This is a genomic window from Candidatus Accumulibacter propinquus, from assembly GCF_056856495.1.
This window is the reverse complement of sequence record NZ_JBSEHC010000003.1, coordinates 2006202-2234310: the sequence shown is the minus strand read 5'-3', so window position 1 is coordinate 2234310 and position 228109 is coordinate 2006202. Positions and strand designations below refer to the sequence as shown.

The window sequence follows — 228109 nt, the reverse complement described above, 5'->3', positions numbered from 1 at the left end:
GACGGTTGGTATCCCGGTCGCAGACGGCCGGCGTCACCTTCCCCGGTGACGCCTGGAACTCAAGCATCCTGGCCGAGGCAAAGACCGGGCTGACCGTTCAGATTGCGCCGAATACGCTCTTGAGCAGTTCGCTACCAGCGGCCAATGGGTTGGAACGTATCTTTTTTTCCTCTTCGGCGATCATCAGGAACAGGCCGTCCATGGCCTTCTGCGTGACGTAGCTGTCGAGGTCGGCGCTCTTCTTGTCGACCAGTCCGGCGCTCGCCGCCTTGCCGGCGAACTTGTTGTACTGCTCGGCCAGATCCAGCTTCCTGGTCTCGGCCTTGACGATGGGCATGAACCTGGCGGTCAGTTGATCGGAAGAAGTGCGCTTGAAATATTGCGTCACGCTGTCCTCGCCACCCGTCAGAATCGCCTTGGCATCCTGGATGGTCATCTTCTTGATCGATTCGCCGAGGATCGGCCGGGCCTCGGCGACGGCGTTCTCGGCCGCATGGTTCATGGTATCGACCAACTGGTCAGCCTGCTTGCCCATGCCGAACATGCGCAGGGCAGACTCCGCCTTTGCCAGATAGCCGGGCAGCGGAATCCTTACCCTGGAATTGCCGAGGAAGCCGTTGTCCTTGCCCAGCGAGGAAACCGCATAATCAGCCCCCTTGGTCAATGCCGCCTTGACCCCCGCCGCGGCGTCCCCGCTGGAGATGGCATCAAGGCCGGCGGCCTGAGCCAGAGTGGCGATCAAGAATACAAGCGCAGTGAAAAAAAGTTTCGGCAGGTGGGACATGGCTTTCTCCTGGAGAGCCGGACATTGTCGAGGCGACCGATGCCGATCGTCAACCTCCCGGCATTTCACCTCACAACGCCTCCCGGCGCCGACCCCGTGCCGCGCAGGATGAGGGCAGCGGCAAGCCGCGGTTGGACCGGCGGAACCGTGAACGATAGTGGCGTGTCCTGAACGTTCTAGCTGGCACCTTCCCAGTACGGTCGGCTGCCAATCCGCTCGGCCAGATAGTCGACCAGCACCCGCACCCGCTGTGGAACGTAGCGATTGCCGGGGAGCAACGCGTATATGCCGAGTTCTGGCATCGGGTAGTCGGTGAGAATCGGTCGTACCCAGCCTGCCTCGATGGCCGCGGCGCTGATGAATGTCGGCTGGGCGGTGATTCCCAGACCACGCATCGCGGCGTCGAGCAACGCATCGCCGTTGTTGGCCCGCATCCGTCCGCGCACCGTAAAGATTTCCGTCGCCCCGTTCACCAGAAACGGCCAGCCCTCGTGCTGCGCGGGCAGGTAGATCAGACACTCGTGCTCGGCCAGTTCGCGGGGATGTTTCGGCTCGCCGTGGCGACGCAGGTAATCCGGTGACGCGATCGCCTGCAGACGACTGCTACCGATCCGCCGCGCGACATCGAGAGGATCGAGGCGTCGGGTGATGCGGATTGCGAGATCAAGTCCTTCGTCGACCAGCTTGACCCGCCGGTCAGTGAAATCGATCTCGGTGACGACATCCGGATAGGTCACGTTGAAATCCATCAATAACGGCGACAGGTGGCGAAGACCGAAACTCAGCGGCACGCTGAGGCGAATCAGTCCGCGTGGTTCCTGGCGTTCGTCGGCCAGACCGGCCTCGGCGGCTTCGACAAGGTTGAGGATTTCCCGGCAGCGTTCGAGGTAGGCGCTGCCGGCCGAGGTCAGCATCAGGCTGCGGGTGCTGCGGGCGATCAGCTTGACGCCAAGGTGCGCTTCAAGTGCCGCCACCTGGCGAGTGATCACCGAGCGGGCCACGTCCAGTTGCCGCGCCACCGCGGCAAAACTGCCGAGTTCGGCGACACGCAGATAGATGTGCATGCTGTCGAGACGATCCATCGCTTCTCCAGTCGTTGCTGTTTTCGCAACAAATAATTGCAGATTGTGCCCTATTTCAGCACCAACCGCTGCGTTACAGTTCGGCCATCACACGCAGTCGCCCATGGAGAAATACATGATCCTCGTTACCGGAGCCACCGGCCAACTCGGTCGCCGCATCATCGACCAACTCGTCGCCCGCCGTGGCGGCACCGCGGGCATCGCCGCCAGCGTGCGCGATCCGGCCAGGGCCGGCGAACTCGCCGAACGCGGCATCGACGTCCGTCACGGCAACTTTGATCAACCCGATACGTTGCTTACCGCGTTCAGGGGCGTCGACAAACTGATTCTGGTGTCGACCGACGGCCCCGGCGTGGTCCGCATTGCCCAGCACCAGAACGCCATCGACGCAGCCCGGGCAGCCGGCGTCAAGCACATCTTCTACACCAGTTTCATCGATGTCGCTGCCGACTCGCCGGCCGAGTACGCCGCTGTCCATCGGGCCAGCGAAGCCGCCCTCGCCGCCAGCGGCATCGCCTTCACCGCACTGCGCAACCCGCTCTACGCTGATTTTCTGCCGATGACCGTGGCGGCCGCGTGGTCTACCGGCACCTTCCAGTTGCCCGCAGGAGGCGGCCGCGCGAGCTTCATCAGCCGCGCCGAACTGGCGGAAGCCATCGCCGCGGCCGCGATGGCGCCGGCATTGGCCCGCACGGTCTACGAACTAACCGGACAAGCGACCCACGACTATCAGGAGATCGCTGCCGCCGTCGGCAAGGTCACCGGCCGCCGCGTGCGATATCAGACTATCAGCGAGGACGCGTACGCACAGTCGCTGGAGAGCCACGGCTGGCCGACCTGGTCTGCGCGCGCGCTGGCCAGCATGTACTCGGCGGTGGCTGCCGGAAAGTTCGACCGCGTGCGCAATGACTTCGCCCTGCTCGTTGGCCACCCGCCACGCCCGCTGGCCTGCCTGGCGCAGGAACTCTTCGGCAAGCACTGAACACCAAGGACGATGCACATGACCAGCCCCGCAGTTGCCGCCCGCTCCCCCGAACATTTCTCAGCCCATTTCTCAGCCCATTTCCCAGCCCTCTTCGTTGCCCACGGCGCGCCGACGATGGTGCTCCAGCCCGGACCGGCGGGAGCCGCACTGGCCCGAGCGGCTGCCGAACTGCCCAGACCGCGCGCGATCATCGTCGTCAGCGCGCATTGGGAAACAGCAACGCCGACGATCGGCACCGCCCCCGAACTCGAAACGATCCACGATTTCTACGGCTTCCCGGCGGAACTGTACCGTGTCCGCTATCCGGCGCGGTCCGACGCCGCCGCCGCCGAAGAATTGCGCACGCGGCTCCTCGAGAATGGGTTCGACGTCCGCATGGACAAGGTCCGCGGACTGGACCACGGTGCCTGGACGCCACTGTCGCTGATGTACCCGCAGGCCGACATTCCCGTACTGCCCCTGTCGTTGCAGACGGGTCTCGGCCCCGAACACCACTTCCAGCTCGGGCGCGCCCTCGCCCCGATGCTTGCCGATGGGGTGCTGCTTCTGGCGTCGGGCAATCTCACCCACAACCTCGGCGATTTCCGCCGCGCCTTCGCCGAGGGTTCGGAAACACCGGCTTACGTCACCGAGTTCGCCGACTGGATCGGGCAGCGTATCGCCGCCGGCGATCACGATTCGCTTCTCGACTATCGCCAGCGTGCGCCACACGCCGTCCGCGCCCACCCCAGCGAGGAGCATCTGCTGCCACTGCACGTCGCCATCGGCGCGGCCGGCCTCGATTACCGGTCGGAATGCCTGTACCAGGGCATCGACTCCGTAGTTCTGGCGATGGACAGCTACGCGTTCTGGCCCACTTCCACCCCTGGCTCATAAGGAGAATGGCATGCCCGCGACCCGCTACACGCCCACCGCGATCTTCATCCACTGGCTGATGGCCCTGCTGCTGATCGGTTTGTTCAGCGTCGGTCTGTACATGAGCGACCTGCCTTTGTCACCCCAGAAGCTGAAGATCTACTCCTGGCACAAATGGGCCGGCGTCACCGCTTTCGTGCTGGTGCTGGTTCGCCTCGCCTGGCGCGCCGGCCACCCACCGCCGGCCTTGCCGGCAGCCATGCCCGATTGGCAGAAGACGGCTGCGCATGGCTTGCACCACCTGCTCTACCTGTTGATGATCGCCATTCCGCTTTCCGGGTGGCTGATGAGTTCGGCAAAAGGCTTCCAGACGGTGTATTTCGGGATCCTGCCGCTACCCGACCTGCTGCAGAAGGACAAGGAACTCGGCGAACTGCTGCAGAGCATGCACACCGCCCTCAACTTCACCCTGGCAGTCCTGGTCCTGGCGCACATCGGCGCCGCCGTCAAACATCACCTGTTCGACCGCGACGACGTACTGGCACGCATGCTGCCTTTCCTCGCCCGGAAACGCCGACCGTCCGCCGCCAACCCCGAATGGAGAAACCCATGACCACCTTTCGCTTGATCCTTGCGACGCTGGCCGTCGCCGCCGCCGGCAGCGCCGCTGCCGCCGAGTTCAACCAGTTCCAGGCCGGCAAGAGTTCGCTGACCTTCGTTTCGAAACAGATGGGCGTGCCCATCGACGGCAGCTTCCGAAAGTTCACCGCCAGCCTGGCCTTCGACCCGGCAAAACCGGCGGCCGCCACTGCCCGCCTCGACCTTGACCTGAACAGCATCGACGCAGGTTCCAGGGACGCCAACGACGAAGTCGTCGGCAAACCCTGGTTCAATGTCAAGGTGTTTCCGACCGCGACATTCGTTTCCTCAGCCGTTCGCCCACTCGGCGGCGACAAGTTCGAACTCGTCGGCAAGCTGACCATCAAGGGCAAGAGCCAGGACGTCACCACCCCGTTCAGCTTCCGCCAGGACGGCGGCAACGGCGTCTTCGACGGCGCCTTCGTCCTGAAGCGTCTTGAGTTCGGTGTCGGCGACGGCGTCTGGTCCGACGTCAGCACCGTCGCCAACGAAGTGCAGATCAAGTTCCACATCGTCGCTGCCCCGGCAGCAATCCGCAAGTAAGTCCCCCAACGTCAAGGAGCCTTCCCATGAAAAAGCAACTCGGCCTCATCACCCTCGCCAGCCTGTTCGCCGCCCCGGCGTTCGCCGCCCCGGAAACCTACCTGGTCGACCCCAACCACACCTACCCGCGCTTCGAATACAACCATTTCGGGTACTCGAACCAGATTCAACGCTTCAACATGACTTCCGGCACCATCGTCTTCGACCGCGCCGCGAAGACCGGCTCGGTCGACATCGTCATCGACGCCCGCACGGTCGATACCGGCTATGCGCTGTTCAACGAGCACCTCCAGGGCGAAGACTTCTTCGATACCGCGAAGTACCCGACCATCACCTACAAGTCCACCGCCGTCAAGTTTGACGGCGACAAGCCGGTAGCCGTCGAAGGCCTGCTCACCGTCAAGGGCATCACCCGGCCGGTCACCCTGAGCCTCAGTTCCTTCCAGACCATGCCCCACCCGATCGTCAAGAAGGATGCCCTGGGCGCCAATGCCAGCGCCCGGATCAAGCGCTCCGAGTTCAACGCCGGCAAGTACGCGCCGCATGTCAGCGACGACGTCACCCTGACCATCGCCGTCGAAGCCCTGAAACAGTAAGCATGCAGGGCAGCGGGGCCGGCCGACGCCGCCCCGCTTCGCTCCCCTCGCCGCTTGCCGATGCCGAAACCCTGCACAACAAACCAACTGGAGATATGGATGACCGGAATCGCCACCCGCACGGCCCTCAGCGCCGAAGATCTCGATCAACTCTTCGTGCATGCGCGCACGCACAATACCTTCGCCCCCGAACCGATCCCCGAGGCCACATTGCGCCGGCTCTACGAGCTGATGAAGTGGGGCCCGACGTCGATGAACTGTCAGCCGGCGCGGCTGGTTTTTGTCACCACCCCGGAGGGTAAGGAAAAACTCGCCCCGGCGCTGTCTCCGGGCAACCTCGACAAGACACTGGCCGCCCCGGCAACCGTGATCATCGCCACCGACAGCCTCTTTTACGAACACCTCCCGACCCTGTTCCCTGCCTACGACGCCAAGCCGATGTTCGCGGGCAATGCCGAACTGGCCAGCAGCACCGCTTTCCGTAACAGTACGCTGCAGGGTGCCTACCTGATCGTCGCGGCTCGCGGGCTGGGTCTCGACTGCGGCCCGATGTCCGGCTTCGACGCCGGCAAGCTCAATGCCGCATTTTTCCCGGACGGGCGCCACCAGGCCAATTTTCTCTGCAACCTGGGTATCGGCAACCCTGCCAGCCTGCACCCGCGCGGCCCTCGCCTGAGTTTCGAGGAAGCCTGCCGAATCGCCTGACAGGGGACGGGCACGAGCGATCAGCGCTGCGGCAGCGCTTGACGCCGACGCCGGTGGCGCATAGATTGCGTGGCGCCCAATTCAAGGAAAGCCCCATGAAGATCGGAACCCCGTTGTCCCCCGGCGCGCTGCGCGTCATGCTGCTGGGCGCCGGAGAGCTCGGCAAGGAAGTGATCATCGCCCTGCAACGACTCGGCGTCGAGGTGATTGCCGTCGATCGCTACGCCAACGCTCCCGGCCATCAGGTCGCGCATCGCTCGCATGTGATCGACATGACCGATGGGGCTGCATTGCGGGCCCTGATCGAACAGGAAAAGCCCCACCTCATCGTGCCGGAGATCGAGGCCATCGCCACCGATACCCTGCTCGAAATCGAGGCCGAGCAACTCGCCGAAGTCATCCCCACCGCCCGTGCGGCCAGGTTGACCATGAACCGCGAGGGAATCCGTCGCCTGGCCGCCGAGGAACTCGGCCTCGCCACCTCGCCGTACCGCTTTGCCGATTCCCTGGCCGAACTGCAGTCCGCGATCGCCGGCGACATCGGTTACCCGTGCATTGTCAAGCCGGTGATGTCGTCCTCCGGCAAGGGGCAATCGCTGCTGCGCGGTCCCGATGACGTGTCGCCGGCCTGGGACTACGCGGCGAGCGGCGGGCGAGTCAATCAGGGCCGGGTCATCGTCGAAGGCCTGATCGACTTCGACTATGAGATCACGCTGCTCACCGTGCGCGCACGCGGCGCCGGCGGGGTCATCGAGACCTCATTCTGCGAACCGATAGGGCACCTGCAGGTTGCCGGCGACTACGTCGAATCCTGGCAGCCGCAGGCCATGAGCGCGGTCGCTCTGGAAAAGGCGCGCTCCATCGCCGCCGCCGTCACCGGCAGCCTCGGCGGGCGCGGCCTCTTCGGCGTCGAACTGTTCGTCAAGGGTGATCAGGTGTGGTTCTCCGAAGTCAGCCCGCGCCCGCACGACACCGGGTTGGTGACGCTGTGCTCGCAACACTTCTCCGAGTTCGAACTGCACGCGCGCGCCATCCTCGGCCTGCCCGTCGATACCCGCCTGCGCGAGCCGGGCGCTTCGGCCGTGATCTACGGCGGCAGCGACGCCAAGGGTATCGCGTTCGAAGGCATCGCCGAAGCGCTCGCCGTAGCGCGCAGCGACCTGCGCCTGTTCGGCAAACCCGAGGCCTTCCGCAAACGCCGCATGGGCGTGGCGGTGGTCAACGGCGACGATGTGGCCGTCGCGCGGGCGCGCGCAAAACTCGCGGCGAGCCGGGTCAGGCCGGTGGCCGGGTAGCTGCCACCGGCGGCCAGGCGTGCCTGCTGGCGACGGCGATCAGTCGGCGGGCTCGTCGTCTTGCTGCTGCGCCGTCCGCTGCTGCTTGTCGCGCAGGCGCTGGTTCTTGTCGTCGCTGTTCAGGAAGAAATAACGGCCGGCCAGAACACAGCCCTTCATCCCCGGGTCGCACATCAGGTCGTTGATCTTGCTGCACTTGCCATCGAGTTCGTGCTGACAGCCCCAGGAGGCCATGCGCTTTCCTTGCCGATCGGGTGCGTGGATGATAGCACGCTCGCCAACCCAACCCGCGCTGTCGAGCGTCGGCAGCAGGTCAGATCGGTATCCGCGAAGCGCCGACCGGCAAGGTCGCAACCCGCCGCATCTCGGCTGTGCCCAGAATCCCGGGATCGGCAAGATAAGCCTTGACGAAATCGGTGGCGTCCGCCCCCCAGAACAGTTCGTCACCGACACGCAGTGTCGGCACACCGAAAACACCTGCGGCAATGGCCTGCTGCGTGCCGCCCCGCAGCGCATCCTTGACCGGCTGGTGTGACCAGGCCTGCGGATCGACGCCCAGCGCACCCGCCAGTTCGGCAAGCAGCGCGGGATCGGCAGGGTCGGCAGCGCTGGTCCACAAGGCCTCGAAAATCAGACGCACCGCCTGACCGGTACTGCCCGCAGCTATCGCCAGCCGCAGGTAGGGAAGCGAGTTGAACGGGTGCGCGGCCGGAAAGCGGAAGGGAATGCCGTGCGCACTGGCCCACCAGGTGCAGGAGCGATAGGTCCACGACCGTTTCGGCGCGATTTCCGCAGGACCTTTCTGCTCCCAGTGATTCAGCAAACCGGCGAACAACACCGGCCGGTAGCGAATTTCGAGGTCCTGCGGCAATTCCCGGAGTCGCATCAGCCCGAGATACGCGTAGGGAGAGATGAAATCGAAATACCAGTCCGCTTGCGACATCTCATTGACTCCCAGGAAATTGAAAGCACACCCATGCCGCTCGTGGAGCGATGCCGTCGCGCATTTGAGCAGAAGCCAAGCCACCCCGGCCACTTCGACCAGACTGTACTGTACGCCTTGAGCACGAAGCTTTTCAACCGCAATCAGCCGATCGGCCCAAGAGACCCTGACCGCGCCGGCGCTCTCCAGCCGCTCTGGCGGCCGGGAGCAGGACGGATTTCCGGCGGCACTCCGCAAAAGCACGAGGTGACGATCAGCGGGCTGCCGCAACACCGCCGGAATGAGCGACAATGATTAACCTGCATCAAGGTTCCAGGCCGGTGGTGTGTCGACAATGCCTGGTGATTGCATGCTTGCCGGATGCGTCAGTAGCCAGACCTGTACCCCGCCAGCCGGCGGTACGACTGGTCCGCATCCTCACCCGGAGAAGACGATTTGCGGCCTCCTGCATCTGGAGACAGACCCGGCGCTTTCGCCACAGACCATCGACAACCATGAAAATACTCTCGACCCTGATCGTATGCATCACCCTCCTCTTCGCGGGCTGTTCGCAACCCCCGACCTTCAAATCGACCGACATTTCGGGTTCCGACTGGGGCAAGGATTTCGCGCTCACCGACCCGCAAGGGCAGGCACGACGTCTGGCTGACTTCAAGGGCAAGGCAGTCGTCGTTTTTTTCGGCTACACCCAGTGCCCTGACGTCTGCCCGACCACGCTGCTGTCGATGCGTGAGGTGCTGAATCGTCTCGGTAACGACGCCGGCCGCGTACAAGTGATCTTCGTCACGCTCGATCCTGCGCGTGACACCCCGCAGGTGTTGCGCGAATACGTCACGGCCTTTCACCCGAGCTTCGTCGGCCTGCGCGGCGACGAAGCGACGACCGCGGCAGTGGCCAGGGATTTCAAGGTGTTCTACGCCAGACAGGCCGGCAGCACTGCCGGCACCTACAGCCTCGACCACTCCACAGGCAGCTATGCCTATGACCCCGAGGGCCGGCTGCGGCTTCTGATCCGGCATGGCGAAACCCCCGACAACGTCGCGTCCGATCTCAGGCAGCTGCTGGCCGGCAAGTGATTTTTCAGGACCACTCCCATGAAACCCCTTCTGCTTCTGCTGGCCCTGCTTTCCTGCACCGCTGCCGTCGCTGCCGGCGAACCGATCAATCTCGACATCGGCACGCCGCCGGTGGTGGTCGTCAAGCACAGCCTGGCACAGCGCTCCTCGCGACTGGTCCGCTTTTACGACGCCGGGATCATTGGTCTGGGCTACGACGGTATGGTCAAGATGCGCGACGACAGCCGGCTCAGCCTGCCGCAAAGGCAGATTGCGGAGAAGCTCATCGACAACGAGAACCCGGACCGCAATTCGCTGATCTACGCCCTCGCCGAAGCGCACGGCGGCAAGGCCTACGAACCGGCGGCGCGCGCGGCACAGGTCAAGCGCTGGAAGGAGCAGTTCCACTCCGGCTGGTGGATCGAAGATGCACAGGGCAAATGGAGCCTGAAACCCTGACGCAGCCTCCTGAAAGTGACGCGCTCGCCTGCGACATTTTGTCGCGGCGAGCAGCGCAGGTACACATTTATAATCGCTTTCCCCAAACGATCAAGGAGTATGGCTTGAAAACATCAGCAAACGTTCTGTCGCTGGCAATGCTGCTCGGCATGTCTCCACTGGCCGCAGTCGCCGCCGACCTCGATATCAAGGACCCCTGGGTCCGCGGCACGGTCAGCGGCCAGCAGGCCACCGGTGCATTCATGGAAATCACCAGCAAATCGGGAGCGGTGCTGATCGGTGCCGCCAGTCCGGCAGCCGGCGTCAGCGAGATTCACGAAATGAAGATGGATGGCGGGGTGATGAAGATGCGTGCCATCCCTCGCCTGGACCTGCCCGCCGGAAAGCCGGTAGTGCTCGGCCCCGGCGGCTACCATGTAATGCTGATGAGCCTGAAACAACCGCTGAAGAAAGGCGACACCGTGCCGCTGACGCTGCAGGTTGAAGGCAAGGACAAGCAGGTCGAGACCATCAAAGTGGAAGCGAAGGTCCGCGACCTCACCGCTTCGGCTGCGCCGGCAACCGAACCCAAGCACTGAGAGTCGGCCACACCCGTCCAATCAGCCGCCGCCGTCGCGCGGCGGAAGGTGTTTCGATGCGCCGCGCTGATCGCCCCGCAAGCGATGGCCAAGCTGCGGCCGCCGGTTGCCGGAGCAAGGCCACTTTGGCCACCCCCTTGGTCGTTGGCGCCGTAGAATGGCAGCGCATGCACCCACCGCGAAATTCCATCCTGCTCGCCGCCGCTCTGCTGGCCGCTCTGAGCGGCTGCGACAAGCCTCGACCAACCGCCTTCCAGGGCTACGTCGAGGGCGAATTTCTTTATCTGGCGGCGCCGCTGGCGGGCTATCTGAAATCCCTCGACAGCCCCCGCGGCACGCGTGTCAAGGAAGGTCAGGCGATCTTTGCGATCACCGGCGATCCCGATGCGCAAGCGCTGGCCGAAGCCGAAGCGCGCAGCGGCGCTGCCCGGGCCAGGCTGAACAACCTCCGCGAGCCGCACCGCCCGGCGGAGATTGCCGCCATCGAGGCACAACTGCGCGCGGCCGACGCGGCCCTGCAACTCACGCAAACGCAATTCCGCCAACAGGAAGCGCTGGAACGGCAGCATTTCGTCTCGCCGGCGAGGCTCGACGAAGCCAGGGCGGCGCGTGACCGCGACGCCGCGCAGCGGGAAGCGCTGCGGCAGCAGTTGGCCAGTCTGCGGATTTCGCTCGGCCGCGACGATGAGGTGCGCAGCGCTGCTGCCGACCTCGACGCGGCCGCAGCCGTCGCCGCGCAGAAGCGCTGGCTGCTCGAACGCAAGACGGTCGCTGCGCCAGATGACGGCGAGGTGGCCGACACGTATTACCTGCCAGGCGAATGGGTGCCGGCAGGAGCAGCGGTCGCCAGCCTGCTGCCGGACACGCGCCGCCGCCTGCGCTTCTTCGTCCCGGAGGGGCAGATTGCCGGACTAGAACCGGGGCAGCAGGTCGAGGCGCGCTGCGATGGCTGCCGCGAACCCATCCGCGCCAGCATCGACTTCATTGCTCCCGAAGCCGAATACACCCCACCGGTAATCTACAGCCGGGGCAGCCGGGAGAAGCTCGTCTTTCGCGTCGAGGCCGTGCCGGTGCCGGAACAGGCCCCCGGCCTGCGGCCGGGACTGCCGGTCGACGTCCGCCTGACCGAGCGCTGAGCGATGCCCCCCCTGGTGATCGACGTCGCCGGCCTCAACAAACACTTCGGCAACAAGCACGTGGTCAAGGACCTCACCCTGCAGGTCAACCAGGGCGAAATCTACGGCTTCCTCGGACCGAACGGCAGCGGCAAGACGACCTCGATCCGCATGCTTTGCGGTCTGCTGACACCGGACAGCGGCCGCGGCACCTGCCTCGGACTCGACGTGCTCAAGGAAAGCGCCGCCATCAAGCGCCAGGTCGGCTACATGACCCAGAAGTTCTCCCTGTGGGACGACCTGACGATCGGCGAAAACCTCGATTTCGTGGCGCGCATGTTCGGCATGGCCAGGCGCCGGCAGGTGGTTGAACAGGCCCTCGCCGAACTGGGTCTCGGCGGCCGGCGCCGGCAGCTGGCCGGTACGCTTTCCGGTGGCTGGAAACAGCGCCTCGCGCTCGCCGCCTGCCTGCTGCACCAGCCCCGCCTGCTGCTCCTCGACGAACCGACGGCCGGCGTCGACCCCCAGGCGCGCCGGGATTTCTGGGAAGAAATCCACCGGCTTTCGGTCGCCGGGATCACCGTCCTGGTGTCGACCCACTATATGGACGAAGCCGAACGCTGCAATCGCCTGGCGTACATTGCCTACGGCAATCTGCTCGCCGCCGGCACCGCCGGCGAGGTGGTCGCCAACTGCCGGCTGCACACCTGGGAAGTCAGCGGCCCCGGCGTCCACGCGCTCGCCGAGCGCCTGCGCCAGATGCCGGGTGCCGGCCAGGTGGCGAGCTTCGGCGCGACGCTGCACGTCAGCGGCCAGGACGGGGAACGCTTGCAGGCCAGCCTGCAGGAGCTGACCCAGCAGACGACGATACAGGTCACCGCGGTCGCGCCCTCGCTTGAAGACGCTTTCATCCACCTCATGCAGCACGCAGAGGACCCGTTCGCGGGCTGAGAAGAACATGCCTGGCTTCTCGTTCTCGCGCTGGATCGGCATCCTGCTCAAGGAGTTCATCCAGCTCAAGCGCGACCGACTGACCTTCGGAATGATTGTCGGCATCCCAATCATCCAGTTGCTGCTCTTCGGCTTTGCGATCAATTCCGACCCGAAACAGCTGCCCACCGCCGTGGTCATGGTCGACCCCGGGCCTTTCGCGCGGGCCTACGTCGCCGCCATGGCCAACAGCGACTATTTCAGGATTGTCGGCCAGGTGGACGAGCAGCAGGCCAACGACCTCCTCGAGCGTAGCGAGGTCCAGTTCGTCGTCACCTTCCCGGCCGGCTTCCACCGCGACCTGATGCGAGGCAAGAGCCCGACGCTGTTGGTCGAAGCCGACGCCACCGACCCGATGGCCACCGGTGGCGCCATCTCGGTACTCAAGAATCTCGGCCTCGAGGTCTTTGCACCTGACCTGCCGGGCCTGCGGCGTGCGCCCACGCCGCCGATCGAACTGCGCATCCACCGTCGCTACAACCCGGAAGGCCTCACCGCCTACAACGTCGTACCCGGTCTGCTGGGCGTGATCCTGACCATGACCATGGTCCTCATGACCGGCCTGGCGATGACCCGCGAGCGCGAGCGCGGCACTTTCGAGAACCTTCTCGCGACGCCGGCGACGCCCATCGAGGTGATGACCGGCAAGATCATGCCGTACATCGTCATCGGTCTGATCCAGGTGACGCTGGTCCTCCTGGCCGCGCGCTGGCTTTTCGACGTGCCGATGCACGGCAGCCTGCTGCTGCTCTACGCGGTCGTACTGCTGTTCATCTGCGCCAACCTGACGCTCGGCATCACCTTCAGCTCCATCGCCCAGAACCAGTTGCAGGCGATGCAGATGACCTTCTTCTTTTTCCTGCCATCGATGCTGCTCTCGGGCTTCATGTTTCCGTTTCGCGGCATGCCCGAATGGGCGCAACTGGTCGGCAATGTCCTGCCGCTGACGCATTTCCTGCTGCTGGTGCGGGGAATCCTGCTCAAGGGGAACGGCGCCGACATGATCTGGGACCAGGTCTGGCCGATCGTCGCCTTCACGGTGGTGGTCCTCGCCGTCGGGCTGAAGACCTTTCGCAGGACGCTCGACTAGCCTAGAACCGAAACTGGCCAACAGCATCCTGCAGCTCGTCAGCGGTGTTGCCCAGTTCCTTTGCCGCCCGCACGATATCGCCGACCTCGTCCCGGTTTCTGTCGATCATCGCCGCTATCCGCTCCACATCTCCGGCGATCTGGGTGCTTGATGAACCCTGTTCCTGCAGGGTGTCCGAAATCGCCGCGACCGACGCAACGACCAGGTCGGCGTCGCCACGAATCCGAAGCATCGCTTCGCGTGCGTTGCCCACCAGCGTCACGCCCTGTTCCACCTGCTGCTTGCCGTTGGCCATGCTGGCGACAGCCGCATTCGTGCCTTTCTGTATCTGCAGGATCATGCCACCGATATCCTGTGTCGAGTGGGCCGTACGTTCTGCCAGCTTCCGCACCTCGTCAGCGACGACCGCAAAACCGCGGCCCTGCTCGCCGGCCCGCGCCGCTTCAATCGCGGCATTCAATGCCAGCAGGTTCGTCTGATCGGCAATTTCGCGGATGGCGCTGACGACCGTCGAGATTTCCTGCGACTGTCGCCCCAGCGTCTCGATCTGATTCACCGAGGAGCCGACGGCCTCGGCGATTCGCCGCATCTCGTCGGCCGCACTTTCCACCACACCACTGCTGGCATGCGACTGGGCGCCGGCGTTATGCGCCAACTGGTTCGCTGCTTGTGCGTTGCTGGCCACGCGCTCGATGCTGTGGGTCATCTGCACGACGGCAGCGGCCATCGAACCGGCCGCCTCGCTCTGGACGCGCGCCCCCTCGGCAATCCGTGCGGAAATGCGGCTGAGATCGGCGGCAGCCTGGTTCACGGCAGTCGCGCTGCCGCTGGTCCGTTCGATCATCGCGCGCAACCTGGTACGCATGCGGTCCATCGCCCCGACCAGTCTGCCGACCTCATTCCTGGCGGCCGGAGCCTGATTCCCGGCGAGGTCTCCTTTGGCGATCTGTTCGGCCATCACCACCGCGCTATCGAGCGTACGCGTGACGCTGGCCACGACGGCCAGCGACAAACCCACACCGAGGAGAACTGCCGCGATCGCCAGCCCGACCGCCAGGCGCTCGGCAGCACGCGCGTCGGCGACGACAGCGGTCTTGGCCGCACCAGCAGCGACTTTCGTGGCCTCGATTTCCTTGAGCAGCAGTTCGCGCATCGCACGCCAGGTCGGTGTCTCGTCGGCATTGGTCAGCGCTCTCGCGGCGTCGAACTCGCCGGCGCTGACCATGCCCACCACTCGCTCGTGGATGCCGCGCTGCTTCTCCCTGAGTTCCGCCAACTGCCGCAGAACTTCTCGTCTCTGCTGGTGATCACCGACCAGGTTCTGCGCGCGCCCCATCGCTGCAGCGAACTCGGCCGCGGCCTTGTCCAGATTATCGTAAGCCCGGCGGTTGCTGGCATCGAGCTGAATGTTGCGCAACGCCTGCCCCATTTGCAAACCCTGCGCGTACATTTCCGTATCGGCCAGCAACGCCGCCTGATCGCGGTCGACAAAGTCCACGAAACGCTTGCTCGTTCGATCCATCCCGAAAATGGCGGTACCGGCAGCGACTATCAACAGAACGAAGCTGAAACCCAGCACCAGCAGAAACTGTTGACCGATTCTCAAACCAGCCAGCATGACACCCCTCCCAGAGTAAGCAATGCGCCAGGCAGTGATTATAGGCGTCCGCCGGGGTCGGCGACCGAAGTACGCAACCTACTGACCTTCCATGCCGGCAGGACTGACGCAATGGGATGGCGTGACGGCAAGCGATATTGATTGTCCTGCCCAGGCATGACGCGTAGACTCCGCGCCGATGCGCAAAACCTCCCTGTCGATAGCTCTCCTGCTGGCCGGCTGCCAAGTCAGCCAGACCCCCCTGCCACCCGCACGTCACCCGAGTTCACCGGCTCCCGTCCGGTCAACGCAATCCACGACGCCCGTCGATCGGGTACACGGTCCAAAGGCCGTCGGGCACCGCGACTTCGCCAACGCCAAGAAGATCCTGCCGACGATCTTTGCCGGCATGGAGAACGACTTTTACTGCGGTTGCCGCTATGTCGGACATGTTGTCCAACTCGCAAGCTGCGGTTACGAGCCGCGCCGCAATCCGACACGGGCGGCGCGAATCGAGTGGGAGCACGTGGTTCCGGCCTGGGTGCTGGGACATCAGCGCCAGTGCTGGCAACAGGGCGGGCGCAAGCACTGCACCGATACCGACCCGGCATTCCAGGTCGCGGAGGGCGATCTCAACAACCTGGTACCCGCCGTTGGCGAGGTGAACGGCGACCGCAGCAATTTTGCCTACAGCGCATGGACCCGGCAACCGACGTCAATGTACGGGGCCTGTCAGACCATCGTCGATTTCAAGCTGCAGCGCGTGCAACCACGCGAAGAGGTGCGTGGCAGGGCGGCGCGGATCACGCTCTACATGCACCAGACCTACGGTCTGCACATGAGCCGGCAGGACAGGCAACTGATGTGCGCCTGGTCGCGAACCCACCTGGTCGACGCCTGGGAGCGCCAGCGCGACGAGCGGATTGTCCGCTGGCAAGGCACTGGCAATCCGCTGGTCTCCGATCCGGCACGCCTGAAGGCGACCTGCGGATGACGCGCCATGCCTGACGGCCAGGCTCGCCGACGCGGCAGACCCGAGCCTGGAGTCGGCGGCCGTTGCAACCGTCGCCAAGCGGGATGAAGTCCTTGCAGTGCCTGGCTCGAATACAATCCCCCCAAGGCAATGGGCCGTCGATGGCGTGTGGAGGAAAGATGCAAAGCGTGGGAGCGACAGTGATCGGGGCCGGTGTGATCGGCCTGGCCTGCGCACGTGTGCTGGCGCGGCAAGGTATCGAAACGGTGGTTCTCGAACGGCACGGCGTTTGCGCCAGCGAAACCAGTGCCCGCAACAGTGAGGTGATCCACGCCGGGTTCCATTATCCGACGGGATCGCTCAAGGCCCGCTGCTGTGTCGTCGGCCGACGGCAGCTCTATGAGTTCTGCAATACGCATGGCGTCAGCCACCGGCGCTGCGGCAAACTGGTCGTCGCCACCTCGGCCCACCAGGAAGAGCAACTTCTGCTGCTGCAGCGGCAGGGGCACGACAACGGCGTCGACGATCTGCGCCTGCTGAGCGCATCCGCGGCGTGCGCCCTCGAACCGGAGCTGGCGTGTACCGCCGCCCTGCTCTCTCCCTCGACCGGCATCATCGACAGCCACGCGCTGACGCTCGCGCTCCTCGGCGACGCCGAGCGCGCCGGCGCCGTGCTGGCACTGCGCAACCCGTTTCGCCGCGGCTCGATAGAAGACAAGGGCATCGTCCTCGAAAGCGGCGGCACGCAAAGTCTGCGCTTCAGGAGCTCGATCGTGATCAACGCTGCCGGCCTCTGGGCACCGGAGGTCGCGGCCGCGCTAGCCGGCTTCCCACCGGAGCTGATACCGGCAAACTTCCACGCCAAGGGCAACTACTTCGCGCTCGCCAGACGCGCACCGTTCTCGCGACTGGTCTATCCCTTGCCGGAAGCCGCCGGTCTCGGGGTTCATCTGACGCTCGATCTCGGCGGGCAGGCACGCTTCGGTCCCGACGTCGAGTGGCTGCCAGACCCAACGCCAGGCCAACCCATCGGTGAATTCGATTACCGCGTCGACCCGGCACGCGCCAGCACCTTCGTCACCGCGATTCGCCGCTACTGGCCAGCGCTGCCGGACGATGCGCTGCTGCCCGCGTACGCCGGGGTGCGGCCAAAGATCAGCGGCCGCTCGGCGCCCGCCGGGGACTTTGTCGTCCAGGGCCCTGCCGAGCACGGCATCCCGGGCTTGATCAACCTCTTCGGAATCGAATCCCCCGGACTGACCTCGTGCCTGGCCATCGCCGAACATGTGCTCGCGGAACTGCAAGGTGGCTGAACGCCTGCGCGCGGTCCTCGACACCAACATCGTGATCGACATGCTGCACTTCGTCGACCCACCGGCGCATGCGCTGCTCGGGGCCATCGAAGGCGGTGTCCTGCGCTGCTTTACCGATCAACACTGCCTGTCCGAACTCGAAAGGGTGAGCGCCTACCCGCAGTTCGGACTCGCCAGGCCGGCACAGCAGGCGCTGCTGGCACGCTACCGCAACCTGTCGACGCTCTGCGACGCCGACGGGGAAGAGAATTACTCCCTGCCCCGCTGCCGCGACGCCGACGACCAGAAGTTCCTGATCCTCGCGGCACGCTGCCGTGCCGACCTGCTGGTGACCCGCGATCGCCAGTTGCTGAGGCTCGCCCGTCAGCGCAACCCGGCTCCGCCGTACGCCATCCTCGACGCCGAGGCAGCCGGTGCGCTGCTCACCAGCCGCTAAGCGGCGCGCGCCTGCCTTAGGCGATCAAGGTGCGGCCACCCGGACGAATTCAAACAGCGCCGCCGCGACGAAAAACCCAGACCTGATCGTCGGAGGCCGCTGCGGCATGCGCATAGCCGTCCGTCGCGAAGTCCTTCAGACCTTCGGCATCCTGCAAACGATTGACGATCGCGAAACGCGCCATCAGTCCGCGCGCGCGTTTGGCGTAGAAACTCACCACCCGGAACCGGCCGCCGCTCCAGTCCTCGAATACCGGTTGAATCACCGGGACAGCGAGTTGTTTCGGCTTGACCGACTTGAAGTACTCCTCGGACGCGAGATTGATCAGCACTCGGGCGCCTGTTTCGCGGAGTGCGGCGTTGACCGCCTCGGTAATACGATCGCCCCAGAAGGCATAGAGATCCCGACCACGTGCGTTGCTCAAGCGCGTCCCCATTTCCAGCCGGTACGGCTGCATCAGGTCGAGTGGACGCAGCAGCCCGTACAGGCCAGACAGGATCCGCAGGTGACGTTGCGCAAATTGCAGATCCGCCGGTGACAAGGTAGGCGCGTCGAGACCGTCGTAGACGTCGCCATTGAACGCCAGCACCGCCTGTTTGGCTTTGCCAGAGGTGAACGGCTGCGCCCAGTCGGCATAACGCGCGAAGTTCAGCGCCGCCAGTTGATCGCTGATCTTCATCAGGCTGGCAAGCTGCGGCGGCGACAACTGGCGCAGGTCTTCGATCAGCAGTTGTGCCTGGTCGAGAAACAGCGGCTGGCTGTGTTCGCACAGCGTCGGCGGCGTCCGATAATCGAGCGACTTGGCAGGGGAAAGGACAATGATCATCTGCGGCTTCCAGTCTGTAAGGATGGCGGGCACGATAGTTTGCTAAGATGCCTTGATTTTAAACGACGCCACCAGCCTGGCACGACTTCTGGCGTGGCTTCGTCGTCGTCCGATGTCGTTGCCGGACTGCCTTTCACCCTGCCAAACCCCGACCGCAATGGAACAACTGCTCTGCCGCTTTCTTGTCCCGGACACCGATCCGACACCTTTGCTGGTGCTGCTGGTCGGCGAAATCCGGCCCGCGGTTGCCGGCGATTTCGAGTCCGCCAGGCGAAACCTGCAGGCCCTCTGCTACATTCTCGGCACCCGCCCGGAATTGCGCGCCGCCTTGCGCGCCGCTCTCGGCAATCTGTTGCGCACCCACCGTCACTCCGAGTTGTATACCGCGACCGGCATCCTGCCGAATACCGGGTTCGTCTCTGAAGGCCTTCGCCGTATCGGCCACAAGCTCCTCCCTGACGTCCTTGAACCGGGCTTGCTGCGTACCGTCCTGCGTGCCATGTTCGACCGCGCCAGCGACCGGCACTGGGTGGTCGGCGTCGGCAACGAGGCCTGGCTGCAACTGATCGCGGCCCTGCGTTTCGACGAGGATCCCCGCAGCGACACATTGCCGCAGCCGCTGGTGGAAATGCTGAGCGCACTGCGCGTGCTGTCCTACTGGATCGCAGCGCTTGGTACGGAGCCGGAACTCCTGCGCCTGGAACCGTCACTCGAGGCCTACGAGTCGCCGTTCGTCGCACAAAACCGGGAGCTGACAGCCTATATCGAAACTTATGCCGAGCACTGGGGCAAACCACTCGCCGCCGACCGCGACGACCGGCAGTTGCGCGTTCTGTTCAGTCAGTGCCGGGACGTGATCGAGCGCGTACGCAGGAATGCCGCCCGCAACGGCACCAGCATCCGCCTGACCTATCATCTGCAACGCCTGCGGCAACTGCTGCAGCGCAGCGAGCAACTGCTCGACATTCTGGTCGATCTGCAGCCCAGGTCGAGCGACAGCGTGGCTTACCCACCGATGGTCAGCCTATTCACCCAGTTGGTGCGCGACGAGTGCCTGCGCAACAATCTCTACCGACACTGGCGCCAGAATACCGAACTGATTGCCTTGCGGGTGACCGACAACGCCAGCCACCATGGCGAGCACTACATCACCGAGACACGCCAGGAATACTGGTCGATGGCGCGTTCGGCGATGATCGGTGGCTTCGTCATCGCCTTCATGGCTTGTCTGAAGATCGTCCTGGCCGGTGCGCAGATGCCGCCGCTGACCGGCGCGATCGCCTTCTGCCTCAACTACGGGCTCGGCTTTTGCCTGATTCACATCCTGCACGGCACCGTCGCCACCAAGCAGCCGGCAATGACCGCCAACGCCATTGCCGCGAGCATCAGCGAAGCCGGTGGCAAACTGCGCGACATCGAAGCGCTCACCGTGCTGATCACGCGTACCTGCCGTACCCAGGTCATTGCCATTCTCGGCAACGTCTGCATCGCCATCCCGCTCTCGGCGCTGATTGCCTTCGCCGTATTCAGCAGCAGCGGCCAGCACTTCACCAGCCCCGAGAAGTCGCTGCATCTGCTCGAAGAGCAAAGTCTGGTCGATAGCGGAGCGGTCTTCTACGCGGCTATTGCCGGAGTCTGTCTTTTCATTTCCGGTCTGATCAGCGGCTACTACGACAATTACGCCGCCTACAACCGAATTCCCGAACGCATCCTGCAACTCGCATGGCCTCGGCGCCTGTTCGGCGAGAAGCGCATGCAACGCATCGCGGCGTACATCGGCGACAACCTCGGGGCTCTCGCCGGCAACCTGCTGTTCGGGTTCCTGCTTGGCGGCACGACGCTGTTCGGCGTGCTGCTGGGGCTGCCGATCGACATCCGGCATGTCGCCTTCTCATCGGCTTTCGTCGGCATCGCGATGGCCGGTCTCGATTTTGCGCCCGACCTGCGCCTGCTGGTATGGGCGGTACTGGGCGTAGCCGGCATCGGTTTCCTGAACCTGGCGGTCAGTTTTGCACTGGCCCTCAATGTGGCGCTGCGCTCCCGTCAGGTTTCCGACTCGCAATGGCGAACCCTGGTCCGTACGGTGCTGAGAAACCTGCGTCGCCAGCCCCGCGATTTCTTCCTGCCGCCCAAAGAAGCCAACGCCTGCCTGGTCCTGCAAACCCCGGCAAACACGGGCGACCAATCAATACACCCTGATCGCTGAGATGGGTATTCGCCTTGACCGACAGGCCCGATTTTCCTATCCTGCTGTCTGATTCCAGAGTCTGCTGAGCAATACCAGCGCTTGCGCCCCCTCCGCACCATCGACATCACCCCCAGGAAAACATCATGACCGAGCCCAAGAGCACGACCAAGAAAACCCCCGCCACTGCCAAGAAGGCGGCGACGACCGAGACGACGACAGCCACTGCGCCAGTCAAAACCCCCGCGACCAGGAAAGCACCCGCGGCGGAGAAGAAAAGCCCGGTCAAAAAAGCGGTGGCAACGCCGGCCACCGACAGTGCCCCAATTGCACCGCCCGAACCGCAAACACCCGCCACCAGCGAGGCTGCGGCCAAGCCAAGCGCCGAGGAACGTTATCTGATGGTCCAGTCTGCCGCGTATTTCATTGCCGAGAAGGACGGTTTCCAGGGCTGTGACACCGAGTACTGGGCACGCGCAGAACAGGAAGTTGCCCGGCAACTCGGCGAGGTGGAAGCATGAACAGGCGAGACTCTGCACCGGCCATGCGTGCGCCACCTGCCGGGGTCAAGCCATGCGCAAACGATTGATTGACGGCGACCAGCAGGCGGCAACACCAGCAACGGGTGAATGGCTGAACCTCGACGACCTGGCGGAAGTGGCCATCAGCTCCGAGGATGCCGCTCATCCCATCGAGTCGGCACTATTGCCTGGCAATGGCGGCGGTTGGCGTGCCGCAGTACCCGGCCAGCAAACCATCCGGCTGCGCTTCGATCAACCACAGAAGCTGCGCCGAATTCGCCTCACCTTTGTCGAAACCGCGGTCTCGCGCACCCAGGAGTATGTGTTGCGGTGGTCAGCCGATGGTGGGCATTCGTATCGGGAGATCGTGCGCCAGCAGTGGAATTTCAACCCGCAGGGCGCAACCTCGGAGACGGAAGAGCACCGGGTCGAACTCTCCGGGGTGAACGCACTGGAGTTGATGATTACTCCGGACATCGGCAACGGCCAGGCGCTTGCCTCTCTGGCCCGAATGCAAATCGCCTGACGGTTGGCGCGAGGCAGACCCGGCGGAGCTAGCTGGCGTAGCTCAGCAAGACGACGTCGGCAGCCTGCTCCCGCAGCGGAACCAGGGCCTGGTATGCGGCGGACGCGTACCAGCCGGAGACCGCATCCAGGTCGGGAAAAGCGATCACGACGACGTCTGGATAGGGATGATGCTCGCCGGCCAGTAGCGCGGCTCGCTGCCCGCGAAAAACCAGATCAGCGCCCCATGGCGCCAGGGTCTGCGGAACTTGGTTGCGGTACTCGGCCCACTTTTCGGCGTCTTTCACCGCAATGTGTCCGATGACATAGGCTTTGGTCACGATGTATTGCCTCGAGCAAGAAAGAAGTTGCGCCATTGCCTACGCAGAGCGTGCACCAAGGCCCTGTTGGCATTGGCGTTCCTCGAACAGGTTTGAGCAGGTCCAAGCATTTTATCGGCCCACGCGCCCGCATGCCGCGGCGGGTCCGTTTCCTTGAGGGCTCTCCGACAACCCTGCCAGCACGCCACACAGCCGATCGGTGAACAGGGTCAGTTGTTCCATCAATGCAGCGCAACAGACAGCGATCTGTTCGGTCCCAGCCGCCTCTGCCAGCACAGAGTGCAACAGCGCCGCCGCTTCCGACACACCTGCGGCACCGATGTTTCCGGCGGAACCTTTCAAGGCGTGCGCCCGTGCCTTGATCGACGCCAGGTCCCCAGCCGCCAGATCCTCGCTGAAATGCCTCGGATCCTGGGCGTGCGTGTCGATGAACAGGTTCAGCAGCCGTAGATATTTTGTCGCATTGCCACGCATCAGGGCCAGCCCGTGCTCGATGTCCAGTCCTGGAATACACGCCAGTTGCCGCCGCCATCGATCCGGTTCCGGAAGTGGCGCCGGCACGCTCGTCGGGGCCACTGACGACACCATCGGCAGCCACTTGAGCAGTGCGGCATAGAGGGTCTTCGGATCGACCGGCTTGGCGACAAAGTCGTTCAAGCCAGCTTCCAGGCAGGCCCGCCGATCCTCGTCGAAGACGTTGGCGGTCATCGCCAGGATTGGCGTGGCCGCCTGGCCAGGCAGTGAGTGAATGGCACGCGCCGCCTGCAGTCCGTCCATGCGCGGCATCTGCACATCCATCAGGATCAACTGGTAGGCGATGGCGCGCGCCTTATCGAGCGCTTCCTGACCATCGACGGCCACATCGACGGCGAGTCCCGCCCCGTGCAGCAGTTCCAGGGCAACTTCGCGGTTGATGGGATTGTCTTCGGCCAGCAGCAGTCGTGCACCACCATGGTGCTTGCGCAACTCGGCTTCGGCATCGCCCTCTCCACCAGCAGCAGTGACCGGCATGATCCCGTGGCCGTGCCCAAGGCAGGCCGTGAACCAGAAAGTGCTGCCCTTCCCCGGTTGGCTCTCGACGCCCGCGTCGCCGCCCATGAGTTTCGCCAACCGCCGGGTGATCGCCAGCCCGAGGCCGGTGCCGCCGTACCTGCGGGTGGTCGAGGCGTCTGCCTGCTCGAACGCCTGGAACAGACTGGGCAGTTGATCCGCTTTGATGCCGATGCCGGAATCTTGAACTTCGAAGCGCACCAGTACCCGTTCAGGGCCATCGTCAACCAGGATGGCACGCAGGGTGATGGAACCTTGCTCGGTGAACTTGATGGCATTGCCGATGTAATTGAGCAACGCCTGACGCAACCGCGTAGGATCGCCACGCAGCCACAGGGGCACGCCATCGTGATCGACCTCGATGACCAGGCCCTTGGCGCGCGCCTGGTCGGAGATCAGCGAGCGAACGTTATCCAGGACGGCATTCAGCGAAAAGTTCGTTTGCTCCAGTTCCAGTTTACCGGCCTCGATCTTGGAGATGTCGAGGATGTCGTTGATCAGGGACAGGAGATGAGCCGCCGCCGCGTCGATCTTGCCCAGCCGGTCGGCCTGTACAGGTGTTGGTTCAGCTCGGCGCAGCAGATGCGTGAGGCCGACGATGGCATTGATCGGAGTGCGGATTTCGTGACTCATATTCGCCAGGAAGCTGCTCTTGGCCAGATTGGCAGCTTCGGCGGCCTCCTTGGCCTGCGCCAGTTCCAGCGTCCGCTCCTGGACCAGGTTCTCCAGATGATGGCGATACTGGTCCAGTTCGTCAGCGGACCTTTTCTGTTCGGTGATATCCACGCAGAAGCCGATATAGCCGAGGAATTCACCTTGACTGTTGTAGCGGGGGGTGCCGTCGTCCCTTATCCATCGATAGCTGCCGTCGGCATGGCGCAGGCGATATTGCATGCTGAAGGGTTCGCGTCGATCAAAGGCTGTGGCGTAGATTTGCACGCAACTGGAAAAATCGTCCGGGTGCACACCCTCCGTCCATCCATTGCCAAGTTCCTGTTCCAGAGCACGCCCGGTAAACTTCAACCAGGGTTCGTTGAAGTAGCTGCAGAGCTTGTCCGGGCCAGAGGTCCAGATCAGTGTCGACCCACCATTCGCGAGATTCCGGAAGTGCTGCCCCTCGTCGCGCAACAGCATCTCGGCGCGTTTACGCTCGGTGATGTCGGAGAAGGAACATGCAAACCGGTTGGGAGCTGGCCGGAAGGCGGTTACCTCGAAGTATCGCTGCAGTTCGGCGGCGTAGTTCTCAAAAAACACCGGCTCGCCAGTGAGGGCCACCTTGCCATAGATCTCGATCCAGTATCTCTCGGTACCCGGCATGACCTCCAGAACGGTCCGACCCACGAGGTCTTCCGCCTTGAGGCCGGTCATGCGGGTGAAGGCCGGATTGATGGCCAGAAAGCGGTAGTCGGCAGGCTTGCCCTCGTCGTCGCATAGAATTTCGTGCAGCGCAAAACCACTCAACATTTCTCGGAACAACGTCCGGTAGCCGGCCTCGCTCTCCCGCAAAGCCGCTTCTCGCTGCCCCAAAGTATCAAGCAGATGATTGAAACCCTCGACCAGTCCACCAACTTCGTCCTGTCGGTTGATGGGCAAGGGCTGCAGGGGCTGCTTTGCCTCCGACATGGCGGACAATGATCTCGCAGCAGCAAGCATTGGCGAAAACTGTCGACTCAATATCCACCAGGTCAGGCTGCCCGCCAGCAGCGTCAGGATGGCCGTGGCCAGCAGCACACGCTGCTGCATGTCATCGATCGGGGCAAATGCCTCGGCGGTGGGCAGGTTGACCGACACGATCCAGCCCGCCGCAGGAACGCCCTTGTCGGAGGTCAACACTTCCACGCCCAGTGGATTGACAATAACCGCGGAACCCTCGTAGCCGTCGATGAAACGGTCAATAATTGGGTTGATGCCGGGCGCTGGAAGCGTTTCCATCACGCGGTGCTTGTCGGTAGCGGTGACAATCAGCCGGAATTGCTGAGCTACCAGCAGATAGCCGCCGGTTTTGCCGTAACTGCTTGCCGCGATTTGATCAAGGAAACTCGGAAGGCTCAGGTTGGTCACTCCTGAGAGCGCACCGATCACTTGACCTCGACCATTGCGAATCGGTACCGCCATGACCAGAACCGGGGCCCGCAGTGTCTTGCCGGTGATTGGACGACCGATCGTCGATCTGCCCTCCATGAGTGCGCCAACCAGATAATCCCTGTCGCTGAAATTGACGCCGATCCGCTCCGGCAACAGTGGAGCAACGGCAATGGCCACGCCGTCAACTCGGTAAGCCATGACCCCGTCGTTGAACAGGCTGTGCAGCACATAGCGCTGCTCAAGGAATTTCTGCAGCGCTGCAGGTTCCCCGATCAACGCGGGCTCTATGGCGTTGGCAATCAACTCAAGCGCACTGATGCGGTTCTTCAGCTCGCCATCAATGTTTGCCGCCACAAACGCCGCCGTCGAGAATTGCTGCTCCCCGAGCAGTCGTTCCATGTCCTTGCGTAGTATCTGGCTGGCGTAAAACGACAGCGACCACAGGCCTGCCACGAAGATGAGCTGCGTGGCTAGAGTGATTCTGGTTTTCAGGGAATGCCTTGAACGGACGGTCTGAAACATGCCTTTCTTTGCCGGCGGAAGCGCCGGAACTTAACATCATGCAGAAAGTATCGCCCGCCTGGCCGCAAGACGCCCCGATCAACTAGCCGTCAACCCGCCCATACTCCAGGCAGAGCCGACGGGCGAGATGCGAGCAATGCTTGCTCAGCGCTTGCCGAGTACCGCCTTCCAGTCGCGGAACACATCGATGTCGAAGCCATCAGGATAGAACAGGTAGCCGGGCTTGTGCCCCTTGGTGTCGGTGACGCCGTACTGCCAAATGATTTCCTTGCTCTTGCGGTCGATCACCATCACCCGATCACGCAGATCGTCGACGACGAAGATGTCGCCGGTGTCAGGCAGTTCGCGGGCAATTGACGAGTGATCGAGCATCCCCTCGCCGTTCCTGACAAAGTATTCCCAACTGATTTTGCGCGTCGCCGGGTCGAAAATCACGACCCGCCCGGGTTTCCAGAAATCGGCGACGATCACCTGCTTGCCATCCACGGTCATGAAGGCATCCGACGGATAGCGGATGTTGGGCGCCTGCACGCTCCACAGCACCTGACCCTGGCGGGTAATCCGCGAGATCCAGGAACCGGAGATTTCGGTGACCAGAATGTCTCCATTGTCGAGCGGCGTGGCACCATTGGGGTGGCCGAGTTCTTGCGGTGGGTTGTGGCGGCACTTGCCGGGTGTTCCCCATTGGGTGGCAATGCTATTATCCTTGGGGTCGATGATCAGAATGCGGCAATTGCGAATATCGGCGGTAATGAACTTGCCGTCGGCCAGCAGATGCGCGTCATCCGGGTAGTTCAGCAAACCGCCGTCCTTGCCGCGCACATCAGGCGTGCCGTAGGTCCAGGTGAGCGCCTTCCTTTCGTAGTCGACGATATGCACATCGTAGTTGTCTTCCTCGCTGACCGCCAACAACTTGCCATCCGCGGAGAAGTTTACGTCCTCGTTGCCTCGATAGACTTTCAGGCTGGGTGAGGCGAACTCCCAGACTATGCTTTTGTCCGGCGCGATCTCGATCAAGCGGTTGTTGCGCCGGTCGGCAATGACCACCGGATACGGCAGGGGCTTGCCCCAGGACGGCACGGGATTCCTGCGGTTACCGCTGACCGGCGGGATCGGTGGCAGCGTGACGCCGCTGGAGACGATGCCTGCTCCGGTCATTTCTGCGGTGACCTTGACCTCGATACCGGGCACGCTCGGCCTGGCCGAGCCAACCGCTTCCTGGGCGCGAGCTGGAGCGATGGTCAGCAGCAGTATGGCCGCCAGGGCTGCCGGCAATGCTTGGGCGTAGGGACGCATGAAACCCTCCTAATGAAATGGGGTAGCGAAAGAGGAGATTGTTTCGCATGCCGAGGGGCTCGGTTTTGATCCATCTCAAGTCTGGGCTGCAAGCTGTCGCAGTCAGCACCCGAACCGACAGCTAGCGGGATTCGCTGACGATGCGCCCATGCAGAGGTTGCGCGGGCCGCATGTTGTCGACAAAGTGCGCGCGCCAATGGGCAAGTTGCCCTGCAGACACCTGCAACGGCTGCTTCATCACTACCCAGGTCACCCCCTCGGTGCATGGCGATGCTGTCAGTGATCCCTGATAACGGTAATACGCATGGCCGGGAGGCAGCAGGCGACTGACGTCGAACGTGCCATCGACGACCTGGTCACCGTCCCCCGACGCCGGAATTCTGGTCCACAGGTCCGCCAGCGAGGGATTCTCGGCTCCCTGGCGAAAGAGCACCACCACCGCCAGCAATTGCCCGCGGCCGCTCCTGTGCAGCAAGTGAGCGGAGAGCGGAAATTCCTCTCCGGCCACACGCTCGCCGCCTGGGGTATGGAAATGAAGCTGCTGGAGACGGTAAGCGGCCTTACCGATCAACAGGCGGCTGTCATTCGCGAAGCGCACGCGCAAGGTGTGACCGTCGTTGGCGATCCGCAGCGGCGCGGGGCGGTAATCAAACTCGAGCGCCGGCGCGGCTGTTTTGACCGGAGCGACGATATCGATCGGCGACTGCCGGTGCCCATCCCGGCACAACAGACTTTCCGAGCTTGCGGCGACCGGCTGCAGGAGCAACGCCACGACTAGCGCGGCGATGCGTGTCTGCACGGCCCGGCTCATGCCTGCCTGGCAAACCGGCTGCGCACCGGCGACCAGCCCTGGCAAGGCCTGGCCGCGGCCGGGTGCACCGATGATTCACCGCCGGGCACCAGCGACTGCCGGCTATGGCAGATTCTGCGCAGTGCGGTCACGTCGAAGGGGCTGCTTCGCCTTGGGGACCCTGTGGCCCAGGCGGCCCTGCGGGGCCCTTCGGACCGGCGGGCCCTTGCGCCCCCTTCGCACCGGTTGCACCCTGCGGCCCGACGGATCCGTCCGCACCCTGTGGTCCACTCGGGCCCGCCGGCCCGGCCGGCCCGGGAGCACCGGGAGCACCCTGGGGACCTGCCAGGCCACGATCTCCCTTGGCACCTGCCGGTCCCTGGTCGCCCTTGACCCCTGCAGGCCCCGCTGGCCCGACCGGGCCGGGCTCGCCCGGCACTCCCGGATCACCCGGCGACCCCGCCGGGCCTTCCTTCAGACTGAGTTGCGCCAGTTGCTGCTCCAAAGCGTCGACGCGATTCTGCAGGACCTGCAGGGGATCGACGGCTGCTGCCTGTGGCTGCTTTTCGTCCGCCCTGGCGGACTTCTTTTTATCCTTTGCTTTCGACAATGTAGGTCTCCTCTGAAAATCGGCATGCGCGGAGCGACGCGGCATCAAGACTCCGACCACTAGTAATACCCGTAAAGGGTGGTCCGGTCAATAGAGTTGCCACTGTCGACCGATTTCATGCCGATTGCCATGCCAACTACCCCAAGCCTTAAAGTTTGTAAGCGGTATTCTCTTCCACGATTTGCAAAAAATCATGACATAAAACTAATCCGGTCAGCCTGCGCCGCCTTACCAGCTGACGGCTCTTCGGCCAAGGATTTGGTAGAATCGCGCGTTTCCTTCAAACCTCATCATCCTCTGGGAGCTTGCCGTGCATATCGTCTGCCTCGATCTTGAAGGCGTACTCGTCCCCGAAATCTGGATCGAGTTCGCCACGCGCACCGGCATTCCTGAGCTTCGCCGCACCACGCGCGACGAGCCGGACTACGACAGGCTGATGAAGTATCGCCTGGCGATCCTGGCGGAGCACAAGCTCGGACTTCCGGACATTCAGCGGGTCATCGCGGCGATGGGGCCGCTCGACGGAGCCCGCGCCTTCGTCGACGGGCTCCGCGAGGATTACCAGTTGATCATCCTGTCGGACACTTTCTACGAGTTTGCGCATCCACTGATGCGCCAGCTCGGTTGGCCAACGCTCTTCTGCCACAGCCTCGAGGCCGACACCAACGGGATGCTGGTGAACTACCACCTGCGCATGCCCGATCAGAAGCGGGAAGCAGTGCGACGCTTCAAGGAACTCCGCTTCACGGTGGTTGCTGCCGGTGATTCGTACAACGACACGGCAATGCTCGGCGAAGCGCACGCCGGCATCCTCTTCCACCCGCCCGAGAAGGTCATCGAGGAATTCCCGCAGTTTCCGGTAACGCTTTCCTACGCCGAGCTGCGTGCCGAAATCGACCGGGCTTTCGGCGCGCATGCCCGGGCGAAAGGCTGATCGACCGATGCATGCGCAGCGTTTCTACACCTTGTCTGGCTCATGCCCCGACCAGATCGGCATCATTGCGCGCGTTTCCGGCTTCATTGCCCAACATCGCGGCTGGATCCTCGAGTCGAGCTATCACGCCGACAGCGGCAATGGCGAGAATGACAGCCGCTATTTCATGCGCATGGAAGTCAAGGCCGATTCGCTGCCCTTTCATCTGGCCGAGTTCCGCGAGCGTTTCCGACCACTGGCCGACGAATTGGCCATGGACTGGAAAATCAGCGATTCGGCGGTGAAGCGACGCGTCGCGATCATGGTCAGCAAGCAGGAGCACTGTCTCTACGACCTGTTGTCGCGCTGGCAATCGAAGGAACTCGACATCGAGATTCCCTGCGTGATCTCGAACCACGACGCCTTCCGGGCGCTGGTCGAATGGCACGGGATCCCCTTCCACTACGTGCCGATGAACCCGAACAACAAACAGTCCGCGCATGCCGAGATCAGCCGCATCTACGACGAAGTCAAGGGCGACACCATGGTCCTCGCCCGCTACATGCAGATTCTGCCGCCGGATTTCTGTGACCGCTACCCTGGACAGATGATCAACATCCACCATTCCTTTCTGCCCAGCTTCGTCGGCGCGCGGCCTTACCACCAGGCCTATCAGCGCGGCGTCAAGCTGATCGGTGCAACCTGCCACTACGTCACCAGGGAACTGGACCAGGGGCCGATCATCGAGCAGGACGTGATTCGCATCGACCATTCGGATTCAATCGAAGACATGGTTCGCTACGGCAAGGACATCGAGAAGGCCGTACTCGCGCGCGGACTGCGCTATCACCTCGAGGACCGCGTGCTGGTGCACGCCAACAAGACGGTAATCTTTCGCTGAATTACCGCATACGGATGGCGATGCCACGAGACTGTGCCGACAGTAGCCGGCTCGCCGTTACCAGCAACGTCGGCAGTTCCGCCGGCAACGGGAAATACGGGGGATACCGAAGTGCCGGCACCCTGTTCAGTTCAAGCGGATGCGCATCCGTCTCGCCCCCGATGTCATTGACTTATTTTGCCGGACCATCGACTGGAGTTTCATCTGCATGATCACCCTCAGGAGCGTCAGCCTGCGCCGCGGCGCCAGGGCCCTGCTCGACAATGCTTCGGTCACCATCAACCCCGGCGAACGCGTCGGGCTGGTAGGTCGCAACGGCGCCGGCAAAACGACCTTGTTCGCCTTGCTCGATGGCAGCCTGCACGAAGACGCCGGTGAGTTCTCGCGCCCAGCACAATGGCGCCTGGCGCAAGTCGTGCAGGAGATGCCGTCGAGCGCTTGCAGCGCGACCGACTTCGTGATCGAAGGCGACACGGCCCTGCTCGCTGCCCAGCAGGAAGTGCAGCTGGCTGAAAGCAACGGCGATGGCGAACACCTGGCGCACGCCTATATGGCCTTGCACGACGCCGGCGCACACGACGCCCAGGCACGCGCGCAGGCACTGATCCTCGGCCTGGGCTTCAAGAGCAGTGAACTGAACAATCCGGTCGACAGCTTCTCCGGCGGCTGGAGAATGCGCCTGCAGTTGGCACGTGCGCTGATGTGTCCTTCGGATCTGCTGCTGCTTGACGAACCGACCAACCACCTCGACCTGGATGCCCTGGTGTGGCTGGAAACCTGGCTCAAACGCTATGAGGGGACGATGCTGGTGATCAGTCACGACCGCGAGTTCCTCGATGCGGTGAGCAACGTGACCTTGCACCTCGAAAATGCGAAATTGACACGGTACGGCGGCAATTACAGCACCTTCGAAGAAACCCGCGCGCAGCAGATCGACCTGCAGCAGAACGCCTATCTCAAGCAACAGGACAAGATTGCCCATCTGCAGAGCTTCATTGCCCGCTTCAAGGCCAAAGCCACCAAAGCGAAGCAGGCGCAAAGCCGGGTGAAGGCGCTCGAAAGAATGGAACGTTTGGCCCCGGTACTGACCAGCGCCGACTTCACCTTCGAGTTCAAGGAACCTGCCAACCTGCCGAACCCGATGCTGGTCATGAGCGACGCCTGTTTCGGCTACCCCCCGCCGGTCGATGCCGTGGCCGGCACGCCGCCCACGATGATCGTCCGCGGGGTCAACAAGTCGGTGCTGGCCGGCCAGCGCATCGGCATCCTGGGCGCCAACGGGCAGGGCAAATCGACGCTGGTCAAGACCATCGCCCGTGAACTGAAGGGGCTCGGCGGCTTCGTCAGGGAAGGCAAGGGACTCAACATCGGCTACTTTGCCCAGCAGGAGCTGGATGTCCTGCGACCGCACGAAACGCCCCTGCAACACCTTGTGCGGTTGGCCAAAGAAAGCTCGCCAACCGGCCAGGCAGACCGCGAACAGGACCTGCGCAGTTTCCTGGGCACCTTCAATTTCAGCGGCGACATGGTCAAGCAGGCTGTCGGGACGATGAGCGGTGGCGAAAAGGCCAGGCTGGTCCTGTGCATGATCGTCTGGCAACGCCCCAACCTGCTATTGCTCGACGAGCCGACGAACCACCTGGACCTGACTACCCGCGAGGCACTTTCGATGGCGCTCAACGAATTCGAGGGCACGGTCATGCTGGTCAGTCACGATCGCTCACTGCTGCGTTCGGTATGTGACGAATTCTGGCTGGTCACACGCGGTGGCGTGGAGAACTTCGCCGGCGACCTGGACGACTACCAGCGCTACCTGCTTGAGGAGGCCAGGCGGAACCGCGAAAGCCTCCGCGAGTCGCAGAAGAACGCCAGGGCCCCGTCCCAGCGACCGCCGTCGGGCGGCGGCGAGTCTGAACGCAAGAGTGCAGGCAATCTCAAAGCCCTGCAGCGTGATCAGGGACAGGTCGAGAAGCAGTTGCTCGACCTGCAAACCGAGCAGCACTCGCTGGAAGCGCGCTTGTCAACGCCACTGTCGGCGCCGGAGTTGGCCGACGTTGGCAGACGCCTGCAGCGGATCACCGAGGAACTGACCGAACGGGAAGAGATCTGGCTGGGACTCGCTGATCGGATCGACGCGCTAACCCGGCAGGCCGCAACCTGAGGCGGGCCGGCAAATTTTTAGAGCAGAGATGGAGCACGGCATGAAACTGGAGTTGGCGGAGTGGTCATCGACGATCGAAGTGGGTGTCCCGACGATCGATGCGCAGCATCGGCAATTATTCGAACTTGCCGCCAGCTTCAGGGGTAATGGCGACCAGATCCGGGTGCTGAAATCCCTGGCCATGCTGACTGAATACGTGAAGGTGCATTTGCACGAAGAGGAGGAGTTGATGGCCGCCTGCCACTACTCCGGCCTGGAGGCACATCGGCTGCTGCACGCGGATTTTCGCCAGATGCTGTACGAACTGCTGGAGAACGCCAAGCAGATGACCCTTGACGAGATCGCCGAGGAGGTCAAGTTCCTGATCAACGGCTGGTTCTACAACCACATCCTGGTCGCCGATTTCGCCTACATGCCGAGCGTGCGGGCTAAGTTCGGGTCGACGCCGAAGCCCACGTGAGATCCGTCACTTTGCCTGTTGTCTGGCAGGGTTAGCATTTATCGCTCAAGGGCTCTCGCAGTCCTCCGGAGCACGCATCCGGACGACCGTGCCGAACCCGCAACGCGCGTCCGATCTGCATCAATCGCTTGGCTCCAGCTTGCTCTGGGCGAAAGGCCATGAAGTTACTTCAGACTCTTTCATTGCGGCAGATGCTCACCGTGCCGTATGTCGTACTGGTTCTGCTGCTCGCAGCCGCCATCGGCGGCCTGTCGTATTCGGCCGGGCGGGTGGCGGTTGACACCTTGTCAAACCAGTTGCTGTCGGAGATGGTTCACCGCATCGCACAGGCGGTAGAGCGGCATGTCTTCGGGGCCGGGGCAGTCCTTGAAACGGCATTTCCCGGTGGCGTGCCCGCCCCGGCAGACATCAAGGACGATTTCGACAAACTGCGAACGCGCTTCTGGCTGGCGACCTCGGTACACCGCGATCCGAACAACTATGCCTACTACGGCGACCGCAACGGGCAATTCTTCGGGCTATGGCGTCACTCCGATACAGAGGCTGAGTTACGCCTGCGCAGCAGTGGCAACGGGCCACGCACGGTTTATCGTTTCACCGGTATCGATGGCGAGTTGCGGGAGCCGGTACGCGAAACGCGCGTCTTCGAGCCGCGTGAACGCCCATGGTTCAAATCGGGCCAGAGCGCCGCCCTGCACACCTGGACATCGGTCTATATCGATTTCAAGACCGAGCAGTTGGTTGCCACGCGTGCGCGACGGGTGAACAACGCACAGGGGGAATTCCAGGGCGTGGTCGCCACCGACCTTTCGCTGCAACACGTCAACGACTTCCTGCACTCGCTGAAACTCACGGCCAACGGCATCGCCTACGTGGTCGAGACCGACGGCAATCTGATCGGAGCTTCGCGTGGCCCACATCTGCAGCGAGTGGTGGCCGGAGGCAACGTGCGGCTCAACGTGGAGGCCAGCGACGATCCCCTGGTCGTCGCCAGTTATCGCGAGATTCGCAAGCTGCTGCGACATGCCACCGAACCTTCGCAAGCCCGAACCGCGGTGTTTGAAACCAGTGACAGGCAGCAGGTGGAGGCTGCTTACGCCCGCATTCAGGATGCCGCTGGACTGGACTGGATCATCGTCGTCGCCGTCCCACGCAGCGACTTCCTGCTCGAGGTTACGGACAACTTCAAGCGGACCGTGGCGCTCGCCTTGTTGGCGTCTTTGATGACCATCGTCATCGGTTTCATGGTGCTGTCGGTGGTTGACCGCGATCTCAAGCAACTGGCGGCAGCAGCGCGCAGCGTCGGCAACGGTGATCTCAACGCCTCATTCGACGTCGCGCGCAGCGATGAAATCGGTGACCTCGCGAAGAGTTTCCGGGCCATGCAGAGCAAGCTCCTGAGCGACAGGCTGACCGGGCTCGCCAACCGCGAGGCTTTTCTGCGACGCGTCGACGACCGCCTGGAACAACAACACCAATCCCCTGAACCACGCCCTTTCGCCATTCTGTTCATCGACCTCAACGATTTCAAGCATATCAATGACAGCTATGGCCACGACGTCGGCGACAAGGTCCTGCAGGAAATGGCACAAAGGATGCTCGGCGGCCTGCGCAGCCGCGACCTCGTGGCACGTTATGCCGGCGACGAGTTCGTGGTCATGCTGGATTCAGTCGGCAACCGTGCGGACGCCGAACGTGCCCGCAGCCACCTGGAAGAGCTGCTCGGCGCGCCGCTGCTGGCGATCGATCCGGCATCCCTGCGTTCTAGAGCCGGTGCCTCGGTCGGCCTGGCGATGTATCCCGAGGACGGGCAGGATGTCGAGTCGCTGGTGCAACGCTCCGATGCCGACATGTATCGGCGCAAACAGGCGGGTCAACCCGGTCGGGCAGGACCCGGCTGAGGTTTTGATGCCGGTTCGAGGCGCGTTGCGGTGACAGAACGTCGCCGACAACTTGAGCACTGTGCCCGCAGCGACCACCAGCGCATGATCGTCGTATCGGCTTTCCTCTACGCCGGCATGAACCAGCGCTGACCCTTGTCACCCACTTCACGCAGCGGATAACCGTATAGCCGGCTCAGCGAGTCGCTGTTGACCACTTCGCCGCAGGGACCCAGCTGGGTCGTGCCGTCGTCGAAAAGGAGCAGGGCATGCGTGCAGAAACGCGCCGCCAGACCGGGTTCGTGCAGGACCATCACGCAGGCCAAGGGCTGCTCTCGGGCGAGCCTGGCAAACAGCTCGAGCGTGGCGATCTGGTGGTTCAGGTCGAGATGGGCGAGTGGTTCATCGAGCAGATAGAGTTGCGGCGCCTGCGTCAGCAGGGTGGCGATCGCCAGCCTCTGCCGCTCACCGCCGGAAAGCGTCTGCACATCGCGCTGCGCAAGTTCGGCGAGACCAACGGACGCCAGCGCCTGACGGGCAATGCGGGCATCGGTCTCGGATTCCCAATCCCAGCGGGCCAGGTGCGGGTGACGCCCAACCAGCGCGGTTTCAAGTACGGTGGACGAGAAAGCCTCACTACGCTCCTGCGGCAACCAACCGCGGAGAAGCGCGCTGGCGCGTGCGCCGAGATCCGCGTAGCTGCGTCCGGCGAGCAGCACTTCGCCCGCTTCCGGTTCCCGTAGACCCGCCAATACCGACAGCAGGGTCGACTTGCCGGCACCGTTGCGGCCCAGGATGGCCAGACATTCGCCCGCATGCACGGCCAGGGACAACTCGCGACAGAAGACGCGCCCCGCAATGCCGACTCGCAGTCCGCGGCTGCTCAGGAGGGGGGCTACGCCGGACATCTCAGTGCCGACCGGGTGCAGCGCGGGTCAACAGAAACAGGAAGACCGGCACGCCGATCAACGCCGTGAGCACGCCTACCGGCAGTTGTTGCGGCGCAAGCAGGGTCCGCGCCAGGGTGTCGGCGACCACCAGCAGGCTACCGCCGGCAAGCACCGAAGCCGGCAGCAGCAGACGCTGGTCATTGCCGGCGGCGAGGCGAACCAGGTGCGGCACGATCAGCCCGATAAAGCCGATCGCCCCGGCATGCGTCACCGCGGCGGCAGTTGCCAGCGAAGCAAGCAGATAGACACCGCGGCGCAACGGGCGAACCGCGACCCCCAGCGCCTGGGCAACGTCGGCACCGCGCGCCAGCAGATTGAGTTCACGGGCAAACGGCAACGCGATCAGCAGGACCAACAAGAGCAGCAGCAGCACCAGTTGGGGATCGCCGGTCTGAGACAGGTCACCCATCAGCCAGAAGAGCATCCCGCGCAGCCTGTCTTCGGGGGCAATGGCGAGCATCAAGGTGACCACGGCGCCACAACCGGCGGCAACGATCACCCCGGTCAACAGCAGGCGCGACTGCGTCCAGCCGCCTTCACCATGCGCCAGACCGAACACCAGCAACATCGCGCCGAGTGCTCCGACGAACGCCAGACCGTTGATCCCGCCCACGCCGAAACCAAGAACGATCGCCAGGAGTGCGCCGATGCCGGCGCCACCGGAAATCCCCAGCACATAGGGATCGGCAAGCGGGTTGCGCAACAACACCTGCAGCAGCGCGCCGGCAAGCGCCAGCAGGCCGCCACAGGCGAAACCGGTGAGTGCCCGCGGCAGGCGCAGGCTGCGCACCACGTCACCGGCCGTGCCGCCGCCGTCACCAACCAGGGTCGCCAGCACCTCGGCCGGGTTGATGGCAATGCTGCCCACCATCAGCGCCATGGCAATGCACAACTGCGACAGTGCGGCAAGCACGGCCAGAATCAGCAACGCACGGCGACGGGTGGGCATACGCGTTCCTACTTCGGCGCGTAACGAACACCGACGAAGACGTTCGCCCCGGCGGTGGCATAATTGTCGGCAGTCTCGTAATACTTGTCGAAAATGTTGTTGGCGCGCGCAAAGAACACCCAGTCGCGCTGCAGACGGTAGTCGGCGTAGAGGTTGACCAGACCATAGCCCCCGAGTCGGACGCGGTTGGCCGGGTCCTCGTAGCGGTTGCCCACCAGTTGCCACTCGCCACGCAGTTCCCAGTTACCGACGCTTCGGCTGAGGTAGCTGCTCATCTGCTGTTCGGCACGGCGCGCCAGCCGGTTGCCGTTGTTGGGCCCTTTCTCCTCGTTACGCGGATCGAGAAAATCGACGGCAACCCCGCCTGCCCACTCCGTGAAGCGCCCATCGTAGGTCAACGTGACACCGCGTAGCAGCGCCTGGCTGACGTTCACCGGCGCGAAGGTTGGTGGCCGAAACTCGATCAGATCGCTCACCTCATTATTGAAAATGACCGCCGAAGCACGATGGCCGCCCTGCTCCCAGTTGACGCCAAGCTCGGTGTTCCTGGCCCTCTCGGGTTTCAGATCGGGATTGCCGCCGGCAAAGAAGAAACTGGCGGGAAAGTAGAGCTCGTTGAAGGTCGGCGCGCGGAATGCCGTCCCATAGGCGATGTGCGCACGCCATTGCGGTGTGAATTGGTAGCCATAGGATGCCGAACCGGTGGTTTCTCCGCCGAACTGCGAATTGTTGTCACGCCGCAAGTTGAGCTGCAACCGGTGTTTATCGAGGTTGCCGTTCCAGCCGGCAAGCCAGGACCCAATCGTGCGCTCGCTGACCGTATACGCGGTGCTGCCGGAAACCCTTTGCTTGGTGTACTCGGCCGCCAGCAGCGCCTCGCCAACCGGAAGCCGGAAGTCATTCTGCCACGACAGCAGGTCCATATCGGTGCGGAAGGTAGCGTCTCTGACATTACCTACATAGTCCTTGCTGGCGTCGGTACTGCGACCGAGGCGCAAGGTGCTGGTCCACGCCGAATGCAGACGATTGCGCGAGTAAATCGAGTAGGAGCCGACGCTCTGATCGCTGCTGTAGTTCTGCGCCGCCCCCAACGCACTGAAGTCATTGGCGTCGTAGCGGTTGGTGCCGCTGCTCGCCAGCAGATTCACCCCGATCTCCTGACCACTTGCCGGGCGAACGGAAAAGTTGGCACTCAGATTCTTGTTGTAGTAGCCATCGCGGTCGCGATTGTAGGACGCGTTCCGCCTGTTGTTGCTGGCGTTGAAGCCGTCGGTGTCGAGATAGCCGGCTTGCACACTATAGGAAACGACATCCGTTCCCCCGGCAACGCCGACGCTGGTATCGGTCGTATTGTATGAGCCGTAACCACTACTGGCATTCAATCGCGTCGGGCCTTCGCCGCCGCGGGTGAAGATCTGGATCACACCACCGATGGCGTCGGCCCCGTAGAGCGACGACGCCGGGCCACGCAGGATTTCGACGCGCTCGATCTGGTCCAGCGGAATGCGCGACAATGCCGCGCTACCGGTGGTTGCTGAGCCGATGCGCTGCCCATCGATCAACACGATCGATTGATTGGTGCTGGCGCCACGGATGAAGACACCACTGTTGGTGCCGGCACCGCCGTTGGCCACATACTGGATTCCCGGTTGGCGGGCCAGCAACTGCGCCAGCGTAGACTCCCCGGCCTGGTCGATTTCTGCGCGCGTGATGACCGACACATCGCTGGTCAACTCATTGGTGCGTGTCGCCTGTCGGGTCGCCGTGACCACAATCGAATCGAGTTGCTGATCGGCGGCATGCGGCGAAGTCGAGAACAAGGCAGCGACGGTTGCGGCGAGTGTCGCGGCAGAAGCTGCGCGCGATGGGTTTGGATACATGACGGATTTCTCCCTGTTGCCGACAAGCGTCCCCGCAAGTCGGCGAGCCATAAATACGGACTTGCGCGAGGGAGAACAGGCGCGCAAGCGGCGAGCGTTCCGTGTCCGCTTCCCCGCGACACTTCCGTCCAGTGGTGTGCGAAGGCCGGTATCCGGGCTCGCAAGTCTTGACATGTCGCCTTCCCAGGTTTCCACCCAGTGGCATTTCGACACACCCACACTCGCTTACCGTTGCGGGGGCAGCACAGGCATGGTGTTTGATGAACACACACGCACCTGTTTCCCGTTTAACCGCGGCAGCGAAGCTGCGCAGCGGCACCTTGCACGATCTTCCGCAGTCCGAGGACTGCGGAAGGACGCATTATAGCTCGCCCACACCGTGCCGATTGAAGTTCGCCACCAAATGCGCCGTGCACGCAACAAACCTGATCCCTGTGCGTCGCTTACACCTTGACCGGACGGCCATGTTGAATCTATAGTCTGGCCCATGCTGAATGAACTGAACACACTCGAGAGCAAGATCTCCCAGGTGGTCGCGCTGTGCCACAGCCTGCGCACCGAAAATGACGGACTCCGCGAGCAACTCGCGGCGACTGAAGCCGAGAACGAGCGCCTCGCTGAACGCATGGCCGCAGCCCGTTCCCGGATCGAACAACTGGCCGAACTACTGCCCGAATTCAAGGCCTGAAAATTCTTACCTGATGCCCAACGAAACCAATTTTCTCGACATCACCCTGCTTGGCAAGGAATATCGTGTTGCCTGTCCACCTGATCAACACGCGGCGTTGCTGAACGCGGCAGCCTATGTTGATGGCAAGATGCGCGACATCGCCGAGAAGACGAAGAGCAATCTAGCCGAGCGAATTGCAGTCATGACGGCACTCAACATCGCCCACGAGCACCTCGGGCTCAATCAGGAGGCAGCACAACAGAATCAGAAAAATGAATTCGAATTAGGGCTGGACATGGACGCCGTTAAGCGTAGAATCTTTTCCATGGAGGCAGAGTTGGAGTCGGTGCTGAAAGCTGAATAGAGGATGGCATCGCTGTTTTTGGCTTCCAAGAGAGTTCCCTGCGGTGTTTGTTAAGGTCATAAATTCCTTGAACCAATGTAGATTGGCATTGGTTGCGGACCATAGAAACCGCTGTTGTGTGCACCCCCAGTCGGGAGTACCTGATGCGGAAGGGAAGTGACCTAACTGAACCCAGGTTCAGGATGCCGGCCTGACGGCACTCGCGGGGACAAGATTCAAAAGCGCGGAACTTCGGTTCCGCGCTTTTTTTGTCCCCGTTTCTGCTGGTCCCCGTTTCTGCTGGTATCCCAATTCCGGAAATCCCGAAGAACCATCCTTGGTTCAAGGTGGTTCCGGGCCTTGCTCCCGCTGCCGGCTCCGATGCTGACCGGCAGAATGGTCACAGACCAGCGTTCAGCCAGGAGCCGCGAGCAGGAAATCCTGGACCATGCGCACCTGCGATTCCTCTAGGAACATCGGTGCATGGCCAACGTCCGGCACCTCGACGAGTTTCGCCTGTGGCCCTCTGGTGGTCATCTCGACCGCCGTGGCATGCAAGAGGATGTCCGACTGGGCGCCGCGAAGCACCATCGTCGGGCAACGAATGGCATCGTACATGGGCCACAGACTGACTTCCTTGGCTTCCAGGAAAGCCTTCTGGTAAGGCGCGGCGATGGCCCGGTCGTAGCTCATCTCGAAACCGCCACCCGGCTTCGGGCGCGTTCCGACCACGGTCATGTAGCGCCATTGCGCATCGGTAAGCTTGCCGAAGGGTGCACAGACGAGACGCACATAGGCTTCGGCCTCGGCGAGGTCTGCGAAATCCGGCGCCTTGCCGAGATATTCACCAATCCTTTGCAGCGCGTCGAGGGCGATCAGCGGCCCAACATCGTTGAGCACCATGCGACTGATCGGCGAGCCCGGAAGGCTCGCGAGAAACATGCCAATCAGCCCACCCATCGAGGTCCCAAGCCAGTGCACCGAATCCACACCAAGGCGCGCGATCAATACCATCATGTCGTTGGCGTAGGTCGGCAAGGCGTAGTCGTCGGAAAAGAACAGGCGATCACTGCGCCCACGCCCCACCACATCCGGACAAACAACCCGATAGTCGCAGGCCAGCGCATTGGCCAGAACGTCGAAGTCACGCCCGTTGCGAGTCAGGCCGTGCACACAGACCAGCACGCGTTCATTCGCCGGATCGCCCCACTCAGTGTAGGCCATGCGGTGCAACCCATGCGGGCCCAGGCACGACACCGATCCTTCGCGCATCGCCTGCAGGCGGCAGCCGGCCTCTTGCCCGCGCCGCGCGCTGACCACCAGTTCCTCGAAATCCTTGAGTATCGCCATGATTAAGCCCTTTGATCGTTCAACTTCGGTTCATCAGAGTATCCCGAGTATCCCCGGATCCAGTGAAGGAAGTCAATCGCCGACACCCCACGCCAAGACCGGTAACCCCGGCAGCGACGCCCGTCATGGCACACTGGACTGCTCAGGCGCGTTTCCGCCCGCTGATCATCGCGCGCACGAGGTTCTCGCGGTGCAGGAGACTCTCCCAAACCACCCCGAGCAGATGTCCGGCGACCAGCAACAGTGTGCAGTTGGTCGCTGCCTCGTGCGCTTCCTTGATGGCGTCGATCGTTGCGTCACTGCTCTCGACCAGCAGCGCAGCCAGCGGTCCCATTGCCTTATCCGCGCCGTACAGTGCCAGACCGGTGACAATGGTTGCGGCCAGACTCAGCAGCAGAGCGACGATCATCGCGCCACCGGCAGGGTTATGCCCCAGGTAGCGTGCGGCGCGCAGGGTCAGCGCGTCCTTGAGATAGCCGAAGCTCTCGCGCGGGCCACGCACGAAATCGCTGAAGCGGGCATGGCGTGGGCCGACGAAACCCCAGACCACCCGCCAGAGCAACAAGCCGGCAATCAGATATCCGGCCCAAACATGTACAAGTTGCAGCCACTCACCGCTCAGGCGGTCCTGGAGTGCTTCGAACAACTCACCCTCGGAGAGGTAGGCCGCGCAGAAACTGATGACCAAGGTCCAATGAAACACGCGGACCAGCGGATCCCAGACCGGAATCTCGGGCAAATCGATAGCACTCATGGCTCGTTCTAGTAGTACCTCCCCGCCGACGGCAGAGAGGGAGGTCAATCGATCAGGCGATAGTTGCCTGGCGGATTACTTGCTGTCTGCGGCAACCAGCGCCCCGGTACTGATCTCGTAGTGTACCTCCCACTTCTTGCCGTCGCTGCCGTTGATCTTCACTTCCCAGGTCTTCTTGCCCTTCTTGGTATCTTCGTAGACCTTGGTCACTTCACCCGGATGCGCCTTGAGCGCCATCTCGACGGCCTGCTCCTTGGTGATGGTCTGTACGGGAGCCGCCACGGTGGCGGGAGGTGCGTTCTTGGCGTCGGCAGCAAAGGCGGTGCCGGCAAAGGCACTGGCCAGCACCAACAGGGCAGCGGCGCGAAGTGTGGTCGTCTTGTTCATTCGTAATGTCTTTCAGTAATACTGCAGGGTGGGAGCCGTGGCCATGCTGCTCCGGTCGTTGTTCCGGGCCAGCACAGTGCCACTCTAACCTGCCATCCTTAAGTCAATCTTAGTCGCCCGACAGATCCTGACCACGCTTCGGCGAACGCACCCGTGTCACCATCGACGCTGCGCACGGCCGGACCGGATCACACCCCCGGCTGTAGCACCACCGTTACCTCGACTTTGCGCCCTGCCCTGAGCACTTCCAAAGGCACACGGTCACCGATGCGGTGTTCGTCGAGGCGAGCGAGCAGTTTGCCAACCGAGTCCACCGGCTTGCCATCGACTGCGGTAATCACGTCTCCCGGCACGATGCCGCCATCCGGGGAGAGCGTGGCCCCCTTGAGCCCGACGATGTCCGCGGCAGAACCTGGGGCGACACGCAGGATGACCACGCCTTCGACCCCCATCAGCCTCTTCAGACGGGTGTTGAGACCCTCGTCCCCTTCAATGCCCACGACCGGTCGTACATACTTGCCACCGGCAATCAGTTGCGGCACGACGCGATTCACCGTATCAACGGGGACGGCAAAGCCAATCCCGGCGCTTGCACCACTGGGACTGTAGATTGCCGTGTTGATGCCGATCAGTCGCCCCGCCGAGTCGAGCAGCGGCCCCCCCGAATTGCCGGGGTTGATCGCGGCGTCGGTCTGGATCAGATGCTCTATCGTGCCACCCTTCTCGCCGCCCAGGGAGCGGTCGAGGGCCGAAATGATGCCAGTCGTGAGGGTCCAGTCGAGACCAAACGGATTGCCAATGGCAAACACCTTCTGCCCGACCTTCAGATCGGCGCTGCGACCAATCGGGACCGCCGGCGGCCGCCTGAAACCGACACCGATTCTGAGGACGGCAATATCGTGTGCTGGCGAAACCCCTACCAGCAACGCCTGGTAACTGCGTCCGTCGGCGAGTTTGACCGACGCTTCGCTGGCGTTCTCGATGACGTGATAGTTGGTGATCACATGTCCCGCAGCGTCCCGGATAAACCCTGAGCCGGCACCACGTGGCACCGTAAACACGTTACGTGTCCAGTAATCCCTGACCTGCGCCTTGGTCGTGATGAACACCACCGAATCGCGAGCGTGTTCGAACAATTCGATGTGGTGATCAGGACAATCGCTCGCCTTATCCGGGGCCGGCAGAGTGGACGCGGGCACGCAGGTCGTCGAGTTCTTCCATCAAATCCGCCACCAGTGCCGCCAGTTCCGGTACCGCCTCGAAATCGCGTTCCAGTTGTCGCATGCGTCGCGCGCGCCGCAGGCTGGGGCTGGAAAAACACCACACACCGGCGACGCTCTCGGCGTGAGGGAACAGCCCCTCCTCGATATGGCGCAGCAGCCACGAGGGTTCGACGGTACACGCGGCGGCCAGCTGTTCCAGGGTCAGCCAGCTATTCTCCATCAGGCTGCCGATCAGGATCTCCTCGTCACGCATGGCCTAGGTCCTCTCTTGTTGGCGTGGGTCGAAGGCGAGTTCCCGCGCCATGGTTTCGTACAGGGCGCGTGCTTTCGCCGTGGCAGCTGGCGGCAGTACCACCTGCAAATCGAGCAGCAGGTCGCCCGGCGGCGTGCCCGGGATACCCTTGCCGCGCACCCGCAATTGCCGCCCGCTCTGCGCGCCCTCGGGGATGCGGACCTTGACACTGCCTTGCGGCAGGGCGACCGCCACCACCGCGCCCAGGGCCGCCTCCCACGGCGCCACCGGCAGGCTGAGAGAGAGATCGCGCCCTTGCGCGCGGAACCGTGCATGCGGCCTGAAACGGACTTCCAGCATCAGATCTCCGGCCGCTGCGCCGCCGCTGCCCGGCGCACCCTGGCCGGCCAGGCGGATGATCTGGCCGGCATACACGCCTTGCGGGATTTTCACGTTCAGCGTACGTGTATCGAGCGTGACGCGCCCTTGCGCGTCAGTCCGCGGCGCTCGCAAGGAAATCTGGCGGGTGGCGCCCGTGAACGCGTCTTCGAGGTCCAGTAGCACCTTGGCATGGTGGTCTTCGCCGCGGGCCTGAAAATGTGCTCGCTGGCCTGGAGCAAAGCCGCGCGCGCCACCCATGCGACCAAAAAGCTCGGCAAAGAAGTCGGAAAAATCGGCGGCTTCGCCCGGCGCAAAACCGCGCCCCGAAAACTCGAAGCCGGCATCCCAGTCGGGCGGTGGCTGAAAGTCCTGTCCAGGTTGGTAGCCACGCCCCAACTGGTCGTAAGCGGCTCGTTTCTCGGGGTCGGAGAGCACCGCATTGGCCTCGTTGAGTTCCTGCATGCGCGCTTCGGCGTCGGCTTCCTTGGAAACATCCGGGTGATACTTGCGCGCCAACTTGCGGAATGCCTTCTTCACCTCCTCCGCCGTGGCCTCGCGCGGCACCCCGAGAATCTGGTAATAGTCCTTGAATTCCATACGCGATCCTCAATTTACAACGGTGGTGGCCCAAAGATAGCAAATGCAGACGGGCATCGCCATCAGGATATTGAAGTCTATCGAAAGGCCCCCAAATAGCAATCGCAGCGCCAGTCTTGGCGCCCCTAACCATCGTAAGGAGGACTGAACATGATGTACCGCTCCCTGTTTCCCCGCGACGTTTTGGCGGAACTCAACCGGTTGCAGCGCGAAATGCAACAGGCTTTCCACCTTTCCCCGAGCATCCGCGGTATCGCCCGTGGCGGATTCCCGGCGATGAATGTCGGCGGCACACCGCAGTCGGTTGATATCTTCGCCTTCGCGCCGGGTATCGACCCGGCCACTCTAGACGTGCAGATCGAAAAGGGTGTGCTGACGGTTGCCGGCGAGCGCAAGCGTGACTTGCCCGGCGAAGAGGCCACGGTGCACATCGACGAGCGTTTCGACGGCCGCTTCCGGCGAGTGGTCACCCTGCCCGACGATGTCGATGCCAACGCCGTAGACGCCAAGTACCGCGACGGCGTGCTGCGTATCAGTATCGGTCGCAAGCAGTCCGCGCAACCACGCCGTATCACCATTCAGTAAGGAGGATCGAACATGTCCGACAATAGCCCCGCCGTCAAGAAAGAAACCACCGCGGACGAAGCCGCGCTGCTGCCGCCGGTCGATGTCGTTGAGGACGCTTCGGGAATCACCTTGTACGCCGACCTGCCCGGTGTACCCAAGGAGAAGCTGAATCTGCATGTGGAGGCCGACACGCTGACGATCGAAGGTGAGATCGATCTGGAAATGCCAGGCGGCATGGAAGCCAGCCACGCCGAAGTCAGCCTGCCGCGTTACCGTCGGGTGTTCACCCTGTCCAAGGAACTCGACGCGAGCAAGGTCAGCGCCGAGTTCAGGAACGGCGTACTTAAACTCGCGATCCCGAAAGCCGAACACGCGCAACCACGCAAGGTCGAGGTCAAGATCTTGTGATCCGCACGGGCGGGGGCACACCCCGCCCGCCGAAACACATCCCGAAGCCAGGACCACCAGAGGGAACTGGCTCCTGAAGACTGTGGATATTCCCCGCCAGCACCTCTCGTACCTCCGCGATGTCGGCCGCTCAGGGCGAATTGCGGATCCCCCCGGCAGCGGTACGCCGCAAGCATTCGAGGTAAGCGGTCGCATCAATCGGTGCACCCTGCCGTTGAGCATGCCACAGCGCTTCGCCGAGACATTCGAGGAATGCGTGTTCAGTTGCATGCACGTCGAGGCGACCGCGCAGGGTCTGGTAGGCGGCACGAATTCCGGGCGGCTGGTCGATACTGATCTGCTCGGCGACAGCCAGATGCAGTGAAAGGTGGAGAAAGGGGTTCATTTGCCCGTTCTCGGGCGTAAATTCCTGCTCCAGCGCGGTTGTCGGGTTTTCGAGGAGGGCGTGGTATTCGGGATGGTGCAGGATCAGATCGGCGGCCGTGACCTCGGCGCCTTCCAGAAGCACGCGCTCCCGATACTTTCGCCAGGCTTCGCAGAAGAACTGACGTACCTGATCACGACTGGGATTGAACATCGGCTTTCGCTGTTGAGGTGCTGATCAAGGCGGTGACCACGGCATTCTGCAGCAAGCGACTGCCGCACCCCGGGCGCGGCGCGATCTGCCCGGTGCCGTAGCTGCCGATCAACGGCAAGCCTGGAAAACGGCGACGTATGCAGTCGACGTCATGGTCTTCGCCGCCGTAGAAATAGGGGCCGCGGCCGATACAGGAGAACATGATCGCCGCCACCGGATCGGGTACTGCGACTGCCAGGCGGTCGACGCTGCGGTGCATGTCTGCGGCGGTCGCCTGTGGTGTGCGCATCGCCCAGGCGAGTCGCTGCCCCGGCGCCACACGCTCGGCCAGGGTCAGCGACTTGTCCGGGTTCGCCGCGATGATGGCAATCGGGTGATAGGCGGCTTCGTCGAAGGCATATCGCTCGCCGACACTTCCCAGGTCGTCGATCAGGACGGCGCACAGCGAAGCCAAAGGCAGCTTCGCCTGCCTGTGATGGTTCCCCGGCAGGCAGCGCAGCAATTGTTCGAGCGCACTTTCCCCACCCATCCTGAGCAGATCGTAAGCGCGGCTGCTATCGACCGCTGTCGGCTCGCCGAGGAGGCGCCAACCCCGGGAGACGCCGATGTCGATCCGGGTACCAAAAATCTGCACGTTGCAGTGTCCGGCCAGACGGCTTTGCTGCCAGGCAACGGGTTCGACGTGCCCTGGGTGCCCGGCGAAGCTGCCACCGAAATGCTTCTCGCGTGCATCGCCCCAGGCGCACGGAAAATGGCTGCCTGCATAGCTCAGGCTTGGCTCGACCGAATCTGCGGTGGCTTCCCGATGACCCAATGCGAGGCGACCGGCAAACACCATCACCGCGGCGGCCGGTCGATCGAGGACCCAACCGCTTTCGGTGAAAACGCCGGCAGCAATGCCCCCGGCGAGTTGGATGCAGCGCGCCGCACGCGCCACGGCGGTGACGGTGCGCTGCGCGTCCCGCGAGAAGTCCGGGGTCAGAAACAGCAGCACACCGTTGGCCTGACGTTCAGCGGTCTTGGCAAGTGCTTGCCGAAAGGCTTCTTCAGCGAGCGCGGGCAGCGCGTCGTTGCCCACGACCAAGGCGCTGGCAACGCTCATCGGGAGGGTGCCGCAGCCGCGTCAGCACTCTTCTCGGGATAGGCACAGAGGTCGGCGATGTCGCAGCGCCAGCACTCGGGGCGGCGCGCCTTGCAGACGTAGCGCCCATGCAGGATCAGCCAGTGATGGGCCGAATGCCTGAACTCTTCGGGCACCGCCTCAAGCAGTTCGCGCTCCACAGCCAGTGGCGTCCTGCCAACGGCCAGGCCGGTACGCCTGGCGACCCGGAAAATGTGCGTGTCGACGGCAATTGTCGGCTCACCAAAGGCGATGTTGAGGACCACATTGGCCGTCTTGCGGCCAACCCCCGGCAGGGCTTCAAGGGCCACGCGCGAGCACGGCACCTCGCCAGCATGCCGGGCGAGCAACTGCTGACAAGTGGCGATGATGTTCCGGGCCTTGCCCTGATAGAGGCCGATGCGCTTGATGTACCCGGCCAGGCCGCTCTCACCAAGAGCCAGTATGGCCTGCGGGGTTGGCGCGTCGGCAAAGAGCTGGCTGGTGGCGAGGTTGACGCTCTTGTCGGTGGCCTGCGCGGACAGGATGACGGCGATCAGCAACTGGAAGGTCGTAGCGTAGGTCAGTTCGGTGAGCGGGTCCGGATTCGCGGTCCGCAGGCGGACGAAGAGGTCATGACAGCGTGTGCTGTCCATCTTCTGCGACCCCGGCACCGCCTCCTCAGGCATGGTCGGCGGCCGTCAGCGGCGAATGCTGCGAGCCGGTCTTGCGCGCAGCTGCGCGGGCTTCGACCCAGTTCTTCCAGGCAATCAGGCAGCCAAGCAGGATGAAGGCTCCGGGTGGCAGTATCGTCAGCAGGAAGCCAGGGTAGTCGGTCGGCAACAACTGCAGTGGCCGCAGTGCCGGAAAAACCATGTCGATCCCTGAAAACAGCGTGCCGGCGCCGATCAACTCGCGCAGACCACCGAGCAAGGCCAGCGTCCATAACATGCCGACACCCATGAAAACGCCGTCGAAGATCGATTGCAGAGGCGGATTCTTGTTGGCGAAGGCCTCGACGCGGGCGAGCACGATACAGTTGGTGACGATCAGCGGGATAAAAATGCCCAGCACCAGGTAGAGGTCATGGAACTGGGCGTTGAATACCAGATCGACGACGGTCACCAGGGCCGCGACGATGAGAATGAAAACCGGGATGCGAATCTCATGCGGAATCAGGTTGCGCAGCGAGGCCACGGCAGCATTGGAGATCGCCATGACGACGATCGTCGCCAGCGACAACATGACGCCATTGACCAGATTGGTGGTCACCGCCAGTAAAGGACAAAGGCCAAGAATCTGCACCAGGCTGGTGTTCTGGTTCCAGACACCGTTGGCTTTGATCTGGCGGAATTCTTCGCGGCTGATCATCTCGTCCCTCCTGGACCTGGCATCGAATGGGCATCAGCAAAGAGTTGCCCGCGATTCTCGGCGACGTAGCGCAACGCCTTGTGCACGGCCTTGATCACGGCTCGCGGCGTGACCGTTGCGCCGGCAACCGAGTCGAAGCGACCATTGTCTTTCCTGACCCGCCATTCCCGGTCGACCACATTCGCCAATGAAAGGCCGTCGAACTGACTGATCCAGGGATGTTCCTTGTTCTTGTCCTTGCGAGGGTCGATGTAGTCGCCGAGGCCGGGCGTCTCCTTGTGCTGCGTGACGCGCACGCCGAGCAGCGTGCCGTCGGCAGCGACGGCGAGCAACAGCCGGATTTTTCCCGAATAACCATCAGGTGCAACGGCTTCGAAGACCAGTGCACTGAGCTTCTCGGCCTTGCGTGCGCGATACGCCATCGACGCCTCGTCGAGGCCGAGAGCGGGGATGGGCGCGAGTTGCAGGCGGTCCTGCAGGAGATCGTTGTCGTAGACTTCTCGCGGCAGCACCTCCGCGATCAGTTTCATCTTTTCGGTCGCCGCCGCGGCTTCGATCGCCGGCTGGGTCCACAGGAAAGCGGCAGCCAGCAGACTGGTGAACACCACCACGAAGATCAACAGGATGACCGCCGTGCGCACCGCCATGCGGGCAGCGGCAGGTGGTGTCCTCACCGGCAGCGTCATCGCTCGTTCTTCATGCCGAAAATCGGCGGCTGAGTGTACATGTCGATCAGCGGCACACAGAGATTCAGCAGCAGAACGGCAAACGCGACGCCGTCCGGATAGCCGCCGAAGACGCGAATGATGTAGGTGGTCAATCCGGCCGAAAAACCGAAAATCAGTTTGCCCCTGCTCGTCGTACATCCAGAGACCGGATCGGTGACGATGAAGAAAGCGCCCAGCATCGCGCCGCCGGAAAACAGATGAAACAGCGGATCGGCGAACTGCTGCGGGTTCCAGACCCATAAGGCGCCAGCCAGCAGCGACAGGCCGGCGATGAAGCCGAGCGGCGCATACCAGCCAACGATCCTTCGCTGCCACAACCACAACCCACCGAAAAGATAACCGGCGCTGACCCACTCCCAGCCACGACCGGCGAAATTGCCGAACATCTCCTGGCTGCTCAACAAGGTCTGCACATCGACGTTGCCCTCGCCGAGTTTCAAACCGGTCTTCAATGCGTCGAGCGGGGTAGCGCCGCTCATCACGTCGATGCGCGGCGCAAGACCGGCAATGATCTGGACCTGTTCCGCGAGACTCAGCTTGAGACCGAGCGCCGGCCATTGCGACATCAAGGCCGGGAACGAGACAATGCATACGGCGAAGGCGATCATCGCCGGATTGAAGGGATTCTGCCCCAGTCCGCCGTAGAGGTGTTTGGCGACGACGATCGCACAGAGGGTTCCGACAACGACCAGCCACCACGGCGCCAGGGGTGGAAATGCCAGTGCAATCAGCCAGGCGGTGACCAGCGCGCTGCCATCGCTCAGGAACAGCGTGAGCGGCTTGCCACGAACCCATAACATCAGCGCCTCTCCAACCAGCGCCGCAAGGCTGGCAATCAGGAGCTGCAGCACGATACTCGCGCCGACCAGCCAGACGTACGCGGCGATCCCGGGCAGCAGTGCGGCAAGAACCTGCAGCATCACCCGTCGCACACTGGTCTGCGCGAGCACGTAGGGCGGTGTGGAGAAGTCCATCACTCGGTGGGGTGCTCCGGTATTGTCAGGGCTTCCGGGGGGGAGCCTGCCGGCTGGGCGGCCGAAGTCAGTAGCGCCAGCCGTCTGGCCTCGATGGCGGCAATCTCCTGCTTCTGTTCGGCGGTCAGTTGTTCGGTGTTGCGGGGGAGCACCGCTGCGCGCTGGGCACGGGCGCGTTCCATCGCGGCGGCAATCTTGGCTTTCCTGACCGCCTCGGCGTCGGTCGCCGGCGCCGCCTCAGCAGCCGGCAACGCCGCAGACGTGACCGTCTCGGCTTGCGCCGGTGCAACCTTCTTCTCTGAGGTCCTGGCGGCAGCAGCCTTGGCCAATCGCTCGGCTTTCTCGGCCTGCTCGCGCTCGGCACGCGCGTTGCGCAGTTCGAAACGCGCCTTGGCGGCGTCCGCAGCCTGCTTTTCCTTCTCGCGCGACCAGATTTCACTCTTGGCAAAGCGGAAGTACTGCACCAGCGGAATGTGCGATGGGCAGACGTAGCTGCAACAACCACATTCGATGCAGTCGAAGATATGGTATTCCTGAGTCTTCCCGAAGTTCCGGGCGCGCGCGAACCAGTACAGTTCAAAGGGTTGCAACTCGTGCGGACAAACGTCGGCGCAGGCGCCGCAACGGATGCACGGCATCTCCGGCGGGTTCGGCGGAAACAGGTTCGGCGAACCCGCGATAATGCAGTTCGTAGCCTTGACCACCGGCGCCGCGAGGTCACCGATTTCAAAACCCATCATCGGCCCGCCCATCAGATAGCGGCTGGTGTCGGCTTTCGGCTTGCCGAGCGCGACCACATCCCGCATCGGGGTACCGAGTAACACTTCCCAGTTGCGCGGCTGTTCGACATTGCCGGTCAGGGTGACGATGCGTGAAATCACCGGCTCACCATGGGCCAGTGCACGATAGGCGGTATAGGCCGTGGCCACGTTGAAACACTGCACACCGAGCTCGGTCGAGCGCTTGCTGGCCGGAACTTCCTTGCCGGTAAGCACACGGATCAACTGCTTGGCGCCGCCGGCCGGATAGCGTGTCGGGACGGCAACCACTTCATGGTCCTCGCCAAGGCGCCGCACCGCGAGCTGCATGGCGGCAACGGCTTCGGGCTTGTTGTCCTCGATACCGATCAGCACTCTTCGGGCCGCCAGCAGGTCACGGAAGATGGCGGCGCCGCGCACGATCTCCTCGGCACGCTCGCGCATCAGCAGGTCGTCGCAGGTCATGAAAGGCTCGCACTCGGCGCCATTGATCACCAGGTGTTCGACGGGCACGGTGCGGGCCGCGGTCAGCTTGGCATGGCTCGGAAAAACAGCCCCGCCAAGGCCCACGACGCCCGCGTCGCGCAGCAGCTCGCGCACACGTTCGGGAGCCAGACTGCGGTGGTCGAGCGGCGTACGGGCAATCCACTGCTCACGACCATCCGGCTCGATGACCACCGACAAGGTCGGCAGGCCGGAAGGATGCGCGGCCACATGCTGCTCGACAGCCAGCACGGTGCCGGACGTCGGCGCATGCACCGCTGCCGACATCCAGCCGTCGGCAGCACCGATCACCTGCCCTTTGAGCACCTGTTCACCGGCCTGCACCAGAGGATTCGGCGCACCGCCGAGACTCTGGTGGAGCGGCACGTACAAGCGTAAGGGCATCGGCACCTGACCAATCGGCGACTGCACCGAAGGCGCCTTGCGGGTCTGTGGCTTGACGCCCCCCTTGAAACTGAACAGTTGCTGCAACATTCCGGGCAACTCAGGCCGCCCGCTTGATTTCGATCACCGGATATTTCCATTTCCAGTTGTCAATGTTTTCGGCGATCGGCTGCATGATGATACACTCGACCGGACAGGGCTTGACGCACAGTTCACAGCCCGTGCACTGCGGCTCGACGATGGTGTGCATCTGCTTGGCAGCTCCGACGATGGCATCCACCGGACAGGCCTGGATACACAATGTGCAGCCGATGCAGGTCTGTTCGTCGATGAATGCCACCTGCTTCGGCTTCTCCTCTGCCTCCAGCGGCTTGACTTCGCGACCGAGCAGATCGGCCAGCTTGCGCACCCCATCGATACCGCCAGGGGGGCACAGGTTGATTTCCGCCTCGCCGGCCGAAATGGCTGCGGCGTACGGTTTGCAACCCGGATAACCGCACTGGCCGCACTGCGTCTGCGGCAGGATGGCTTCGATCTTTTCGACCAGCGGGTCGCCTTCGACCTTGAACCTGATCGACGCATAGCCGAGCGCAGCACCCAGCACGACGGCGCCCAGCGCCATGATCGCCAGGGTGGTGATCATTGATACTTGTCCAGCCCGGCAAAACCCATGAAAGCCAGGCTCATCAGCCCGGCGGTGACCATGGCAATGGCCGTACCACGAAAACAGGTCGGCACATCGGCGCCCTCGACGCGTTCGCGGATACCCGCAAAGAGCACGAGGACCAGCGAAAAGCCGATCGCGCTGGCGGCACCAAAGAGAAGAGACTCGACGAAGTTGTATTTGTTGGCCACGTTCAGCAACGGCACCCCGAGTACCGCGCAGTTGGTGGTGATCAGCGGCAGGTAAATGCCAAGCACCTGGTGCAGCAGGGGGCTGGTCTTCTGGATCACCATCTCGGTGAGCTGGACAATGGCGGCAATGGTGACGATAAAGGACAAGGTCCGCAGGTACTCCAGCCCGAAGGGCATCAACAGGTAGTGGTCGATGACGTAGCTGGCACCGGTGGCGACGGTGAGCACGAAGGTCGTCGCCGCGCCCATGCCGAAAGCCGTCTCCAACTTTTTGGAGACGCCCATGAACGGGCACAGGCCGAGAATCCTGACCAGGACAACGTTATTGACCAGGACAGCGCCGATGATGATGAACAGATAGTGGGTCATGGTTCGCGTGAGCAGGAGGCAGTGCACTCCAGGGCGCTGCGATTATCCCTTGTCAGGTGCGCGCATACAACCACGTTATGTGTACCGCTATCGGAACTCAAACACGGTGTTGCCTGGCGATCGCCGCCGCCGCTTCTGCGACCAGTTCGGGGCCGCGGTAGATGAAGCCCGTATACAACTGCACCAACCGCGCACCAGCGGCGATTTTCGCCGCAGCATCAGCACCGCTGATGATGCCGCCGACACCGATGATCGGCACTTCGCCGGCCAGGGCAATGGCCAGTTTGTTGAGGACCGCATTTGACATCGCCAGGAGCGGTGCGCCGGACAGACCACCCGCCTGCTCGGCGTTAGGCAAGCCTTCGACGCCGACGCGTGCGAGCGTGGTATTGGTGGCGATCACGCCGTCCATGCGATGCCGGCAAAGCAGCGCTGCGATCGCATCGACTTGCGAGTCGTCAAGGTCCGGGGCAATTTTCAATGCCAGCGGCACATACTTGGCATGCCGATCGGCGAGCCGGGACTGCTGGCTTTTCAGGCTTCCGAGAAGGGCATCGAGCGCTTCGTCGCGCTGTAATTCACGCAGATTCCTGGTGTTTGGGCTGGAGACATTGACCGTCACGTAACTGGCCGCGGCATAGACGCGTTCGAGACAGAATAGATAGTCGTCGGCGGCCTTGTCGATCGGGGTATCAAAGTTCTTGCCGATATTGATGCCCAGGATGCCACCACGGCGCGGGAAATCGGCAGCGTCGACATGGGCCAGCAGTTGGTCAACGCCGTCGTTGTTGAAACCCATGCGATTGATGATTGCCTGCCTTTCCGGAATGCGGAACAGGCGCGGTCGGGGATTCCCCGGCTGCGGACGCGGGGTGATGGTACCGATCTCGATGAAGCCGAAACCAAGCGCGGCCAGCGCGTCGATGTGTTCGCCGTTCTTGTCCACACCGGCGGCCAGGCCAACCGGATTGGGAAAATTGATCCCCATGACCGATACCGGATCCGGCGGCACCGGCCTGGCCACAAGGCAGGTCGCTCGCGCTGCCTTGAGCCAGTCGACGCCAGCCATGCCGATGCCGTGCGCGGTCTCGGGGTCCAGGGTAAACAACAACTGGCGCAACAGGGAATACAACATGCGCGCATTTTACCGCATCGCAGCGGACAACGCCTCGCTTGCGGGCTCTAGCGCACGCTGAGGACGCGGCGCGGCCGCAGGTTCCCCACTTCATCGACCTCGCCGAGGCCGAGCAGGCACGCGTCGGCATAGACTCGGCATCGCCCGGGGAGTGCGGCAGTAGTGACCGGATTTCCGTGCACAAAACGTAACCCCGCCGGCCCATCGAGAGATACCGCCGGCAGACTCTGCAGCAGCGTATCTGGCGCCAATAGCCAGGCCGCACGATCGGACTCCGGCATTTCGGCAAGCTGATCGAGGGTCACCGCGTCGACAATCGACAACGCGCCGACCGCGACTCGTCGCAAGGCGGTCAGGTGCGCTGCACTAGCGAGCGCAGCCCCGAGATCCTCGGCCAGGCTGCGCACATAGGTACCCTTGCTGCAGGCGATGCGCAAGCGACAGCGGTCGCCCGAAAAATTCAGCAACCGCAACTCGTGTACCGTCACCTCACGCGCCTCGCGCTCGACTTCGATACCCTGGCGGGCCAGCTCGTAGAGCGGTCTGCCATCGCGCTTCAGCGCCGAGTACATCGGCGGAATCTGGCGAATCGGCCCACGGAAACGGGGCAGAGCGGCTGCGAGTTCGCTCTCTCCAAAATCCACCGGACAGTGCATGATCACCGCCCCGTCGGCGTCACCGGTGTCGGTCCTGACCCCGAACTGGAGTTCGGCTTCATAGGTCTTGTCGGCCGCGAGCAGGTCGACCGAGAACTTGGTGGCTTCACCGAAACAAAGCGGCAGCAGACCGCTGGCCAGAGGATCGAGCGTACCGGTGTGCCCCGCCTTGGCCGCAGAAAAGAGACGCCGTGCGGCCTGCAACGCCGAGTTCGACGACATGCCGGTCGGCTTGTCCAGCAGCAGCACGCCATCCACGCGCCGCCAGGCCTTCCTGGCGGTCAATTCAGGCCTGATGGTCTTGATCCGAGATCGCCACGGCCTCGCTGATCAGCTTCGACAACTGCGCGCCGCGTTCCAGCGATTCGTCGAACACGAAATGCAGTTGTGGCGTCATGTGAATGCTGATGCGCTTGCCCAACTCGCTGCGCAGAAATCCTGCGGCCTTTTCCAGGCCCTCCTGCACCGATTCGAGAGTGTCGCTGCCGGCGAGGCTACTGAAGAAGATTTTGGCGTGCGCGTAGTCGGGACTCACCTGCACATCGGTCAGACTGATCATCCCGACGCGCGGGTCCCGGAGTTCGGTCCGGATCACCTCGGCAAGTTCACGCCGAATTTGTTCGGCAATCCGGTCCCGTCGGGAAAACCCCCTGTTGGTAGCCACTTACAGCGTCCTGGCAACTTCCGTGACGTCATACACTTCGAGTTGGTCGCCCTCCTCGTAGGCACTGAAATTCTTCAGTGAGAGGCCGCATTCAAAGCCCCCGCGAACCTCCCTGACGTCCTCCTTGAAACGCTTCAAGGACTCGATTTCGCCATCCCAGACGACGATGTGGTTGCGCAGCAGACGCGCACGCGAGCTCCGCTTGATCACTCCTTCAAGCACGTAGCAGCCGGCGATGGTGCCGATGCGGGTGGCGCGGAACACCTGCCTGATCTCGACCAGACCGGTGATGTCCTCCCGCTTCTCGGGTGAAAGCATGCCGGACAGTGCAGCCTTCACTTCATCCACCGCGTCGTAGATGATGTTGTAGTAGCGGATATCGACGCCGGCGGTTTCTGCCGCCTTGCGTGCACCGGCGTCGGCACGCGTATTGAAGCCGATGATGACCGCCTTCGAAGCCTGCGCCAGATGGACGTCGGACTCGCTGATCGCGCCCACCGCCGCGTGAATGACGTTGACCTTGACTTCGCCGGTCGACAACTTCTGCAGGGACTGCACCAGTGCTTCCTGGGAGCCCTGTACGTCGGCCTTGATGATCAGTGCCAGAACCTTGGCTTCCGCTTCCGTCATCTGATCGAGAATGCTCTCGAGATTCGCTGCCTGCTTGGTTGCCAGTTTGACATCGCGATACTTGCCCTGACGGAACAGGGCGATCTCGCGCGCCTTGCGCTCGTCTGCCAGTACCACGGCTTCCTGCCCGGCAGCCGGGACATCCGAGAGACCCAGGATTTCGACCGGAATCGACGGACCGGCCTCCTTGATGACCTTGCCGTTTTCGTCAAGCATTGCCCGCACGCGACCAAACACCTGGCCGGCAAGCAACACGTCACCCTGGCGCAGCGTTCCGGACAGCACCAGCATCGTGGCCACTGGCCCGCGCCCACGGTCCAGGCGGGCCTCGATGATCAGGCCCTTGGCCGGCGCATTCCTCGGCGCCTTCAATTCCAGTACCTCGGCCTGCAGCAGGACGTTTTCGAGCAGTTCGTCGATACCCACGCCGGTCTTGGCCGAGACACTGACGAAGGGGGCGTCGCCGCCATATTCCTCCGGCACCACTTGTTCGCCAACCAACTCCTGTTTCACCCGCTCGGGCTGAGCTCCCGGCTTGTCGATCTTGTTCACTGCCACCACGATCGGCACTCCGGCCGCTTTCGCATGGTGAATCGCTTCCCGGGTCTGCGGCATCACGCCGTCGTCAGCCGCCACCACCAGAATGACCAGATCGGTGGCCTTGGCCCCGCGTGCGCGCATGGCGGTAAACGCCTCGTGACCCGGCGTGTCGAGGAATGTCACCATGCCGCGGTCGGTCTGCACATGATAGGCACCGATGTGCTGGGTAATGCCACCCGCCTCGCCACTGGCGACGCGGGTACGGCGAATATAGTCGAGCAAGGATGTCTTGCCATGGTCGACGTGTCCCATCACCGTGACCACCGGGGCTCGCGACTCAAGCGGAACGTCTTTCTGCTCAGCGGAGCTGTCATCCAGGAAGGCATCGGGATCGTCGAGCTTGGCCGCGAAAGCCTTGTGACCCATTTCTTCGACGATGATCATCGCCGTTTCCTGATCGAGTGCCTGATTGATGGTCACCATCGAGCCCATCTTCATCAGTGCCCTGATCACTTCGGTTGCCTTGACCGCCATCTTGTGCGCCAGATCGGCGACCGAGATGGTTTCGGGCACGTACACCTGATGAACCACCGGATCGACCGGCAACTGGAAGGAATGCTGCTCGTCCTCGTCGCCACCGCCGCGACCCGCTCGCTTGCCATGCTTGCTGTCTCGCCAGCCAGTGCCACCGGTCGCGCCGCGCGTCTTCAGTCCGGGCCGCTTGTTGGCCCCTTCACTCTTCCACTGGCCTTTTTTGTCTGCCACCTTCTTTTCGGGCGCTTTCTTGTCCGGCACCTTCTTGTCGGTGGTCGCTGGCTTGGCCACCGGCTTGTGCAGCGTCTTGTCTTCCGTTGGCCGATCACTCGCCGTCTGTGCGGCAACCTGCTTGGCAACCCCCGCGGCCTTGGCGGCGATCGCCTTTTCTTCCGCATCCTGCTTCAGTCGAGCGAGATCGGCGCTGCGTTGCTGCTTGCTCTTGAACTCGGCCTCCTGCAGGGCACGCAGTTCGGCGTTGCGCCGCTCTTCCTCGGCGCGCAGTCGCTGCTGTTCTTCACCAATGATCGAGGCGCGCGTCACCACCTTCTTGGCGCCCGCCCTGGCGTCGGGTGCAGCGACTGCTGGCTCGATTCTCGTATCGGCGGCTATGGCAGCGCCACGCACCGGTGCGTCGGCAGTTGCCTTGCCCTTACCCTTGCCCCTGACGTCACTCGGCGGCGCCGTTTTCACTTCGACAGCGGGCACGGCCCGTACTTCGACCACGGGCTCCACTGCCTTCACTTCGACAATCGGTACTGCCTTGGCTTCAACCAGGGGCACAGCTTTCACTTCGCTGGGTGGCGCCGTCTTGACTTCAACGGCCGGCTCGACTCTCGTTTCGACCACGGCTTCGGCTCTGGTTTCAGCCACCGCCTCGGCGGCAACGACCACCGCTTCGGGCACTGCCGGAAGCGGCTGCCCGGGGGAACGTTCGGCACGCACCTCGGAGACATCCCGTTTGACGAGAACGCGCTTCTTGCGCACCTCGACCTGCACCGTATGCGATTTTCCGTGCGCGTCGTGAGATCTGATCTCGGTCGTTTCCTTGCGTGTCAGGGTGATCTTGGTCTTGGCGTCCGCCGGCCCATGCGATCGACGCAGATACTCCAGCAACCTGGATTTGTCCTGCTCGGACAGCAGATCATCTGCCTGCTTCTTGGCCACACCGGCTTTCTGCAATTGCTCGAGCAACGCCCCAGCCGGCATCTTGAGCTGGGTCGCAAATTGGGCAACACTTGTTTGCGCCATATGTATTCCTCTTTCCCGCTTACTCGAACCAGTGCGCACGCGCCGTGGTGATCAGTTGTTTGGCCCTTTGGGCATCAATGCCGGTGATCTCGGTAAGTTCGTCGACGGCCAGATCGGCAAGATCGTCGCGCGTCTTGATGCCACTACCAGCCAGCTTACCGGCCAGTGACTTGTCCATCCCTTCGAGAGTCAGCATGTCCTCGGCGACGTCGCCGATCTTCTCCTCGGTGACGATCGCGTCGGTCAGCAGAACGTTACGTGCCCGTTCGCGCAGTTCCTGAACCGTTGCCTCGTCGAAGGCCTCGATCTCGAGCATTTCGTGCAGCGGCACATAGGCCACTTCCTCAAGGGTCGAGAAGCCTTCGTCGATGAGGATGTTGGCGACATCCTCATCGACATCGAGTTTTTCCATGAACAGCACGCGGATCGCCGCAGCTTCGGCCTCGACCAGAGTCTTCGACTCTTCCTCGGTCATCAGGTTGATCGTCCAGCCGGTCATTTCCGACGCGAGGCGAACGTTCTGGCCCCCACGACCGATGGCGATCGCCAGATTCTGCTCGTCAACCACCACGTCCATGCTGTGCTTTTCCTCGTCGACGATGATTGAGCTGACTTCGGCCGGCGCCAGCGCGCCCACGACAAACTGTGCCGGGTCAGCCGACCAGAGGACGATATCCACACGCTCGCCAGCCAGTTCATTGGTTACCGCAGTCACCCGGGAACCGCGCATCCCGACACAGGTCCCGATGGGATCGATACGCTGGTCATTGGACTTGACCGCGATCTTCGCACGCATACCGGGGTCGCGAGCCGCGGCCTTGATCTCCAGCAGGCCATCATCCACTTCGGGGACTTCCAAGGCGAACAGTTGAATAATGAATTCCGGCGCGGTACGCGAGAGGACCAGTTGTGGTCCACGCGCCGAGCGGTCGATGCGCAACAGATAAGCCTTGACACGATCACCGATGCGCAGATTCTCTCGCGGAATCATCTGATCGCGCGGCAACAAGGCTTCCATCTTGCCGGTTTCGATGATCGCGTTGCCACGCTCCATGCGCTTGATCGTGCCGGTCACCAGATGTTCCTTGCGACCCAGGAAATCGCTCAGCACCTGTTCCCGCTCGGCATCGCGAATCTTCTGCAGAATCACCTGCTTGGCCGCCTGCGCACCGATCCGACCGAAGTCTATGGGCTCCAGAGCCTCTTCCAGGTAATCCCCGATCTCGACCTCGGGATCCTGCGCCTGCGCTTCCGACAACGGCACCTGCTGCTCCTCGTCAAGGAAGTCCTGATCGGCAACGACCTCCCAGCGACGGAAGGTCTCGAAATCGCCGGTTTCGCGATCAACCGCAACGCGGACGTTTGCGTCGTCGTGGATACGCTTCTTGGTAGCCGACGCCAGCGCCATTTCCAGCGCGCCGAAGACGATATCCTTGGTCACGTTCTTTTCACGTGCCAGGACATCTACCAGCAGCAAGATTTCGCGGCTCATTTCCTCATTACCTCCTAAACCAGCCTGTCGCCCGATTTCAGCATGTCGAACTTGGGCACCAGCCGTGCCTTGTCAATATTGACCAGGTCGACCTCCATTTCGCCCGCATCGGTCTGCAGACGCAGCCTGCCATCCTGAATGCCGTGCAGTACGCCGCTGAAGTTGCGCCGGCCGTTCAACGGCAGGCGCAACTTCAATGTGATTTCGGAACCCGCGAAACGCTCGAAATCCGTGGCTTTCTTCAACGGCCTGTCGATCCCCGGCGAGGAGACTTCCAGCCGGTCATAGTCAATGTTTTCGACAGCCAGCACGCGTGAGAGCTGATTGCTCACCAGAGCACAATCCTCCACATCAACGCCGCGCGGCTTGTCCGGCTTGTCGATGAACACCCGCAGCACGCGGCCGTGCGGACTTCGTTCGACGTCCACCAGTTCATAGCCGAGGCCGGTTACCGTCTTTTCAAGAACTTCGTGCATATCCATGGCTGCAAACAAAAAATGGGCGAAACGCCCATCCCCGAAAAAATTGCCCCCTGGGGGGCGAGCGGAAAACCCTTGGATTATAACGAAAATATCAGCAGAGGTAAATCGGCCTGCGATCAATCGCGATACCTCAACGTTCCCGCGACCGCCGCGCCGGGCGCTCGGGCTGCGCCGTCGCCATCCCGAAGTCAGCCAGGAGCTTCTTCACTTCCGCCTCGGGAAGTTCCTGGACCTGACCCCGCTTCAAGCCAGGCGGCAGCAGGAAGGGGCCGTAGCGGACCCGCATCAGGCGGCTGACAACGACACCGACGGCTTCGAACATGCGCCGCACTTCACGGTTTCGCCCCTCGAACAGCGATACGCGGTACCAGCGGTTGGCCCCCTCGCCGCCGGCTTCCTGAAAGCTCGAAAATTTTGCCGGGCCGTCCTCGAGTTCGATGCCCTCCAGCAGGCGCAGTCGTGCTTCGTCGGGCAATTCGCCAAGGATCCGCACCGCGTACTCACGAACCAGCTGATAACGTGGATGCATCAGCCGATTGGCCAGATCCCCTGAAGTGGTCAACAGCAGCAGGCCACTGGTGTTGAAATCGAGACGGCCGACCGCCACCCAGCGTCCGGCCGACATCCGTGGCAGAGAGGTAAACACGTTCGGCCGATGATCCGGGTCGTTGCGCGAAACGATTTCGCCTTCCGGTTTGTGATAAAGAATCACCCGCGGCAGGCGGTCGGAGAAGCGTAGTTGCACCAGCTTGCCATTGACCTTGATCCGGTCGCCCGGACTCACCGTCTGGCCGATATGGGCCGTCTCGCCGTTGACCATGATGCGTCCGGCGCCGATCAACGCCTCCATCTCCCGGCGCGAGCCAATGCCGCTGTTCGCCAGCAGTTTGTGCAGTCGCTCCGGCTTGCCGACGGGCTCCTGGTGACGGCTACGCCGCGACGACTCCCCGGTAGTGGTCCGCAACGCATGACGCGGATTGTCGGCCGGGAGCGAAGACGCAGGCGCAGCCGGTCGCCGTCGGCCTCCTGTCGCTGCGGGCGACGAGGACAACGGTGGTGAACGAGGAGGGTCGGCAGGAGGTCTGCGTCGGTTATTGGGCATTTGCGAGGTCCAGGGTGGGATTGATCTGTTCGAGCGCGGGCAACTCGGCGAGGCTGCGCAAACCGAGATCGTCGAGGAATTTCCTGGTGGTCGCCAGCAAGGCTGGTCGGCCAGGCGTGTCGCGATGACCGACGACATCGATCCAGCCGCGCTCTTCGAGTACCCGGATCACCTGTGTGGCAACCGTCACACCGCGGATGTCCTCGATATCGCCACGCGTTACCGGCTGGCGATAGGCAATGATGGCCAAGGTTTCCAGCACCGCTCGCGAGTAGCGCGGTGGCTTTTCAGGATTCAGCCGCTCCAGGTAGGGCATATACTCGGCACGCGTCCGAAAACGCCAGCCGCTCGCCACCTGCAACAGCTCAAGCGGACGCTCGCGCCATTCCGCGCGCAACTCGTCGAGCAGTGCACGCAGCACTTCGCCAGCGATCCGGTCGGCGAACACCTTTCGCAGTTCGGCCAGCGACAGCGGCTCGCGGGCGCTCAGCAACACCGCTTCGAGTATCCGCTTCCATTCGTCGGGAGCCTCCGGCGCATCGGCCGGCAGCGAGTTATCGGAAGTCGCCAGGCTCATCGGTCAACCTCAGGTAGATCGGGGCGAACACCTCGACCTGCGTCATTTCGAGCAGATGCTCGCGCGCCAGTTCGAGCACCGCCAGGAAGTGCACGACCAGCACCGGAACCCCCTGCGTCGGATCAAACAGATCGACGAAGTCGACAAAGCCTCCGGCCTCGCGCAGACGACGCAGGATCACGCCCATATGCTCGCGTACCGACAACTCCTCGCGCTGTACCAGGTGGCGGGTATGCAGTCTGGCCTGGCGAAGAATGCCATGCCAGGCATTCTGCAAATCCAGCGGACTGACCTCCGGCAGGCGCCGCAGCAGGGCCTTCTCGACCCAGACCTCGACCCAGTCAAAATCGCGCTCCGCTTGCGGCCACTCATTGATCTGCTGCGCCGCCAGTTTCATCTGCTCGTACTCGATCAGGCGCCGCACTAGTTCCGCTCGCGGATCCTCGGCATCGTCGCCGGTCGCCGCTTTCGGGCGGGGAAGCAGCATCCGCGACTTGATCTCGATCAGCATGGCGGCCATCACCAGATAGTCGGCGGCGAGTTCGAGATTCTGCGAACGCATCGCTTCCACGTAAACCAGATACTGCTCGGTCAGCAGCGCCATCGGAATGTCCAGTACATTCACGTTGGCCTTGCGGATCAGGTACAGCAGCAGGTCGAGCGGCCCCTCGAAGGCATCGAGCATGACCGCCATGGCGTCGGGCGGGATGTACAGGTCGCGCGGAAACTGCGCCAGTGGCTGCCCGTAGATCATGGCCAGCGGACTGACCACGCTGTCCTGGGACGCCGCCGCTGCCTCTTCGACGCTGGCAGTATCGCTCATCGGCAAGCGCAGAACGGCACCGGCGCTCAGTTGAAGTCCAGCCCGATCGCCTGACGTACGTCGCGCATCGTTTCGCGGGCGAGGCGACGTGCCGTGCTGTTGCCATCGCCAATGATCTCGCGCACCAGTTTCGGATCCTCCAGAAATGGCTGCGCGCGCGCGCGCATTGGCGCCTGCTCCCTGAGGATGCCGTCGATCACCGGCTGCTTGCAGTCGAGGCAACCGATACCGGCACTGCGACAGCCCTGCTCCACCCACGCCTGGCAAGTCTCGTCGGAGTATACCTGGTGCAATTGCCAGACCGGACAGTTGGCCGGCTCACCGGGATCGGTGCGGCGGATGCGTGCCGGATCGGTGGGCATCCGCCGGATCTTGTGCGTCACCGAAGCGGCGTCCTCGCGCAGCGTGATCGTGTTGCCGTAGGACTTCGACATCTTCTGGCCATCGAGACCGGGCATGCGCGAGGCTTCGGTCAGCAGCGCGCCGGGCTCGACCAGAATCATCTTGCCGGTGCCTTCGAGATAGCCGCACAGCCGCTCGCGATCGACATGCGCAAACCCCGGCACCTCGTCAAGCAAGGCATGCGCCAAACCGATCGCCGCCTGCTCGCCCTGCTGTTGAAAACGTGTACGCAGTTCCTCGTAACGGCGGGCCCGCTTCGCACCCAGCTTCCTGACCGCTTCCCTGGCCTTGTCTTCAAAACCTGGCTCGCGGCCGTAGAGATGGTTGAAGCGACGCGCAATCTCCCGCGAAAACTCGATATGCGGCACCTGATCCTCACCTACCGGTACCTTGTCGGCGCGATAGATCAGAATGTCCGCGGACTGCAGCAGCGGGTAACCGAGGAAACCGTAGGTCGACAGATCCTTGTTCTCCAGCTTCTCCTGCTGGTCCTTGTAGGTCGGCACGCGCTCCAGCCAGCCCAGGGGAGTCATCATCGACAGCAGCAGATGCAGCTCGGCATGCTCGGGCACCTGCGACTGGATGAACAGCGTCGCCCGGACCGGGTCGACACCCGCCGCCAGCCAGTCGATGACCATGTCCCACGCGGCATTGACGATGCCTCGCGGGTCGTCGTACTGGGTGGTCAGGGCGTGCCAGTCGGCGACGAAGAACAGGCAGGGATACTCATGCTGCAGCCGAACCCAGTTCTTCAGCACCCCATGGTAGTGGCCCAGATGCAGGCTGCCGGTCGGGCGCATCCCGGAGAGAACTCGTTCTGCGTACATGTTCTGTCTTCGTCAGTTCAGGAAGGAAATTGAAAAATGATCTCGACGAGGCCGCCGACCAGACGCATCACCGGCGTCAGCAACGCTCCGAGAATCCCCGTAAACAGTAGCAGTAGCAGGATCGGAAAGCCGAAGCGTTCAAGTTTGGCAAACTGCCAGGCTGCATCTCGCGGCAACAGGCTGACGGCGATGCGACCACCGTCAAGCGGCGGCAGTGGAAAGAGGTTGAGCACCATCAGCGCGATGTTGATCGACATACCAAACTTGGCCATTTCCGACATCGGCAAGCTGAAGAAGTTGATTGGCAGCAACCAGGTCAGCTTGAGCACAGCCGCCCAGAGCAGGAGCATCGCGAGATTGGCGCCTGGACCGGCCGCCGCGACCCACAACATGTCGCTCTTCGGATGCCGCAGGCGCCCGAAATCGACCGGTACGGGCTTCGCCCACCCGAACAGAATGCTGTTGTCGGAGACCAGCAGGATGATCGCCGGGACGACGATCGTCCCGACCAGATCGATGTGCTTGAGCGGATTGGCGGTGATCCGTCCGGCCTGCCACGCCGTCGGATCGCCGAAGTGGCGTGCCGCGTAGCCATGCGCGGCTTCGTGCAGGGTAATCGCGAAGATTATCGGCAGAGCGGCGATGGCGATGGTCTGAATCATGGCCGGTTCCATACGCGCTTCCTTAGTCCAGTCCCAGCGGCGCCAGCGCGCCGAGCCCGGCACGAATCAGCACCGGCAGTGCCCCCGTCAGGTCGACGACCGTCGTCGGCTCGATGCCGCAATGGCCACCGTCTAGGATCAATTCAAGCTGGCCGTCGAGTCGATCACGTATCTCCCAGCCTTCAGTCAGCCGATCTTCGTCACCGGCGAGGATCAGCGTCGAGGTCAGCAACGGCTCGCCAAGGGCCTCGAGCAGCGCCAGCGTGACCGTGTGCGCCGGAATGCGCAAGCCGATGGTCTTGCGTTTCGGGTGCAGGACGCGCCGCGGCAATTCCCGGGTGCCTTCGAGGATGAAGGTGTAGCTGCCCGGCGTCGTCGCCTTCAGCAAGCGATAGCGGGCATTGTCGACCCGTGCGAACTGGCCGATCTGCGACAGGTCGCGGCACATCAGCGTCAGGTGATGCCGATCATCGACGCCACGCAGGCTGCGAATGCGCTCGACCGCAGCCTTGTCGCCGAGGTGGCAGCCCAGGGCATAGCTGGAGTCGGTCGGCAAGGCAATGACGCCGCCTTGGCGAACGACCGCGACGGCCTTTTGCAGCAGCCTCTCCTGTGGGTTGTCGGGATGAATGGTGACATACTGTATCATCGTAGCGCACTCAACCGAGGCTCAGAATGCCTGCCAGACGGGCGTCAAGCCCGCCGGCAGAGGCGCCAGTTTGCCCAGATCGACATAACTTTCACCCGGGCCATGAAAATCGGAACCGCGCGACGCCAGAAAGTCATGCTCCCTGGCCAGGCGTCCAAAAGCATCAACATGTTCCGCCGTGTGGCTGCCCGACATGACTTCGATCGCCTGCCCGCCGAGATCCTTGAACTCGCCGAGAAAACGCCGCATGTCTGCGCGCGACAGCTTGTAGCGCCCGGGATGCGCAACCACCGCCAGCCCACCAGCGCCCAGGATCCAGCGCAGCGAATCGGACAGCGTCGCCCAGCGGTGATCGACGTAACCCGGCCGACCCGGAACCAGATACGACTCGAAGACGCTGCGCAGATCCTTGCAAACGCCGATTTCCACCAGATAACGACCGAAATGCGCACGACTGACCAGGCTCGGGTTGGCGGCGAAGCGCATCGCCCCCTCGAAAGCGCCAGCAATGCCGACCTTTTCGAGTTCGGCCGACATCCGCCGCGCACGCTCAATACGCCCCGAACGGATCGCCGCCAAGCCGGCGTTCAACGCCGGATCTGCGCGGTTGAAGGCAAGCCCCAGAATGTGGATCTGCAGCGCCTCCCATTCGATCGAGATTTCCACACCATTGACAAACGCCATGCCCACGGCGTCCGCAGCCGCACGCGCCGCCGGCAGACCGTCGAGGTCATCGTGGTCGGTCAACGCCAACATCTCCACACCGTTCGCGGCCGCGCGACGGGCAACCTCGGCAGCGGGCAAGAGACCGTCCGAACAGGTGGAATGGCAGTGGAGATCGCAGTTGAGCACGGATACGGACCAGCATGGGCAGCGGAAGTAACTATGCATGATAACGAATATGGCTAGATCGTGCGAGCGAAAGCCTTGTCCAACGTGCTATGAGCGCATCAGCCGCGTCCGCGAACACTTTGACTACCCCCGCGCAAAAAGCATAACCATAGAAAAACTTCGTCATTGGCTTGAAGCCGACGCCGGGTTAGCATTATTCGCTGCGAACTGAACGCTCGGCGCTGGATGCGGCGGGGCCGCCAACCAGTTTTCCAGACACCATTGCCCACCCCAGGAGATCCACATGTCCAGATGGTACGAAGACAACTCCCTTTCGATCGGCCGCACGCCGCTGATTCGGCTCAACCGCATTGTCGAGGGCACACCGGCGACGCTGTTTGCCAAGATTGAAGGGCGCAACCCGGCCTATTCCGTCAAGTGCCGGATCGGCGCCGCAATGATCTGGGACGCGGAAAAGCGTGGCTTGCTGGGGCCGGGCAAGGAACTGGTCGAACCCACCAGCGGCAATACCGGCATCGCGCTCGCCTTCGTCGCTGCTGCACGCGGCATCCCCCTGACCCTGACCATGCCGGAGACGATGAGCGTTGAGCGGCGCAAACTACTGGTGGCCTACGGCGCCAGACTGGTGTTGACCGAAGGTGCCAAGGGGATGAGCGGCGCCATCGCCAAGGCCGAGGAAATCGCCGCCTCCGACCCCGACCGCTACGTGCTGCTGCAGCAATTCAAGAATCCCGCCAACCCGGATATTCACGAGCGCACCACCGGTCCCGAGATCTGGGACGACACCGACGGCCAGATCGATATCCTCGTTTCCGGCGTCGGCACCGGCGGCACCATCACCGGGGTTTCCCGTTACATCAAGAACACTCGCGGCAAGGCGATCACTTCGGTCGCTGTCGAGCCCTCCGCCAGCCCGGTGCTCACTCAGACGCGTGCGGGCGAACCGCTCAAACCGGGTCCGCACAAGATCCAGGGCATCGGCGCCGGCTTCGTGCCGCAAGTCCTCGATCTCACACTGGTGGATGTCATCGAACAGGTGTCGAACGAAGAGGCCGTTGACTTCGCCCGTCGCCTGGCACGGGAAGAAGGCATTCTCTCCGGCATCTCCTGCGGGGCAGCCGTGGCCGCAGCAGTACGTCACGCCCGCAAGCCGGAGAATGCCGGCAAGACCATCGTCGTCGTCCTGCCGGACTCCGGCGAGCGCTATCTCAGCTCGGTGTTGTTCGAGGGCATCTTCGACGCTGCCGGCCTGGCGCTCTGACAAACCGGCCGGGTTGATGGATCCTGGAAAATACTAGCTGTGCGCGGCGCCGTCGGCGCGAAGGTCGAAGATCAGGACTTCGGCGACTTCTCCGGCGGTGATCTCGATCGCCGTTTCGTCGCGCAGCCGCGCGCCGTCGCCAGCCTCCAGTCGCTGGCCATTGATCTGCAGCGAGCCGCGCGCGAGGTGCACATAGGCGTGGCGCGAATTACCGAGATCCAACGTCGCGCCTTCGTCACCATCGAAGAGACCGGCGTACACACGTGCGTCCTGATACACCGACAGCGAGCCGTCGCTACCATCGGGTGAAATGATCAGTCGCAGCCGGCCGCGTTTCTCGCTATCCGGGAAATGCACCTGCTGGTAGCGCGGCGCGACCCGCAAACGGTCGGGAACGATCCAGATCTGCAACAGATGCACGGGATCCTGTGGCGACGGATTGAACTCGCTGTGGCGTATGCCGGTACCGGCACTCATCATCTGCACGTCACCCGGACGGATGATCGATCCGTTGCCCATCGAATCGCGGTGTTCGAGGGCTCCTGCGAGGACATAAGTGAAAATCTCCATGTCCTGGTGTGGATGGGTGTCAAAACCCTTGCCCGGCTGAACCCAGTCGTCGTTGATCACCCGCAGGTCGGAGAAACCCATCTGACGCGGATCGAAATAGCTCCCGAAGGAGAAGGTGTGGCGGGAAGTGAGCCAGCCGAAGCTGGCGTTTCCGCGCTCATCGGCTCGACGTAATTCAAGCATGGCGTACCTCCCGTCAATTCCATCCGTCAGCGGTCAACCACCGCCTGGCGGTTAGTCCAGTTTCGCCAGGATCGACTTGGCCAGCGGCGGATTCTTGGCCAGATATTTCTTTATCCCCGAGAAGATCGCCTCGGCCATCTTGTCCTGGTAGGCGTCGTCATTGAGCCGCTTCTCCTCCTCGGGATTCGAGATGAACGCCGTCTCGACGAGGATCGACGGAATGTCGGGCGCCTTGAGAACGGCAAATCCCGCCTGCTCGACGCTGGCCTTGTGCAGGCGGTTGATGCCGCCGAGTTCACCGAGCACCGCCTTGCCAAGCTTCAGACTGTCGTTGATCGTCGCGGTTTGCGACAGATCGAGCAGCGTACGCGCCAGGATGGGGTCCTTGACGTCGAGGTTCACCCCGCCGATCAGATCGGCGGCGTTCTCCTTTTGCGCCAGATAGCGCGCGGCGGAACTCGACGCCCCACTCTCGGAGAGCACAAAGACCGAAGAACCGTTGGCGTCGGGTCTGACAAAGGCATCGGCATGGATCGAGACGAAAAGATCCGACTGGATGCGTCGGGCCTTCTGCACCCTTGCGTGCAGGGGTACGAAAAAGTCGGAATCGCGCGTCAGGACTGCGCGCATGTTGGGTTCGGCCTCGATCTTTGCGCGCAGTCGTTTGGCAACCGCCAGGGTGACGTTTTTCTCGTAGCTGCCACCACTCCCGACAGCGCCCGGGTCCTCGCCGCCGTGCCCCGGATCGAGGGTGATGGTCACCAGGCGATCGACCATTGGCCGACCCTGGCGTTTGACCACCTTCTGTTCAGCGACCTGCGGCGGCGACTCGGGTTTCGGCTCTGTCTTCGCTTCGACGGGCGGTTCCGGGCGGCTGTCCGGCCTGGCTCGGCTCTCGACTGCCGCGGGTCGCGGTTCCTTGCTGTCCAGCAGCGACAACAGCGGATCGGGCGGATTCAGGGGATAGACATCAAGAACCAGTCGATGCCCGTAACCACCCACCGGCGGCAGGACAAACACCTGCGGATTGACTTCACCCTTCAGTTCCATGACCAGGCGTACGACGCCCGGCTTGTACCGTCCCGCGCGCAACAGCCTGATGTTCGGGTCGTCCGAAGCCACCTTGTTGGCCAGACTCTCAAGCACATTGTTCAATTCAATGCCCTCGAGGTCGACCACCAGGCGCTCCGGGTTCTTCACCGTGAAGTGCGTATATTTCAGGGGCGCAGCGTATTCGATGGCCACCCGCGTGTAGTCGGCTGCCGGCCAGATACGAACGGCGAGAACACCGGAGTTGCGATTGGTCGCCGCCGACGCGAGCGGACTGACCGTCAGGAGCAGCGAGGCACCGGTAAACTTGATCAGGTTGCGGCGTCCTGCCAGCCGCCGTTGAGCGCTTTCAGACATGTTCTCCCCTCCTCGCTGCGCGCGACGACATCCAGCGTCCGCCCCGGTTCGGCAAATTCGAAGCGAACGACGAGATCTGGTGGCGGCGCGTGCTCCGCAGCCTTCTCGGGCCACTCGACAAGGCACACCGCATCATCACGGAAGTATTCGGCAAGCCCCGCATCCAAAAACTCTTCTGGAAAGTTGAAACGATAGAAATCAAAGTGATACCAGTATATCCTCGAAATCACATAAATTTCAACCAGTGTATAGGTAGGGCTTCTTACCGGCCCGACATGATTGCAGGCGCGCAACAGCCCGCGCACCAGCGTGGTCTTGCCGGCCCCCAGATCACCGTCGAGCCAGACGACCATGCCGGGACACAGCAGGGGCGCCAGTCGCCGACCGAAACTGGCGGTCGCCGTCTCGTCCGGCAGGTGCAGGCTGAACGTGGAGTGGTTATCATCCGGGCTATGCACGCAGGTGACTCCAAAACAGGCACTCAACTCGGGCCGGGGCAAGGCCCGACCGATTATGCGCAAGTGGTCAGCAGGATCAAGGCTTGGGGGCAGGAACTCGGCTTTGCGGCGATCGGCATTGCGACCACCGACGTTACCGCGGCCAGGCCAAGGCTGATGCGCTGGCTGGAACTGGGGCGGCACGGCGAAATGGATTATATGGCCAAACACGCAAACCTGCGCGCGACGCCGCAAGGCCTGCTGCCGGACACCCTGTCGGTCATCTCCGCCCGCCTGCCGTACTGGCCTGCGGCGGCCGACGCCCAGCAGATTCTCGCCGCCAGCGAGCAAGCCTACGTCTCCCGCTATGCCCTCGGGCGCGACTATCACAAGACGATGCGTCGGCGACTCCAGCAACTCATCGACCGCCTGCATCGGGAAGCGGCAGCGTTACAACTTGACCGAACCCTTTGCCTGCCGTGCGTTTTCCGATTCGGCTCCGGTGCTGGAAACCGAGTTTGCGGTGCAATCGGGCGTTGCCTGGCGCGGCAAGCACACGCTGTCGCTGACGCGTGCAGGATCGTGGCATTTTCTCGGCGAAATCTATACCACCTTGCCGCTGCCCCCCGACAGACCGATCGGCGATCACTGCGGTGACTGCCGTCGTTGCCTTGACTGCTGTCCCACCAAGGCCATCGTGGCGCCCTACGAGGTCGACGCCCGTTTGTGCATTTCCTACCTGACCATCGAACTGCAGGGCGCAATCCCAGACAGCGCTGCGCCCCTTGATCGGCAATCGCATCTACGGTTGCGACGATTGCCAGTTGTGTTGCCCCTGGAACCGCTTTGCCGGCATCGGCGATCCCGACTTCGGCGTGCGCGAAGGACTCGATGCGGCGCCTCTGACTACCCTCTTCGCCTGGAGCGAGGACACTTTCAATACGCGCCTGGCCGGCAGTGCGATCCGCCGCATCGGCCACCAACGCTGGCTGCGCAACATCGCCGTCGCACTCGGGAACGCCGAAAGCTCGCCGACAAACCTCGCGGCGCTGGCTTCGCGGCAGGACGACCCCTCGCCTCTGCTGCGCGAACACGTCGGCTGGGCGCTGGCCCGGCATGCAGGGAAAAGCGCACGCCCTGGCGAAGGCGGGCGCTGAGCGACCGGCCCGTCCGCAGGAGCCAGTGGCCCGCGCCTACGAGCCGCCGGGAATGACGCGCTCACATGTTCGGGTAGTTTGGCCCACCGCCGCCTTCGGGTGCCACCCAGCGGATGTTCTGCGTCGGATCCTTGATGTCGCACGTCTTGCAGTGCAGACAATTCGACGCATTGATCTGCAGACGCGGCCCGCTCGCGTCCTCGACGATCTCATAGACGCCAGCCGGGCAGTAACGCTGCTCGGGCGAGGCATATTCCTTGAAATTGACCGCGATGGCCTTGCTGCTGTCGAGCAGCTGCAGATGCACGGGTTGCTCCTCTTCGTGCGCGGTATTCGAGACAAATACCGACGACAGCCGATCGAAAGTCAGTTGCCCGTCGGGCCTGGCGTAGTCGATGGGCTGACAGTGGGCCGCCGGGACGAGCTGCGAGTGGTCGTTGCTGCGGTCCTTGAGCGTGAAGAACATGTGGCCACCGAACAGATTCTGCTGGATCCAGTTGAAGGCCCCGCCCAGGAAGGTGCCAAACTTGTGCAGCGCCGGCCCGAAATTGCGCGCCTGAAAGAGTTCTGCATGCAGCCAGGAAGACTCGAAGGCGCTGGCATAGGCCACCAGGTCGCTGCGCCCCTCGTCTCCGGCCTTTAGCGCCGCATGGACCGTCTCGGCCGCCAGCATGCCGGACTTCATGGCCGTGTGAATACCTTTGATCTTGGCGAAATTGAGCGTCCCGGCATCACAGCCAATCAGCAGTCCGCCGGGGAAAGTCTGTTTCGGCAGACTGTTCAGTCCACCCTTGGTAATCGCGCGCGCGCCATAACACAGGCGCTTGCCGCCTTCGAGAGTCTTCCGGATTTCGACCTGCGTCTTGAAGCGCTGAAATTCCTCGAAAGGCGAAAGATACGGATTGGCATAATTGAGGTCGGCGATCAGGCCAACCGCGACCTGGTTATCCTCCATGTGATAGAGGAAGGAACCGCCGGTGGCACCATGCTCGCTGAGCGGCCAGCCGGCACCATGCACCACCAGCCCCGGTCGATGCTTTGCGGGATCGATCTGCCAGAGTTCCTTGATCCCGAGGCCATAGTGCTGCGCCGTCGCGCCGGCAGCAAGATCGTAGTGCGCGATCAGTTCCTTGCCGAGTTGGCCGCGCGACCCTTCGGCAAGCAGCGTGTACTTGGCGTGCAACTCCAGGCCGGGCTGGAAACTGTCCTTCGGCTTGCCTTCCTTGTCACGCCCCATATCGCCGGTGGCCACGCCCTTCACCGAACCGTCGTCGTGATAGAGGATTTCGGCGGCGGCGAAACCGGGAAAGATCTCCACGCCAACGCCTTCCGCCTGTGCGGCCAGCCAACGACAGAGGCTGCCCAGGCTGATCAGGTAATTACCCGCGTTATGCATCGGTGCCGGAACGGCAAATCCCGGCAGCCTGACCGCCGCGGTCTCGCTGCGATAGAGATAGACCTGATCTTCAGTGACCGGAGTGTTCAGCGGTGCTGCCAGCGCCTGCCAGTCTGGCAGCAGTTCATCGAGTGCCCGACTCTCGAAGAGCGCCCCAGAAAGAATGTGCGCCCCGACCTCCGAACCCTTTTCCAGAACCATGACCGCCAGTTCGGGATCGAGCTGTTTGAGGCGTATCGCCGCGCTCAAACCCGCCGGACCCGCACCGACAATCACCACGTCATACTCCATCGCTTCCCGTTCCATCACCGCTCCTCAAGGTATCTCAATCGATCCGGTCCCGACCGGAGGCCCACCGACAGCAGGCAGGGCTGCCTGGGGCGACCTCGATCGCCTGCATACGTCCCGCGATATACCCGAGTCCGTGAGCCCGGTCAACGACTGTGTGGCAGGCGATAATCCCTGAACAACTCGCGCAGCCGGAGCTTGTGCAGTTTGCCGGTGGCGGTATGCGGCAATTCGTCCACGAAAGCGACATCGTCGGGAAGCCACCAGTGGGTCACCTTGCCCGCCAGAAACTGCAGCATCGACTCGCGGTCCAGTGCCTGACCGGGTTTCCTGACCACGATCAGCAGTGGTCGCTCCTGCCACTTGGGATGCGGCGCACCGATCACCGCGGCTTCGGCAACCGCCGGGTGGCCAATCGCCGCGTTCTCGAGGGCAATCGACGAAATCCACTCGCCCCCCGACTTGATGACGTCTTTCGAGCGGTCGGTGATCTGCATGTAACCGTCGGCGTCGATGGTCGCCACGTCGCCGGTGTCGAAAAACCCCGCTGCGTCGAGAGCGGAAGTGCCCTCGTCACGGTAGTAGCCGCAGGTAATCCAGGGTCCCCGCACCAGCAGGTGGCCGGATGCCATGCCATCATGGGGCAGACTGGCGCCGTCGTCATCGACAATCTTCATCTCGACGCCATAGACCGCCCGGCCCTGCTTCTCCTGGACGGCCAGACGCTGCTCAAGCGTATAACCGCCGTGTTTCGGCAGCAGATTGCAGACCGTGCCCAGAGGCGACATTTCGGTCATCCCCCAGGCGTGCACGACGAACGCACCGAAAGTCGTCTCGAAGCGTTCGCTCATCGCCCGCGGCGCCGACGAACCGCCGATCACGACGCGCCGCAGACAGAGGTCTTCCTTCGGCGTCAGCCGTTCTGCATCGACATATTGCAGCAGCATCAACCAGACCGTGGGCACACCGAGGGCCAGGGTCACCTTCTCGTCGCGCATCAATTGATAGACACTCTTGCCGTCAAGAGCCGGACCGGGCATGACCAGCCTGGCGCCGCACATCGCGCCGGCATAGGGCATGCCCCAGGCGTTGACGTGAAACATCGGAACCACCAGTAGCGCGGTCTCGCCAGCGCCGATGGCCAAACCGTCGGTCGCACAGGCGGCCCAGGAGTGAAGCACCGAGGAGCGGTGGGAATAGAGCACGCCTTTGGGATTGCCGGTGGTGCCGGACGTGTAGCATAGCGACGACGCCGTCGTTTCGTCGAACTGCGGCCACTGATAGTCACTCGTTTGTGCATCGAGCAGATCTTCGTAGCACAACAAGCGGGGAATACTGCACTCCGGCAAGTGTTCGCGGTCGGTCATCACGACGAAACCACGGACCGTCGGCAACGACTTTGCCAGCCTTTCGACCAGCGGCACGAAGCTCAGGTCGAAAAACAGGAACTGATCTTCGGCATGGTTGACGATGTACTCGATCTGTTCGGGGAACAGACGCGGGTTGATGGTGTGCAGAACCGCTCCCATCCCTGAAACGCCGTAATACAGTTCCATGTGCCGATAACCATTCCAGGCCAGCGTCGCGATGCGATCACCGGGCCCGACCCCCCGAACCTCCAGGGCATTGGCCAGTTGCTTGGCGCGGCGATGGATGTCGGCATAAGTGCAACGATGGATCGGGCCCTCCGTCGTGCGTGAAACGATCTCAGCGTGTGGATGAAAACAGGCTGCGTGCTCGATCAGCGACGAGATCAACAGCGGTCGGTCCTGCATGAGTCCTCTTGGCATCGCTTTTCCTCCTGTCTTGGTCGTGCATTACAGAGACTTCAGCGCCCGCCGAAGCTCGTCAGTGTAGGCTGGGAACTGGTGGACATCAACGTGCGCGGCCCCCGCAACCCGCAGCAAGCGGGCCTGCGGCGCTCGCGTCAACAGTTGTTCGCTGTGCCCGACAGGAATCAGCGCATCCTCCTCGCCATGTACCAGCAGCACGGCACCACGCAAGCGGCCAACATCCCGGCAGGTCACCAGCGGATAACGCAGCAACCACTTCGGCATGAACGGATAATGTAACGTCATCAGTTGGGCCAAGTCGCAGTACGGCGAGACCAGGATGGTCAGGTCGGGCTGAACCTCGGCGGCCAGGCCGGCAGCCAGGGCCGTGCCGAGGGAGCGTCCGTAGATCACTTTCCGCTTGCCCGCGTATTGCGCTTCAACACTGCGCCAGGTGGCAAGCACGTCGGCACGAAGCTGTGCTTCGCTCTCGATGTGCCCACTGCTCTTGCCGTAGCCGCGGTAGTCGAGCATGAACAGATCGTAGTTGAGCGCACGATAGAAATCGCTGTGGGTAAACCAGGTCGCCAGGTTTCCGGTGTTGCCGTGCAGGAAAAAGACTACGCCACGCGGATTGGGCAACCGCAAATGCAGGGCCGACAGCGTCTCACCCCCCACCTCGATGCTCACCTCGTGTACGTCGTTGAAGATGAATCGATGCGCCACCGGCAGGGGGTCCGGACGAAAAATCAAATGCTCCTGATAACAATAGATCCAGGACAGCAGCGCCAGATAGCCACCAGCAATCACCGCCGCGAGGATCACCGCGCGCCTCCATCCAGGTCGCCTGCCGGCATCGGATCGCAGGTCAATGCTCCTAGCCAAACCTTCCGGAGCCTCCCGCACCAGCGGCCGGCTAACCTTGCCTGGCCAAGCCGGGCCGTCCTGCAAAGTCGCCATCAGGCCAGTGGCCTGAAGCGATGGATCAGGGGGGCTTGTGCCAGCAACTCGCTCGCCAGAGTAATCGCCGTGACCACGTGTGGCGTCGCTAGATGCGCGTCAGCTGCGGCCTGATCCAGCCATTGCTCGACAGTCACGAATTCGAGCGGATGGTCCTCATTCTCGAACAAGTCGTAGCTGACGCAGCCGGATTCCTCCCGGCTTGGCGCGACGAGATCTTGAAGAACCGAGCGCAGCGTCGTCTCACTCCCGGCGCGTGCGGTAATCCGTGCCATGATCGTAACCATTCCCTGCCCCTTTCCATTGGTGATTGGTAACCGGGCGCCACAGTTGGCACCCTATCTTATACGTATTGCGCGCCTCGCCGGATGCACCCTTCTGCGTACCATGGCGCCGTGCGAGTCTGGGGCACTATAGCCCTGCCGGCAGTTGTTCCCGAGTCCGGCAGAGAGGCCTGTTGCGCGAGACTGCTCGATTGGGGCGATAGCTTCTGATAAGCTAGTTCATAAGCTAGATAGAATGGAGAAATTCAATGCGAGAAGTCGGCGCTTTCGAGGCCAAAAACAAACTCGGCACGTTGCTCGATTGGGTGGAGAGTGGCGAGGAAGTGCTCATCACCCGGCGCGGCAAAGCGGTGGCGCGGCTGGTCCCCGCTGAACCCGGCTTCGACCGCGCCAAAGCCCGTCGCGCGGCTGACGGGATCATCGAGGCACGGCGCGGCGTCACGCTCGGCGGTCTCAAGATCAAGGACTTGGTCAATGAGGGCCGCCCGTGAGTTTCGTGCTGGACAGTTCGGTCAGCCTGACTTGGTGCTTCGATGACGAGCGCACGGACGCCACGGACGCCCTGCTTGAACGCGTGGTTGAATCCGGGGCCGCCGCGCCCGCGCTGTGGCCGCTGGAAGTTCTCAATGCGCTGGCCATGGCCGAGCGTCGCGGCCGGATCGATAGCGAACGGCGACAACGCCTCGCCGGATTCCTGCACGATCTTCCGGTAACGATCGACGACGAGACGGCCAGTCAAGCATGGACGGTCACTTCCCAACTGGCGGCACGCTTTCGGCTGACTGTCTATGACGCTGCCTATCTCGAACTGGCACAGCGCCTCAATCTGCCCCTGGCAACGCTCGATCAGGAGTTGCGTACCGCTGCTGCCGCGCGCGGCGTCACGCTGCTCGGCACTTGACCTGGCCCGCTGCGTGGCCTGCGCCCCGGCAAGACTGGTCAGTTTCTAACAAAGTGAAATTGAATTGCGCAGAGGTGCCAGTGGATCATGGAGAGACGCCCATCATTTCGGCCAGGACAAAAACCCGGGCTCGATTTGATTTCGCGCGGAACGTCTTCTCGGTCATGAAACAACTCGCGTCCGGCCCCTGTTCTCGTCCACCGGGAAAAAACAATGAACAGAAAAATCCCCGACATTCTCCCGCGTTCGGTTCTGATTCTTCTCGCGGAATCGTTGCCGCAACTTTCCAATTACTGGTGGAAAGAGCTGGTCCTGGACAAGCTGACCTATCAGCAGCAAGGCTTCGTCAAATCAAGTCACCTCGCCAGCCTCGACCAGTTGGACCTGGCTGCGCTCCTGCGGATCCTGGATCAAAACTGGTTCGAGATTTCGCGTCTTCTAGATCTACCTTCGGCAGCCCGCAACTGGATCAAGGAGACGCAGTCTATCCGCAACCGATGGGCGCATGCTCCAGCATCCGGTCTTGACGACCACGACATTTTTCGCGATCTGGACACGATCGAGCGTCTTGCGCAGGTATTGGGCGCCAGCGATTCCGAGTTGGCGTCTCTGCGTAAAGACAAGACAGCACTGCTTGCCGCGATGGCGGGTCATGAAAAGCCGCGTGTCCCCGCTGCCGTTGCGACCCAGTCCGGCGTCTTCAAACCAGGCGACATGGTTTGCCTGAAAGCCAAGCGAACGGTCACCGGCGCAATCATCGGCCACCTGCCGGGTGATCCCGAAGACCGCTATCAGGTCTTTCACGATGCCGCGGTCACCACCTATTACACGTCCCAACTCGAAGCCGTCGTCAGTACTCCGACCCGCGCCAGCGTGTCACCGTCGACCCTGCACGCCGCCCTTTCCGCCCTGCAACTGCGCCACCCCAGCACCGGCAGCCTGTATTCCCTGTTCGCCTCGCGCATCCATTTCGTTCCCTACCAGTTCCGGCCGGTGCTCAAGCTGATCCAGGCCGACCGGCCGCGGCTGCTCATCGCCGACGAAGTGGGTGTCGGCAAAACCATCGAGGCCGGACTGATCCTCAAGGAACTCCAGGCCAGGCGCGAGATCCGTTCGGTATTGGTCATCTGCCCCAAGCCGCTGGTCGCCGAACGGAAATGGCTGGAAGAACTCAAGCGCTTCGATGAGCAGTTCGTTCATCTGGACGGCTCGGCCCTGCGCTACTGTCTGGATGAAAGCCACCTTGATGGCATCTGGCCGCAGCAATACGCGCGGGCCATCCTGCCGTATTCACTCCTGGATGAACACCTGCTGATGGGCAAACCGCAGGGGCGCAAGAGGCAGCGCGGCCTGCTCGATCTGGACCCGCCGCCGACTTTCGATCTGGTGATCGTCGACGAGGCCCACCACATCCGCAATACCGACACCTGGGCCTATCGCAACGTGCGCTACTTCTGCGACAACGCCGAAGCCGTCGTCCTGCTCACCGCCACGCCGATCCAGTTGGGTGACAACGACCTGTACACCCTGCTGCACCTGCTACGTCCCGATGTGCTGCCCAGCCGGCACGAGTTCGACCAGATGTCGGAACCCAACCCACACCTCAACGCTGCCATCGAAGCGGCACGCGGCGCCAGTGAAGACTGGACGGAAGCCGTGCGCGCTTCGATCGACCAAGCCGTCACCACACCCTGGGGCAGGAATGTCATTGCCGCCGACAATCGCCTGCAGGAAGCCCGCGATCTCCTGACCGCCGACGAGAACCAGCTCGAAAACCGCCTTGCCCTCATCCGCAAGCTGGAAGCCCTGTACACCTTCGCGCCGCTCATCAATCGCACCCGGCGGCGAGACATCGGCAACTTCACCACGCGCAAGCCGGAAACCGTAGCGGTGGACTACACCCCGGAACAGAACGTACTGCATCACGACCTGATCGGACTGATCAGCCGCATGCTGGCGCATCGGCACGGCGATCAGCATCTCCAGTTGATGCTCACCACCATTCGACGCCAGTTGGCGAGCTGTGTCTTTGGTCTCGCACCGCTCTTGTCCGACATCCTCAACCGACACCTGTCGCAGGCGCAGTTGAGCGAGATGTGCGACGAGGAGAATCCCGCCGACCTCGCTGCGGTTATCGCCGACTTCCGTGCCGAGGTCGAAGCCCTCATCCAGCGCGCACAGGCACTCAACGGCCCCGATCCAAAGTTCGACGCCTTCCTCCAGGTCATCCGCGACAAACAGGCACTGCCCAACAACAAGCTCCTGGTGTTCAGCACCTTCCGCCACACCCTCGCCTATCTGATGGCCAAGCTGTCGCGCGCCTCCGTCCGCCTGGGCCTCATCCATGGTGACATCCCCGATGACCAACGACGCGAACTGCGCCACCGCTTCAGTCTGAACAGGGAAGACCCGCAGGCCCTGGATGTGCTGCTCTCGTCCGAAGTAGGCTGCGAAGGCCTCGATTTTCAATTCTGCGATGGCCTGGTGAACTATGACCTGCCCTGGAACCCCATGCGTGTCGAACAACGCATCGGCCGGATAGACCGCTACGGGCAGAAGAGCGAAACCGTCGCGATCTACAACCTGATCACCCCCGGTACCGTGGATGCGGAAATCTATGAGCGCTGCCTGTTGCGCATCGGCGTCTTTCGCCAGGCACTCGGCGGCAGCGAGGAAATCCTCGGCAAACTCACCCGCGAGATCCACGCCATCGCCGAAAACCTGGCCTTGTCGGAGGAAGAACGAGCCGCCCGCCTGCAACAACTGGCCGACAACGAAATCCGGGACATTCAGGAACAGGCCAGGCTGGAAGAGGAGCAGGCCAAGCTCTTCGGCCTCGCGTTGCCCAGGCGCGACGAAGACATGGTCAAACAGGCCTCCTGTTTCTGGCTCGCCCCCGCCATGCTCGCCAACCTGGTCGCGCGCTACCTCGAAGCGCTGGGATTGGGCAATCTGCCCGCCAGCCTGGGCCGCAAAGCCGTTGTCACCCTGCAACTCGGCCAGGAAATACGGGAAAAACTGCTCGGCGACTTCCACGCGCTGAGCCTCACCGGCGCCGCGGCACAGACCTGGTCGCGCTGGTTGAAAGGAAACGACCCCTATCTCGCCCTGACCTTCGATCCCGTCACCGCCGCCGACAAGCGCGACCTGGCTTTCATCACCCCTACCCATCCCCTGGCTCGCCAGGCCGCCCAGGCCGTGGAACCAGCTACCCCACTGGTCTGCAACCTCGCCGCTAAGCGGGATGACCTACCGCCCGGCCGCCATCCCTACGCCATCTACCGCTGGCGAAAGATCGGACTGAAGGACGATTTCACCTTCCAGGCCGTTGCTGCGAATCCGGCCATCAGCGCGCAAATGCTGGAACTGCTGGAAACCGCCGTCCCGGTTGTCTTGCCCGGAGGAGACATCGCGGAAGCAGAGGAGCGCATCCTTGAAAGCCATCACTATCGCCTCTGGATCGACCTGCGCGCCGCCCACATCGAGCAGGTCACGCAAACCACCGAAGCACGCCTCGCCTCGCTTGACACCACCCACGCCGCCCGCCTAGCGCTACTGGAAGAACAGCGGGACGCCGCCACCGACGCGCGCATCCGGCGAATGAAGGAATCGCAGATCCAAACCGCACAGCGAGACTATGCGCGGAGAGCGAATGAGGTCAGAGTAGCACCCGGGCAAGCGGATGTGATCGCCGAGGCGGTCGCTTTTGGGGTGTTGGTGGTGGAGGGAGAAAAATGACAAGAAAGCTGGATGCGCTGCGCGAGAAGCGCCGCAAGTGGGTCGAAGCCACCCAAGAAAACGACTTTGAAGATGGCATCAAGCGGTTGCTCACGGATCTTTATCCCGACAACGCTCACTTCATTTATGAGTTGCTGCAAAACGCCGAAGACCCTGGTGCTACAACCGTACGCTTCGTCTTGAGCGATTCAGCCGTCGAGTTCGAACACGATGGCGAGCGCCTCTTCTCTCTGAAGGATGTCGAGTCGATCACCAGCATTGGTTCGAGCAACAAGCGCGACGATCCCACCAGCATCGGCAAGTTTGGCGTCGGCTTCAAAGCGGTTTTCGCCTACAGCAACACGCCCGAAATCCACTCAGGTGACTTCCACTTTCGCATTCAGGACCTCGTCGTGCCTGAGACTGATGGTGTTCCTTGTCCTGCAATGGGCGAGCGGAACACACGCTTTGTATTTCCGTTCGACAATCCGAAGAAACCCAAGACACATGCCGTCGCGGAAGTTGAACGCGGTCTGCGTGCATTAGGCGACAACACTCTCCTGTTCCTGAGCCATATCCGCAGGATCGAATACGTCCTACCTGATGGTGCTGAGGGTAGTCTCGAACGAATCCAACTCGATGGTGGGCGCATTAAAATCCATTCCAGACAACCGGGAATGGCGGAGCAAATTTCCCACTGGCTGCGGTTCGACGAAGAGGTCGAGGTCACTGACGAAGACGGAAAAAACAAGACCTGCCGCATCGCCATTGTCTACAGCCTTGCCGAAGATAAGAACACGAGTGGCCGCTTAACCTGGAGAATCGTTTCACTCGACCGCGCCCAGGTTTCAATCTATTTTCCTGCCGAAAAGGAAACCTCGAACCTCCACTTTCATGTTCATGCGCCTTTCGCATCGACCGTGGCACGGGATAGTGTGCGGGATTGCGTTGCGAATAATGTTTTACTGGACAGCTTAGCCCAACTTGCAGCGAAGTCTCTCGTCGCAATCCGCGAGCATAATTTGCTAACTGTTGGATTTCTGGCTGTTTTGCCGAGCCCTGAAGACAAGCTGTCGCCGTTCTACGAGCCAATACGCGAAGCGATAGTCAAAAAATTCAAGGAAGCCGCACTCGTTCCAGTCAGAGTGGGTGGTCATGCGTCGGCCCGGGACTTGATTCGATGTCCCGCGAAACTCGTAGAGGAACTATCCGATGATGACATCTCCGTGATCGCTGGAAAACCTCTTAAGGTAGCGGCGAATCCTCCTCAGTTAAATCAGAGAGAGGACAGATTTCTGAAAAGTCTGGGCATTAGCGACTGGGGCTGGAAGCAATTGAATATTGCGCTGTCGACGAAGGCTAGACGAGAGGATATTGAGAATTGGCTTCAAGGAAAAGATAATGACTCCTTGGCGGCACTATACGGCTTGCTCAAGCATTCCAAGGAGCAGGTCAAGGAGTGGAATCACTACAGTCAAGAATATCAAACGCACATGAATGTTGTGGATCTGCGCATTGTCAGGTCTTCCTCCGACTCCAGCCCCATCATGTGTCGCCCAAAAGAAACATTTTTCCCGCTGGACGAGACACCTTTTCAAAGCGATATCCAGTTCGTGGAACCGTTGTTTTGTTCAGGGGATAGCCGGGCATTCTTGGAGGGTATCGGCGTCCGGCCTTATGACGAAAAGGCAACTATTGAACAAATCCTAGAGAGCTATGAATCACCAAGAGCCCCTAAGCCGGATCATATTGATCACATCAAGCGATTTGTTTCGTTCTCGAAGAAGAGTCCGGGCGAAGTAGGCATTTTCAAGGGCCGTAGGTTTTTGCTTCATAAGGAACGTAATGGCGACTTGATCTTCTACCAGCCATCCAAGCTATATTTGGACAAACCTTATTCAGAGACCTTGTTGAGCGCTTATTTTGAGAGCCTACCAGAAGAATCGCGTTCTCATCTTACGCTATCCGCAGACTATCATAAAGCAGGATTAATTTGTGAGGAATTTTCGCAATTTGCCAAAGAAGTAGGCGTCACCTCAGCGCTCCAGGTAAAACCTCTGCTGACAGTTTCTAATAATCCAAATCGCACGAGCCTGCGGACTGGCGGCAACAAGCAAAGGCACGACCACTATAAAAGAGTTGAGCGGGACTTTGACATCCCAGAGTTTGAGATTCTCCTGCAGCATCCCGACACGTCGAGATCTAGGCTAGTATGGAAAACAATGGCCACGTCCGTTAGTAAAGAACATTTTCAGGCGACATACCAAAGAAACAATAACTCGGAGGAGAAACATGCGAATTCAATATTGATTCACCGTCTTCGTGTAGCTGCATGGGTACCACAAGAAAATGGACGATTCGTTACTCCTTCTAAGGCTAGGGCTAGGGAATTGCCCGCTGGATTTTCCTTTGATCCCGGTCAAGATTGGTTGAAAGCGATTGGTTTCGGTGATGACGAGAAAAGGCACTCTGAGGAGTATCAGGCGAGAGACAGTATTGCTCGTGAAGCAGGTTTGTCTTCAGGCGAAGAGCTTGCGGCGTATCTCGATGCGATCAAGGAGAGTGGTTTAACACCAGAACAAATCCGTGCGGTCGGGAAGCAACAGAAGAAGATTTCCCAACCCGAAGAGTCCGTCAAAGATCCGGAAAGAAGGCGTAGGGGCGTAAGGGAAGGCGGCGACTCCGCACCCCCGAAAGAAAGTGTGGTTAGGGAGCGATCCATCCAGCCGGATGCTCCCGAGATTATGGCGGTGGCCAAGGCTTATCTCCGCGCCAAATACAAAAATGATGAGGGACAACTTGTTTGCCAGTGCTGCCATGAGGAAATGCCGTTCAAGCTGCGCACTGGTGAGCATTATTTCGAGGCCATTCAATGCGTTCGCAATCAAGATTCGCATTACTATCAGAACCGCCTTGCCCTCTGCCCGACCTGCGCCGCCATGTACCAGTACGCCCGCGACACCGAAGACACCGAGGTCCGCCGCCGCCTTGTCGAGCACGCTGCCGTCGACCAGGCGCCGTCCGTCGAAATCCCCATCCGCCTGGCAAATCGCGAGCACAGTCTGTACTTCGTAGGCACGCATTGGTTCGATCTCAAGACCGTCCTGAACGCACCTGAAGTTCAGCCATGAAGGTCTCCCAGACATGTTGGCGCAGGCGTCGCCCCAGACTCGGCGTCCGGCAGACTGCCAATCGCGCGATTCTTGCCGTCGCGAAAGTAACGATCCCCCGGCAAAGCCGAGGGCTTTCCGTCGCTGGCCCCTCAAAGGGGCCTATTCGCGACGGGCAAGAGCGGTTCCTTCCCCTTCTGCAACTGCCATACCGGAACTTGACGGAGCCACGACGCCACCGCCAGCAGTGAACTTCGCAAGAAAGGCCAACTCCCAGAAATGTCAAACTGCTACAGTCACCCCGGCAGAGCCGGGGGTTTTCTCAGGATAATAAGGACGCAAGCAAAAATAACTTGGACAATACGAGTTATTTGTCATTGTCCCGAGGTATCAGCCGGTAGTTCCATTCGCCATGAAACGCGTCGCGCTCGATGGTAAGCGAAGCCAGCTCTTCGTCGGACACCTTGATTCCCGACGTATAAGCGTTCTCATCGATCGCCGCCTGGATTCGCAAGCCGGTCTCGGTGGTCGTGTTGCCGATCAGGTTCACCACCACCTGACGACTGACGAGCGGTCGGCCGCGCCAATTCGCGGTGATGTGGCAGAACATGCGATGCTCGATTTTGTTCCACTTGCTGGTTCCAGGCGGGAGATGACACACCTGAACCGTCAGGCGCAGTTCATCCGCCAGTTTTTGCAACTCCCTTCGCCATAGCCGCACGCGATAACCATTGCTACCACCGCCGTCCGCGGTGATCAGCAGACGGCGAACACTCGGGTAGGTCACCTGCCCCATTTCACGCCACCAGCGCCGGATGCTCTCGACGGCGAATTCGGCGGTATCGTGGTCGATGCCGACACTGACCCAGCCCGTATTGGTGGTCAAGTCATAAACCCCGTAGGGTGCGACCTTGCCGAGTTCACGGTCAATGAAGTCATGAACCCGGACTTCTTCTGGCTTGCCCTTGGGTTGCCACTCTTTGCCGCCATTTTTGAAGTCGCCGATTAACTCTTTCTTCTTGGTGTCCACCGAAATGACCGGATCACCTGCCGCCTGATACTCCGCAACGGTGCGGGCAATGTGGCTGAACTGGGCATCGCGGTCTTCATGCTGCCCACCCTCTCGGGTCTTTCGCGTTGATTGCAGACTGAAGCCTGCCAGACTCAACAAATCACACAGGCTTCGCTGGCTGACCGTGTGCCCCTGCCGCCTCAGTTCTTCAGCCAACCGATAGGTGCTCTTGCAGGTCCAGCGCAGCGGCGACATCGGATCACCACGCGTTGTCGGCTCCACCAAGGCGTCAACATCGCTCAGCAAGCTGGCATCCTTGTCAATCAGCTTCTTTCGCCCACCTCCTACCGCTCGCGCTCGGAGTTGCACGCCTTGCTCTCCAGTCGAAACCGGTGCGTTCAGTTCACTCAAACCCGCATGAATCGTCGTGCGCGACAGGCCAGTCGCCTTGGCGACCAAGGTGACGCCACCACGCCCCAGGCTTCGTGCCTCCGTCGCCGCCCAAAGGCGAAGCGTGGCCTCATCCAGCCTTCCACACAGCGCTTGATACTTGGCTTCTATGGCTAGCTCTTGCTCCATGCAGAAACCATAAGACAATTACCACAAATGTTCAAGTTATTTTTGCTTACGTCCTAAGGGGCTTCGACGGTCAGGGTTCCCGCTCCGGTCTCTCCCGCTGCTGCCAGCATCGAATTGCATTGCCGCCCGCGTTGAGTTTCCTCTCTTCCTTCTATGCTCTTGCCATAGCTGCGTTTGCCCCGGATGAACAAATCGTACTTGAGCCACCCGCGGACCCCCTGGCAAACCTCGCATGGCCATGGCGGGCGGTCAGCCGTACTCTGCCTGCGGCGAAATCGTCATCAGGCAAGCAGATTGAAGCGCCGGATCAGGGGTGCTTGTGCGGGCAAGTCGCTTCGTTACGCGACGCAGCAGATTCACCTCGGCCGGCAATTGCCAGCGGCCGGCGAGGATCATCGCCAGACCCATCGGTCTTGTTCGACGCAGAAGGCGGTGGTCCGAGCGACTCGATACAGTATCCCTGCGGGTAATCGGCACGCGGGATCTGCGTGCGCAGTTTTGGGCGCCGGCGTGCTGGCAGCCTCGGTGACCCACACCAGCCAGCGCGGCGCCGGTCGCAGGTCGAATGCGGCAAGCAGCGGAGGATCGAGCAAGGCGTCGATGCTGCGACGGACGAGTGTGCGCAGCAGGGCCGGAAACCAGCCGGCGAACAACTCGCGGGTGGCCAGCGCGACCGACTGACCGGCCGTCGTGAAGCGGAAGTGAGTTGCTTCGTAGGCGCCACTGAAACGCTCGAAGTCGGCATAGCTGTCGGGAATGCCGCGAATCAGCATGCGCTCGCCAACCTGTCGCCAGAACCAGAACCAGGCCATTCTTTCGGACTCGGTCATCCGCCGCCAGCCAAAGCGCTGGTTCCAGCGAATCGGCTCGAAAACGAAGGTCGACAGCACGTACAGGAAGTCCTCGTTGGCGATCCGGAAGCGCCCGTGCAAGGCATTCATGCGCGCGATGGCCCGTGCACCGCGCGGACCATCAAAACCGTGCTCGATGATTTCACTGATGATCAGGTCGGTGTCGTCGTAACGCTTGCCGGTGCGCGCTTCGAACTCGCAAGTTCCGTGCAGCACGCCGCCGATCCGCGGTGACGCAAAGGTACGGAAAAGAGCCAGTTCCAGTGCGCGCGTGGTGTCCCAGGGGAAAGCCACGGTGGCAAGATGCCGTGCAATTTCCTGACAATCGCGTCGTGGATCGGGTGCCATGCTTGCTGTCATCGGTTTGTCTCCCTGGCATCTGCTCTCTGCTCTACGCAAGAACCGGCCGAATGGATGCAGGAGACTCGCCGGGCACGCTGGCCGGCGGCGAAGCGACTCACCTCGACGGGAGGATCGTCGCTTGGCTCGCCTCGGTACCGCCACTTCCCGGCTGCCGCATTCCAGGATTCCTCGCACCCCTCGTCACCACATGATATCCTATCCACCAGGTTAGGATAAAACAAGATGACACCCCTCTGATGCGCGCAGGGAAACCGAAAGCGGACGAGAGCAGCCGCGAATTCAAAGCCATCACCAAACACTTGCAAGGAGCACCCCATGACTGAGTTCTCGACCCTGCTGCAGCAGGGCAATGCCTGGCTTTTCGTACCCAGCGCGATCCTGCTCGGCGCCCTGCACGGCCTTGAACCCGGCCACTCCAAGACCATGATGGCGGCCTTCATCGTTGCCATTCGCGGTACGGTGACACAGGCCGTCCTGCTCGGACTGTCGGCAACGATTTCCCACACGGCGGTGGTCTGGGCGGTAGCGATGGCGGGCCTGTACTTCGGACGCAACTGGAATGCCGAGGTGACCGAATCCTACTTCCAGGTGGCGTCGGGCGTGCTCATCGTTGGCGTAGCCGGCTGGATGATGTGGCGAACGTGGCGGCAGCAGCACGCCGCACATGCCCATGAGCACGACGAACACGACCACCATCATGATGAGAGCAAGCGCATCGATACAGGCCACGGAGTCGTCCGGCTGGACGTCTTTGAAGAGGGAGTGCCGCCGCGCTTCCGGCTGTTTCGCGAAAGCCGGCACGGCCACTTGTGGACAGCCGAACAGGTGAGCGTTGAGACGGAACGGGCAGACTGCAGTCGCCAGCGCTTCAGCTTCGTGCAACGCGATGGCTTTGTCGAGTCGGAGCAGGAGATTCCCGAGCCGCACGAGTTCGTTGCCCGCCTGCGCCTGGGCGATGAACACCACAGCCACGACTATGACGTCGAGTACGTCGAGCACGCGCACCATCATCATGCGATCAAGGACTACGAGGGCCTGGATGTGTCGGCGCCGGGCTACCAGGACCCGCATGAACTGGCCCACGCCAACGACATTCGGCGCCGTTTCGCCAACCGCGAAGTGACCACCGGTCAGATCGTCATCTTCGGCCTGACTGGCGGGCTGATTCCCTGTCCTGCCTCCATCACCGTGTTGCTGCTCTGCCTGCAACTGAAGGAGATCGCGCTCGGTGCCGCCCTGGTCCTGTGTTTCAGCATTGGTTTGGCGCTGACGATGGTGGCGTCTGGCGCACTGGCTGCCCTGAGCGTGCGGCACGTCTCCAGTCGTTGGAGCGGCTTCGGTGAGTTCGCGCGCAAGGCGCCCTACTTTTCAGGCGGGTTGATCCTCCTGGTTGGTCTCTACGTCGGCTACCAGGGCGTGTCGGCCATGCTCCGATGATATCAATCAAGTGCGGACGTCAGCGATCAGGCCGGCACGGCCACAGTGAACGCGACAGCGAAAACCTCGGCTACCGGCATGACGGCGCAAAATGCCGCCAGTGCAATTGACCGACGTAGCGTCGGACTGTAGAATGCGCCCTTTCTCGGGGCGTAGCGCAGCCTGGTAGCGCATCTGCTTTGGGAGCAGAGGGTCGTGAGTTCGAATCCCACCGCCCCGACCAGTGGCACAGGCAGTCGTTGTTGATGCATCAAGATGCGGTACCGGCGGCAGGCAGTAGCCAGGAAACGTCGCACTCGCGCCCGTAGCTCAACCGGATAGAGCACCGGCCTTCTAAGCCGGGGGTCGTGAGTTCGAGTCTCGCCGGGCGCGCCAGAGTAATGGCGGTGTTAGCTCAGTTGGTAGAGCACTGGATTGTGATTCCAGTGGTCACGGGTTCGAATCCCGTACATCGCCCCAACCCGAGAGAATGTAGGAAGTGTGCAGGGATTTGTCACTTGTCAGCAGCTTTCGCCTCCTTTCACGGCATAGAATCGACTCCACCCGCAGCACAAGAGACCCTCGGCCCTTTGCGGTCGTTGATCTCTCGCATCATTGGCCAGGCCGCGAGCAGACTGTTGTTTGACGAAGTGGCCACGTGCCCTTGCTCGCAGCTCGGCAAGGTTTCGGGACGGCTTGCGACGCTCACCTGCTCAAAGCCGGGATCGCAGTCGTCGTTGATGGCGATCGCCCAGCGCCGTTCCCCTTCGCCCTGTCGTCGCCACCGCTTCGGCTGCGTACGCGTGTCCCGCAAGACCGGCAATGAAGCGCCGGTTGCCCAATGTCTGGGCAGACTGGCTGCGCTGTCGGTGAGTGGGCACCTACCCAACAAGAAATCAGGAACCATGGAACCATGACCAGGCGAGTTGCCGTCACCGGTTATTCCTTCAGGTTGCCGGGGACGACTCCCGGACGCTATTGGCAAGACCTGCTCGAAGGTCGCAATCTGGTCAGCGAGGTCGATCCCCAGCGCTGGGAGCAGGACACCTTCCTGCATCCGAACAGGAACCACCCGGGAACGAGCTACACCTTCGCGGCTGGATCGATCGGGGAGATTGCCACGTTCGATGCGGGCTTCTTCGGCATTTCGCCACGCGAAGCGGCACTGATGGATCCACAGCAGCGCTTGCTGCTCGAGATGAGTTGGGAGGCCATCGAGAATTCGGGCATTCCGCCGTCCAGCCTGCGCGGTAGCCGCTGTGGCGTCTACATCGGCATTGCCAGCGCAGACTATTCCTATCGTATGGCCGACGACCTCGCCGTCGTAGACTCGACGTCCGCCACTGGCAATACCGCCAGCATTGCCGCCAACCGGATTTCCTACGCCTTCGACCTGCGTGGCCCGAGCATGGCGATCGATACCGCCTGCTCGTCGTCGCTGGTCGCCTTTCACCAGGCGTGTTGCTCGATTCTTTCCGGAGAAAGCACGCATGCGCTCGCTGGTGGCATCAGTCTGCATCTGCATCCGTATGGTTTTCTGGTTTTTTCCAAGGCGTCGATGCTCTCGCGGCGCGGTCGATGCAACGTCTTCGACGCCGCCGGCGACGGTTACGTCCGCTCCGAAGGCGGCGGCGTCTTCTTCCTGAAGGATCATGCCCAGGCGCTGGCCGATGGCGACCCCATCCTGGCAGTCATTGCCGGCTCGGTGGTCAACACCGACGGCCGCAAGTCCGGGCTGACCGTGCCCAGTGCCGAGGTCCAGGCGGCCCTGCTCGAAGAGGCCTACGCACGGGCGGGCATCGATCCAGCGGCCATCGACTATCTCGAAGCGCATGGCACCGGCACGGCGGTAGGCGACCCGATTGAAACCTTCGCCATTGGGCAAGCGCTGGGCAAGCGCCGACCCGCCAGCGAGCCGCTACCGATCGGCTCGGTGAAGAGCAATATGGGGCACCTCGAAACGGCCTCCGGCGTCGCCGGACTGGTCAAGGCGCTGCATTGCATCCAGCACCGCGTCGTCCCGGCGACCATTGGTGTGAACATCGTCAATCCCAATATCAAGCTCGCCGACTGGAACCTGGACCTGGTGACCAGCAACCGCGAACTGCGGAAAGCCGGGAAGCTCATCATCGGCGTCAATTCGTTCGGTTTCGGCGGCGCCAACGCCCACGTCATCCTCGAAAGCCCTAGCCTCGCCCAGACGAGCCTGCGCGAACCAGCATCCGCCACACCGCTGCCGCTCATCATCTCGGCGCGTGACAGCACCGCCCTGCAGGCGGCAGCACGCGAGTTCGCCGACTTTCTGAGCGCGCAATCGGCAGACGCCTGCTACGACATCGCCTACAGCGCGGCCTTCCATCGCGAATGGCACGAGCAGCGGGCAGTCGTCTATGGGAGCGAGCCACAACTCATCGCCGAGGCGCTGCGCGACTTTGCCGAGGGGAATTCCGAACAGGCGACAGTCGAGACGGGAAGCGCCTTGCCTGCGTCCGCCGGACCTGCCTTCATCTATTCAGGCAACGGTTCGCAATGGGCGGGTATGGGCCAACGTCTGCTGGCAGAAGACCCGCTGTTCCGGGCAACGATCCGGGAAGTCGACGCACTCTTCCAGCGCCACGCCGATTTCTCGCTCGCAGACGAACTCGCCGGCAAAAATGGCACGGCACGCTATGCGTTCACCGAGGTTGCACAGCCGGCCCTGTTCGCCGTGCAGGTCGGAATCACGCAAATGCTCAGGCAATGTGGTATCACCCCTTCTGTCGTCGCCGGCCACAGCGTCGGCGAGGTTGCCGCCGCATGGGCGTCGGGCGCGTTGAGCCTCGCCGAAGCCGTCGAGGTGATCTACCAGCGCAGCCGCCTGCAGGGAACGACCAAGGGACAGGGGCAAATGACCGCGGTGGGATCGGGTGAAACCACCGTGCGCGCCCTCCTCGACGAGCTCGGGCTGGACTCCGTGTTGGCCATCGCCGGAATCAATAGTGCACGCGGAGTGACGGTCGCCGGTCACCCGCAGTCGCTCGCCCGCCTTGAGTCAGTACTCGCCGAGAGGCAGATCGTGCACAAGCGGCTCGATCTGGACTACGCCTTCCACAGTCCGGCCATGGACAGCATCGAAGACGGGATCAGGCAGTCCCTGGCGCAACTCCGTCCGCACACGACGTCGCTGCCTTTCCACTCTACGGTCAGTGCCGGAATACTGAGCGGCACCGACCTCGGTGCCGAATACTGGTGGCACAACATTCGCCAACCGGTACGCTTCGAGCAGACGATCGGCGGCATCATCGACAGCGGAATCAACCTGTTCATCGAAATCGGACCGAATCCGGTTCTGCGAGGCTATCTTAATGATTGCCTCAAGGACCACTCGGTCGAGGGCCGCGTGCTGGCGACGGCGATCCGCGGGGATGATTCGCCAGCACGCATTCGGGCGGCCGGCAGCCAGGCGCTGATCGCCGGCGGACAAGTCGATTGGCCAGTCTTCTTTCCCCGTCGCGGTCGATTCGTCCCGCTACCCAACTACCCCTGGCAGCGGGAGCGCCATTGGCACCCACTGACTGTGGAGTCGATGGGGCTGATTTATCGGCGCAAGCTGCACCCGCTGCTGGGCTATCCACTGCCGCAACACGATCTAACCTGGGAAAACCAGTTCGACACCCAGCTCTATCCGCTGCTTGCCGACCATGTCGTTGGCGAAGCGACCGTCTTTCCGGGTGCGGGCTTTGCCGAAATGGCACTGGCCGCCGCCCTGGCCACGCATCCTGGCGAAATCGCCGAGATCGAGGAACTTGAAATCCGTTCGCCGCTGCTGCTCGGCGATGAGCGCTCGATGGTGATCCGCTCGCATATCGACGCGCAGGACGGCAGCCTGACGATCCGCAGCCGGGAACAACTCGGCAGTGATCCATGGGCATTGCACAGCGTGGCACGGGTACGGCGCGAAGCTCAACACACGCTGCTGCGCGAGTGCGCCCCGGTGCTGCCCACCCGCGCACCGGACTTTGACGCCGCCAGCCACGCTGCCCTGACCCGTGCCGTCGGTATTGCCTACGGGCCGGCGTTCCAGTGCATAGCGCAAGGCTGGATCGACGGGAACTCGGTATTGGCGGAATATCGGATCCCGGATCCGGTGGCGAGCCAGCTCGCGCAGGTGCACCTGCATCCAGCCCTGCTCGATGGCGCATTCCAGTTGGTCTTCGAGTTGCTGCAGGACGCCGTTGCGGCACACAACGGGCTGGCCTTTGTGCCGACGAGAATGGGACGTATCGCTTTTCGCAGCGGACTGGCGCAACCCAGATTTGCTCGGGCGACCCTGCTGAAGCGTAGTGCGCGCTCCCTGCATGCCGAGTTCTCGATCTTTGCCGCCGATGGCAGCGTCATTGCAGTGGTCAAGGATGCGCGTTTCCGCTGTATTCGCCTCAGTCGGGGTGCTGCTGATCGTCTACGCTTCCTGGCCTACCAGGCGACGCCGAAACCCCATCCCGAGGCCGCCATGGCCCGCACCAGCCTCGCTGCGGAGAGCGTCAGATCGGCGCTTTACGAACTGGTGAGACGTGCGGCGCTCAAGGGAACGCACCGTCGTTATTCCGAAGAAGTCGATCCGCTACTCGACACCTTGTGCAGTCGGTTCACCCGACTGGCGCTGCTGGGACTGGCGGGCGGCAAGGAAATTCTCTCGCAGCAGGCAGTCGAAAGCTGCCGGGAAAGCAATCCGGGCAGCGAACCCTTTCTGGCACACCTGCTCTCGCTGGCCGCCGATGATCAGGCGATCACCGCCTGCGCTGGCGGCTGGGCGATCCTGCCTGATCAGCGCGATCATTCGTCGGCGCAGGACATATGGAACAGCCTGGTCGCCGACGATCCGGATTATTTCCAGATTGTCCACTCGGTAGGACGCGTCGGCATGCATCTCCAGAAGCTGCTCGATGGCAGCGCCACCCTGGCGGCGATATGCCCGCAGGAATCCTCCCTGACCACCCTGCTGCGGCAGGTTCTGGGCGCTGCAGGCAGGCAGAAGCTTGGGCATGCCGTGCGCGATCTGATCGCCCGCGGCATGCGGGACCTGCCCGCAGGCCGGCGCCTGGCGGTCGTCGAGATCAGCGCCGGCCAGCCATCGTTCGCCATGGACGCCTGCGTGGCGATGGACTTCAATCGCGGCGATTACCTTTTCGCCAGTCCCTCGGCGGCGACACTGGAAGAGGCTGCCGGCAGACTCAAGGAGGCATTCCCAGGCATCAGCACGCATCTTCTCGGCAGCCAGCCACACACGACCGGCAGTACCTCCGCCTGTGCCATGGCCATCGTCACCCTCGATTTCGAAACGGTCGACGACGCCATCCAGGCCCTGCAGCATGCACGCCGATGTCTCGCTCCAGGCGGCTCGCTGCTCGTTGTCGGTCAGCACCCCTCGCGCTGGATTGACTTCGTATTTGGTGCCCGGCGTGAAGGCTGGCTGCGTACCGACGACGAACGCTGGATCTCCAATCAACGTCCGAGTTGTTTCTGGCAACAGCAGCTTGAAGAACTCGGCCTGGTGTGCGCCGAACCCTTCGAGTTTTCTCCCGACGCCTTTTCCGGCCCTTATGTCCTGCTCGCCCACCGCAAGGACGATGCTGGCTCGCAGGTACCGCCTCCCAGAGCGACCCTGCGGAGCTGGATTCTGTTGGCCGACCCGGACGGCTACTCGGCGCAGCTTTCCGACCGTCTGACGAGCAAGCTGCAGGCGCGCGGCGACCTGGTCATCCAGGCCGTACCGGGCAATGCCGCGCAGATCGAATCCCTGCTCGTTGAAACCACCGCGAACTACGGCGAACTCGACGGCCTGGTCTACCTGGCCGGGTTGCTCGACGAACCGGGCGAAGTCCGGCCAGAAGTCGACTTCGAGAACCAGGTCAGCCGCTGCACGACGGCAGCGCAGATTGCCCAGGCTTGCGAAGCATCGCAGACCACGACCACCTGCTGGCTGATTACGGCCAACCAGGCACGCCATCTGCTGCCGGCGGGAGGGCCTGCGGTGGCAACACCAACGGCCAGCGGTGCCTCCGATCGTGCCCTCTGGGGGTTCGGCAGGACGATGCTCAACGAAGCCTCCCATTGCCGGTTCCGCCTCGTCGATCTGGAATTGCCTCTGGCCATCGAAGCGGTGGCCACGGTGCTGGACCGGGAGTTCGAGCAGCCCGATGACGAACAGGAGGTCATTCTCACCGGCAGCGGCGAACGCTATGCACTGCGACTGCGCATCGAGCCGCGTCCCAGCGGCGAGGAACTGGCGGCGATCGAGACGCCAACCCTCTCGCTCGGTTTCCAGTTCCCGGGACAACTGCGCAATCTGCGGTGGGAAGCGCACCCCCGGCGGGAACTGAACACCGATCAGATCGAGGTCGATGTCCGGGCCACCGGCCTGAACTTCCGCGATGTCATGTACGCGTTGGGACTGCTTTCCGACGAAGCGATCGAGAACGGTTTTGCCGGACCGACGCTGGGCTTCGAGTTTGCCGGCATCGTCAGTCGCGTCGGGCGCGAGGGTGGGCAATTCAGCCCCGGCGACGAGGTGGTCGGGTTCGGGCCGTCGAGCTTCGGCAACCGCGTCGTGACCGAAGCCGGGGCGATTGCGCACATTCCCCCCGGCATGTCCTGTGAAGCTGCGGCGACGATCCCGAGCACCTTCTTTACCGTCTACTACGCCCTGCACTACCTGGCACGCCTGCAACCCGAAGAAAAGGTGCTGATTCATGGCGCCGCGGGCGGTGTCGGAATCGCTGCCATCCAGGTCGCCAAGTGGATCGGCGCCGAGATCTATGCCACCGCCGGATCGGACGAAAAACGCGACTTCCTGCGCCTGCTCGGTGTGGAACACATTTTTGACTCGCGCTCCCTGGCCTTTGCCGACCAGATCCTTGAGCAGACCGGCGGGCAGGGAGTGGACGTCGTCCTCAACTCGCTTGCCGGCGAAGCGATCAACCGGAATTTCCAGGTGCTGAAACCGTTTGGCCGTTTTCTCGAACTCGGCAAGCGCGATTTCTACGAAAATACCAAGGTCGGCTTGCGTCCGTTCCGCAATAACATCAGTTATTTCGGCATCGACGCCGATCAGTTGATGCTGGTCCACCCCGAACTGACACGCCGCCTGTTCGCCGAGATCATGGCCCTGTTTGGTGAAGGGGTTCTGCATCCCCTGCCCTACCACACCTTCGAGGCGGAAGATATTGTCGACGCCTTTCGCTACATGCAACAGGCCCGCCAGATCGGCAAGATCGTCATCACCTATCATCACGGCATTACGCGCGCGCAGCCGCCGGTGGCCGTCGGGCGCAAGTCGCTGCGGTTCCCGGCTGATGCTTCGTATCTGATCACTGGTGGCCTGCGCGGTTTCGGCCTGCGTACTGCCGAATGGCTGGCCGACAAGGGCGCACGCCACCTGATCCTGATCAGCCGCAGCGGATCTGCGTCCAGCGAAGCCAGGGCGGGCATCGAGCGCCTGCTGGAACGAGGCGTCAGGGTACATGCCGCCGCCTGTGACGTGACCAGCCGCGAAGACCTTGCCGGGTTGCTCACCGCAACGGCCAGGACCATGCCGCCGCTCAAGGGCATCGTGCATGCCGCGGCGGTAATCGACGACCGTCTGGTACGCAACATCGATTCCCAGCAGATACGCAGCGTACTGGGCCCGAAAGTCCTCGGCGCCCGCCTCCTGCATGATCTGACCTGCAACCGGGAACTGGATCTGTTCGTTCTCTTTTCGTCGGCAACCACGCCTTTCGGAAATCCTGGACAAGCCAGTTATGTCGCGGCCAATGCCGGCCTGGAAGCGCTGGCCGAGCATCGCCGCAGCATCGGCCTGTGTGCGACCTGTATCGGCTGGGGTCCGATCGACGACGTGGGTTTCCTGACACGCCACGAGAAGACCAAGGAAGCGCTCGAAAGCCGCATGGGTGGATCGGCGATCAACTCGGCAATTGCCCTCGACGCCCTCGAAGGCATGCTGCTTGCCGACCGTAGCGGACTGTCAGTCCTGGAACTCGACTGGCAGACGCTGAGTCGCTTTCTTCCCACGTCGGCGAGCCCGAAGTTTCGCGAACTGGCCTGGCACGCCGGGAATGCCGACAGCCAGGAGGACCATTCGGAGGACATCCAGCGGCTGCTGGCAGAACTCCCCGACGATGAACTACTGGCCGCCTTCATCGGCCTCCTCAAGACCGAGATCGGAGAAATCCTGCGCGTCGCCCCGGACAAGATCGATCCCAACCGCTCGCTCTACGACATGGGTCTGGACTCGCTGATGGGAGTCGAACTGATGATCGCGCTCGAAACGCGTTTCGGAATCCGCTTGCCGGTGATGGCGCTGAGCCAGAGTCCCAGCATCGCGAAACTCGCCGAACGCGTCATTCAGCAACTGCGAGGCAACGAGGAAGGCAGCGAAGAAAGCAGCGACGCTCAGGCTCGTCGCGACATCGTAGAGCGAGCCAGGCAGGTCGCCAGGCAGCAAGGCTTCGAGGCCTCCCCCGAATCGATCGCCAGCCTCGCGGACAACATCCCGTCGGCAGCAAGCACTGTCGCCGCTGGCCGGAGAAACGATTGACATGGCACGCAAGGGCTTACCAGGGCTGACCGCCCAGATCAAGGACCGACTCATCCAGCAGGCCCTCGAACGCCGGCTGCGTCAGGCCGAGCAGGGACAAGGGATGACGGTGCCGGCGCGCTCGCCGGGCGGAAGTACCGCCACCCCCGAGCAGCACTACCGCTTTGATCTGCATCCCGGCTACCAGCAGATTCGCATCATCAGCGAAGGCGCGCATCGCCTGGGCATCGACAGCCCCTTTTTCAAGCTCCACGATGGCATCGCCGGGGCGACGACGCGCATCGACGGACGCGAGTACGTCAACTTCGCAAGCTACAACTACCTCGCGTTTTCCGGCCACCCTGAGGTTGCCGCAGCGGCCCGGCAGGCCATCGACCAATACGGTACCTCGGTCTCCGCGAGCCGCCTGGTTTCCGGAGAACGGCCGGTACACCGGGAACTCGAACGGGCCATCGCCTCGGCCTATGGGGTTGACGATGCGATCACCTTCGTCAGTGGTCACGCGACCAACGTCACGACCATCGGCCACCTGTTCGGCCCCCAGGATCTGATTCTTCACGACGAACTGATCCACAACAGCGTCGTGCAGGGAATCAGCCTTTCAGGTGCCCGCCGCCTGCCTTTCCCGCACAATGACTGGGCTGCACTGGACGCCGTCCTCGGCCAGCAACGCCACCACTTTCAGCGGGTGCTGATCGTGCTGGAAGGGATCTACAGCATGGATGGCGATTATCCGGAGCTGCCCCGCTTCGTTGAGCTCAAGCGCAAGTACCGAGCCTTCCTGATGGTTGACGAAGCTCACTCGTTCGGCGTCATGGGGCGCAACGGGCTCGGCATCCGGGAGCACTTCGGACTACCCAGCGCCGACGTCGACATCTGGATGGGAACCCTGAGCAAGGCGCTGGCAGGTTGCGGCGGCTATATCGCCGGCGAGGCGGCACTGGTCGAACATCTGAAATTCCTGGCCCCTGGTTTCCTGTACAGCGTCGGCATGCCGCCGGCGATTGCCGCCGCCTCGCTGGCGGCCCTGCAGTGCCTGCACAGGGAGCCCCAGCGCGTCGCCACGTTGCAGGAACGCGGGCGTCTTTTCCTCGCGCAAGCCCAGGCCGCCGGCGTCGACACCGGCACCAGCGCCGGATTCGCCGTGATCCCGGCAATTACCGGCAGTTCGATCAAGGCGGCGCGCCTGGCGTCGGCACTTTTCGAGCGTGGCATCAACGTGCAGCCGATCCTCTATCCGGCCGTGCCCGAGAAATCCGCGCGTCTGCGCTTCTTCGTCTCCTGCGAGCACAGCGAGATGCAGATACGGCAAACGGTCGCCGCACTGGCCGAGGAACTGGCTCAGCTCTAGGCTGACGGTACTCCGGCTTTCGCCGTAGTGGCCCGGAAGAGCCCGGGAGCCTGATCGGACGCCTCGGTTGCACTCGCCCTGAACACGCCCGCCGCCTGCAGAACGAAGTCGCCGAGTTGCTCGACCTTGAGGTCACGGCGTGTTCCCACCTGCATCGGGCCATCCTTGCGCCAGATGAAGTAGTCGGTCTGCCCGTCCGGCGTGCCGATTGCCCGATACACCTCCGGCAGGATCGGCACATGATCCCCGAACCAGCACAAGCACCCGTTCCCCGGCAGGGCCGCCAGTTGCTGCCGCAGCCTGCCGGCCATACTGTCGGCGTTGCGCAGATGGCGGAGATAGATCGTCAGGTCATCACAGCCGGCGGCCGGCGCCACCGTATAGCAGCGTTCGCTGTCGCCAGGCAGCGGATCCTCAAGATGCAAGGGCCCGTGGTTCTCCATGGTGATCACAAAAACAAAAAGCGGCTGCTCCGAGGAGCCTGCCAGCAAGGAACAGACCTTCTCGGCAACCGCCAGGTCGCTGACATAAGGCCCGCTCCTCGGCGCGCCGGAAAAGCTGCGAATGTCGATGAATTCGTCGAAACCGAGTCGCGGGTACACCTTGTCGCGCGCATAAAAGCTGGCGGCGTAGGGATGCACGCAGACGGTGCGGTAGCCGCATCGCCGCAGGTAACTGGCGAGCGTGGCCAGATCCTGTCGCGCCAATCGGCGATAGGGATTGAAACGATGCACGGCCAGCGCGTCGATCGCGAGTCCGGACAGAAACGCAAACTCGGTGCGCACCGTATTGGCCCCCCAGGCCGACACCTGCAACCGTCCCTGCCACAGCGCACTCGCCTGCAAGGCGTCGAACTCGCGCAGGACATCCGTGCGGATTCCGGAAAACAGACGCCGCACATCGAAGAAGGACTCGCTCTGCACCACCACCAGATGCGCCGGATGCGCGCGAACCGGTGGCCCCGCGCCAAAGTGCTCATAGGGCCAGGAAACCTTGAAGGGCAGCAGTTCTTCCTCGCCATAACGCCACAGGGCAGCCAGCAAGCCCAATCGCCGGAGGTCAGCCGCGGCGTCGAAGCTGACGGACAGTTTCTTTGCGAGGCCCAGCCACAGCAGCAGCAGTCCGGCCAGCGCCAACCCGCCCGCGCCGGCCAGGAAGTCGATGACCGGCAGCCGGGACAGCAGCGATCGCTCGATCGCCAGGCCGCCGGTGACCGCGGCAGCGAAGGCCAGCAGCGCCAGCAGCGCCCTGCCGGCGCCCAGGAAAGGCAGATACAGGCGGGGATGCCGCAAGGCGTCGCTGAAATACTCGAAATCCTGGAACACGAACGGTTCGCGAAGGGCATGGAACTTGGCGTTGCTCACCAGAACCAGGAACAGCATCCCCGCCAACAGCGCAGCAGCGGCAAAGAAAGGGCGCTGCAGGACCAGCAGCAGACAGGAAAACAGCAGCAGCCAGAGTCCGAGGTGGATGGCCAGGGCCGCAACCGGTCGCCGCCACAAAGGCCGCGTCGGCGGCTGCAGAAGGCGCTCGATCAATAGTGAAAGCCCCGCGCCGGCCACGGCCGCCGGTGCCGCCGCCGACCAGAACGAATCAGCCACCGTAATTGAGCAGGCGCAGGATGCGCTCGGAAACCGTCGGAGGCAGCACCGACAGGAACCAGGTTCCCAGATTGAGCGGAAAAGGAAAGCTGATGCGTGCCCGGTTACGTTCCAGACCGCGCCGGATGTAGCGGGCGGCCCGCTCGGCGGACCACAGAAATGGCTTCGGACCGGGCATCGCGCGGCACATCGATGATTCCACGTAACCCGGCATGACGACGTTGATGCGGATGCCCTCGGCGGCCAACCAGCCGCGCATCGCCTCGCCATAGACCTTGAGCGCGGCCTTGCTGGCACAGTAGCTCGGCGCCACCGGCAACCCGTAAAACGCGGCCAGAGAACTGATCAGGGCGATCTGTCCCTGCCCGCGCAGGCGCATCGCCGGCAGCACCGCATTGACCGTCGCCCACGCCGCCACGACGTTCACCTCCAGCAGGTCCTGCACCTCCGGCCAGCCCTCGGCGGCGCCAGAAGGACCCACATGCGTGTTCAGGCCGGCATTGACGATCACCAGATCCAGTTGTTCCTGCGCGCAGAGCGTCCGCAGCCAGTCCGCCAGTGCCACACGGTCGCGCAGGTCGAGCACCTGCGTCAACACGCGAGCGCCACGCGTCTCGCAGAACGCCGCCAACTCCGCCAGGCGAAGCGCATTGCGTCCCTGCAGGACGAGGGTCCTGCCCGCTTCGGCATAGACGGCGGCCAGGGCACCGCCAATACCGCCGCTGGCGCCAGTTATCAGCACGCTCGCGGGGAACGCCGGCGGGCTCACAGGAGTTCATCCAGAGGCGAGCGCTCGGGCTCCAGCAGCCATGGGAAATTGTTGACTGCCATGCGAATGCCGGCTCGGCAGTAGAAACCACCATTGACCTGCGTGGTATGGATCACCGTGTTGCGAAAGCGGTAAATATACCCGGCGTACTCGACTGCCGCAGAGACCGGCGCGTGCGTCGGGTAGCGGTTGAAGAGGATCGGATTGGCGATGCCGGCCTCGTGGTAGGCCACATCATGGGCAGCGCGTATCCTAGACGGCGAGGCAACAGACTCACCGTTTCCATAGTCGGGCTGTTGTTCACCAACGCGTCGAAACCAGTCAAGGTCGTGTGGCAGCAAGGAATGACCATTCACCCCTTTGCGCTCCAGCAAAGCAGATCACCGGCAGTCTTGTAGACACGGTAACCGTCCGCCACCAATCGATCGGCCAGGCTGGCAAAGAACGGCGAGCAAACTCCTTGCAGGAACAGAAAAGAACGCTTCAAGCTACCCCAATCCCCTGCACCGCCCGCCAACTGAGGCCATTTCCAGCGTTTTCCGCGGTGGCAGAGCCCGCTCACCTGGCCGACGGTCAACCGCCTGGCTGGTGCCCGCTCGCGCCCCTACCGCCGTGACGGCCACCCTCAGCGTTTCCGGTAATTCATGCTTCATCCGGCCAATCATAACACGGCCGGCAGACCGCCCGAGTTGCCGTCGCCGGAATGATCGATGCAGTTACTGGTGTTTCGACTGCCGGTCAGTCGCCCCCGGCCGCGGCGACCGGGGTCAAACCGCCGCACACCGCCGCGGAGGGGGCTGCGACCAAACCGGCAAGCATCGTCTCAACCATGGCCCGTGCTGCGGCATTGAGGTCGAAGGCCTCGGGATGCGTCAGCCAAAGCTGGATCACGCCGTGGAAGAACGCCTGCAGCAAATGCGCCGCGAGGTTGCTGTCAGTGTCCGCTGGCAGCCGCCCCTGGGCGATCGCGCGCAGGATGATGCGCTCGACGGCGCAGACGCACTGGCGGTCCATTTCGTCCACATGCGGCGCGCCGTCGGTCGTCTGGGTCAAACGCTCCGACTTGCAGAGCAGGATTTCGAGCACGGCTCGGGTACGAGGATCTGAGGCGATCTCGCGCAAGGCCCGTACCGAAACCTCGCGCAAAGTCGCGATGGCGTCGTCGCCGTCACCATCCGCCGCCTGTTCGAGGCGGCTCTGCATCGGCAGCGTCGCACGGCTGCACATCGCGCCGAACAGCTCGCCCTTGTCACGGAAGTGCCAGTAGACGGCGCCGCGGGTGACGCCGGCGGCACTGGCCACGTCACCGAGAGTCGCACGAGTCACGCCGCTGGCGCAGAAAACACGCTCGGCGGCGTCGAGTAGCGCTTCACGGGTGGCGAGCGCCTCGTCTCTTGTCCTTCTCACCATCGATTTTTCGTCCGGAGAAACAGCACAGCTTGCGGTACGCCCATTTACAAACATTCCTGAATGTACGTAAAATTCGCTCCTTCCGCAAGTCGCGTTGCATCACAGCGCGCTGCGCTTCTCCGAGGAACCTCCATGCCCGCGCCCGCTGCCCAACCTGCCGCCCCTTTGCTATCCGTGCTGCTCCTGGCCGTTGTCGCTGCGGCCGGCTGCGGGCAGCAGCAGCCTCCCGGCGGCATGGGTGGCTTTCCGCCCCCGGAAGTGACCACGGTCAGCGTCCAGCCGGCCGCGTTCCCGGTCACCTTCGAGTACGTCGGACAGACTGCCGGCTCCAAGGATGCCGAAGTCCGCGCCCGCGTCACCGGCATCGTCGAGAAGCGGCTCTACCAGGAGGGAGCGGCAGTGCGCGCCGGGCAACCGCTGTTTCTGCTCGATGCCAAGCCATTCGAGGCCCAACTCGCTGCCGCCGAGGCCGAACTGTTGCGCGCCAAGGCCCAGAAGACGCAGGCGGACCGCGAGGCGGCGCGCCTGCGCCCGCTCGCCGAGCGCAAGGCCATCGGCCAGAAGGAAGCCGACGACGCGGCATCCGCGGCCGAGTTCGCCACGGCCGCGATCAAGGCGGCGCAAGCGAAGCTCAGCGAGGCGAAGCTCAATCTCGCCTATACCCGCGTCACCGCCCCGATCAGCGGCCTGTCGAGCCGCGCCCAGCAGTCGGAAGGCAGCCTGGCCAACGCCAATACCACGCTGCTCACCACGGTGTCGCAGGTCGACCCGATCTGGATACTGTTCAACATCTCCGAGAACGAGCAACTGCGGCTCAACAAGGCGATGGCCGATGGTCGCCTGCAACTGCCGCGCAACAATGCCTTCGAGGTTTCGGTGAAACTGTCCGATGGCTCGACCTTTCCGCGCAGTGGCCGGATCAGCTTCACCGACACGCGCGTCAACCCGCAGACCGGCACCTACGAAATGCGCGCCGAGATCGCCAACGCCGACCTGGCGCTGAAACCCGGCCAGTTCGTGCGCGTCGCGTTGAAGGGAGCGCAACGGCAGGGGGCGCTGGCGGTGCCGCAGGTCGCCGTGCTCGAAGGGCCGCAGGGCAAGTTCGTCTACGTCGTCGGCAAGGACAAGGACGGCAAGGAGATCGCCGAGGCGCGACCGGTAGTCGTCGGCGACTGGTCCGAGAGCGGCGGCAGGAACGTCTGGCTGATCGACTCGGGGCTGGCCGCGGGCGACCGTGTGATCGTCGACGGCGTGGCGCGGATCATGATGCCGAACACCCCGGTGCGCATCACGCCGGCCGGCGATGCCGGCGGCCCTCCTGCCGCTGCGCCGGCAGCCGCCGCGGCGGCGCCAGCTGCTGCGACCGGCAAGTAAGCGGAGAAGGCTACCATGTTCTCGCGCTTCTTCATCGACCGCCCGATCTTCGCGGTGGTCGTCTCGGTATTGCTGGTGCTCGCGGGCCTGGCGGCGATGCGCTCGCTGCCGATCGCGCAGTATCCCGAAATCGCACCGCCGGTAGTAACGGTGCAGGCGACCTACCCGGGCGCCTCGGCCGAAGTGCTCGAATCGACGGTCGCCGCACCGCTCGAGAATGCGATCAACGGCCTGCCCGGCATGATCTACATGTCGTCGAATTCGTCGTCGAACGGTGTCGCGCAGATTCAGGTCACCTTCGAGATCGGCACCAGCATCGACATCGCCGCAGTCAATGTCAGCAACCGCGTCAAGCAGGTGGAAACGCGGCTGCCGCTGGAAGTGCGCCGGCAGGGAGTGACTGTCGAGCCCGGCTCCTCGGCCTTCCTGCAGGTGCTCGCCTTCTATTCGCCGGATGGCCGTTACGACGACCTGTTCACCTCGAACTACGTGACGCTGAACGTGCTCGACCGACTGAAGCGGCTGCCCGGCACGACCAATGTGCAGATCTTCGGCGCCAAGGACTACGCCATGCGCATCTGGCTGAAGCCGGATCGCCTCGCGCAATTGAAGCTGACGCCCGGTGACGTCGCCAACGCGATCAACGAACAAAACGCGCAATTCGCCGCCGGCAAGGTCGGTCAGTCGCCGATCGGCAAGGGCCAGGACCTGGTCTACACGATCACCTCCAAGGGGCGCCTGGCCGACCCGGCGCAGTTCAGCGAGATCATCGTCCGCGCCAACCCCGACGGCTCCACCGTTCGCCTCGCCGATGTCGCACGCGTCGAACTGGGTTCCCGCGACTACGAATTCAACGGCCGCTACAACGGCCGGCCGGCGACGCTGGTCGGCATCTTCCTGTCGCCCGGCGCCAACGCCCTCGACGTGGCGAAGAGCGTGCAGGCCACCGTCGACGAACTGCAGCAGCGCTTCCCCGAGGGCCTCAGCTACGCCGTGCCGTACGACACCACGCGCTTCGTCAAGGTGTCGATCGAGGAGGTGCTGAAGACGCTCGGCGAAGCGATGCTGCTGGTCTTCCTGGTGGTGTACCTGTTCCTGCAGAGCTGGCGCGCGGCGATCATCCCCTTCGCCGCCGTACCGGTATCGCTGATCGGCACCTTTGCCGGCATCTACGCACTCGGCTATTCGATCAACACCCTGACCCTGTTCGGCATGGTGCTGGCCATCGGCATCGTCGTCGACGATGCCATCGTCGTTCTGGAAAACGTCGAGCGGATCATGCGCGAGGAAGGCCTGCCGCCGCGCGACGCGGCGGTCAAGGCGATGCACGAGGTGACCGGCCCGATCATCGCCATCGTACTGACACTGACCGCGGTGTTCGTACCGATCGCCTTCCTCGGCGGGCTCACCGGCGAGCTGTATCGGCAGTTCGCGGTGACCATCTCGATCTCGGTGGTCCTGTCGGGCATCGTCGCGCTGACGCTGTCGCCGGCACTGTGCGTGATCATGCTCAAACACGGCCATCGCCAGCCGAACCGCTTCTTCCGCTGGTTCAACGGCTGGTTCTCGCGCGTCACCCGGCACTACCTCGACGGTGTCGTCTGGGTGATCCGCCGCGCCGCGCTGGTGCTCACGCTCTTCGCCGGCATGGTGGCGATCACCGCTTTCCTCTGGCGCACGACGCCAGGCAGCCTGGTCCCCGACGAGGACCAGGGCTTCTACATCAGCGCCATCATCCTGCCCGACGGCGCCACCCTCGAGCGTACCACCCGGGTCGTCGAGCAGGTTGAGGCGGCGGTGCGCAGCAACCCCGACAACCAGGATGTCGTCGCCTTCGCCGGCTTCGACTTCATTGGCGGCGGCTTCCGCAACAATGCGGCGACGCTGTTCGTGACGCAGAAACCGTGGCACGAACGCCAGACCACATCGCAGCAACTCGTCGGCGAATTGTTCATGAAAACCGGCGGTATCAAGGAAGCGCTGGTACTGGCCTTCAATCCGCCGGCGATCTTCGGCCTCGGAACCGCCGGCGGCTACGAGTTCTTCATCCAGAACCGCGGCGACGGCGGTTCCAAACGCCTGCAGGAGGTATTGCAGCAATTTCTCGCACGCGCCAACAGCGATCCGCAGCTTGGCGGCGCGCAGACCTTGTGGCGCGCCACCGTGCCGCAGCTCTTCGTCGACGTCGACCGCGAGAAGGCGAAGAAAGCCGGTGTGCCGATCGACGAGGTTTTCGCGGCGCTGTCGTCCACTCTCGGCACCTACTACGTGAACGATTTCAACAAGTACGGCCGCACCTGGCAGGTCCTGATGTCCGCCGAACCCGAATACCGCCAGCGGCCGGACGACATCCAGGGCCTCTACGTGCGTTCGCAGAAAGGCGAGATGGTGCCGCTGGCGGCGCTGGTCAACGTCCGGCACTCCTCCGGGCCGGATTCGCTCGACCGCTTCAACAACCTGCCGGCGGTCAAGATCATCGGCCAGACGGCGCCCGGCATCAGCTCCGGCCAGGGCATCGCACGTGTCGAGGCGATCGCCAGGGAAGTGCTGCCGCCGGACTTCAGCTTCGACTGGGGCGGCTCCTCGTACCAGGAGAAGAAATCGAGCGGCGCCTCGACCTTCGCGCTCGGGCTGGCGGTGGTGATGGTCTTCCTGATCCTCGCCGCGCAATACGAGAAGTGGTCGCTGCCGCTGTGCGTGCTTCTGGCACTGCCTTTCGGCACCTTCGGCGCACTCGTGGCGATCTGGACCAAGAACCTGCTCGGACCGTTCTTCGGTGCGGCGCCGCTGACCAACGACGTGTATTTTCAGATCGGCCTGGTGACCCTGCTCGGTCTGGCCGCCAAGAACGCCATCCTGATCGTCGAATACGCGGTGCTCAAACACGCCGAGGGTCTTTCCGCCTCGGCCTCGGCGATCGAAGCCGCACGGCTGCGCTTCCGGCCGATCCTGATGACCTCGCTGGCGTTCATCCTCGGCGTCCTGCCGCTGGCCATCTCGACCGGCGCCGGTGCCGGAGCGCGCCACTCGGTGGGTACCGGCGTCATGGGCGGCATGATCGCCGCCACCCTGCTCGCCGTCTTCCACGTACCGCTGTTCTTCAAGGTGCTCTACGACCGAAGCCTTCGCGAGCAACGCTCGCACGACGAACTGCTGGACGAGGTCAGGCATCTGCATGACGTCCCGCAGGCGGCGGCCCCGCCTCCGGAAGTACCGGGTAGCAACAAGGGAGGCGGCGGCCATGACTGACTTTCGAGCATCGCTTCGGCGCCGACCCGCGCTGGCCTTCGCGGCGGCAGTGACCCTCACGCTCGCCGCCTGCCAGACGACGCCGAGCGCCCCGCCGGTCCTCGACCTGCCGGCACGGCGACGGCCGCGCCGGATCTCGAACGCTGGTGGACAAGCTTCAACGACCCGACGCTGGCGACCCTGATCGACGAAGCGCTGGCCCACAACCTTGATCTGCAGGCGGCGATGGCGCGCGTCGACCTGGCGCGCTCGAACGTGCTGCTGGCGCAGTCCCATCTCTACCCAAGCCTCAACCTCGGCGCCGACGCCAGCCGCAACCGCATGACGCTGGTCGGTTCGCAGCCCTTGCCCGCGGACTTCAATCCGACCAACAGCGACTACCGCGTCGGCCTGCGCGCATCGTATGAACTCGACCTCTGGGGACGTTATCGCCACGGCGCGAATGCGGCGCGCAGCGAACTGCTGGCCACCGAATACGCGCGCGCGACGGTTCGCACCGCCGTCGCCGCCGAGAGCGCACGCGCCTATTTCGGCCTGCTCGCCGCTGACGCCGAACTTGCCCTGCTGCGCGATACCTTGAAGTCGCGCGAACAGACGCTGGCCCTGCAAAACGACCTCTACCAGGCCGGCATCATCGGCGACTACGACCTGCAGCGAGCGCAGGCGGAACGCGCCGCCGTCACGGCCAACCTCGCGGCTGCCGAACGCGCGGTCGGTACCTACGAATCGGCGCTGGCGGCGATCCTCGGGCGTTCGCCGCGCGAAGTATTCGACGCCAGGATTAGCCGCGACGTGACGCAGGTCCACCTCCTGGACGTGCCCGAGGTACCGGCGGGATTGCCTTCCGACATGCTGGAGCGGCGGCCCGACGTCAAACAGGTCGAAGCCCAGCTCGCGGCCGCGAGCCTGCGCATCGATGCCGCGCGCACGCAGTATTTCCCGTCGCTGTCGCTGACCGCCTCGTACGGCTCCGAGTCCACCGCCTTCGCCGACCTGTTCTCGGCGCCGGCGCTGGCCTGGGGAATCGGCGCTTCGCTGCTGCAGCCGCTGATCGGCCTGAAGGCGATCGAAGCCAACGTGCTGGCCGAAACCGCCCGTCGCGAGGCAGCGGTGGTGAGCTATGTGCAGACGGTGCAGACGGCCTTTCGCGAAACGCGCGACGCGCTGATCGCCAACCGCACGACGCGCGCGGCGCTCGCCGCCCAGGCCGAGCGCGCGCAGAAGCTCGGCGCGGCGCTCGAACTCGCCGAACTCCGCTACCGCTCGGGCTATTCGGGATATCTCGACGTGCTCGACGCGCAGCGCCAGCTCCTGCAGGCGCAGACCCTGCAGATCCTGGCCGCGCGCGACGTGCGCTTCGCCCTGATCGACCTCGCCAGGGCGATGGGCGGCGGCTGGGACTACCAGGCGGCGCCGGCAAGGAACAGCGCGCCTTGACTGACCGCGGCCCGGCATGGGCGTCGCCCGCGCTCACTGCCGGCAGCACCGACGCCGGTCAAGGGCGACCATGAAGCGCGCCTCGCTGGCTGTGCTCGCGCTGTTGCTTGGCGTGCTCGCCTGGAGCATCGGCTTCGAACCCGGCTGGTTGCAGCAGCGGCAACTGCGGCTGGCGGCGCCGGGCTGGGCCGGACCGCCGCTGACCATCGCGGTGGCCGCCGACTTCCATGTCGGCGCCCCGCACGCCGGGCTACCCCTGCTGCGTCGAGTGGTCAGGGAGATCAACACCGCCCACCCGGACATCATCCTGCTGCCCGGCGACTTCGTCATTCACGGGGTCCTCGGCGGCCAGCCGGTCGCACCGGAAAGCATTGCCGGCGAACTCGCGCTGCTCAAGGCACCGCTCGGCGTCTTCGCCGTCCTTGGCAACCACGACTGGTGGCTTGACGGCGAACGCGTGCGCAAGGCGCTGGAAACGGTCGGTATCCGGGTGATCGACAACCGCGCGCTGCCACTGCCAGGCGCCGAAGACAGGCTGTGGCTGGCCGGCATCGGTGACGACATGACCGACCACGCCGACCCGGCAAAAGCTTTCGCCGGCGTCCCTGCCGACGCGAAACTGCTGGTGATCATGCACGACCCGGCCAACGCCCCGTCACTGCCACCGCAAACACTGGTCGCCTTTGCCGGCCACACGCACGGCGGCCAGGTCAGGTTGCCGTTTTTCGGGGCCCTGATCACGCCGGGGAGAGCACCTCGCGAACAGGCCTGGGGCTGGATTCCCGACGTGCCGGCAGCGACCTGGGTAACCGCCGGCATCGGCACCAGCATCCTCCCCATCCGTTTCAACTGCCCCCCGGAAACCGTCGTCCTGCGCCTTGGTGGAAACGAGGAACTGCGAAACACTGGCGCACCAGGAAGGTAATCTGCGGGCGAATGATCCGCGATAACCACAGCTACTCGCTGACGACACTTTATTTTTGCGCGTTCGACACAAGCGCACCTGGTGAGCCGGAGGTGGCACGGAACAGATGGCGCGATCCAGCATGGGTGTTACTTCAACTCAGGAATTCACATTGGCAGTAATCAGAGACCGCCATACAGACGTGCCTGACGATCAAGGCCGTGTTTCAGTTGCCCTACCGCGCCACGGAAAGACTGATCAAGTCGCTGATGCGCCTGTGCCACCTGGACCTATGCCGGGGTTGGACCACACGCACATGTCGCGATGGGCCGGTGAGCTTTCGGTGAAGATCCCGCGCCGACCGAGCCAAGGACCGACACATGTGGTGGTCGATTCGACCGACCTGAAGATCTTCGGCGAAGGCGAATGGGCGGAGGCGGCGTGAAGCATCGCTTCGCGCCGCCTCCGCCGGTAGCTGTGGAAAGCCGACCATGGAATGGTGCGTCAGCACGGGGGCAGCAAGCACCGCACCTGGCGCAAGGTTCATCTGGCCATAGGGGAAATTGCGTCCGCTACTGCTTGAAGCAGCGCGGGAAAAAGTAGAACTACGCTGCATTCTTGAAATCTTCGATGTACCCGAGTATCTCGGCAGGGATGGAGCCCCTTTGGTACATTTGACGGGCAAGCCCTGCGCGCCGCTCATCGAACCTGATTCCGGTCCTGTGGCTGATGTACTTGAGTGCAGCCTTGCCGTCCAGCATTCGCATTAGATGCTCCCACCGCTTTCGGGGAGGGGCGGCTGGTGAGTCAAACTTGTCAATCTTCTGGCGTGCCGTACTCATGGCCTTGGCAGCATCGGGATGTCCTTTTTTGCTCAAAGTGCCTTGCAAGGCAGTCGTCAGATCGGAGCCATGTTGCACTGGATTGCATCCGAAGCCTGGTTCAAGTGATGGGAGATTAGCTTCCTTCGCTGCGACGGTTGCTGAAGTCCGGTCCTTCAACTCATCGACGCACTCAAAGCAGGATGTCAATACGGATTCGGCGGTGTGCCTCGATGTCAACGCCGCATCGTTCGCCTCAATCCTCATTGCATCCGGATCAAGCAGGTAATTCTCCAGTTCCCAGCGCAGCAGGACGCGAATGTGGTCCCCGTACGGGCGCGCGGACAGGAAGATCTGGTCCAGATCCTGCCACCACAGGGGCCAATTCTGATCGCTGAGAAGCACATCCCGATCAACGAGGCCGAACGCATTGATCCCGTAGGCCCTGGCCTCGGTTACCAAAGCAATGACGGCCTTGCAACCACCCCCGCCAGTTCCAAGTTCATAACCATCGGCCGGTTGGAACCAGATATCTTGCCCCTCGTTGAAGAACCAGCGCTTATGAACGATCTCAAAGTCCTCACCCGACTCTAGGAAGACAACTACCCCGCCACGCTGTTTCAAAACGAGCTTATCGGTCTGCTTCAGTTTCTTGAATCCGCTCATGCCCCTCCCTTACCTGCCTAGCGTAGGTCCTGCTCGATGATCCATCCGCCCTTGACCAGGCCTTCCTCGCAAATGTCGATGGGGAATGCCTCGAGAATCTCGATCGAATGTGTTGTGGCGATGACCGTAGTACCCGGCTGCTCGCGTACCTGGATCTTCATCAGATTCAGCGCCTTGTGTTGCCAGCGAACATGCAAGTGGACATCCAGTTCGTCCACCAATATCCAAGTGTTACGGGTACTGTGGGCACCAATGCGGAGAAAGAGCTGCGTGAGGTTTTTTTCTCCACTCGATAGTCGATCCAGGCGGTGGGTTTGTCCGCCGCTATGGACGACCGCTTCGGGCGGAACGCGGCGAATCTCGGCCGCCAAGAACTTGTCCGAGGGCTTCCCGAACACCGTGTTGTTCACCGTCTTCACCGCACTCTCGTAGCTGCCATTGTTCAACCACATCAGCCAGACCAGCATGTTGTCGAGTGATGCCGTCCAGTGAGTTCCGTGAGAAGCAAACTCGTGCGCCGTGCGGTAAGCCCAATGTTCGGGCTGGATGATCGGACGCTCGCCAAGATCAAGGACAGGAGGAATGTCCCGGTAGGCCGGAAAGAGCAGTGCCGTGGGTAGGCTTAGGGTGGAGTTGGCGAAACCCTCGGGAGCCATCCGGCTTGAGTTGATCAACGTGTGACGAAGATCCTGAACGAACTCGTTGTAGCGGTCGATCTCAACCAAGCGTCCGCGCGCCTGCTGGCGGAATCCGGTCCTGTGCCACTCTTCTGCCCCATAACGCTTTAGATTCGAGTCGTCCCAGACTTTCAGGAAGGTCTTATCGCCGATGGCACCCGCCAACAGGGACAACACGATACGGTGATCACGCCCCTGCCAGAAAATTCGGGTCAGCACGTCAAGCTGGACTCTACCCCGACCGTGGTCCAGATCCTCCTGTCCGAATCGTTGTGGCTCCTCCTCTCCGAGTTGACGCATCAGCAGAGCCATGCACTCCAGCACTGTGGTCTTGCCACGCCCATTTTCCGACATCAGGAGGAAAATATTGCAGGGTTTGTCCTGCTCGTCGGTGAAGTCTATCTCGTAGGGCGTACTCTGGAAGGGACCGACTTGGTCCAGCGTTAACCAGAGTGGTTGAAACTCATAAACTGTCACGTCACTCATTGGATTCTCCCGCGGACGTTTTGCAGACACAGCCGGATATCATCCCTGCTGACCCTGACCCCATGGGCGCGGCGAGTCGCGACTCCGGCTTGGGGCCGCATCAGCATGTCTCCGGCTCCGAGCAACTTCTCGGCACCGGTTTCGTCGAGAATGATCTTGGATTCTGCACCGGTACGGACTGACAATGCAATGCGCCCTGGCACATTGCCGCGCAACAGGCCGCTGAAGGTGTCTGAGTCCGGTCGCTGGGTGGCGAGCACCAGATGGATTCCCACGGCCCGCGCCTTCTGTGCCAGGCGCACCAGTGGCGACTCCGCTTCACGGGACTGGAAGAGCAGATCCGCAAGTTCTTCCACTACCACTACCACATAGGGCAGGTCGATCCGACCCTGCTCGCGCCCTTCGGTCAGGTTGGCAACCCCATACTGTCTTAACAGCAGGGTGCGCCGTTCCATCTCATCGACTAGGCCGTCCAGTGTCTCCAATGCGTCGCCAATGTCCTCGATAATCTGTCCACCTGTCACTTGGGGGAAAGCACCGTAGTGGGCAAGCTCCACGCGTTTAGGATCGATCAGCGTGAGTTGAAGGTCTTTTGGCTCCAGCCGCCAGAGGAGGGACAAGAGCAGAGCGTGCAGACACACGCTTTTGCCACTGCCGGTAGTCCCACCGATGAGAAGATGGGGCGAGGCGGCCAGATCGAAATGTACCGGCTCCCCAAGAACGTCCACCCCGGGCCAGACTGTAAGGGTTGGGACGTCTTTCGCCTGAGTGGCCCAATCCCGGAGACGCGCTCCGGGTACTGCGTGCCAAGTTTCCCGTGGGCGGGGAACGTCAAGGGCCAGCACCCGAGCTTCCCGCTCACGGTCTTCGTCTTCTTGTAGCAGTATTCCTTGGCGGGTGGACAGTCCCAAGTGCAGGCCAAGCTTATCCAGGCCACGCTTGACCTTATCGTAATGATTCACGTCGTCCAGGTAGACCCGATAGCGGCTAATACGCGGTCCATCCTCTACGCCTCGGATCTGCGCCGACACACCAATCTCGCGTAGCCCCGCGAGAATCTCCTGGCCCAGGTCCGTGCGCCCCGGGGAAGGTGCTTCGCCGACAAACAACTCGTGGTAGAGAAATCCGTGAAAGTCATGACCCGCACGCCAAGTGGTGCGTATTTCTTGAAGACCTCGGCGAACGTGGCGTTGCAGATAACGGCGATAGCGTCGCTCCGACTCTTCCCCCTGGAACATATCCTCCCCGTGGTAGATGCTGAGCATCGCACGCACCCCCAAGTCATAGTCCTGGCGACCTTCATCGTCGGCTGGAAGCCCTGCGCCAGTAACTCGGGCCAAGGCATACTCGCTCCCGCCCATGCTGCCGCCATCGAGATCTTCCGCCGGTGGCGTAGGTATCTGCAACGATCGAGCAAGGGCGATGCGCAGGACGCGCAGCTTTGGGGCACGCGGCGTACTGAGTCCATGTAGCAGTACATCTTCAATGGTCTGCTCATCACGAGCGTCGGTGTACAAGTCAGCCATGGTTCAGCCCTCCCTGATCAGGTCCGACACTTCCACCGGTTCAGGGATCGTGTGCTCGCCGTCCGGATTGGTCAGACGATAGGCACGATAGACGTGCGGGGCAATGAGTTGGAGTTTGCGCGCGTCCAACTCGGCGTCCGTGGGAAGCACAATGACCTGGGCTGCGGCATTGGGGTAGTAGTAGCGCAGGATGGCCTCCTGATGAGCCAGGTCGATGCGAGCCAGGGGAGTGTCGACAACCAACGGGAACTGCTTCCCGGACACTTCGCTCAACGCCCATAGCAGAGCCGTGGCCATGAGTTGTTTCATGCCGGCAGACAAGTTGCCCATGCCGACATGATCACCTTCAGCGTCCAGGTAATGCAATCCGAAGTCTTCGTTCACCTCTACCCGGTCGATCAGGTGATGGGATGTCATCAATATCCGAAAGTGCTGGTTGATTGCCGCCTCCAACTGCTCCCGCTGTGCCTGCTTCCGGCTGCTTTTGAGGTCGGCAAAGAGGTTGCCGAGACGACGAGCCGTAGCAATTTTTTCCTCTATGACCCGATTGTGACCGAGTTTGGTCTTGGTCTGCTCTATGCGTTTACTGACCTCGTCGAGTTTTCTTTTTAGACCGTCGGACTGGCTCGCAAGATCCCTGTCCTGCTCCTTTTTACTGTCCAGGTCCCGTTGAAGTTTGTCGCGCTCCCCGACGAAACGCTCATAGCGTGTCCTCTCCTCGTCTGAGAGCGACCCCACGTTGAGCAGGTCGGCCTCCAATTGGCGCAATTCGGAAGCGAACCCCTGGAGGCGCCGCAGTTCCTCGGCGCGAACCGAGCGCAGCGCATTCGCTTCTGTGTATGGGGCGAGTTGTTCGCGAGCGGCATTGGCTGCCTGGGGATCCGGGCCGAACGCGGGGTCCATAGTTTCGCAGGCTGCGTCCGCCTCTTGCTCCAGGACGCTCACCAGCTTATAGCGATAATAGGCCCGCTGACTATCGCGAATATCCGGAACAGGGAAGTCGGGCTGGTCGAACAGACGCGCCGGCAGAACCTCCAGCAGCGACTCCAGCACCCGTGCGCGGGCATTGGCATCGCTGCCGAGCACCTTGTTCAGCCGTTCCATGGCTCGCGTTACCAGGAACGGGTTGACTAATAGAACGATATCCCGCGGAAGCCGGGTCGACAGAAGGTCCATGGCCTCAGCCCGCTGCGCTTGAATTCGTGCGCGAGTCTCGCGGAGTTGGACCTCATCGTGGCGATGAACGAAGGCACTCAGCCCCTCGATGCGGCGGACGATGCGGCGCAGCGCGTCTGTGTCGTTCTCGATTTCGTGCTCCAGATTCGCACGACTGACGTCCAACGCTGTGCGGTCAGCTTCAAGGCCCCGAGCCTCTCCCTCCATACGCTCAAGGTCCGCGCGCGCCTGAGGTTCAAGGTCGCTGTGCTGCCAGCGCCCAATAGCGACATTCAGGGCATTCCGAAGGGCATCGATCGCGCCAATCCCGAGAAGACGTTCCATCTGTCGCTGCTGAACGTCGCGGTTGGCCTCCGCTAATTCCTGAATCTGCTCACCGTCGAAAAGAAAAAAATACAGATAGTCTCGTGGCAGGCGACGATCAAGGAACTCCTGAGCCTCTTCGTCCTTGAACGTTTCAGCGCTGGTCGCGACGGTCAGGGACTCGTCGCCGTTCCACACACCGTTCTCGATGTTCCAAGCTCTTTCCGCAGTGACCCGGCCGCCGTCCTCACTCCAGACGAGTCGAACGGCACAGCGCGATTGGCTGTCTCTGCGCGCTCGCCGGTTCATGATGCCCCACCAGTCGTCTCCTGTTCCCACGACATATTGGTTAACCGTAGGCATCCGCCTCCGCTGGACTGCACGGCGCAACGGTTCGTAATCGGCACCGGTGAAAAGCAGCTTGAGGCTGTTGAGAAGGCTCGTCTTCCCGAAGCCGTTACGGCCCATGATCAGGCAGACGTTGCGTCCCGGTTTCGGGGTACCGAGGTCGAATTCCTGCTCACCGTAATAGGAGAACAGGTTGGTGAGTTGAATGCTTTCGAAGATCATGCTGCCGGCTCGGTCCTGTCGGCCTGCCGAACAGCGTTCTCGACGACCTTGGTTACATCCTCCAGGAGCTGCTGACGACTGCTCGGGCTATCGAGTGACGGGTAGCGCTCGGTGACCAGGCTATACAGGTCAGTCGCCCAGATACTCTGCACTTCGAACCTCGGAGCCAACTCATCGATCAGGGCGAGGTCCCTGGACAGGTCTTCTGGTGTGAGGGTCACAGTTCCAACCTCCCTATTGAACTCTCTGGCAATGGCCAGAGCGCTGTCGGTGACATCGAACTTGTCCGCCCACTGCTGCTGAATGTAAGCAATCTCCGCATCCTCGATCAGACGACGTCCAACGGTCTTCTCCAGAGACAGGAGTCGACGCAGGATGAGTTTGCGAGTCTCTGAACTGAAGGGGCCGGGTCCGATGGAATCATTACGGCGAATGCCGTCGCGCTTGCTCGCGTCTTCGCGAATCTCCTTGAGCCAATTGCGGAATTCATTGAGGGGCTCCATCCATGTCGCGCCGGAGTCGATGAATCCGCGCATGGATTTATCTTCCTTGACGACAGTGCAGGTCCAGCAACCAAAACGGCTTCCCCCACACGAAGGCGTATTGAGGTCCAGGACCACCGGGCATTCGCCGCCACTGGCCTGCCGATACAGGTCGAGCATGAAGTCGTGGGTGCCACCCCAAGGGGGCGGATTGTGCGTGAACAGGTACTCCCATACTTGATCGGTCGCCCACTCGGCAATGGGTGTCATTACTAAGGCGTCCGGAATCTCGTTGTGAGGATTAAGGCCGCGGCTGTTGGTAGCGCGAGCCTCCATCCGTTGCGCGCGACTAGCACTCTCGTCCAGACGAGTCCCCAAGAGCAGAACAGCGCCGCCGTACTGTCGCACGATGTCATCGATGACCGCACGTGAAGGCTTGATCTTCATCTTGGTTGTACACCAGCGGAACCAGCGCGTTGGAGAAGGGTATCCCTTGCCGATCAGGTTGCCCCAGAAACTCTGTTCGGGCGTGGGCTGCACGCGATGTACATGAAGAGGCAGGCCGTTGGCACGGGCATGGCTGGCTAACCGCGACAGACGGTCCGCCAGATACTCTTCTACATTTGGCGCCTCAACGCGCGTGTCGGAGGCAACGACAAAGATAGGCTTGCGTGCGGTTGGCCCGAGTTCCACGAGCAATTCGTAGACCAACTGCAGGACCAGGGTCGAGTCCTTGCCGCCGGAATACGCAACCACCCACGGACGCTGATCGGCGAAGTAGTGGGCTCGCAAAGACTCTTGGGTTTCAACAACTTGTTCTTGGTCTGGAGGTAGGACCGACACTTGGATGTCCTGGAGTTTCATCGGAAAATGTGGGCCACTTCAAAGTATGTCTCAAGATTTTACGCGCGAACGCCGTGCTGCGGCCAAAACACATGAAATGCAATGGCATTACCGATGAGTATAGTGGGTGTGACCACCGCCAATCGTTGGGTCTGCTCACTTTGAACAAACTGCTTGCAGAGGATGGAGTATCCACCTTTGCACAGGAGGTAAGTTCCCTGCACATGTATGCGCCCTACTGACAGTATGAAGCACGAGACTAACCCTAGGTGCGAGGCAATGCGCTTGATTCCAACCAAGGTCGTTGGCAGACGGACTTACCTGCACACCGACTCTCTGTCCTGTCTTGCCGCAAACACCGCGGCGCGTGTGGTAGAGGCCGAGCGCCTAGCTGGTTTGAACCGGCACGTGCATTTCAACTTGGTGCGTATCGATGATTTGGGGCCATGCATCTCGCTGTTGCATTACCCCGACTTCGCTGAAGACCCCTTTCCCTCGCTACGTGAAAGTTGGCTGGTGGATCTCGATCGCTCGACCGTGAGCTATCGCACGTATGCTGAGTCATTCAATCCGCCGATACTGCATCGCAAGGAACTGCTGTTGCCGCTGGACGACTCACGGCGCGAGGCCTACGCAGCCTTGACCGCTACGGCCGAGTCCGTTGGGCTTTTCGACGAACCGAAGCGCATCGGTTACCGCCGCCAGTGGCTGGCGCTGGTGCGGGAGAAGGGTTATCGCATCGAGGGTCACGCGTTGCTTCCGCTGGGTAACGAGGAAGCTGACCTTTCCACAGTCGACGTGCAGGATCAGCGCCATACTGGTTGGCAGGCATCAAGGCAACTCACTGCATTGGTCCGCTACGGGTTCTCGGCGCCGGTGCAATCCCTGGCGCGTTGTGGATTTCTCGATGGTCGCTACCGGCTTTTCGACTACGGCTGTGGCCGCGGCGACGATGTGCGAGGGTTGCGCGAAAACGGTCTGAACGCCAGCGGTTGGGATCCGTACTACGCTCCGGCCAACCCGATTGAAGCGGCGGACATCGTCAACCTCGGCTTCGTCATCAACGTCATTGAAGACTTCGACGAACGCCTCGATGCCTTGGCGCGCGCCTGGTCCTTGGCAAAGCGCTTGCTCGTGGTGTCGGTCATGCTCACCAATCAGAATGATCCCCGAGGTGAACGGTTTCGCGACGGCGTGATAACGCAACGAGGGACTTTTCAGAAGTACTTCAGCCAGTCGGAAATCAAGGCGTTTCTGGAGCAAGTCCTTGATGAGGAGGCCATCCCGGTGGCACCTGGGGTCCTCTACGTCTTCCGTGACAAGGATGCCGAGCAGCGTTTTCTGGTCGACCGCTACCGCAGTAAGTCCAACCGGCTGCGTGGGCCATCCCCGCGCCCACGCCAAAGGGAGCAGAGAATACGCCCGGATCGTGGAGCGGAGCGCTACGACGTCTATCGGGAGCCACTGGATCGCTTATGGGATTTGTGGCTTACGCTCGGGCGGAAGCCGGACAAGTCGGAGGTGGAGGACTTGGTCGTGCTCACCGATGGTTTTGGTTCGTTGTCCAGGGCTCTTCGCTTTCTGGAGGAACGCCGCGACCCGGCTGAGATCGAGCGTGCTGCTTCCGCACGCGTCGCCGATCTGGACGTTTATTTCGCACTGAATCAGTTCGAACAGCGCAAACCTTATGGTCACCTGGAACGTGGGTTGCAACAGGACGTCAAGCACTTCTTCGGAGATTATGCCGCCGCCAGGGCCAGGGGAATGGCTTCGTTGTTCGAGATAGCAGATCTGGCAGCCATCGATCAGGCATGCAACGACGCAGCAGAACGTGGTCTGGGGTGGCTGGAGCCGGGGCAGTCTTTACAACTGCATGTCAGTCTCGTCGAACAGCTTCCGGCCGTGCTGCGGGTATATGTTGGATGTGCCGCAGTACTCTATGGCGACTACCGCAACGCAGATCTGGTCAAAATCCACACCCGGTCCGGCAAAGTCAGCCTGATGCGCTTTGACGACTTCGAAGGTCAAGCCCTGCCGCGTATGATCGAAAGGGTCAAAATCAAGCTACGGGAGCAGGCTATTGACTATTTCACCTACGGTGAATACTACGAGTCTCCCTTCCTTTACCACAAGTCGCGCTACCTTAACGAAGAGTTTCCCAATTACCCGGAACAGGTGGCCTTTGAGCAGGCGATCGATGAGTTGGGACTTTTCGATTGGGCAGGCTATGGACCGGCACCCGCAGCTTTTCTTGCCAAGCTGGCCCGGTATCGCTGGAGTATCGACGGCTTCGCTCTCGTCAGGTCACACACGATCCCGAACCTCGACGATCCCTGCGGCCGGTATCTGACCTTTCGCCAAATCATTGAGTGCGGCGAAACGCAAGCACGCACGGGGCTTGCCAACTTGCCGATGCAACCCGAAAGCTACAACGCCCTTGTGGAGTTGGCCGAGCACGTGCTGGACCCGGTAATCGACTATTTCGGCATGATCCGGTTGACCTACGGCTTCTGCTCCCCGCAACTCGCCAAAGAGATTCCGGGTCGCATTGAACCAAAGCTCGACCAGCATGCTGCGCATGAAAAAAACCGCCTGGGGGCGCCCATCTGTAGTCGCCTTGGCGCTGCAGTGGATTTCATTGTTGACGACGAAAATATGCAGGAGGTCGCGCAGTGGCTTGTCGACAACACGCCTTTCGACCGCTTGTACTTCTACGGCGAGGATAGGCCGATCCACATCAGCTATGGGCCAAATCAGGATAGGCAAGTCGTTCGGATGACCCTCGGAAAGAGCGGTCGTCTGGTCCCGAGGGTTGTGGGAGGGCTCCCCTGAGTTCCCTCGAACGCGACAAGGAAAAATCAGTGGCCTTCAGCAACGTCCAAGGCGCGTTCGATCACAGCGCACCCCCAAACGTGAGTTCACAGCGCGCCGGCAAGCAACACCTACACCATCCCGGTGACCATAATTCGAACGATCGGCAGCCCCGCCGTCTTCTTCGCCTTGTTGAAGGCACCGAGCAGACAAGGCAGTTCACTGATGTCCGGCGCAACCTCGTGCCCTGCGAGGCCGTCCGGCAAGCACTGTAGCCGCCATCCGTATGGCACGTAAGCGACACCGGGCGCCCACGCTGATGAGCCATCGACCCAACGATCCGCGATAATGGCAGGTATTCCCTGTTCGTGAGGAAACCACTGTCGATGCGCAAGGAACCCGCAGCACCCATCCTCGCCGCCGGCTGGGCGCGGGGTTTCGTCAGCCCGCTGATGGACATCTCGTTGGAACTGCTGCATAGCCTGCTGCGGGTGTTCATGGCGGTGTCGGCATTTACCATCGGCAAGATCGACGGTTCTGCCGTGGCCACGCCGCTGATCGCCAACGTCTTTACCGGAGGCTTTCCGACTGGGAGGGTTGAGACCAGACCTTCGCGCACTTCCTTGGCGGCCGCCTTCCGCATCGGGTAAGCGGGATTGGCATTGCGAGGCTCCTCACCGGCGCACGCGCCGGAGGATTGTCGGGTCACTGGGACGCCTCCTTCACTTGTTGGCTGGGGCGGGATTCCGCGTTTTGGAGTTCGGCGCCACGGGACGCCTTGCTGTGGTCAGGATCGGTCGACGTCACTCGTCCAGTCCCCCATTAATGAATGAATGGCACCATGAAAAAACAGTACATCGTCGGTATCGATCTCGGGACCAGCAACACCGTCGTCGCTTACACAGCGCCGGGCAAGCGCCAGGTCGAGTTGTTCGAGATCGAGCAACTGGTCGGGCCCGGCCAGGTGGCGGCGCGGCCGCTGCTGCCGTCGGTGCGTTACCATCCGGCAGCCGGTGAAATCGCTGCCGGTGAGTTGCAACTGCCGTGGCACACGCCGGATGCGGAGGAACAGGTGATCACCGGCCGCCTGGCGCTCGATCTCGGCGCGCAGGTCCCCGGCCGGCTGGTGAGCAGTGCCAAGAGCTGGCTGTCGCACGCCTCGGTCGACCGCCTGGCGCCAATCCTGCCCTGGGGCGCCGACAGCGAGGTCGTCAAGGTATCGCCGGTCGCGGCCAGCGCGAGCTATCTGGCGCATGTCCGCGCCGCCTGGCAGCACCGCTTCCCGAAGGCGCCACTCGAACAGCAGCAACTGATCCTGACCGTTCCCGCCTCCTTCGACGAAGGGGCACGCGCGCTGACGCTGACCGCCGCCCGCCAGGCCGGCTTGCCGAATCTGCGCCTGCTCGAAGAGCCGCAAGCCGCTTTCTACGACTGGCTCTTCCGGCATCAGGACCGACTCGCCGAAGAACTTGCCGCCACACGCTTGCTGATGGTCTGCGACGTCGGCGGCGGCACCACCGATCTGACGCTGATCCAGGTGTCGATCAAGGACGGTACGCCGACACTGACGCGCATCGGCGTCGGCGATCACCTGATGCTCGGTGGCGACAATATGGATCTCGCCCTCGCCCATCTCGTCGAAGGACGCCTGCCTGCCGGAGAGGGTCGCCTGTCGGCGGCGCGATTTTCGCAGCTCACGGCACGCTGCCGTGCCGCCAAGGAGCAGCTCCTGGCCGCCGGCGCCCCCGCGGCCGTGCAACTGACCCTGCTCGGCGGCGGTTCGCGGCTGATCGGCGGCGCCCGCAGCGTCGAACTGCTGCGCGACGAGGTGTTGCAGGTGATCGTCGATGGCTTCTTCCCGCGCGTTGCGCCGGATGAGCCCATCCACCAGCGGCGCGCGGCGATCGTCGAATTCGGCCTGCCCTACCCCGCCGACCCGGCGATCACGCGGCATGTCGCCGCTTTTCTGAGACGGCACGCGCAGGCGGCACGCCAGGCGCTGGGCGACGAGTTGAGCGCAGGCCAACTGCCTCTGCCGGATACGCTACTGTTCAACGGCGGCGTCTTTCGCGCCGCGGCGCTCGCCGAACGCCTGCAGGCCACGCTCGGCGACTGGCGCGGCGCCGCCCTGCGCATCCTGCACAACGACAATCCCGATGTCGCCGTCGCACGCGGCGCGGTCGCCTACGCACTGGTCCGGCAAGGGCATGGGCAGCGCATCGGCGGCGGCTCGGCGCGCAGCTATTTCCTGGTTCTCGAAGAGCAGGGGCAACGGCGGCAAGGCATCTGCGTACTGCCGCGCGGCACCGAGGAAGGGCACGAAGTCCGGCTGCCGGAGCGCACCTTCAGCCTGCGCCTGGGGCAGCCGGTGCGCTTTCACCTCGCCTCGTCGGTGGCTGACGCCAGCTACCTGCCGGGCGAGATCGCCACCCTCGACGACGAGGACTTCGTCCGTCTGCCGCCGATCGCCACCGTCGTGCAGGCACCCGCCGGCAGCACCCAGCGGGACGTGCGGGTGCAATTGCTGACCGCCATGACCGAGGTCGGCACGCTCGAAATTCACTGCGTCGGCAGCGAGGACGCAGCCCGTCGCTGGCTGCTCGAATTCCAGTTGCGCGGCGACGACGGCACGCCGGCCGCTGCCGCGGCGGCCCTGCCGGCACGTTTCGCCGACGCCGTACAGGCGATCGAGCGCATCTTCGGGGCCAGCTCGCAGCCGGTCGACAACAAGGAGGTTCGGCGCTTGCGCGCGCATCTCGAACACCTGCTGGGTAAACGCGACGACTGGGAGATGCCCTTGCTGCGCGCCCTGTTCGACGCCCTGATGCAGCGCTCACGCCGCCGCCGCCGCTCGGCGGAGCATGAACGCCTGTGGCTCAACCTCAGCGGCTATTGCCTGCGACCCGGCCTAGGCGATCCGCTCGACGAATGGCGGATCGAGCAACTATGCGAATTGCTGCCGCAGGGAATCCAGTATGTCCACGAGAGCCAGAACTGGTCCGAATGGTGGACCCTCTGGCGACGCGCCGCCGGCGGTCTGCCGCCCGCCCAGCAGGAACAATTGCTGGCCGAAGTGGCGCCGTGCCTGCGCAGCGAGGCGACCAGGACGCGTAGCCGCCAGGCGACGGCCATTGCCGGCAGTCACGACGACATGTTGCGCCTGGTCGCCTCGCTCGAACGGCTGGCAATCACCCGCAAGGTGGACATCGGCGACTGGCTGCTCGACCGGCTACGCAAGGCCTCCGAGAAGCCGCTGGGCTGGTGGGTACTCGGCCGCCTTGGCGCGCGGCAGTCGCTGTACGGTAGCGCGCATCAGGTGGTACCGCCCGAGGTAGCCGAGCGCTGGCTGCAGGCTCTGCTGGCGATCGACTGGAAGCGCGTCGAACCGGCCGCTTTTGCGGCCACGCAGATTGCCCGCCTGACCGGCGACCGCTCGCGCGACCTCGCCGACGCGTTGCGCGAGCAGGTCCTGGCGCGCTTGACGGCGAGCAACGCCAGCGTCACCTGGATCAACCAGGTCCGGACCGTGATCGAACTCGACAAGGCCGATGAACGACGTGCCTTCGGCGAGTCCCTGCCGGCCGGCTTGCGACTACTCCCACAGGATTACCCTGCCGACCGAAATCCTCGCCCACGCAGGGCAGATGGCGCGGCCTCATAAAATCGATGCATTGGCGTCGGGACGGTTTTGTCGGGATAATTCCGCCTGGCCCGCAGCCGCGCCCGCGCGTTTTTACGTACGGGCCATCCGCCGGTCAGGCCGGCACGACGCCCCGACCGCTCCCGGCCGGCCCACCGCCCACACGCCAGGAAGCGGAGCCCGGACCAGCCAAACCACGCCACGGGCGGAGGGGTTCGTTGGACAATGGGCGCGCTGTGCTACCGTGCAAGGTGTGTCGCCAACGCTCGGCAAGCTCTTGCCACCTGACTGCGGCAACGTTCAGAAGCGGATGAAGTGATTTCGAGGAGTGAGCAATGCGCACGCACAGAGGAACGGAACGTCGTCAATGTCATTTGGGGCCACCCGCCGGGTTGCGCGAACGACGCTGCGGTGCTGACCGCCGGACGCTCCATCTGACCGAAGAATCGCTCGCTGAAGTGGAAGCACGGGTGGCCAGGCTTGTTCCTGGCGCCAAAATCGGCCTTGAAGACGACGGCTCGGGCTGGGACAAACTCATCATTCCCCTCGAATGATGCGCACGCTTCCTCCAGCCTTTCCAGCCCTTTCGACAAGCCGGCAAGCCAGCCTCAGGTCCGGTCCGATCCCGGCGGCAGCACCTTCCTCGGCGGACTCTCGACCGCCGGCATCTGCAAATCACCGCGCCGTTCGAATGGCAGCGAAACACCGCCGGCGACGTTGAGGCGCCCCACGATACGGTAGTCGACGCGCTCGCGGCCTCCCTTCTGCAACTCACGGAGTTGTTTCAGCGCGCTCCCGAGCGTGCTGGTCGCCATCACTTCCAGCACCCCCTCGCCAAAACGTGGAATGGTGACGCTCTTGTCTGACAGCCCCTTGATGAAGGGCTGTCCATTGAGTTCGATCTCGAAATTCAGACCGTTGATCGGCAATTCGACGTCGTTCGGGTTCTGGATGCGCAGCTTGAGGGCGAAGCGCTGTTCGAACAGGCCGAATTGCACCAGATTCAGACCGGCAACGCTGACCTCCGGCTTCTGCGCGAGGCCTGCCAGACCGGCACAGGCGCTCAGAAAGGCGACCGCCAGCAGTGCGAAACATCTTCTCATACCGCCCCTTCCATGGCTTCAAGAACGCGCAACAGTGTCGCCGTGTCATTCTGCCCCCAGCCCATCGCCATCAGGGCGTTGAGTTGCTGTCCGACCTGCGTGGACACCGGCAAGGGTACGCCAAGTCGATGCGCTTCGCCGATCACGATCGCGTAGTCCTTGTGATGCAGGCGCGCCTCGACGCCCGCGACGAAGTCGCGGTCGACCATCCTGCCGCCCATCACGTCGAGCACCCGGCTGCCGGCCGAACCGCCCGCCAGGGCCTGTCGCACCCCGGCCGGGGCGACACCGGCGGCGCGGCTCAAATGCAGCGCCTCGGCCACCGCCTGGATGGCGGCCACCATCAGCATCTGATTGCAGGCCTTGGCGACCTGCCCGGCGCCATGGTCGCCGACATGCACGAGGGTCCTGCCGAGGACTTCCAGCAGCGGCCGCACGCGTTCGAGCACCGTCGCCTTGCCGCCGACCATGATCGCCAGCGTTGCCGCGATGGCGCCTTGCGCGCCCCCGGACACCGGCGCATCGAGCATCTCGACAGCGCAGCGGGCCAGCAGATCCTGCGCCAGGGTGCGCGCCAGTTGCGGAGCGATGGTGCTCATGTCGATCAGCACCGAATGCGCCGCAAACCCCGCCGCCAGGCCATCGGGCCCGAAAGTCACCTGCTGCACGTCGACCCCGGCAGTGAGCATGGTGAACACCACGTCTGCACGCCGCGCGACGTCGGCGGGCGTGGCGACGCCTGTCGCCCCGGCGTCGAGCAAAGGCTGGCAGGATGCCGGTCGCCGCGCCCAGACCACCAGTTCGTGCCCGGCACGCAGCAGATGCAGTGCCATTGGCCGCCCCATCACGCCGAGGCCGATGAAACCCAGGCGCATCAGTGGTCTACGCCCGACAGGCGTTCGAGCAACTTGAGGATGGCGATCGAGTCCTCCTCGCCGAGGCCCGAACCGACCATCGCGTTGTACATCTGCGCTGTCGCGGCCGAAACCGGCAGGCACAGCCCCAGTTCATGCGCACTCTGCATGACGATATTCATGTCCTTCTGGTGCATCCAGGACTTGAAGCCGGGTTTGAAGTTGCGGTCGAGCATCCGCTGTCCGTGATTCTCCAGAATCTTCGAATAGGCAAAACCGCCGAGCAGCGCTTCGCGCACTCTGGCCGGGTCAACACCACTCCTGGCGGCAAAGTTGAGCGCTTCGGCAACGGTCAGGACGCCGACACCGGTGACGATCTGGTTGGCGGCCTTGGCCACCTGCCCGGCGCCCGAATCGCCGACATGCACGATGTTGTGGCCCATGCAGGCAAACGCCGGCCGCACCGTTTCGAAGGCGGCGACGCCGCCACCGACCATGATCGACAGCGTTCCGGCGATCGCGCCGACCTCGCCGCCGGACACCGGCGCATCGAGAAAATCGATGCCCCTGGCGAGCAGTTGCGCAGCCATCGCGCGTGCCGCCGCGGGCCGGATGGTGCTCATATCGACGGCAATCAAGCCTGGCCGGCCGGCACTCGCCACCCCTTGCTCGCCGAGCATCACCTGCTCGACATCGGGCGCGTCGGCAACCATCGAGATCACCACGTCCGCAACTTCGGCGAGGCCGGCGGGATTTGCCGCGGCGCCGGCGCCGGCATCCAGCAGGGGCTGCATTGACTCCGCGCGGCGCGCCCAGACGGTCAGTTCGTGACCGGCACGCAACAGGTTCAGCGCCATTGGGCGCCCCATGATACCCAGACCGATGAATCCGATTTTCATTGAGCCTCCTCTTCGAGTTGCCAGCCGATCAAGCGGCAAAGTTTATCCGGAATGGTCATGCCGGCGGGCAGAATCCAAACGTGCCACGCTCTCGCCGTCATCCGATCACCGTCACCACCAGCGTACGCCGGTGCGACATCGTTCGGTGCTCCCAGAGATAGATCCCTTGCCAGGTTCCCAGCAACAATTCACCCTGGCTGACCGGAATCGTCACCGAGGCACCGGCAAGAATGTTGCGTGCATGTGCCGCCATGTCGTCGTCACCTTCGCTGTCGTGGCGATAAGCGGGGTCACCATCCGGTGCCCACCTGGCGGCGAGCATCTCGAGATCGCGACGTACCGAGGGATCGGCATTTTCGGTCAACACCACCGAACAACTGGTGTGTTGCACAAAGACATGGGCCAGGCCACTGGCGACCCCTGCCGCGCGCACCACCCGGGCCACCTCGGCGGTGATCTCGGTGCTGCCGCGACCACGGCTGTGGATGTCGAAGCTTTGCTGATAGGCCACGAAGACTCCTTTCCCGTTGCCTTAGAAGGCCGACCCCGGTGTCTGCAGGAAGGCAAGCTCCGCAGCCGTCGATTCGCGACCGAGAATCGCATTGCGATGCGGGTAACGGCCAAAACGCTCGATGATCGCCTGATGTCGCCGTTCGAAGTCGAGGTTGCCTTCCATTCCCGGTGCCGCGAACAGGCCGACGGCCAGCCGGTGCATGGCCGGCGACTCACTGTGCATGTACGGCAGATAAAGAAAAACCCGGCACGTCGGTTCGAGTTCCTGATCCAGCCCGGCGGCGACAGCCTCCTGCGCAAGCAGCAGGGCCATGCCGTCGGCGGCGAACGCCTCGCGGCGGCCGCGAAACATGTTGCGCGAGAATTGATCGAGAACAATGACCTCGGCCAGACGGCCAGCGGCGCTGTTTCGCCACGTGTACAACTCGCAGCGCAGCGCCGCGGCATGCAAGGCCGCGAAACGGGCTTCGACCAGGCGGTCGAAGTCGTCCGATTTCGCCCACCATTGCGCCGGATCCGTCTCGCTGAACCAGAAATCAAGAACGCTGGCAGGCGTCATCTTCACTCCCCCTTGGTGGTGTATCCGGCGGCGCTGATCATCAGGAACTCCCTGTTCATGCCTCGCCGACCCGGGTGCGCAACAACTTGATCATCCCCCGCTTGACCTTGCTTTCGACCCGCCGGAGTTGCGAAGCGCGCGTCGGCTTCGTCGGCCGCCGCGGCGCCGGCGTGAAGGCCGCCTCGGCAATCAGTTGACGCAGACGCGTGAGCGCGTCGACACGGTTGCGTTCGAGGCTCCGATGCGCCTGCGCCTTGATGATCACCACGCCGTCCGCATTGATCCGCTGATCGCGTCTTTGCAGCAGGCGCTCCTTGAGCGCATCGGGCAACGACGAGGCAGCGATATCGAAACGCAAATGGACGGCATTCGCAACCTTGTTGACGTTCTGGCCACCGGCGCCCTGAGCGCGGATGGCAGTCAACTCGACTTCATCCGCGCGCAGGTCGAATTCTGGACAAGGCACCGGCATCGACAGCCTACTTCGACCCGTCTGGCGAGAATCCAGGGCGCAACGCTCGCCAGCCATCGTGCCCGAGTGCCCTGAGGGTCTGCATGTTGCGCTCGTAGATCGTCGCCGCGTCCGGAAATGCGGCCACCGCGCGGTCGAGACTGGCCTCCCGCAACAGGTGCAGGGTCGGATAGGGCGAGCGGTTGCTGCAATTGGTAATGTCATCAGGATCAGTGTCGGCAAAGACGTAGTCCGGATGGAAGCTGGCGACCTGCAGCACCCCCTGCAGCCGCTGCATGTTCAGGACCACCTCGACGAGATCGAGAAAGCGGACGAATTCGTCGAAACCGCCGAGCACGCAGGGGTGGATCAGCAGCGTGGTATCCACCTCTTCCGACGGCACCGCCAGCAGGGCGTGCAACTCATGCTCCAGATCGGCGAGCAGGGTCTCCTCATCGTGCGCATCGCTGACCACGTAGCGCACCTGCCCCTTGGCATGCACACCCTTGGCAAAGGGACAGAGATTGAGGCCAATCACCGCTTCCTCTAACCAGTGGCGCGTGGCGTTGACCGCATCATCGTGGCTGGGGTTGGTCCGGGACATGATTCGCCGCTGCTCCTCTGACTCACACCGAGCCATCGAGGCCAGTTTAGCGATTCGCGCCAGACGAGGCAAACTCTGTGCGCGGCAAACCGAGGCCCGACATCCGAACGGAAAGCAGGAATACGGCTCGTCTCAACCTGTCGAAGCATTGCCGGACTGGCTGGAAGCGGTAATAATGCCCGGGCTGCAGGGGGCCGTTTACCGCTAGGATGCTCATGGCAACGATTCTGATCGTCGACGACACACCCGAAAACCTGGCGGTCCTGAGCGGACTACTCGGTCGTCACTACCGGATACGTGCCGTCAGTTCGGGACAACGCGCGTTGCGCGTTGCCGACAGCGAACCGCGACCCGATCTGATCCTGCTCGACGTGATGATGCCTGGACTCGACGGCTATCAGGTGATCGAGCGCCTGCAGACCAATCCACGCACGGCCGACATCCCGGTGATATTCATCACCGCACGCGAAGCCAGTGACGACGAGCAGCGAGGTCTCGCCCTTGGCGCCGTCGATTACATTACCAAGCCGATCAGGCCGGCGATCGTCAGCGCACGGGTCAAGACCCACCTCGAACTGAAAGCCGCCCGCGACTGGTTGCACGACCGCAACCGCAGCCTGGAGGAGGAGGTGACGCGGCGGATGGCCGACACCCTGCGCGTCGAGGACGTCAGCATTCGCGCTCTGGCGCGTCTGGCAGAGGTCCGCGACCCGGAAACCGGCAACCACCTGCGGCGTACGCAGGGCTACGTACGCACCCTGGCCATGGAACTGTGCTCGCATCCTCGGTTCGCCACCTTTCTGACGCCCCACAACATCGAACTGCTGGTCAAATCGGCACCCTTGCACGACATCGGCAAGGTGGGTATTCCGGACCACATCCTGCTCAAACCCGGCAAGCTGACGGCAGACGAGGATGCGATCATGAAAACCCACAGCCGCCTCGGCTTCCAGGCGCTCGAACAGGCCGAAGAGGAAGCCGAACAGCCGGTCGCCTTCCTGCGCATGGCCAAGGAGATCACCCTTTCCCATCACGAAAAGTGGGATGGTTCCGGGTATCCGGACCGACTGGCCGGTGACACGATCCCGATCTCGGCTCGCCTGATGGCGCTGGCCGATGTCTTTGACGCGCTGATCACCCCGCGCCCCTACAAGCAGGCGTTTTCCCTGGACCAGGCACTGGAGATCATCCGCAAAGGGCGCGGCAGCCACTTCGACCCGGATGTCGTGGATGCCTTCTTCTCGCGTGCGGCAGAATTCATCGCCATCGCCGGGCGGCACGCCGAGCTGGCCGCCGGTCGGAAACCCCTGCCGTTACGCTGAATGCCCTGGCGCGCGGTTTGCCGCAGCATGCCGGTACACCAGCACTCACCCACCGGTCGTGCTGGACACTGCTGATCGTGGTGTACGCGCTGTGCGCGGCCCTGACGGCCAACGCCGAATCGCTGTCGGTTGGCGGCATCGGCTCGGTCGAACCGCTGGTCCGGCTGCTTTTCGAACGATTTCACAAGCAGGCCCCCAATACCACGCTGATCCATCTGTCGCCACCTCTGGGCTCGGATGGCGCAGTCAAGGCGCTGGCAGCCGGCCGGATCGACCTGGTGGTCATCGGTCGGGCCTTGCATCCGGAGGAAGCGGCGCGCGTCGGCGAACATTTCGTTCTTGCCGAAACGGCCTTCGTACTTGCCTCTCGCGACGGGCGGCAGGATCGCGGCTTCAGCCTCGACCAACTGGCCGCGGTTTACCAGGGGCAGCAGCAAGCCTGGCAAGACGGTTCGCCGATCCGGCTGATTCTGCGCGCAAGCTTCGAAAGCGACAGCGCCCTGCTCCGGAGCATGTCACCAGCCATGGCCAGCTCCGTCGCCGCGGCAGCCCAGCGACCGGGCATGGTGACCGGCGACCATGACCTCGATACCCTGCGCTTGATCGCCAGGACATCCGGCTCGCTCGGACCGACCACGCTGGGCCTGCTCAACACCGAGAACGCTCGTCTGATCGTCTTCCCGATCGACGGGGTGGCACCGTCCCTCGCCGCATTGCAAAGCGGTACGTACCTCTGGCGCAAGACGCTCACCGTCGTACTGCCGCCGCACCCAAGTCCGACCGCGGAACGCTTTGCTCTCTTCCTGCGTTCTGCGGACGCGCAAAAACTGCTGCTGGCGCACGACTACCTGCCGGTCGGCAAGTGAATGCGCCCCTGCAACCCCCGGTGGTCAAGCTGCTGACGCGCCTGGCGGCGACGCTGGCGCTTTGCGTCGCGCTGCTGCCGGCAGCCGTCTACTGGCTGCACCTGCGCAGCAACGTCTACGAGCGTCTTGACGAATCCCTGCACTACCAGGCTCTGGTACTCGAGCAGTTCATCGCCGCTCAACCACAGCAATGGGACCTGGCATCCGATCGTTTGCGCAGCCTTGTCGAGCACCATGCCTCTCCAGGCACGCGGGTGACGGTGTCGAAGACGGGCGGCGAGCGGCTGCTGGAGTCCGGAGAGCCGCTCGCCGGCCCCGCGTTGTCGCGTCAGCGGACCCTGCACTGTTTTGGCCAGCCGGTCGGCCAGATCGACATCGACAAGGCGATTGCCGGCGAACTGCTGACCGGGATGCCACTGCTGTTCGGCAGCCTGATCATGGCCTGGCTGATCTGGGGCCCGCTGCGCCGCCTGCCGCAACGGGCACTGGCCGATGCCGAAGCAGCGCTGCAGGCGCGTGATCAATACCAGCGCGCGTTGCTCGACAACTTCCCTTTCATGGTCTGGCTGAAGGATAACGAGAGCCGCTTCCTGGCGGTCAACGCACGCTTCGCCGCCGCCTTCGGGCAGCCCTCGGCGGCGTCGCTGCTGGGCCAGACCGACGCGCTGATCACCACGCCGGAGCTCGCTGCGGCGTACCGCGCCGACGACCTGGCCGTTCTCGCCAGCGGCCAGCCGAAGCGGGTCGAGGAGTTGATCGAAACCGGCGGCGCATGCCGCTGGTTCGAAACCTACAAGTCGCCACTTTCGCTCGACGGCAAGGTCATCGGTACCGTCGGGTACGCGCGCGACATCACCGAAGACAAGCTGGCGGCCGACGCCCTGCGGGACTCCGAGGATCGATTCCGCCGGATCCTCCAGGAGGTGGACTCGATCGCGATGCAGGGTTATTCGGCCGACGGCACAACCCGCTTCTGGAGCCCTGCATCCGAGAAATTGTACGGTTATTCGGCAGCCGAGGCGATTGGCAGCAACTTGCTGGATCTGATCATTCCACAGGAAATACGTCCGTCGGTCAGACAGGCGATCGAGGCAATGGGTCGAAGCGGCGTCGCCACTCCCCCGCAGGAACTGCTGCTGCAGCACAAGGACGGCTCGCGAGTCGCCGTCTTTTCGAATCATGTGGTGCTGCAGGCGCCGGGCAGAGCACCGGAGTTCTTCTGCATCGACGTCGATCTGGCCGAACGCAATCGCGCCGACGCAGAGCTCGAGCGACACCGCTATCACCTGGAGGAACTGGTCGAGTTGCGTACGGCGGAGCTCGCCGAAGCCAAGGAAGGTGCAGAGGCCGCCAGCCGGGCGAAAAGCACGTTTCTGGCGAACATGAGCCACGAGATCCGCACACCGATGAACGCCATTCTCGGGCTCACGTACCTGCTGCTGCAGGAGATTACCGACTCCCGGCAGCGAGCCCAGTTGGGAAAGGTCAACGATGCCGCTCAGCACCTGCTCGGCATCATCAACGACGTGCTCGACCTGTCGAAAATCGAAGTGGGCCGACTGACTCTCGAAGAAACCGACTTTTCCCTGTTGGAGGTGATCGACGATACGCTGAATCTGCTCGACGAGAGAATCCGGGCCAAAGGCCTGCATCTGCGCCGGCAGATCGATCCGGCGATTCCTGCCTGCCTGCGAGGCGACCCGCTGCGCCTCGGGCAGGTGCTGCTGAACTTTGTCAGCAACGCCGTCAAGTTCTCGGAACGTGGAAACATCAGCGTGCGCGCCCGGCTGGTCGAATCCGTGGGTACGACAGCGCTGTTACGGCTGGAAGTCGCCGATCAGGGGGTGGGCCTCAGCAGCGAGCAACAGGCGCGCCTGTTCCAGCCCTTCGTCCAGGCCGACCAATCGACGACCCGCAAGTATGGCGGCACCGGTCTCGGACTCGCGATCTGTCAACGCCTGGCCACCCTGATGCACGGCGAGGTCGGCGTCTGCAGCGAACCCGGTGTCGGGAGCACCTTCTGGCTCAACGTCCGCCTGCAGCGACCGCAGGCGGGTGCACCGGCACTTGCCGGTGACCTGCCCGCCGCAGCCGACCGTTCGGCGGCACAGGCGTCGGTCCAACCGTTGCCCGCCGATCAGATCCGGCGACCCCACTACCGGAACCTGCGGCTGCTGCTGGTCGAGGATGATCTCGTGAACCAGGAGGTGGCGCGCGCCTTGCTGCTGGCCGTCGGTCTGCAGGTAGACGTCGTCGGCAACGGCTCGCAAGCCGTCGAGCGGCTGCGCGCGACCGAGCCGGGAAGTGCCGACGATTACGCCCTGGTGCTGATGGACATGCAGATGCCGGTGATGGATGGCCCCGAGGCGACTCGCCTGATCCGGCAACTCCCCGGCCGCGGCTTGCTGCCGATCGTCGCCTTGACCGCCAATGCCTTCGACGACGACCGTCAGCGCTGCCTCGAAGCCGGCATGAACGACCACCTCGCCAAACCCACCAACCCGACCCGGCTCTACGAGATGCTGCTGCACTGGTTGCCGGCAACTGCCGAAGAACCCGCGCCGACAGCCGAACGCCCGGCCCCGGCCGCCGACACGGCGCCTCTCTCGCTGCCTCTGGCCGACATCGCCGGCCTCGACGTCGACTTCGGCAAGGAGGCGGCAGGCGGCGATCTGTCTTTCTACGTCCGCCTGCTGCGGATGTTCGCCAACAACCATGGCGACGATGTCGAGCGTCTGCGCACCAAAGTGCTTGCCGGAGAACTCGCCGACGCTCGCCGCCTGGCGCACACGCTCAAGGGCATCGCCGCGACGATTGGCGCCGAACCCCTGCGTGAGCGGGCCGCTGCGCTCGAAATCGCCATTCGGGAACAGGCCTCTGCCGCTCGACTGGAAACGGCGATCGACGCCCTGGCCGGCGAATTGCACCCCCTGGTGACTGCGATCCAGCGTCTGGAGGCAGAGCGGCAGCCGCCCGCCCTGCAGGCTGCTCCATCCCCCTTGCTGGAGGTCCTGGAACAACTGGAGGCGCTACTCGCCGACGACGACACGCGGGCCACCGACCTGTGGTACGAATCCGCGGACCGTCTCCGGACGGCACTCGGGCCGCTGGCCTCTCGCCTGGAGGAGCAGATCACCAACTTCCGGTTCCATCAGGCGCTGCACACGCTGCGGCGCGCGCGGCAGGCCCGTCAATTGCAAGGCTCGCCGACAGCCGGCGGGTAGCAGCGCGGCCGCGGCCAGCGGTTTGCAGCCCAACCTTGCGCCCGATACCGCAGTGCACCATCCAGTCGGCGTTTCCATTAGAATCGACCCCTTGACCAAGTCCGGCCGGAAGCCAGGAGAACGCACGATGACCTTGCAGAGCAAGCCCAATACCGACGATGTCCGCATCAGGGAGATCAAGGAACTGGTCCCACCGGCCCACGTTTTCCGCGAGTTTCCGGTCGGTGTACGCGCTGCGCTGACGACCTACAACGCCCGCCAGAACATCCACCGCATCCTGCATGGCGCCGACAACCGCCTGCTGGTCGTGGTTGGGCCGTGCTCGATCCACGATGTCGATTCGGCCATCGAATACGCCACGCGTTTGCAGAAGGAAGCCGTTCGCTTCGAAAACGACCTCCTGATCGTGATGCGGGTGTACTTCGAAAAGCCGCGCACGACGGTCGGATGGAAAGGGCTGATCAACGACCCGCGCCTCGACAACAGCTTTCGCATCAACGAAGGCGTGCGCCTGGCGCGCGGCCTGCTCCTCGAAATCAACGATCTGGGGCTACCCTGCGCCACCGAATTTCTCGATACGATCACCCCACAATACACCGCTGACCTGATTGCCTGGGGGGCGATCGGCGCACGCACCACGGAATCACAGGTCCATCGCGAGTTGGCCTCCGGCCTGTCGTGTCCGGTCGGCTTCAAGAACGGGACCGACGGCAACATCCGCATTGCCATCGACGCGATCCGTGCGGCACAGACACCGCACCATTTTCTCTCGGTCACCAAGGCGGGCCACTCGGCGATCGTATCCACCGGCGGCAACGAGGACTGCCACGTGATCCTGCGCGGTGGCAAGGCTCCCAACTTCGACGCGGCGCACGTCGACGCCGCCTGCAAGGAAATCGCGGCGGCCGGGCTCGCCGCACGCCTGATGATCGATGCGTCGCACGCCAACAGCAGCAAGCGGTTCAAGCAACAGATCGAAGTCGCCAGAGACACGGCCAGCCAGCTCGCGGCCGGCGACGAGCGGATCATCGGCGTGATGATCGAGTCGCACCTGGTTGAAGGACGTCAGGATCTGGTACCGGGGCAGCCGCTGACGTACGGCATGAGCATCACCGACGCCTGTCTGGGCTGGGAGGATTCGCTGCTGGTTCTCGAAACCCTGGCCAATGGGGTACGCGCGCGCCGCCTGGTAGAAGCGGCGCAGTGACCGGCGCGTGACGCCGTTGGTGTCGCACGCTGGCGGCGCGCCACCCTTCGCGCGTTTTGGCGGCGGCGGCCCGTCGCCGGGGCGCGGTCCTGACCGCGCCGCCTAGCGGAGCTTGATTTCCTTGTAGATCACATGCTTGCGGGCTTTTGGATCGTACTTCTTGATCTCCATCTTGCCCGGCATGGTCTTCTTGTTCTTGGTGGTGGTGTAGAAGTGGCCGGTACCGGCGGTAGACTCTAGCTTGATCTTGTCACGCATGGCTGCTCTCCTGGTCAGATCTCGCCGCGCGCGCGCAACTCGGCGAGCACGACGTCGATACCATTCTTGTCAATCGTTCGCAAACCAGCGTTCGATACACGCAAGCGCACCCAGCGGTTCTCGCTCTCGATCCAGAAGCGGCGATACTGCAGATTCGGAAGGAAGCGGCGCTTCGTTCTATTGTTGGCATGGGAAACATTGTTCCCCGCCATCGGGCCCTTGCCCGTAACCTGGCAAACACGCGCCATGATTGTTGCTCCAATTGTTTTTGGGAAGAAAGCCCGCGATTTTAGCCCAAGCAGCGGGTCAGGTTCAAGCAATTTCCCAACCGTTGGCACTATTCGGCAGGCGGACGACACCTTCCCGGCCGCCGCGCCATCGCGTATTCTCTGCCCATGAGCATTCGTGGAGTGATCGCGGCTTCCGAGCCGCATACGGCCGAGGCCGGAGCGCGCCTCCTGCGCCGCGGTGGCAACGCGATCGACGCCATCGTCGCCGCCAAACTCGCGGCATGCGTCACCGAACTGCCGCTGACCTCGCTCGGCGGCGGCGGCGCCTGCGTCTGGGGCGACGCCGCCGACGGTTACGAAGTCCTCGATTTTTTTGCCCACACGCCCGGACAGGGCCTCGCCGGTCCACCGGTCCTCGACTTCGCACCGGTGACGGTCGATTTCGGACAGACCACACAAGTCTTTCACGTCGGCAAGGCGGCAGCGGCGGTGCCTGGCGAACTCGTTGGCCTGCTCGAACTGCACCGGCGTGCCGGGCGCCTGCCGCTGCGTGCAGTCGTCGCGCCGGCGGCGGCCTGGGCGCGCGACGGGTTCGCCATCAGTCCGCAGATTGCGATGGTCGTCAGACTGATCGCGCCGATCGCCCGCCGATCGCCGGCGGTGGCCCGCCTGTTTCTGCCCGGCGGCGTGTTGCCGCAAGCCGGCGATCGCCTGGCCAATCCCGACCTCGGCGACTTTCTGCACGCGCTCGGCGAAGGCGATCCCGACGCCCAGGTGGCCAGGTACTGGTCGTCGCTGATCGAGGACTTCGGGCCGGCACACGGCGGGCTGATCACCGCGCAGGACGTCGCCGCCTACGCACCGGTGGTACGGCAGCCCCTGCGGGTCCCTTTCGGATCCTATACGGTGTTGACCAACCCACCGCCCTCGGCGGGCGGCGGGCTGATCGGCGTCGGCCTGCGCCTCGCCGAGACACTCGGTCTGGGCGAGGAGGCATTCCTGTCGGAGCAGCATCAACTGGCGATTGCGGCGGTGCTGGCAACGGTGTCGCAGATCCGCCAGTCGGGTTACGACGAGCGCCTGCACCGCGACCCGGCGTCGATCCGTGACCTGGTCGCCGGTGTCGCCCTGCCCGCCTGGGTCGAGGTCGCGCGCGCGCTGCGCGGCGAGAACCCGCTCGGCGCGACCACGCATATCTCGGTACTCGACGCGCAGGGCATGGCGGCGGCGATGACCACCAGCAATGGCGAAGGTTGCGGGCATGTGCTGCCGGGACTGGGCATCCACGTCAACAACTTTCTCGGCGAGGATGACATCAACCCCGCGGGCTTCCATCAGTTGCCGCCGGGAGTGTCGATGAGCACGATGATGTCCCCGACCGTCGTCCTCGCCGGCGATCGAGCGTGTTTCGCGCTCGGCAGCGGCGGTTCGAACCGGATTCGCAGTGCGATCCTGCAGGCCCTGCTCAACCTGCTGGCCTATCGACGCCCGCTCGACGAAGTCGTTAACGCCGCGCGCCTGCACGTCGAGGGCCGGAAACTCTGGTTCGAGAGCCCAGGCCTGGCAGCCGGAGTCGTCGACGCGCTGCACTCCGCGTGGCCGGAGGCGACCCGCTTCGACGCGAAAAGCATGTTCTTCGGCGGCGTCAATTGCGTTGCCGACAGCGATGGCCGATTGTGCGGCGCCGGCGACCGCAGACGTGGCGGGGTGGTCGTGGTCGCCGAGTAGCAGCCGGCTCCCGCTATGGGCAAGCGGCACCACCCTGCGCGCTCAGCGAACCTTGATCTCGGTCCACATACATGCGGGAAGTGTCCCAGATCGTCGCTTTCATCTGCCGCCAGTTCCCGCGTCATGTTAAGTCACCCGTAAAACGGATTCTGGCTGAAATCTGGAACGTTAGGACTTGAGCTTCAAACCGGTAAATCCGGAGTTTCCGCTAATGCGAAACGCATCTGCCGCTGGGTGTACTGACCGACGACTTTACATAGGAGTCTAACTGTGGCCTTGAAATCCTCGATAGGCATGGCGTCAGGCGGTGCTGCCGTTTCAACCCTGACGAACCGTAAGAGTTGATGCTGCAAGAATTTCAACTCCGCTGACAACTCCTGGAGGGCGTCAATGCGCTGCCCAACCTGTCTTCTTGAATTGAATGCGTGCAAGGCGCCGACAAGCGATGGCAGCCAAATTGCGAATAACTCGGTCTTGATCGAATGATCTACGCAAAGTAGATAGGCATTGCAGCAGATGATGGCGATCACAGCTACGATGGAGCCCCACTTGGCAATCTGTTCCTCGGCTTCGTGGCGCTTGAGTTGATAGAGTATTGTGTCCTGAGTTGCATGCAATTGATTCTTCAGCTTCTTGACCAATTCAGTCCACCCGGCCGGTGTTTCAATCTCCGCTAACGTTGGGCTGGGCATTTGCGCTGCACGCCAAAGGGACATACTCGGAAATTCAAATGAGCTACGATGGCCGAGCAATTCAACAGAAACTTGGAAGTCCTTCGCTAGACGAACACCGGAGCGGACGGCCGCACGCAACTCGAAACGGTTCTTGCGCATGTAATAAACGTAGCCTGCTCCTATAATAAGCAGTATTGTTTCTATAAAAATAAAGCAGCTTGATGCCCAGACCAGGCCCGATTGCATCATCGCGAATGCGACAAGCGCCAGAAGCGTGAGAAAAGTTGGAAGGAATGCAAGAGCTGTTGTTGATAAGCGAAATAGTCTTTCCCAGTCTATTTGTTCTATGCTTTCTTTAGTACCTACGATTGCATGTGCCTTGTCTTTTACCCCCGCATTAATGACACCAAAATCGTCATCATCCGACTGATAGCGCCATGAGTCCTTTAGAACACCTACTGTGCCGCGGCCCTCGCCATAGTTGAATTCAGCACCTTCTGAAATAATTACCCATGCGTGGCGTGCGTGAATGAGTCGCCGTGCAACTAATCGGGCACCAACCGAGCCAATTATTTCGTATGTCCCATAGAAGACGCTGTCTAAAATAGGATATTGTTCATGGCCATAAGCCGTGACGGCGACATCACCGTGGCGACCAACAACGTCGCCATCAGCAGTGTTGAAAGTTTTACTAGCATGCAATATTTCCGCGTTACGAATTTCAGGCAAGGTCAATATCACCAGCGTCTCTGGTGAATCAGCTCCACTGATGAGCTTTTGCTTCAGGTGGTTTACTTGTATTGTTTGCATGGTCATTATGTACTGTCGACTTACTGCTGCGTTATAAAGCTAGCAAGCAGTAGATTTGGCGGTGCCGCTCACATACTCCCTGTGGTCCGGGCGTTACCACGTAACATCTTGAAGACATTCACCCGGACACAGCAGGTTAATATTCTTACGGCTGGTCTTGTGCAGATATTCAACTGCCAACGATTTCTCGCACAACGCGAAACCCCTTCTTATAGTCGGCATCGTCGCAGACTTGACGATATCGATTAGCGCAGCTTGATATGTGGTCCAGGTAGTAGTACAAGCCGCCGCGCAGGGATCGGACGGCGTTGTCTGGCGGTCGATACGCTGGCAAGAGTCTTGAATACGCGGCAACGACTCTCCCTTCTCGGACCTCCGCCTCGAGCCAGCGCGGATCATAGTGATTGGCCATCCATTCCCAAACGTTACCAAGCATGTCTCGAAGCCCCAATCCATTCGGCTTTGCCGTACTTGGATCGCGCGTGGCGCCAGGATAGCCGATCGCGTGGGCTTCAGGTTTGCTTAATTGTTCCTTTTCCCCATTACCTTCGTCGCTGTAGAACGAATCGCCCCACCAGTAGCGTTGGCGGAAATCGGTCAACTCGCCATCCTCCCCATGTTTACACGCGAATTCCCATTCCGGCTCGTGCGGTAATCTACACTGGTAGTGCACTCCTGCCTCGGTCCAATTGGCCCATTGACAGAAAGCCCAAGCGTCGTACCAACCGATAAAGATCACCGGTCGTTCGCGAGGGTAATCCGCGGCTGCACCATGGTCGCGCAAGTTTCGCGCGATAAGCTCCTCGTGGCCACCGGCGAAAATCAGGTAGAGTTTCAACTGAACTGGCAGCTCATTCAGTGTGAACGCCGAAACCGATTGGAATTCCTCGCCTTTCTTCGGGGATTCGTCCCTTGGTCGCCAAAGGTCAGTGATCTTGTCGACCACCTGTGCCTCGGCTTTAGCTATATCGCATTCCGGTTGATTTACCGCCGTCAAGTAATTTGAGAATATTTTCTCCATGAAGGCCACGTCTTCATCTCGGTATCGTTTACCGACAGCACCAGAAAACCATTCCAGAGGTGTGCACTCTTGCGCGAGATCGCCCGGACCGTCTCCTGGGCCACCACTACGGGCACGTCGGAGTAAATCACACCAATAGGCACGGGTCTTGGGAGGCATTCCCTGCCGGTCCTCGGGAGATCCCATTTGGAACATGCCTGCGCCGACATCCTTCCAACGTTCAGAGGAAAATTCCTGCGTCAGTTGACGGATAGAACTGGAGTCACTAGAACGCAACTCCGAGAACTCTTTGGCGAAGGCGTCGAGACAAGCTTGAGCGGCACTTTGGGCTGACGGGCACGAACCGTCTTGGACGCGGCGGTTCCAGTGTGCTGGATTCCATTCCAGCCTACGGATAGCCTCAATGCGCTGATTCCCGGCTGCATTATCGGCAATAATCGAGTAGGGAACGTCCCACCAATCATCCATTTCGCGGCCGGCAAAAAGATGCATTTTAGGCCAAGACCGAAACAACATTTCAGATGCACGGCGTCGCCCGTCAAGTGTGGGGTCAGGCTTATACCAAGCCTTCGCGGCAGAAATCCAACTTGCCGGATATGTCGCATCCACAGGCATATCCGCAAGAAAACAGTTGAGGTCATAGTAGGCGAAACGTTCATCACCCTCTTTGCCATCGGGAAAGTACACCTTCCTGGCAGGAAGAGTCGGCAGTCCGTCTGTGCAGCCCGAAGGACCATGCTGAGCGAGCCAATAGGCCGCCAGGAAATCCCGAATGGTAAGGTTATCCCATTTGAGCTTCCAACCCAGAATCGGCGCATCGGAAACCTCACGAACCGGCTCGAGAAACCCGTTGTCGACGATCGCGGAGAGAGTTGCAAGGAAGCGGCGATCCTCTGCCAGATATTTCTTGGCCTTATAATCGAGCAATCTGCCTTTCTGTCCCTGCTCACGAACAGCCTGATCGAGCCACTCTTTTATCTGGTCCCAGTCCACATGATCGCGTCTATCGTTCGTAATCACGCAAGAGTAGGCGGCTGCCGCCAAGACACCGAGGATGTGCCATTGGAAACCGGTTCTTGGGCGTTGACTCTGGAATTCTCCCCCTTTGGAGCTTATCGCCTCGATGTTCGGCTCAAGGATAGAATTGATAACCTTCCAGTAGACGTCGGCGGCGGTTCGCAGCAACCGCAACTCATCGATCTTAAAACTCGACCTGAGTATGTAATCCAGAATTCGCGGTGTATGGATCTGGCCACGGAGGTTATGTTTTAGGACATCGTAGCGACCCAGCTCGTGGTCTTCGTGTTCAACCGTCTCGCTAACCTTGCCGAGCATCCAGCGGCTTTGCTTTTCCGTAAATTCGCATAATTCAACGAAGGACCAGTTCAAGAGGTTTACCTTCGATTGCGTGCCGGAAATGGCTTCGTCCCATTGCTGAAGCGCATGCGGGCGACACGCCACGACGATCGGGCAGCCCGACCAGTCAGAGTCGCGTTGGGCGCCTATGAGGACAGGCAAGTTCGTCTGCTGGATATGGTCCAATTCGTCGATCACGATGACCAGGCGACCGGTGATGATATCCAGCATGATCCTCCGGGCCAAGAAGTGATTCAGGTTTTCAGGCGAATCTTGCGCGGGGATGCGAGCCGCCATCTCGGGGTTGAAAGGAAAAATTCCCATCAAGGCCGTATCACCCAGAACCTCTTTCATGGCCATGGCGAGCGGGATAGCAACTTCCGAAGGAGATCTAGGAGATCTGTCTTTATTGGAGAGTTCAAGGGCGCTGATGCGTATCGCCAGCACTCCGTCGTTTATCCCCTGTCCTGTCGAAAGGTCGTAGACTATTCGACGCGTGCATGAGGTTTTTCCGACCCCACCCGCTGACACAATGCACACACGCGGCGCCCACGTGTGACCGTTGGTGGGAATGATGGGAATCTGTGGCCGAAACTCATCGCGCTGTTCATTCTCCCCGGCCATCAGACCGATGATCGAACTGCGCTCGCAGGCATGCCAAGTCCCGGAATCGTGGAGTCTGAGCTCCCGCTCGGTGTCACGCCCGGCGAGAAAGGCCTCGGGAGAAAGGACCTTTCGCAGGTGTACACACGGTTGCGCCAGCCTTTGCATGCGTTGGTCGCTAACGAACCTGGAGCCCTCGGGGGCGTATGTGTCAAGCGGAGTGCTGTCTCCACCAAAGTCGACCTCCCACCTTTTCGCTACAGCCGCCCGATATCGCTTCCGCACATCCCGCCACATGGTAGCTTGAAACGGTTCGAACAAGTTGCCCGCCTTGTCAGAGACGGCAGACAGAAACAAGCCTAGAACGTCCTCTGCTGAATGCACTCCGGCAGACCAGATCGGGCTTATGGCTCTGTTTCCTTCCTCAACGATCGAGCTGACATGTCGCCTCTGGCCGTCGGGCAATCCAGCAATAATATTTATGTCTTTTTCCGGATCCTCCATGTTACATAGCAAAGTCATCAGCCAGGGAGCTGAACCGTCCTTCGCGGAGCCCTTGCGGAGCTGCCTGGCGCAAAAGTATTCCCATTGTGTCCATGTCAACTCGTTCGGCGCTTGCGGCGGCATTAATCCCTTTTGATGCATATCCTGCATTACCTCTTCCGGGATGTAACGCCCTTCTTTACTACCAATCAGGCAGATCACCAAGTGAGAAGCGAATACTTGCCTGTAAATGCCTTCGGCATCCCCGACTACACAAGGATTCGGGTTCTGTGCAAAGACGTTCGCGCCACAATCTTCGAGACGCTTTTTCAAGTAGTTTCGCCAATGCTCGAATTCCCCACTGACGCCACTAATAAATATGTTGAACCGACCGTTGTCCACGAGTCGCCCCTCCCAACTGGTTAATTGTTTTTGAACATCGAACGGTAGCAGATCGACCGCTTAGTCTCGACCAGGCCGTAGACCACAGTTAGAATCTGTTCGACGTGTTCCTTAGTCTCGTCATCGTTTGGAATCTCTTCAATCATATTATCACCCAATCTCTTGCACATTAGCGCCATTGCCGGTCCAAGGACCGTCATCCGATCTGCATTGTCACAGAGCGGAGGTTGGTGATACCCGACATCGAGTTCCCTAAAGCCTACTGCGTGGAAGACTTGTTGCTGCGGCGAGCCTGGCGCACATTCCAGATACAGGTACCTGATGTCGGCATGATCATGGATCAACTGCTGCTCGATCCGCTTTAGCGCCACACGCGCCAAGCCACGTCCGCGCAGCGGATCTTCCAAGCACAAGGTAGCCGAGAAATGCCGAGCTGCGGCATCGCATAAAAAGTGGCCATTCCGGCCGCAGAATTCCCAGGCAGATCCGAAAATGTCCAGACGTGGTAGCGCGTATGCTTGTAGTCGGTACGCAGCGAGGGCACGGGCAAAAGTGCTCCGGTGGTACCGCCTCATCCCCTTCGCCAAAGGTCACGGAGATAGATGGCAACCATTGCTCCATACTCGAGATCATCAGCGCCGGTGAGCGGGCGTACGGTAAGCGGCTTCTCGGGATTGCGTCCGATATACGTATCAAGCCGCTCCAGCGGTACGCTGCTGCGCGCCTCTGCATAAGCAGTCATCTTGCGGTAGAACGGGTCCGCTGTCGAAAGCGTCAAACCGGTTGGCCCATACCAGGTAGTCGACGACCATCTGCCTAGCCAGCGTGGCGGGGAAGATCTTTTCCAGCGCCGGGTTGCAGCACCTTGACCCCGAGCAGAAGACAGGTGACGGCGGCCTGCTCCACCGACAGCGCGGGTTGCTCATAAGGGAAGCGCAGGCGCTGGTACCCCCATTTGTGCCACATCATGACCCGGTCGAATGGGTCAACGTTGTCCGACTCGGCCGAGACCTGATAGGGGTCATTGATCTCGACCATGATCGCGTCGAGGCCCGACTTTCCGGCAGTGTTTGCGTCTCCCAGCAGGACTCCGACGGTGTAGTCGTGAATGCGTCGCCCCAATCCCTCGCCGCGCCGGTCTTCCGAAACGAGGATGTACTCGATCGCTCCGCAGTTGGATTCCGCCAGATAGTCGGCAATGCACGCTGCCACGGGAACCTCGCCATCCAACCCAAGGACAATCCGGTAGTTGTTGGCCCCATAGAATCCATTGCTGCGGTTGATCAGGTTCTGCTGCAGCGTTTCTAGCGACTCCCTTTCGTCGGGATCGGGAAAGCCGGGAACAAAGAGTTCATGAAAAAAGCGGGCAAGCCGCTGATGATCTTCGGGTGTGTCACACAGGTCAACAAAGGTCATATGGTGTCAGATCCAGTTCTGTCCTCCTCCCAACACACCGCAGTAATGCTTTACCGCTGCTGTGGGCGACGACGGTGGTGCGGGCAGCCGCTTCTGGCATCACTGGTCGCTGGACTCGTCGAGGACAAGAACATAACGCCCGCAAGACCGATACCTTATCGAACCCGCCATGATCGTGCAAGGTGAAGTGCCAGACAATCCAAACTGCCGCACTTGCGGATTCTCCTTGCATCTGAAGCAAACACAATTGCAGTAAATCAACCGTTAGAATGGATCCGAACTGTTCCCGAAAGCAGCCCGCGCCACCGCGAGTGCAGCCAGCAACAATCCGACAGGAGAGACCCATGCAAGCCATGCTTCTCGACGCCCAGGGCCAGCCCTTGCGACTGGCCGAAGTCCCCCGGCCGCGCGCCGGGCCGTACCAGATCCTGCTTGCGGTGCAGGCCTGCGGCGTCTGCCGTACCGATCTGCACGTCATGGACGGCGATCTGCATGAGCCCAGGTTGCCGCTCATCCTCGGCCACGAAATCGTCGGCAGGGTGGTCGAGAAAGGTGAACAGGTGGAACGTTTCGCCCTTGGTCAGCGTGTCGGCGTGCCCTGGCTGGGACGCACCTGCGGACATTGCCGCTACTGCACCAGCGGCACCGAGAATCTTTGCGACGCCGCCGAGTTCACCGGCTATACCCTGGATGGCGGTTACGCCGAGTTCGCGCTGGCCGATCAGCGCTACTGCTTTGCCCTGCCGCAAGAGTATTCCGACGCCGAAGCCGCCCCCCTCCTCTGTGCCGGACTGATCGGCTATCGCGCGCTGGTCGCCGCCGGCGACGCCCGGCGGCTCGGGATCTACGGTTTCGGCGCGGCGGCCCACATCATCGCCCAGGTTGCGCGCTGGCAGGGACGCGAAATCTTCGCCTTCACCAAGCCGGGAGACGCTGACGGCCAGGAGTTTGCACGCCGGCAGGGGGCGACCTGGGCGGGCGGCGCCGACGTGGCCCCGCCGCAGGAAATGGACGCGGCGATTCTCTTCGCGCCGGCCGGAGAACTGGTTCCGCAGGCGCTTCGCCACACCGCCAAGGGCGGAACGGTGGTTTGCGCAGGCATTCACATGAGCAACATTCCCGAATTCCCCTAAGCCCATACCTTTACACACAACTCATTGAGCATGTTTCGCCGATTTCGTGACTGTAGTGGAGCGATGATTGCGCAAGCGTTTTCGATCTCGCGCGCAGCCATCTGTGCGGGATGCTGTATGGTGTGCGCCCTTTGAGTGGGGCGATGTGCATGGACAAGTGGGCTGCAGAAGAATTTGGCGGAGCAGAACTTGGAGACGGTCGTCTGACCAATCGACTGATCAAGATCGCGAGCGATTTTGCCGACAAACCCACGGCGAGTATCCCGGGCGCCTGTTCGGGCTGGGCCGAAACGCAGGCGGTCTACCGCTTTTTCGATCAGGCCAGCGAGAAAAAGCAGGATCTCGGATGGGAAGACATCCTGACACCGCACATGGACCGCACCATCGTCCGAATGCGCCAGCATCCTGTGGTCCTGTGTCTGCAGGACACCACCGAACTTGACTTCAATGGCCAGTCCATCGAGGGACTGGGGCCACTCAGTTACGAGGCTCAGCGCGGCTTGTATCTGCATCCCACCTATGTCGTGACCCCGGACCGGGAACCGCTGGGGGTCATTGACGCCTGGCTCTGGGCACGGGAATTCAAGGATGCCGACGGAAACCGTCCGGGAATTCTCGAGAGCACCCGCTGGATAGAAGGCTACGAACGGGTGACCGAAGCCGCCGTCACGATGCCCGGCACCCGTCTTGTCTACGTGGCCGACCGGGAAGCCGATATTCTTGGGCTGATGCAACGGGCGCAGGCTCTGGAAACGCCGGCCGATTGGCTGGTCCGTTCCCAACACAATCGCTGTCTTCCTGCGGGCGGCAAACTGTGGGCAAAAGTCCGCGCGGGCGAAGCGCTGGGCGAGATCGAATTCCTCCTGCCCGCGCGTGGCGGGCAAGCCGCCCGTCTCGTGCGCCAGAGGCTCTTTGCCTGTCGCGCCGAGTTGCCCAACGGCCAAGGCGGACTGCTCACCGTGACCTGCGTGATTGCTCAGGAAATCGGGGCACCCAAAGGCGTCAAGCCCATCGAATGGCGCTTGGCTACCAATCGCGAGGCCGACGGCTTCGAAGCTGTTGTGACGTTGATCGACTGGTATCGCGCGCGGTGGGAAATCGAGATTTTCTTCCATGTCCTGAAGAATGGTTGTCGGGTGGAAGCCCTGCAACTGGGACATATCGACAAGATCGAGCTGGCCTTGGCGGTTTACCTGGTCGTGGCGTGGCGCTTGGCGCACCTCGTTCGACTTGGGCGCACCCATCCGGACTTGTCCGCCTGCGAGTTGTTCAGTGAGGCGGAATGGAAGGGCGCATACATCCTGGCTGAGAAAACGCCGCCCGCCACACCCCCCAACCTCCGCGAGATGATCCGGCACATCGCCATGCTCGGCGGCTTCCTCGGCCGGAAGTGCGATGGCGAACCCGGCGTCAAGACCCTCTGGCTGGGCTTCGCGAGGCTCCGAGACTTCGTCCGAGGAGTGGAACATATGCGTTCAATTTATGCAACATGACTTGTGTGTAAGGATATGCCCTAAGCCGGCGAAGCCGGAACCAAACAGGTTGAGATTTCTGTCATAGCCCAAACGGAAAAGCGGAGGCGACCATGACACAGATGCTGACCGATCGCTATCACGAGCGGCTTGCCGGAACACTCTCCTGCTACGACCGGATCGTGATTACGGGCACGTTGCCGGGCGCGTGCTACGCGGCGGGGATGACGAGTTTTCTCAATGCCCGGCACATTCGCATTTTTGACTACCCGCGCTTTGCCGAACCGCTGCGTGATCGCATTCGTGAAGCCGCACAGGCTCTGGCGACCGCGCAGGGAGCGCGAATCGAGCACGTGGCCAAGGCGCACATCCGCAAGGAAGACCTCGTTGCCGCGGTGCTCAAGGACCGTGGGGATCATCCAGGATTGGTGCATGTGCTCTCCGCCATGGAAGCCTGTGACGCCTACGAACCCTGGCACGACAAGCAAAGTCACCAAACCTTTCTGCGCCATACCTCGGGCAAGTGCCTGCACTACTACTTCTACTGGATGGACGAAACCCTCGGACTGATCTACCTGCGCGTGCCGACGTGGAGTCCATTCCGGCTGCAGTTCTACTGCAATGGCCACAGTCGGTTGGCACACTCGCTGACAACGGCAGGTATCGACTACGCGATGGCGGACAATGCGTTCATCCGTATCACCGATTGGGAACGGGCGCAGCAACTCGCGGACGCCTTCTCGCCAGACACCCTGCATGCGCTTCTGGACCACTACGCCGAGCAGTGCTGCCCAATTCTGGATGTCTTCGGACAGTCTTATCACTGGAGCCTGATGCAGGTCGAATACTCTACCGATCTGGTGTTCCGCTCCGACGCCATCCTGAAGTCGCTCTACGAGGAACTCTCCCGGCAGGCCATCTTCTCGGTCAAGGCCGAGCAGGTCGCCAGTTTCCTGGGCAAGAAGATCACGCCGCAACTGGCACAGGAACTCGGCAGCCGCTTCACGACGCGTATCGAGGGCACCTGCATCAAGCACCATTTTGGCAAGGTATCGGTCAAGATGTACGACAAGTTCAACCGTGTGCTGCGCCTGGAAACCACGACCAACAACGTTTCCTTCTTCAAGCACCACCGCAAGGTGGAACATCGGGATGGTCACGAGTCGCGCGAGATCGCCCCCCTCCGAAAGACCATCTACAGCCTGATCGACTTGCGCGAGATCCTGCTCGGCTGTAACCGCCGCTACCTCGAATACCTCTCCGCACTCGACGACTTTTCCGCCGGCGATCGTAACCTGCATCGGCTGGTCAACCCCAAGACGGTCAACGGCCATACCCTCAAGGGCTTCAATTTCTTCGATGCCACTCAGCAGGCCCTGCTGCGGGCGCTTCAGCGTCCCGAGTTCAACATCCGTGGCATCCGCCGTGCCGACCTCGTCCCCTTCTTGCGCCAGATCTCGCCGGCCAGCATCACGCGCCAGCTTTGGCGCCTGCGCCAGTTCGGTCTCATCAAGAAAGTCGTTCATGGCTATCGCTACTACCTGACCCGTCTGGGCCGCTCGACCATCGCCGCCGCTTGTCGAATCACTGAACAAACCATCGTCCCGGCTCTCGCCCACGCTACCCCGTAACTGAATCTGCTCAGGAAATGTAAAGATCTGAGTCATAAGTGACTACGAGATCCTCTGGGGGGAACGCTGCGTGCGCTCGATCGCCAACCTCACCCGCCGCGATGGCGAGGAGTTCTTCGCCATCGCGCCGAGGGCCGGTGTCAGGACCGAAGTGGCATGTTTTCCGCTGGCGGCCGCGAACGAGGCCCTGCAGCAATTGCGGGCAGGTCAGGTACGCGGCGCGGCAGTTCTCGTCACCGGCTAGCGGCGACAACGGGAATCCGCCGCGGGGCTTCAGAAGCTGTAGCGCAGCTCCGAATAGACGCGGTCCTTGGCGTCGTAGCGCCCGAAATACCCGGGTGGCGAGCCGTTGAAAATATCCACACCCAGCGCGATACGCCAGTTCTTCTCCAGGTTCCAGGTCACACGCGGGCGCAGCATCCAGTCGGTACGATTCAGGCTGGCAATCCACAGCGCTTCCGCCTCGAACTTGTCGCTGAACTTGTGGTTCACCAGCAGGCTGTAGCCGTATTCGTTGGTCGACTGGATGATATCCGGGTTGTGGTTGAAGAAATGGCTCTGAAAGATCTGGGTGTTGATCCGCGTGTCGGCGAACTCGGTGAAATCGAGGCCAAGCACCCAGGTCAGGGTGTTCTGCGGCACCACCCCGTCGGCATCGCCGGGATCCGTCACCTGATAGTTCAGGCCGCGCGTATAGACCGCTTCCGCCTTCAACACCACCGAGCCGAAATCCTTGGCCAGGGTGCTGCCGAATTGCTGGATGCGGTCATGCCTGGCCTGGTAGACCACCGTCGGCTGCGGACCTGCGACGATCTCGCGGTAGAAGGTCGGCGCGACGCTCATGCTGCTGTACGCAAAAGCCGCCACATCCCAGCCGTCCTTCAACACCGACAGGCGCAGGCCGTAGTTGGTATTGGCCAGGCTGCGGGTGGGAAACTTTTCATTGCGGAAAGTGGTGCCGAAGCCCGGCGGCGGCGGCAAGGTATAAACGTAAAACTCCGATCCCGGCTTGCCGATGTTGTCGTAGCTGGCGATCGGAATCCAGATCAGTTCGGCGTGAAAGTCGTCCTTGAAATACTCCGCCCTGGCGGCCCACTGCGGTATGCGCAGAATCTCGAATTCGGGCAGGATGAACTGCCGCATGTCCTTGGCGGAAACCACGTCGCCGAACAGCAGTCCGACCATTTCCCCCCATACGATCTGCTGCCGGCCGAGACGAAAATCCCAGTCACCGGCGCTGATGTCGAGGTAGTTTTCACGCAACAGGATATTGAAGCGCTGGTTGTCGGCAACCGCCTGCGGGTAGAAATCGGTGAAGGTGTATGTCGCGTCGTAGTCGACGCGAACCCCCAGCTTCCATTTGACGTTACTGCTGAAGTCACCCTGGGCGCTGACATCGGCGCGGGTCATCATTTCCGACCAGTGTTGCGGCTTCGGCCAGTCGTAAGCCATCACGTTCTGGATGAAACCCCGGAAACCGGCTACCCGCGACGAGGGCTCGGGCGGAGCCTGCGGCCGCGCCGGCGGGTCCCCGAACAGCGCGTCGCGACCGGCCGGCGATGCCGATGTCGTCGGTTTCGCCGGAGGCTCATCGGCGAACAGCGCGTCCCGACTCGCGGGCGCGTCGGCCCCCCGGCTCGCGGGAACTTCAGGCTCCTGCTTCTCGGGAGCGTCGTCCTCGCCCGGAGACTCGTCGTCGCCAAACAGCGCGTCGCGGCGCGTCGGCAGCGCGTCGGCGGCAGCGAGCAGAAAGCCCTCCGACGACGGCGACGCGCGCCCGGACACGGCGAGGCCGCCGCGCTCGGTGCCGTTCGCCGCGTTGTCCGCTGCCGACACCGGCAGGGTCGTACAGGCAAGGGCAAGACACCCAAGGAGGCTGCTGCTGGTTCTATTCCGCATGGCGTTCTTCCCCGGCTGCAGCCGACGCTTCGGCGGGCGGGCTGGCCTGTTGGTTTTGGTTGGCACCGACTTCGGGCGGACGATGGCGGGCAAAGGACCACTTGGTGTGCGAACGCACACCGAGCAGCGCGATATGTCCATCCTCGATGCGCACCAGACGGTCAGCCCTGGCGATCACCCGCTTGTCGTGCGTCGAAAAAATGAAGGTCGTCTTGTAGGCCCGGTTGATCTTCTTCATCAGCAGAAGGATTTCCTCGCCGGTCTTGTGATCGAGGTTGGCTGTCGGCTCATCGGCCAGGACGATGGCCGGCTTGATCGCCAGTGCTCTGGCGATCGCCACCCGCTGCCGCTGGCCACCGCTCAACTGATTCGGACGATTCCTGGCGTATTTCGACAGGCCCACGACGTCGAGAAAGTGCGTAACGCGCTTCTGGCGCTCCGCAGGCGACAGATCCGTGCGATGCAGCAGTGGATATTCCACGTTCTCGGCGGCCGACAACACCGGCAGCAAGTTGAAGGTCTGGAAGATGAAACCGATGGTGCGCGCGCGCAGCTTGGCAAGTTGGTCGGGCGTGCGCCCGCTGACATCCTGATCGTTGATGTAGATCTTGCCGCTGCTCGGAGTGTCGATGCAGCCAATCAGGTTCAGGAGCGTCGTCTTGCCGCTGCCCGAAGGTCCGGCGATCGCCAGAAAGACACCCGGATCGAAGGCCAGGGTAATGTCCTTGAGGGCTTGGACTTTCTGCTCGCCGAGCAGATAATCCTTGGATACGTGTTCGATGCGGACAACGCTCATTCGCTGGCACTTCCCGCCAACCGCGTCGACGGTCGGCACAAGAGGGTGAAAACTATGGAAATCATGACCATCCGTCATTCTGGTGTCAACACCGTGTTGGCGCTCCTGGCTGCCGCCTGCCTCGCCTGTGCTGCACCCGGCAGGGCCGCCGAGGCCGTCCCGCAAGCCGGCGGCGACGACGCCGAAGCCCGCATGATCGTCGAAAAAGCCGACCAGGTTCGCTTTCCGGCGGACGGCTTCCAGGTCGACGTCAGCATCACCACCACCGGCAGCGGACCCAGCACCGAGGTTCGCAAATACCGTGTTCTCTCGAAGGGGAACACCAACAGCGTGGTGATGGTCACCGAACCCGCCTCCGAGCGTGGCCAGATCCTGCTGATGAAAGGCCGCGACCTTTGGGTGTTCATGCCCGACGTCTCACAACCGATCCGGCTCTCGCTGTCGCAGCGACTGACCGGTCAGGTGGCCAACGGCGACCTGGCGCGGGCCAACTTCGCCGCCGACTATAATCCGAAGCTGCTGCGCAGCGAAAAAATTGGCAACGAAGACTTCCACGTCCTGGAGTTGATCGGCGTAGACCGCAGCGTCACCTATCAGCGGGTACACTACTGGGTTCGGGAAAAGGATTTCTGGCCGCACAAGGCGGAGTTCTACTCGCTCTCCAACCGCCTGCTCAAGACCTGCCGATACGAGAACTACAAGACCATGGAGGGCAGGAAGCGGCCCACCCGGCTGGTCATGGAAGACGCGCTGCGCGGCGGCGAGCAGTCCGTTCTCGAATATGGCGGCATGAAGTTGCGCGATCTCCCGGACAAGATTTTCACCAAGGATTATCTCAAGAAGCTCGATTAGCCTTCCCGGCTTGATCTGTTGCCGTTTCCCTGCGGCAACGGCTGGAAGACAGCGTGGTTTTCTCGCGTCGATCGCATCGAGATCGACGCGGAGAGGCGTTCTGGCGTCGCTGTGCACGGCTTACTTCGTAGTACTATGCAGACCATTGTGCCGGCGGCAACCCGCCTGGCTGGCGCTTGGCGGTGGGGGCCGGATGTTTTTTTCGAATCTGACAGAACTGACGATGGGCCAGGGATACCGCCGGTTCTTCAGGGTCGTGCCGGCGCTGAGTGATGCGTTGCGTTCCGAAAACTACCGCATCCGGCACGAGGTGTACTGCCGTGATCTGGGTTTCGAGCCGCTGCGCTCGGACAGTCTGGAAGCGGACGATTACGACGAACGGTCGATACACTGTCTGGTACAGTCGGTGTCGACGGGCGCCTACGTGGGCTGCGCGCGCCTGGTCCTGACCGATGCCGACACACCGCAGACCCCGCTGCCGGTGGAAGTCACCTGTGCAGCCACGCTTGACCGCTCGCTGGTCGAAGCGATGGCACGCGACCGGTCGCAGATCGCAGAGATCTCGCGTCTGGCGGTGGTCGGCAACTACCGCCGCCGGCAAGGTGAGCAAGACCGGCCGATCTCGATTTCGGACGAGGATTTCGGCACCGAAACGAGGCCCCGCCAGCCCTATCTGGCCCTTGCCGTCTACCTTGGGATGATCTCGCTGGCTCGCCATTACGGCATCAGCACGCTGCTGGTACTGACCGAACCGCGGCTGGCAACGAACCTTGCACGACTCGGCGTGCGGTTCGAGCGGATCGGCGGCGAAGTACACCACCGCGGCGTGCGTTTTCCTTCACTGATGTCGGTAGACGAGGTCATCGGCGGCATGAACATCCTGGTGCGCGCACTGTTCGAGATCATCTCGCGCGAGATCAAGGAAGGCATCGATCTGGCTGGTCAGCACGCCGTACGGGCGAATCACTCACCACTTCCCTGATCGGCTGCGAACGATGCCAGCGATTCCCCTCCTGTTCGCGGTCGAGACGGCCGAAATCAGCACCGCAGGTCAGCACAATGTATAGCCTGCCCGAGCCGATCCGTCACGCCATTGAGTCAGGACGCGCGCCATCGCCGCCGCAGATCCTGCTGCGGCTCCTGCAACTGGTAGACGATGACGGCACGACGATGACCGAACTGGCGCGGCTCGTCGAGCAGGATCCCGGTTTGTGCACCCGTGTCCTGACCGCGGCGAACTCTTCGGCCATCCGCCGTGGCAAGCCGTTCCACAGTATCGAGGGCTGTCTGATGGCGCTCGGCACCCGCCTGGTTCGTTCGATTGCCACCTGCCTGTCGGTGCAGAGTCTTTTCGACGAAAGGAAGGCGACGCGGACGGTCGATCTCTCGGCGTTCTGGAGCCACTCGCTGCTGGTTGCCGAGTTGTCGCGAAGCCTCGCCACCGCAACCGGCTATCACCGGCCGGACGAAGCCTACCTGGCCGGCCTGCTGCACGATGTCGGGGAACTCCTGCTGCTCTCGGCACTCGGCGAGCCCTATCTGCAAGTCCTCGCCGTCTGCAGCGGCGAAGCCACACTGGCGGAGATGGAAACCGAGAATTTCGGTGTCCATCATGGCGAGGTCGGCACCTGGCTGGCCGATCAATGGCATCTCGACTCGCCGTTCGCCGACGGCATCCTCTTCCATCATCTGCCGGCAGAGCAGATCCTGACGGCCGCGCCGCTGCCGCAGGTGGTCTGGCTGGCGCACATGCTGGCCGGCGACAACGGCGTGCCGGAAGAACTGGTGCAAGTCGCCGGCCAGATGTTCGCCGATATCGACAAGGCGCGTCTGAGCACGCTGTGCGATCAGGCCGAGCAACGGATGTGCGTCATCGCCGACGCCATCGGCATAGCGGCTCAGGACCGGACGGCTGCTGGCGGTTCGGTCGGACTGCCGCGGGTGCACGGCCTGCGGACGCACGCCGAAGCCGCCGCCGGCGGCCAACTCGCCGATATCCTCGGCAACAAGGCCTTGCTGCAGCCCCTGCAGCGCGACCTCTTCGAGCTCGATGACGCCACCGAACTGTTCCTCGCCCTGCGCGAGTCCTTACGCATCCTGTTCGAACTGAACCATGTCGCCTTCCTGCTCTGCGACCCGCTCGATGGCCGGCTGACCGGCAAGGATATTGGCGGACAACCGGCGATTTTTGCGCATGTGCAAGTCCTTCCCGAGGCACACCGCAGCCTGGCCGCCGTCGCCGCGCTGCGGAACGTCATCTGCTCGTCGTTCGACCGCGAGCCACGACCCGCCGACTCGCTGCTCGACCTGCAGTTTGCCCGGGCCTTTTCGAGCAAGGGCCTGTTGTGCATTCCGATGCTCGGCAACGGCAGCACGGTCGGCGTCATCGTCGCCGGGCTGAGTGCCGGCGAATACAGCCGCCTGGGCCGCCGCTTGCCCTGCCTGGTCAACTTTGGCCGGATGGCCGGCTTCAGCCTGGAGAACTGGCGCCAAACACAGCGTATCCGCGAGCAGACAGTCGACGATGCTTCGGCGCGTTTCACGCGCCAGGCACGACGAATCGTCCACGAAGCGGGAAACCCGCTGACCATCATCAAGGGCTATCTCAGAATCCTCGACGGCAAACTGCCGCCGGAAACCGACGTTCGCCGCGAACTGACCGTGCTCGGCGAAGAAATCGAACGCGTCAGCACGATCGTCAGGCGGATGAGCGAGATCCCGCAGATCCTGGCCACCGAACCTGCGCTCGACATCGGCGACCTGCTCCGCGAGTTGCTGACGCTCTATCGCGAAACGCTGTTTGACGCAAAAGGCATTGCCGTCGAAACGGTCCTGCCGGGGCAGGCGATACCGATTGCCTGCGATCGCGACAGCATCAAGCAGATCCTCCTCAATCTCTTGAAGAACGCTTCCGAGGCGCTGTCCCGCGGGCAACGCATCAGGCTTTTGCTGAGCGACGATGTCGTGCACCAGGGGCGGCGCTTCGCCGAACTGAGGATCGAAGACAACGGGCCAGGCATGGGCGAAGCGGCGATCGACGCACTGCATCGTCCGGCCGCCGGGCGAATCGGCGGCGCACGCGGCATCGGCCTGTCGATCGTCGGCACGCTGACCCAGCGCCTGGGGATTCCGGTCACCTGCCGCAGCAAGCCGGGCCTGGGGACCATGATTTCGCTGCTGTTGCCCACCCCGACCGCGGCCGAGTCGCGGGTCAGCGACAGCAATACTCGCCATCAGACGATTTCGTCGCCGGACACCAGTCAGGAGTAACGATGAAGGCCATACCCCAGGTTGATTTTTCGCCGCACGTTCCCGACAGCCACAAGGAGAGCAGCAGCAACATCCTGATCGTCGACGACGAACAACGCATTCGGGCGACCTACCGGCAACTGCTATCCGCACCAGAGCGCAGCATCGAGGACTGCGGCACCGGCAGTGAAGCCATGCGCCGACTGGAAGGCCGCGACATCGACGTGCTCATCCTCGATCTCAATCTGCCCGACATCAACGGGCTGGAAATCATGGAATGGATGCTGCGCCGGCATGTGCCGACGGCCGTCGTGGTCTTCAGTGGCGACGCATCCATCGACTCGGCCATTCGCGCGTTGCGCCACGGCGCCTTCGAGTTCATCCGCAAGCATGGCGATCCTCAGGAACTGATCGACACCGTGGACCGCGTCCTCAGCCGCCGCCGCATGGAGCGGGAACACGCCATGATGACCATCCGGCTCGAACACTCCGAGCGACTGCACCGCTTTCTGGTCGAACAGTCTCCCGACATCATCTACACGCTCGACAAGAACGGCGTCTTCATTTTCGTGAACGGCCGCGTACAGGCACTGCTCGGTTACTCCCGTGAAGAACTCCTCGGCAAGCACTATTCGCTGATCGTGCATCCGGATGATCAGGAACATGCCCGCTTTGCGTTCAACGAACGTCGCATCGGCGACCGGGCGAGCACCAACGTCGAAATCCGGCTGCAGACCAAGTCCAACGGCATCCGGCATTTCGAGAACCGGACCATCGTCACCATCCTCAGTTCCCAGGGCATCTATGCCGCCCATGAAGGGCCGGCCGACCTGCACTTCATGGGCACCTCGGGCGTCGCGCGGGACATCACCGACCGCAAGAAGGCCGAGGAAACCATCGCCTTCCAGGCCTTTCACGATCTGCTCACCGGACTGCCCAACCGGACGCTGTTCAAGGATCGGCTGGGCGTGGCCCTGAAGCATGCGAAGAGAAAGAGAAAGCGGCTTGGGGTGATGTTCATCGACATCGACCGCTTCAAACTGGTCAATGACACCTACGGCCATCATGAAGGCGACGAGTTGCTCAAGAACTTCGCCCTGCGCGCGCGCGCGTGCCTGCGCTCGGGAGACACGCTGGCACGTCAGGGGGGCGATGAATTCACCGTCCTGCTGCCGGATCTGGGTAGCGGCGAAGATGCTGCGTTGATTGCGGCCAAAATGCTGACCGAACTGAAGCGGCCGTTCCAGATCGCCGGGCTGGATTTCTTCACCACGGTCAGCATCGGCATCGCCCTGTACCCTGACAGCGGCGAAACGCCCGAAGTCCTGCTCCGCAATGCAGACATCGCGATGTACCAGATCAAGGGCCAGGGCAAGAACGGCTTTCTGCAGTACTCGCCGGAGATGCACAGCGGCCACAGCATGCGGATCACGCTCGAGAACGACCTGCGCCGTGCGCTGGAAAGCGGCGACCAGTTCGAGCTCCATTATCAACCGATAATCAGCTTCAGCCAGCAGCGGATCAGCGGCATGGAAGCGCTGATCCGCTGGCACCACCCGCGGCATGGCCTGCTGAGCCCGGACGCCTTCATTCCTCTGGCCGAGGAAACCGGCCTGATCGTACCGCTCGGAGAATGGGTGCTTGAAAATGCCCTGCGACAGATGGCGGTCTGGCGTGCCAGGGGCTTCACCAGCCTGCAACTGGCGGTCAACCTCTCACCGAAGGAATTCGAACGGCACGACCTGCCGGAAAGACTCCTCGGGCGTCTCAGCGCGCATGCCATCCCGGCAGAGGTTCTCGACATCGAGATTACCGAGCACCTGCTGATGAAAGACGCCGAAAAGAACATCAACATGCTCAAGCAGCTACGACACTGTGGTGTACGGGTGTCCATCGACGACTTCGGAACCCGCTACTCATCGCTCAACTACCTGCGCCGTTTCCCGATCAATAACATCAAGATCGACCAGTCCTTCGTTCGCGACCTCAACCCGAACAACCAAAGCTCGACCTCGATCATTCACGCCATCGCCTGCATTGCCTGCAGCTTTGGCCTGCGCATCATCGCCGAGGGCGTCGAAACCGAAACCCAGAGGCAATTGCTCAGCGAACTGGATTGTGACGACATGCAGGGCTTCCTGTTCAGCCAGCCATTGAGCGCTGCGCAATTCGATGAATTCCTCACCAACAGCGTCTTCCCGTCGCCCGTTCGTCGCCATTGAGAAAGCCCCCCGCGCTGATGGACTACTCCTGCCTGGCACGCGCCGCTGCCGCACTCGATGACCCGATCGTGATCGATTGGGCCGTCCACTATTACAGCGATCTGCCGCCCCACTCGGAAGCGCGCGAACGGCTGCTCAGCCTGTGGTTTTCCGACGCCATCCTTGAACGCTGGATCGAAGCCGGTGACTTCGACACGCTCTGTATTCTCCTGCGGGAACTTCCCGAAGCCCGCTGGTCGGCCTTCGCCGCGACGATGGCCGCGCGCTGGAATGACTGGCCGCCGCGGATGGCCAGTGCGAGCGCGAAAATCCTGGCGCGTGTCGCACCGGACCTGGCAACCCGGGTGTTTGGCCAGTATCTGGAGAATCCACCTCCCTGGTCGATCGACCGGGTATTCGGCATCCTGGACAGCCTGGATCAGTTGCCCTTGCCGGCCGCCCTGCCCCTGGCCGACAAGCTGCTGCCGGTGAGCCACGCGCAGGAGCCACGGCTGTCCCGCTATTTGAGTGATCATGTTTTCCGGGCCGCCGTTGCCCTCAAGAAGACTGACGCCCTGCCCGACCTCCTTGACCACTTGTGCGCTCAGGAAGGTTCGCGTCTGGAAAGCACCGTCGAGCATATGGCCGCCTGTTTCTTTGCTCACGACTCGTACGCCGAACTCTTCCTTCTGCGCGTCAAGGGCTTTCAGTCCGTCTCTTTCCACGATCTGGCCGCCCTGTTCGAAGCCGATACGCCCCTGTCCGAGATGGACGCCATCCTCGCGTCGGACGCGCCGCTGCAACCGGCTCTGAACCTGCTGGAAAAATGCCACGTCCGCTCACCAGGCGCAACACTGGCCTGGCACACGATTCAGGGCAGCGCAGCTTTCCGCAACGCACAAGCGCCCACGGCTCTGGCAGCGCTGGTCCTGGCTGCCGTAGCGGACGCGTTCGAACGCAAACACATCGACCCGGCAAGCATGCCTGTCGACCAGGTGCTCCAACTGCTGCAACTCGATGTGCGCACCAACATCCATTCGGCGCGCCTGGTCGCCCGTTTGCAGGACTTCCCCAGGAACGAATCCGCGGCCAGCATTGCGCAACGGCTCACCGACCACAGCGACAGCTACGGGCCGGTCCACCTGGCCGAAGCGGCCGGAGAACTCGCGTATCCCGAATTCACCCCGGGGCTGATTGCCTGCCTGTCCCAAATTGATGGCGATTTCCTGTGCGAAGCCGCGCAGCGTGCACTGCTCAGGATCGGCGAACCCGCACGCGATGCGCTGATCGCGCAATGGGAACTGCTCGATCACTCGCAGCAGATCTACGGTGCGTCGGTGCTTGCGGCGGTCGGCGGGAAACCGGTCGCCGACTTCGCCCTTGCCCATGCCGATGCAATGCTCCGCGACGACGTGGAGCGCTGGTGCGACCTGGCCCTGGGCGCGCCGGACCAACGCCTGCTCGAACGGTTGCAGCCCGAGTTGCGCCGCCGGCAGACGCTGATTGACAAGACCTACTACCTGCTGTGCCGCCTGCTCGACGCGAACTGCCCGGAGATCCCCGAGTTGCGCATCGGAATCCTGGCGCGCAGAAGCCGACAAAAGGAAATGCAGGAAAACTTCGAAAGCGCGATTTTTCCTGAGCAACGCCCCGCGATGCACCTGCAGTTGTTGTGTTCCGCCTGTGGTCAGGTCAACGGTTACGACGTCAAGGGCGTGGCCATCGGCGACCCCGGCAAGGACAAGATGCTGCTGGCCGACGAGATCGCCTGCCTGTCCTGCGGCGCGTTCGACGAATTCGAGTTCGATGCCCAGGCAAAAATGGCGGTGCTCGCTGAATCGGTCGTGCTACAGGCCGCGGCGGCCGCCGGAAACACCCCGGACCCTGCGTCTCGCAGAATCCTCTTTGACCGGGTACGATCTCCCGAAGGCACCCTGCAAACGATCCCGGCAGCCTACGCGAGTCTGCACCAGAAACTGCAGCGAAACCCGCAGGATTGGCGCTCGTGGTTTCGCCTGAGCAACATCGTACTGCACATCAACCGCCCGAAAGCCGCCCTGTCTTGCCTGGAAAAGGCGCACAGCATCAACCCCCTCTCGCTGGAGACCATCATCAACCTGGCGCAGTTGCTGATCGACTCCGGACGCAAGACCGAGGCCCTGGACCTCCTGGAGGGTGCCCAAAAGGACAGGAACCGCTGGCAAACCCTGCCTGAGCGGTCCGGCGCAGCACGTGTCGAGTTTGCCCGGATGTACAACGCCCTGCGACGGGAATTCGGCCTCGGCCATGGCGACACCGCGGTTTCGCAGGTCGTCGCGCAAGCGCCAAGAGTGGGTCGCAATGACCCCTGCCCGTGCGGCAGCGGCAAGAAGTACAAGAAGTGCTGCATGGGGTGATGGGCGAGCCGCCGCGACCTGGTGCCAGGTCGGAGAAGACCCGATATGGTGCTCAACAGGCAAGGCGCCGAGCAGGCCGTCGACTTGCCATGGGTGAGCAAGCGCGCGGCTAGAACCGGATGCTGTTACGAAAATTGGTATATAAATCGGCCGTCAACAACTTTCTGATGCTGCCGGGATCTTTCCACAGATTTCGCAGCCGGACGATGATCTGGCAGACCACGATTACAGCCCACCGGAGCGCACGATTCTCCAGATTGAGGCGCGCCAGATACGGTTGAACCCGCAGTCGATCCCAACCGTCAAGATCGATGCCCGTTGCCACTTTAAAACCGAGGCAGATCTGTGCGAGGACCAGATATTGCGCCAACTCGTCCCGGCAACCAGCAGCACCAAAACGACTGTTGATGGCATGCCAGTCGATGCGCTCCCCATAGCTTTGACTGACCAGGACGAATTCAAACAATTGCCGCAACGACATCGACGCAAGATGGTACCTGGTATCGACAAGATAGCTGTGAATGATGTTGTGCATGACGAAGTGAGTCGGCGAGGGCAACAAGCAGTCGCCGCCACGCCACCTGACTGCCGTAGCATCCTGGAAGACTTCGTCACAGGAGAGCAGGTTGACGAACGACAGCAGGACCGGTTGCACATGCAGCTCAACCGCCACCGGCCAATCGGGGCTATAGATCGCCGGATAATGGTGGTGGGACAGAGCGTCCGGATGCTCAATATCTGAAATGTCTTCCTTGGGATTCACCAAGCGATAGCCCACACCCACCAGCCTGTCGAGAATATCGGGCAAGCGTGCAGCGGGAACCAGAACGTCAATATCGCTGACCATCCTTTCGCCGGAACTCGGGTAAAGTCTGCCGATCAATGCCGCCGCACCCTTGAGGAATACGGGTTGCACGCCGATACCGTTCAGCACGCCCAGGAGGTGCGCCAACTGCTCTTCGCATTGCTGGTTTTTTTCGAGACTCAGGGTATGGACTGCATCAAGATATTCGGCGACATCAGGTGGCACATCCGAAAACAACCCCTGCTCAAGCAACGCCCAGCGCAACTGAGGCGTCACCAGATGCGCGCCGGACAAGCGCAGGACCGTTTCCCACTCGTTCGCGTTCGCCGGCAATTCGGATGCGGCCAGCTTCTGCCCCAAGGCACCAAGCAGGCTGTTGCTGAGAAGCTGAAACGGTGTCCTACTGTTGGGGTTGGGCTGCAAGCAAGTCCTCAATGGCTTTCAGGGCGCTCGGCAGTTCGGAATAGGTCAGCTCGTAGGCGGGCGTTTGTTCCACAAAGCGAATCAGTTTGCGAAGCTTGTCTTCAGTCGCGGGGGTCGCAAGGGCGGCGTGAGCACCAAGCAGATGAATCATCGTCTGAAGTGGCGGCAGTGAGCTGAGGTGGGTCTGGTTGCCTTCTTTATAAGCGGGGAATACGATTGCTGACGGCGCTGATGTTGCTGGCAGCACTTCATAATTGTGCTGCGGTTCTACATGACGCATGCTGCGACCGTAGCGATTGAGCGTCGGGAGCTGTCCTAATCCGGGATAGAATTGCTCCAGAATCGGCCAGGAACCTGACTTGATGGAGAGGCAGGTTGGCAGGGGGAGCAAAGCCCCATCGTCTTCTCCGATCGCGATCACATCATCACCTACGTAGGCAAATCCATTGACTACAAGAAAGGCCGTAAGCGTCGACTTGCCTACCCCACTGCGACCTGGCATCAAAAGCCTATGGTTGCCCTTGCTAACCGCGGCAGAATGGCAATACGCCAACAAGGCGGTGTTTGAATGCTCCAGATTCAGCAACAGCTCGATGACGCACCACATCATTGCATTCACGGTCGTCACCTCCGCCAGGAGACTACCCCGAAATATCAAGCAGTAAGTTGTGTCTCGCCTCGAAACCTCGAGGACATCTGCGTCCTCGCCATTTCCAACTGCACGGTGCCTGAATCGTGAGAAAAACGATTCATTGACCTCCGGAACTGTTGAGAGCACGTTAATCAGGCTCTCGCCAAATCTGAAGCTACCACAGTATTCGAAATCCAGCTGGCTGGCGACACAAGCGGATGCCACCTCTGTGGAGAGTGACAAGGAGATAGGATAACCCGCGGCGGCGTCGCTTTTCGACTTTATGTCTTTCAGCGACGCCAAGATCTGCCCTACGTCCGATGACGCCCGTTCGAAGGAGATGCCGAAATGCTCAGCCAATGCAGAAGCTATTTCATCATGCTCGCATTCCCGGACCAACATTTCCCAAACCAGTTTCGCCGAAGGATTGAGCACCAGCATCTGGTCCGTGAGCGGAAGGTACAGGACCCACCCGCCGTCAAAGGGACAAGTAATCGGAGACGGCAAAGCACCAAATGCATTCAACTCGACCCTCTTGTTTGTCATCGGACAATCATCGTGCTTGAATTCGGCGTTCCGAAATCACCACCGTTACATCAAGAGGGTCGGTCGAATCAATGCGAGAGGTGTAAAAACACAATACCACTTATTGGTCAATCGGGAGGGCAAGGATTGCCTGGGGTAGAAACACAGACAGAGGCACGTGCATCGTTGGACTTCGTAACAGACAAAACGGCCAGTACAGCAGGAGCCGTATAAATAGCATGTTTGCCAACTATCGCCAATGCCTCACGGCGGGACATCTTGCTGGGGCGTGCCAGCATCTCCACTTCGGATGACGACTGGTTCGGCTGTTCGATTTGAGTATTCATTTCTGCACCTCAAGAGTGAGTTAAGGGGTAAGTCCAAGCGTGATTTGACCATCAGTCCACTCCGAGATCAACCACCTCTCTTAGATGCAACGACATGGTCTTCTGATTGGTTGCGCAAACACAAAAAGCATAGATCATGCCAGACTCCACGGATGGGATTTAAACTTCTGGTTTAACAAATTTTGATGCTCTTCGCCTGCTTGACCGCCCAGCTTTGATCAAGCATGTGTAAAAAATGTCGACACTCGTTGAGGCTGCCACACCCATGAGTTGAGGCTGCCACCCCCACGATGGCGGATAGAAGACAGGCAGCGCAGAGCCGTTTCGCGAGTGCTGATCAAGGATACTGCCCGCTTCAGGATCGAGTAAGATGCAACGAACGTTACGCTACTGGCACCAACCGCACGTACCCTCATGCGACTCCTCTTCGTCCATCAAAACTTCCCCGGCCAATATCGACATCTGGCTCCAGCGCTGGCGAGTTCTCCAGAAAACGAGGTCATCGGCATCGGCGAGGAGGCCAACATCAGGCGTGCGCAGGGGTTTCACCCGCGCGTCCGGCTCCTGGCCTATCCACAGCCACATGGCGCGTCTGCACAGACCCACCATTACCTGCACAGCACCGAGGCGGCGGTCCGCAGGGGGCAGGCCGTGGTGCGGCTGGCGCTCGCGCTGCGCGCGCAGGGGTTCGTACCCGACGTGATTTGCGCGCATCCCGGCTGGGGTGAAGCGCTATTCCTGAAGGATGCCTTTCCCTCGGCGCGGCTGTTGCTCTACCTCGAATTCTTCTATCGCGGCAGTGGGTCGGACATGGGCTTCGACGCGGAATTTCCGGCGTCGCTTGATGACCAATGCCGGGCACGCATGCGCAACGCCACCCAGCTGATCAGTCTTGATGCGGCCGACGCCTGCATCAGCCCGACGCACTGGCAACGCGACCAGTATCCCGCGGCCTTCCGTGAGCGCATACACGTCATCCATGATGGAGTGCAGACCCATCTGGTCTGCCCCGCGCCGGTGGATGAATTCCTGCTGCCCGACGGCAGGGGAACACTTCGCTCGGGGGATGAAGTGATCACTTACGTGGCCCGCAACCTGGAGCCTTATCGGGGCTTCCACACCTTCATGCGCGCGTTGCCGGCGGTGCTCTCAGCCCGACCCAAGGCGCAGGTGCTGATCGTCGGCGGCGACGAGGTCAGCTACGGGCGCCGTCCTGCGAACGGCGAGTGCTACCGCGAGATCTACCTGCGTGAGGCGGGTGAAGCGATCGACACCCGGCGCGTCCATTTTCTCGGGAAAGTACCCTATCGCGTGTTCCTGGACGTGCTGCGCCTGTCCTGTGCGCACGTCTATCTCACCTACCCCTTCGTGCTGTCGTGGTCGCTGCTCGAAGCCATGGCCTGCGCCTGCCCGTTGATTGCCTCGAATACCGCGCCTGTCCGCGAGGTCGTCCAGTCAGGCCGCAATGGCCTGCTGGTAGACTTTTTTTCGCCTGCGGCACTCGCCGAGAGGCTTGTCTCGGTGCTGGACAAGCCGCAGCAGATGCAGCCACTGCGTGTGCAGGCACGCCGGGATATCGAAGAGCGCTTTGATCTGGAACGTATCGCCCTGCCCCGGCTGATCAGTCTGGTCAAGGAACTGGCATCGGCGACGGGCATCAGGACCGGAGTGCTTCCGGCATCAGAGGCGATCGATCTCGCGCACGGAGAGTGATGATGTTTCCATTTTCCCAGCCGGATTGAACCGTGACCACCGCCAGATTCCTGCAGGAGCAACCGCTGTTCGGCGGGGTTGACGACCAGGCCATGGCCGCGATCATGCCCTTGATGCGTGAACTGACGTTCGCTGCCGGCGACGTGATCGTCAGCGAAGGTGAAGAGGGCGATTCGCTGTTCGTGATCTGCAGCGGCTCCGTCGAAGTCCTGAAGGCCGACCCTGAGCAGGACGCTCAGGTCGCGCAGCGCATCGCCGTGCTGCATGTCGGCGATGTCTTCGGCGAGATGGAGTTGCTCGATACGCAGCACCGCTCGGCGACCGTGCGCGCGCTGGAGCCGGTCGCCGCTCTGGGCTTGTCCAACGGCGACCTGTTCCGCATTTACGAGTCCGACCTGCCGACCTTTGCCCTGATCGTCATGAATCTGGCGAGGGAACTGAGCCGCCGCCTGCGCAGTATCGACGACCTGGCGGTGCATTACATGAGCGCACCCAGGCGCTCCAATATCCAGTGAAAATCCCCGTGACCCTGCCGGCGGCAGCTTCTCGCGTCAACGACGAGCCATTTTCTCCTGCCTCGCGCGCAGCGCCGTCGCGAGCCTTCCGGACAGGGTGACCTGCCCTGCTCAACCGTAAGCGGTACGGTTCCGGAAAAAATGGGGGGGCGCCCTGCGGCGCCCCCCCATTTCCATACCTTTGCTCCGGCACCTGGGGCCGAATGCCAATTCTGCTAGGCGAACAGCCACCCGGCGTCAGTGACCGGCACCTGGCGACTGGCCAGTTCATTCAGCAGGTCGGCGATCCCCGGCAGCACCACCCCGGCGGCAGCAGCGTCATCCGCCGAGACGTTGAAGTACACGTCGGTCATGCTCACCGCCTGACCGTCGGACAGCGTCGCACTGCTGCGCTCCAGGTGGATGTTGCCCTGGTGGTCAAGGAACGGCAATTCGGTGTAGCCGGTGACCAACTCGCTCACACCAGCCAGAGCCAGGCTCAAGAGTTCGCCGGCGTCGGTCTGGTGGTTCCCGTTGACGTCGCGCCAGATCGACAGATCGGCAAAACCGACATCCGAGGTGTTGACCAGGCCATCGTTGTTGCTGTCGTAGGCCGCCAGTTGCGCGAAGCCCGCGCCTTTGGCCGTGCCACCGAACAGTTCGCTGATGCCGTCGATCGTGCCGTTGCCGTTCTTGTCCACCGCAAGGAAACCGTCACTGCCCGAAATCCAGCCCGACGCCACCGCACTGCCGTTGCCGAAGAGATCGAAGCTGCCGCCGGAATTCGCGCGGCTGATGGTCTGGATGCCGTTGCCGTCGAGATCGATGACGATCGGGGTGATGCCGGCGTCGCGGGTCAGGTCATTCTGGCCCGAAACCAGCGTGAAGGCGTCGGTCTTGCTGACGTTGGTCTTGGAAATCGCATCGCCGGCAACGTCGGAGTCTTTGGCGTCATTGTTCACACCACTGATCTTGGCGTCCTTGACTGCCCACTTCCAGTCACTCATGTTGTAAGTGCCGCCCCAGTGACTGTTCGAGAACGAGACGTTGGTCTTGTCGAACTGCAGCATGTAGGTGCCGGGATTGAGATTGGAGAACAGGTAGTTGCCGCTGCTGTCGGTGTAGGTCGTCGCCAGCACACTGGTGCCGGTGGCATTCAACAACTGGACCTTGATATTGCCGATCCCCCCTTCTCCGACGTCCTGCACGTTGTTGTGGTTCCAGTCTTCCCAGACTTTGTCGCCCACCGACGCCTTGCGGAACAGGCCGGCATCCCAACTCGTATCATCCTCGTCGGCAGAGAGTGTGGTCAGGGCCGTGATGCCGCTGCTGTTGATGTCACTGTCTTTGGCGTTGTCGCTGCCCTGGTCCTGCTTGGTCACGCCATAGCCGCTCGGCGCAACCACCTGCACCTTGTAGTCGCCGGGGTTCAGGTTGCTGAACAGGTACTTCCCGGAACTGTCGGTGGTGGTGGTGGCAAGAACGGTGTTGGCGCTGTTGAGCAGTTTCACCGTGACATTGGCAATGCCGCTCTCGCCACCATCCTGCACACCGTTGTAGTTCTTGTCTTCCCAGACAAAGTCACCGATGCTGGCCTTGGCCACCGGCAAGCAATAGTCGGGAGCACACACCGCTACCTTCTCTACTTTGAAGTAGTCTTCCGGCGAGGTGTCGGTGGTGTCGGCAGCGATGATCACCACGTTTCCGGTCACCCCTCCGGCATTCAGGTCGGCCCAACGTGCGGAGCTCAGAGTGGTGGTGTTCACCTCGCTGAAGCTCATGCTCGAAAGCACGCTGTTGTCCATCGTGGTGATGGTACTGGCCGAATTGCCGATCCATACCTTCATGTCGCTGTCGTTGACCACGTAGCCCAGATAAGCCTGGTCGAGTTTCACGCTCTGCGAGAACTGCAGCACGACGTAGTTGTTGCGGCCGACATTGTCCACGGTATGGGTGTTACCACTGCCGGTACCCTCGCTTGAATCGGTGACGCCCAGTCCACCACTGTAAGCGCCAAGCCAGGCGGACTGCCAGGTGTTCGTGGGCGTGTTGTCGGAGAGTTTGCTCTGGCTGAACGCGCGCGCCGTCACCGATACCCCGGTCAGGGCATCCGTATAGGTGCGCGAGTTGCCGTCGGTGCCATCGGTCGCACTGCTGCCGCTGAAGTCGAAGGTCACCGGACGGCAATCCGGCGTCAGGCCGGCATCCAGCGTTGGGTTGTTCTCGCCCGAAGCCAGTTTCACGACCTGCGTCTTGCCGGTGACCAGGTCGGCATCGGAGTCGGTCGCATCGGTCGCGGCTGCCGCGTCCTTCGTGGTGAAACTGTAGCCCGTCAGTGGCACGAACTGCACCTGATACTCCATGCCGGGGGTCAACCCGGTGAAAGCATACTCGCCAACATGGCCACTAGCCGCACTGGTAGTAGTCGTGGTGATCGTGTTGTCGCTGGTGGTAGCGATCTTGCCGTCAGCGCCGCCGCCGATCAGTTTCACGGTCGCGCCCGCGACACCAACTTCGCCGCCGTCCTGCACACCGTTACCGTTGCAGTCCAGCCAGACCTTGTCTCCCAGCGAAGCGGTCTGGTAAACGCCCGCGTCAATCCTCGGGTTGTTCTCGCCCGAGCTTAGTGTAACGATCTGACTCAACCCGCTGGTATTGGCGTCGGAGTCCTGGGCGTCGTCGCCGCCGAGATCTTGGCCAGTGTAGGTGTAACCCGCGGGTTTGCTGAACTGAACCTGGTATTCGATGCCCGGCGTCAGGTCGGTAAACTGGTAGAAGCCGTCGGTACCGGTAGTGGTGGTCGTACTGGTGTTGTCGCCAGTGGTGACAATCTTGCCGTCGGCGCCGCCGCCGATCAGAGTGATGGTCTGCCCGCTGATGCCGGTCGCGCCGTCATCCTGCTTGCCGTTGCCGTTAGTGTCCACCCATAGCCGATCGCCCAGGCTGGCGGTCTGGTAGATGCCCGCGTCAATCGTCAGGTTGTGCTCGTTCGGGGCCAGCGTAACGATCCCGGTCTTGCCGTCAGCAGGGTTTGCGTCGGAGTCGATGCCGTCAGAACCGTTGCTGCCGACGTCGGGAGTGGTGAAGAAGCTACCCGTCGGCTTGATGAACTGCACCTGGTATTCAACGCCCGGAGCCAGATCGGCGAACTCGTAGTAACCATTCGAGCCAGTGACGGTGGAGATCGTGGTGTCGCCGATACCGTTGATCTTGCCGTCGGCGCCTCCGCCGGTCAGCACGACGGTGACGCCTGTGACGCCGACTTCGTCGGAATCCTGCAGGCCATTGACGTTGGCATCAATCCAGACGTAGTCACCGAGGCTGGCCCTGGGGGCGGTATTATCGTTCGAGTCGGTATAGAAACCCTGGTCGATTGAATGATTGAACTCGCCGGGATTGAGATAGATCTTCTCGGAATAAATCTGCCCCGAGAGTTGTTTCACCCCGTTGCTGTCCAATTGCGTATCCGAACCCTGTGTGGCAGGGCTGACTCCGTTCAAATGCGATGGCTTGACAAACTCCACTTGATATTCGAGCCCTGGCGTGAGTCCCTTGAACTCATAGTAACCAGTTTGAACGCCTGCAGTATGCGGATCGTCGCCGGTCGTGGTGGTCGCGAGCAGCTCGATCCCCCCGTCAAAGCTCCCATTGCCATTCAGGTCACGCCACAGGTTGACCGTGGCTCCGTCAATGCCGGTGCTGCCGTCGTCTTGAATGCCGTTGGCGTTAACGTCATCCCATACATAGTCACCCAGTTTCGCCGAAACACTCTGTATAATTTGCGGTTGGCGAAAAAGTCCAGTTGAATTCCGTACGTCAAGAATAACTGCGATCTTTTCTCCGACATCGGGAACGTATCCCTCGTGAGTGATGGCCTCATTTACAATCGTCGCCACACGGCCTTGGTCAGCACTACCAATAAAGGGACTGGCTGACCAACCGTCACCAAGCAATTGATAAATCGACTGCTGGATGTCGCCATACGTGAAAAGGCCAGATACCCCGGTTACGGTATAATAAGGAACATGTACATAAGGTGTACCATTAATAATCGTATCGTAGAAATCTGTACTGCTGACAACGCTGTTGTTCAACAGCCAGTTAATGAGATCGAGATTTTCGAGGAACGGCTGTGACGACCCGTCCTCAGGAATGGCATTCTCTCCGGGCAAGAGGGTAGCGTTGGTATCATTACCGATACCGGCAAACGCAGCATTGGCACGAAGAATGTTGTATTCGTAACTCGAATATACGGTCGCATTGACATAATTCGAGCCATTAACGATTAATGCTGCTTCATCCACACACCATCCGTCGTACCATCCGGTCAGGTATGCCGCAGAATCAGAAGCACTAACTTCTAAATTGTCGTAGCTTGGAGCGTCATATGTCAAATCGGAATGGACGTTACCGGGACTAATTCCCGGGCTATGAAAAGTGAACGATAGTCTTGGGGGCTGATAAGCGGGCATTTTATTTCTCCTCGATTTCTGTCAAATAGGTTCTCGGTACCGCTGCTCGGGCCAGATTCATCGAGTAATCGAGAACGCACGTTTGCAGCACACTCAACTCAAAGCTTACTTACTCTTGCCGATTGGATTGCCAAAGCCAGAATTTCTGTACAAAATTGGGCACGTAACGAGGTCGTCGGCGCATTTACAAACATGACGGGCAAAAAACCAGCGCATGAAATATTTTTCAATCACGCTCTTCACCCTACAAGCTCAACACCAGGCGGGAACAGCTGCAGACCACCCCGCCAAGCGCATCCCCGTGCGACAAGGTAACCCACCAGTTACCACCAACCAGACACACACGCCCCTAAAGCAAAAAAGATGCCCGAAATCAAACCCTGCTGATTTATTGAAATTCTCGACTCATGACGGGAGGTCATGAGTATGTGGCTGTCAAATTTTCCGACACCTCATGCGAAGGAGGCCACCGGCACCACGGGGGCAGGCTTGCCTGCGCCCCGCTCGAACTGCCGCACGCGCAGCACTGAGCGCGAGGAGAGACGCGACCAGCCGGGATCTGGTTCAGATCGAGCCCGATCATCCACAGGAGTCAGTCAGAGGCGAAGATATTCCGCGCGCTTCCCGACAGATGAACTCGAACACCTCTGAACAGCGGGCGGTTTGCCAGCCGCCCGCTGACAGCCTCGTCCGCCGCCAACCCCTCAACGATTCACATCAACCACCACCCGCCCCCGCACCTTGCCTGCGAGCAGTTGCGGCGCCAACTCGACAACTTCCGAGAGAGCGATTTCATGGCTGATGGCATCGAGGCGGGTGATGTCGATGTCGCGGGCGAGACGTTCCCAGGCTTCCTGCCGTACGGGCAGCGGCGCCATGACGCTGTCGATCCCGTAAAGCGTAACGCCGCGCAGGATGAACGGCGCGACTGTGGCCGGGAAATCCATTCCCTGCGCCAGGCCGCAGGCGGCCACGGCGCCGCGATAGCGGGTAGTGGCGCAGGCGTTGGCCAGGGTGTGGCTGCCGACGCTGTCGATCACGCCGGCCCAGCGCTCCTTGCCGATCGGCTTGCCTGGCGCTGAAAGTTCCTCGCGATCGATGACCGTCGTCGCGCCAATTGATTGGAGGTACGCGGCTTCGGCCACGCGGCCGGTCGAGGCCACGACCTGGTAGCCGAGCCTGGCGAGCAGCGCGATGCTGATGCTGCCGACGCCACCGCTGGCGCCGGTGACCAGAATCTCGCCGTCCTGCGGCCGGATGCCGTGCTTTTCGAGAGCCAGCACGCAGAGCATCGCGGTATAGCCGGCGGTGCCGATGGCCATCGCCTGGCGCGGTGTCAGCTTCGGCGGCAGCGGCACCAGCCATTCGCCCTGCAGGCGCGCCATTTGCGCGAGGCCACCGCAATGCGTCTCGCCGACGCCCCAGCCGTTCAGCAGCACCTGATCACCCACCTTCCACGCCGGGTTGCTGCTCTCGATCACCGTGCCGGCAAGATCGATCCCCGGCACCATCGGAAAGCGGCGGACCACCGGCGCCTTGCCGGTGATCGCCAGGCCGTCCTTGTAGTTGAGCGTCGACCACTCGACACGCACGCTGACGTCGCCGGCCGGCAAGACCGCGTCGTCGATCTCCTGCAACTGTGCCCGGTAACCGGCTTCATCCCTGGTGATCAGGATGCCCTTGAACATGTTGATTCTCCTTTGCTGTGGGAACGTGAGGTGGCGTTGCGGTTCGCCGGCGCGGCCGCGCCGCGGGACAAGCCGGCGACGCCGCGGTCCTGCCCGGAGGCGATAGTGTGCTTTTGCTTCCAAATCGCCGCAAGCCCGTTGCGCTTCCCGGCCACCTGTCGGAAAACTTTACATTCGGAATCCCCGCCCTGCCGGCAGCCGTCGGCCTCTGCTTCGGGCGGCGCGCGCGGCGGCCCTAGCCGGCGCCGCCCGCACGCCTAGGGAATGAACGACCACTCGATCTGGTCGCTGCGCTCGCAGCCCGCGGTCATCGCCCGGCAAAGGTCGATGAACTCGCGCATGCCGGCAGTCTGGAACTTTCGCCGCTGCCAGAGGAACTGAAAATCGCGCCGCAGATCGAGCTCGGGCGTCTCGATCGCGACCAGGCTGCCGCGCCGGAAGGCCTCGCGCAGCGCCAGGCGTGAAATGCAGCCGATGCCGAGGCCGAACTCGACGGCACGCTTGATCGCCTCGGTATGCTCCAGTTCCAGGCGGATATTCATGGCCGAATGGTGGTGGCGCAGCGCCTGGTCGAGCGTCTCGCGCGTCCCCGACCCCGGCTCCCGGACGATCCACGCCTCCCCGGCCAGTTCCGCGAGCGTCGCCGAGCCGCGGCGCGCCAGCGGGTGCGCCGGCGCGCAGAACACCACCAGTTCGTCGGCCACCCAGGGTTCGACGTGCAGGTCGGGGTGCCGGCAAGTGCCTTCGATCAGCCCCAGATCGAGTTCATGGCGCGCCAACTGGTCGATGATCGCCGCCGTGTTGTGCACCCGCAACTGCAGCGTGCTCTCCGGGTGGCGCTTGAGAAAATCGGCGACGATCAGCGTCGCCAGGTAGTTGCCGATGGTCAGCGTCGCACCGATGCGCAACAGGCCGTAGCCGGCGCGGCCTTCGAGGACGTTTTCGATGGCCGCCGCACGCTCGATCAATTCGACCGCCTGCGGCAGCAGCGCCTGTCCGAGTTCGTTCAGGCGCAGCGTCTTGCCGAACCTGTCGAAAAGCTGCGTGTCGTATTGTCGTTCGAGTTCGGCGAGCGCCGTGCTGGTCGCCGACTGCGACAGTGCCAGCGTCGCGGCGGCACGCGAAACGCTCTCGTGGCGGGCCACCTCCACAAAGATACGGAGCTGCCGCAAGCTGAAGCGCATATCCAGTTTCCAGATATCGTTTATTCAAAAAACCACTTTTACAAATATAACATGAGCCCCTACGATGCTCCGGGTCAACCGCACAACAAGGGCAAGACCATGAGCAACTTTTCCGCGCAACGCGTCCTCTCGGTGCATCACTGGAACGAGAGTCTGTTCAGCTTCCGCACCACGCGCGACCCCGGCCTGCGTTTCATCAACGGGCAGTTCCTGATGATCGGCCTGCCCCAGGAGGGCCGCCCGCTGACCCGCGCGTACAGCATCGCCAGCGCCAATCACGACGAATACCTCGAATTCTTCAGCATCAAGGTTCCCGACGGTCCGCTGACCTCGAAGCTGCAGCACCTGGCGGTTGGCGACGAAATCGTCGTCAGCCGCAAGCCGACCGGGACACTGGTCCTGCGCGACCTGCGACCGGGCCAGAACCTCTACCTGCTGGCCACCGGCACTGGCCTGGCGCCGTTCATCAGCCTGATCCAGGACCCGGAGACCTACGAGCGTTTCGAGAAGGTGGTGTTGATCCATGGCGTGCGCTGGGTGAAGGACCTGGCTTACAGCGATTTCATCCGCGAAGAGTTGCCGAGTCACGAATTCTTCGCTGACCTGGTGCGCGACAAGCTGATCTACTACCCGACCGTGACCCGAGAGGCATTCCGCAATCAGGGCCGCATCACGCAACTGGTCGACAGCGGCCGGCTGTTCGCCGACATCGGCCTGCCGCCACTCGACCCGGCACGCGACCGGGCGATGGTCTGCGGCAGCCCGGCGATGATCAAGGATTGCTGCGGCCTGCTCGACACGCGCGGCTTCCAGGTTTCGCCGTATATCGGCGCGCAGGGTGACTACGTGATCGAGCGCGCCTTCGTCGACAAGTAGCCGCTCCGCACGGCCGGCGCTCGCCGATCAGCGCCGTTGGCCAAGGGTGCGAATGAAACTATGGTCGCGCGGGCATTGCCGATATTGACACTCCCTCCCCTTCAAGGGGAAGGTCGCGTCAGCGACGTTTGCGATTGGACGGGACGGGGTGGGGATGGGGTCAACAGCGAAGCAGCATCCCCGGATTCGTGTTGCAACGCCATCCAGATAGCCTCTACCACTGCGTCAGTTTCCTGTAACACCTGGTTGTTCCAAAATCGCATGATGCGGAAGCCGGCCTCATGCAGTCGGCGATCACGCACCTGATCTGCCTCACAGTCTTGGTGCTGGCCGCCATCGACCTCCACTATCAACCGCATTTCCAGGCACACGAAATCGAGCACGTACCCCAGGAACGGATGCTGGCGGCGGAATTTGAAGCCCGTCATCTGCCGACCGCGCAGATATTTCCACAAGCGATTTTCAGCATCGGTCATGTGGGTTCGCAGCTTTTTCTGAAGCGCGTTGTCGAGAACCGAACGATTCGTCTGCCCCTTCATACACCTATTCCATTGTCCATTCCTGCTCCGCTACCCCATCCCCACCCCGTCCCTCCCCTTGAAGGGGAGGGAGTGCGTCCCCCGAATCTCCGTTGAAACGGAAGGCAAATTGATATTATCGGCCAACTCTTTCATTTGCACCCGTTGACCAAGGTGGCGAGCCATTGCCGGTCAGTCTCGGGTAGACTTGCGTTTCTCGGGCGCGCCACAGGGCGCGCCCGCCTCCCTTTCACCTCTGACCGACTGCCATGGCTCAATACGTATTCACGATGAACCGCGTGGGCAAGATTGTCCCGCCCAAGCGCCAGATCATCAAGGACATCTCGCTCTCCTTCTTCCCCGGCGCCAAGATCGGCCTGCTCGGCCTCAATGGTTCGGGCAAATCGACGGTGCTGCGTATCATGGCCGGCGTCGACAAGGACATCATCGGCGAAGCGACGCCGATGCCGAATCTCAGGATCGGCTACCTGCCGCAGGAACCGCAGCTCGACCCGGTGCAGACCGTCCGCCAGGAAATCGAGTCGGGTCTCGGTGAAGTATTCCAGGCGCAAGCCATGCTCGAAGCGGTATACGCCGCCTACGCCGAGGCGGACGCCGATTTCGATCAGCTCGCCGAGGAACAGGCTCGCCTCGAAGCGATCATCGCCACGGCCGGATCGGACCTCGAAAGCCAGCTCGAACTCGCCGCCGACGCCTTGCGCCTGCCGGCGTGGGATGCGCTGATCGGCAACCTTTCCGGAGGCGAGAAGCGCCGCGTCGCGCTGTGCAAGCTGCTGCTCTCGAAGCCGGACATGTTGTTGCTCGACGAACCGACCAACCATCTCGACGCCGAATCGGTGGACTGGCTCGAACAGTTCCTGGTCCGTTTTCCTGGCACGGTGGTCGCCGTCACGCACGATCGCTACTTCCTCGACAACGCCGCCGAGTGGATTCTCGAACTCGACCGTGGCCACGGCATCCCCTGGAAGGGCAATTACTCGAGCTGGCTGGAGCAGAAGGAAGCGCGCCTGGAAACCGAGGGGCGCCAGGAGGCCGGCCGCATCAAGGCGATGAAGCAGGAACTCGAGTGGGTGCGCCAGAACCCGAAAGCCCGGCAGGCCAAGAGCAAGGCGCGCCTGTCGCGGTTCGAGGAGCTGTCCAGCGTCGAATACCAGAAGCGCAACGAAACGCAGGAGATCTTCATCCCGGTCGGCGAGCGCCTGGGCGGCAAGGTCATCGAATTCAGGGACGTCAGCAAGTCCTTCGGTGAACGCCTGCTGATCGACAAGCTCAGCTTCAACGTGCCGCCGGGTGCGATCGTCGGCATCATCGGCCCGAACGGCGCCGGCAAATCGACGCTGTTCCGCATGCTGATCGGCCAGGAGCAGCCGGACTCCGGCGAAATCGAGATCGGCAACACCGTCCGGCTCGCCTACGTCGACCAGAGCCGCGATTGCCTAGACGGCGACAAGACGGTCTTCGAAGAGATCTCCGGGGGGGCAGAACTGCTGACCGTCGGCAAGTACGAAACGCCCGCGCGCGCTTACATCGGCCGCTTCAACTTCAAGGGGGGCGACCAGCAGAAACGCGTCGGCCAACTCTCGGGCGGCGAGCGCGGTCGCCTGCACATGGCCAAGACGCTGATCGCCGGCGGCAACGTGCTGCTGCTCGACGAGCCCTCGAACGATCTCGACGTCGAAACGCTGCGCGCGCTCGAAGACGCTTTGCTCGAATTTGCCGGCAGCGTGCTGGTGATCTCGCACGACCGCTGGTTCCTCGACCGCATCTGCACGCACATCCTGGCCTGCGAGAGCGACTCGCAATGGAGCTTCTTCAGCGGCAACTACCACGAGTACGAAGAGGACAAGAAGCGTCGCCTCGGCGAGGAGGCGGCCAAGCCGAAGCGGATTCGCTACAAGCCGATCACGCGCTAGCCGGCACGCGCCTGGCCACCTGCTTGCGGACGGGCGCCGAAGCCGCCGCCGGTCAGCGCTTGCGGCGGGCCGCGCCGCCGGCGGCCGCAACCCTGGCCGGCATCGACTCCCGAGCCGGCGCGCGCGCGCTCGTTCTCGCGTACGGCATGGCCGCTGCCGTGCCCAGCGGCTGAAAGAACGGAATCAGGTGTTTCCTGCCGTTGCCGATCAGGTCGGCGCGCCCCATCTGCTTCAGGGTTTCGCGCAGCAGCGGCCAGTTGGCCGGATCGTGGTAACGCAGGAAAGCCTTGTGCAAACGCCGCTGGCGGCCGGCGCGAACGGTGTCGACCGCCGCCGAGTCGCGGCCGACCTTCTGCAACGGGTTCTTGCGGCTGTGGTACATCGCCGTGGCAATCGCCATCGGTGTCGGCAGAAAGGTCTGCACCTGGTCGAGCCGGAAGTTGTGGCGCTTCAGCCACAGCGCGAGATTGAGCATGTCCTGGTCGGTGGTGCCCGGATGCGCGGCGATGAAATACGGGATCAGGTACTGCTCCTTGCCGGCCTCTTTCGAGAATTTCTCGAACAGGATCCGGAACTGCTCGTAGGAATCCATGCCGGGCTTCATCATGTGCGCCAGCGGCCCATCTTCGGTGTGCTCCGGCGCAATCTTGAGATAGCCGCCGACGTGATGGCTGACCAGTTCCCTGACGTACTGCGGATCGCGCACCGCGAGGTCGTAGCGCAGACCGGAACTGATCAGGACCTTCTTCACTCCCGGCAGCGCCCGTGCCTTGCGATAGAGCTGCAGCAGCGGCGTATGGTCGGTGTCGAGGTTCTCGCAGATGCCCGGGAAGACGCACGACAGGCGCCGGCACGCCGACTCGATCTTCGGGTCCTTGCACGCCAGGCGGTACATGTTCGCCGTTGGTCCGCCGAGGTCGGAGATGACGCCGGTGAAACCCGGCGTCTTGTCGCGGATTTCCTCGATCTCGTGCAGGATCGACTGCTCCGAGCGGCTCTGGATGATCCGTCCCTCGTGCTCGGTGATCGAACAGAAGGTGCAGCCTCCGAAGCAACCGCGCATGATGTTGACCGAAAAGCGAATCATCTCGAAGGCCGGAATCTTCGCCTCGCCGTAGGACGGATGCGGCCGCCGCTGGAACGGCGCGGCGAAGACACCGTCCATCTCCGGCGTCGACAGCGGGATCGGCGGCGGGTTGAGCCAGACGTCGCGCTCGCCGTGCGCCTGCACCAGCGCACGCGCATTGCCGGGGTTCGACTCGACGTGGAAGGTGCGTGAGGCGTGCGCGTAGAGCACGGGATCGCCAGCCACCTGCTCGTACGAAGGCAGGCGGATCGCGGTCCGCGCCCGATCCAGCTTCGGCATGCGCTGATGCGACTGGAACTGTAGTTGAATCACCTGCGTGCGGCCACCGGCAGGCGGCGGCTTGGCGGCACAGGCTGCCGCAGCCGCGTCCGTCTCAGGAGTCGGCGCGTAGGGATCGGCGTGGCGAATCAGCAGCCCCGGCGTGTCGACCTCGGTCGAATCGATTTCAACCCAGCCCTCGCCAGGTAGCCAGCCGCGCGGCACCATGAAGGCCGTGCCGCGCAGATCGCGGATCGCGGCGATGTTCTCGCCGGCAGCCAGACGATGCGCCAGTTCGACGAGGGCGCGCTCGGCGCTGCCGAAGATCAGCAGGTCAGCTTTCGAATCGGGCAGGACCGAGCGGCGCACCTTGTCCGACCAGTAGTCATAGTGCGCGATACGGCGCAAGCTGGCTTCGATCGAACCGATCACCACGTTGGCGCCGGGGAAGGCTTCGCGACAGCGTTGGGCATAGACGACAACCGCGCGATCCGGTCGCCGGTTGGCTTCGCCGTTCGGCGTGTAGGCATCGTCGGAACGTGGCTTGCGGTCGGCGGTGTAGCGATTGACCATCGAATCCATGTTGCCGGCGGTGACGCCGAAGAACAGATTCGGCTTGCCGAGCACCCGGAAAGCCTGCGCCGACAGCCAGTCCGGCTGGCTGATGATGCCGACCCGAAAACCCTGCGCTTCGAGCAGTCGCCCGACCAGCGCCATACCGAAACTCGGGTGGTCGATATAGGCGTCGCCGGTGACCAGGATGATGTCGCACGAATCCCAGCCCAGTTCGTCCATTTCGGCGCGCGACATCGGCAGGAAGGGCGCAGTGCCGAAGCGACTGGCCCAGTACTTGCGGTACGAGAAGAGATTGCGGGGGGCGCTATCGGGCATGCTGCTGCGGAGAGGGTTCATGGGCTCCGAATTCTACAGGAGTACTCCTCTCCACCCGGGGCTGCCGATTGCTGCACCGCAACTTGCCAAGCGCAAAATCTGGCTGTAAGGTCGCGAACTGGAATATATATCGTATACGATATTCGGAGTTCACCACTCGCTCATGCCATCGCTTCTCGAACTTGTCGCCGCTCAGAAGACGCCGCGCCTCAGTGCGTCGGATCATGTCGCGCAGACGCTCAAGAAGGCGATTGTCGATGGTTTGTTGCCGGCCGGCGAACTGCTCCGGCAGGACGAGATCGCCAGCCACTTCCACGTCAGCAAGATCCCGGTTCGCGAAGCGCTCAAGCACCTCGAGGCCAAGGGTCTGGTGACCTTTCTGCGCAATCGCGGCGCCGTCGTCGCCTCGCTGTCGGCAGCCGAGATCGATGAATACATGGAAATCCGCGCCATGCTCGAAGCCAGGGCGGCACGCCTCTCGGCACCCCTGATCAGCAACCAGGCCATTGCACAGGCGCGCCAGCATCTCGACGAGTTCGGCCTGGCGGTCGAAGCCGGCCGCTGGGGAGAATTGAACTGGCTCTTTCATTCGACACTGTACGCCGCGGCGACGCGGCCGATCCTGCTTGCCGAAATCCGTTCCCTGTACAACAAGGTCGAGCGTTACGTACGCGCGCTCTTGTCCGTTACCACCGAAATGCCCAAAACCCAGCACGAACACGCCGCGATCCTCGACGCGTTCGTCCGCCGGGACCCCGACGCGGCGGCAGAACTCACTCGGGCGCATGTGCTCGATGCGGGTGCGTCACTTGTCCATTATCTCAACGAGCACCGTAGCAAAGGAGGAAACACATGAGCAAGCACATCCTGTCGGCCGGCTTCTGTCTGCTGGCCCTGGCGGGCACCAACGCCTGGGCCGAACATCTGGTGGCCATCGCCGGCCCGATGACCGGCCAATACGCTTCCGCGGGTGACCAGATCCGCAAGGGCGCCGAAATGGCCATCGCCGACATCAACGCCAGGGGTGGCGTGAACGGCGAGAAGCTGAAGCTCGAAATCGGCGACGACGCCTGCGATCCAAAACAGGCCGTCGCCGTCGCCAACCAGATGGTGAACAAGAAGATCATCTTCATGCATGGCCACTGGTGCTCGTCGTCGACCATCCCGGCGTCCGAAGTCTATGTCGAGGCCAACATCCCGGTGGTCACCGTGTCGACCAATCCGAAGGTCACCGATCGCGGCCTGAAGAACATCTTTGCCATCGCCGGTCGTGACGACCAGCAGGGCCAGGTGGCAGGCGCCTACCTCGCCGAGAAGTTCAAGGGCAAGAAGATTGCGGTAGTCGACGACAAGAGCGCCTACGGCAAGGGCCTGGCCGACGAAGTGGCCAAGGCGATGGAAGCCAAGGGAGTCAAGCCGGCGCTGCGCGAGTCGATCACCGCCGGCGAGAAGGACTACTCCGGGCTGGTCAGCAAGCTCAAATCCTCCGGCGTCGAGGTGATGTCCTACGGTGGTTACCACACCGAAGTGGCGCTGATCCTGCGTCAGGCACAGCAGGCCGGCCTGAAGCTGACGGTGATGGGCGGCGATACCATGTCCAACACCGAACTGGCCACCGCCGCCGGTCCCGAGGCAAACAACGTGCTGTTTACCTTCGGTCCGGATGCGCGCAAGAACCCGAGTGCGGCACCGATCGTCAAGAAATTCCACGATGCCAAGGTCGAACCGGAAGGCTACGTCCTCTATGCCTACGCCGCTTTCCAGCTCTTCGACCAGGCGGCGACCAAGGCCAAGAGCACCAAATACGCCGACATCGAAAAGACGCTGCGTAGCGGTTCCTTCGATACGGTCATCGGCAAACTGTCGTTCGACGCCAAGGGGAACAGTTCGGCGCCGGCCTTCGTCGTATACCAGTGGAAAGACGGCAAGTACGACTATGTGAAGAAGTAGTCGCCGGGCGGCGCGTCCACGCGGGCGTGCCGCCGACTGGCGACAGCCGCCGCGGCGACCACCGCGGCGTGCAGCCACCGACCTCCGCCCGCCGGCGGACCCATGAACCACCGCGGCCGACACCCCGTGTCGGCGCAGATTCGACGGGAAGACAGCATGAGCGTCGCCCATACCAACGCCTTACGCCAGCGCCTGCGGGCTTATCTTCGGATCGACGAAGCCCAGGTCGTCGAGGAACTGATCGCCGTGGCGCGCTGCAGCCCCGCCGAGCAGCAGGGCATTCAACAACGCGCCACACCACTGGTGCAGACGGTTCGCGAAAGCCGTCTGAACACCGGCGGCATCGACGCCTTTCTGGCCACCTACGACCTCTCGTCGCGCGAGGGCGTGGTCCTGATGTGCCTCGCCGAAGCGCTGCTGCGGATTCCCGATTCGGCTACCGTCGATCGCCTGATTCGCGACAAGATCGGCAACACCGAGTGGGAAAAACGGCTCGGCGCTTCGCACAGCACCTTCGTCAATGCCGGCACCTGGGCGCTGATGCTCACCGGCCGCATCGTCAATCTCGACAACGACGACCGCAATCTCGGCGGCACGCTCAAACGCCTGGTGGCGCGTGCCGGCGAACCGGTGATCCGGCAGGCGGTGATCACCGCGATGCGCATTCTCGGCCGCCAGTTCGTGATGGGTCGCAATATTCACGAAGCGCTGGAGCGCGCGCGCAGCGCCGAAAAAGCCGGCTATCGCCACTCCTACGACATGCTCGGCGAATCGGCGCGCAGCAGCGCCGACGCCTTGCGCTACTTTGAGTCCTACAGCGCGGCGATCCGGGCGATCGGCGATGCCGCCGCCGGCCGGCCGGCTTTCGAGGCGCCGTCGATCTCGATCAAGCTCTCGGCCCTGCACCCGCGCTACGAAGTCGCCCAGGAAGCGCGCGTACGCCACGAGTTGCTGCCGGCGGTCAAGGCGCTGGCGCTCAGGGCCAAGGCCCGCAACATCGGTTTCACGATCGACGCCGAGGAAGTCGATCGCCTGGAAATGTCGCTCGACCTGATCGAGGCGCTGGCCACGGCTCCCGAACTGGCCGGCTGGGATGGCCTGGGCCTGGCCGTGCAGGCCTACCAGAAGCGCGCGCTGCCACTCATCGACTGGCTCGCCGACCTCGCGCACCGCGCCGACCGGCGCCTGATGGTGCGCCTGTGCAAGGGCGCCTACTGGGACGCCGAGATCAAGATCGCGCAGGAGCGCGGCCTCCCGGACTACCCGGTGTTCACCCGCAAGGGGTCGAGCGACCTCTCGTACCTGGCCTGTGCGCGACGCCTGTTCGCCGATCCACAGGCGTTCTACCCGGCATTTGCCACCCACAACGCGCACACCCTGGCTGCCGTCGCCGAAATCGCGGTCAGCGCCGGCGGCAGCGACGAATGGGAGTACCAGCGCCTGCACGGCATGGGCGAGGAACTCTACGACCAGGTCGTCGGCGAAGACAAATGGGGGCGCGCCTGCCGGGTATACGCGCCGGTGGGCAGCCACGAAGATCTGCTGGCGTATCTGGTCCGCCGGCTGCTGGAGAACGGCGCCAATTCGTCATTCGTCAATCGCATTGCCGACGCCAGTCTGCCGATCGACGCGCTGATCGCCGACCCTGTCGAGAAGGTAGCGACCCTGCCCATCAAACGCCAACCGCGCATCCCGCTGCCGCGCGATCTCTTCGGTGCCGAACGCGCCAACAGTGAAGGACTGGACATGAACGACAAACCGACCATCGAGGACTTGCGCAACACCATCGACCAGAGCGTGCGGATCAGCTACAGCGCGGCCCCGCTGATCGCCGGCAAGCGTCGCAGTGGCGCCAGCAAGGCGGTGCTCTCCCCGGCCGACCAGCGCGAGGTCGTCGGCCACGTGATCGAAGCCGGCGTCGCCGACGTCGGCGAAGCGCTGGCCATCGCGCAGGCCGCTTTTCCGGCCTGGGAAGGGACTCCCGCCACGGCGCGCGCCGCCGCCCTCGAGCGGTCCGCCGACCTGCTGCAGGGACGCTTGCCGGAACTGGTGGCGCTGATCGTTCGCGAAGGTGGGCGAACGCAGGCCGACGCGGTTTCCGAGGTGCGCGAGGCGATCGATTTCTGCCGCTACTACGCCGCGCAGGCTCGCGAGAAATTCTCGGAGCCGATTGCCCTGCCCGGCCCGACCGGCGAACGCAACAGCCTGTCGCTGCACGGCCGCGGCGTATTCGTCTGCATCAGTCCCTGGAATTTCCCGCTGGCCATCTTTGTCGGCCAGATCGCCGCGGCCCTGGCCGCCGGCAACACGGTCGTCGCCAAACCGGCCGAACAGACGCCGCTGGTCGCCGCGCTGGCCGTCGAGCTGCTGCACGCTGGAGGCATTCCCGCCGAAGCGCTGGCCTTCCTGCCGGGCGATGGCCGCATCGGCGCGGCGATGGTTGCCGGCCGCGAATGTGCCGGCGTCGCTTTTACCGGTTCCACCGAGGTCGCGCGCCTGATCGCCCGTACACTGGCCGAAAAGGAGGGCCCGCTGGTGCCGCTGATCGCCGAGACCGGCGGCCAGAACACGCTGATCGCCGATTCGTCGGCGCTGCCCGAACAGATCGTCCGCGACGTCGTCGCATCGGCGTTCAACTCCGCCGGGCAACGCTGTTCGGCCTTGCGCGTGCTGTACATCCAGACCGACATCGCCGACCGGGTCAGCGAAATGCTCGCCGGCGCGATGCAGGAACTGCGCATCGGCAACCCGGCCGAGCTCGCCACCGACGTCGGTCCGGTGATCGACGAGGCGGCGCGCGGCGTACTCGCCGCGCACGCCCGCTGGCTCGACAGTTTCGCAAAGCCGATCTTCACCTGCCCGCTGGACGACGACGCCACCCGCCACGGCACCTTCTTTGCGCCACGCGCCTACGAAATCGACAGCATCGCGCGTCTCGAGCGCGAAGTCTTCGGGCCGATCCTGCACCTCGTCCGCTGGCGCTCCGAAGACCTCGATCAGGTCTGCGCGGCCATCGCCCATACCGGCTACGGCCTGACGCTGGGCATCCACAGCCGCATCGACGAAACCATCAAGCGCATCACCGACCGCCTGCACGTCGGCAACACCTACGTGAACCGCAACATCATCGGCGCCGTCGTCGGCGTGCAGCCCTTCGGTGGTGAGGGTCTTTCCGGCACCGGTCCGAAGGCCGGCGGGCCGCATTACCTGTATCGCTTTGCCAGCGAGCGCACCGTTTCGGTGGACACCACCGCGGCGGGGGGTAACGCCGGGCTGATGGCGCTTGACGAAGGCGAGTGAACCACCCTTCGCATTGGCCAGTTGCCTGCACGCGTGACCTTATGGCACCCTGTGATCAAATGAATACTCTTTCGGGAGAAAGGCATGTCCGCCAACGTTGAAGAACTTGAGGCCGAGGTGCTCGGCCTGCCTGCTGTACAACGCGCTCGCCTGGTAGAAAAGCTCATCGCCAGTCTTGAAGTTGAACCAGACGTTGAAAACGCTTGGGCGGAAGAAGTTGAAAGACGCCAGGGAGAGATAGAAAGTGGAACAGTGCCGCTACTACCCGGCGCTGAAACTCTCTCCCGCTTGCGGGCCGAATTTAAATGAAGTATTCGCTGCACCCCGGGGCGGCCTCAGACCTTCGGGAAGCGGCTGAATATTACAGGCAGCAAGCAGGTCCTGTTCTTTCGCAATCACTTCTTGCCGAGTTTGAGCGCGTGGTTCAACTGCTGATGCAACGTCCGCTGCTTGGAACACCTTGGATCTACGAGAAGCGGCGCTTGAATATGAGGCACTTCCCCTACGCCATCGTCTATATGATCGCCACAGAAGAAATTCGTGTATTGGCCGTCGCCCACCATAGCCGCTGCCCCGGCTATTGGCGGAAGCGGAAGTCGCAGCCAAACCTTTGAACAAGTGAAGTTCGGACACTGGACCATCTCATCCCTGGACACCCATGATTGAAATCGATTCCGAGGCGCAATGCTTGCTTGTTGCCACTCCGAATTACACATTCGCTGCATGCGTACTACTGCATCCTCTCGATAGGTGCCATTCATCCCAATCGGCAGGATGCGCTTGGTACGGCTCGTAGAAGCTTCGAAGAGTTACCGATCGCGCACCCAGTATAACCGCGTGATTTGCTGACACATCTGATGCAACAAGGAGAAGGTTCATGGCTCTCGCCCTTCAGCAACTGATCAACGGTCTGACCCTGGGTGCCGTCTATGGCCTGATCGCCATCGGCTACACGATGGTCTACGGCATCATCGGGATGATCAATTTCGCGCACGGCGACATCTACATGGTCAGCGCCTTCATCGCGGTGACGGTGTTCACCCTGCTGGCCACTTTCGGCATCAGTTCGATCCCGCTGTCGCTGCTGCTGGTGCTGCTGGTCGCCGTGCTGTTCACCTCGGTCTATGGCTGGACCGTCGAGCGGACGGCCTACCGGCCGCTGCGCGGCTCGACGCGGCTGGCGCCGCTGATTTCGGCGATCGGCATGTCGATCTTCCTGCAGAACATGGTGCAACTGACGCAGGGCGCGCGTGTCAAGCCGATCGCACCGGTGCTGGTCGGCGGCATCGACCTGCTGACCGTCGATGGCTTCACGGTCCGCCTGGCGTATTCGCAGATCCTCATCGTCTTGGTCACCATTGCGCTGATGGCCGGTTTCACCTGGCTGATCACCAAGACCTCCTTCGGCCGTCAGCAACGCTCATGCGAGCAGGACCGGACGATGACCGCGCTGCTCGGGATCAACGTCGACCGCACGATCTCGCTGACCTTCATGCTCGGCGCCGCGCTCGCCGCCGTCGCCGGGGTGATGGTCACTGTCTATTACGGCGTCGTCGATTTCTTCATCGGCTTTGTCGCCGGCATCAAGGCCTTCACCGCGGCGGTGCTCGGCGGCATCGGCTCGCTGCCGGGAGCGATGCTCGGCGGCCTGCTGATCGGCCTGATCGAAGCGTTCTGGGCGGCGTATCTGTCGGCGGAATACAAGGATGTGGCGACCTTCAGCATCCTCATCCTGGTGCTGATGTTCCGCCCCTCCGGCCTGCTCGGTCGCCCTGAAGTGGAGAAAGTCTGATGTCCGCTCTCGTTCTCGCGCATCACCGGATTTCGCCCACCGAGCGTCTCAAGGACGCCGCAGCGGTGGCCTTCATCGCCCTGCTGCTGGGGATTCCGATGATCGGCCTGACCACCATCGACCAGGGCGGCGCGCTGCGCATCGCCACCCGCTGGCCGGCGCTGCTGGCCTTCATCGCCGCCTGCTTCGTCGGTCGCCTGCTGCTGCGTTACGTCTTCGACCAACTGCGTGCGCGCAAACTGGCGCGCGAGCAGGCCGCGGCGGCGGTGCGCGACCGCAACCTGGCGGCGAGTCCGCTGCTGACCTGGGTCGGCTGGGGCGCGCTCGGCGTCTCGCTGGCGCTGCCGATCGTCTTCACTGACAACCGTTACGTGGTCGACACCGCGACCACGGTGCTGATCTACGTGATGCTCGGCTGGGGACTGAATGTCGTCGTCGGGCTGGCCGGCCTGCTCGATCTCGGTTACGTCGCCTTCTACGCGGTCGGCGCCTATACCTACGGCGTCCTGGCGACGCAACTGGGCTGGACGTTCTGGCAGGCGCTGCCGGTCGCCGGCGCGATGGCCGCGAGCTTCGGGATCATCCTCGGCTGGCCGACGCTGCGTCTGCGCGGCGACTACCTGGCGATCGTGACCCTGGGCTTCGGCGAGATCATCCGCGTCATCCTGGTCAACTGGACCGAGTTGTCGGGTGGCCCGAACGGCATCACTTCGATTCCACGTCCGTCGTTCTTCGGCCTGCCGTTCAAACCGCCGGGGGACGACCCGACCTTTGCCTCGTTTTTCGGGCTCGAATACTCGCCGAGCCACCGCATCGTCTTTCTTTATTACCTGATTCTCGCGCTGGCGCTGCTCACCAACCTGTTCGTGTCGCGGATGCGCAAGCTGCCGATCGGCCGCGCCTGGGAAGCGATGCGCGAAGACGAGATCGCCTGCAAGGCGATGGGCATCAACGCCCGCAACGTCAAACTCTCGGCTTTTGCCATCGGCGCCATGCTCGGGGGTTTCGCCGGCGTTTTCTTCGCCGCCCGGCAGGGCTTCATCTCGCCGGAATCCTTCACCTTCAACGAGTCGGCGATCATTCTCGCGATCGTCGTTCTCGGCGGCATGGGCAGCCAGTTGGGCGTGGTTCTCGCCTCGCTGGTGCTGGTCCTGCTGCCCGAACTGGGGCGCGACTTCGCCGAATACCGGATGCTGCTCTTCGGCACGGCGATGATCCTGATCATGATCTGGAAGCCGGGCGGCATCCTGGCGCACCGCGAACCGACGCTGCGTTACCTTGCGACGACAGGTGACAAGCGATGAGCGCGGCGCCGCAGCCCCTGCTCAGTGTCGAGCGCCTGACGATGCGCTTCGGCGGCCTGATGGCCATCGACGACCTCTCGCTCGACGTCGCCGCGCGCCAGATCACCGGCGTGATCGGACCGAACGGCGCCGGCAAGACGACCTTCTTCAACTGCCTGACCGGTTTCTACAAGCCGACGCTGGGCAGCGTCCGCCTGAACCATCCGCAGCGCGGCCCGATGCGGCTCGAAGAGCTGGCCAGCCACCAGGTCGCGCGTACCGCCAGGGTGGTGCGCACCTTCCAGAACATCCGCCTGTTCCCGAAGATGACCGTGCTCGAAAATCTCATCGTCGCGCAGCACAACGCCTTGCAACACGCCTCGCGTTTCTCGCTGGCCGGTCTTTTCGGCCTGCCCGGCTATCGCCGCGCCGAGACCGCGGCGACCGAAAAGGCCGTCGGCTGGCTGCAACGGCTGAATCTGATCGACAAGGCCGATACCGCCGCCGGCGAGTTGCCGTACGGCATGCAGCGGCGTATCGAGATTGCCCGCGCCCTGTGCGTGGACCCGCTGCTGCTCTGTCTCGACGAACCGGCAGCCGGCCTCAACCCGCGCGAATCGGCCGAACTCAACGAACTGCTGAAGCACCTGGCGCGCGACGAAGGGATCGCCATCCTGCTCATCGAACACGACATGAGCGTGGTGATGAATGTCTCGGACCACATCTGCGTCCTCAATTACGGTCGCAAGATCGCCGAAGGCACGCCGGCGGCGATCCAGCGCGACCCGAACGTGATCAAGGCCTATCTCGGCGAGGAAGATGCCGACGAGGAACTGCACCCGGAGGCCGTCCAATGATGCTGCAACTGTCGGGGGTGCATGCCCACTATGGCTACATCCACGCGCTGCACGGGGTCGACGTCTCGGTCCAGGTCGGCGAGGTGGTCACCCTGATCGGCGCCAACGGCGCCGGCAAGTCGACGCTGATGATGTCGATTTTCGGCCAGCCGCGCGCCTCGGCCGGGCGCATCGTCTTCAACGGCGAAGATATCAGCAAGCTGCCGACGCATGAAATTGCCCGCCGCGGCATCGCGCTGGTCCCCGAAGGCCGGCGCATCTTCCCGCGCATGACGGTGATGGAAAACCTGCAGATGGGTGCGGTGCTCGGCGAGGAGATGAACTTCGCAGTCGACCTCAAACGCATGTACCTGCTCTTCCCGATTCTCGAGGAGCGCTGCCAGCAGCGTGCCGGGACCCTCTCGGGCGGCGAGCAGCAAATGCTGGCGATCGCCCGCGCGCTGATGAGCCGGCCGCAACTGCTGCTGCTCGACGAACCTTCGCTGGGCCTGGCACCGTTGTACATCAAGAAGATCTTCCAGATCGTCCGCGAACTGAACCGCGAGCACGGGATGACCATCCTGCTCGTCGAGCAGAACGCCCACCACGCCCTGCGCGTGGCGCACCGCGGCTACGTCCTGCAGCATGGGCAGATCATCCTCTCGGGCACTGGCCACGAACTGCTGGCCAACCCCGAGGTACACGCCGCCTATCTCGAAGGCGGCCAGGCCGCGACGGCCAGCTAGGTCGTGGACGGCAGCAAGGCGCCGCCACGCTGGCTGCCGTTTCTGGTCCTCGGCGTCGGGCTGCTGGCGATCTCCTGCGGCGCCATTCTGGCGCGTTTCGCGCAGGCACATGGCCTGCCCTCGCTGACCATCGCCACGCTGCGCCTCGGCCTGGCGGCGCTGCTCATCACCCCGCTCGCGCTCTGGCAATCGGGCCACACCTTGCGCGCGCTGACCCGTCAGCAGGGGCTGCTCACCGTTGGCGCCGGTTTCTTCCTGGCGCTGCATTTCGCGACCTGGATCACTTCACTCGAATACACTTCGGTGGCCAGCAGCACGGCGCTGGTGACCACCAACCTGCTGTGGATCGGCATCGCCTCGTTCGTCCTCTTCGGCGACCGGCCGAGTCGGCTGATGGCTGTCGGTATCGCCATTTCGATCACCGGCAGTGGGCTGATCTTCTGGAGCGACAGCCGCGACAGCGCGCCGGGCAGCAATCCCCTGCTCGGCAACTTCCTCGCCGTCGTCGGCAGTTGGTGCTTCTCGGCCTATCTGCTGATCGGCCGCCGCCTGCGCGCCAGCCTGCCGTTACCGGCGTATGTCTGGCTCGCCTACGGCAGCGCCGCGATTTTTCTGCTGCTCGCCTGCCAGGCCAGTGGTACGCCACTGACCGGATATCGCAACGCCGCGTATGTGGTCGCGCTGGGCCTAGCGATCGGCCCGCAGTTGCTCGGCCACAGCGCGTACAACTGGTCGCTCAAGCACGTTTCGGCGACCTTCATCGCCGTGGTGACTTTGGGCGAACCGGTCGGCAGCGCGCTGCTGGCATGGCTGTTCTTCGGCGAAGCTTTCGCTTTATTGCAGGGAACCGGGTTTGTGCTGCTGCTCGTCGGGATCTACCTCGCGGCGCGGGGTGAAGGGGGCTAACCCGATCACCGTGGAAATTCCAGAGTCTCCGTCACTTCACGCTCCGGGAGATCCAGTTCCGTGCCGCCGTAAGCCGGACTGAACACGCGCACCGCCAAGTCTCCGAGCCGCTCGGGCGCCGCCACCGCCTGCTTCAGGATTCGGCGCGCCTCTTCTTCCATCGACACCGCATGCCTCGCCACCCGCACGCGCAGTTGTACCAAGGTCTCATCATCGATTTTTCTTACACTTAGACTCGCCACGCCTAGTCTCCCAGGACCGTCGATAAGACGGTCTGATGATAGCGTATGCTGGCATCGCCTGCATACGCCAGCAACAATCCTGTGCGGCAGAACCGGCCCACGCTAGCCGAGAGGATGCTCTTTCGACGCGGCTTTCTCGAATCGGCATCGGACTGCCGCCACCAGCTCGGTTCGACGGCGACAGAACCGATTCGCCAGCGGCCGCGCGGAAAAGAATGAGACAATGCCGCCTTCGGCGGTCTGCGTTACCGCCATCGCAGCGCGCCGCTCCGCGGGACGGCGTATCGTAAGTCGTGAGGGCTTCCGCCTCACGACGGTTAACAAAATCGGGAGTCATCGATGCGACCCGATGCGCATGTGTTGCGTCGGCGTTTTTTCCTGGCGATCCGTCGCCTTGCCGCCATCCTCTGGATCGCCGCTCTTGCCGGGCCATGCGCCGGTGTGCTGCACGCCGCCGAATGGCTCGTTGTGCCCGCCGCTTCGCCGCCGGGCGCGGACGATGACGCCCTGCACGTGCTGCTCGCCTCCTGGAAAGGGCGCCCGGTGATCATCAACTTCTGGGCGTCGTGGTGCGAACCGTGTCGCGAAGAGATGCCCTCGCTGCAGCGCCTCGCCCGCCGGCAACCGCCACAGGGCCTGGCGGTGGCCACCGTCGCAGTCGCCGACCAGCGCACCACGCTCGACCGCTTCCTCGCCGAGAACGCCGTGCAACTGCCGGTCGTCGATGATCGCGAACAGTCCATCAGCCGTGCCTGGGGTGCCCGTGTACTTCCCACGACCGTGATCCTTGATCGGCACCACCGCATTCGACTGCGTGCTCAGGGGACGATTGACTGGGATTCCCCGGCGGTAGAGAAACAACTTCAAGCCCTTTTCAACCCAGGCAGGAGAACCACCATGGATCGTCGCCACTTCATCAAGACTGCCGCGCTGTTGGGCGCAGGAACTTTCACCGGGGCGAATGCCGCGGTGGCGGCCACGGACGGCCGCTTCAATCCCTCGCCGGACAACGGCTGGCGCGTGTTCGAGGTCAGCACGCGTGCCGAAGTCCTGAAAACCGGTAGCCCGATGCGCGTCTGGCTGCCGCTGCCTTCGCTGGATGACCCAGGCTGGATCAGGGGCATGGGCAACGTCTGGCAGGGCAATGCCGCCACCGTCGAGGTGCAACGCGATGCCACCTACGGCGCCTTGATGCTCGCCGCCACCTGGGAGGCGAATGAGGCCACGCCGGTCATCGAAGTGACCAGTCGTTTCGCAACCCGCGACCGGTCGATCGACCTTTCCCGGCCGGGCAAGGTCGCGCCTCTGGACAAGGCCACGGCGAAGCGCTACACGAGCGCCACGCAACTGCTGCCAACCGATGGTATCGTCAAGAAGACGTCGGCGGAAATCACCCGCGGTGCCGGCAGCGATGTCGAAATGGCCAGGGCGATCTACGAATGGATTGTGGACAACACCGCGCGCAACCCCAGGACGCGCGGCTGCGGTACCGGCGACATTCGCGCCATGCTCGAAACCGGCGACCTCACCGGCAAGTGCGCCGACCTCAATGCCCTGTACGTCGGGCTCGCACGCGCCGCCGGCCTGCCGGCACGCGACGTTTACGGCATCCGCGTCGCCGACTCCCGGTTCGGCTACAAGAGCCTCGGCAAGAGTGGGGACATTACCAGGGCACAGCACTGTCGCGCCGAAGTCTGGCTGGCCGGTTTCGGCTGGATCCCGGTCGATCCGGCCGATGTGCGCAAGGTCGTGCTCGAAGAAAAGCCTGGCCTCGTCCTGGCGGACGACGTCGTCGTAGCGGCCCGGAACAAACTGTTTGGTGCTTGGGAGATGAACTGGCTGGCGTTCAATGTCGCCCACGACCTCGCGCTACCAGGGTCGAACGGCCCGAGAATCGCTTTCCTGATGTATCCACAGGGAGAGAATGCGGCCGGGCGCTTCGACAGCCTCGATCCGGACAACTTTCGCTACAAGATCACTTCGCGCGAGATTGCGGCTTGAACGGTCGCCGCCAGGCAAACCCCATCGTCAAATGCGCCAGGCTCTTCTCCGAGGTCGGGAGGAAGACCGATATCTTCGCCCGTCTCACCACCGTCTTGCCGCCGAATCGGTGTTGTGAGCGCGGCTAATCGTCATCGTCGCTACCGTCCCGGCGCGGCACGGTTTGCGGGTCGCAGGTGATCGGACGGTAGATCTCTACCCGGTCGCCCGGCCGGAGAGGCGCATCGAGCTTCACCAGCCGGCCGAAGACCCCCACCTTCTGGGTTTCCAGATCGATGGTCGGGAAGGACTTGAGGATTCCGGAGTGGTTGATCGCGTCGCTCACGCTGGACGCCTCCGGAACTTCGATGGTGAGCCACACTTGCTGGCCGGCTTCCGAGTAGGCCACTCCGATCTGCATGTTTGTCTCCTAGCTATTTGCCGGGTTCAAGCGCAACACCCTGGCGATTGCGTCCATAGATCCGTGGCCTGATGTAACTGTCGATGATCGGGGTCAGAGAGTTCATCAGCAGCACGGCAAAGGCCACACCTTCCGGGTAGCCCGCCCAGGTGCGGATCACGTAGGTCAGCACGCCGCAGCCAGCACCAAAGACCAGTTGCCCGCGTGGCGTGTTGGGCGAGGTGACATAGTCGGTAGCGATGAAGAACGCACCGAGCATGGCACCACCGGAGAGCAGATGGGTGGACGCTTCCATGTACCGTGCCGGGTCGATGGCGTTGAGAATCGCCGCCGGTATGGCAATACCGAGCAGCATCGCCAGCGGGATGTGCCAGGTGATGGTGCGCAGGAAGATCATCGCCACGCCGCCGGCGGCAATCAACCAGGTGGCTGTTTCGCCAAGACTGCCGGCGCGGCTGCCGTACCAGCCCTGGATCGGCGCATGCAGCAGCGACTGCGCCAGGTCGACGCCGCGCGACAGTTCGGTCTTGGCAAAGCCGAGCAGCGACGCGCTGGCAACGGTGTCGAAGGCCGGCTGCATGCCCTTGAGGGTGATCAGGAGCCCGGCAATGGGCCCCGGCGCGGCCGCCGCGACGATCGGCAGCGGCGCCACCCAGGCGGTCATGTGCACCGGGAAGGAAATCAGCAACGCCACCCGCGCGACCATGGCCGGATTGAACAGATTCTGGCCAAGACCGCCGAAAACCTGCTTGCCCAACACCGTCGCGAAAAGCCCACCGAAGACGCCGATCCACCACGGTGCCCAGGGTGGCAGCGACAACGCCAGGAGCCAGCCGGTCAGCACCGCCGATCCATCCAAGAGGACCGGTGCCACGGCACGTCCCTGTAGTTGCAGGCACACCGCTTCACCACCGGCGGCGGCGCCGACGGTGATCATCCAGAGGTAAATCGCCGGCCAGCCGTAAAGCCAGAATCCGAACAGCGTCGCCGGCGTCAGCGCGACCATCACGATGATCATGACGCGGCTAACGCTGTTCGGTGTGGCGGCATAGGGTGCAGCCACCGGCATTTCCACAGGCCGGGTCATGTGCTTGCCTCCTGGGGCTCGGGCTGCGGGCTCGGCACGCGGGCCTTGGCGGCGGCACGCTCGGCCTTGCGGCGCGCGGCTACCTCGGCTTTTTCCCGAGCGTCGCGTTCGAGGCGGGCGAGGCGCGCTTCGGCCAGGCGCTTGCCCGCCTCGGTGCGCAGCTTGGCACGCTCGCGCGCCGACAACTCGCCCTTGGCGTGGCTGAAGTACTGCACCAGCGGAATATGCGAGGGACAGACATAGGCGCAGCAGCCGCACGAAATGCAATCGCTGAGCGAGTATCCGATGGCTCCGTCGAGGTCGCCGCTCCGGATGTGGGCCGCCATTTCCAGCGGCAGCAGGCCCATCGGACAGGCGCGCGTACAGGAACCGCAGCGGATACAGGGCCCGACCTCGGGCACCGCCGCCTCGACGGCATCGAAGGCGAGGATGCCGCTGGCCCCCTTGACCAGCGGCACGCGGCCATGCCGCAGCAGCGTGCCCATCATCGGCCCTCCGAGGATCAGCCGCGCCGGCGCTTGTGCGAGCCCGCAGAACGCGAGCAGGTCGTCGACCAGGGTGCCGAGCGGGGCGAAGATGTTGCCCGGCGCCGTCACGGCTGCGCCGTTGATGGTCACGATGCGCTCGACCAGCGGCTGCCCCAGACGGATGGCCTTGTGCACGGCGGCGCACGTCGAGACGTTGTGCACCAGCACGCCGACCTCGGCCGCGCGCGCATCCGCGGGCACTTCCTTGCCGGTCAGGGTCTGGATCAACTGTTTGTCCGAACCCATCGGGTAGCGCGCGGGCACCGGCCGAATCTTCACTTCCGGGTAGGCGGCGGCGGCTCTGGTCATCGCCGCGATGGCTTCGGGCTTGTTGTCCTCGATGCCGACCAGGGATTCGTCGGCGCCAATGGCATGCATGATGATGCGCGCGCCGTCGACCACCTGCTCCGGAAAGTCGCGCATGATGCGGTCGTCGCTCGAAACATAGGGCTCACACTCGCCGCCATTGACGATCAGCGTGCGCACGCCCAGGCGTCGGCCCAGCACGAACTTGACAGCGGCCGGGAAGGTCGCGCCGCCGAGGCCGACCACCCCCGCCGCCGCGGTGCGTCTGGCGATTTCCTCGGGCGCCAGGGCAAAGGGATCGGCAACCGGGTCGGTATCGATCCAGCGGTCGGCAAAATCGGATTCAATCGTGATCGCGGCAAAACCGAGCCCGGATGGATGCGGAGCGGTCACTTCGGCGATGGCGGTGACGGTGCCGGACACCGAGGCGTGGATCGGCGCCGAGATGTTGCCCTGCGACTGGGCCAGCAACTGCCCCTTGAGAACCTTTTGGCCGACCAGGACCACCGGCCGCGCGGCGCCACCCACATGCTGCTGCAGGGGCATATGGACGCGTGCCGGTTGCGGCAGCACGCGCAGCGGAACGTCGGCCGCGGGGCGCTTGTGGTCGTCGGGATGCACGCCCCAGCGCGGTTCCTTGAAGAAGCGTTCGATCAGTCGCATGGCGATTCCTTCAGACGGTAGCGGGTCTTGGCCAGATCCAGTGCGGCAGGGTCACCGGCACCGGCACCATGCCCATGGCCTCGGTTGGGCAACGGTCCACACAGGCGCCGCAGCCGGTGCACGCTTCACGGATCACGTTGTGGATCTGCTTGGCCGCGCCGATGATCGCGTCGGTCGGGCAGACCTTGCTGCAACGACAACAGCCGGTGCAGATGTCCTCGGCGACAAAGGCGAGTTGCGGACCATCGTCACGTACCGCCGCGAGGTCGATCCGGATACCGAGTCTGGCGGCGATGGCTTCCGCGACAGCGCGTCCGCCCGGCGGGCAGAGCGTCGGTGCCGCTTCATTGCGCGCCAGGGCTGCCGCGGCCTGGGCGCAGCCGACAAAACCGCACTGCCCACATTGCGAGCCGGGCAACAGCGCCTGCAATTCGGCTTCGAGCGGATTCTCCTCGACCGCGAGGTAACGGGCGGCCAGTCCGAGAAGGCCGCCCAGGGCAATACCCATGAGGGTTAGACTGGCGACTGCGATGAACATGACGATCCCCTTTTCAACCGGTACTGATACCGGAAAAACCCATGAAAGCCATCGCCAGCAGGCTGGCAACGATGAAACCGATCGGCGGCCCGGCAAAAAGTCGCGGCACCGCGGCCACAGCCAGGCGTTCGCGCTGCCCGGCAAAAATCACCATCACCAGGCTGTACCCGACCGACGAAGCGAAGGCGAACAGCGTGCTGGTCATGAAGTTCATGCGGCCTTCGACCAGCAGCAGGGCAACGCCGAGCACGGCACAGTTGGTGGTGATCAGCGGCAGGTAGATGCCCAACATCTGGAACAACGGCGGCGAGACCTTGCGTACCGTCAGTTCGGTGAACTGCACCGCGCTGGCAATCACCAGGATGAAGGTGACGGTGCGCAGGAAACCCAGTCCATAGGGGGCCAGCAGGTAGTGCTGCACCGCCCAGTCGGCCATCGACGATACGGTAATGACGAAGGTCGTCGCCAACCCCATGCCAGCGGCCGCGTCTATCCGCGTCGTGACGCCCATGAACGAACACAGGCCCAGGAAGCGTGCCAGGATCACGTTGTTGACCAGCGCCGCGCCGATCATCATCAGTGCGTAGTCTTTCATGCCTCACCCTTTCCGCCGCAGGACTCACCAGGCCGCGCCCGGCGCAGGAAGCGGGGCGCCAATTCACCGCGCGCTGAAAGACGCCGGGCCCCGAAACCCGCCAGCAGCAGGCCGACGGCAAGACCCACCGCGGCGGCAGCCATGCTCTCGACATCCCCACCGCCAAGCGCCTGCACGGCGCCGCCGGCGATCAGCGAACTGGCCAGCGGCAAGCCATAAGCGATCAATGCGCCCTTGAGCAGGGTCTGCGCGCCGACGCCGATGACGACCCGCTCACCGACGCCGAAATCCTGTTGTCCGTGCAGCACAAAGCGTCGTGCCTCGATGCGGTTGGCGAGGCTACCGATGCCCTTGCTGCCGCACTGTCCGGCGGCGGCGCAGGCGCCACAGCTGGTGGTCTGCTCGGGTTCCAGCCAGATCACGCCATCCTTTGCCTGGACGACGCGGGCAATGCCCTCGACCGTGTCGCTGCTGCTGATCATAGCTGCCATGTCAATCCCTTTCGTCATGATTCAGGCGATGCCGTGCGCGCCGGCCATCTGGATTTCCTTGCCGGCACGCAGATCCAGCAGGCGCTTGCCCACCACCATGAGCCCCGTCACCAGAAAGCCCCCAGGTGGCAGGATCATCATCAACACGCCCATGCTGGCCGGCAGCAGACGCAGTTCCATGAACTTGAAGGACGGTCCGAGAAGCAGGGAGGCATCCGCGAAAAGCGTTCCCGAGCCGATGATCTCGCGCACCGCGCCAATTGCCGTCAGTGCGATCGTAAAACCAAGGCCCATGCACAGGCCATCGACGAATGCCGGAACGATCGGTGCCTTGGCGGCGAATGCTTCCAGGCGCGCGAGCGGCAGGCAGTTCGAAACGATCAGCGGAATGAACAGCCCCAGCACCTTGTACAGTTCGTGCATCCAGGCGTTCATCGCCAGGTCAACCAGGGTCACCATCGTGGCCACGATGAGGATGAACACCGGGATCCGTACCTCCTGGCTGATGTGGTTGCGGAAGGTGGCGACCAGCAGACTGGAGGCCGCCATCACCGCCGCCGTTGCCAGCCCCATGCCGAAGCCGTTGGTGGCACTGGTGGTCATGGCCATGGTCGGGCACATCCCCAGCAGCATGCTGAAGACGCCGTTGTTGTCCCACAGGCCATCCCGGACAATCCTGGTGTAGGCGTTGTTGCTCATTTCAGTTCCCTTCCGTCATCCGCGCCTTGTGCGCGGCAAAGAATTCGAGGCCACCGCGGACCGCGGTGACGACACCGCGCGGGGTGATGGTGGCGCCGGCAAACTGATCGAACTGGCCGCCGTCCTTCTTCACCTTCCAGCGCTCGGGCAGCGGATTGGCGAGCGACAGTCCGGTAAAGCGCAGGATCCAGTCGCCCTTCTTCTCCTCGATCTTGTCACCGAGGCCGGGTGTCTCGTGGTGTGCCAGGGCGCGCACCCCCAGCACCTGGCCGTCGGCATCGACGCCCAACATCAGCTTGATCTCGCCGGCGTAGCCGCTGCCGTAGATTTCGTAGGCGACACCGGTCACCTCGCCCTTCAGGCGGCTGCGATAAACGGTGATCTCCTTGTGATCGGCGTTTTCGATGCGCACGGTATCGGTGGCGGGGTTGTTGTCGAAGGGCACGCCGGCCAGCACCTGGCTCAGGGAATTCTGGCGATCCTCGAGTGCCCGCGCGGCGATGTCGTCGATCGTGACCTGGTCGATCGCCGCCAGTACGAGGCCGAAGCCGAGGCAGAAGGCACCGAGGATGAATCCGTGCCGCAGGCTTGGCAGGGTCATCGCCGCCCCCCTCGCCTGGTGGGCAGGAGCACGTTTGTCGAGAGAAGGAGTGTTTCGGAAGGGTTCATGATCATGCGGCCTATGCGTTGGCCGATACCCCGCATTTTCTGTGCCAAGTTTGTTGCAGCGCACACCAAAGACGTGCGGGTGCTCGTAACTCCGCACCAGCACGGAAGTTTTTGGCCGGTGTCCGTGCATGCCAGGGCACCGGTGCGCCCTCCCGGAGATGTCGCAAGTCCTACAAAAGACAACAAAAGTCATCGCGAACTGTAGCCAAATCAAGGTCGGCACGAAATCTGCTACGGATTGGAAAGACATTAGACCGGGGACGCGAGATGGCGAACGAACAACTCAGGACAGCGGCCGAAAGCGAGCCGCAGGCAACGGAAAAGCTCTCTCCGAGCATTCACCCGCAGGTCTTCCAGCACACCGTCAATCAGGCCGACATGGCGATCTCGATCACCGACGTGCGTGGCAACATCCTGTACGTCAATCCGGCCTTTACCCGCGTCACCGGCTACGGCAGCGACGAGGCGATCGGCAAGAACCAGTCGATCCTGTCCAACCAGAGCATGCCGCGCGCGTTCTATCAATCGCTCTGGAAGCGGATTTCGCACGGCGAGCCGTGGGGAGGCCGGCTGGTCAATCGCCGCAAGGACGGCAGCAAGTACCTGGCCGAGTTGAGCATCTCACCGGTCGTCAATGGCGCCGGCGAAGTCCTGAACTACCTCGGCATGCACCGCGACATCACCGAAGTCCAGCGCCTGGAGTACCAGGTCAGGAACCAGAAGGCGCTGATCGAGTCGGTGGTCGATGCCGCGCCGGTGGTGATCGCCCTGCTCGACATCGACGACCGCGTGGTGCTCGACAACCATGCCTACAAGATGCTGCAGGCCGACCTGGGGATGGCCGAGCCGGCGCCAATGTTGATGACCGCGGTCCGCGCCAGTCTCGAACTCGATTCGGGGCGCGGACGACGGACTTCCGGTTACCTTTTTCTCGATCGCGAAGTCCGGCTCGATCCGCCCGGCGGCAAGCAACCGCGCTGGTTCTCGTGTTCGGGAAGCCGTGTGCGCGAGGACGCCGGCACCGCTGAAGCCTTCCTGGCCGGACAGGGTCGCGATTACCTGCTGCTGGTGGCAAAGGAAATCACCAGCCTGCGCGCGCAGCAGGAAAAGGCCCGCGTCGCCGCCCTGCGGGCGGTGATGGCGGATGAGGATCGGGTTTCCTCCCTGCGCGAGAGTCTCGCCGCCGCCACCTTCCGCCTCGAAGGACCGCTGAACATGATGGCTTCGGTGGTCGGCATGCTGGCCAGACGCAAGGGCGAGACGGACCCGATGTCGGTGGCGCTGGCGGATGCGGTCACCGCCGGTCAGAAGGCACTCGACGAACTGCGCTCGATGATTCCCGGCGAAACACGCGAGCCGATCGGCCCGGTCAATCTCAACGAACTGCTGCGCGATGTCCTCGATCTGTCGACCGGTCGCCTGCTCGCCGCCGGGATCACCGTCAACTGGAAGCCGCAGGCCATGTTGCCGACCCTGAAGGGGGCACCGAACAAGCTGCGTTCGCTGTTCAAGGCGCTGATCGACAATGCCATCGAAGCGATGAACACGCGCGGCTGCCGGGAACGCGAACTGACGGTAGTCAGCAAGGCGCGTCTGGGTGGCATCGAAGTGATTATCGCCGATACCGGACCCGGCATCGTGGGCACCCAGCAGTTGAAGGTCTTTGAGCCCTTTCACACCACCAAGCGCGGCGGCGGCCATCTCGGTACCGGCCTGCCTTCGGCACAGCAGGTCGCGGCCGAACACGGCGGTTTCATCGAGATCGAACCGGCGACGGCGCGCGGTTGCCGCGTGCGCGTATTGCTGCCACTGGACCGTCGACCATGAACGAGAACCGTCCAGGGTCCTTGACGCACTCCCAGTTCGAAACCCTGTTGCGGGTTTCGCAAGTCCTCGCGCGCGCGGTCGATTGCTCACAGAGCCTGCGCGAAGTGCTGCGCGCGCTCGAAATCACCGGTCATTTGAGCCGGGGGATGCTCGGCGTGGTCGATCCCGACGCCGGCGACCTGAGCGTGCACCTCGTGCATGGACTCGAACACGAGGAATTCCAGGCGGTGCGCTACCAGGCCGGCGAAGGTCTGCTCGGCCGGATCCTGGAAAGCGGCCGCAGTTGCGCGGTCGTTCGCCTTGGCGACGAGCCGCGCTTCCTGAACCGCTTGGGCTTCTACGAAAGCGACCTGCCGTTCATCGCCGCACCGATCCACGTCGGCGGCACGCTGCAGGGCGTGCTGGCAGTGCAGCCCGACGCGCCGGACGATGGCCGGCTCGCAGAGCGCACCCGTTTTGTCGAAATACTGGCCAATCTGATCGGCCAGAATCTCCGGCTTTCGGTCGAAATGACGCAGGCTGACAAGTCGCCCGACGGGGAGCGCGACAGCCTTCGCCGCTCGGTTCGCCAGCGGCCCGGCTTCGGCAACCTCGTCGGCCACTCGGTGTCCATGCTGCGGATCTTCGATCAGATCCGCATGGTTTCCAAATGGCCGACAACGGTTCTGATCCGCGGCGAAACCGGCACCGGCAAGGAACTCATCGCCAACGCCATCCACTACAACTCGCCGCGCGCACGCGGGCCCTACGTGCGCCTCAATTGCGCATCGCTGCCCGAGAATCTGCTTGAGTCGGAGCTCTTCGGGCACGAGAAAGGGGCGTTCACCGGTGCGGTGAACGCCCGCAAGGGCCGCTTCGAAATGGCCGACGGCGGCACCCTGTTTCTCGACGAGATTGGCGACATCTCGCCGGCCTTCCAGGCCAAGCTGCTGCGGGTACTGCAGGAAGGCGAGCTCGAACGCGTCGGTGGCGGCAGGACCCTGAAGCTGGACGTGCGCCTGATCGCCGCGACGCACCGTGACCTGGAGGCGGCGGTCGATGCCGGCGAATTCCGCGAGGATCTCTACTACCGCCTCAACGTGATGCCGATTGTGCTGCCCCCCCTGCGTGAGCGCCTCGAAGATCTGCCGAAGATCGCCAACCACCTGCTCGACCGACTCGGCGGCATGCAGCGCCGGCCGCTGCGGCTCACCGCCGGCGCCCACCGGCGCCTGGCCCAACACCAATGGCCAGGCAATGTGCGTGAACTGGAAAACTGTCTCGAACGCGCAGCGGTGATGTCGGAAAGCGGCGAGATCGACGTCGACCTGATCCGCATCGACAAGGGACGCGAACGCGCCGGGCGCCGACCGGCGCCGACCACGACGACCGTCGCGGCAACAGCCAATGCCGCTGTCAACGGTCCCGGCAGCGGCGACGGCATCGAACCCGGCGGCGAACAGAGCGAACGCGAACGGGTCATCGCGGCGCTCGAGCAGGCCGGCTGGGTACAGGCCCGCGCCGCCCGCCTCCTCGGCATGACCCCACGCCAGATCGCCTACCGCGTCCAGATCCTCAACATTGAGGTGAAACAGATTTGATGAACACCATCGCCATCTATTTCGGCACCGACACCGGTCGTACGCGTCGTGTCGCCAAGCTGATCGCGCAAAAACTCGGCATGCGCGCACAGCCACCGCTCAATATCAACCGCGTTTCGGTCGACGCATTCCTGGCCAACCAGGTATTGATCCTCGGCACACCGACCTATGGTGCCGGCCAGTTGCCGGGCCGCTCGGTCGACCTCGCGCAGGAGAGCTGGGAAGAATTTCTTCCGCGTCTGCAGGGTCGGGACCTGTCGGGCAGGACGGTCGCGCTGTTCGGCCTGGGCGATCAGCAGAAATACCCCAGCGAATTTGTTGCCGCACTGAGCCTGCTGCGCGCTGCCGTGCTGGCCTGTGGCGCCCGCGTCATCGGCGCCTGGTCCGCCGAAGGCTACTCCTGCAAAGCCTCGTCGGCCCTGATCGACGGCCGTTTCGTCGGCCTCGCGCTGGACCCGATCAACCAGGCATCGCTCAGCGAAGCGCGCATCGACGCCTGGCTGCAGCAGGTACTTGACGAACTGGAAACCTGAAGGAGAAGCAGATGACAAGGCAGGACGAGTATCAAATCGGCGACATCGTGTTCAGTCGCGAACTGCTGGTCAACGACGGCGGCATACCCGGCCTGGCGGAGAATGCCGTCCTGGCGACGCCCGGTCGACGCGGGGTGGTGGTGAACCACGGTCACGCCGCAGCCGATCCAGCACAGGAAATCTACCTGGTACGCTTCGAAGGCGAAGCGGGAGAGGCCGGCGAACTCGGGCCACCAGTGGGTTGCCTGCCCGACGAATTGACCCAGGACGCGGCCTGGGCCAGCGCATAGCTCCCGGACCGGATGTCGACCCGCGGGCCTCTGCCCGCTTCCGCTCCGGCAGCCTCAGGTGTTCAGTGCGCGCTTGAGCGAGTCGACGTCTTCGGCCGAATCGGCAAGCAGCGCTCTGAGTTCGTCCGCATCGAAGAGGGCCGACAGTGAAGAGGCGTCAACCACTTCGCAGAACTTCGGATTTCGCCACGCGTGATCGACGTTGGCCAGCTTGTTGGCGACGAACAGTACCTCGGGCAGCGTCTTCACCGTCGCCACCAGCAGCTCGGCCTCATGGTCCCGAACCGCCGTCACCGCCTCTTCCGGCAGGTTCATGGCAGCCAGCAAGGCATGTCCGATGTGCTCGTGCCATTCCACCAGCAACTCATACAGTCCTGCGGGATCGTTGATCATTTCCGGAAAATTCGCTGCCCGCGACAGCAGGTAGAAGACCCCGATATCATGAACCAGGCCGACGAACATCGCCTCGTCGGGACTGATGCGTGTCAGCGCACGCGCCAGCACGCGGCACAGCGCGGCGACGTGCATCGAGTGTTCCCACAGTCGCCTGGACAGCGCTTCGAACGGCACCATTTTCTTGGAACCCAGCAACTGTTCGATGGCGACGGCAAACGAGAGACCACGCACAGCCTCCATACCGACCTGCGCAATCGCGCCATTCACCGTGATGATCGCCCGCCCCGCAGGGTTCAGCGCCGCCGAGTTGGCCAGACGAATCACCTTCGCGCTCAGCAAGGGTTCGGCGCTGACCAGGGTACCCAACTCATCGATCGTCAGGTTGGGATTCCTGAGCGCGTTGCGGATCGTGATCGTGATGTCGAGGAAGGTCGGAAACGAGATGGCCTCGGAGGACAGATCGCGAGCGATGTCTTCGAGAATCGTGAAGCTGAGATGGCGGACGATTTCCTGGCGCGGCTTGATCACCACCGCCAGCACGGACGCGCCCAAGGCCAGTTTGTCGCCATCGGACAGTGTTTCCGCGATGCCGTTGTTCAGCCGCCGACCATTCAGGCGAGTGGAGTTCCGACCCTGGGGGATCAGGAAATACTGGCCGTCGTTGAAGCGAATCGTCGCGTGCACGGTCGATACGGTGAGATCATGCGACAAGGCTAGGCGATTGTCCGGCCGGCGCCCGATGCTCCCGCCAGACTCGTCGAATTCCGCATCGTATGGTGTCGGATACGGTTTTCCATCAAGAGAAACGACACGCAACGCCAGCATCCTGTACTCCCCCCGTCACCTTGCCCCGAACAGCGTGCGCCCCCGCGCTGCCTGGATGATAGCCGAAATCATGACCGGGCCGCATCAACAAGCCCAGCACGCGCGCGCTCAACAAGCCCACCTCGTTCTCGTCGAATGTTTCTTACGGCAGTTCCTTGTAAAGGTGGTCGAGAATCGCCGTTTCGACCTGCGCGCGTGAAGCGGCACGCTCCCGCCAGCAGTCGGCCAGGACCTTGCGCTGTTCCAGACGGGGCAGCAGGTCGAAGATGGCCAGTTGCTCGTCGTTGTCGAAGCCTTCGCGGACGAAGCGCCGTTCTTCCGCATCCACCAGTTGCGAAATGGCCGCCTCGATAGCGGCCGGAGGTGCTTTGGGGTTGAGCTTCCGCAGCGCCTGACGCAGTCGCCACGGTAGCACCACCTCGCCGCGATGGCTGCGACCGAACAGGCTGTTCGGCCCGAAATCCTCGCGGCCGAAGGCGTACTCCGAACGCCAACCCAGATGTTCCGCAAAGAAATCGGCCGTGCCGGCCGGGATCATCTGGTCCTCGGAATAGGCGTTGGCGTTCATGCATGCCCCAGAGTGTCGGCAGCCTGCTTCAGGCCGTCGCATATCGTGCTGGCCAGGTCTACAGGGAAGTTTGCGGGTAGATCGTCGGCCACCTCGGCGATGGCGTGCGGGGTTCTGGCAATCAGTTCGTCAATCAGTGCCGGCGCATCCGGCAGGCGGCAGTCCTGGGCCATCTGTTCGAAATGCTCGCGACGGATTTCAGCCCACCTGTAATGCCGGTTCCTCCCATCAACCGCCATGGCCATCCTGACCTTTTGCGCAGCGAGACGCCCCGCCCCATGACCCATCACCGGATGCGCGGAAAGCACGTCATAACGTGGCGTCAGCCGGTAAAACCCCCTGGGCTCGATGAAGACGCTGAAATTCTTGGCGTGGCCATCGATGGCGGCCAGCATCCAGAACAAGACCTGCGTGCGGAAGAAGTCCCGGCGGTCGATGGTCGCCTGACGCGAACCGTTGAGTTGATCGAGGATAGGCCGAATGCCGGGGCCGCCCTGGCTTTCGTATTTGCTGTCCGGCGGCACACCGAAAACCTGCGCAAAATCCTCCTGCGGCAAACGCAGCAGGCGACCGTCGGCCAGCCAGCGGCGGTCGAAGCGTTCGACGCAGAGCGCCTTCATTTCGCCGAATTGCACGATCTCGGCGCTGGCCACGGGAATATCGAAAGCCTGCAGCAGACGGTGGCTAAGCCACTCGTTCTCGACGGAAGTCGACAAATCGATGCCACCCGGCATCTGCCCCATCGGCAGTTTGAAAATATGGGTCGTCGGCGTGGCACCCAGCGGGCGGCACCAATTCCCCAAGTGCCAAAGAAGGGCCGTCTTTTCCTGCGCGCCGGCAATCGAAATCCGGAAGCTGTCGTCGTCCTGCGTAAAGGCCGGGGTAGTCAGCGTGCCGGCCAGATGTTCTGCCACCTGTGCGTCGGAAAGCGGCTCAGACTGAACGGCCTCGGTGGCTGGCGGGGTTTCGCCATCGGGCAGGATCTGCAGGGCGCCGACGCAGTCCCGGCCGATTTCGGCGAGCAGGCGGAAAGCATCGGTTCCTGTTGAAAATTGCCTGGCCAGGCGCTGTCGAATGTGGTCGTTGTCCGGCAGCAGATTTTCGAAGTAATTGCGGACCCGTTCGCCCTGGTAAGGCACGCTGGCCGGCCGCAGCGGCAGAGACAGCGAAAGCGGCCGCCCGAGCGGCGAGGCGAGCCAGGTTTCGTCGTAGTGCAGTTGATGCTCGCCCTGCGCGGAGACCAGCCAGGCGCCGACCCGCTGGCCGTTCATCCACAGCCCGAGCACGCCGGATTTTCGGATGCGCCGCATCACCACGCCTCGTCTCCGCTGCCGCGCAATGCGGCAATCCAATCGAGGCTCATGGCGACATCGACCGCCGACAGGTAGCGCAAGAGGCTATCGACGCTGCAGCGCCAGGGCTCGGTTTCCAGCAGGGAAATGGTCTTCTGGCCCAGACCGCTCAGCTCCGCCATCTGAACCTGCGTCAGGTCTTTCTGCTTGCGCAAGCCTTTCAGGATGGGACCAAGCTGTTGCGGGTTGGTAATGACGAAGGGCACGGCACGCTCCGAAAAAACGTCGTACAGGGGATATTAACCAAATACGGCCTTGGGGGTGTATTTTATACTTATGCCTTGCAGGGGATGAGCGCCATGAACGGAGCTGTCCGGAGATCAGGCGGGGGAGGAGGATGAGCCGCCTTCCTGGGCACCGGTCTGGGCGAACTTGTTGAGGAAGTATTCGTAGATCTTGCCGAAGACGTTGCCGGAGGGATTGTTCAGGGTGTCGCGGTTGAAGGTCTTGAGCAGGTCCATCAGCAGGCGCGGCTCGAAGCCCCGGTAGGCCTTGGGCAGGATGCCGGCCAGCGTGGCGTTGTAAGCTTCGATGTGCTCCATGGCGGTGACCACGGCTTCGGCCAGTTCCGGGCCTTCCGGCTGGGCGAGCAGGTACTCGTACCAGGCGCTGGGCGGCAGATAATTTGGACGTTGACGCCGGCAGCCACCCCCCGATTGTATCCGGCATTGTTCGACGGATCGTGGGGCAGTCGCGAAATCCCTCCGGAGGTTGGCGGCAGATGCCGGCGCAATTTGCACCGCAAGCGCATGGCGGCCAGGCATCGGCGCAGGTCGCTGCGGTGGGTCGTCAACCCGCCATTGTCGTCTTTGCGACATGCCCATCGTCACCGGACATCCCCGAATTTTCAGCGACTTAATCGAGTTTGCAGACCTGGCACGCCAGTTGCTGGGTAGCTGGTGCCTCCAACCCAAAGAAAACACGAGGGAAGCTCGCCATGGATCTGCCAGTCATCGAATCCTCACCGCCCGCAGCCACCGGCTGTAGCGCCGGAAGTTGCGGCTCCACGGCCCAGCAGGTGGATGGCCTCTCCGACGCCATTCGCGCCAGGGTGCAGGACCATCCCTGCTATTCGGAAGACGCCCACCACTACTTCGCCCGCATGCACGTCGCGGTGGCGCCGGCCTGCAACATCCAGTGCCACTACTGCAACCGCAAGTACGACTGCGCCAACGAGTCACGGCCGGGCGTCGTTTCCGAACTGCTGACACCGGATCAGGCGGTCCGGAAAACGCTGGCGGTGGCGGCGACGATCCCGCAGATGACCGTCCTCGGCATTGCCGGTCCCGGCGATCCGCTGGCCAATCCGCTGCGGACCTTCGAAACCTTTCGGCAACTGGCGTTGAAGGCGCCGGACATCAAGCTCTGCGTGTCGACCAACGGCCTGGTGCTGCCCGATCACGTCGATGAACTGGCACGTTACAACATCGACCACGTCACCATCACCATCAACTGCGTGGACCCCGACGTCGGCGCCCGCATCTATCCCTGGATATTCTGGAAGAACAAGCGCGTCTTCGGCCGCGAGGCGGCGGCGATCCTCATCGGGCAGCAGCAGAAGGGCCTGGAAATGCTCACCGCGCGCGGCATCCTGGTGAAGGTCAACTCGGTGCTGATCCCCGGCGTCAATGACCAGCACCTGCCGGAAGTGTCGAAGCTGGTCAAGGCCAAGGGAGCCTTTCTGCACAACGTCATGCCGCTGATCGCCGAGGCCGAACACGGCACCTTCTACGGCGTGATGGGGCAAAGGAGCCCGAAACCGGCTGAACTCAAGGCCCTGCAGGATGCCTGCGAAGGCGACATGAACATGATGCGCCATTGCCGCCAGTGCCGTGCCGATGCGGTCGGCCTGCTCGGCGAGGACCGCGGTGCCGAGTTCACGCTCGACAGGATCGACACCATGGAGATCGACTACGAGGCGGCGATGGTGGTACGCGCCGAATTGCGCGCGCAGATTGCCGCCGAGCTGGCCGAAAAACGCGCCAGGGCACACCCGCCGGCCGCCACCGCAACGCCACAGGTGATCAGCTTCCAGCCGCACACCGCGAAGCCGGCACCAGTGCCCGGTCGACCGGTATTGATGGCCGTCGCAGCCAGGGACGGGCTGGTCGCCGTGCACTTCGGGCACGCCCGCGAGTTCCTCGTATACGAAGCCTCGGCCAGCGGCGCCCGCCTGGTCGGCCACCGCAAGGCGGAATCCTACTGTTCGGGCGACGAAAGCTGTGGCGACGCCGAGTCGGTGCTGGAGAAAACGATCAGCGCACTCGCCGACTGTGAAGTCGTGCTCTGCGCGCGCATCGGATACGAACCCTGGGGCCAACTGGAGGCGGCCGGCATCCAGCCCAACGGCGAACACGCCATGCAACCGATCGCGGATGCGGTCATGGCGGTATGGCACGAGATGCTGGCGGCGGGCAAGCTGGCCGCCGGACCAATCGTCGCCAAACGCGCCTGAGGAGGACAAGGTGGCCCTCGAAATCATCGAAAGCTGCGTCAATTGCTGGGCATGCGCTCCCCTCTGCCCGAATCAGGCGATCTACGAAGCGACACCGCACTTCCTGATCGAGGCCGACAAATGTACCGAATGCCTGGGCGACTTCGCCGAGGCGCAGTGCGCCAGCATCTGCCCGATCGAAGGGGCGATCATCAACGAACTCGGCGAAGCGCTCAATCCGCCGGGGTCGCTGACCGGCATCCCGCCCGAACGCTGGGCGGCCGCGCAGGCCGAGATTGCGGCGCGCTAGTCATGGCCGACGTCATTTTCTACGAGAAGACCGGCTGTGCGGGCAACGCCCGCCAGAAGGCCCTGCTGATCGCCGCCGGCCATCAGGTCGAGAGCCGCGACCTGCGCCAGCACTTCTGGAGCAATCTGCGCCTGCTGGAGTTCCTCGCCGATCTGCCGGTCGCGCAGTGGTTCAACCCCTCGGCACCTGCGATCAAGTCCGGTGCAATCGTGCCGGACGAATTCGACCAGCGCACCGCGTTGGCCGTGTTGCGCAACAATCCACTGCTGATTCGCCGGCCGCTGCTGCAAGTCGGCGACGAGCGGCGGGTGGGCTTCGATGCCGCGACGATCGACGCCTGGATCGGGCTGCCGGACTTCCCGTCGGGTGACCTTGAAGCCTGCCGCCGCAAGCACTCCAGCGGCCGTGTCTATTATGTGCAATCAGCCGGCGGCGGTGCTTTTCCCTGCCGCTTCGACGACGACCCAGCACATGCCCGCCGCTGCCTCCCCTGAAGGCGCGGTGCCTGTCGCTCCCGGTGTGCATTGGATCGGCGCTTTCGACCCCGACCTGCGCAACTTCGACATCATCCTGCGCACCGCCAACGGCACCAGCTACAACGCCTATGCGGTGCGTGGCAGCGAAGGCGTCGCGGTCATCGACACGGTCAAGCTCAACTTCTCCGAAACCTTCTTTCGCCGTCTTGAATCGATTGCCGACTACGACGAAATCACCACCATCGTCCTCAATCATCTCGAACCCGATCATTCCGGCGCGCTTCCGGAGTTGCTGCGGCGCGCGCCCGGTGCAACGCTGCTGGTCTCGCCACAGGCCCGCCTGATGCTGAAGGGGCTTTTTGATCCGGGTGAGTTCGAAGGGCGCATCGCCTTCGTCGGCACCGGCGACAGCGCCGATCTCGGCGACCGCCAACTCGAATTCTTCAACACCCCCTACCTGCACTGGCCGGACACACAATGCACCTGGCTGGCGGCCGAAGGCGTCCTGTTCTCGGCCGATTTCCTCGGCTGCCATTATTGCGACACGCGCCTGTTCAACGACGCAGTCGGTGACTTTCGCTTTTCCTTCGAGTATTACTATGCTCACATCATGCGTCCGTTTCGGGCCCACGTGCGCACCGCCCTCGACCTGATCGAACCCTTGCCGATACGCATCATCGCGCCTGGGCACGGCCCGATCCTGCGCCAGGACCCGCGCGACTACGTCGCCCGCTACCGTTCGCTATCGGCGCCCAGCCTGCACTGCGCCGGTACGAAGACGTTGCTGGTCTTCTATATCTCGGCTTACGGCGCCACGCGGCGCATGGCCGAAGCCGTGGCAGCCGGCGCCGAGTCGGCGTCGAGTGCCGCCGGCGAAGTGCGCGTCTCGCTCTACGACCTGGAGGGCGGGCACGCGCAACCCTTCGTCGACCTGATCGAGGAAGCCGACGCACTGGTCTTCGGCAGCCCGACGATCAACGGTGACGCGGTCAAGCCGGTGTGGGATCTGCTCTCCTCGCTGACCATGGTCGACGTCAAGGGCAAGCTCGCCGCGGCGTTCGGCTCCTACGGCTGGAGTGGCGAAGCGGTGCCGATGATCGAGGATCGCCTGCGCCGCCTGAAGCTGCGCGTGCCGCTGCCCGGCGTCAAGGCACGCCTGACCCCGACCGCCGATGATTTTTCTGCCTGCCACGATCTCGGCCGCCAGATCGCGCTGCACCTGCTGGGCCGCGCGACGCCACGGACCATCGACATGGCCAACCTCGTTTGATTTCACTCATCGGAGAACCCGCATGCCCAAAGCCAGCGTCACTTTTCAGGATATCGGCGTCACCGTCACCGTTCCCGCAGGCACCCGCCTGATCGAGGTCTCGGAAAAGGTCGGTGCCGGTATCACCTACGGCTGCCGCGAAGGCGAGTGTTGCACCTGTCTGACCAAGATCGTCTCGGGTCATGAGCACCTCGCCGCCCCCTCGGTGCTCGAAGACCAGGTGCTCAAGGACAACCTCGCACCGCGCCGTCACCGCCTCGCCTGTCAGGCTCAGATTCTCGGCGGCAACATCGTCGTCAAACCGGCCTGAGTTTTCACCCCACCCCTTCCATTTATCAGGAGCCTCGAATGCCGAACATCACCTTTTCCAGTCCGATGCACAAGGACAAGACCATTTATGCCGTTGCCGGCAGCCACACCCAGACGATTCTCAAGCTCGCCAAGGAAAACCATGTCCCGATCGACTTTTCCTGTGGTGACGGCGAATGCGGCACCTGTCTGGTCAAGGTCAGCAGCGTCGACAAGAGCAGCCACAACAAGTACGGGCACATGGGTGGCCCGCTCAACGTGCGCGAGGTGGCGGTGCTCAAGGACATGGGCAAGATCAAGCAGGCACAGATCGAACAGATGTACGTCGATGACCTGCCGCCAACCGAGTGGCGCCTGGCCTGCCAGTACATCGTTCGCGACGAGGACATCCTGGTCGAGTATCCGAGCCGCTGATGCCGGCGCCGACTGCCGCTTTCGGCGCCATCCTGGCACGGGCCGAGGCCGCCTATCTCGGCCTGGCTGTGGGCGATGCGCTGGGGGCGACGGTCGAGTTCATGACCCCGCGCGAGATCGCCCATCACTACGGCATCCACCGGGAAATCGTCGGTGGCGGCTGGCTGCGACTGAAGGCCGGTCAGGTCACCGACGATACCGGCATGTCGCTGGCGCTGGGCGAGGCCATCATCGCCCATGCGGGTAGTGTCGTCCCGCTGGCCTGTGCCAACGCCTTCGATGCCTGGATGCGCAGCAAGCCGATCGACATCGGCAACACCGTGCGCCGCAATCTGGTGACCTTCCGCAAGACCGGCGTGCCGGCCGCCCCGGAATCCGACCACGACGCCGGCAACGGGGCGGCGATGCGCGTGCTGCCGGTAGCCCTGGCGACTTTCGGAGAATCCGAGTCGATGGTGCGCGCAGCAGTGCGCGCGCAGGCGCACGTGACCCACAACAATGCCATTTCAGACGTCGTGTGTGAGTTCCTGACACTGACGGTGCAGGATTTTCTGCGCGGCGACACCCTGCCGGAGGTGGTCTGTCGGCGCATCCAGCCCCTGGTGGCAAAGCATCCGGAGTTGTCGTTCCACGACCGCCCTCCCCGTGAAAACCCCAGCGGCTGGGTTGTCGAAACCTTGCAGGCGGTGTTGCAGGCGCTGCTCCAGAACACCGGCTTCGAGGACGGCCTGGTCGATGTCGTCAATCGCGGCGGCGATGCCGACACCACCGGCGCCATCGCCGGCATGCTGTTCGGCGCGCTGTACGGTGCAGACGCGCTGCCACGACGCTGGCTCGCCGCTCTCGATCCCGGCGTCGCCAGCCGCTGCCGGGAGCAGGCACGTGCGCTGCTGCCGGTGCCGCGGCACGAGTAGTCCGCCAAGGATCACCGGAAAAGTCAGGGGGAGCGCCTCAGCCGTGCCCATCGCACCGTGAGCTGCCGTTGACGGCAGAGCAGGCGCCACGAAGTCTCTCAGCAGATGCGCGGCAACTGTTCGCCGGTCAGCCAGTCGACGATCCGGCGCCCGCCAAGCCCGGTCGTCATCTGCACGAAATGCTGGGCATCGGCATGCACCTTGCCGATCACTGCGGCCTGCCGGCCTAGCGGATGCGCGCGCATCGCCTGCAGCAGCGTGTCGGTGTCCTCAGGGGCGACGATCGCCAGCAGCTTGCCCTCATTGGCGACATAGAGCGGGTCGAGGCCGAGAAATTCGCAGGCGGCGGCAACCTCGGGCAGCACCGGCAAGGCAGACTCCTGCAACATCATGCCGACGCCCGACTGGCGGGCGATTTCGTTGAGGGTGGTGGCCACGCCGCCGCGCGTGGGGTCGCGCAGCGCGCGAATCGTCGCCCCGCTCGCGCGCATGGCGGCGATCAGGCCGTGCAGCGCGGCGGTGTCCGAAACGATCGCCGAGGCAAAACCGATGTTTTCGCGCTGCGCCATGATCGCCATGCCGTGCTCGCCGATGCTTCCCGAAACGATGATCCGGTCACCGGGTCGGGCACGGTCACCGGCATAGTCCTCGCCCTCGGCAACGACGCCGACACCGGTGGTGGTGATGTAGACGCCGTCGCCCTTGCCTCGCTGGACGACCTTGGTATCGCCGGTGACCACCGGCACCGCGGCCGCCTCTGCCGCGCGCGCCATGGATTCGACGATCCGTGCCAGATCGCCAAGCGGAAAGCCTTCTTCGAGGATGAAGCTTGCCGCGAGGTAGAGTGGGGTCGCGCCCATCACGGCAATGTCGTTGATCGTGCCGTGCACCGCCAGGCAGCCAATGTCGCCGCCGGGAAAGAACAGCGGCGAGACGACATGCGCATCGGTGGACATGACCAGCCTGCCCGTTGCCGCGGGCAGCACGGCAGCGTCGTTGCCTTGTCCGAGATAGGCGTTGCCCAGCCAGCGCGCAAACAGCTCCTCGATCAGTTGCGCCATGCCCCGGCCGCCGCTGCCATGGCTCATCTCGACACAACCGTGGCGAAGGTCGAGAGGCCGAATGTATGCCTGGCGCACGGCCTTCATCCGGATGCTTGTGGTGAATCTGGAAAATCGGCGCCTGCCGGCGGCGCCGCGTCGGCAAAACGCCCGAACGAATAGTGCGCTGCACAGGCCCCCTCGGAAGACACCATGCACGATCCGACCGGATTTTCGGGCGTACAAACGCTCCCGAAAATGCGGCACTGCCGCGGCTGTTTGACTCCACGCAAGACCGCACCACACTCGCAGGCCGGATGGTCTGCGACCGCCTCGTAGCGTACGGCATAGCGCTGCTCGGCGTCGAAGTCGGCAAACGCCTGGCGAATCCGCAGGGCGCTGTACGGCAGTTCTCCGAGACCCCGCCAGGCAAACGAGCGGCGCAGCTCGAAGACCTCGGACACCAGATGCTGCGCCCGGTGATTGCCATCGCGCGTCACGGCCCGCGAAAACTCGTTCTCGACGAGCGCCCGGCCGGCATTGACCTGCTTGATCAACATCAGGATCGCCAGCATGACATCGAGAGGTTCGAAGCCGGCGACCACCACCGGTTTGCGATATTCCTCGGCGAAGCGCTCGTAGGGGCGCGTGCCGATGATGGTCGACACATGCGCGGGACCGATGAAGCCGTCGAGCGACACGCTGCCCCATTGCCGCACTTCCGTCGCGGCGAGGATGCTGGCGATCGCCGGTGGCGTCAGGACATGGCAGCAGAGCACCGAGAAGTTCCTGAGACCGAGCGCCTGCGCCTGCCTGATCAGCACGGCCGTCGGCGGCGTCGTGGTTTCGAAGCCGATGGCCAGGAACACCACCTGCCGCTCGGGATGCTGCTGCGCGAAGGCCAGGGCATCGGCACCCGAATAGATCATCCGCAGGTCACCCGGCGTGTTGCCGTCGCGGCCGAGCGCCGCCTTGACCTTGAGCAGCGACAAACCGCCGGATGCCGGGACACGCAAGGGATCTCCGTAGCTGCAGAGCGTCACGCCGGCCTCCCTGACGAGACGGATGGCCATGTCGATGCGTCCTATGGGCAGGACGCAGACCGGGCAGCCAGGACCATGAATCATGTGCACGTTTGGCGGGAGCAGATCGGTAACGCCGTACCGGGCGATGGCATGCGTGTGACCGCCGCAGAATTCCATGAAACGATAATCCCGATCGGGCCGCACCGCCTGCCGAATCGCTGCCGCCAGACCCCTGGCCAGTTCGCCATCACGAAACTCGTCGATGAACCGCATCGAGCGACGAGAAGCGTTCGCGTCGACCGCCTGCGCGAAGATGGGCAAATCCGTCACCGGCAAATGCACGGCCTCAGCCAGCCGCACCGGGTGTTTCCCCGAGGGCGGCCGCACCGAGTTCGGCAAACAACGCCAGCGTCCTGCCGGCCTCCTCCGGATCGAGGCGGCTCAAGGCGTAGCCGACGTGCACGATGACATAGTCGCCGACGGCGACGTCATCAACGAGTGCCAGCGAGATTTCCTTGCCGACGCCGGCAACGTCGATCATCGCCTGTTCGCCGGGCAGCAGTGCGACGATTCGGCAGGGCAGTGCGAGACACATCGCCAGGGCTCCCTCAACGGCCCAGCAGATGCTGCAGCGCGACCCAGGCCTGCCCGACCGACAGTCCGCCATCGTTGGGCGGGACCTGCCGCGCCTCGATGATCTGCACCCCTTGCGCGCCGAGACGAGCGCGCAGACCACGCACCAGCACCTGGTTGAGGAAACACCCACCGCTGCCGACGACTGCCCTGGTGCCGGGAGCAAGTACGCGTACCCAATCGGTAATGGCAGCCACCACCGTGGCATGAAACAGCGCCGCGCCGCGTTCGGCGTTTTTCTCATCGGCGAGGACCGCCAGCAGCGGCAGCAGATCAAGGCGGCCCTGGTCGATACGCCAGCCCTGGTCGAGTGGCAGGATATCGCCGTAGCGCTGTGCCAACCCTTCCATCAGCATCGCCGCCTGTCCTTCGTAAGCCATCACCGCCTTGATCCCGAGCAGGCCGGCAGCCGCATCGAACATCCTCCCCATGCTTGACGTCGGTGGGCAATGGATATCGGCTGACAGCATCTGCGTCACCGCCGACGCCGCCGCCTGACTCGCAAAACGTTCGCTGATCTCGCTCGTCCGGCCGATTCGGTGCAAAGCTGCCGCCGCCATCCGCCAGGGTTCGTTGGCTGCGCGATCGCCGCCCGGCAGGGTGAGTGGCACCAGGTGTCCAAGACGCTCGAAGCGTGCGCCATCGACGCTCAACAACTCGCCACCCCAGGCCGCGCCATCGCTGCCGGTCCCCACGCCATCAAGCGACAAGGCCAGCGTGCTGCCTTGCATCCCGTGTTCGGCGAGTACCGCCGCGGCGTGCGCGTGGTGGTGCTGCACACCCAGCAAGGGCAGTCGTCGTTGCTGGGCAAACTCGGCAGCGAAACGTGTCGAGTAGAAATCCGGGTGCAGGTCGTGCGCCACGATCGTCGGCTCGACGCCAAGCAGCTTAACCATTTGCGCCACCGTCTCATCCAGGAAATCGCAAACGGCAGCGTTGTCGAGATCACCGATGTGCTGCGAAACGAAAGCCTCATCACCACGTGTGACGCAGACGGTATTCTTGAACCAACCGCCGACGGCCAGTACCGAAGGGCCGGAGAGCGGCAACTTGATCGCCCGTGGCGTGTAGCCGCGGGCGCGACGGATGAACTGCAGGCCGCCGGTGGTAATGCGTGCCACACTGTCGTCACAACGGGTCACGATGTCACGATCGTGCATCAGAAAGGCGTCGGCGAGACCGTACAGACGCAGTAACGCCTCACTGTTGCCGATCACCAGGGGTTCGCCACCAGGGTTGGCGCTGGTCATTACCAGCACCAGATCCTGTGCTCTTTCCAGCCAGCCGACGCCCGCCGGGCGCTTCGCGGCTTCGTGGAAGAGCAGGAACTGCAGCGGCGTATACGGCAGCATGACGCCAAGCCACGCCAGCCCGGGAGCCACTCCGGGTAACGCTTCGTCGCACTGGCTGCGCTTCCTGAGCAGGATCGCCGGACGCGTCGGCAAGGTCAACAATCCCGGTTCGCCGATGCCCATCTGGACAAACGGGGCGGCCGATGGCGCGTTGGCGACCATGACGACAAAGGGCTTTTCGTCACGCTGCTTGCGCTCACGCAGCCGCGCGACGGCGACCGCATTGCGGGCGTCACACGCCAGGTGGAATCCGCCGAGTCCCTTGATGGCGACAATTTTGCCCGCGCGCAGCAGGTCAACCGCGCCGGCGACTGCGTCCTCGGGCAGCCGATGACCTTCCCCATCGAGCAGGAACAGTTGCGGCCCGCACTTGGGGCAACAGTTGGCCTCGGCATGGAAACGCCGGTCGTCAGGTCGTCGATACTCACCCTGACAACGGGGACACATCGGAAAGGTCCGCAGGCTGGTGCGTACCCGGTCATAGGGCAAGCCACGGCTGATCGTGTAGCGTGGTCCGCAATTGGTGCAATTGGTGAACGCGTAACGCCAGCGACGGCTGCCAGGGTCGAACATCTCCATCAGGCAGTCGCGGCACACCGTGGTGTCGTGTCCGATCATCGTCGCTGCCCGTCCACTACGGCTATCGATGATCACGAAACCCTGTCCGTTATGCGCTGTGGCAACGTCGCGGGCGATCACCGAATTCACGCGTGCCAACGGCGGCGCGTCCTGCTCCAGGCGTGCGATGAGATGCCTGACCTGCGCCGCTGCGCCGTGGACCTCGATTTCGACACCGCGCGAGTCATTGCGCACCCAGCCGGCAAGACCAAGTTCCCGAGCCAGCCGCCACACGAAGGGACGAAAGCCGACGCCCTGCACCACTCCGCTGACGCGGATGTTCTGACAGATCATACGCTCGGACATGTCAAGCTCCAGAGACCGCGGCAAGCTGCGCCTCAAGCTCGGCGATGCGTCGTTGCAGCGACGCCACCATTGCGGCCTTCTTCTCCTGACTCGCGGCGCAGCCTGCCCGCAGCCAGACCAACCACTGCTCGAAACCCTCGCCGGTAGTCGCCGACAGCGGGATCACCTGCAGCGCCGGATTGACCTGCAGGGCATAGCGGATCGCCAGAGCACTGTCGAAAGACAGGTAGGGCAGGAGATCGACCTTGTTCAACACCATCAGCGAGGCGGCATGAAACATGCCGGGATACTTGAGCGGCTTGTCTTCCCCTTCGGTAACCGAAAGAATCACCACCTTGTGCGCTTCGCCCAGATCAAAGGCGGCCGGACAAACGAGATTGCCGACATTCTCGATCAGCAGCAGCGAATCATCGGCCGGCGCAAGATCGTGCAGGGCGTGGCCAACCATATGCGCGTCGAGGTGACAGCCCTTGCCGGTATTGATCTGCACGGCAGCGACGCCGGTCGCACGGATACGCTCGGCGTCGCGGCTGGTCTGCTGATCTCCCTCGATGACGACGATCGTGAGTTGCGTCTTCAGAGCCTCGATGGTGCGGCAAAGCAGACTGGTTTTTCCCGAGCCGGGACTGGACACCAGATTGAGCGCGAAGATCCCCCGCTCTTCGAGGCGACGCCGGTTTTCTGCCGCGTAGCCATCGTTCTTGGCCAGAATGTCGCGCTCGATCTGCACCATTCGCGACGGCGTCGTCGATTCCTGAATGGCCGACGGCACGTGCGCGTGCTCGGACCCATGGCCATGCGAATGCGTAGGCATATGGAACTGACGGCGACTGTCGGGGTGCTGATGGGCATCGACAGCGTGGGCGCCTTGGGCAATTCCAGAAGCGCCCCCACTGCCCTCCCCCGACAGTTGCGGCATTTCGCGCACCGCGTCGACTGCCTGAGCATCCTCCGGCGCGGACACGGCCTTGCCGGCGACCCGGGTTTCCCCGGTGCCACAACCGCAGGTTGTACACATTGCTGTCTCCTGTATTGTTATTCGACTTCCAGTTCCTTCACCCGCATCTCGGTACCACCGGTTGCCTGAACCGGGTGGCCACCACAGGCTGGACAGGGGTCGTACAGAGCCGCGAGCGGCACCGTCATATTGCAATTAAAGCATAAACCTTGTCCGGCCACCTCGACTACGTTCAGGACGGCGCCTTCGGCCAGCGTACCGCGGCTGACGGCATCGAAACAGAAACGCATGGCTTCGGCTTCGACCATCGACAGTTCGCCGATTTCGAGGAGCACCGACCTGACGCGCCGAAAGCGCTGCGCGCGCGCCGCTTCCTCGACGATCTGCAGAACCCCCATGGCCAGCGACATTTCATGCATTCGTGATCTTCACCTCTTCCGGCGCGCAAGGGTCGAGCGACACAGGCAGAGGATCTTCGTCCTGCTCGCCGGCGAGTCGAGCCAGAGAATCTTTACGCAGCATACTAAAAGCCTTTGAATCGATTTTGATTTCCATCAATCCGGGGCTAAACTCCCGCCTTCACAATATCTCCTCGCCGTCCTCGGCCATTTCCGGACTCTCTCTCGGCATGCTTGAAGCTTCAAATCTGGAATGCGTACGCGGCGAGCGGCGCCTGTTCGCGGGCGTCAGCTTTCGCCTGGAGGGCGGTGAGATGCTCGCCCTGCAGGGCAGGAACGGCTCCGGGAAAACCAGTCTTCTGCGCATGTTGTGCGGGCTGACGCCCCCGGTCAGTGGCGAAATACGCTGGCGCGGCAAGCCGATCGGCAAGCTTGGCGAGGAGTTCCGCAGCGAACTGTTCTACCTCGGCCACCACAACGCCATCAAGGAGGACTTGACGCCACTCGAGAATGTCGTCGCGTCGACCACCCTGGCCCAGGAAGCCCTCGATGAGAATGCGGCGCTCGATGCCCTGGAGCGGGTCGGACTCCGTGGCCGTGAGGACCTGGCGTGCCGCTATCTGTCGCAGGGGCAGAAGCGCCGCACCGCACTGGCGCGGCTGGTGCATGAAAGGCGTGCCCTGTGGGTGCTTGATGAACCCTATGTCGCGCTCGACGCGGCGGCTGTCGAACTGGTCGCCGGCCTGGTCGGCGCGCACCTGCAGCGCGGCGGACTGGCTGTCCTGACCACCCATCAGGCGGTGGCGGTGGCGGCCGGAGGCGTGCGTGAACTCTGGCTGGGCACCGATGATGCAGCGCACAACCGACCCTAGTTGATGCTAAAATTGATCCGTGCGGTCATCAGTCGCGACCTGCGACTGGCGATGAGACGACAGGCCGACATCGTTGCCGCGATGTTCTTTTTCATCATCGTCGTCAGCCTTTTTCCACTCGGCGTCGGTCCGGAACCGGACCAGTTGCGCAAGCTGGCGCCAGGTGTGTTGTGGGTTGCCGCGCTGCTGGCGACGATGCTTTCGCTGCCGCGGCTGTTTGCCGACGACCACCGCGACGGCTCGCTGGAACAACTGGCGCTGGCACCGCAACCGCTCGGCCTGATCGTCATCGGCAAGATCGTGGCGCACTGGCTGGTCGCCGGTCTGCCGCTGGTGGTACTGGCACCGGTACTGGGGATCCAGTTCGACCTGGCCGGGGATGCGCTGGCAGTGCTGACCCTGTCCCTGCTGATCGGCACACCAGCTCTGTCGGGCATTGGCGCGATCGGTGCGGCGCTGACCCTCGGCGTACGCGGCGGCGGCGGCGTGCTGCTGTCGCTGCTGGTTCTGCCGCTGTACATCCCGGTGCTGATTTTCGGCGCCGGTGCGGTCGACGCGACGGTGACCGGACTCGGCGCGCAGGCCCATCTGTCGCTGCTCGGCGCGCTGGCGCTGGGCGGCGTGTTTTTTGCGCCGTGGCCCACTGCCGCGGCCCTGAGAATTGCCCTGGAATAGATGAGCAACCGCCTAATCAACTGGTTCAGGTACGCCAGTCCGCAGACCTTCTACCCGCTCGCGGGCAAACTGATACCCTGGTTCTGGACCCTGGCAGCAATCTTCGGCGTCGCCGGGCTGACGGTCGGTTTCCTGCTGGCACCGATCGACGAGCAGCAGGGGGAAGGTTATCGGATCATCTTTCTGCATGTCCCGGCATCGTGGATGTCGATGTTCATTTACCTGGTAATGGCTTTCTGGGCCGCTACCGGGCTGGCTTTCAATACTCGCCTGTCAGGCATGATGGCCTCGGCGCTGGCACCCACCGGTGCGCTTTTCGCTTTCCTCTCCTTATGGACCGGCGCGCTGTGGGGCAAACCGATGTGGGGTACCTGGTGGGTGTGGGATGCGCGCCTGACATCGGAATTGATCCTGCTCTTCCTCTACATCGGCTTCATCGCCCTGCAGGCGGCGATCGACGATCCTCGCCGGGCCGACAAGGCGGGCGCGATCCTCGCGCTGGTCGGGGTGGTGAACATTCCGATCATCTATTTTTCGGTGAAGTGGTGGAACACCCTGCACCAGGGGGCGTCGGTCAGCCTGACCCGAGCGCCGAGCATGGCGACGATGATGCTCTGGGGGATGCTGCTATGCACCCTGGCGTGCTGGATGTACAGCATTGCCGTCGCCCTGATGCGCGTGCGCATGATCATGCTCGAACGTGAGCGGCACACCGACTGGGTACACGCCCTGCTCATCGACCCGGAGTAAACGCATGCACTGGAACAGCCTCGCCGAGTTTCTGGCCATGGGCCGCCACGGCCTCTACGTCTGGGGCTCGGTCATCGTGATGGCACTGCTGATGCTGGCGGAACCGATGCTGCTGCGGCATGGTCGGAAGCAACTCATCGCCCGCCTCAGGCGACAGTACTCTGCCGAGATCTCGGACAGCAGGCGCTTTGCCAAGCGCGACAGCGACTTTCACGGAAATCCCGGCAGGAGCAGGAATTGAAACCTCGTCACAAACGCATCGCCTTGATCCTCGGCGGCCTGGCGATCCTCGGCATGGTTGCCACGCTGGTGCTCAACGCCTTCCAGAGCAACCTGGTATTCTTCTTTTCGCCCACCCAGGTGGCCGCCGGCGAAGCCCCCAAGGGCAAGAGTTTCCGCATCGGCGGCATGGTCCGCGAAGGCTCGCTGCAACGCCAGCCCGACGGCATCAGCATGCGCTTCGTCGTCACCGACACCGATCAGGACATGCCCGTGGTCTATAAGGGAATCCTGCCGGACCTCTTCCGCGAGGGCAAAGGCGTCGTCGCGCAGGGCAGGATTGGCGACGACGGGGTGTTCGCCGCCACTGAAGTGCTCGCCAAACACGACGAGAACTACATGCCGCCGGAGGCTGCCAAAGCGGTCGGCGACGCGCACGAACGCGCCGCGGCAAACCGGGCGGCAGCCGAGGCGGCCACCAGAACCATCAGACCGTAACGCGGACAACACGACCATGATCCCGGAACTCGGCAACTTCGCGCTCATCGTCGCGCTCATCGTCGCCCTGGTACAGGGTACCTTGCCGCTGCTCGGCGCCCACCGTGGCCGGCAGCCCTGGATGGCGCTCGCCCGTCCGGCGGCGGTGGCGCAGGCGCTGCTGCTGGCGGTGGCCTTCGCCTGCCTGATCATGGCCTTCATCGACAATGACTTTTCGGTGCTTTATGTGGCGCAACATTCGAACACGCTGCTGCCGCTCGAATACCGCGTCGCTGCGGTCTGGGGCGGACACGAAGGCTCGCTGCTGCTGTGGGTAGTGATGCTGGCACTGTGGACGCTGGCGGTTGCCGTGCGCTCGAAGCAACTCCCCGTGCACATGGTCGCGCGGGTGCTGGGCGTGCTCGGTCTGGTCAGCGCCGGCTTCCTGCTGTTCATCCTGGTGACCTCTAACCCCTTCGAGCGACTGCTGCCGGGCGCCGAAGAGGGGCGCGATCTGAACCCGCTGCTGCAGGATCCCGGGCTGATCATTCACCCGCCGATGTTGTACATGGGCTATGTCGGCTTCTCGGTAGCCTTTGCTTTCGCCATCGCCGCGCTGCTCTCTGGACAACTCGACGCCGCCTGGGCGCGCTGGTCGCGACCCTGGACCACCGCGGCATGGATCTTCCTGACCCTGGGCATCGCGCTCGGATCGTGGTGGGCCTATTATGAACTCGGCTGGGGCGGCTGGTGGTTCTGGGACCCGGTCGAAAATGCTTCGTTCATGCCCTGGCTGGTCGGCACGGCACTGGTGCATTCGCTGGCGGTCACCGAAAAGCGCGGCAGTTTCAAGAACTGGACGGTGCTGCTGGCAATCTCGGCATTCTCTCTGTCGCTGCTCGGTACCTTCCTGGTCCGTTCCGGCGTGCTGACTTCGGTGCACGCCTTCGCCACCGATCCGCGGCGAGGCATCTTCATCCTCCTTTTCCTGGTCACGGTGATCGGCAGTTCGCTGGCCCTGTTTGCCTGGCGCGCGCCCAGAGTTGGTCTTGGCGGCCGCTTTGGCCTGCTCTCGCGCGAGTCCTTGCTGCTCACCAACAACGTGCTGCTGGTCGTCGCCTGCGCGTCGGTACTGCTGGGCACGCTCTATCCGCTGCTGATCGATGCACTCGGCGCCGGCAAGCTGTCGGTAGGTCCGCCCTACTTCGACGCCGTCTTCGTACCGCTGATGTTGCCGGCTGCTTTTCTGATCGGTGTGGCGCCTTTTGCACGCTGGAAGCACGCTACTGTCGGCGAACTCGCACGCACGCTGCGCTGGGCATTTCTGGTCGCCGCCCTGGTAGGCATCGGCACCCCGTTCATTTATGGTCAGTGGAAACCACTGGTGGCGTTGAGCCTGTTGCTGGCGGCGTGGATCGTTCTCAGCGCGCTGCTCAATATCCTCGAACGCGTGCAATCAACGCGCGCCGGACAGTCGTTCATCACTGCGGCGCTGCGGCAACCGCGCAGTTTTTTCGGCATGCACCTGGCGCATGTGGGTATCGCCGTGTTCATCGTCGGGGTAACGATGGTCGGTGCGTATCAGGCCGAGAAGGACGTCCGGATGGAGGTCGGCGACACGGTCAGCGTCGGCAACTACACTTTCCGCTTCAACGGCGTACGGCCGCAGCAGGGACCCAACTACCGGGCCCTGCTCGGTGACATCGACCTGATCAAGGACGGCCGGGTGCTGCGCAAGATGTTCCCGGAGAAGCGTTTCTACGTCGCTTCTGCGATGCCGATGACCGAAGCCGCGATCGATAGCGGCTTGCTGGGCGACGTCTACGTCTCGCTTGGAGAGCCGATCGACAAAGCCAGGCCGGATGCCGCGTGGGCAGTGCGCGTCTATCACAAGCCTTTCGTCGACTGGATCTGGGGCGGCTGCGTGTTGATGGCCTTCGGCGGGTTGCTGGCCATCAGCGACCGCCGCTACCGGATCAAGGCACGCGCCGGTTCACCCGCCTCATCTGCCGCAGCGTCGCTGGCGCAAAACGCCTGAAGGACTGCCCATGAACAGGTTTCTCTGGCCGTTGATCGGCTTCATCGTGCTGGTCGTGCTGCTTGCCGTCGGGCTCAACCTCAACCCGCGCGATGTCCCTTCGCCGCTGGTCGGAAAACCCGCACCGAACTTCTCGCTGCCGCAACTCGCCGCACCGGAACAGAAGTTCTCGCCGCAGGACATGCTCGGCAAGGTCTGGCTGCTCAATGTCTGGGCATCGTGGTGTGTCTCGTGTCGACAGGAGCATCCGGTGCTGGTCGAACTGGCAAAAAAAGGCACGGTCCCCTTGGTCGGTCTCAACTACAAGGAGGTCCGCGGTGACGGCGGCATCGACCTCGACAAGGTCGCTCCCGGCAGCGAACAATCGATGGTCATCGAGCGTGCCAGCACCTGGCTGCGCACCCACGGCAACCCGTACACCCTGTCGGTGCTCGACATCGATGGCCGCGTCGGCATTGACTACGGCGTCTATGGCGTACCCGAAACCTATGTCATCGACAAGGCAGGGATCATCCGCATGAAACATACCGGCCCGATCTCCCCTGACGTGTACTCGGGCAAGATCCTGCCGCTGGTGGCGGAGCTGTCGCGATGAAGCGCTTGCTGCTGGTCGTGCTGCTGGCGTTGGCGGGAACGGGCTGGCACAACCTCCACGCCGGAGAAGCCAGACCGCTCGCCGCCGACGAGGCCACCGAACAACGCCTGATCGCCATTGCCTCCGAGCTGCGCTGCCTGGTCTGCCAGAACGAATCGCTCTCCGGGTCAAACGCCGAACTGGCCAACGATCTGCGTCGCGAGATCCGCGGCCTGATCAGGGACGGCAGGAGCGACGCTGAAATCATGGAGTTCATGGTCAGCCGCTACGGCGACTTCGTGCGTTATCGGCCGCCGCTGAAGGGAAGCACACTGCTGCTGTGGTTCGGCCCGGGCCTGCTCTTCGTGACCGGCCTGACGTCGTTGGTGATCTACCTGCGCCGGCGCGACCGGGCGATCAGGAACACACCGCTGACGGCTGCCGAACAGCAGCGGGCCGAGGCGCTGCTGCAGGACCGCGATTCAGGCCAGGGACCGTCATGACCACTTTCATCATCGCCGCGGCGCTGCTGCTCGTCGCCGTCATTGCCATTCTGTTGCCGCCGCTCTGGCGGGCGCCAGGAGCTTCAGCTACCGCCGACCGCCGTGCAGCGAATCTGGCGATCTTCCGGGACCAGCTCGCCGAACTCGGACGCGAGCACCACGACGGCTCGCTCGCCGACGAGGATTTCGTGAACAGCCGGAACGAGTTGCAGCGTCGCCTGCTCGACGAAGTCGAAGCCGAACCCGCGGCGGCACCGCCGGACACTCGGCCGGGCAGCCGCAAGACCGCCCTGGCCCTGCTCATCGTCGTGCCGCTGGCTGCCGCCGTCGGCTACACGCTGATCGGCAATCCGCGCGCGCTCGACCCACTGCAGCGACAGACGCGCATCGCCCCGGAACAGATTCTGGAGATGGTCAACGGCCTCGTCGAGAAGCTCCGAAAAAACCCTGACGATAGCCAGGGCTGGGTGATGCTGGCGCGTTCATACAAGGTCCTGGAACGTTTTCCCGAAGCGGCCGATGCTTACAGCCGCGCCGCCACACTGGTCGACCAGGACCCGGTCCTGCTCGCCGATTACGCGGATGTTCTCAGCCGGAGCAATGGCGGCAAACTGCAGGGCAAGCCGACCGAGTTGGTCGAGCGGGCCCTCAAGCTCGACCCCGACGAGCCGCAGGCGCTGCTGCTGGCCGGTGCCGCAGCGACCGACCGACAGGAGTTCGCTGCCGCCGCCGAGTACTGGTCGCGGCTGCACGCCCAACTCGAACCCGATTCCGAGGAAGCCAGGGCCCTCGCAGCCGCCATCAACAAGGCACGCGAGATCGCCACCCAGGCCGCTGCCGCGAAGACAGCAGGGAAGCCTGCGGCCGGTGTGGGCGCCGTCAGTGGCGAAGTCACCCTGAGCAGCAGGCTTGCCGCGCTGGCCAGGCCGGACGACGTGCTGTTCGTCTTTGCGCGTGCAGAGGAAGGGCCCCGGATGCCATTGGCCGCCATGCGGGCGACGGTTGCCGACCTGCCGTTGCGCTTCATCTTTGACGACTCGATGGCGCTCCCCGGCGGCAGGAAGATCTCCGATTTCGCCACGATCAGTATCGAGGCGCGCGTCGCCAAAGCCGGCAAGGCCCAGAGTTCGAGTGGCGATCTGTCGGGCAGCATCAGCGGCATCAAGCCGGGTAGCCGCAATCTGCGTCTGCAGATCGACCAGGTTCAGCCCTGAGCCGTCGGCCACGCCATGGCCTGCAGGCCGACGCGATTTGTCCGATTTGTTAACCTAGATCAAACCGTCGGCTCTTCCTCCTCCGCTAGACTCTAGCCAGCCTCGGCGCACGGCAGATGGCACTAGAAATCCAGGGAGGGGAGAAGCATCGTGTCCGACAATGTTCCAGGGTTCTGGGCAAAACTCAAACGACCAAGTACCCGGTACTCGCTACTGGCATTGCTTTCGGTCGGCTTCGTCTGCGGCGTCCTCTTTTGGGGCGGCTTCAACACCGCCATGGAAGCCACCAACACACTCGACTTCTGCATCAGTTGTCACGAAATGCGAGACAACGTTTATCAGGAGTACAAGACCACCATTCACTACAGCAATCGCACCGGTGTGCGTGCTTACTGTTCGGATTGTCACGTGCCCAAGGACTGGGGGCACAAGATGATGCGCAAGATTCAGGCCAGCCAGGAACTCTACGGCAAGGTCATGGGGACGATCTCCACGCCAGAGAAGTTCGAAGCCAAGCGCCTCGAACTCGCTACCCATGAGTGGGCGAGGATGAAAGCCAGCGATTCCCGTGAATGCCGCAACTGTCACTCTTTCTCGGCGATGGACATCGAGAAGCAGAAAGCACGCGCCTCCAAGATGCACAAGCTCGGGCAGGACGACAAGAAGACCTGTATCGATTGCCACAAGGGAATCGCGCACCGGAAACCCAAGAACATGCCCGAAGAACCGGACGACGACTAGCAGCAACGACTTCGGCCGTGGTGTCCTGGTCCGCGGCCGAAGACGAACATGCATCCTGAGGCCGACTTCGGCCGGCGACAATCGCATCAACACTTGAGTGGAGTCTGAGATGAAAAGAACGAGCCTTTCCCTCGCCATATTCGGCGTCGTGCTGACTTTGGGCGCGCCGATGGCGCAAGCTGCTCCGGACTGGAGCAAGGTTCCCAAGCGCGATGTGCAGGTTTTTCACCCGGCCGTGACGCCGATCGAGTGGGTCATGAAGAAATCCGACCATAGCGGCCGCACCGGGATCAACAAGGGCGAAAGCTGCGTCGGTTGCCACGAAGAGAAGGGCGGTCTCAATTTCGACATGAAGCGTCTCGCCGGCAAGGACCTCGAACCCAAGGGCGCACCCAGGACGATGAATTTCCCGGTCAGCGTGCAATCTGCCTACGACAAGGACAATGCCTACATCCGTCTGACTTTCAAGGCACCCAGCGGAGCCGTCGACCCCGCCGACAAGGAGAACGACGTCAAGGTTGCGGTCATGTTTGCCAACGACAAGGTCACCCAGGGCGCACAGATCGGCTGCTGGGCGACCTGTCACAGCGATGCGCGCAGCATGCCCGGCGCCGACGAGAAGAAAACCAAGTACACCAAGGACGGCGCCTACGAACTGATGCAGTGGAAGAGTGCCAAGGGTGCCAAGGTCGCCGACGGCTCGGTGACCGACAAGCGCAACATGGAAGGCGGCACCGCCGGCGTCAAGGCCGAAGGGAGCAAGGTGGGCGAGACCTATACCGTCACCTTCACACGCAAGCTCTCGGGGACCCTGGCAGAGGGCAAGGCGACACCCTTCGGCGTCGCCATTCACTCTGACCATGCCAGTGGCCGCTTCCATCACGTTTCCATGGGATATACCATGGGCTTCGGGGCCGAGGGCGACATCAAGTCGACCAAACAGTAAGGCCCTCTCTCCTCGACTTCCGGCGCAGTGCAGCGGAAACGACGCTGCACTGTCGGCACGACGACACCCCTCACAGCCACACGTTTTCACTGGTGGGGGCCGGATAAGAGGTACATGGTCCCGTACTGATCCACGGCGAAGCCGGAGTGATCAGCTATAATGTTTGCTGCGTCGTGATCGACAACGACCGCGACGCTTCGGCATGTCCGCGCAAGTGCCCTGGTTTCCTCTCTCGATTGCAGGCAGTTCTCCCCTTGCGGAACGCTTCTTCTGCTGTCTCGCAGCTTGCCCCTGAACTTGCTGCGTCAGCAGCAGTCACGGAACCACGGGAAAGAGCAAAGCAGCACGGCGCGCGCGACTTCAGGAACACGGCAAACTGCGGAGCAGTTGATTGATGCAAGGCTTCCACCTCATCTGCATGCTTGCACTGGGCATCGTTTCGGCGAGCGCCCAGGCCAGCATTTATGGCTATATCGATGATCAGGGCGCAGCGCATTTTGCCACCGAGAAGATGGATGCGCGCTATCAACTCTTCCTGCAGGGCAACCAGCTGCATTCATCCGACTTGACGACTGGTCCGGCAAAGCCCGCACTACTGCGCTATTTGTCGGAACACCCGAATCTGAAGAAATTTGAACCACTGCTCAGACTCGCCAGCGACGAATTTGCGGTCGACCCCGCCCTGCTCAAAGCCGTGATGGCTGCCGAATCGGGCTTCAATCCGGGTGCGATTTCCCCCAAGGGCGCCATCGGACTGATGCAACTCATGCCCGCGACTGCTGAACGCTATGGCTTGCAGGGCGACAAGAACAAGACCGTCGAGCAGAAACTGACCGACCCGGCGATCAATATTCGCCTGGGGGCACGTTACCTGCGCGACCTCCACCGAATGTTCCCGAATCAGCAGCAATTGGTGCTGGCCTCGTACAATGCCGGTGAAGGCGCCGTTCAACAATACAAGAACACCATTCCCCCGTATCCGGAAACGCGCAACTACGTGCAACTGGTCACGCAGTTCTATCAGCTGTATCAATCCCAATCCCCTGCCGCCAAGAACGCGGTCGCGGTATTTGCCCGCTCGTCGCAAGGCCTGAAGCGTATTTTCATGACCATCCCGGGACGCCGCAACATGCCGGCTTCCCCAACGGCGACCGAATGAGCTGTTCACTGAATTGAAATTCCGGCATGCGGCGCCCTGAATGCCATCCGCAGCGGTGCACTCTGCAGAAACGGCGTGGTCGCCCTGTGCAGACACCGACAATATCCGGTAGGTACCCGACTGGAATTGCCAGTGCCGGTGCCGCGGCAGTGGCGTGACGCCATTCCCGCCCGGCTTATCGACCACAGGCCGGATCTTCTTTCCCAAGGATGTGTGATGCCCAGATCCAGTCTCAACACCGCCAACTCGGAAGCTGCGGCGCGGCTCGCCGAACAAACCGCTGCCGCCATGTTCAGCCGCGATGCGGCGAGCCGGCTGATTGGCATAACCATCGTCAGCATCCGTCCCGGCTACTCGCTACTGACGATGAAGGTCCGACCGGACATGGTCAACGGCCACCACATCTGTCACGGAGGCTATCTGTTTACCCTTGCCGATTCGGCCTTCGCCTACGCCTGCAATGCCTATAACCGGAACACGGTCGCATCTGCCTGCCACATCGACTTCCTGACACCGGCCAGGGAAGGCGAACTTCTTGAGGCCGAGTGCGAAGAACGCTCTCGTTCGGGGCGCACCGGCGTCTATGACACTACCATCCGCGATCACCATGGCAAGGTCATCGCCCTTTTCCGCGGCAAGTCGTATCGCATCGCCGGCGAGGTCATTGCCGGGCTTGAAGCAGACGAGGGCTGCGCCATGGCGGCCAAGGGACCAGCGGGCCGGGTCGAAGGCAACCCGCAGTGAACCGCGCCATCAGATCGGCACCACAACGCCCCGGGCCACACCACATGCCGCGGGGCATCCACCGGGATCTCCCATTCATCATCGCCGGCGAGCACTGGACGTACGGCATGTAGTGCTGTGATTGGCGCCTGCCGAATTCCCGGACCGCAAGGCGATTGCTGCTCGCAACTCACTTGCCGCCGGCGATCACAAATGCGAATATTGCCGACTGCCGGTCAGGCTCCAGCCGACTCTTTCGGAAATCGCCCATGCACTCTCATCATCACGGCATCAATATCCAGGCGCTGCTGGCGCATGTGCCGCTGTTCAATGAGCTGGAGAGCGAAGAAATTGTCCGCCTCGCGCGGGGTTCGCGCGAACTCGCGGCATCGCGTGGCGACATCCTGTTCCACAAGGGAGACCTGCCGACCGGCTTCTATCTGATCGTCTACGGCCAGGTGAAACTGGCATTCACCTCGGCACAAGGTGGCGAAAAGGTGGTCGACATCCTGGGACAGGGTCAGACCTTCGGCGAAGCGGTGATGTTCATGGACAAACCGTGCATGGTCTATGCGCAGGCCCTGGCAGACTCGCTGCTGCTGCACATCGCCAAGACGGCCATCCTCGACGAACTCGACAACGATCCCAGGCTCGGCCGCAAGATGATCGCCGGCCTCTCGATGCGGCTTCATCACCTGATCAACGACGTGGAGTCGTTCTCGCTGCATTCGGGTCGGCAGCTCATCATCGGCTACCTGCTGCGCGACAATCCTGTCGACGGCGACAAGGGAGCCACCGTCACGCTCCCGACCAACAAAGGCGTCATTGCCTCGCGCCTCAATCTGACGCAGGAGCACTTCTCACGCATTCTGCACGAACTCTCCGAGAAAGGGCTGATCGTGGTTGAAGGGCGAAAAATCCACATTCCCGATGTCCATAGACTACGCACGCATGATCAATGAAGTCTGCGGCACTTACACCAACCGATAAAGGAGACACCTCGCATGGCATTGGAAACCGAGATCAAGCTGAGCCTGCCGGCAAGCGCCGCCCGCCGGCTGCCTGCACACGGCCTGCTGGCCGACAGCAAGCCGCTCCGCCAGAAACTGGTCAACACCTACTATGACACGCCTGACCGGCGTCTGCAGCGCAAGCGTGTCGCCGTGCGCTACCGCCAGAAGGGCACCGAATGGCTGCTGACCGTCAAGAGTGACGCCCCTTCGCCGGGCGGACTGGCGCAGCGCAGCGAGTGGGAGGCTCCCGGTCAACCCGGTGATTTCGATTTCGCGCACGTGGACAA

At 62.8% G+C, this 228109-nt stretch carries 204 protein-coding genes, 3 tRNA genes, 5 pseudogenes and 1 riboswitch (2 of these 213 only partly in view); of the genes and pseudogenes, 107 read left to right on the top strand and 105 right to left on the bottom strand.

The window, feature by feature from the left end; all coding sequences use genetic code 11:
* Nucleotide 1, top strand: a 1-nt sliver of a protein-coding gene (locus AC15MQ_RS16060; protein WP_483080611.1) for a caspase family protein. 1580 nt of this gene lie to the left of the window's left edge; only 1 of the gene's 1581 nt is visible here; its start codon lies off the left edge, out of view; the stop codon is cut by the window's left edge — 1 of its three bases falls inside, at nucleotide 1.
* 96 nt (nucleotides 2–97) lie between these two features.
* Here the strand turns inward: AC15MQ_RS16060 and AC15MQ_RS16055 are convergent, their stop codons facing one another.
* Both AC15MQ_RS16055 and AC15MQ_RS16050 read right to left on the bottom strand, forming a co-directional pair.
* Nucleotides 98–784 (bottom strand): DUF4197 domain-containing protein, encoded by a 687-nt coding sequence (locus tag AC15MQ_RS16055; RefSeq protein ID WP_287653937.1) that lies wholly within the window; start codon nucleotides 782–784, stop codon nucleotides 98–100.
* 176 nt (nucleotides 785–960) lie between these two features.
* Nucleotides 961–1866, bottom strand: a complete 906-nt coding sequence (locus AC15MQ_RS16050; RefSeq protein WP_483080610.1) for a LysR family transcriptional regulator — start codon at nucleotides 1864–1866, stop codon at nucleotides 961–963.
* Nucleotides 1867–1981: 115 nt separating this feature from the next.
* On the opposite strand from AC15MQ_RS16050, the gene AC15MQ_RS16045 reads away from it, so the two are divergent.
* The 7 genes from AC15MQ_RS16045 to purT all read left to right on the top strand — a co-directional run bounded on the left by AC15MQ_RS16045 (nucleotide 1982) and on the right by purT (nucleotide 7484).
* Nucleotides 1982–2848, top strand: a complete 867-nt coding sequence (locus AC15MQ_RS16045; RefSeq protein ID WP_483080609.1) for an SDR family oxidoreductase — start codon at nucleotides 1982–1984, stop codon at nucleotides 2846–2848.
* An 18-nt stretch (nucleotides 2849–2866) separates the two neighbouring features.
* Nucleotides 2867–3727, top strand: a complete 861-nt coding sequence (locus AC15MQ_RS16040) for a DODA-type extradiol aromatic ring-opening family dioxygenase (protein WP_483080608.1) — start codon at nucleotides 2867–2869, stop codon at nucleotides 3725–3727.
* Between the two features lie 10 nt (nucleotides 3728–3737).
* Nucleotides 3738–4319 (top strand): cytochrome b, encoded by a 582-nt coding sequence (locus AC15MQ_RS16035; protein ID WP_483080607.1) that lies wholly within the window; start codon nucleotides 3738–3740, stop codon nucleotides 4317–4319.
* Nucleotides 4316–4888 carry a YceI family protein gene (locus AC15MQ_RS16030; RefSeq protein WP_483080606.1) on the top strand — a complete coding sequence of 191 codons (573 nt, stop codon included), beginning with the start codon at nucleotides 4316–4318 and terminating at the stop codon, nucleotides 4886–4888. The genes AC15MQ_RS16035 and AC15MQ_RS16030 overlap by 4 nt, the downstream gene beginning before the upstream one ends.
* 26 nt (nucleotides 4889–4914) lie before the next feature.
* Complete coding sequence (locus tag AC15MQ_RS16025; protein WP_483080605.1) at nucleotides 4915–5484, top strand: YceI family protein; 570 nt, start codon at nucleotides 4915–4917, stop codon at nucleotides 5482–5484.
* 99 nt (nucleotides 5485–5583) lie between these two features.
* Entirely contained in the window at nucleotides 5584–6189 is a 606-nt protein-coding gene (locus tag AC15MQ_RS16020) for a malonic semialdehyde reductase (protein ID WP_287653928.1), read from the top strand.
* 95 nt (nucleotides 6190–6284) lie between these two features.
* Nucleotides 6285–7484, top strand: coding sequence for a formate-dependent phosphoribosylglycinamide formyltransferase (gene purT, locus AC15MQ_RS16015; protein WP_483080604.1), 1200 nt, complete (start codon nucleotides 6285–6287; stop codon nucleotides 7482–7484).
* A 39-nt stretch (nucleotides 7485–7523) separates the two neighbouring features.
* Here purT and AC15MQ_RS16010 read toward each other — a convergent pair whose 3' ends face one another.
* A complete protein-coding gene (locus AC15MQ_RS16010) occupies nucleotides 7524–7718 on the bottom strand; it encodes a hypothetical protein (RefSeq protein WP_483080603.1) in 195 nt (64 codons plus the stop codon).
* 79 nt (nucleotides 7719–7797) lie between these two features.
* Nucleotides 7798–8427, bottom strand: a complete 630-nt coding sequence (locus AC15MQ_RS16005; protein ID WP_483080602.1) for a DsbA family protein — start codon at nucleotides 8425–8427, stop codon at nucleotides 7798–7800.
* Between the two features lie 494 nt (nucleotides 8428–8921).
* On the opposite strand from AC15MQ_RS16005, the gene AC15MQ_RS16000 reads away from it, so the two are divergent.
* The 6 genes from AC15MQ_RS16000 to AC15MQ_RS15975 all read left to right on the top strand — a co-directional run bounded on the left by AC15MQ_RS16000 (nucleotide 8922) and on the right by AC15MQ_RS15975 (nucleotide 13714).
* Nucleotides 8922–9503, top strand: coding sequence for an SCO family protein (locus tag AC15MQ_RS16000; RefSeq protein ID WP_483080601.1), 582 nt, complete (start codon nucleotides 8922–8924; stop codon nucleotides 9501–9503).
* An 18-nt stretch (nucleotides 9504–9521) separates the two neighbouring features.
* On the top strand, nucleotides 9522–9941 hold the full coding sequence (locus AC15MQ_RS15995; RefSeq protein ID WP_332335850.1) for a DUF1318 domain-containing protein: 420 nt from the start codon (nucleotides 9522–9524) through the stop codon (nucleotides 9939–9941).
* A gap of 137 nt (nucleotides 9942–10078) precedes the next feature.
* Nucleotides 10079–10519 (top strand): copper chaperone PCu(A)C, encoded by a 441-nt coding sequence (locus AC15MQ_RS15990; RefSeq protein WP_483080659.1) that lies wholly within the window; start codon nucleotides 10079–10081, stop codon nucleotides 10517–10519.
* A 167-nt stretch (nucleotides 10520–10686) separates the two neighbouring features.
* Nucleotides 10687–11655, top strand: a complete 969-nt coding sequence (locus AC15MQ_RS15985) for an HlyD family secretion protein (protein ID WP_483080600.1) — start codon at nucleotides 10687–10689, stop codon at nucleotides 11653–11655.
* A gap of 3 nt (nucleotides 11656–11658) precedes the next feature.
* On the top strand, nucleotides 11659–12585 hold the full coding sequence (locus AC15MQ_RS15980) for an ABC transporter ATP-binding protein (RefSeq protein WP_350495838.1): 927 nt from the start codon (nucleotides 11659–11661) through the stop codon (nucleotides 12583–12585).
* Nucleotides 12586–12592: 7 nt separating this feature from the next.
* Nucleotides 12593–13714: an ABC transporter permease gene (locus AC15MQ_RS15975; protein ID WP_287653918.1), complete on the top strand. Its 1122-nt coding sequence runs from the start codon at nucleotides 12593–12595 to the stop codon at nucleotides 13712–13714.
* 1 nt (nucleotide 13715) lies between these two features.
* On the opposite strand, the gene AC15MQ_RS15970 is transcribed toward AC15MQ_RS15975, so the two are convergent.
* Nucleotides 13716–15332 carry a methyl-accepting chemotaxis protein gene (locus tag AC15MQ_RS15970; RefSeq protein ID WP_483080599.1) on the bottom strand — a complete coding sequence of 539 codons (1617 nt, stop codon included), beginning with the start codon at nucleotides 15330–15332 and terminating at the stop codon, nucleotides 13716–13718.
* A gap of 178 nt (nucleotides 15333–15510) precedes the next feature.
* Here AC15MQ_RS15970 and AC15MQ_RS15965 point away from each other — a divergent pair, with 178 nt between their 5' ends.
* The 3 genes from AC15MQ_RS15965 (at nucleotide 15511) to AC15MQ_RS15955 (ending at nucleotide 18033) form a co-directional block, all read left to right on the top strand.
* Complete coding sequence (locus AC15MQ_RS15965; protein ID WP_287653915.1) at nucleotides 15511–16305, top strand: endonuclease; 795 nt, start codon at nucleotides 15511–15513, stop codon at nucleotides 16303–16305.
* A 158-nt stretch (nucleotides 16306–16463) separates the two neighbouring features.
* Entirely contained in the window at nucleotides 16464–17597 is a 1134-nt protein-coding gene (locus AC15MQ_RS15960) for an NAD(P)/FAD-dependent oxidoreductase (RefSeq protein WP_483080598.1), read from the top strand.
* On the top strand, nucleotides 17590–18033 hold the full coding sequence (locus AC15MQ_RS15955; protein ID WP_483080597.1) for a putative toxin-antitoxin system toxin component, PIN family: 444 nt from the start codon (nucleotides 17590–17592) through the stop codon (nucleotides 18031–18033). The genes AC15MQ_RS15960 and AC15MQ_RS15955 overlap by 8 nt, the downstream gene beginning before the upstream one ends.
* A gap of 49 nt (nucleotides 18034–18082) precedes the next feature.
* On the opposite strand, the gene yaaA is transcribed toward AC15MQ_RS15955, so the two are convergent.
* A complete protein-coding gene (yaaA, locus tag AC15MQ_RS15950) occupies nucleotides 18083–18859 on the bottom strand; it encodes a peroxide stress protein YaaA (protein WP_287665593.1) in 777 nt (258 codons plus the stop codon).
* 157 nt (nucleotides 18860–19016) lie between these two features.
* On the opposite strand from yaaA, the gene AC15MQ_RS15945 reads away from it, so the two are divergent.
* From AC15MQ_RS15945 to AC15MQ_RS15935, 3 genes are all read left to right on the top strand, one after another.
* Nucleotides 19017–21065, top strand: coding sequence for a site-specific recombinase (locus tag AC15MQ_RS15945; RefSeq protein ID WP_287665591.1), 2049 nt, complete (start codon nucleotides 19017–19019; stop codon nucleotides 21063–21065).
* Between the two features lie 125 nt (nucleotides 21066–21190).
* Complete coding sequence (locus AC15MQ_RS15940) at nucleotides 21191–21565, top strand: DUF2934 domain-containing protein (protein ID WP_483080596.1); 375 nt, start codon at nucleotides 21191–21193, stop codon at nucleotides 21563–21565.
* Between the two features lie 52 nt (nucleotides 21566–21617).
* Nucleotides 21618–22091: a discoidin domain-containing protein gene (locus AC15MQ_RS15935; RefSeq protein ID WP_483080595.1), complete on the top strand. Its 474-nt coding sequence runs from the start codon at nucleotides 21618–21620 to the stop codon at nucleotides 22089–22091.
* A 28-nt stretch (nucleotides 22092–22119) separates the two neighbouring features.
* Here the strand turns inward: AC15MQ_RS15935 and AC15MQ_RS15930 are convergent, their stop codons facing one another.
* The 4 genes from AC15MQ_RS15930 to AC15MQ_RS15915 all read right to left on the bottom strand — a co-directional run bounded on the left by AC15MQ_RS15930 (nucleotide 22120) and on the right by AC15MQ_RS15915 (nucleotide 28162).
* Nucleotides 22120–22410 carry a DUF1330 domain-containing protein gene (locus tag AC15MQ_RS15930; RefSeq protein WP_483080594.1) on the bottom strand — a complete coding sequence of 97 codons (291 nt, stop codon included), beginning with the start codon at nucleotides 22408–22410 and terminating at the stop codon, nucleotides 22120–22122.
* Nucleotides 22411–22521: 111 nt separating this feature from the next.
* Nucleotides 22522–26067, bottom strand: coding sequence for an ATP-binding protein (locus tag AC15MQ_RS15925; protein WP_483080593.1), 3546 nt, complete (start codon nucleotides 26065–26067; stop codon nucleotides 22522–22524).
* A gap of 144 nt (nucleotides 26068–26211) precedes the next feature.
* Nucleotides 26212–27363 (bottom strand): outer membrane protein assembly factor BamB family protein, encoded by a 1152-nt coding sequence (locus AC15MQ_RS15920; RefSeq protein ID WP_287653904.1) that lies wholly within the window; start codon nucleotides 27361–27363, stop codon nucleotides 26212–26214.
* Between the two features lie 121 nt (nucleotides 27364–27484).
* Complete coding sequence (locus tag AC15MQ_RS15915; protein ID WP_483080592.1) at nucleotides 27485–28162, bottom strand: carbonic anhydrase; 678 nt, start codon at nucleotides 28160–28162, stop codon at nucleotides 27485–27487.
* Nucleotides 28163–29073: 911 nt separating this feature from the next.
* Between AC15MQ_RS15915 and thrH the strand changes: the two genes are divergently transcribed.
* From thrH to AC15MQ_RS15890, 5 genes are all read left to right on the top strand, one after another.
* Nucleotides 29074–29697: a bifunctional phosphoserine phosphatase/homoserine phosphotransferase ThrH gene (thrH, locus tag AC15MQ_RS15910; RefSeq protein ID WP_287653901.1), complete on the top strand. Its 624-nt coding sequence runs from the start codon at nucleotides 29074–29076 to the stop codon at nucleotides 29695–29697.
* 7 nt (nucleotides 29698–29704) lie between these two features.
* A complete protein-coding gene (purU, locus tag AC15MQ_RS15905; RefSeq protein WP_287653900.1) occupies nucleotides 29705–30577 on the top strand; it encodes a formyltetrahydrofolate deformylase in 873 nt (290 codons plus the stop codon).
* Between the two features lie 208 nt (nucleotides 30578–30785).
* Nucleotides 30786–32738 carry an ABC-F family ATP-binding cassette domain-containing protein gene (locus AC15MQ_RS15900; protein ID WP_332335836.1) on the top strand — a complete coding sequence of 651 codons (1953 nt, stop codon included), beginning with the start codon at nucleotides 30786–30788 and terminating at the stop codon, nucleotides 32736–32738.
* Between the two features lie 40 nt (nucleotides 32739–32778).
* Complete coding sequence (locus tag AC15MQ_RS15895; protein ID WP_287653898.1) at nucleotides 32779–33198, top strand: bacteriohemerythrin; 420 nt, start codon at nucleotides 32779–32781, stop codon at nucleotides 33196–33198.
* Nucleotides 33199–33356: 158 nt separating this feature from the next.
* Nucleotides 33357–35099, top strand: coding sequence for a diguanylate cyclase domain-containing protein (locus AC15MQ_RS15890; RefSeq protein ID WP_483080591.1), 1743 nt, complete (start codon nucleotides 33357–33359; stop codon nucleotides 35097–35099).
* Between the two features lie 107 nt (nucleotides 35100–35206).
* Here AC15MQ_RS15890 and AC15MQ_RS15885 read toward each other — a convergent pair whose 3' ends face one another.
* From AC15MQ_RS15885 to AC15MQ_RS15875, 3 genes are read right to left on the bottom strand one after another with little or no spacing between them, the layout of a single operon-like run.
* Nucleotides 35207–35986, bottom strand: a complete 780-nt coding sequence (locus AC15MQ_RS15885) for an ABC transporter ATP-binding protein (protein ID WP_483080590.1) — start codon at nucleotides 35984–35986, stop codon at nucleotides 35207–35209.
* A gap of 1 nt (nucleotide 35987) precedes the next feature.
* Nucleotides 35988–36977: a FecCD family ABC transporter permease gene (locus AC15MQ_RS15880; RefSeq protein ID WP_287653895.1), complete on the bottom strand. Its 990-nt coding sequence runs from the start codon at nucleotides 36975–36977 to the stop codon at nucleotides 35988–35990.
* 8 nt (nucleotides 36978–36985) lie between these two features.
* Entirely contained in the window at nucleotides 36986–38857 is a 1872-nt protein-coding gene (locus AC15MQ_RS15875) for a TonB-dependent receptor domain-containing protein (RefSeq protein WP_483080589.1), read from the bottom strand.
* Between the two features lie 126 nt (nucleotides 38858–38983).
* Nucleotides 38984–39195: riboswitch (cobalamin riboswitch) on the bottom strand.
* A gap of 149 nt (nucleotides 39196–39344) precedes the next feature.
* Here AC15MQ_RS15875 and AC15MQ_RS15870 point away from each other — a divergent pair.
* Together AC15MQ_RS15870 and AC15MQ_RS15865 are read left to right on the top strand one after the other, a co-directional pair.
* Nucleotides 39345–39545, top strand: a complete 201-nt coding sequence (locus AC15MQ_RS15870; protein ID WP_287665577.1) for a hypothetical protein — start codon at nucleotides 39345–39347, stop codon at nucleotides 39543–39545.
* Nucleotides 39546–39558: 13 nt separating this feature from the next.
* Nucleotides 39559–39891, top strand: a complete 333-nt coding sequence (locus AC15MQ_RS15865; protein WP_287653892.1) for a cell division protein ZapA — start codon at nucleotides 39559–39561, stop codon at nucleotides 39889–39891.
* A 393-nt stretch (nucleotides 39892–40284) separates the two neighbouring features.
* Here the strand turns inward: AC15MQ_RS15865 and AC15MQ_RS15860 are convergent, their stop codons facing one another.
* From AC15MQ_RS15860 to AC15MQ_RS15835, 6 genes are all read right to left on the bottom strand, one after another.
* A complete protein-coding gene (locus AC15MQ_RS15860; protein ID WP_483080588.1) occupies nucleotides 40285–41220 on the bottom strand; it encodes an alpha/beta fold hydrolase in 936 nt (311 codons plus the stop codon).
* A 142-nt stretch (nucleotides 41221–41362) separates the two neighbouring features.
* Nucleotides 41363–41974 (bottom strand): cytochrome b/b6 domain-containing protein, encoded by a 612-nt coding sequence (locus AC15MQ_RS15855; RefSeq protein WP_287665576.1) that lies wholly within the window; start codon nucleotides 41972–41974, stop codon nucleotides 41363–41365.
* A 75-nt stretch (nucleotides 41975–42049) separates the two neighbouring features.
* Complete coding sequence (locus AC15MQ_RS15850; protein WP_483080587.1) at nucleotides 42050–42361, bottom strand: PepSY domain-containing protein; 312 nt, start codon at nucleotides 42359–42361, stop codon at nucleotides 42050–42052.
* Between the two features lie 188 nt (nucleotides 42362–42549).
* Entirely contained in the window at nucleotides 42550–43560 is a 1011-nt protein-coding gene (locus AC15MQ_RS15845; RefSeq protein ID WP_483080586.1) for a S1C family serine protease, read from the bottom strand.
* Nucleotides 43529–43837: a chaperone modulator CbpM gene (locus AC15MQ_RS15840; RefSeq protein WP_287654028.1), complete on the bottom strand. Its 309-nt coding sequence runs from the start codon at nucleotides 43835–43837 to the stop codon at nucleotides 43529–43531. Before AC15MQ_RS15840 ends, AC15MQ_RS15845 begins: the two co-directional genes overlap by 32 nt.
* A gap of 3 nt (nucleotides 43838–43840) precedes the next feature.
* The gene (locus AC15MQ_RS15835) at nucleotides 43841–44794 is read right to left on the bottom strand and encodes a DnaJ C-terminal domain-containing protein (protein WP_287654027.1); all 954 of its coding nucleotides are present in this window, start codon (nucleotides 44792–44794) and stop codon (nucleotides 43841–43843) included.
* 150 nt (nucleotides 44795–44944) lie between these two features.
* Here AC15MQ_RS15835 and AC15MQ_RS15830 point away from each other — a divergent pair, with 150 nt between their 5' ends.
* Both AC15MQ_RS15830 and AC15MQ_RS15825 read left to right on the top strand, forming a co-directional pair.
* Nucleotides 44945–45379 carry an Hsp20/alpha crystallin family protein gene (locus AC15MQ_RS15830; protein WP_287654025.1) on the top strand — a complete coding sequence of 145 codons (435 nt, stop codon included), beginning with the start codon at nucleotides 44945–44947 and terminating at the stop codon, nucleotides 45377–45379.
* 12 nt (nucleotides 45380–45391) lie between these two features.
* Nucleotides 45392–45769 (top strand): Hsp20/alpha crystallin family protein, encoded by a 378-nt coding sequence (locus AC15MQ_RS15825; RefSeq protein ID WP_287654024.1) that lies wholly within the window; start codon nucleotides 45392–45394, stop codon nucleotides 45767–45769.
* Nucleotides 45770–45899: 130 nt separating this feature from the next.
* Here AC15MQ_RS15825 and AC15MQ_RS15820 read toward each other — a convergent pair whose 3' ends face one another.
* From AC15MQ_RS15820 to AC15MQ_RS15715, 22 genes are all read right to left on the bottom strand, one after another.
* Nucleotides 45900–46346 carry a DUF1841 family protein gene (locus tag AC15MQ_RS15820; RefSeq protein WP_287665569.1) on the bottom strand — a complete coding sequence of 149 codons (447 nt, stop codon included), beginning with the start codon at nucleotides 46344–46346 and terminating at the stop codon, nucleotides 45900–45902.
* Complete coding sequence (locus AC15MQ_RS15815) at nucleotides 46327–47448, bottom strand: FIST C-terminal domain-containing protein (RefSeq protein ID WP_332335829.1); 1122 nt, start codon at nucleotides 47446–47448, stop codon at nucleotides 46327–46329. Before AC15MQ_RS15815 ends, AC15MQ_RS15820 begins: the two co-directional genes overlap by 20 nt.
* Nucleotides 47445–48101: an endonuclease III gene (nth, locus tag AC15MQ_RS15810; protein WP_287654034.1), complete on the bottom strand. Its 657-nt coding sequence runs from the start codon at nucleotides 48099–48101 to the stop codon at nucleotides 47445–47447. Before nth ends, AC15MQ_RS15815 begins: the two co-directional genes overlap by 4 nt.
* 25 nt (nucleotides 48102–48126) lie before the next feature.
* Nucleotides 48127–48816 carry an electron transport complex subunit E gene (locus AC15MQ_RS15805; protein ID WP_287665564.1) on the bottom strand — a complete coding sequence of 230 codons (690 nt, stop codon included), beginning with the start codon at nucleotides 48814–48816 and terminating at the stop codon, nucleotides 48127–48129.
* Nucleotides 48813–49502, bottom strand: a complete 690-nt coding sequence (rsxG, locus tag AC15MQ_RS15800; RefSeq protein WP_287654020.1) for an electron transport complex subunit RsxG — start codon at nucleotides 49500–49502, stop codon at nucleotides 48813–48815. The genes AC15MQ_RS15805 and rsxG (AC15MQ_RS15800) overlap by 4 nt, the downstream gene beginning before the upstream one ends.
* Nucleotides 49499–50518 (bottom strand): RnfABCDGE type electron transport complex subunit D, encoded by a 1020-nt coding sequence (locus AC15MQ_RS15795; RefSeq protein ID WP_287665926.1) that lies wholly within the window; start codon nucleotides 50516–50518, stop codon nucleotides 49499–49501. Before AC15MQ_RS15795 ends, rsxG (AC15MQ_RS15800) begins: the two co-directional genes overlap by 4 nt.
* Nucleotides 50518–52254 (bottom strand): electron transport complex subunit RsxC, encoded by a 1737-nt coding sequence (gene rsxC / locus AC15MQ_RS15790; protein ID WP_287665562.1) that lies wholly within the window; start codon nucleotides 52252–52254, stop codon nucleotides 50518–50520. The genes AC15MQ_RS15795 and rsxC (AC15MQ_RS15790) overlap by 1 nt, the downstream gene beginning before the upstream one ends.
* 10 nt (nucleotides 52255–52264) lie before the next feature.
* The gene (gene rsxB, locus AC15MQ_RS15785; protein WP_483080585.1) at nucleotides 52265–52807 is read right to left on the bottom strand and encodes an electron transport complex subunit RsxB; all 543 of its coding nucleotides are present in this window, start codon (nucleotides 52805–52807) and stop codon (nucleotides 52265–52267) included.
* The gene (rsxA, locus tag AC15MQ_RS15780) at nucleotides 52804–53388 is read right to left on the bottom strand and encodes an electron transport complex subunit RsxA (RefSeq protein ID WP_287654015.1); all 585 of its coding nucleotides are present in this window, start codon (nucleotides 53386–53388) and stop codon (nucleotides 52804–52806) included. Before rsxA (AC15MQ_RS15780) ends, rsxB begins: the two co-directional genes overlap by 4 nt.
* A gap of 97 nt (nucleotides 53389–53485) precedes the next feature.
* Entirely contained in the window at nucleotides 53486–54523 is a 1038-nt protein-coding gene (locus tag AC15MQ_RS15775; protein WP_483080584.1) for a quinone-dependent dihydroorotate dehydrogenase, read from the bottom strand.
* A gap of 47 nt (nucleotides 54524–54570) precedes the next feature.
* Nucleotides 54571–55464 carry a tRNA pseudouridine(55) synthase TruB gene (gene truB, locus AC15MQ_RS15770; protein ID WP_483080583.1) on the bottom strand — a complete coding sequence of 298 codons (894 nt, stop codon included), beginning with the start codon at nucleotides 55462–55464 and terminating at the stop codon, nucleotides 54571–54573.
* A gap of 1 nt (nucleotide 55465) precedes the next feature.
* Entirely contained in the window at nucleotides 55466–55843 is a 378-nt protein-coding gene (rbfA, locus tag AC15MQ_RS15765) for a 30S ribosome-binding factor RbfA (RefSeq protein WP_287654012.1), read from the bottom strand.
* A complete protein-coding gene (gene infB / locus AC15MQ_RS15760) occupies nucleotides 55844–58798 on the bottom strand; it encodes a translation initiation factor IF-2 (protein ID WP_287665551.1) in 2955 nt (984 codons plus the stop codon).
* Between the two features lie 19 nt (nucleotides 58799–58817).
* Nucleotides 58818–60290, bottom strand: a complete 1473-nt coding sequence (nusA, locus tag AC15MQ_RS15755; protein WP_287654009.1) for a transcription termination factor NusA — start codon at nucleotides 60288–60290, stop codon at nucleotides 58818–58820.
* A 14-nt stretch (nucleotides 60291–60304) separates the two neighbouring features.
* Nucleotides 60305–60772: a ribosome maturation factor RimP gene (gene rimP / locus AC15MQ_RS15750; protein ID WP_483080658.1), complete on the bottom strand. Its 468-nt coding sequence runs from the start codon at nucleotides 60770–60772 to the stop codon at nucleotides 60305–60307.
* A 130-nt stretch (nucleotides 60773–60902) separates the two neighbouring features.
* Nucleotides 60903–61736 carry a 23S rRNA pseudouridine(2605) synthase RluB gene (gene rluB, locus AC15MQ_RS15745; protein ID WP_434735556.1) on the bottom strand — a complete coding sequence of 278 codons (834 nt, stop codon included), beginning with the start codon at nucleotides 61734–61736 and terminating at the stop codon, nucleotides 60903–60905.
* A gap of 127 nt (nucleotides 61737–61863) precedes the next feature.
* Nucleotides 61864–62451 (bottom strand): SMC-Scp complex subunit ScpB, encoded by a 588-nt coding sequence (gene scpB, locus AC15MQ_RS15740; protein WP_287654007.1) that lies wholly within the window; start codon nucleotides 62449–62451, stop codon nucleotides 61864–61866.
* Nucleotides 62429–63274 carry a segregation and condensation protein A gene (locus AC15MQ_RS15735; protein ID WP_287654006.1) on the bottom strand — a complete coding sequence of 282 codons (846 nt, stop codon included), beginning with the start codon at nucleotides 63272–63274 and terminating at the stop codon, nucleotides 62429–62431. Before AC15MQ_RS15735 ends, scpB begins: the two co-directional genes overlap by 23 nt.
* Before the next feature lie 26 nt (nucleotides 63275–63300).
* On the bottom strand, nucleotides 63301–64503 hold the full coding sequence (locus AC15MQ_RS15730; protein ID WP_287654005.1) for a tryptophan--tRNA ligase: 1203 nt from the start codon (nucleotides 64501–64503) through the stop codon (nucleotides 63301–63303).
* 17 nt (nucleotides 64504–64520) lie between these two features.
* Nucleotides 64521–65165: a site-2 protease family protein gene (locus tag AC15MQ_RS15725; RefSeq protein ID WP_483080582.1), complete on the bottom strand. Its 645-nt coding sequence runs from the start codon at nucleotides 65163–65165 to the stop codon at nucleotides 64521–64523.
* A 22-nt stretch (nucleotides 65166–65187) separates the two neighbouring features.
* Nucleotides 65188–65814, bottom strand: a complete 627-nt coding sequence (locus AC15MQ_RS15720) for an L-threonylcarbamoyladenylate synthase (protein ID WP_287654002.1) — start codon at nucleotides 65812–65814, stop codon at nucleotides 65188–65190.
* A 21-nt stretch (nucleotides 65815–65835) separates the two neighbouring features.
* Nucleotides 65836–66705: a 3',5'-nucleoside bisphosphate phosphatase gene (locus AC15MQ_RS15715; RefSeq protein WP_287665549.1), complete on the bottom strand. Its 870-nt coding sequence runs from the start codon at nucleotides 66703–66705 to the stop codon at nucleotides 65836–65838.
* Nucleotides 66706–66949: 244 nt separating this feature from the next.
* Here AC15MQ_RS15715 and cysK point away from each other — a divergent pair, with 244 nt between their 5' ends.
* Nucleotides 66950–67927: a cysteine synthase A gene (gene cysK / locus AC15MQ_RS15710; RefSeq protein WP_287653998.1), complete on the top strand. Its 978-nt coding sequence runs from the start codon at nucleotides 66950–66952 to the stop codon at nucleotides 67925–67927.
* A 33-nt stretch (nucleotides 67928–67960) separates the two neighbouring features.
* Here the strand turns inward: cysK and AC15MQ_RS15705 are convergent, their stop codons facing one another.
* Genes AC15MQ_RS15705 through tsaE form a run of 3 tightly spaced genes read right to left on the bottom strand, consistent with a single transcriptional unit; the run spans nucleotide 67961 to nucleotide 70545 of the window.
* The gene (locus AC15MQ_RS15705) at nucleotides 67961–68680 is read right to left on the bottom strand and encodes a pirin family protein (protein WP_287665544.1); all 720 of its coding nucleotides are present in this window, start codon (nucleotides 68678–68680) and stop codon (nucleotides 67961–67963) included.
* A 51-nt stretch (nucleotides 68681–68731) separates the two neighbouring features.
* Nucleotides 68732–70087, bottom strand: coding sequence for an N-acetylmuramoyl-L-alanine amidase (locus tag AC15MQ_RS15700; protein WP_483080581.1), 1356 nt, complete (start codon nucleotides 70085–70087; stop codon nucleotides 68732–68734).
* Nucleotides 70042–70545, bottom strand: coding sequence for a tRNA (adenosine(37)-N6)-threonylcarbamoyltransferase complex ATPase subunit type 1 TsaE (tsaE, locus tag AC15MQ_RS15695; RefSeq protein WP_483080580.1), 504 nt, complete (start codon nucleotides 70543–70545; stop codon nucleotides 70042–70044). Before tsaE ends, AC15MQ_RS15700 begins: the two co-directional genes overlap by 46 nt.
* Between tsaE and queG the strand changes: the two are divergent.
* Nucleotides 70540–71681, top strand: a pseudogene (gene queG, locus AC15MQ_RS15690) (tRNA epoxyqueuosine(34) reductase QueG). The gene tsaE and the pseudogene queG overlap by 6 nt on opposite strands.
* A 61-nt stretch (nucleotides 71682–71742) precedes the next feature.
* Here the strand turns inward: queG and AC15MQ_RS15685 are convergent.
* The 4 genes from AC15MQ_RS15685 to AC15MQ_RS15670 form a co-directional block, all read right to left on the bottom strand.
* Nucleotides 71743–73383, bottom strand: a complete 1641-nt coding sequence (locus AC15MQ_RS15685; protein ID WP_483080579.1) for an electron transfer flavoprotein-ubiquinone oxidoreductase — start codon at nucleotides 73381–73383, stop codon at nucleotides 71743–71745.
* A 128-nt stretch (nucleotides 73384–73511) separates the two neighbouring features.
* A complete protein-coding gene (locus AC15MQ_RS15680) occupies nucleotides 73512–75155 on the bottom strand; it encodes a 3-(methylthio)propionyl-CoA ligase (RefSeq protein ID WP_483080578.1) in 1644 nt (547 codons plus the stop codon).
* A gap of 27 nt (nucleotides 75156–75182) precedes the next feature.
* Nucleotides 75183–75962 (bottom strand): alpha/beta hydrolase, encoded by a 780-nt coding sequence (locus AC15MQ_RS15675; protein ID WP_483080577.1) that lies wholly within the window; start codon nucleotides 75960–75962, stop codon nucleotides 75183–75185.
* A gap of 134 nt (nucleotides 75963–76096) precedes the next feature.
* A complete protein-coding gene (locus AC15MQ_RS15670) occupies nucleotides 76097–76372 on the bottom strand; it encodes a putative quinol monooxygenase (RefSeq protein WP_483080576.1) in 276 nt (91 codons plus the stop codon).
* A 257-nt stretch (nucleotides 76373–76629) separates the two neighbouring features.
* Between AC15MQ_RS15670 and AC15MQ_RS15665 the strand changes: the two genes are divergently transcribed.
* The 4 genes from AC15MQ_RS15665 to AC15MQ_RS15650 all read left to right on the top strand — a co-directional run bounded on the left by AC15MQ_RS15665 (nucleotide 76630) and on the right by AC15MQ_RS15650 (nucleotide 84130).
* Nucleotides 76630–76872 carry a type II toxin-antitoxin system Phd/YefM family antitoxin gene (locus tag AC15MQ_RS15665; protein WP_483080575.1) on the top strand — a complete coding sequence of 81 codons (243 nt, stop codon included), beginning with the start codon at nucleotides 76630–76632 and terminating at the stop codon, nucleotides 76870–76872.
* Complete coding sequence (locus tag AC15MQ_RS15660) at nucleotides 76869–77282, top strand: type II toxin-antitoxin system VapC family toxin (protein ID WP_483080574.1); 414 nt, start codon at nucleotides 76869–76871, stop codon at nucleotides 77280–77282. The genes AC15MQ_RS15665 and AC15MQ_RS15660 overlap by 4 nt, the downstream gene beginning before the upstream one ends.
* 213 nt (nucleotides 77283–77495) lie before the next feature.
* Nucleotides 77496–81020, top strand: coding sequence for an SNF2-related protein (locus AC15MQ_RS15655; protein WP_483080573.1), 3525 nt, complete (start codon nucleotides 77496–77498; stop codon nucleotides 81018–81020).
* Entirely contained in the window at nucleotides 81017–84130 is a 3114-nt protein-coding gene (locus AC15MQ_RS15650) for a sacsin N-terminal ATP-binding-like domain-containing protein (RefSeq protein WP_483080572.1), read from the top strand. The genes AC15MQ_RS15655 and AC15MQ_RS15650 overlap by 4 nt, the downstream gene beginning before the upstream one ends.
* A 346-nt stretch (nucleotides 84131–84476) precedes the next feature.
* On the opposite strand, the gene AC15MQ_RS15645 is transcribed toward AC15MQ_RS15650, so the two are convergent.
* The 3 genes from AC15MQ_RS15645 to AC15MQ_RS15635 all read right to left on the bottom strand — a co-directional run bounded on the left by AC15MQ_RS15645 (nucleotide 84477) and on the right by AC15MQ_RS15635 (nucleotide 86911).
* Nucleotides 84477–85700: an ISAzo13-like element ISCap1 family transposase gene (locus AC15MQ_RS15645; RefSeq protein WP_483079921.1), complete on the bottom strand. Its 1224-nt coding sequence runs from the start codon at nucleotides 85698–85700 to the stop codon at nucleotides 84477–84479.
* Nucleotides 85701–85949: 249 nt separating this feature from the next.
* The gene (locus AC15MQ_RS15640; protein WP_483080571.1) at nucleotides 85950–86108 is read right to left on the bottom strand and encodes a hypothetical protein; all 159 of its coding nucleotides are present in this window, start codon (nucleotides 86106–86108) and stop codon (nucleotides 85950–85952) included.
* The gene (locus tag AC15MQ_RS15635) at nucleotides 86093–86911 is read right to left on the bottom strand and encodes an oxygenase MpaB family protein (protein WP_483080570.1); all 819 of its coding nucleotides are present in this window, start codon (nucleotides 86909–86911) and stop codon (nucleotides 86093–86095) included. The genes AC15MQ_RS15640 and AC15MQ_RS15635 overlap by 16 nt, the downstream gene beginning before the upstream one ends.
* Before the next feature lie 318 nt (nucleotides 86912–87229).
* Between AC15MQ_RS15635 and AC15MQ_RS15630 the strand changes: the two genes are divergently transcribed.
* The 6 genes from AC15MQ_RS15630 to AC15MQ_RS15605 all read left to right on the top strand — a co-directional run bounded on the left by AC15MQ_RS15630 (nucleotide 87230) and on the right by AC15MQ_RS15605 (nucleotide 98256).
* Nucleotides 87230–88351, top strand: a complete 1122-nt coding sequence (locus tag AC15MQ_RS15630) for a nickel/cobalt efflux protein RcnA (RefSeq protein WP_287653987.1) — start codon at nucleotides 87230–87232, stop codon at nucleotides 88349–88351.
* A gap of 146 nt (nucleotides 88352–88497) precedes the next feature.
* Nucleotides 88498–88574, top strand: a tRNA-Pro gene (locus AC15MQ_RS15625).
* Nucleotides 88575–88649: 75 nt separating this feature from the next.
* Nucleotides 88650–88726, top strand: a tRNA-Arg gene (locus AC15MQ_RS15620).
* A gap of 8 nt (nucleotides 88727–88734) precedes the next feature.
* Nucleotides 88735–88810: transfer RNA gene (locus AC15MQ_RS15615), tRNA-His, on the top strand.
* Nucleotides 88811–89243: 433 nt separating this feature from the next.
* A complete protein-coding gene (locus AC15MQ_RS15610) occupies nucleotides 89244–96905 on the top strand; it encodes a type I polyketide synthase (RefSeq protein ID WP_483080569.1) in 7662 nt (2553 codons plus the stop codon).
* 1 nt (nucleotide 96906) lies between these two features.
* Nucleotides 96907–98256: an aminotransferase class I/II-fold pyridoxal phosphate-dependent enzyme gene (locus AC15MQ_RS15605; protein ID WP_287653985.1), complete on the top strand. Its 1350-nt coding sequence runs from the start codon at nucleotides 96907–96909 to the stop codon at nucleotides 98254–98256.
* Here AC15MQ_RS15605 and AC15MQ_RS15600 read toward each other — a convergent pair.
* The 5 genes from AC15MQ_RS15600 to AC15MQ_RS15580 all read right to left on the bottom strand — a co-directional run bounded on the left by AC15MQ_RS15600 (nucleotide 98253) and on the right by AC15MQ_RS15580 (nucleotide 102036).
* On the bottom strand, nucleotides 98253–99857 hold the full coding sequence (locus AC15MQ_RS15600; protein WP_483080568.1) for an LTA synthase family protein: 1605 nt from the start codon (nucleotides 99855–99857) through the stop codon (nucleotides 98253–98255). The genes AC15MQ_RS15605 and AC15MQ_RS15600 overlap by 4 nt on opposite strands.
* A complete protein-coding gene (locus AC15MQ_RS15595) occupies nucleotides 99850–100626 on the bottom strand; it encodes an SDR family NAD(P)-dependent oxidoreductase (RefSeq protein ID WP_483080567.1) in 777 nt (258 codons plus the stop codon). Before AC15MQ_RS15595 ends, AC15MQ_RS15600 begins: the two co-directional genes overlap by 8 nt.
* Nucleotides 100623–100982 carry a hypothetical protein gene (locus AC15MQ_RS15590; protein ID WP_483080566.1) on the bottom strand — a complete coding sequence of 120 codons (360 nt, stop codon included), beginning with the start codon at nucleotides 100980–100982 and terminating at the stop codon, nucleotides 100623–100625. Before AC15MQ_RS15590 ends, AC15MQ_RS15595 begins: the two co-directional genes overlap by 4 nt.
* Nucleotides 100979–101113, bottom strand: a complete 135-nt coding sequence (locus AC15MQ_RS15585) for a hypothetical protein (RefSeq protein ID WP_483080565.1) — start codon at nucleotides 101111–101113, stop codon at nucleotides 100979–100981. Before AC15MQ_RS15585 ends, AC15MQ_RS15590 begins: the two co-directional genes overlap by 4 nt.
* A 251-nt stretch (nucleotides 101114–101364) precedes the next feature.
* Entirely contained in the window at nucleotides 101365–102036 is a 672-nt protein-coding gene (locus AC15MQ_RS15580) for a TetR family transcriptional regulator (RefSeq protein ID WP_483080564.1), read from the bottom strand.
* Between the two features lie 132 nt (nucleotides 102037–102168).
* Here AC15MQ_RS15580 and AC15MQ_RS15575 point away from each other — a divergent pair, with 132 nt between their 5' ends.
* The 6 genes and pseudogenes from AC15MQ_RS15575 to AC15MQ_RS15550 form a co-directional block, all read left to right on the top strand.
* Nucleotides 102169–103410: an efflux RND transporter periplasmic adaptor subunit gene (locus AC15MQ_RS15575; RefSeq protein ID WP_287653980.1), complete on the top strand. Its 1242-nt coding sequence runs from the start codon at nucleotides 102169–102171 to the stop codon at nucleotides 103408–103410.
* A gap of 15 nt (nucleotides 103411–103425) precedes the next feature.
* Nucleotides 103426–106659 (top strand): efflux RND transporter permease subunit, encoded by a 3234-nt coding sequence (locus AC15MQ_RS15570; protein WP_483080563.1) that lies wholly within the window; start codon nucleotides 103426–103428, stop codon nucleotides 106657–106659.
* On the top strand, nucleotides 106652–106843 hold the full coding sequence (locus AC15MQ_RS15565; protein ID WP_483080562.1) for a hypothetical protein: 192 nt from the start codon (nucleotides 106652–106654) through the stop codon (nucleotides 106841–106843). The genes AC15MQ_RS15570 and AC15MQ_RS15565 overlap by 8 nt, the downstream gene beginning before the upstream one ends.
* On the top strand, nucleotides 106831–108096 hold the full coding sequence (locus AC15MQ_RS15560) for an efflux transporter outer membrane subunit (protein WP_483080657.1): 1266 nt from the start codon (nucleotides 106831–106833) through the stop codon (nucleotides 108094–108096). The genes AC15MQ_RS15565 and AC15MQ_RS15560 overlap by 13 nt, the downstream gene beginning before the upstream one ends.
* 70 nt (nucleotides 108097–108166) lie before the next feature.
* Nucleotides 108167–109021, top strand: coding sequence for a metallophosphoesterase (locus AC15MQ_RS15555; protein WP_483080561.1), 855 nt, complete (start codon nucleotides 108167–108169; stop codon nucleotides 109019–109021).
* Nucleotides 109022–109182: 161 nt separating this feature from the next.
* Nucleotides 109183–109562 (top strand): annotated as a pseudogene (locus tag AC15MQ_RS15550) (transposase); the annotation flags it as partial.
* A gap of 43 nt (nucleotides 109563–109605) precedes the next feature.
* Here the strand turns inward: AC15MQ_RS15550 and AC15MQ_RS15545 are convergent.
* Genes AC15MQ_RS15545 through dndC form a run of 5 tightly spaced genes read right to left on the bottom strand, consistent with a single transcriptional unit; the run spans nucleotide 109606 to nucleotide 116571 of the window.
* Entirely contained in the window at nucleotides 109606–110487 is an 882-nt protein-coding gene (locus tag AC15MQ_RS15545; RefSeq protein WP_483080560.1) for a hypothetical protein, read from the bottom strand.
* A gap of 17 nt (nucleotides 110488–110504) precedes the next feature.
* Nucleotides 110505–111650, bottom strand: a complete 1146-nt coding sequence (locus tag AC15MQ_RS15540; protein WP_483080559.1) for an AAA family ATPase — start codon at nucleotides 111648–111650, stop codon at nucleotides 110505–110507.
* Entirely contained in the window at nucleotides 111647–113176 is a 1530-nt protein-coding gene (locus AC15MQ_RS15535; RefSeq protein WP_483080558.1) for an FtsK/SpoIIIE domain-containing protein, read from the bottom strand. The genes AC15MQ_RS15540 and AC15MQ_RS15535 overlap by 4 nt, the downstream gene beginning before the upstream one ends.
* Before the next feature lie 3 nt (nucleotides 113177–113179).
* Nucleotides 113180–115225, bottom strand: a complete 2046-nt coding sequence (dndD, locus tag AC15MQ_RS15530; protein ID WP_483080557.1) for a DNA sulfur modification protein DndD — start codon at nucleotides 115223–115225, stop codon at nucleotides 113180–113182.
* On the bottom strand, nucleotides 115222–116571 hold the full coding sequence (gene dndC, locus AC15MQ_RS15525; RefSeq protein ID WP_483080556.1) for a DNA phosphorothioation system sulfurtransferase DndC: 1350 nt from the start codon (nucleotides 116569–116571) through the stop codon (nucleotides 115222–115224). The genes dndD and dndC overlap by 4 nt, the downstream gene beginning before the upstream one ends.
* A 258-nt stretch (nucleotides 116572–116829) precedes the next feature.
* Here dndC and AC15MQ_RS15520 point away from each other — a divergent pair, with 258 nt between their 5' ends.
* Entirely contained in the window at nucleotides 116830–119382 is a 2553-nt protein-coding gene (locus AC15MQ_RS15520) for a DNA phosphorothioation-associated putative methyltransferase (protein WP_483080555.1), read from the top strand.
* Between the two features lie 110 nt (nucleotides 119383–119492).
* Here AC15MQ_RS15520 and AC15MQ_RS15515 read toward each other — a convergent pair whose 3' ends face one another.
* Nucleotides 119493–119627: a DUF6127 family protein gene (locus AC15MQ_RS15515; RefSeq protein WP_483080554.1), complete on the bottom strand. Its 135-nt coding sequence runs from the start codon at nucleotides 119625–119627 to the stop codon at nucleotides 119493–119495.
* A 120-nt stretch (nucleotides 119628–119747) separates the two neighbouring features.
* Between AC15MQ_RS15515 and AC15MQ_RS15510 the strand changes: the two genes are divergently transcribed.
* From AC15MQ_RS15510 to AC15MQ_RS15500, 3 genes are all read left to right on the top strand, one after another.
* Nucleotides 119748–120011: a hypothetical protein gene (locus tag AC15MQ_RS15510; RefSeq protein ID WP_483080553.1), complete on the top strand. Its 264-nt coding sequence runs from the start codon at nucleotides 119748–119750 to the stop codon at nucleotides 120009–120011.
* A 191-nt stretch (nucleotides 120012–120202) separates the two neighbouring features.
* Nucleotides 120203–123022, top strand: a complete 2820-nt coding sequence (locus tag AC15MQ_RS15505) for an Hsp70 family protein (RefSeq protein ID WP_350495393.1) — start codon at nucleotides 120203–120205, stop codon at nucleotides 123020–123022.
* 314 nt (nucleotides 123023–123336) lie between these two features.
* A complete protein-coding gene (locus AC15MQ_RS15500; RefSeq protein WP_287654712.1) occupies nucleotides 123337–123555 on the top strand; it encodes a hypothetical protein in 219 nt (72 codons plus the stop codon).
* A 54-nt stretch (nucleotides 123556–123609) separates the two neighbouring features.
* On the opposite strand, the gene AC15MQ_RS15495 is transcribed toward AC15MQ_RS15500, so the two are convergent.
* From AC15MQ_RS15495 to AC15MQ_RS15465, 7 genes are all read right to left on the bottom strand, one after another.
* Nucleotides 123610–124104, bottom strand: coding sequence for an LEA/WHy family protein (locus AC15MQ_RS15495; protein WP_287654713.1), 495 nt, complete (start codon nucleotides 124102–124104; stop codon nucleotides 123610–123612).
* Nucleotides 124101–124979, bottom strand: a complete 879-nt coding sequence (locus AC15MQ_RS15490; protein ID WP_483080552.1) for an NAD(P)-dependent oxidoreductase — start codon at nucleotides 124977–124979, stop codon at nucleotides 124101–124103. The genes AC15MQ_RS15495 and AC15MQ_RS15490 overlap by 4 nt, the downstream gene beginning before the upstream one ends.
* A complete protein-coding gene (locus tag AC15MQ_RS15485; RefSeq protein WP_287669534.1) occupies nucleotides 124979–125857 on the bottom strand; it encodes a 2-hydroxy-3-oxopropionate reductase in 879 nt (292 codons plus the stop codon). Before AC15MQ_RS15485 ends, AC15MQ_RS15490 begins: the two co-directional genes overlap by 1 nt.
* 97 nt (nucleotides 125858–125954) lie before the next feature.
* The gene (locus tag AC15MQ_RS15480) at nucleotides 125955–126368 is read right to left on the bottom strand and encodes a secondary thiamine-phosphate synthase enzyme YjbQ (protein ID WP_483080551.1); all 414 of its coding nucleotides are present in this window, start codon (nucleotides 126366–126368) and stop codon (nucleotides 125955–125957) included.
* Between the two features lie 21 nt (nucleotides 126369–126389).
* Nucleotides 126390–126929, bottom strand: coding sequence for a DUF924 family protein (locus tag AC15MQ_RS15475; RefSeq protein WP_287654717.1), 540 nt, complete (start codon nucleotides 126927–126929; stop codon nucleotides 126390–126392).
* 55 nt (nucleotides 126930–126984) lie between these two features.
* Nucleotides 126985–127401, bottom strand: coding sequence for an alternative ribosome rescue aminoacyl-tRNA hydrolase ArfB (arfB, locus tag AC15MQ_RS15470; protein WP_483080550.1), 417 nt, complete (start codon nucleotides 127399–127401; stop codon nucleotides 126985–126987).
* Nucleotides 127402–127408: 7 nt separating this feature from the next.
* Complete coding sequence (locus AC15MQ_RS15465; protein WP_287669539.1) at nucleotides 127409–127984, bottom strand: DUF1415 domain-containing protein; 576 nt, start codon at nucleotides 127982–127984, stop codon at nucleotides 127409–127411.
* A gap of 215 nt (nucleotides 127985–128199) precedes the next feature.
* Between AC15MQ_RS15465 and AC15MQ_RS15460 the strand changes: the two genes are divergently transcribed.
* The 4 genes from AC15MQ_RS15460 to aroG all read left to right on the top strand — a co-directional run bounded on the left by AC15MQ_RS15460 (nucleotide 128200) and on the right by aroG (nucleotide 134603).
* Nucleotides 128200–129306 (top strand): response regulator, encoded by a 1107-nt coding sequence (locus AC15MQ_RS15460; protein ID WP_483080549.1) that lies wholly within the window; start codon nucleotides 128200–128202, stop codon nucleotides 129304–129306.
* A gap of 17 nt (nucleotides 129307–129323) precedes the next feature.
* Nucleotides 129324–130172: a PstS family phosphate ABC transporter substrate-binding protein gene (locus AC15MQ_RS15455; protein ID WP_483080548.1), complete on the top strand. Its 849-nt coding sequence runs from the start codon at nucleotides 129324–129326 to the stop codon at nucleotides 130170–130172.
* Nucleotides 130169–133396 (top strand): ATP-binding protein, encoded by a 3228-nt coding sequence (locus AC15MQ_RS15450; protein WP_483080547.1) that lies wholly within the window; start codon nucleotides 130169–130171, stop codon nucleotides 133394–133396. The genes AC15MQ_RS15455 and AC15MQ_RS15450 overlap by 4 nt, the downstream gene beginning before the upstream one ends.
* 127 nt (nucleotides 133397–133523) lie before the next feature.
* Entirely contained in the window at nucleotides 133524–134603 is a 1080-nt protein-coding gene (gene aroG, locus AC15MQ_RS15445; protein WP_483080546.1) for a 3-deoxy-7-phosphoheptulonate synthase AroG, read from the top strand.
* Between the two features lie 102 nt (nucleotides 134604–134705).
* Here aroG and rpmG read toward each other — a convergent pair whose 3' ends face one another.
* Both rpmG and rpmB read right to left on the bottom strand, forming a co-directional pair.
* Nucleotides 134706–134861, bottom strand: coding sequence for a 50S ribosomal protein L33 (rpmG, locus tag AC15MQ_RS15440; RefSeq protein ID WP_015767232.1), 156 nt, complete (start codon nucleotides 134859–134861; stop codon nucleotides 134706–134708).
* A gap of 14 nt (nucleotides 134862–134875) precedes the next feature.
* Complete coding sequence (gene rpmB, locus AC15MQ_RS15435) at nucleotides 134876–135109, bottom strand: 50S ribosomal protein L28 (RefSeq protein ID WP_287460652.1); 234 nt, start codon at nucleotides 135107–135109, stop codon at nucleotides 134876–134878.
* Nucleotides 135110–135256: 147 nt separating this feature from the next.
* Between rpmB and AC15MQ_RS15430 the strand changes: the two genes are divergently transcribed.
* A complete protein-coding gene (locus AC15MQ_RS15430; protein ID WP_483080545.1) occupies nucleotides 135257–136819 on the top strand; it encodes a gamma-glutamyltransferase in 1563 nt (520 codons plus the stop codon).
* Nucleotides 136820–137001: 182 nt separating this feature from the next.
* Here the strand turns inward: AC15MQ_RS15430 and AC15MQ_RS15425 are convergent, their stop codons facing one another.
* The 4 genes from AC15MQ_RS15425 to AC15MQ_RS15410 all read right to left on the bottom strand — a co-directional run bounded on the left by AC15MQ_RS15425 (nucleotide 137002) and on the right by AC15MQ_RS15410 (nucleotide 143584).
* The gene (locus tag AC15MQ_RS15425) at nucleotides 137002–138309 is read right to left on the bottom strand and encodes a hypothetical protein (protein WP_483080544.1); all 1308 of its coding nucleotides are present in this window, start codon (nucleotides 138307–138309) and stop codon (nucleotides 137002–137004) included.
* A gap of 163 nt (nucleotides 138310–138472) precedes the next feature.
* Nucleotides 138473–142099, bottom strand: coding sequence for a formylglycine-generating enzyme family protein (locus tag AC15MQ_RS15420; RefSeq protein WP_483080543.1), 3627 nt, complete (start codon nucleotides 142097–142099; stop codon nucleotides 138473–138475).
* Nucleotides 142100–142188: 89 nt separating this feature from the next.
* Nucleotides 142189–142575 carry a GNAT family N-acetyltransferase gene (locus tag AC15MQ_RS15415; protein ID WP_483080542.1) on the bottom strand — a complete coding sequence of 129 codons (387 nt, stop codon included), beginning with the start codon at nucleotides 142573–142575 and terminating at the stop codon, nucleotides 142189–142191.
* Between the two features lie 409 nt (nucleotides 142576–142984).
* The gene (locus AC15MQ_RS15410; protein ID WP_483080541.1) at nucleotides 142985–143584 is read right to left on the bottom strand and encodes a GNAT family N-acetyltransferase; all 600 of its coding nucleotides are present in this window, start codon (nucleotides 143582–143584) and stop codon (nucleotides 142985–142987) included.
* Between the two features lie 344 nt (nucleotides 143585–143928).
* Between AC15MQ_RS15410 and AC15MQ_RS15405 the strand changes: the two are divergent.
* From AC15MQ_RS15405 to AC15MQ_RS15390, 4 genes and pseudogenes are all read left to right on the top strand, one after another.
* Nucleotides 143929–144714: pseudogene (locus tag AC15MQ_RS15405) on the top strand (zinc-binding alcohol dehydrogenase family protein); the annotation flags it as partial.
* A 134-nt stretch (nucleotides 144715–144848) separates the two neighbouring features.
* Entirely contained in the window at nucleotides 144849–146210 is a 1362-nt protein-coding gene (locus AC15MQ_RS15400; protein ID WP_483080637.1) for an IS4 family transposase, read from the top strand.
* Between the two features lie 92 nt (nucleotides 146211–146302).
* Entirely contained in the window at nucleotides 146303–147820 is a 1518-nt protein-coding gene (locus tag AC15MQ_RS15395; RefSeq protein ID WP_332335740.1) for a MarR family transcriptional regulator, read from the top strand.
* A 43-nt stretch (nucleotides 147821–147863) separates the two neighbouring features.
* Nucleotides 147864–148064, top strand: a pseudogene (locus AC15MQ_RS15390) (alcohol dehydrogenase); the annotation flags it as partial.
* Nucleotides 148065–148093: 29 nt separating this feature from the next.
* Here the strand turns inward: AC15MQ_RS15390 and AC15MQ_RS15385 are convergent.
* Nucleotides 148094–149719, bottom strand: a complete 1626-nt coding sequence (locus AC15MQ_RS15385; protein WP_483080540.1) for a DUF1302 family protein — start codon at nucleotides 149717–149719, stop codon at nucleotides 148094–148096.
* Nucleotides 149709–150515: an ABC transporter ATP-binding protein gene (locus AC15MQ_RS15380; protein ID WP_287654730.1), complete on the bottom strand. Its 807-nt coding sequence runs from the start codon at nucleotides 150513–150515 to the stop codon at nucleotides 149709–149711. Before AC15MQ_RS15380 ends, AC15MQ_RS15385 begins: the two co-directional genes overlap by 11 nt.
* Nucleotides 150516–150569: 54 nt before the next feature.
* Here AC15MQ_RS15380 and AC15MQ_RS15375 point away from each other — a divergent pair, with 54 nt between their 5' ends.
* The 5 genes from AC15MQ_RS15375 to AC15MQ_RS15355 all read left to right on the top strand — a co-directional run bounded on the left by AC15MQ_RS15375 (nucleotide 150570) and on the right by AC15MQ_RS15355 (nucleotide 159213).
* Nucleotides 150570–151367, top strand: a complete 798-nt coding sequence (locus AC15MQ_RS15375; protein WP_332336456.1) for an outer membrane lipoprotein-sorting protein — start codon at nucleotides 150570–150572, stop codon at nucleotides 151365–151367.
* Nucleotides 151368–151560: 193 nt separating this feature from the next.
* Nucleotides 151561–152349 carry a PEP-CTERM/exosortase system-associated acyltransferase gene (locus AC15MQ_RS15370; RefSeq protein WP_483080539.1) on the top strand — a complete coding sequence of 263 codons (789 nt, stop codon included), beginning with the start codon at nucleotides 151561–151563 and terminating at the stop codon, nucleotides 152347–152349.
* A gap of 77 nt (nucleotides 152350–152426) precedes the next feature.
* On the top strand, nucleotides 152427–154637 hold the full coding sequence (locus AC15MQ_RS15365) for an HDOD domain-containing protein (RefSeq protein WP_483080538.1): 2211 nt from the start codon (nucleotides 152427–152429) through the stop codon (nucleotides 154635–154637).
* A gap of 2 nt (nucleotides 154638–154639) precedes the next feature.
* Nucleotides 154640–156838: a putative bifunctional diguanylate cyclase/phosphodiesterase gene (locus AC15MQ_RS15360; protein ID WP_483080537.1), complete on the top strand. Its 2199-nt coding sequence runs from the start codon at nucleotides 154640–154642 to the stop codon at nucleotides 156836–156838.
* Nucleotides 156839–156855: 17 nt separating this feature from the next.
* Nucleotides 156856–159213: an SEC-C metal-binding domain-containing protein gene (locus tag AC15MQ_RS15355; RefSeq protein WP_483080536.1), complete on the top strand. Its 2358-nt coding sequence runs from the start codon at nucleotides 156856–156858 to the stop codon at nucleotides 159211–159213.
* A gap of 109 nt (nucleotides 159214–159322) precedes the next feature.
* On the opposite strand, the gene AC15MQ_RS15350 is transcribed toward AC15MQ_RS15355, so the two are convergent.
* Both AC15MQ_RS15350 and AC15MQ_RS15345 read right to left on the bottom strand, forming a co-directional pair.
* The gene (locus AC15MQ_RS15350) at nucleotides 159323–160441 is read right to left on the bottom strand and encodes a nucleotidyltransferase domain-containing protein (RefSeq protein ID WP_483080535.1); all 1119 of its coding nucleotides are present in this window, start codon (nucleotides 160439–160441) and stop codon (nucleotides 159323–159325) included.
* Nucleotides 160419–161618 carry a PqqD family peptide modification chaperone gene (locus tag AC15MQ_RS15345; RefSeq protein WP_287654736.1) on the bottom strand — a complete coding sequence of 400 codons (1200 nt, stop codon included), beginning with the start codon at nucleotides 161616–161618 and terminating at the stop codon, nucleotides 160419–160421. The genes AC15MQ_RS15350 and AC15MQ_RS15345 overlap by 23 nt, the downstream gene beginning before the upstream one ends.
* Nucleotides 161619–162358: 740 nt before the next feature.
* On the opposite strand from AC15MQ_RS15345, the gene AC15MQ_RS15340 reads away from it, so the two are divergent.
* Both AC15MQ_RS15340 and AC15MQ_RS15335 read left to right on the top strand, forming a co-directional pair.
* Nucleotides 162359–163657, top strand: coding sequence for a glycosyltransferase family 4 protein (locus AC15MQ_RS15340; RefSeq protein WP_483080534.1), 1299 nt, complete (start codon nucleotides 162359–162361; stop codon nucleotides 163655–163657).
* A 32-nt stretch (nucleotides 163658–163689) separates the two neighbouring features.
* Nucleotides 163690–164172, top strand: a complete 483-nt coding sequence (locus AC15MQ_RS15335) for a cyclic nucleotide-binding domain-containing protein (RefSeq protein WP_287669565.1) — start codon at nucleotides 163690–163692, stop codon at nucleotides 164170–164172.
* Nucleotides 164173–164387: 215 nt separating this feature from the next.
* On the opposite strand, the gene AC15MQ_RS15330 is transcribed toward AC15MQ_RS15335, so the two are convergent.
* From AC15MQ_RS15330 to AC15MQ_RS15320, 3 genes are all read right to left on the bottom strand, one after another.
* The gene (locus AC15MQ_RS15330; RefSeq protein ID WP_483080533.1) at nucleotides 164388–168623 is read right to left on the bottom strand and encodes an SdrD B-like domain-containing protein; all 4236 of its coding nucleotides are present in this window, start codon (nucleotides 168621–168623) and stop codon (nucleotides 164388–164390) included.
* A 704-nt stretch (nucleotides 168624–169327) separates the two neighbouring features.
* Nucleotides 169328–170311, bottom strand: coding sequence for an acrylyl-CoA reductase (NADPH) (gene acuI / locus AC15MQ_RS15325; RefSeq protein WP_483080532.1), 984 nt, complete (start codon nucleotides 170309–170311; stop codon nucleotides 169328–169330).
* Between the two features lie 257 nt (nucleotides 170312–170568).
* On the bottom strand, nucleotides 170569–171495 hold the full coding sequence (locus AC15MQ_RS15320) for a LysR family transcriptional regulator (protein WP_483080531.1): 927 nt from the start codon (nucleotides 171493–171495) through the stop codon (nucleotides 170569–170571).
* Nucleotides 171496–171594: 99 nt separating this feature from the next.
* Between AC15MQ_RS15320 and AC15MQ_RS15315 the strand changes: the two genes are divergently transcribed.
* Nucleotides 171595–172371 carry a ferredoxin--NADP reductase gene (locus tag AC15MQ_RS15315; protein WP_287654753.1) on the top strand — a complete coding sequence of 259 codons (777 nt, stop codon included), beginning with the start codon at nucleotides 171595–171597 and terminating at the stop codon, nucleotides 172369–172371.
* A gap of 101 nt (nucleotides 172372–172472) precedes the next feature.
* Here AC15MQ_RS15315 and AC15MQ_RS15310 read toward each other — a convergent pair whose 3' ends face one another.
* Nucleotides 172473–172910: an endonuclease domain-containing protein gene (locus AC15MQ_RS15310; protein ID WP_483080530.1), complete on the bottom strand. Its 438-nt coding sequence runs from the start codon at nucleotides 172908–172910 to the stop codon at nucleotides 172473–172475.
* A 248-nt stretch (nucleotides 172911–173158) separates the two neighbouring features.
* Between AC15MQ_RS15310 and ettA the strand changes: the two genes are divergently transcribed.
* Nucleotides 173159–174823, top strand: coding sequence for an energy-dependent translational throttle protein EttA (ettA, locus tag AC15MQ_RS15305; RefSeq protein ID WP_483080529.1), 1665 nt, complete (start codon nucleotides 173159–173161; stop codon nucleotides 174821–174823).
* 52 nt (nucleotides 174824–174875) lie between these two features.
* Here ettA and AC15MQ_RS15300 read toward each other — a convergent pair whose 3' ends face one another.
* Nucleotides 174876–177080 carry a YgiQ family radical SAM protein gene (locus AC15MQ_RS15300; RefSeq protein WP_483080528.1) on the bottom strand — a complete coding sequence of 735 codons (2205 nt, stop codon included), beginning with the start codon at nucleotides 177078–177080 and terminating at the stop codon, nucleotides 174876–174878.
* Between the two features lie 142 nt (nucleotides 177081–177222).
* Here AC15MQ_RS15300 and AC15MQ_RS15295 point away from each other — a divergent pair, with 142 nt between their 5' ends.
* The 10 genes from AC15MQ_RS15295 (at nucleotide 177223) to AC15MQ_RS15250 (ending at nucleotide 187872) form a co-directional block, all read left to right on the top strand.
* Nucleotides 177223–177915, top strand: a complete 693-nt coding sequence (locus AC15MQ_RS15295) for a GntR family transcriptional regulator (protein WP_287655735.1) — start codon at nucleotides 177223–177225, stop codon at nucleotides 177913–177915.
* Entirely contained in the window at nucleotides 177912–179009 is a 1098-nt protein-coding gene (locus AC15MQ_RS15290) for a branched-chain amino acid ABC transporter substrate-binding protein (protein ID WP_483080527.1), read from the top strand. Before AC15MQ_RS15295 ends, AC15MQ_RS15290 begins: the two co-directional genes overlap by 4 nt.
* Before the next feature lie 156 nt (nucleotides 179010–179165).
* On the top strand, nucleotides 179166–182309 hold the full coding sequence (gene putA / locus AC15MQ_RS15285) for a bifunctional proline dehydrogenase/L-glutamate gamma-semialdehyde dehydrogenase PutA (protein WP_483080526.1): 3144 nt from the start codon (nucleotides 179166–179168) through the stop codon (nucleotides 182307–182309).
* A gap of 84 nt (nucleotides 182310–182393) precedes the next feature.
* A complete protein-coding gene (locus AC15MQ_RS15280; RefSeq protein ID WP_287651800.1) occupies nucleotides 182394–182618 on the top strand; it encodes an addiction module protein in 225 nt (74 codons plus the stop codon).
* Entirely contained in the window at nucleotides 182615–182923 is a 309-nt protein-coding gene (locus tag AC15MQ_RS15275; RefSeq protein ID WP_287651801.1) for a type II toxin-antitoxin system RelE/ParE family toxin, read from the top strand. Before AC15MQ_RS15280 ends, AC15MQ_RS15275 begins: the two co-directional genes overlap by 4 nt.
* Nucleotides 182924–183186: 263 nt before the next feature.
* Nucleotides 183187–184101 (top strand): ABC transporter permease subunit, encoded by a 915-nt coding sequence (locus AC15MQ_RS15270; RefSeq protein ID WP_287669580.1) that lies wholly within the window; start codon nucleotides 183187–183189, stop codon nucleotides 184099–184101.
* Entirely contained in the window at nucleotides 184101–185405 is a 1305-nt protein-coding gene (livM, locus tag AC15MQ_RS15265) for a high-affinity branched-chain amino acid ABC transporter permease LivM (RefSeq protein ID WP_483080525.1), read from the top strand. Before AC15MQ_RS15270 ends, livM begins: the two co-directional genes overlap by 1 nt.
* On the top strand, nucleotides 185402–186241 hold the full coding sequence (locus AC15MQ_RS15260; protein WP_287651804.1) for an ABC transporter ATP-binding protein: 840 nt from the start codon (nucleotides 185402–185404) through the stop codon (nucleotides 186239–186241). The genes livM and AC15MQ_RS15260 overlap by 4 nt, the downstream gene beginning before the upstream one ends.
* The gene (locus tag AC15MQ_RS15255) at nucleotides 186241–186966 is read left to right on the top strand and encodes an ABC transporter ATP-binding protein (RefSeq protein WP_287651977.1); all 726 of its coding nucleotides are present in this window, start codon (nucleotides 186241–186243) and stop codon (nucleotides 186964–186966) included. Before AC15MQ_RS15260 ends, AC15MQ_RS15255 begins: the two co-directional genes overlap by 1 nt.
* Nucleotides 186967–186969: 3 nt before the next feature.
* Nucleotides 186970–187872: a DMT family transporter gene (locus tag AC15MQ_RS15250; RefSeq protein WP_483080524.1), complete on the top strand. Its 903-nt coding sequence runs from the start codon at nucleotides 186970–186972 to the stop codon at nucleotides 187870–187872.
* A 5-nt stretch (nucleotides 187873–187877) separates the two neighbouring features.
* On the opposite strand, the gene AC15MQ_RS15245 is transcribed toward AC15MQ_RS15250, so the two are convergent.
* Nucleotides 187878–188114: a FitA-like ribbon-helix-helix domain-containing protein gene (locus AC15MQ_RS15245; RefSeq protein ID WP_483080523.1), complete on the bottom strand. Its 237-nt coding sequence runs from the start codon at nucleotides 188112–188114 to the stop codon at nucleotides 187878–187880.
* A gap of 339 nt (nucleotides 188115–188453) precedes the next feature.
* Here AC15MQ_RS15245 and AC15MQ_RS15240 point away from each other — a divergent pair.
* Nucleotides 188454–188963, top strand: a pseudogene (locus AC15MQ_RS15240) (TlpA disulfide reductase family protein); the annotation flags it as partial.
* Nucleotides 188964–189011: 48 nt separating this feature from the next.
* Nucleotides 189012–190115 (top strand): transglutaminase-like domain-containing protein, encoded by a 1104-nt coding sequence (locus AC15MQ_RS15235; protein WP_483080656.1) that lies wholly within the window; start codon nucleotides 189012–189014, stop codon nucleotides 190113–190115.
* A 124-nt stretch (nucleotides 190116–190239) separates the two neighbouring features.
* On the opposite strand, the gene AC15MQ_RS15230 is transcribed toward AC15MQ_RS15235, so the two are convergent.
* Genes AC15MQ_RS15230 through rsxG (AC15MQ_RS15195) form a run of 8 tightly spaced genes read right to left on the bottom strand, consistent with a single transcriptional unit; the run spans nucleotide 190240 to nucleotide 196022 of the window.
* A complete protein-coding gene (locus tag AC15MQ_RS15230; RefSeq protein WP_287651807.1) occupies nucleotides 190240–190515 on the bottom strand; it encodes an RnfH family protein in 276 nt (91 codons plus the stop codon).
* A gap of 13 nt (nucleotides 190516–190528) precedes the next feature.
* Complete coding sequence (locus AC15MQ_RS15225) at nucleotides 190529–191602, bottom strand: RnfABCDGE type electron transport complex subunit D (RefSeq protein WP_483080522.1); 1074 nt, start codon at nucleotides 191600–191602, stop codon at nucleotides 190529–190531.
* Nucleotides 191599–193098 carry an electron transport complex subunit RsxC gene (rsxC, locus tag AC15MQ_RS15220; RefSeq protein WP_287651809.1) on the bottom strand — a complete coding sequence of 500 codons (1500 nt, stop codon included), beginning with the start codon at nucleotides 193096–193098 and terminating at the stop codon, nucleotides 191599–191601. Before rsxC (AC15MQ_RS15220) ends, AC15MQ_RS15225 begins: the two co-directional genes overlap by 4 nt.
* A gap of 10 nt (nucleotides 193099–193108) precedes the next feature.
* Nucleotides 193109–193636 (bottom strand): RnfABCDGE type electron transport complex subunit B, encoded by a 528-nt coding sequence (locus tag AC15MQ_RS15215; RefSeq protein WP_287651810.1) that lies wholly within the window; start codon nucleotides 193634–193636, stop codon nucleotides 193109–193111.
* 13 nt (nucleotides 193637–193649) lie between these two features.
* Nucleotides 193650–194231: an electron transport complex subunit RsxA gene (gene rsxA / locus AC15MQ_RS15210; protein WP_287651811.1), complete on the bottom strand. Its 582-nt coding sequence runs from the start codon at nucleotides 194229–194231 to the stop codon at nucleotides 193650–193652.
* Complete coding sequence (locus tag AC15MQ_RS15205) at nucleotides 194228–194722, bottom strand: SoxR reducing system RseC family protein (protein WP_287651812.1); 495 nt, start codon at nucleotides 194720–194722, stop codon at nucleotides 194228–194230. The genes rsxA (AC15MQ_RS15210) and AC15MQ_RS15205 overlap by 4 nt, the downstream gene beginning before the upstream one ends.
* A gap of 21 nt (nucleotides 194723–194743) precedes the next feature.
* The gene (locus AC15MQ_RS15200; RefSeq protein ID WP_287651813.1) at nucleotides 194744–195421 is read right to left on the bottom strand and encodes an electron transport complex subunit E; all 678 of its coding nucleotides are present in this window, start codon (nucleotides 195419–195421) and stop codon (nucleotides 194744–194746) included.
* A gap of 1 nt (nucleotide 195422) precedes the next feature.
* The gene (rsxG, locus tag AC15MQ_RS15195) at nucleotides 195423–196022 is read right to left on the bottom strand and encodes an electron transport complex subunit RsxG (RefSeq protein ID WP_287651814.1); all 600 of its coding nucleotides are present in this window, start codon (nucleotides 196020–196022) and stop codon (nucleotides 195423–195425) included.
* A 335-nt stretch (nucleotides 196023–196357) separates the two neighbouring features.
* On the opposite strand from rsxG (AC15MQ_RS15195), the gene nifL reads away from it, so the two are divergent.
* Genes nifL through AC15MQ_RS15175 form a run of 4 tightly spaced genes read left to right on the top strand, consistent with a single transcriptional unit; the run spans nucleotide 196358 to nucleotide 200320 of the window.
* Nucleotides 196358–197917 (top strand): nitrogen fixation negative regulator NifL, encoded by a 1560-nt coding sequence (gene nifL, locus AC15MQ_RS15190; RefSeq protein WP_287669589.1) that lies wholly within the window; start codon nucleotides 196358–196360, stop codon nucleotides 197915–197917.
* Nucleotides 197914–199497 (top strand): nif-specific transcriptional activator NifA, encoded by a 1584-nt coding sequence (nifA, locus tag AC15MQ_RS15185; protein WP_483080521.1) that lies wholly within the window; start codon nucleotides 197914–197916, stop codon nucleotides 199495–199497. Before nifL ends, nifA begins: the two co-directional genes overlap by 4 nt.
* Nucleotides 199497–200030: a flavodoxin gene (locus tag AC15MQ_RS15180; RefSeq protein WP_483080520.1), complete on the top strand. Its 534-nt coding sequence runs from the start codon at nucleotides 199497–199499 to the stop codon at nucleotides 200028–200030. Before nifA ends, AC15MQ_RS15180 begins: the two co-directional genes overlap by 1 nt.
* Nucleotides 200031–200041: 11 nt before the next feature.
* Nucleotides 200042–200320 carry a nitrogen fixation protein NifZ gene (locus AC15MQ_RS15175; protein ID WP_287669593.1) on the top strand — a complete coding sequence of 93 codons (279 nt, stop codon included), beginning with the start codon at nucleotides 200042–200044 and terminating at the stop codon, nucleotides 200318–200320.
* A gap of 54 nt (nucleotides 200321–200374) precedes the next feature.
* Here AC15MQ_RS15175 and AC15MQ_RS15170 read toward each other — a convergent pair whose 3' ends face one another.
* From AC15MQ_RS15170 to AC15MQ_RS15150, 5 genes are all read right to left on the bottom strand, one after another.
* Nucleotides 200375–201541, bottom strand: coding sequence for an HDOD domain-containing protein (locus AC15MQ_RS15170; protein ID WP_483080519.1), 1167 nt, complete (start codon nucleotides 201539–201541; stop codon nucleotides 200375–200377).
* Nucleotides 201542–201683: 142 nt separating this feature from the next.
* Entirely contained in the window at nucleotides 201684–202109 is a 426-nt protein-coding gene (locus AC15MQ_RS15165) for a hypothetical protein (protein ID WP_483080518.1), read from the bottom strand.
* Nucleotides 202106–203419 (bottom strand): type II toxin-antitoxin system HipA family toxin, encoded by a 1314-nt coding sequence (locus tag AC15MQ_RS15160; RefSeq protein WP_483080517.1) that lies wholly within the window; start codon nucleotides 203417–203419, stop codon nucleotides 202106–202108. The genes AC15MQ_RS15165 and AC15MQ_RS15160 overlap by 4 nt, the downstream gene beginning before the upstream one ends.
* Entirely contained in the window at nucleotides 203419–203667 is a 249-nt protein-coding gene (locus AC15MQ_RS15155; protein ID WP_350495602.1) for a helix-turn-helix domain-containing protein, read from the bottom strand. The genes AC15MQ_RS15160 and AC15MQ_RS15155 overlap by 1 nt, the downstream gene beginning before the upstream one ends.
* A 114-nt stretch (nucleotides 203668–203781) precedes the next feature.
* Nucleotides 203782–204279, bottom strand: a complete 498-nt coding sequence (locus AC15MQ_RS15150) for a hypothetical protein (RefSeq protein ID WP_483080516.1) — start codon at nucleotides 204277–204279, stop codon at nucleotides 203782–203784.
* Nucleotides 204280–204398: 119 nt separating this feature from the next.
* Between AC15MQ_RS15150 and nifB the strand changes: the two genes are divergently transcribed.
* From nifB to draG, 7 genes are read left to right on the top strand one after another with little or no spacing between them, the layout of a single operon-like run.
* Nucleotides 204399–205916: a nitrogenase cofactor biosynthesis protein NifB gene (gene nifB / locus AC15MQ_RS15145; protein WP_483080515.1), complete on the top strand. Its 1518-nt coding sequence runs from the start codon at nucleotides 204399–204401 to the stop codon at nucleotides 205914–205916.
* Between the two features lie 10 nt (nucleotides 205917–205926).
* Nucleotides 205927–206205 carry a 4Fe-4S binding protein gene (locus AC15MQ_RS15140; RefSeq protein WP_287669600.1) on the top strand — a complete coding sequence of 93 codons (279 nt, stop codon included), beginning with the start codon at nucleotides 205927–205929 and terminating at the stop codon, nucleotides 206203–206205.
* A 2-nt stretch (nucleotides 206206–206207) separates the two neighbouring features.
* Nucleotides 206208–206699: an ArsC/Spx/MgsR family protein gene (locus tag AC15MQ_RS15135; protein ID WP_287651826.1), complete on the top strand. Its 492-nt coding sequence runs from the start codon at nucleotides 206208–206210 to the stop codon at nucleotides 206697–206699.
* Nucleotides 206677–207951, top strand: a complete 1275-nt coding sequence (locus AC15MQ_RS15130; protein ID WP_483080514.1) for an FprA family A-type flavoprotein — start codon at nucleotides 206677–206679, stop codon at nucleotides 207949–207951. The genes AC15MQ_RS15135 and AC15MQ_RS15130 overlap by 23 nt, the downstream gene beginning before the upstream one ends.
* A gap of 22 nt (nucleotides 207952–207973) precedes the next feature.
* Complete coding sequence (locus AC15MQ_RS15125) at nucleotides 207974–208261, top strand: 2Fe-2S iron-sulfur cluster-binding protein (protein ID WP_287651828.1); 288 nt, start codon at nucleotides 207974–207976, stop codon at nucleotides 208259–208261.
* Between the two features lie 38 nt (nucleotides 208262–208299).
* The gene (locus AC15MQ_RS15120) at nucleotides 208300–208674 is read left to right on the top strand and encodes a 2Fe-2S iron-sulfur cluster-binding protein (protein WP_287651829.1); all 375 of its coding nucleotides are present in this window, start codon (nucleotides 208300–208302) and stop codon (nucleotides 208672–208674) included.
* Complete coding sequence (gene draG / locus AC15MQ_RS15115; RefSeq protein WP_350495604.1) at nucleotides 208674–209588, top strand: ADP-ribosyl-[dinitrogen reductase] hydrolase; 915 nt, start codon at nucleotides 208674–208676, stop codon at nucleotides 209586–209588. The genes AC15MQ_RS15120 and draG overlap by 1 nt, the downstream gene beginning before the upstream one ends.
* A gap of 98 nt (nucleotides 209589–209686) precedes the next feature.
* On the opposite strand, the gene hypE is transcribed toward draG, so the two are convergent.
* The 7 genes from hypE to AC15MQ_RS15080 all read right to left on the bottom strand — a co-directional run bounded on the left by hypE (nucleotide 209687) and on the right by AC15MQ_RS15080 (nucleotide 216075).
* Nucleotides 209687–210736, bottom strand: coding sequence for a hydrogenase expression/formation protein HypE (gene hypE / locus AC15MQ_RS15110; RefSeq protein WP_287669604.1), 1050 nt, complete (start codon nucleotides 210734–210736; stop codon nucleotides 209687–209689).
* The gene (hypD, locus tag AC15MQ_RS15105; protein ID WP_287669696.1) at nucleotides 210733–211926 is read right to left on the bottom strand and encodes a hydrogenase formation protein HypD; all 1194 of its coding nucleotides are present in this window, start codon (nucleotides 211924–211926) and stop codon (nucleotides 210733–210735) included. Before hypD ends, hypE begins: the two co-directional genes overlap by 4 nt.
* A gap of 73 nt (nucleotides 211927–211999) precedes the next feature.
* Nucleotides 212000–212248, bottom strand: a complete 249-nt coding sequence (locus AC15MQ_RS15100; protein WP_287651832.1) for a HypC/HybG/HupF family hydrogenase formation chaperone — start codon at nucleotides 212246–212248, stop codon at nucleotides 212000–212002.
* 13 nt (nucleotides 212249–212261) lie between these two features.
* Nucleotides 212262–214562, bottom strand: coding sequence for a carbamoyltransferase HypF (gene hypF, locus AC15MQ_RS15095; protein WP_287651833.1), 2301 nt, complete (start codon nucleotides 214560–214562; stop codon nucleotides 212262–212264).
* A 1-nt stretch (nucleotide 214563) separates the two neighbouring features.
* Nucleotides 214564–215580 carry a hydrogenase nickel incorporation protein HypB gene (gene hypB / locus AC15MQ_RS15090; RefSeq protein WP_332336481.1) on the bottom strand — a complete coding sequence of 339 codons (1017 nt, stop codon included), beginning with the start codon at nucleotides 215578–215580 and terminating at the stop codon, nucleotides 214564–214566.
* Between the two features lie 17 nt (nucleotides 215581–215597).
* Nucleotides 215598–215939 carry a hydrogenase maturation nickel metallochaperone HypA gene (gene hypA, locus AC15MQ_RS15085; RefSeq protein WP_287651835.1) on the bottom strand — a complete coding sequence of 114 codons (342 nt, stop codon included), beginning with the start codon at nucleotides 215937–215939 and terminating at the stop codon, nucleotides 215598–215600.
* A complete protein-coding gene (locus tag AC15MQ_RS15080) occupies nucleotides 215932–216075 on the bottom strand; it encodes a hypothetical protein (RefSeq protein ID WP_332336482.1) in 144 nt (47 codons plus the stop codon). Before AC15MQ_RS15080 ends, hypA begins: the two co-directional genes overlap by 8 nt.
* A 73-nt stretch (nucleotides 216076–216148) precedes the next feature.
* On the opposite strand from AC15MQ_RS15080, the gene ccmA reads away from it, so the two are divergent.
* The 15 genes from ccmA to AC15MQ_RS15005 form a co-directional block, all read left to right on the top strand.
* Complete coding sequence (gene ccmA / locus AC15MQ_RS15075) at nucleotides 216149–216790, top strand: cytochrome c biogenesis heme-transporting ATPase CcmA (protein WP_287669610.1); 642 nt, start codon at nucleotides 216149–216151, stop codon at nucleotides 216788–216790.
* 3 nt (nucleotides 216791–216793) lie between these two features.
* On the top strand, nucleotides 216794–217465 hold the full coding sequence (gene ccmB, locus AC15MQ_RS15070; protein ID WP_483080513.1) for a heme exporter protein CcmB: 672 nt from the start codon (nucleotides 216794–216796) through the stop codon (nucleotides 217463–217465).
* Nucleotides 217466–218215: a heme ABC transporter permease CcmC gene (gene ccmC / locus AC15MQ_RS15065; protein ID WP_287669611.1), complete on the top strand. Its 750-nt coding sequence runs from the start codon at nucleotides 217466–217468 to the stop codon at nucleotides 218213–218215. It begins immediately after the preceding gene.
* Between the two features lie 4 nt (nucleotides 218216–218219).
* Entirely contained in the window at nucleotides 218220–218456 is a 237-nt protein-coding gene (ccmD, locus tag AC15MQ_RS15060; protein ID WP_287651840.1) for a heme exporter protein CcmD, read from the top strand.
* Entirely contained in the window at nucleotides 218453–218932 is a 480-nt protein-coding gene (ccmE, locus tag AC15MQ_RS15055) for a cytochrome c maturation protein CcmE (RefSeq protein ID WP_287651841.1), read from the top strand. Before ccmD ends, ccmE begins: the two co-directional genes overlap by 4 nt.
* Nucleotides 218933–218948: 16 nt before the next feature.
* A complete protein-coding gene (locus AC15MQ_RS15050; RefSeq protein ID WP_287669612.1) occupies nucleotides 218949–220949 on the top strand; it encodes a heme lyase CcmF/NrfE family subunit in 2001 nt (666 codons plus the stop codon).
* 10 nt (nucleotides 220950–220959) lie between these two features.
* Entirely contained in the window at nucleotides 220960–221544 is a 585-nt protein-coding gene (locus AC15MQ_RS15045) for a DsbE family thiol:disulfide interchange protein (RefSeq protein WP_287651843.1), read from the top strand.
* A complete protein-coding gene (locus AC15MQ_RS15040; protein WP_287651844.1) occupies nucleotides 221541–222026 on the top strand; it encodes a cytochrome c-type biogenesis protein in 486 nt (161 codons plus the stop codon). The genes AC15MQ_RS15045 and AC15MQ_RS15040 overlap by 4 nt, the downstream gene beginning before the upstream one ends.
* The gene (gene ccmI / locus AC15MQ_RS15035; RefSeq protein ID WP_287669617.1) at nucleotides 222023–223240 is read left to right on the top strand and encodes a c-type cytochrome biogenesis protein CcmI; all 1218 of its coding nucleotides are present in this window, start codon (nucleotides 222023–222025) and stop codon (nucleotides 223238–223240) included. The genes AC15MQ_RS15040 and ccmI overlap by 4 nt, the downstream gene beginning before the upstream one ends.
* Before the next feature lie 150 nt (nucleotides 223241–223390).
* Nucleotides 223391–223981 carry a NapC/NirT family cytochrome c gene (locus AC15MQ_RS15030; protein ID WP_287669619.1) on the top strand — a complete coding sequence of 197 codons (591 nt, stop codon included), beginning with the start codon at nucleotides 223391–223393 and terminating at the stop codon, nucleotides 223979–223981.
* 109 nt (nucleotides 223982–224090) lie between these two features.
* A complete protein-coding gene (locus AC15MQ_RS15025) occupies nucleotides 224091–224927 on the top strand; it encodes an ethylbenzene dehydrogenase-related protein (protein ID WP_287669621.1) in 837 nt (278 codons plus the stop codon).
* Between the two features lie 394 nt (nucleotides 224928–225321).
* Complete coding sequence (locus AC15MQ_RS15020) at nucleotides 225322–226086, top strand: lytic transglycosylase domain-containing protein (RefSeq protein ID WP_287651848.1); 765 nt, start codon at nucleotides 225322–225324, stop codon at nucleotides 226084–226086.
* Nucleotides 226087–226302: 216 nt separating this feature from the next.
* A complete protein-coding gene (paaI, locus tag AC15MQ_RS15015; RefSeq protein ID WP_287669625.1) occupies nucleotides 226303–226830 on the top strand; it encodes a hydroxyphenylacetyl-CoA thioesterase PaaI in 528 nt (175 codons plus the stop codon).
* 248 nt (nucleotides 226831–227078) lie between these two features.
* Nucleotides 227079–227771, top strand: coding sequence for a Crp/Fnr family transcriptional regulator (locus AC15MQ_RS15010; RefSeq protein ID WP_483080512.1), 693 nt, complete (start codon nucleotides 227079–227081; stop codon nucleotides 227769–227771).
* A gap of 42 nt (nucleotides 227772–227813) precedes the next feature.
* Nucleotides 227814–228109, top strand: the 5' end (the start) of a protein-coding gene (locus AC15MQ_RS15005; protein WP_483080511.1) for a CYTH and CHAD domain-containing protein. It continues 1183 nt past the right edge of the window; the window shows 296 of its 1479 coding nt (coding positions 1–296); it begins with the start codon at nucleotides 227814–227816; the stop codon falls past the right edge of the window.

What these genes read in the sequence shown, in the direction of transcription:
- AC15MQ_RS16055 (WP_287653937.1), bottom strand. Translation starts at nt 784, where the DNA reads ATGTCCCACCTGCCGAAACTTTTTTTCACTGCGCTTGTATTCTTGATC.
- AC15MQ_RS16050 (WP_483080610.1), bottom strand. Translation starts at nt 1,866, where the DNA reads ATGGATCGTCTCGACAGCATGCACATCTATCTGCGTGTCGCCGAACTC.
- AC15MQ_RS16045 (WP_483080609.1), top strand. Translation starts at nt 1,982, where the DNA reads ATGATCCTCGTTACCGGAGCCACCGGCCAACTCGGTCGCCGCATCATC.
- AC15MQ_RS16040 (WP_483080608.1), top strand. Translation starts at nt 2,867, where the DNA reads ATGACCAGCCCCGCAGTTGCCGCCCGCTCCCCCGAACATTTCTCAGCC.
- AC15MQ_RS16035 (WP_483080607.1), top strand. Translation starts at nt 3,738, where the DNA reads ATGCCCGCGACCCGCTACACGCCCACCGCGATCTTCATCCACTGGCTG.
- AC15MQ_RS16030 (WP_483080606.1), top strand. Translation starts at nt 4,316, where the DNA reads ATGACCACCTTTCGCTTGATCCTTGCGACGCTGGCCGTCGCCGCCGCC.
- AC15MQ_RS16025 (WP_483080605.1), top strand. Translation starts at nt 4,915, where the DNA reads ATGAAAAAGCAACTCGGCCTCATCACCCTCGCCAGCCTGTTCGCCGCC.
- AC15MQ_RS16020 (WP_287653928.1), top strand. Translation starts at nt 5,584, where the DNA reads ATGACCGGAATCGCCACCCGCACGGCCCTCAGCGCCGAAGATCTCGAT.
- purT (WP_483080604.1), top strand. Translation starts at nt 6,285, where the DNA reads ATGAAGATCGGAACCCCGTTGTCCCCCGGCGCGCTGCGCGTCATGCTG.
- AC15MQ_RS16010 (WP_483080603.1), bottom strand. Translation starts at nt 7,718, where the DNA reads ATGGCCTCCTGGGGCTGTCAGCACGAACTCGATGGCAAGTGCAGCAAG.
- AC15MQ_RS16005 (WP_483080602.1), bottom strand. Translation starts at nt 8,427, where the DNA reads ATGTCGCAAGCGGACTGGTATTTCGATTTCATCTCTCCCTACGCGTAT.
- AC15MQ_RS16000 (WP_483080601.1), top strand. Translation starts at nt 8,922, where the DNA reads ATGAAAATACTCTCGACCCTGATCGTATGCATCACCCTCCTCTTCGCG.
- AC15MQ_RS15995 (WP_332335850.1), top strand. Translation starts at nt 9,522, where the DNA reads ATGAAACCCCTTCTGCTTCTGCTGGCCCTGCTTTCCTGCACCGCTGCC.
- AC15MQ_RS15990 (WP_483080659.1), top strand. Translation starts at nt 10,079, where the DNA reads ATGCTGCTCGGCATGTCTCCACTGGCCGCAGTCGCCGCCGACCTCGAT.
- AC15MQ_RS15985 (WP_483080600.1), top strand. Translation starts at nt 10,687, where the DNA reads ATGCACCCACCGCGAAATTCCATCCTGCTCGCCGCCGCTCTGCTGGCC.
- AC15MQ_RS15980 (WP_350495838.1), top strand. Translation starts at nt 11,659, where the DNA reads ATGCCCCCCCTGGTGATCGACGTCGCCGGCCTCAACAAACACTTCGGC.
- AC15MQ_RS15975 (WP_287653918.1), top strand. Translation starts at nt 12,593, where the DNA reads ATGCCTGGCTTCTCGTTCTCGCGCTGGATCGGCATCCTGCTCAAGGAG.
- AC15MQ_RS15970 (WP_483080599.1), bottom strand. Translation starts at nt 15,332, where the DNA reads ATGCTGGCTGGTTTGAGAATCGGTCAACAGTTTCTGCTGGTGCTGGGT.
- AC15MQ_RS15965 (WP_287653915.1), top strand. Translation starts at nt 15,511, where the DNA reads ATGCGCAAAACCTCCCTGTCGATAGCTCTCCTGCTGGCCGGCTGCCAA.
- AC15MQ_RS15960 (WP_483080598.1), top strand. Translation starts at nt 16,464, where the DNA reads ATGCAAAGCGTGGGAGCGACAGTGATCGGGGCCGGTGTGATCGGCCTG.
- yaaA (WP_287665593.1), bottom strand. Translation starts at nt 18,859, where the DNA reads ATGATCATTGTCCTTTCCCCTGCCAAGTCGCTCGATTATCGGACGCCG.
- AC15MQ_RS15945 (WP_287665591.1), top strand. Translation starts at nt 19,017, where the DNA reads ATGGAACAACTGCTCTGCCGCTTTCTTGTCCCGGACACCGATCCGACA.
- AC15MQ_RS15940 (WP_483080596.1), top strand. Translation starts at nt 21,191, where the DNA reads ATGACCGAGCCCAAGAGCACGACCAAGAAAACCCCCGCCACTGCCAAG.
- AC15MQ_RS15935 (WP_483080595.1), top strand. Translation starts at nt 21,618, where the DNA reads ATGCGCAAACGATTGATTGACGGCGACCAGCAGGCGGCAACACCAGCA.
- AC15MQ_RS15925 (WP_483080593.1), bottom strand. Translation starts at nt 26,067, where the DNA reads ATGTTTCAGACCGTCCGTTCAAGGCATTCCCTGAAAACCAGAATCACT.
- AC15MQ_RS15920 (WP_287653904.1), bottom strand. Translation starts at nt 27,363, where the DNA reads ATGCGTCCCTACGCCCAAGCATTGCCGGCAGCCCTGGCGGCCATACTG.
- purU (WP_287653900.1), top strand. Translation starts at nt 29,705, where the DNA reads ATGCATGCGCAGCGTTTCTACACCTTGTCTGGCTCATGCCCCGACCAG.
- AC15MQ_RS15900 (WP_332335836.1), top strand. Translation starts at nt 30,786, where the DNA reads ATGATCACCCTCAGGAGCGTCAGCCTGCGCCGCGGCGCCAGGGCCCTG.
- AC15MQ_RS15895 (WP_287653898.1), top strand. Translation starts at nt 32,779, where the DNA reads ATGAAACTGGAGTTGGCGGAGTGGTCATCGACGATCGAAGTGGGTGTC.
- AC15MQ_RS15890 (WP_483080591.1), top strand. Translation starts at nt 33,357, where the DNA reads ATGAAGTTACTTCAGACTCTTTCATTGCGGCAGATGCTCACCGTGCCG.
- AC15MQ_RS15885 (WP_483080590.1), bottom strand. Translation starts at nt 35,986, where the DNA reads ATGTCCGGCGTAGCCCCCCTCCTGAGCAGCCGCGGACTGCGAGTCGGC.
- AC15MQ_RS15880 (WP_287653895.1), bottom strand. Translation starts at nt 36,977, where the DNA reads ATGCCCACCCGTCGCCGTGCGTTGCTGATTCTGGCCGTGCTTGCCGCA.
- AC15MQ_RS15875 (WP_483080589.1), bottom strand. Translation starts at nt 38,857, where the DNA reads ATGTATCCAAACCCATCGCGCGCAGCTTCTGCCGCGACACTCGCCGCA.
- AC15MQ_RS15870 (WP_287665577.1), top strand. Translation starts at nt 39,345, where the DNA reads ATGCTGAATGAACTGAACACACTCGAGAGCAAGATCTCCCAGGTGGTC.
- AC15MQ_RS15865 (WP_287653892.1), top strand. Translation starts at nt 39,559, where the DNA reads ATGCCCAACGAAACCAATTTTCTCGACATCACCCTGCTTGGCAAGGAA.
- AC15MQ_RS15860 (WP_483080588.1), bottom strand. Translation starts at nt 41,220, where the DNA reads ATGGCGATACTCAAGGATTTCGAGGAACTGGTGGTCAGCGCGCGGCGC.
- AC15MQ_RS15855 (WP_287665576.1), bottom strand. Translation starts at nt 41,974, where the DNA reads ATGAGTGCTATCGATTTGCCCGAGATTCCGGTCTGGGATCCGCTGGTC.
- AC15MQ_RS15850 (WP_483080587.1), bottom strand. Translation starts at nt 42,361, where the DNA reads ATGAACAAGACGACCACACTTCGCGCCGCTGCCCTGTTGGTGCTGGCC.
- AC15MQ_RS15840 (WP_287654028.1), bottom strand. Translation starts at nt 43,837, where the DNA reads ATGCGTGACGAGGAGATCCTGATCGGCAGCCTGATGGAGAATAGCTGG.
- AC15MQ_RS15835 (WP_287654027.1), bottom strand. Translation starts at nt 44,794, where the DNA reads ATGGAATTCAAGGACTATTACCAGATTCTCGGGGTGCCGCGCGAGGCC.
- AC15MQ_RS15830 (WP_287654025.1), top strand. Translation starts at nt 44,945, where the DNA reads ATGATGTACCGCTCCCTGTTTCCCCGCGACGTTTTGGCGGAACTCAAC.
- AC15MQ_RS15825 (WP_287654024.1), top strand. Translation starts at nt 45,392, where the DNA reads ATGTCCGACAATAGCCCCGCCGTCAAGAAAGAAACCACCGCGGACGAA.
- AC15MQ_RS15820 (WP_287665569.1), bottom strand. Translation starts at nt 46,346, where the DNA reads ATGTTCAATCCCAGTCGTGATCAGGTACGTCAGTTCTTCTGCGAAGCC.
- AC15MQ_RS15815 (WP_332335829.1), bottom strand. Translation starts at nt 47,448, where the DNA reads ATGAGCGTTGCCAGCGCCTTGGTCGTGGGCAACGACGCGCTGCCCGCG.
- nth (WP_287654034.1), bottom strand. Translation starts at nt 48,101, where the DNA reads ATGGACAGCACACGCTGTCATGACCTCTTCGTCCGCCTGCGGACCGCG.
- AC15MQ_RS15805 (WP_287665564.1), bottom strand. Translation starts at nt 48,816, where the DNA reads ATGATCAGCCGCGAAGAATTCCGCCAGATCAAAGCCAACGGTGTCTGG.
- rsxG (WP_287654020.1), bottom strand. Translation starts at nt 49,502, where the DNA reads ATGACGCTGCCGGTGAGGACACCACCTGCCGCTGCCCGCATGGCGGTG.
- AC15MQ_RS15795 (WP_287665926.1), bottom strand. Translation starts at nt 50,518, where the DNA reads ATGGACTTCTCCACACCGCCCTACGTGCTCGCGCAGACCAGTGTGCGA.
- rsxC (WP_287665562.1), bottom strand. Translation starts at nt 52,254, where the DNA reads ATGTTGCAGCAACTGTTCAGTTTCAAGGGGGGCGTCAAGCCACAGACC.
- rsxB (WP_483080585.1), bottom strand. Translation starts at nt 52,807, where the DNA reads ATGATCACCACCCTGGCGATCATGGCGCTGGGCGCCGTCGTGCTGGGT.
- rsxA (WP_287654015.1), bottom strand. Translation starts at nt 53,388, where the DNA reads ATGACCCACTATCTGTTCATCATCATCGGCGCTGTCCTGGTCAATAAC.
- AC15MQ_RS15775 (WP_483080584.1), bottom strand. Translation starts at nt 54,523, where the DNA reads ATGTTGTATTCCCTGTTGCGCCAGTTGTTGTTTACCCTGGACCCCGAG.
- infB (WP_287665551.1), bottom strand. Translation starts at nt 58,798, where the DNA reads ATGGCGCAAACAAGTGTTGCCCAATTTGCGACCCAGCTCAAGATGCCG.
- nusA (WP_287654009.1), bottom strand. Translation starts at nt 60,290, where the DNA reads ATGAGCCGCGAAATCTTGCTGCTGGTAGATGTCCTGGCACGTGAAAAG.
- rimP (WP_483080658.1), bottom strand. Translation starts at nt 60,772, where the DNA reads ATGGATATGCACGAAGTTCTTGAAAAGACGGTAACCGGCCTCGGCTAT.
- scpB (WP_287654007.1), bottom strand. Translation starts at nt 62,451, where the DNA reads ATGAGCCTGGCGACTTCCGATAACTCGCTGCCGGCCGATGCGCCGGAG.
- AC15MQ_RS15735 (WP_287654006.1), bottom strand. Translation starts at nt 63,274, where the DNA reads ATGAGCGATACTGCCAGCGTCGAAGAGGCAGCGGCGGCGTCCCAGGAC.
- AC15MQ_RS15730 (WP_287654005.1), bottom strand. Translation starts at nt 64,503, where the DNA reads ATGTACGCAGAACGAGTTCTCTCCGGGATGCGCCCGACCGGCAGCCTG.
- AC15MQ_RS15725 (WP_483080582.1), bottom strand. Translation starts at nt 65,165, where the DNA reads ATGATTCAGACCATCGCCATCGCCGCTCTGCCGATAATCTTCGCGATT.
- AC15MQ_RS15720 (WP_287654002.1), bottom strand. Translation starts at nt 65,814, where the DNA reads ATGATACAGTATGTCACCATTCATCCCGACAACCCACAGGAGAGGCTG.
- AC15MQ_RS15715 (WP_287665549.1), bottom strand. Translation starts at nt 66,705, where the DNA reads ATGCATAGTTACTTCCGCTGCCCATGCTGGTCCGTATCCGTGCTCAAC.
- cysK (WP_287653998.1), top strand. Translation starts at nt 66,950, where the DNA reads ATGTCCAGATGGTACGAAGACAACTCCCTTTCGATCGGCCGCACGCCG.
- AC15MQ_RS15705 (WP_287665544.1), bottom strand. Translation starts at nt 68,680, where the DNA reads ATGCTTGAATTACGTCGAGCCGATGAGCGCGGAAACGCCAGCTTCGGC.
- AC15MQ_RS15700 (WP_483080581.1), bottom strand. Translation starts at nt 70,087, where the DNA reads ATGTCTGAAAGCGCTCAACGGCGGCTGGCAGGACGCCGCAACCTGATC.
- AC15MQ_RS15685 (WP_483080579.1), bottom strand. Translation starts at nt 73,383, where the DNA reads ATGGAACGGGAAGCGATGGAGTATGACGTGGTGATTGTCGGTGCGGGT.
- AC15MQ_RS15680 (WP_483080578.1), bottom strand. Translation starts at nt 75,155, where the DNA reads ATGCCAAGAGGACTCATGCAGGACCGACCGCTGTTGATCTCGTCGCTG.
- AC15MQ_RS15670 (WP_483080576.1), bottom strand. Translation starts at nt 76,372, where the DNA reads ATGGCACGGATTACCGCACGCGCCGGGAGTGAGACGACGCTGCGCTCG.
- AC15MQ_RS15665 (WP_483080575.1), top strand. Translation starts at nt 76,630, where the DNA reads ATGCGAGAAGTCGGCGCTTTCGAGGCCAAAAACAAACTCGGCACGTTG.
- AC15MQ_RS15655 (WP_483080573.1), top strand. Translation starts at nt 77,496, where the DNA reads ATGAACAGAAAAATCCCCGACATTCTCCCGCGTTCGGTTCTGATTCTT.
- AC15MQ_RS15650 (WP_483080572.1), top strand. Translation starts at nt 81,017, where the DNA reads ATGACAAGAAAGCTGGATGCGCTGCGCGAGAAGCGCCGCAAGTGGGTC.
- AC15MQ_RS15645 (WP_483079921.1), bottom strand. Translation starts at nt 85,700, where the DNA reads ATGGAGCAAGAGCTAGCCATAGAAGCCAAGTATCAAGCGCTGTGTGGA.
- AC15MQ_RS15640 (WP_483080571.1), bottom strand. Translation starts at nt 86,108, where the DNA reads ATGGGTCTGGCGATGATCCTCGCCGGCCGCTGGCAATTGCCGGCCGAG.
- AC15MQ_RS15635 (WP_483080570.1), bottom strand. Translation starts at nt 86,911, where the DNA reads ATGACAGCAAGCATGGCACCCGATCCACGACGCGATTGTCAGGAAATT.
- AC15MQ_RS15630 (WP_287653987.1), top strand. Translation starts at nt 87,230, where the DNA reads ATGACTGAGTTCTCGACCCTGCTGCAGCAGGGCAATGCCTGGCTTTTC.
- AC15MQ_RS15610 (WP_483080569.1), top strand. Translation starts at nt 89,244, where the DNA reads ATGACCAGGCGAGTTGCCGTCACCGGTTATTCCTTCAGGTTGCCGGGG.
- AC15MQ_RS15605 (WP_287653985.1), top strand. Translation starts at nt 96,907, where the DNA reads ATGGCACGCAAGGGCTTACCAGGGCTGACCGCCCAGATCAAGGACCGA.
- AC15MQ_RS15580 (WP_483080564.1), bottom strand. Translation starts at nt 102,036, where the DNA reads ATGGTGAGAAGGACAAGAGACGAGGCGCTCGCCACCCGTGAAGCGCTA.
- AC15MQ_RS15575 (WP_287653980.1), top strand. Translation starts at nt 102,169, where the DNA reads ATGCCCGCGCCCGCTGCCCAACCTGCCGCCCCTTTGCTATCCGTGCTG.
- AC15MQ_RS15570 (WP_483080563.1), top strand. Translation starts at nt 103,426, where the DNA reads ATGTTCTCGCGCTTCTTCATCGACCGCCCGATCTTCGCGGTGGTCGTC.
- AC15MQ_RS15565 (WP_483080562.1), top strand. Translation starts at nt 106,652, where the DNA reads ATGACTGACTTTCGAGCATCGCTTCGGCGCCGACCCGCGCTGGCCTTC.
- AC15MQ_RS15555 (WP_483080561.1), top strand. Translation starts at nt 108,167, where the DNA reads ATGAAGCGCGCCTCGCTGGCTGTGCTCGCGCTGTTGCTTGGCGTGCTC.
- AC15MQ_RS15545 (WP_483080560.1), bottom strand. Translation starts at nt 110,487, where the DNA reads ATGAGCGGATTCAAGAAACTGAAGCAGACCGATAAGCTCGTTTTGAAA.
- AC15MQ_RS15540 (WP_483080559.1), bottom strand. Translation starts at nt 111,650, where the DNA reads ATGAGTGACGTGACAGTTTATGAGTTTCAACCACTCTGGTTAACGCTG.
- AC15MQ_RS15535 (WP_483080558.1), bottom strand. Translation starts at nt 113,176, where the DNA reads ATGGCTGACTTGTACACCGACGCTCGTGATGAGCAGACCATTGAAGAT.
- dndD (WP_483080557.1), bottom strand. Translation starts at nt 115,225, where the DNA reads ATGATCTTCGAAAGCATTCAACTCACCAACCTGTTCTCCTATTACGGT.
- dndC (WP_483080556.1), bottom strand. Translation starts at nt 116,571, where the DNA reads ATGAAACTCCAGGACATCCAAGTGTCGGTCCTACCTCCAGACCAAGAA.
- AC15MQ_RS15520 (WP_483080555.1), top strand. Translation starts at nt 116,830, where the DNA reads ATGCGCTTGATTCCAACCAAGGTCGTTGGCAGACGGACTTACCTGCAC.
- AC15MQ_RS15510 (WP_483080553.1), top strand. Translation starts at nt 119,748, where the DNA reads ATGCGCAAGGAACCCGCAGCACCCATCCTCGCCGCCGGCTGGGCGCGG.
- AC15MQ_RS15505 (WP_350495393.1), top strand. Translation starts at nt 120,203, where the DNA reads ATGAAAAAACAGTACATCGTCGGTATCGATCTCGGGACCAGCAACACC.
- AC15MQ_RS15500 (WP_287654712.1), top strand. Translation starts at nt 123,337, where the DNA reads ATGCGCACGCACAGAGGAACGGAACGTCGTCAATGTCATTTGGGGCCA.
- AC15MQ_RS15495 (WP_287654713.1), bottom strand. Translation starts at nt 124,104, where the DNA reads ATGAGAAGATGTTTCGCACTGCTGGCGGTCGCCTTTCTGAGCGCCTGT.
- AC15MQ_RS15490 (WP_483080552.1), bottom strand. Translation starts at nt 124,979, where the DNA reads ATGCGCCTGGGTTTCATCGGCCTCGGCGTGATGGGGCGGCCAATGGCA.
- AC15MQ_RS15485 (WP_287669534.1), bottom strand. Translation starts at nt 125,857, where the DNA reads ATGAAAATCGGATTCATCGGTCTGGGTATCATGGGGCGCCCAATGGCG.
- AC15MQ_RS15475 (WP_287654717.1), bottom strand. Translation starts at nt 126,929, where the DNA reads ATGACGCCTGCCAGCGTTCTTGATTTCTGGTTCAGCGAGACGGATCCG.
- arfB (WP_483080550.1), bottom strand. Translation starts at nt 127,401, where the DNA reads ATGCCGGTGCCTTGTCCAGAATTCGACCTGCGCGCGGATGAAGTCGAG.
- AC15MQ_RS15465 (WP_287669539.1), bottom strand. Translation starts at nt 127,984, where the DNA reads ATGTCCCGGACCAACCCCAGCCACGATGATGCGGTCAACGCCACGCGC.
- AC15MQ_RS15460 (WP_483080549.1), top strand. Translation starts at nt 128,200, where the DNA reads ATGGCAACGATTCTGATCGTCGACGACACACCCGAAAACCTGGCGGTC.
- aroG (WP_483080546.1), top strand. Translation starts at nt 133,524, where the DNA reads ATGACCTTGCAGAGCAAGCCCAATACCGACGATGTCCGCATCAGGGAG.
- rpmG (WP_015767232.1), bottom strand. Translation starts at nt 134,861, where the DNA reads ATGCGTGACAAGATCAAGCTAGAGTCTACCGCCGGTACCGGCCACTTC.
- rpmB (WP_287460652.1), bottom strand. Translation starts at nt 135,109, where the DNA reads ATGGCGCGTGTTTGCCAGGTTACGGGCAAGGGCCCGATGGCGGGGAAC.
- AC15MQ_RS15430 (WP_483080545.1), top strand. Translation starts at nt 135,257, where the DNA reads ATGAGCATTCGTGGAGTGATCGCGGCTTCCGAGCCGCATACGGCCGAG.
- AC15MQ_RS15425 (WP_483080544.1), bottom strand. Translation starts at nt 138,309, where the DNA reads ATGACCATGCAAACAATACAAGTAAACCACCTGAAGCAAAAGCTCATC.
- AC15MQ_RS15410 (WP_483080541.1), bottom strand. Translation starts at nt 143,584, where the DNA reads ATGACCTTTGTTGACCTGTGTGACACACCCGAAGATCATCAGCGGCTT.
- AC15MQ_RS15395 (WP_332335740.1), top strand. Translation starts at nt 146,303, where the DNA reads ATGACACAGATGCTGACCGATCGCTATCACGAGCGGCTTGCCGGAACA.
- AC15MQ_RS15385 (WP_483080540.1), bottom strand. Translation starts at nt 149,719, where the DNA reads ATGCGGAATAGAACCAGCAGCAGCCTCCTTGGGTGTCTTGCCCTTGCC.
- AC15MQ_RS15380 (WP_287654730.1), bottom strand. Translation starts at nt 150,515, where the DNA reads ATGAGCGTTGTCCGCATCGAACACGTATCCAAGGATTATCTGCTCGGC.
- AC15MQ_RS15375 (WP_332336456.1), top strand. Translation starts at nt 150,570, where the DNA reads ATGGAAATCATGACCATCCGTCATTCTGGTGTCAACACCGTGTTGGCG.
- AC15MQ_RS15370 (WP_483080539.1), top strand. Translation starts at nt 151,561, where the DNA reads ATGTTTTTTTCGAATCTGACAGAACTGACGATGGGCCAGGGATACCGC.
- AC15MQ_RS15365 (WP_483080538.1), top strand. Translation starts at nt 152,427, where the DNA reads ATGTATAGCCTGCCCGAGCCGATCCGTCACGCCATTGAGTCAGGACGC.
- AC15MQ_RS15360 (WP_483080537.1), top strand. Translation starts at nt 154,640, where the DNA reads ATGAAGGCCATACCCCAGGTTGATTTTTCGCCGCACGTTCCCGACAGC.
- AC15MQ_RS15355 (WP_483080536.1), top strand. Translation starts at nt 156,856, where the DNA reads ATGGACTACTCCTGCCTGGCACGCGCCGCTGCCGCACTCGATGACCCG.
- AC15MQ_RS15345 (WP_287654736.1), bottom strand. Translation starts at nt 161,618, where the DNA reads ATGACAAACAAGAGGGTCGAGTTGAATGCATTTGGTGCTTTGCCGTCT.
- AC15MQ_RS15340 (WP_483080534.1), top strand. Translation starts at nt 162,359, where the DNA reads ATGCGACTCCTCTTCGTCCATCAAAACTTCCCCGGCCAATATCGACAT.
- AC15MQ_RS15330 (WP_483080533.1), bottom strand. Translation starts at nt 168,623, where the DNA reads ATGCCCGCTTATCAGCCCCCAAGACTATCGTTCACTTTTCATAGCCCG.
- acuI (WP_483080532.1), bottom strand. Translation starts at nt 170,311, where the DNA reads ATGTTCAAGGGCATCCTGATCACCAGGGATGAAGCCGGTTACCGGGCA.
- AC15MQ_RS15320 (WP_483080531.1), bottom strand. Translation starts at nt 171,495, where the DNA reads ATGCGCTTCAGCTTGCGGCAGCTCCGTATCTTTGTGGAGGTGGCCCGC.
- AC15MQ_RS15315 (WP_287654753.1), top strand. Translation starts at nt 171,595, where the DNA reads ATGAGCAACTTTTCCGCGCAACGCGTCCTCTCGGTGCATCACTGGAAC.
- AC15MQ_RS15310 (WP_483080530.1), bottom strand. Translation starts at nt 172,910, where the DNA reads ATGAAGGGGCAGACGAATCGTTCGGTTCTCGACAACGCGCTTCAGAAA.
- ettA (WP_483080529.1), top strand. Translation starts at nt 173,159, where the DNA reads ATGGCTCAATACGTATTCACGATGAACCGCGTGGGCAAGATTGTCCCG.
- AC15MQ_RS15300 (WP_483080528.1), bottom strand. Translation starts at nt 177,080, where the DNA reads ATGAACCCTCTCCGCAGCAGCATGCCCGATAGCGCCCCCCGCAATCTC.
- AC15MQ_RS15295 (WP_287655735.1), top strand. Translation starts at nt 177,223, where the DNA reads ATGCCATCGCTTCTCGAACTTGTCGCCGCTCAGAAGACGCCGCGCCTC.
- AC15MQ_RS15290 (WP_483080527.1), top strand. Translation starts at nt 177,912, where the DNA reads ATGAGCAAGCACATCCTGTCGGCCGGCTTCTGTCTGCTGGCCCTGGCG.
- putA (WP_483080526.1), top strand. Translation starts at nt 179,166, where the DNA reads ATGAGCGTCGCCCATACCAACGCCTTACGCCAGCGCCTGCGGGCTTAT.
- AC15MQ_RS15280 (WP_287651800.1), top strand. Translation starts at nt 182,394, where the DNA reads ATGTCCGCCAACGTTGAAGAACTTGAGGCCGAGGTGCTCGGCCTGCCT.
- AC15MQ_RS15275 (WP_287651801.1), top strand. Translation starts at nt 182,615, where the DNA reads ATGAAGTATTCGCTGCACCCCGGGGCGGCCTCAGACCTTCGGGAAGCG.
- AC15MQ_RS15270 (WP_287669580.1), top strand. Translation starts at nt 183,187, where the DNA reads ATGGCTCTCGCCCTTCAGCAACTGATCAACGGTCTGACCCTGGGTGCC.
- livM (WP_483080525.1), top strand. Translation starts at nt 184,101, where the DNA reads ATGTCCGCTCTCGTTCTCGCGCATCACCGGATTTCGCCCACCGAGCGT.
- AC15MQ_RS15260 (WP_287651804.1), top strand. Translation starts at nt 185,402, where the DNA reads ATGAGCGCGGCGCCGCAGCCCCTGCTCAGTGTCGAGCGCCTGACGATG.
- AC15MQ_RS15255 (WP_287651977.1), top strand. Translation starts at nt 186,241, where the DNA reads ATGCTGCAACTGTCGGGGGTGCATGCCCACTATGGCTACATCCACGCG.
- AC15MQ_RS15235 (WP_483080656.1), top strand. Translation starts at nt 189,012, where the DNA reads ATGGATCGTCGCCACTTCATCAAGACTGCCGCGCTGTTGGGCGCAGGA.
- AC15MQ_RS15230 (WP_287651807.1), bottom strand. Translation starts at nt 190,515, where the DNA reads ATGCAGATCGGAGTGGCCTACTCGGAAGCCGGCCAGCAAGTGTGGCTC.
- AC15MQ_RS15225 (WP_483080522.1), bottom strand. Translation starts at nt 191,602, where the DNA reads ATGACCCGGCCTGTGGAAATGCCGGTGGCTGCACCCTATGCCGCCACA.
- rsxC (WP_287651809.1), bottom strand. Translation starts at nt 193,098, where the DNA reads ATGCGACTGATCGAACGCTTCTTCAAGGAACCGCGCTGGGGCGTGCAT.
- AC15MQ_RS15215 (WP_287651810.1), bottom strand. Translation starts at nt 193,636, where the DNA reads ATGTTCATCGCAGTCGCCAGTCTAACCCTCATGGGTATTGCCCTGGGC.
- rsxA (WP_287651811.1), bottom strand. Translation starts at nt 194,231, where the DNA reads ATGAAAGACTACGCACTGATGATGATCGGCGCGGCGCTGGTCAACAAC.
- AC15MQ_RS15205 (WP_287651812.1), bottom strand. Translation starts at nt 194,722, where the DNA reads ATGGCAGCTATGATCAGCAGCAGCGACACGGTCGAGGGCATTGCCCGC.
- AC15MQ_RS15200 (WP_287651813.1), bottom strand. Translation starts at nt 195,421, where the DNA reads ATGAGCAACAACGCCTACACCAGGATTGTCCGGGATGGCCTGTGGGAC.
- rsxG (WP_287651814.1), bottom strand. Translation starts at nt 196,022, where the DNA reads ATGACCCTGCCAAGCCTGCGGCACGGATTCATCCTCGGTGCCTTCTGC.
- nifL (WP_287669589.1), top strand. Translation starts at nt 196,358, where the DNA reads ATGGCGAACGAACAACTCAGGACAGCGGCCGAAAGCGAGCCGCAGGCA.
- nifA (WP_483080521.1), top strand. Translation starts at nt 197,914, where the DNA reads ATGAACGAGAACCGTCCAGGGTCCTTGACGCACTCCCAGTTCGAAACC.
- AC15MQ_RS15180 (WP_483080520.1), top strand. Translation starts at nt 199,497, where the DNA reads ATGAACACCATCGCCATCTATTTCGGCACCGACACCGGTCGTACGCGT.
- AC15MQ_RS15175 (WP_287669593.1), top strand. Translation starts at nt 200,042, where the DNA reads ATGACAAGGCAGGACGAGTATCAAATCGGCGACATCGTGTTCAGTCGC.
- AC15MQ_RS15170 (WP_483080519.1), bottom strand. Translation starts at nt 201,541, where the DNA reads ATGCTGGCGTTGCGTGTCGTTTCTCTTGATGGAAAACCGTATCCGACA.
- AC15MQ_RS15165 (WP_483080518.1), bottom strand. Translation starts at nt 202,109, where the DNA reads ATGAACGCCAACGCCTATTCCGAGGACCAGATGATCCCGGCCGGCACG.
- AC15MQ_RS15160 (WP_483080517.1), bottom strand. Translation starts at nt 203,419, where the DNA reads ATGCGGCGCATCCGAAAATCCGGCGTGCTCGGGCTGTGGATGAACGGC.
- AC15MQ_RS15150 (WP_483080516.1), bottom strand. Translation starts at nt 204,279, where the DNA reads ATGTCGCAAAGACGACAATGGCGGGTTGACGACCCACCGCAGCGACCT.
- nifB (WP_483080515.1), top strand. Translation starts at nt 204,399, where the DNA reads ATGGATCTGCCAGTCATCGAATCCTCACCGCCCGCAGCCACCGGCTGT.
- AC15MQ_RS15135 (WP_287651826.1), top strand. Translation starts at nt 206,208, where the DNA reads ATGGCCGACGTCATTTTCTACGAGAAGACCGGCTGTGCGGGCAACGCC.
- AC15MQ_RS15130 (WP_483080514.1), top strand. Translation starts at nt 206,677, where the DNA reads ATGCCCGCCGCTGCCTCCCCTGAAGGCGCGGTGCCTGTCGCTCCCGGT.
- AC15MQ_RS15125 (WP_287651828.1), top strand. Translation starts at nt 207,974, where the DNA reads ATGCCCAAAGCCAGCGTCACTTTTCAGGATATCGGCGTCACCGTCACC.
- AC15MQ_RS15120 (WP_287651829.1), top strand. Translation starts at nt 208,300, where the DNA reads ATGCCGAACATCACCTTTTCCAGTCCGATGCACAAGGACAAGACCATT.
- draG (WP_350495604.1), top strand. Translation starts at nt 208,674, where the DNA reads ATGCCGGCGCCGACTGCCGCTTTCGGCGCCATCCTGGCACGGGCCGAG.
- hypE (WP_287669604.1), bottom strand. Translation starts at nt 210,736, where the DNA reads ATGAAGGCCGTGCGCCAGGCATACATTCGGCCTCTCGACCTTCGCCAC.
- hypD (WP_287669696.1), bottom strand. Translation starts at nt 211,926, where the DNA reads ATGCGGTTCATCGACGAGTTTCGTGATGGCGAACTGGCCAGGGGTCTG.
- AC15MQ_RS15100 (WP_287651832.1), bottom strand. Translation starts at nt 212,248, where the DNA reads ATGTGTCTCGCACTGCCCTGCCGAATCGTCGCACTGCTGCCCGGCGAA.
- hypF (WP_287651833.1), bottom strand. Translation starts at nt 214,562, where the DNA reads ATGTCCGAGCGTATGATCTGTCAGAACATCCGCGTCAGCGGAGTGGTG.
- hypB (WP_332336481.1), bottom strand. Translation starts at nt 215,580, where the DNA reads ATGTGTACAACCTGCGGTTGTGGCACCGGGGAAACCCGGGTCGCCGGC.
- hypA (WP_287651835.1), bottom strand. Translation starts at nt 215,939, where the DNA reads ATGCATGAAATGTCGCTGGCCATGGGGGTTCTGCAGATCGTCGAGGAA.
- AC15MQ_RS15080 (WP_332336482.1), bottom strand. Translation starts at nt 216,075, where the DNA reads ATGGAAATCAAAATCGATTCAAAGGCTTTTAGTATGCTGCGTAAAGAT.
- ccmA (WP_287669610.1), top strand. Translation starts at nt 216,149, where the DNA reads ATGCTTGAAGCTTCAAATCTGGAATGCGTACGCGGCGAGCGGCGCCTG.
- ccmB (WP_483080513.1), top strand. Translation starts at nt 216,794, where the DNA reads ATGCTAAAATTGATCCGTGCGGTCATCAGTCGCGACCTGCGACTGGCG.
- ccmC (WP_287669611.1), top strand. Translation starts at nt 217,466, where the DNA reads ATGAGCAACCGCCTAATCAACTGGTTCAGGTACGCCAGTCCGCAGACC.
- ccmD (WP_287651840.1), top strand. Translation starts at nt 218,220, where the DNA reads ATGCACTGGAACAGCCTCGCCGAGTTTCTGGCCATGGGCCGCCACGGC.
- AC15MQ_RS15050 (WP_287669612.1), top strand. Translation starts at nt 218,949, where the DNA reads ATGATCCCGGAACTCGGCAACTTCGCGCTCATCGTCGCGCTCATCGTC.
- AC15MQ_RS15045 (WP_287651843.1), top strand. Translation starts at nt 220,960, where the DNA reads ATGAACAGGTTTCTCTGGCCGTTGATCGGCTTCATCGTGCTGGTCGTG.
- AC15MQ_RS15040 (WP_287651844.1), top strand. Translation starts at nt 221,541, where the DNA reads ATGAAGCGCTTGCTGCTGGTCGTGCTGCTGGCGTTGGCGGGAACGGGC.
- ccmI (WP_287669617.1), top strand. Translation starts at nt 222,023, where the DNA reads ATGACCACTTTCATCATCGCCGCGGCGCTGCTGCTCGTCGCCGTCATT.
- AC15MQ_RS15025 (WP_287669621.1), top strand. Translation starts at nt 224,091, where the DNA reads ATGAAAAGAACGAGCCTTTCCCTCGCCATATTCGGCGTCGTGCTGACT.
- AC15MQ_RS15020 (WP_287651848.1), top strand. Translation starts at nt 225,322, where the DNA reads ATGCAAGGCTTCCACCTCATCTGCATGCTTGCACTGGGCATCGTTTCG.
- paaI (WP_287669625.1), top strand. Translation starts at nt 226,303, where the DNA reads ATGCCCAGATCCAGTCTCAACACCGCCAACTCGGAAGCTGCGGCGCGG.
- AC15MQ_RS15010 (WP_483080512.1), top strand. Translation starts at nt 227,079, where the DNA reads ATGCACTCTCATCATCACGGCATCAATATCCAGGCGCTGCTGGCGCAT.